The 230,686-nt window shown below is 33.4% G+C and carries 190 protein-coding genes and 3 tRNA genes (2 of these 193 running past the window's edge); 89 read left to right on the top strand and 104 right to left on the bottom strand.

Features of this window, described 5'->3' with window-relative positions:
- A protein-coding gene (locus tag OZP06_RS02140) for a nitronate monooxygenase (RefSeq protein WP_269223488.1) crosses the window boundary here: on the top strand, window positions 1-832 show its 3' portion. It extends 119 nt beyond the left edge of the window; the window shows 832 of its 951 coding nt (coding positions 120-951); its start codon lies off the left edge, out of view; the stop codon is at window positions 830-832.
- Window positions 833-1,316: 484 nt separating this feature from the next.
- Here OZP06_RS02140 and OZP06_RS02135 read toward each other — a convergent pair whose 3' ends face one another.
- The 14 genes from OZP06_RS02135 to OZP06_RS02070 all read right to left on the bottom strand — a co-directional run bounded on the left by OZP06_RS02135 (window position 1,317) and on the right by OZP06_RS02070 (window position 14,415).
- Window positions 1,317-1,643: a hypothetical protein gene (locus OZP06_RS02135; protein WP_281324176.1), complete on the bottom strand. Its 327-nt coding sequence runs from the start codon at window positions 1,641-1,643 to the stop codon at window positions 1,317-1,319.
- 3 nt (window positions 1,644-1,646) lie between these two features.
- A complete protein-coding gene (locus OZP06_RS02130; RefSeq protein ID WP_281324175.1) occupies window positions 1,647-3,053 on the bottom strand; it encodes an NADH-quinone oxidoreductase subunit N in 1,407 nt (468 codons plus the stop codon).
- A gap of 35 nt (window positions 3,054-3,088) precedes the next feature.
- On the bottom strand, window positions 3,089-4,582 hold the full coding sequence (locus OZP06_RS02125) for an NADH-quinone oxidoreductase subunit M (RefSeq protein ID WP_269223485.1): 1,494 nt from the start codon (window positions 4,580-4,582) through the stop codon (window positions 3,089-3,091).
- 9 nt (window positions 4,583-4,591) lie between these two features.
- On the bottom strand, window positions 4,592-6,520 hold the full coding sequence (nuoL, locus tag OZP06_RS02120; RefSeq protein ID WP_269223484.1) for an NADH-quinone oxidoreductase subunit L: 1,929 nt from the start codon (window positions 6,518-6,520) through the stop codon (window positions 4,592-4,594).
- A 12-nt stretch (window positions 6,521-6,532) separates the two neighbouring features.
- Entirely contained in the window at window positions 6,533-6,850 is a 318-nt protein-coding gene (nuoK, locus tag OZP06_RS02115; protein WP_269223483.1) for an NADH-quinone oxidoreductase subunit NuoK, read from the bottom strand.
- Window positions 6,847-7,368: an NADH-quinone oxidoreductase subunit J gene (locus OZP06_RS02110; RefSeq protein WP_269223482.1), complete on the bottom strand. Its 522-nt coding sequence runs from the start codon at window positions 7,366-7,368 to the stop codon at window positions 6,847-6,849. Before OZP06_RS02110 ends, nuoK begins: the two co-directional genes overlap by 4 nt.
- Window positions 7,369-7,372: 4 nt before the next feature.
- A complete protein-coding gene (locus OZP06_RS02105) occupies window positions 7,373-7,849 on the bottom strand; it encodes a 4Fe-4S binding protein (protein ID WP_269223481.1) in 477 nt (158 codons plus the stop codon).
- A gap of 5 nt (window positions 7,850-7,854) precedes the next feature.
- Window positions 7,855-8,907 carry an NADH-quinone oxidoreductase subunit NuoH gene (gene nuoH, locus OZP06_RS02100; RefSeq protein ID WP_269223480.1) on the bottom strand — a complete coding sequence of 351 codons (1,053 nt, stop codon included), beginning with the start codon at window positions 8,905-8,907 and terminating at the stop codon, window positions 7,855-7,857.
- Between the two features lie 21 nt (window positions 8,908-8,928).
- Complete coding sequence (locus tag OZP06_RS02095; protein ID WP_269223479.1) at window positions 8,929-10,050, bottom strand: NADH-quinone oxidoreductase subunit D; 1,122 nt, start codon at window positions 10,048-10,050, stop codon at window positions 8,929-8,931.
- Window positions 10,051-10,056: 6 nt separating this feature from the next.
- A complete protein-coding gene (locus OZP06_RS02090) occupies window positions 10,057-10,518 on the bottom strand; it encodes an NADH-quinone oxidoreductase subunit C (RefSeq protein WP_281324174.1) in 462 nt (153 codons plus the stop codon).
- A 94-nt stretch (window positions 10,519-10,612) separates the two neighbouring features.
- Window positions 10,613-11,173 (bottom strand): NADH-quinone oxidoreductase subunit B, encoded by a 561-nt coding sequence (locus tag OZP06_RS02085; protein ID WP_269223478.1) that lies wholly within the window; start codon window positions 11,171-11,173, stop codon window positions 10,613-10,615.
- Window positions 11,164-11,514 carry an NADH-quinone oxidoreductase subunit A gene (locus OZP06_RS02080; protein WP_269223477.1) on the bottom strand — a complete coding sequence of 117 codons (351 nt, stop codon included), beginning with the start codon at window positions 11,512-11,514 and terminating at the stop codon, window positions 11,164-11,166. Before OZP06_RS02080 ends, OZP06_RS02085 begins: the two co-directional genes overlap by 10 nt.
- A 31-nt stretch (window positions 11,515-11,545) precedes the next feature.
- On the bottom strand, window positions 11,546-12,559 hold the full coding sequence (locus OZP06_RS02075; protein ID WP_281324173.1) for a 2-oxoacid:ferredoxin oxidoreductase subunit beta: 1,014 nt from the start codon (window positions 12,557-12,559) through the stop codon (window positions 11,546-11,548).
- Window positions 12,560-12,561: 2 nt separating this feature from the next.
- Window positions 12,562-14,415: a 2-oxoacid:acceptor oxidoreductase subunit alpha gene (locus OZP06_RS02070; protein ID WP_269223474.1), complete on the bottom strand. Its 1,854-nt coding sequence runs from the start codon at window positions 14,413-14,415 to the stop codon at window positions 12,562-12,564.
- Window positions 14,416-14,578: 163 nt separating this feature from the next.
- Here OZP06_RS02070 and OZP06_RS02065 point away from each other — a divergent pair, with 163 nt between their 5' ends.
- Both OZP06_RS02065 and nifJ read left to right on the top strand, forming a co-directional pair.
- Complete coding sequence (locus OZP06_RS02065) at window positions 14,579-14,929, top strand: 4Fe-4S dicluster domain-containing protein (protein ID WP_269223473.1); 351 nt, start codon at window positions 14,579-14,581, stop codon at window positions 14,927-14,929.
- A 144-nt stretch (window positions 14,930-15,073) separates the two neighbouring features.
- The gene (gene nifJ, locus OZP06_RS02060; RefSeq protein WP_281324172.1) at window positions 15,074-18,610 is read left to right on the top strand and encodes a pyruvate:ferredoxin (flavodoxin) oxidoreductase; all 3,537 of its coding nucleotides are present in this window, start codon (window positions 15,074-15,076) and stop codon (window positions 18,608-18,610) included.
- Between the two features lie 128 nt (window positions 18,611-18,738).
- Here nifJ and OZP06_RS02055 read toward each other — a convergent pair whose 3' ends face one another.
- Window positions 18,739-19,176: a DUF4268 domain-containing protein gene (locus OZP06_RS02055; RefSeq protein ID WP_269223470.1), complete on the bottom strand. Its 438-nt coding sequence runs from the start codon at window positions 19,174-19,176 to the stop codon at window positions 18,739-18,741.
- 89 nt (window positions 19,177-19,265) lie between these two features.
- On the opposite strand from OZP06_RS02055, the gene OZP06_RS02050 reads away from it, so the two are divergent.
- Complete coding sequence (locus tag OZP06_RS02050; protein WP_269223469.1) at window positions 19,266-19,919, top strand: CoA pyrophosphatase; 654 nt, start codon at window positions 19,266-19,268, stop codon at window positions 19,917-19,919.
- A gap of 99 nt (window positions 19,920-20,018) precedes the next feature.
- Window positions 20,019-20,828: a lysophospholipid acyltransferase family protein gene (locus OZP06_RS02045; RefSeq protein WP_281239146.1), complete on the top strand. Its 810-nt coding sequence runs from the start codon at window positions 20,019-20,021 to the stop codon at window positions 20,826-20,828.
- A 69-nt stretch (window positions 20,829-20,897) separates the two neighbouring features.
- Here the strand turns inward: OZP06_RS02045 and OZP06_RS02040 are convergent, their stop codons facing one another.
- The 3 genes from OZP06_RS02040 to OZP06_RS02030 form a co-directional block, all read right to left on the bottom strand.
- Window positions 20,898-21,551, bottom strand: a complete 654-nt coding sequence (locus tag OZP06_RS02040) for a hypothetical protein (RefSeq protein WP_269223468.1) — start codon at window positions 21,549-21,551, stop codon at window positions 20,898-20,900.
- On the bottom strand, window positions 21,548-22,051 hold the full coding sequence (locus tag OZP06_RS02035) for a sigma-70 family RNA polymerase sigma factor (RefSeq protein ID WP_281239147.1): 504 nt from the start codon (window positions 22,049-22,051) through the stop codon (window positions 21,548-21,550). Before OZP06_RS02035 ends, OZP06_RS02040 begins: the two co-directional genes overlap by 4 nt.
- 689 nt (window positions 22,052-22,740) lie before the next feature.
- Window positions 22,741-23,802, bottom strand: coding sequence for a DUF3810 domain-containing protein (locus OZP06_RS02030; protein WP_269223467.1), 1,062 nt, complete (start codon window positions 23,800-23,802; stop codon window positions 22,741-22,743).
- Between the two features lie 252 nt (window positions 23,803-24,054).
- On the opposite strand from OZP06_RS02030, the gene dcuC reads away from it, so the two are divergent.
- From dcuC to OZP06_RS01990, 8 genes are all read left to right on the top strand, one after another.
- Complete coding sequence (dcuC, locus tag OZP06_RS02025; protein ID WP_269223466.1) at window positions 24,055-25,422, top strand: C4-dicarboxylate transporter DcuC; 1,368 nt, start codon at window positions 24,055-24,057, stop codon at window positions 25,420-25,422.
- 3 nt (window positions 25,423-25,425) lie between these two features.
- A complete protein-coding gene (iadA, locus tag OZP06_RS02020; RefSeq protein ID WP_269223465.1) occupies window positions 25,426-26,577 on the top strand; it encodes a beta-aspartyl-peptidase in 1,152 nt (383 codons plus the stop codon).
- Window positions 26,578-26,601: 24 nt separating this feature from the next.
- Window positions 26,602-27,969: a hypothetical protein gene (locus OZP06_RS02015; RefSeq protein WP_269223464.1), complete on the top strand. Its 1,368-nt coding sequence runs from the start codon at window positions 26,602-26,604 to the stop codon at window positions 27,967-27,969.
- A gap of 20 nt (window positions 27,970-27,989) precedes the next feature.
- The gene (locus OZP06_RS02010) at window positions 27,990-29,519 is read left to right on the top strand and encodes a M14 family zinc carboxypeptidase (protein WP_281239152.1); all 1,530 of its coding nucleotides are present in this window, start codon (window positions 27,990-27,992) and stop codon (window positions 29,517-29,519) included.
- A gap of 5 nt (window positions 29,520-29,524) precedes the next feature.
- Window positions 29,525-30,808, top strand: a complete 1,284-nt coding sequence (locus OZP06_RS02005; RefSeq protein WP_281324171.1) for a hypothetical protein — start codon at window positions 29,525-29,527, stop codon at window positions 30,806-30,808.
- 49 nt (window positions 30,809-30,857) lie between these two features.
- Window positions 30,858-31,643, top strand: coding sequence for a lamin tail domain-containing protein (locus OZP06_RS02000; protein ID WP_269223460.1), 786 nt, complete (start codon window positions 30,858-30,860; stop codon window positions 31,641-31,643).
- Between the two features lie 877 nt (window positions 31,644-32,520).
- A complete protein-coding gene (locus OZP06_RS01995) occupies window positions 32,521-32,661 on the top strand; it encodes a hypothetical protein (RefSeq protein ID WP_269223459.1) in 141 nt (46 codons plus the stop codon).
- Between the two features lie 93 nt (window positions 32,662-32,754).
- On the top strand, window positions 32,755-34,218 hold the full coding sequence (locus tag OZP06_RS01990; RefSeq protein ID WP_281324170.1) for an aminoacyl-histidine dipeptidase: 1,464 nt from the start codon (window positions 32,755-32,757) through the stop codon (window positions 34,216-34,218).
- A 268-nt stretch (window positions 34,219-34,486) separates the two neighbouring features.
- Here OZP06_RS01990 and OZP06_RS01985 read toward each other — a convergent pair whose 3' ends face one another.
- The 8 genes from OZP06_RS01985 to OZP06_RS01950 form a co-directional block, all read right to left on the bottom strand.
- On the bottom strand, window positions 34,487-35,782 hold the full coding sequence (locus OZP06_RS01985; protein WP_281239156.1) for a DUF389 domain-containing protein: 1,296 nt from the start codon (window positions 35,780-35,782) through the stop codon (window positions 34,487-34,489).
- Between the two features lie 239 nt (window positions 35,783-36,021).
- Window positions 36,022-36,195 carry a hypothetical protein gene (locus tag OZP06_RS01980; protein ID WP_269223458.1) on the bottom strand — a complete coding sequence of 58 codons (174 nt, stop codon included), beginning with the start codon at window positions 36,193-36,195 and terminating at the stop codon, window positions 36,022-36,024.
- Window positions 36,196-36,415: 220 nt separating this feature from the next.
- Window positions 36,416-38,020 carry a PepSY-associated TM helix domain-containing protein gene (locus OZP06_RS01975; RefSeq protein ID WP_269223457.1) on the bottom strand — a complete coding sequence of 535 codons (1,605 nt, stop codon included), beginning with the start codon at window positions 38,018-38,020 and terminating at the stop codon, window positions 36,416-36,418.
- A gap of 65 nt (window positions 38,021-38,085) precedes the next feature.
- A complete protein-coding gene (locus OZP06_RS01970; RefSeq protein WP_269223456.1) occupies window positions 38,086-40,248 on the bottom strand; it encodes a TonB-dependent receptor in 2,163 nt (720 codons plus the stop codon).
- A 586-nt stretch (window positions 40,249-40,834) separates the two neighbouring features.
- Window positions 40,835-44,185 carry a preprotein translocase subunit SecA gene (gene secA, locus OZP06_RS01965; RefSeq protein ID WP_269223455.1) on the bottom strand — a complete coding sequence of 1,117 codons (3,351 nt, stop codon included), beginning with the start codon at window positions 44,183-44,185 and terminating at the stop codon, window positions 40,835-40,837.
- 84 nt (window positions 44,186-44,269) lie between these two features.
- Window positions 44,270-44,491: a DUF2795 domain-containing protein gene (locus OZP06_RS01960; protein ID WP_007138072.1), complete on the bottom strand. Its 222-nt coding sequence runs from the start codon at window positions 44,489-44,491 to the stop codon at window positions 44,270-44,272.
- Window positions 44,492-44,675: 184 nt separating this feature from the next.
- A complete protein-coding gene (locus tag OZP06_RS01955) occupies window positions 44,676-45,245 on the bottom strand; it encodes a cob(I)yrinic acid a,c-diamide adenosyltransferase (RefSeq protein ID WP_281324169.1) in 570 nt (189 codons plus the stop codon).
- A 66-nt stretch (window positions 45,246-45,311) separates the two neighbouring features.
- On the bottom strand, window positions 45,312-45,998 hold the full coding sequence (locus OZP06_RS01950; RefSeq protein ID WP_269223454.1) for an ABC transporter ATP-binding protein: 687 nt from the start codon (window positions 45,996-45,998) through the stop codon (window positions 45,312-45,314).
- A 264-nt stretch (window positions 45,999-46,262) separates the two neighbouring features.
- Here OZP06_RS01950 and OZP06_RS01945 point away from each other — a divergent pair, with 264 nt between their 5' ends.
- The gene (locus OZP06_RS01945) at window positions 46,263-46,937 is read left to right on the top strand and encodes a DUF6565 domain-containing protein (RefSeq protein ID WP_281324168.1); all 675 of its coding nucleotides are present in this window, start codon (window positions 46,263-46,265) and stop codon (window positions 46,935-46,937) included.
- 378 nt (window positions 46,938-47,315) lie between these two features.
- Here OZP06_RS01945 and OZP06_RS01940 read toward each other — a convergent pair whose 3' ends face one another.
- Window positions 47,316-47,945, bottom strand: coding sequence for a carbonic anhydrase (locus OZP06_RS01940; protein ID WP_269223452.1), 630 nt, complete (start codon window positions 47,943-47,945; stop codon window positions 47,316-47,318).
- A gap of 30 nt (window positions 47,946-47,975) precedes the next feature.
- Window positions 47,976-48,755: a class I SAM-dependent methyltransferase gene (locus OZP06_RS01935; RefSeq protein ID WP_269223451.1), complete on the bottom strand. Its 780-nt coding sequence runs from the start codon at window positions 48,753-48,755 to the stop codon at window positions 47,976-47,978.
- A 225-nt stretch (window positions 48,756-48,980) separates the two neighbouring features.
- Here OZP06_RS01935 and OZP06_RS01930 point away from each other — a divergent pair, with 225 nt between their 5' ends.
- A complete protein-coding gene (locus tag OZP06_RS01930; protein ID WP_269223450.1) occupies window positions 48,981-50,528 on the top strand; it encodes an SDR family oxidoreductase in 1,548 nt (515 codons plus the stop codon).
- A 96-nt stretch (window positions 50,529-50,624) separates the two neighbouring features.
- On the opposite strand, the gene OZP06_RS01925 is transcribed toward OZP06_RS01930, so the two are convergent.
- The 4 genes from OZP06_RS01925 to OZP06_RS01910 form a co-directional block, all read right to left on the bottom strand.
- Window positions 50,625-51,911, bottom strand: coding sequence for a hypothetical protein (locus OZP06_RS01925; protein WP_281324167.1), 1,287 nt, complete (start codon window positions 51,909-51,911; stop codon window positions 50,625-50,627).
- A 197-nt stretch (window positions 51,912-52,108) separates the two neighbouring features.
- Window positions 52,109-52,591 (bottom strand): FKBP-type peptidyl-prolyl cis-trans isomerase, encoded by a 483-nt coding sequence (locus OZP06_RS01920; RefSeq protein WP_269223448.1) that lies wholly within the window; start codon window positions 52,589-52,591, stop codon window positions 52,109-52,111.
- A gap of 204 nt (window positions 52,592-52,795) precedes the next feature.
- On the bottom strand, window positions 52,796-54,658 hold the full coding sequence (locus OZP06_RS01915; protein WP_269223447.1) for an ABC-F family ATP-binding cassette domain-containing protein: 1,863 nt from the start codon (window positions 54,656-54,658) through the stop codon (window positions 52,796-52,798).
- An 81-nt stretch (window positions 54,659-54,739) separates the two neighbouring features.
- Window positions 54,740-55,693 (bottom strand): T9SS C-terminal target domain-containing protein, encoded by a 954-nt coding sequence (locus tag OZP06_RS01910; protein ID WP_281324166.1) that lies wholly within the window; start codon window positions 55,691-55,693, stop codon window positions 54,740-54,742.
- Window positions 55,694-56,124: 431 nt separating this feature from the next.
- Here OZP06_RS01910 and OZP06_RS01905 point away from each other — a divergent pair, with 431 nt between their 5' ends.
- From OZP06_RS01905 to ftsY, 10 genes are all read left to right on the top strand, one after another.
- Window positions 56,125-57,312, top strand: a complete 1,188-nt coding sequence (locus OZP06_RS01905) for a glycosyltransferase family 2 protein (protein WP_269223444.1) — start codon at window positions 56,125-56,127, stop codon at window positions 57,310-57,312.
- Between the two features lie 70 nt (window positions 57,313-57,382).
- Window positions 57,383-58,696: a dihydrolipoamide acetyltransferase family protein gene (locus OZP06_RS01900; RefSeq protein ID WP_269223443.1), complete on the top strand. Its 1,314-nt coding sequence runs from the start codon at window positions 57,383-57,385 to the stop codon at window positions 58,694-58,696.
- A 155-nt stretch (window positions 58,697-58,851) separates the two neighbouring features.
- Window positions 58,852-59,622, top strand: a complete 771-nt coding sequence (locus OZP06_RS01895; RefSeq protein ID WP_281324165.1) for a 3'-5' exonuclease — start codon at window positions 58,852-58,854, stop codon at window positions 59,620-59,622.
- 73 nt (window positions 59,623-59,695) lie between these two features.
- Window positions 59,696-60,307: a fumarylacetoacetate hydrolase family protein gene (locus OZP06_RS01890; RefSeq protein ID WP_269224536.1), complete on the top strand. Its 612-nt coding sequence runs from the start codon at window positions 59,696-59,698 to the stop codon at window positions 60,305-60,307.
- Entirely contained in the window at window positions 60,307-60,651 is a 345-nt protein-coding gene (locus tag OZP06_RS01885; protein WP_269223442.1) for an Hpt domain-containing protein, read from the top strand. The genes OZP06_RS01890 and OZP06_RS01885 overlap by 1 nt, the downstream gene beginning before the upstream one ends.
- A 130-nt stretch (window positions 60,652-60,781) precedes the next feature.
- Window positions 60,782-62,035, top strand: a complete 1,254-nt coding sequence (locus OZP06_RS01880) for a CinA family nicotinamide mononucleotide deamidase-related protein (RefSeq protein WP_269223441.1) — start codon at window positions 60,782-60,784, stop codon at window positions 62,033-62,035.
- Window positions 62,036-62,107: 72 nt separating this feature from the next.
- The gene (rpmB, locus tag OZP06_RS01875) at window positions 62,108-62,344 is read left to right on the top strand and encodes a 50S ribosomal protein L28 (protein WP_024980263.1); all 237 of its coding nucleotides are present in this window, start codon (window positions 62,108-62,110) and stop codon (window positions 62,342-62,344) included.
- Between the two features lie 27 nt (window positions 62,345-62,371).
- The gene (gene rpmG, locus OZP06_RS01870; RefSeq protein WP_017495179.1) at window positions 62,372-62,554 is read left to right on the top strand and encodes a 50S ribosomal protein L33; all 183 of its coding nucleotides are present in this window, start codon (window positions 62,372-62,374) and stop codon (window positions 62,552-62,554) included.
- A 116-nt stretch (window positions 62,555-62,670) separates the two neighbouring features.
- Window positions 62,671-62,823 (top strand): DUF4295 domain-containing protein, encoded by a 153-nt coding sequence (locus tag OZP06_RS01865; RefSeq protein ID WP_100429907.1) that lies wholly within the window; start codon window positions 62,671-62,673, stop codon window positions 62,821-62,823.
- Window positions 62,824-63,000: 177 nt separating this feature from the next.
- A complete protein-coding gene (ftsY, locus tag OZP06_RS01860; protein WP_281239172.1) occupies window positions 63,001-63,954 on the top strand; it encodes a signal recognition particle-docking protein FtsY in 954 nt (317 codons plus the stop codon).
- Between the two features lie 579 nt (window positions 63,955-64,533).
- Here the strand turns inward: ftsY and OZP06_RS01855 are convergent.
- From OZP06_RS01855 to OZP06_RS01845, 3 genes are all read right to left on the bottom strand, one after another.
- Window positions 64,534-64,863 carry a toxin gene (locus OZP06_RS01855; RefSeq protein WP_269223440.1) on the bottom strand — a complete coding sequence of 110 codons (330 nt, stop codon included), beginning with the start codon at window positions 64,861-64,863 and terminating at the stop codon, window positions 64,534-64,536.
- Window positions 64,853-65,104 (bottom strand): hypothetical protein, encoded by a 252-nt coding sequence (locus OZP06_RS01850; RefSeq protein WP_269223439.1) that lies wholly within the window; start codon window positions 65,102-65,104, stop codon window positions 64,853-64,855. The genes OZP06_RS01855 and OZP06_RS01850 overlap by 11 nt, the downstream gene beginning before the upstream one ends.
- 101 nt (window positions 65,105-65,205) lie before the next feature.
- The gene (locus OZP06_RS01845; RefSeq protein ID WP_281324164.1) at window positions 65,206-66,276 is read right to left on the bottom strand and encodes a serine hydrolase; all 1,071 of its coding nucleotides are present in this window, start codon (window positions 66,274-66,276) and stop codon (window positions 65,206-65,208) included.
- Window positions 66,277-66,549: 273 nt separating this feature from the next.
- Between OZP06_RS01845 and OZP06_RS01840 the strand changes: the two genes are divergently transcribed.
- Both OZP06_RS01840 and OZP06_RS01835 read left to right on the top strand, forming a co-directional pair.
- Window positions 66,550-66,993, top strand: coding sequence for a hypothetical protein (locus OZP06_RS01840; protein ID WP_281324163.1), 444 nt, complete (start codon window positions 66,550-66,552; stop codon window positions 66,991-66,993).
- Window positions 66,974-67,270: a DUF721 domain-containing protein gene (locus OZP06_RS01835; protein ID WP_281324162.1), complete on the top strand. Its 297-nt coding sequence runs from the start codon at window positions 66,974-66,976 to the stop codon at window positions 67,268-67,270. Before OZP06_RS01840 ends, OZP06_RS01835 begins: the two co-directional genes overlap by 20 nt.
- Before the next feature lie 166 nt (window positions 67,271-67,436).
- On the opposite strand, the gene OZP06_RS01830 is transcribed toward OZP06_RS01835, so the two are convergent.
- Together OZP06_RS01830 and bshC are read right to left on the bottom strand one after the other, a co-directional pair.
- Entirely contained in the window at window positions 67,437-67,856 is a 420-nt protein-coding gene (locus OZP06_RS01830) for a nucleoside-diphosphate kinase (protein ID WP_269223437.1), read from the bottom strand.
- Between the two features lie 174 nt (window positions 67,857-68,030).
- Window positions 68,031-69,638 (bottom strand): bacillithiol biosynthesis cysteine-adding enzyme BshC, encoded by a 1,608-nt coding sequence (gene bshC, locus OZP06_RS01825; protein WP_281324161.1) that lies wholly within the window; start codon window positions 69,636-69,638, stop codon window positions 68,031-68,033.
- A 104-nt stretch (window positions 69,639-69,742) separates the two neighbouring features.
- Here bshC and OZP06_RS01820 point away from each other — a divergent pair, with 104 nt between their 5' ends.
- The 3 genes from OZP06_RS01820 to OZP06_RS01810 all read left to right on the top strand — a co-directional run bounded on the left by OZP06_RS01820 (window position 69,743) and on the right by OZP06_RS01810 (window position 72,274).
- A complete protein-coding gene (locus OZP06_RS01820) occupies window positions 69,743-69,997 on the top strand; it encodes an autorepressor SdpR family transcription factor (protein WP_219317369.1) in 255 nt (84 codons plus the stop codon).
- A 4-nt stretch (window positions 69,998-70,001) separates the two neighbouring features.
- A complete protein-coding gene (locus tag OZP06_RS01815; protein ID WP_281324160.1) occupies window positions 70,002-70,655 on the top strand; it encodes an SdpI family protein in 654 nt (217 codons plus the stop codon).
- A 242-nt stretch (window positions 70,656-70,897) separates the two neighbouring features.
- On the top strand, window positions 70,898-72,274 hold the full coding sequence (locus tag OZP06_RS01810) for an alpha/beta hydrolase (RefSeq protein ID WP_281324159.1): 1,377 nt from the start codon (window positions 70,898-70,900) through the stop codon (window positions 72,272-72,274).
- An 84-nt stretch (window positions 72,275-72,358) separates the two neighbouring features.
- On the opposite strand, the gene OZP06_RS01805 is transcribed toward OZP06_RS01810, so the two are convergent.
- Window positions 72,359-73,354, bottom strand: coding sequence for a virulence RhuM family protein (locus tag OZP06_RS01805; RefSeq protein WP_269223433.1), 996 nt, complete (start codon window positions 73,352-73,354; stop codon window positions 72,359-72,361).
- 270 nt (window positions 73,355-73,624) lie between these two features.
- Between OZP06_RS01805 and OZP06_RS01800 the strand changes: the two genes are divergently transcribed.
- The 7 genes from OZP06_RS01800 to bglX all read left to right on the top strand — a co-directional run bounded on the left by OZP06_RS01800 (window position 73,625) and on the right by bglX (window position 85,696).
- Entirely contained in the window at window positions 73,625-75,871 is a 2,247-nt protein-coding gene (locus OZP06_RS01800) for a radical SAM protein (protein WP_281324158.1), read from the top strand.
- A gap of 537 nt (window positions 75,872-76,408) precedes the next feature.
- Window positions 76,409-76,894 (top strand): acetyl-CoA carboxylase biotin carboxyl carrier protein subunit, encoded by a 486-nt coding sequence (locus OZP06_RS01795; RefSeq protein WP_281324157.1) that lies wholly within the window; start codon window positions 76,409-76,411, stop codon window positions 76,892-76,894.
- 90 nt (window positions 76,895-76,984) lie between these two features.
- Window positions 76,985-78,424, top strand: a complete 1,440-nt coding sequence (locus tag OZP06_RS01790; RefSeq protein ID WP_269223432.1) for an acetyl-CoA carboxylase biotin carboxylase subunit — start codon at window positions 76,985-76,987, stop codon at window positions 78,422-78,424.
- A 384-nt stretch (window positions 78,425-78,808) separates the two neighbouring features.
- The gene (locus OZP06_RS01785) at window positions 78,809-80,350 is read left to right on the top strand and encodes an acyl-CoA carboxylase subunit beta (protein ID WP_281324156.1); all 1,542 of its coding nucleotides are present in this window, start codon (window positions 78,809-78,811) and stop codon (window positions 80,348-80,350) included.
- A 176-nt stretch (window positions 80,351-80,526) separates the two neighbouring features.
- Window positions 80,527-81,630 (top strand): SGNH/GDSL hydrolase family protein, encoded by a 1,104-nt coding sequence (locus OZP06_RS01780; protein ID WP_281324155.1) that lies wholly within the window; start codon window positions 80,527-80,529, stop codon window positions 81,628-81,630.
- Window positions 81,620-82,996 (top strand): sialate O-acetylesterase, encoded by a 1,377-nt coding sequence (locus OZP06_RS01775; RefSeq protein WP_269223429.1) that lies wholly within the window; start codon window positions 81,620-81,622, stop codon window positions 82,994-82,996. The genes OZP06_RS01780 and OZP06_RS01775 overlap by 11 nt, the downstream gene beginning before the upstream one ends.
- 405 nt (window positions 82,997-83,401) lie before the next feature.
- Window positions 83,402-85,696 (top strand): beta-glucosidase BglX, encoded by a 2,295-nt coding sequence (gene bglX / locus OZP06_RS01770; protein ID WP_281324154.1) that lies wholly within the window; start codon window positions 83,402-83,404, stop codon window positions 85,694-85,696.
- On the opposite strand, the gene OZP06_RS01765 is transcribed toward bglX, so the two are convergent.
- The gene (locus tag OZP06_RS01765; RefSeq protein WP_269223425.1) at window positions 85,697-86,032 is read right to left on the bottom strand and encodes a DUF5615 family PIN-like protein; all 336 of its coding nucleotides are present in this window, start codon (window positions 86,030-86,032) and stop codon (window positions 85,697-85,699) included. It lies immediately after the preceding gene.
- A complete protein-coding gene (locus OZP06_RS01760; RefSeq protein WP_269223424.1) occupies window positions 86,032-86,262 on the bottom strand; it encodes a DUF433 domain-containing protein in 231 nt (76 codons plus the stop codon). The genes OZP06_RS01765 and OZP06_RS01760 overlap by 1 nt, the downstream gene beginning before the upstream one ends.
- A gap of 180 nt (window positions 86,263-86,442) precedes the next feature.
- On the opposite strand from OZP06_RS01760, the gene OZP06_RS01755 reads away from it, so the two are divergent.
- Window positions 86,443-87,399, top strand: coding sequence for an aldo/keto reductase (locus OZP06_RS01755; protein WP_269223423.1), 957 nt, complete (start codon window positions 86,443-86,445; stop codon window positions 87,397-87,399).
- Between the two features lie 36 nt (window positions 87,400-87,435).
- On the opposite strand, the gene OZP06_RS01750 is transcribed toward OZP06_RS01755, so the two are convergent.
- The 6 genes from OZP06_RS01750 to OZP06_RS01725 form a co-directional block, all read right to left on the bottom strand.
- On the bottom strand, window positions 87,436-88,728 hold the full coding sequence (locus OZP06_RS01750; RefSeq protein ID WP_281324153.1) for a beta-mannanase: 1,293 nt from the start codon (window positions 88,726-88,728) through the stop codon (window positions 87,436-87,438).
- Window positions 88,729-89,132: 404 nt separating this feature from the next.
- Entirely contained in the window at window positions 89,133-90,365 is a 1,233-nt protein-coding gene (locus tag OZP06_RS01745; protein WP_269223419.1) for a glycosyl hydrolase, read from the bottom strand.
- A gap of 9 nt (window positions 90,366-90,374) precedes the next feature.
- Window positions 90,375-91,559 carry an AGE family epimerase/isomerase gene (locus tag OZP06_RS01740; protein ID WP_281324152.1) on the bottom strand — a complete coding sequence of 395 codons (1,185 nt, stop codon included), beginning with the start codon at window positions 91,557-91,559 and terminating at the stop codon, window positions 90,375-90,377.
- A 2-nt stretch (window positions 91,560-91,561) separates the two neighbouring features.
- A complete protein-coding gene (locus tag OZP06_RS01735) occupies window positions 91,562-92,755 on the bottom strand; it encodes a glycosidase (RefSeq protein WP_269223416.1) in 1,194 nt (397 codons plus the stop codon).
- A 23-nt stretch (window positions 92,756-92,778) separates the two neighbouring features.
- Window positions 92,779-94,170, bottom strand: coding sequence for an MFS transporter (locus OZP06_RS01730; protein WP_269223415.1), 1,392 nt, complete (start codon window positions 94,168-94,170; stop codon window positions 92,779-92,781).
- A gap of 27 nt (window positions 94,171-94,197) precedes the next feature.
- Complete coding sequence (locus OZP06_RS01725) at window positions 94,198-95,343, bottom strand: glycosyl hydrolase (protein ID WP_269223414.1); 1,146 nt, start codon at window positions 95,341-95,343, stop codon at window positions 94,198-94,200.
- Window positions 95,344-95,620: 277 nt separating this feature from the next.
- Here OZP06_RS01725 and OZP06_RS01720 point away from each other — a divergent pair, with 277 nt between their 5' ends.
- The 8 genes from OZP06_RS01720 to OZP06_RS01685 all read left to right on the top strand — a co-directional run bounded on the left by OZP06_RS01720 (window position 95,621) and on the right by OZP06_RS01685 (window position 110,528).
- Window positions 95,621-96,499: an AraC family transcriptional regulator gene (locus OZP06_RS01720; protein WP_269223413.1), complete on the top strand. Its 879-nt coding sequence runs from the start codon at window positions 95,621-95,623 to the stop codon at window positions 96,497-96,499.
- A 315-nt stretch (window positions 96,500-96,814) separates the two neighbouring features.
- A complete protein-coding gene (locus tag OZP06_RS01715; RefSeq protein WP_281324151.1) occupies window positions 96,815-100,000 on the top strand; it encodes a TonB-dependent receptor in 3,186 nt (1,061 codons plus the stop codon).
- Between the two features lie 13 nt (window positions 100,001-100,013).
- Complete coding sequence (locus tag OZP06_RS01710; RefSeq protein ID WP_269223411.1) at window positions 100,014-101,552, top strand: RagB/SusD family nutrient uptake outer membrane protein; 1,539 nt, start codon at window positions 100,014-100,016, stop codon at window positions 101,550-101,552.
- A 22-nt stretch (window positions 101,553-101,574) separates the two neighbouring features.
- The gene (locus OZP06_RS01705; RefSeq protein ID WP_281324150.1) at window positions 101,575-102,639 is read left to right on the top strand and encodes an IPT/TIG domain-containing protein; all 1,065 of its coding nucleotides are present in this window, start codon (window positions 101,575-101,577) and stop codon (window positions 102,637-102,639) included.
- A 207-nt stretch (window positions 102,640-102,846) separates the two neighbouring features.
- Complete coding sequence (gene galA / locus OZP06_RS01700) at window positions 102,847-105,732, top strand: beta-galactosidase GalA (protein WP_281324149.1); 2,886 nt, start codon at window positions 102,847-102,849, stop codon at window positions 105,730-105,732.
- A 264-nt stretch (window positions 105,733-105,996) separates the two neighbouring features.
- The gene (locus OZP06_RS01695; RefSeq protein ID WP_281324148.1) at window positions 105,997-107,235 is read left to right on the top strand and encodes a glycoside hydrolase family 27 protein; all 1,239 of its coding nucleotides are present in this window, start codon (window positions 105,997-105,999) and stop codon (window positions 107,233-107,235) included.
- Window positions 107,236-107,341: 106 nt separating this feature from the next.
- Window positions 107,342-108,307, top strand: coding sequence for a glycoside hydrolase family 5 protein (locus tag OZP06_RS01690; RefSeq protein WP_269223404.1), 966 nt, complete (start codon window positions 107,342-107,344; stop codon window positions 108,305-108,307).
- 106 nt (window positions 108,308-108,413) lie between these two features.
- Window positions 108,414-110,528: an ATP-binding protein gene (locus OZP06_RS01685; RefSeq protein ID WP_281324147.1), complete on the top strand. Its 2,115-nt coding sequence runs from the start codon at window positions 108,414-108,416 to the stop codon at window positions 110,526-110,528.
- A 54-nt stretch (window positions 110,529-110,582) separates the two neighbouring features.
- Here OZP06_RS01685 and OZP06_RS01680 read toward each other — a convergent pair whose 3' ends face one another.
- The 3 genes from OZP06_RS01680 to OZP06_RS01670 all read right to left on the bottom strand — a co-directional run bounded on the left by OZP06_RS01680 (window position 110,583) and on the right by OZP06_RS01670 (window position 114,046).
- Window positions 110,583-111,917, bottom strand: coding sequence for an aminotransferase class III-fold pyridoxal phosphate-dependent enzyme (locus tag OZP06_RS01680; protein ID WP_269223401.1), 1,335 nt, complete (start codon window positions 111,915-111,917; stop codon window positions 110,583-110,585).
- A gap of 25 nt (window positions 111,918-111,942) precedes the next feature.
- A complete protein-coding gene (locus OZP06_RS01675; RefSeq protein WP_269223400.1) occupies window positions 111,943-112,392 on the bottom strand; it encodes a GNAT family N-acetyltransferase in 450 nt (149 codons plus the stop codon).
- Window positions 112,393-112,588: 196 nt separating this feature from the next.
- A complete protein-coding gene (locus OZP06_RS01670) occupies window positions 112,589-114,046 on the bottom strand; it encodes a CoA-acylating methylmalonate-semialdehyde dehydrogenase (protein ID WP_281239213.1) in 1,458 nt (485 codons plus the stop codon).
- A 243-nt stretch (window positions 114,047-114,289) separates the two neighbouring features.
- Between OZP06_RS01670 and OZP06_RS01665 the strand changes: the two genes are divergently transcribed.
- The 20 genes from OZP06_RS01665 (at window position 114,290) to OZP06_RS01570 (ending at window position 137,710) form a co-directional block, all read left to right on the top strand.
- Window positions 114,290-115,816 carry a Na+/H+ antiporter NhaC family protein gene (locus tag OZP06_RS01665; protein ID WP_269223399.1) on the top strand — a complete coding sequence of 509 codons (1,527 nt, stop codon included), beginning with the start codon at window positions 114,290-114,292 and terminating at the stop codon, window positions 115,814-115,816.
- Window positions 115,817-115,827: 11 nt separating this feature from the next.
- On the top strand, window positions 115,828-116,481 hold the full coding sequence (locus tag OZP06_RS01660; RefSeq protein WP_281324146.1) for a GNAT family N-acetyltransferase: 654 nt from the start codon (window positions 115,828-115,830) through the stop codon (window positions 116,479-116,481).
- Between the two features lie 116 nt (window positions 116,482-116,597).
- On the top strand, window positions 116,598-117,245 hold the full coding sequence (locus OZP06_RS01655; protein ID WP_269223397.1) for a GNAT family N-acetyltransferase: 648 nt from the start codon (window positions 116,598-116,600) through the stop codon (window positions 117,243-117,245).
- A 45-nt stretch (window positions 117,246-117,290) separates the two neighbouring features.
- Window positions 117,291-118,637: a 4-aminobutyrate--2-oxoglutarate transaminase gene (gene gabT / locus OZP06_RS01650; RefSeq protein ID WP_269223396.1), complete on the top strand. Its 1,347-nt coding sequence runs from the start codon at window positions 117,291-117,293 to the stop codon at window positions 118,635-118,637.
- 79 nt (window positions 118,638-118,716) lie between these two features.
- Window positions 118,717-120,294 carry an amidohydrolase gene (locus tag OZP06_RS01645; RefSeq protein WP_269223395.1) on the top strand — a complete coding sequence of 526 codons (1,578 nt, stop codon included), beginning with the start codon at window positions 118,717-118,719 and terminating at the stop codon, window positions 120,292-120,294.
- 98 nt (window positions 120,295-120,392) lie between these two features.
- Window positions 120,393-120,878 (top strand): Lrp/AsnC family transcriptional regulator, encoded by a 486-nt coding sequence (locus OZP06_RS01640; protein ID WP_269223394.1) that lies wholly within the window; start codon window positions 120,393-120,395, stop codon window positions 120,876-120,878.
- Complete coding sequence (locus tag OZP06_RS01635) at window positions 120,871-122,172, top strand: aminotransferase class III-fold pyridoxal phosphate-dependent enzyme (RefSeq protein WP_281324145.1); 1,302 nt, start codon at window positions 120,871-120,873, stop codon at window positions 122,170-122,172. The genes OZP06_RS01640 and OZP06_RS01635 overlap by 8 nt, the downstream gene beginning before the upstream one ends.
- 54 nt (window positions 122,173-122,226) lie before the next feature.
- Window positions 122,227-123,645 carry an NAD-dependent succinate-semialdehyde dehydrogenase gene (locus OZP06_RS01630; protein WP_269223392.1) on the top strand — a complete coding sequence of 473 codons (1,419 nt, stop codon included), beginning with the start codon at window positions 122,227-122,229 and terminating at the stop codon, window positions 123,643-123,645.
- 85 nt (window positions 123,646-123,730) lie between these two features.
- Window positions 123,731-124,381, top strand: a complete 651-nt coding sequence (locus OZP06_RS01625; RefSeq protein ID WP_269223391.1) for a GNAT family N-acetyltransferase — start codon at window positions 123,731-123,733, stop codon at window positions 124,379-124,381.
- A gap of 284 nt (window positions 124,382-124,665) precedes the next feature.
- Complete coding sequence (locus tag OZP06_RS01620) at window positions 124,666-125,763, top strand: ABC transporter substrate-binding protein (protein WP_269223390.1); 1,098 nt, start codon at window positions 124,666-124,668, stop codon at window positions 125,761-125,763.
- Between the two features lie 25 nt (window positions 125,764-125,788).
- A complete protein-coding gene (locus OZP06_RS01615) occupies window positions 125,789-126,865 on the top strand; it encodes a CaiB/BaiF CoA-transferase family protein (RefSeq protein ID WP_269223389.1) in 1,077 nt (358 codons plus the stop codon).
- Between the two features lie 19 nt (window positions 126,866-126,884).
- Window positions 126,885-127,730, top strand: coding sequence for an ABC transporter permease (locus OZP06_RS01610; protein WP_269223388.1), 846 nt, complete (start codon window positions 126,885-126,887; stop codon window positions 127,728-127,730).
- Window positions 127,731-127,732: 2 nt separating this feature from the next.
- Window positions 127,733-128,506, top strand: a complete 774-nt coding sequence (locus OZP06_RS01605; protein WP_269223387.1) for an ABC transporter permease — start codon at window positions 127,733-127,735, stop codon at window positions 128,504-128,506.
- 2 nt (window positions 128,507-128,508) lie between these two features.
- Window positions 128,509-129,543 (top strand): ABC transporter ATP-binding protein, encoded by a 1,035-nt coding sequence (locus OZP06_RS01600; RefSeq protein ID WP_281324144.1) that lies wholly within the window; start codon window positions 128,509-128,511, stop codon window positions 129,541-129,543.
- A gap of 65 nt (window positions 129,544-129,608) precedes the next feature.
- Window positions 129,609-131,054, top strand: coding sequence for an aldehyde dehydrogenase family protein (locus OZP06_RS01595; protein WP_269223384.1), 1,446 nt, complete (start codon window positions 129,609-129,611; stop codon window positions 131,052-131,054).
- Between the two features lie 102 nt (window positions 131,055-131,156).
- A complete protein-coding gene (locus tag OZP06_RS01590; protein ID WP_269223383.1) occupies window positions 131,157-132,509 on the top strand; it encodes an NAD-dependent succinate-semialdehyde dehydrogenase in 1,353 nt (450 codons plus the stop codon).
- 161 nt (window positions 132,510-132,670) lie between these two features.
- Window positions 132,671-134,353, top strand: a complete 1,683-nt coding sequence (locus OZP06_RS01585; protein ID WP_269223382.1) for an FAD-dependent oxidoreductase — start codon at window positions 132,671-132,673, stop codon at window positions 134,351-134,353.
- 38 nt (window positions 134,354-134,391) lie between these two features.
- Complete coding sequence (locus OZP06_RS01580) at window positions 134,392-135,246, top strand: TorF family putative porin (protein ID WP_269223381.1); 855 nt, start codon at window positions 134,392-134,394, stop codon at window positions 135,244-135,246.
- Between the two features lie 490 nt (window positions 135,247-135,736).
- Entirely contained in the window at window positions 135,737-136,828 is a 1,092-nt protein-coding gene (locus tag OZP06_RS01575; RefSeq protein ID WP_269223380.1) for an outer membrane beta-barrel protein, read from the top strand.
- Between the two features lie 141 nt (window positions 136,829-136,969).
- Entirely contained in the window at window positions 136,970-137,710 is a 741-nt protein-coding gene (locus OZP06_RS01570) for a CpsB/CapC family capsule biosynthesis tyrosine phosphatase (protein ID WP_281324143.1), read from the top strand.
- Window positions 137,711-137,898: 188 nt separating this feature from the next.
- On the opposite strand, the gene OZP06_RS01565 is transcribed toward OZP06_RS01570, so the two are convergent.
- The 18 genes from OZP06_RS01565 to OZP06_RS01480 all read right to left on the bottom strand — a co-directional run bounded on the left by OZP06_RS01565 (window position 137,899) and on the right by OZP06_RS01480 (window position 160,212).
- A complete protein-coding gene (locus OZP06_RS01565; protein WP_281324142.1) occupies window positions 137,899-140,268 on the bottom strand; it encodes a polysaccharide biosynthesis tyrosine autokinase in 2,370 nt (789 codons plus the stop codon).
- Between the two features lie 7 nt (window positions 140,269-140,275).
- On the bottom strand, window positions 140,276-141,067 hold the full coding sequence (locus OZP06_RS01560) for a polysaccharide biosynthesis/export family protein (RefSeq protein WP_269223377.1): 792 nt from the start codon (window positions 141,065-141,067) through the stop codon (window positions 140,276-140,278).
- Window positions 141,068-141,108: 41 nt separating this feature from the next.
- Window positions 141,109-142,251, bottom strand: a complete 1,143-nt coding sequence (locus tag OZP06_RS01555) for a DegT/DnrJ/EryC1/StrS family aminotransferase (protein WP_269223376.1) — start codon at window positions 142,249-142,251, stop codon at window positions 141,109-141,111.
- 143 nt (window positions 142,252-142,394) lie between these two features.
- Window positions 142,395-143,396, bottom strand: coding sequence for an ATP-grasp domain-containing protein (locus tag OZP06_RS01550; protein WP_281324141.1), 1,002 nt, complete (start codon window positions 143,394-143,396; stop codon window positions 142,395-142,397).
- A gap of 2 nt (window positions 143,397-143,398) precedes the next feature.
- On the bottom strand, window positions 143,399-143,995 hold the full coding sequence (locus OZP06_RS01545) for a sugar transferase (RefSeq protein ID WP_269223374.1): 597 nt from the start codon (window positions 143,993-143,995) through the stop codon (window positions 143,399-143,401).
- Window positions 143,985-145,142: a glycosyltransferase family 4 protein gene (locus OZP06_RS01540; RefSeq protein WP_281324140.1), complete on the bottom strand. Its 1,158-nt coding sequence runs from the start codon at window positions 145,140-145,142 to the stop codon at window positions 143,985-143,987. Before OZP06_RS01540 ends, OZP06_RS01545 begins: the two co-directional genes overlap by 11 nt.
- Window positions 145,142-146,212: a glycosyltransferase gene (locus OZP06_RS01535; RefSeq protein WP_281324139.1), complete on the bottom strand. Its 1,071-nt coding sequence runs from the start codon at window positions 146,210-146,212 to the stop codon at window positions 145,142-145,144. The genes OZP06_RS01540 and OZP06_RS01535 overlap by 1 nt, the downstream gene beginning before the upstream one ends.
- Entirely contained in the window at window positions 146,213-147,103 is an 891-nt protein-coding gene (locus OZP06_RS01530) for a glycosyltransferase family A protein (protein ID WP_269223371.1), read from the bottom strand.
- Window positions 147,100-148,176, bottom strand: coding sequence for a glycosyltransferase (locus OZP06_RS01525; protein ID WP_281324138.1), 1,077 nt, complete (start codon window positions 148,174-148,176; stop codon window positions 147,100-147,102). Before OZP06_RS01525 ends, OZP06_RS01530 begins: the two co-directional genes overlap by 4 nt.
- Window positions 148,169-149,986 carry an asparagine synthase (glutamine-hydrolyzing) gene (gene asnB, locus OZP06_RS01520; RefSeq protein ID WP_281324137.1) on the bottom strand — a complete coding sequence of 606 codons (1,818 nt, stop codon included), beginning with the start codon at window positions 149,984-149,986 and terminating at the stop codon, window positions 148,169-148,171. Before asnB ends, OZP06_RS01525 begins: the two co-directional genes overlap by 8 nt.
- Window positions 149,987-150,000: 14 nt before the next feature.
- A complete protein-coding gene (locus tag OZP06_RS01515) occupies window positions 150,001-151,125 on the bottom strand; it encodes an O-antigen ligase family protein (RefSeq protein ID WP_281324136.1) in 1,125 nt (374 codons plus the stop codon).
- The gene (locus OZP06_RS01510; RefSeq protein WP_281324135.1) at window positions 151,122-152,408 is read right to left on the bottom strand and encodes a lipid II flippase MurJ; all 1,287 of its coding nucleotides are present in this window, start codon (window positions 152,406-152,408) and stop codon (window positions 151,122-151,124) included. The genes OZP06_RS01515 and OZP06_RS01510 overlap by 4 nt, the downstream gene beginning before the upstream one ends.
- A 76-nt stretch (window positions 152,409-152,484) precedes the next feature.
- Complete coding sequence (locus tag OZP06_RS01505; protein WP_281239243.1) at window positions 152,485-153,570, bottom strand: glycosyltransferase family 4 protein; 1,086 nt, start codon at window positions 153,568-153,570, stop codon at window positions 152,485-152,487.
- 438 nt (window positions 153,571-154,008) lie between these two features.
- Complete coding sequence (locus OZP06_RS01500) at window positions 154,009-154,914, bottom strand: N-acetylmuramoyl-L-alanine amidase (protein WP_269223368.1); 906 nt, start codon at window positions 154,912-154,914, stop codon at window positions 154,009-154,011.
- A gap of 35 nt (window positions 154,915-154,949) precedes the next feature.
- Window positions 154,950-155,414 carry a hypothetical protein gene (locus OZP06_RS01495; RefSeq protein ID WP_269223367.1) on the bottom strand — a complete coding sequence of 155 codons (465 nt, stop codon included), beginning with the start codon at window positions 155,412-155,414 and terminating at the stop codon, window positions 154,950-154,952.
- 41 nt (window positions 155,415-155,455) lie between these two features.
- Entirely contained in the window at window positions 155,456-156,769 is a 1,314-nt protein-coding gene (gene rimO / locus OZP06_RS01490) for a 30S ribosomal protein S12 methylthiotransferase RimO (RefSeq protein ID WP_269224531.1), read from the bottom strand.
- 835 nt (window positions 156,770-157,604) lie between these two features.
- Entirely contained in the window at window positions 157,605-159,194 is a 1,590-nt protein-coding gene (locus OZP06_RS01485; RefSeq protein WP_269223366.1) for a transporter, read from the bottom strand.
- A 40-nt stretch (window positions 159,195-159,234) separates the two neighbouring features.
- Window positions 159,235-160,212: a hypothetical protein gene (locus OZP06_RS01480; protein ID WP_269223365.1), complete on the bottom strand. Its 978-nt coding sequence runs from the start codon at window positions 160,210-160,212 to the stop codon at window positions 159,235-159,237.
- Between the two features lie 103 nt (window positions 160,213-160,315).
- Between OZP06_RS01480 and proS the strand changes: the two genes are divergently transcribed.
- From proS to rpsT, 5 genes are all read left to right on the top strand, one after another.
- Window positions 160,316-161,794, top strand: a complete 1,479-nt coding sequence (gene proS / locus OZP06_RS01475; RefSeq protein ID WP_269223364.1) for a proline--tRNA ligase — start codon at window positions 160,316-160,318, stop codon at window positions 161,792-161,794.
- Between the two features lie 78 nt (window positions 161,795-161,872).
- Window positions 161,873-161,944 (top strand) — tRNA-Glu (locus OZP06_RS01470).
- A 46-nt stretch (window positions 161,945-161,990) separates the two neighbouring features.
- A tRNA-Glu gene (locus tag OZP06_RS01465) sits at window positions 161,991-162,062 on the top strand.
- A 42-nt stretch (window positions 162,063-162,104) separates the two neighbouring features.
- Window positions 162,105-162,176 (top strand) — tRNA-Glu (locus tag OZP06_RS01460).
- Between the two features lie 34 nt (window positions 162,177-162,210).
- The gene (gene rpsT / locus OZP06_RS01455) at window positions 162,211-162,462 is read left to right on the top strand and encodes a 30S ribosomal protein S20 (RefSeq protein WP_035673520.1); all 252 of its coding nucleotides are present in this window, start codon (window positions 162,211-162,213) and stop codon (window positions 162,460-162,462) included.
- 101 nt (window positions 162,463-162,563) lie between these two features.
- Here rpsT and OZP06_RS01450 read toward each other — a convergent pair whose 3' ends face one another.
- Window positions 162,564-162,965 (bottom strand): response regulator, encoded by a 402-nt coding sequence (locus OZP06_RS01450; RefSeq protein WP_269223363.1) that lies wholly within the window; start codon window positions 162,963-162,965, stop codon window positions 162,564-162,566.
- 4 nt (window positions 162,966-162,969) lie between these two features.
- On the bottom strand, window positions 162,970-164,679 hold the full coding sequence (locus OZP06_RS01445) for a PAS domain-containing protein (RefSeq protein ID WP_269223362.1): 1,710 nt from the start codon (window positions 164,677-164,679) through the stop codon (window positions 162,970-162,972).
- 173 nt (window positions 164,680-164,852) lie between these two features.
- Here OZP06_RS01445 and typA point away from each other — a divergent pair, with 173 nt between their 5' ends.
- A complete protein-coding gene (typA, locus tag OZP06_RS01440; protein WP_269223361.1) occupies window positions 164,853-166,649 on the top strand; it encodes a translational GTPase TypA in 1,797 nt (598 codons plus the stop codon).
- A 115-nt stretch (window positions 166,650-166,764) separates the two neighbouring features.
- On the opposite strand, the gene OZP06_RS01435 is transcribed toward typA, so the two are convergent.
- The 4 genes from OZP06_RS01435 to OZP06_RS01420 form a co-directional block, all read right to left on the bottom strand.
- Entirely contained in the window at window positions 166,765-168,900 is a 2,136-nt protein-coding gene (locus OZP06_RS01435) for a GH92 family glycosyl hydrolase (RefSeq protein WP_281324134.1), read from the bottom strand.
- A gap of 3 nt (window positions 168,901-168,903) precedes the next feature.
- The gene (locus tag OZP06_RS01430; protein ID WP_269223359.1) at window positions 168,904-169,824 is read right to left on the bottom strand and encodes an alpha/beta hydrolase-fold protein; all 921 of its coding nucleotides are present in this window, start codon (window positions 169,822-169,824) and stop codon (window positions 168,904-168,906) included.
- Between the two features lie 11 nt (window positions 169,825-169,835).
- Entirely contained in the window at window positions 169,836-171,671 is a 1,836-nt protein-coding gene (locus OZP06_RS01425) for a glycoside hydrolase family 13 protein (protein ID WP_281324133.1), read from the bottom strand.
- A gap of 78 nt (window positions 171,672-171,749) precedes the next feature.
- Window positions 171,750-173,657, bottom strand: coding sequence for a beta-L-arabinofuranosidase domain-containing protein (locus OZP06_RS01420; RefSeq protein WP_281324132.1), 1,908 nt, complete (start codon window positions 173,655-173,657; stop codon window positions 171,750-171,752).
- A 123-nt stretch (window positions 173,658-173,780) separates the two neighbouring features.
- Here OZP06_RS01420 and OZP06_RS01415 point away from each other — a divergent pair, with 123 nt between their 5' ends.
- Window positions 173,781-174,626: an AraC family transcriptional regulator gene (locus tag OZP06_RS01415; protein WP_269223355.1), complete on the top strand. Its 846-nt coding sequence runs from the start codon at window positions 173,781-173,783 to the stop codon at window positions 174,624-174,626.
- Window positions 174,627-174,778: 152 nt separating this feature from the next.
- Here OZP06_RS01415 and OZP06_RS01410 read toward each other — a convergent pair whose 3' ends face one another.
- From OZP06_RS01410 to OZP06_RS01390, 5 genes are all read right to left on the bottom strand, one after another.
- Window positions 174,779-179,266 (bottom strand): T9SS type B sorting domain-containing protein, encoded by a 4,488-nt coding sequence (locus OZP06_RS01410; RefSeq protein ID WP_281324131.1) that lies wholly within the window; start codon window positions 179,264-179,266, stop codon window positions 174,779-174,781.
- A 179-nt stretch (window positions 179,267-179,445) separates the two neighbouring features.
- Complete coding sequence (locus OZP06_RS01405; RefSeq protein ID WP_269223352.1) at window positions 179,446-181,725, bottom strand: choice-of-anchor L domain-containing protein; 2,280 nt, start codon at window positions 181,723-181,725, stop codon at window positions 179,446-179,448.
- A gap of 67 nt (window positions 181,726-181,792) precedes the next feature.
- Entirely contained in the window at window positions 181,793-182,629 is an 837-nt protein-coding gene (locus OZP06_RS01400; RefSeq protein ID WP_269223351.1) for an ABC transporter permease, read from the bottom strand.
- Between the two features lie 94 nt (window positions 182,630-182,723).
- Window positions 182,724-183,617 carry an ATP-binding cassette domain-containing protein gene (locus OZP06_RS01395; protein ID WP_281324130.1) on the bottom strand — a complete coding sequence of 298 codons (894 nt, stop codon included), beginning with the start codon at window positions 183,615-183,617 and terminating at the stop codon, window positions 182,724-182,726.
- Between the two features lie 96 nt (window positions 183,618-183,713).
- Window positions 183,714-185,543 carry a PAS domain S-box protein gene (locus tag OZP06_RS01390; RefSeq protein WP_281324129.1) on the bottom strand — a complete coding sequence of 610 codons (1,830 nt, stop codon included), beginning with the start codon at window positions 185,541-185,543 and terminating at the stop codon, window positions 183,714-183,716.
- 329 nt (window positions 185,544-185,872) lie between these two features.
- On the opposite strand from OZP06_RS01390, the gene OZP06_RS01385 reads away from it, so the two are divergent.
- A complete protein-coding gene (locus tag OZP06_RS01385; RefSeq protein WP_281324128.1) occupies window positions 185,873-186,940 on the top strand; it encodes a hypothetical protein in 1,068 nt (355 codons plus the stop codon).
- Between the two features lie 16 nt (window positions 186,941-186,956).
- Here OZP06_RS01385 and OZP06_RS01380 read toward each other — a convergent pair whose 3' ends face one another.
- The 8 genes from OZP06_RS01380 to OZP06_RS01345 form a co-directional block, all read right to left on the bottom strand.
- Window positions 186,957-187,181: a hypothetical protein gene (locus OZP06_RS01380; protein WP_269223345.1), complete on the bottom strand. Its 225-nt coding sequence runs from the start codon at window positions 187,179-187,181 to the stop codon at window positions 186,957-186,959.
- Between the two features lie 220 nt (window positions 187,182-187,401).
- A complete protein-coding gene (locus OZP06_RS01375) occupies window positions 187,402-188,460 on the bottom strand; it encodes a nucleoid-associated protein (RefSeq protein WP_269223344.1) in 1,059 nt (352 codons plus the stop codon).
- A gap of 117 nt (window positions 188,461-188,577) precedes the next feature.
- Window positions 188,578-189,117 carry a hypothetical protein gene (locus OZP06_RS01370; RefSeq protein WP_269223343.1) on the bottom strand — a complete coding sequence of 180 codons (540 nt, stop codon included), beginning with the start codon at window positions 189,115-189,117 and terminating at the stop codon, window positions 188,578-188,580.
- Between the two features lie 208 nt (window positions 189,118-189,325).
- Window positions 189,326-189,916, bottom strand: a complete 591-nt coding sequence (locus OZP06_RS01365) for an HPP family protein (protein ID WP_269223342.1) — start codon at window positions 189,914-189,916, stop codon at window positions 189,326-189,328.
- Window positions 189,917-189,926: 10 nt separating this feature from the next.
- Window positions 189,927-191,198, bottom strand: coding sequence for a chloride channel protein (locus OZP06_RS01360; protein ID WP_269223341.1), 1,272 nt, complete (start codon window positions 191,196-191,198; stop codon window positions 189,927-189,929).
- A 312-nt stretch (window positions 191,199-191,510) separates the two neighbouring features.
- A complete protein-coding gene (locus tag OZP06_RS01355; protein ID WP_269223340.1) occupies window positions 191,511-191,900 on the bottom strand; it encodes a VOC family protein in 390 nt (129 codons plus the stop codon).
- Window positions 191,901-191,938: 38 nt separating this feature from the next.
- Window positions 191,939-192,994 carry a lipid A deacylase LpxR family protein gene (locus OZP06_RS01350; protein WP_269223339.1) on the bottom strand — a complete coding sequence of 352 codons (1,056 nt, stop codon included), beginning with the start codon at window positions 192,992-192,994 and terminating at the stop codon, window positions 191,939-191,941.
- Between the two features lie 675 nt (window positions 192,995-193,669).
- A complete protein-coding gene (locus OZP06_RS01345; protein ID WP_269223338.1) occupies window positions 193,670-194,854 on the bottom strand; it encodes a hypothetical protein in 1,185 nt (394 codons plus the stop codon).
- 306 nt (window positions 194,855-195,160) lie between these two features.
- Between OZP06_RS01345 and OZP06_RS01340 the strand changes: the two genes are divergently transcribed.
- The 7 genes from OZP06_RS01340 (at window position 195,161) to OZP06_RS01310 (ending at window position 201,934) form a co-directional block, all read left to right on the top strand.
- Entirely contained in the window at window positions 195,161-197,320 is a 2,160-nt protein-coding gene (locus OZP06_RS01340) for a TonB-dependent receptor (RefSeq protein ID WP_281324127.1), read from the top strand.
- Between the two features lie 264 nt (window positions 197,321-197,584).
- The gene (locus OZP06_RS01335; protein WP_269223337.1) at window positions 197,585-197,998 is read left to right on the top strand and encodes a DUF2141 domain-containing protein; all 414 of its coding nucleotides are present in this window, start codon (window positions 197,585-197,587) and stop codon (window positions 197,996-197,998) included.
- A gap of 276 nt (window positions 197,999-198,274) precedes the next feature.
- Window positions 198,275-198,895, top strand: a complete 621-nt coding sequence (locus OZP06_RS01330) for a hypothetical protein (protein ID WP_269223336.1) — start codon at window positions 198,275-198,277, stop codon at window positions 198,893-198,895.
- Window positions 198,896-198,913: 18 nt separating this feature from the next.
- A complete protein-coding gene (locus OZP06_RS01325; protein ID WP_281324126.1) occupies window positions 198,914-200,272 on the top strand; it encodes a histidine kinase in 1,359 nt (452 codons plus the stop codon).
- Window positions 200,273-200,300: 28 nt separating this feature from the next.
- Window positions 200,301-200,606 (top strand): 2TM domain-containing protein, encoded by a 306-nt coding sequence (locus tag OZP06_RS01320; RefSeq protein WP_281239267.1) that lies wholly within the window; start codon window positions 200,301-200,303, stop codon window positions 200,604-200,606.
- Between the two features lie 101 nt (window positions 200,607-200,707).
- Window positions 200,708-201,061 carry a 2TM domain-containing protein gene (locus OZP06_RS01315; RefSeq protein ID WP_269223332.1) on the top strand — a complete coding sequence of 118 codons (354 nt, stop codon included), beginning with the start codon at window positions 200,708-200,710 and terminating at the stop codon, window positions 201,059-201,061.
- A gap of 105 nt (window positions 201,062-201,166) precedes the next feature.
- Entirely contained in the window at window positions 201,167-201,934 is a 768-nt protein-coding gene (locus OZP06_RS01310; protein ID WP_269223331.1) for a LytTR family DNA-binding domain-containing protein, read from the top strand.
- Window positions 201,935-202,026: 92 nt separating this feature from the next.
- On the opposite strand, the gene OZP06_RS01305 is transcribed toward OZP06_RS01310, so the two are convergent.
- From OZP06_RS01305 to OZP06_RS01245, 13 genes are all read right to left on the bottom strand, one after another.
- Window positions 202,027-202,800 (bottom strand): CDP-alcohol phosphatidyltransferase family protein, encoded by a 774-nt coding sequence (locus OZP06_RS01305; protein ID WP_269223330.1) that lies wholly within the window; start codon window positions 202,798-202,800, stop codon window positions 202,027-202,029.
- A gap of 173 nt (window positions 202,801-202,973) precedes the next feature.
- Window positions 202,974-203,993 carry a COX15/CtaA family protein gene (locus OZP06_RS01300; protein ID WP_269223329.1) on the bottom strand — a complete coding sequence of 340 codons (1,020 nt, stop codon included), beginning with the start codon at window positions 203,991-203,993 and terminating at the stop codon, window positions 202,974-202,976.
- Window positions 203,994-203,995: 2 nt separating this feature from the next.
- Entirely contained in the window at window positions 203,996-204,292 is a 297-nt protein-coding gene (locus OZP06_RS01295) for a type II toxin-antitoxin system RelE/ParE family toxin (RefSeq protein WP_269223328.1), read from the bottom strand.
- Window positions 204,277-204,561 carry a hypothetical protein gene (locus OZP06_RS01290; protein ID WP_269223327.1) on the bottom strand — a complete coding sequence of 95 codons (285 nt, stop codon included), beginning with the start codon at window positions 204,559-204,561 and terminating at the stop codon, window positions 204,277-204,279. Before OZP06_RS01290 ends, OZP06_RS01295 begins: the two co-directional genes overlap by 16 nt.
- Window positions 204,562-204,701: 140 nt before the next feature.
- On the bottom strand, window positions 204,702-206,117 hold the full coding sequence (locus OZP06_RS01285) for an HD domain-containing protein (protein ID WP_281324125.1): 1,416 nt from the start codon (window positions 206,115-206,117) through the stop codon (window positions 204,702-204,704).
- A gap of 102 nt (window positions 206,118-206,219) precedes the next feature.
- Complete coding sequence (locus tag OZP06_RS01280; RefSeq protein WP_269223326.1) at window positions 206,220-206,786, bottom strand: L-threonylcarbamoyladenylate synthase; 567 nt, start codon at window positions 206,784-206,786, stop codon at window positions 206,220-206,222.
- A 57-nt stretch (window positions 206,787-206,843) separates the two neighbouring features.
- Window positions 206,844-207,707: a hypothetical protein gene (locus OZP06_RS01275; protein ID WP_281239275.1), complete on the bottom strand. Its 864-nt coding sequence runs from the start codon at window positions 207,705-207,707 to the stop codon at window positions 206,844-206,846.
- 133 nt (window positions 207,708-207,840) lie between these two features.
- Window positions 207,841-208,659, bottom strand: a complete 819-nt coding sequence (locus OZP06_RS01270) for a hypothetical protein (protein WP_281324124.1) — start codon at window positions 208,657-208,659, stop codon at window positions 207,841-207,843.
- 157 nt (window positions 208,660-208,816) lie between these two features.
- Complete coding sequence (gene glf, locus OZP06_RS01265) at window positions 208,817-209,944, bottom strand: UDP-galactopyranose mutase (protein ID WP_281239277.1); 1,128 nt, start codon at window positions 209,942-209,944, stop codon at window positions 208,817-208,819.
- Between the two features lie 68 nt (window positions 209,945-210,012).
- Window positions 210,013-211,605 carry a capsule assembly Wzi family protein gene (locus OZP06_RS01260; RefSeq protein ID WP_281324123.1) on the bottom strand — a complete coding sequence of 531 codons (1,593 nt, stop codon included), beginning with the start codon at window positions 211,603-211,605 and terminating at the stop codon, window positions 210,013-210,015.
- 183 nt (window positions 211,606-211,788) lie between these two features.
- A complete protein-coding gene (locus OZP06_RS01255; RefSeq protein WP_281239279.1) occupies window positions 211,789-212,745 on the bottom strand; it encodes a glycosyltransferase in 957 nt (318 codons plus the stop codon).
- A gap of 94 nt (window positions 212,746-212,839) precedes the next feature.
- Window positions 212,840-213,790: a hypothetical protein gene (locus tag OZP06_RS01250; protein WP_281324122.1), complete on the bottom strand. Its 951-nt coding sequence runs from the start codon at window positions 213,788-213,790 to the stop codon at window positions 212,840-212,842.
- Between the two features lie 203 nt (window positions 213,791-213,993).
- Window positions 213,994-214,923, bottom strand: a complete 930-nt coding sequence (locus tag OZP06_RS01245) for a glycosyltransferase family 2 protein (RefSeq protein WP_281324121.1) — start codon at window positions 214,921-214,923, stop codon at window positions 213,994-213,996.
- 625 nt (window positions 214,924-215,548) lie between these two features.
- Between OZP06_RS01245 and OZP06_RS01240 the strand changes: the two genes are divergently transcribed.
- Both OZP06_RS01240 and OZP06_RS01235 read left to right on the top strand, forming a co-directional pair.
- On the top strand, window positions 215,549-216,340 hold the full coding sequence (locus tag OZP06_RS01240; protein WP_269223316.1) for a glycosyltransferase family 2 protein: 792 nt from the start codon (window positions 215,549-215,551) through the stop codon (window positions 216,338-216,340).
- A 45-nt stretch (window positions 216,341-216,385) separates the two neighbouring features.
- On the top strand, window positions 216,386-217,153 hold the full coding sequence (locus tag OZP06_RS01235) for a Kdo domain containing protein (protein WP_269223315.1): 768 nt from the start codon (window positions 216,386-216,388) through the stop codon (window positions 217,151-217,153).
- On the opposite strand, the gene OZP06_RS18025 is transcribed toward OZP06_RS01235, so the two are convergent.
- From OZP06_RS18025 to OZP06_RS01215, 3 genes are all read right to left on the bottom strand, one after another.
- Complete coding sequence (locus OZP06_RS18025; protein WP_348651437.1) at window positions 217,150-219,006, bottom strand: glycosyltransferase; 1,857 nt, start codon at window positions 219,004-219,006, stop codon at window positions 217,150-217,152. The two genes, OZP06_RS01235 and OZP06_RS18025, sit on opposite strands and share 4 nt — an antisense overlap.
- 84 nt (window positions 219,007-219,090) lie before the next feature.
- A complete protein-coding gene (locus OZP06_RS01220; RefSeq protein WP_269223314.1) occupies window positions 219,091-220,965 on the bottom strand; it encodes an LTA synthase family protein in 1,875 nt (624 codons plus the stop codon).
- Window positions 220,966-221,217: 252 nt separating this feature from the next.
- Window positions 221,218-222,033 carry a 2,3,4,5-tetrahydropyridine-2,6-dicarboxylate N-succinyltransferase gene (locus tag OZP06_RS01215; protein ID WP_269223313.1) on the bottom strand — a complete coding sequence of 272 codons (816 nt, stop codon included), beginning with the start codon at window positions 222,031-222,033 and terminating at the stop codon, window positions 221,218-221,220.
- Between the two features lie 155 nt (window positions 222,034-222,188).
- Between OZP06_RS01215 and OZP06_RS01210 the strand changes: the two genes are divergently transcribed.
- The gene (locus tag OZP06_RS01210; RefSeq protein WP_269223312.1) at window positions 222,189-222,422 is read left to right on the top strand and encodes a hypothetical protein; all 234 of its coding nucleotides are present in this window, start codon (window positions 222,189-222,191) and stop codon (window positions 222,420-222,422) included.
- Between the two features lie 290 nt (window positions 222,423-222,712).
- Window positions 222,713-223,123 (top strand): Holliday junction resolvase RuvX, encoded by a 411-nt coding sequence (gene ruvX / locus OZP06_RS01200; RefSeq protein ID WP_269223310.1) that lies wholly within the window; start codon window positions 222,713-222,715, stop codon window positions 223,121-223,123.
- A 139-nt stretch (window positions 223,124-223,262) separates the two neighbouring features.
- Here ruvX and OZP06_RS01195 read toward each other — a convergent pair whose 3' ends face one another.
- Window positions 223,263-225,476, bottom strand: coding sequence for an FUSC family membrane protein (locus tag OZP06_RS01195; protein WP_269223309.1), 2,214 nt, complete (start codon window positions 225,474-225,476; stop codon window positions 223,263-223,265).
- 366 nt (window positions 225,477-225,842) lie between these two features.
- Here OZP06_RS01195 and def point away from each other — a divergent pair, with 366 nt between their 5' ends.
- From def to mazG, 3 genes are all read left to right on the top strand, one after another.
- Complete coding sequence (gene def / locus OZP06_RS01190; RefSeq protein ID WP_269223308.1) at window positions 225,843-226,430, top strand: peptide deformylase; 588 nt, start codon at window positions 225,843-225,845, stop codon at window positions 226,428-226,430.
- A gap of 75 nt (window positions 226,431-226,505) precedes the next feature.
- Window positions 226,506-226,988, top strand: a complete 483-nt coding sequence (locus OZP06_RS01185; RefSeq protein WP_269223307.1) for a DUF5606 domain-containing protein — start codon at window positions 226,506-226,508, stop codon at window positions 226,986-226,988.
- 107 nt (window positions 226,989-227,095) lie between these two features.
- Entirely contained in the window at window positions 227,096-227,866 is a 771-nt protein-coding gene (mazG, locus tag OZP06_RS01180) for a nucleoside triphosphate pyrophosphohydrolase (protein WP_269223306.1), read from the top strand.
- A gap of 37 nt (window positions 227,867-227,903) precedes the next feature.
- On the opposite strand, the gene OZP06_RS01175 is transcribed toward mazG, so the two are convergent.
- Entirely contained in the window at window positions 227,904-228,584 is a 681-nt protein-coding gene (locus tag OZP06_RS01175) for a Crp/Fnr family transcriptional regulator (RefSeq protein WP_281239288.1), read from the bottom strand.
- Window positions 228,585-228,692: 108 nt separating this feature from the next.
- Here OZP06_RS01175 and OZP06_RS01170 point away from each other — a divergent pair, with 108 nt between their 5' ends.
- Window positions 228,693-230,686: the 5' portion of a heavy metal translocating P-type ATPase metal-binding domain-containing protein gene (locus OZP06_RS01170; protein WP_281239289.1), read on the top strand. Its footprint extends 385 nt past the window's final position; only the first 1,994 of its 2,379 coding nucleotides appear in the window; it begins with the start codon at window positions 228,693-228,695; its stop codon lies off the right edge, out of view.

Raw genomic sequence — 230,686 nt, 5'->3', positions numbered from 1 at the left:
TTGTATTCCGGCTTTAAATTACCGTACTTTAGACGAATTGCGTGCTTCTATTATCGAACTTCGAAATGCGAAAGTAGAAGGAGGTAGTTTTGGATATAATTTAATTGTCAATAAATCAAATATAAAATACAAGGATCAATTAGCGGTTTTGTGTGAAGAAAAAGTTGACTTTATAATCACTTCTTTAGGTTCGCCAGAAGAGACTATACATGCAGCCCATAAAGTTGGAATTAAAGTTTTTTGCGATGTTACGGATTTAGCTTTTGCAAAAAAAGTAGAAAGTTTGGGTGCTGATGCATTAATTGCTGTAAACAATCAAGCTGGTGGGCATAGAGGTTTACTTTCTGCTGAGGAATTAATAAGAGAATTAAATTTGAATACAACTTTACCCGTTATTTCTGCGGGAGGTGTTGGTACAAAGCAAGAATTGGAAACAATGTTACGCTATGGAGCAGTTGGTGTTTCTGTGGGAAGTCCTTTTATAGCTTCGTTTGAATCGGGTGTTTCACAGGAATATAAACAAGCATGCGTTGATTATGGTGCAAAGGATATTGTGTTGACCGAAAAAATATCGGGTACACCTTGTACGGTTATCAATACGCCTTATGTTCAGAAAGTAGGTACGCAACAAACTTGGTTGGAAAAAACGTTGAATAAAAATAAATCGCTAAAAAAGTGGGTAAAAATGATTCGCTATATGATGGGATCGAATGCTGTTACTAAAGCGGCAACACAAGTAACCTACAAAACAGTTTGGGTCGCGGGTCCAACAATTGAGAATACAACTGAAATTACCTCTGTCGCCGAAATCGTTAAGAAACTAACTTTGTAATTTTGGATTTTAATAATTAATAGTGTTGCATTAAATACCGCATTTAATTATTTCTTTTGGTTATAAAAAAATATAAGGTCAATACATTTGTTTTGAAAACTGAATTGCGAGAGGGATGGACGCTGGCTACCGAAGTAGCGCAAACAGCCCGACCGCTGTATAGAAAGGGGGTGAATAAGCGGTATGCTTATTTTGCCCCCTTTCTATAATGGGGTCTCGCCCTTATTATTTAAACCCAGATTCCGCATTAGAAATCTACTACATCTGAATTCTTCTGCAAAATCAAGCACTTTTTTCACACTATTTTATTTTATTTTGGAGTTCAAGATACGCTTCGCTTGGTTCTCCCATTTTTAAAATCAAAATACAAAAGTATTCCTCATTTAAAAATAGTCCGTGAGCACTTGCTTTTATTGAATAATTCTGCTTCGTTACAAAGTCTAATGCGGAATCTGGGTTAAATTAAAAACTGAATTATTTCTGGTTACGAATTCTTCCAATATTGTGGTTTGGTTGCATTTGTTCTTTGAAACCAGTAGTCTTGGGTTACTCTATGGCCGTCTTGGGTTTTTAATTTTCGTTCGAATATCCAGATGGTAGGATTGAAAACCATATCGGTGACTGCAACGGTAAACAATTGAGGGTCTTCTTCGTTTTTTTTCTTTTCTTCATCAAGTATTACTTCAAAACCATTGTGTTCCAATAGTTTTTTCAAGAAATTGGAACGACTTTCATCTACTCCTTTTTCGACAAAAGTGACTCTGGTTTCGCCAATACTTCCAAATGAATGTTTTCCGTCTAGTGATGCCATAACTTATTTATTAAATATGTTGCTTAATTCAAAAATGTAATCGTAAAGCGGACTGTATAAACCAAGAACTAGAATCCCTAATACTGAAATAATAAGTCCCAAACGCATGTAAATTTTGTTATTAAAAAAAGGAATAGGGTTTTCATTTTTTCTGATAAACATTGCTCTCACCACCAACAAATAATAGTAAAGCGAAATAGTTACGTTGACAACAGCTAAGAAAACCAATAGATAATATCCTTTGCTTGCAGCGGCTGCGAACAAGAAAAATTTACCAAAAAAACCTGCTACTGGAGGTATTCCGGCTAATGAAAACAAAGCTAGCATCATCACGAGACTGAGGTTGGGGTTTGTTCTATAAAGCCCATTATAATCATCTCTATTTTCTTTGCCTGTTTGTAATGAAATGGCTTGTACAACTCCAAAAGCGGCTAAATTGGAAAAAATGTAAACAAGTACAAAATAAACTACCGTTGCGGTTCCTAATTGTGTTCCCGAAATTAGTCCCAATAATATGAAACCTGCTTGTGCTATTGAGGAGAAGGCCAAGAAACGTTTCATGTTTTGTTGGCGTAAAGCAAACAAATTTCCAATAAACATAGTGGCTATTGCAATGACATAAATAATGTTTTCCCAAATGTGCATTAATGGTTTTAGGATTGTAAACATTAAAATCATTAAAATAAAAGCGGAAGATCCTTTTGATATAACGGATAAATAAGATGCAACTCCAATTGGCGCCCCTTCATACACATCTGCAGTCCAAAAATGAAACGGAACCAACGATATTTTGAATGCCAATCCCGAGAAAAACAGAATAGAACCCAATAGTGTTAAATTGGTACTCGTTAAAAGTTTTAGGAGATCCTCAAAATAGATCGAACCTGTCGAGGCATACAACAATGAGATTCCAAATAAGGAAACTCCCGAAGCCAATCCAGCTGATAATATAAATTTGATGCCGGCTTCACTGGAGATTCTTTTGGAGGTTTCCCAAGCAACCAAAGCAGCCACAGGTAAGGTTGCTAATTCTAATCCGATATAGAACATTAGAAAATCACCTGATGAAATCATAAAATACATTCCTAAAAGAGAAGAAAATAAGAGCATAAAAAACTCGGTTCCTTTGTTTAAATGCACCATTTTCTCTTGAATCCAATCAGCCGATTGAAGCAATACTATCAATACTCCAACATTAAGAACATTTTTGAAGAAATGAATTAAGGTATTGGTACGAAACATTCCGCCAAATAAGCTGCTTTCTTCGATTGTAAAAAAACCTATTATGGTATGAATTCCAAATAAGAAAAGGGCTAAATGTACGATGCTTGATTTTTTGTTATTGGGTATGAAAATTTCGCCTACAATTAGCAATAAAATAATTGCCAAAAGGAAAATTTCTTGTCTCATTATATTAAAACTGTTCAAATCCATTTTTGTTTTTTTTAATGATTTAGTACTCCTTGAATGAATGGTTGTATACTTGCCATTGTCATATTACTTAACCAAAGTGGGGCAACTCCCATACCAATCATTGGAATTAATAATAGCATAATACCTGTTATTTCGAACCAAGTTACTTTTGGTAAATCCAAAAATTCTTCATTTTTTATGGGTCCCATAAGCATTATTCCTAGAACTCGAAGAATGTAAACTGCTGTTACTACAATTGCCGATACTGAAATTATGGTAGCTACTCTATAAAACATTTCTTGGTGTTGAAAAGCACCAACAAAAATGTTCATTTCGGCCACAAAACCACTAAATCCAGGCAATCCCAGCGAAGCCAAACCTGCAATAACATAAATAACCGATATGAACGGCATCACCTTCAGAAGACCTCCCAATTTGGTAATGTCCCGAGTATGTGTCCTTCCATAAATCATTCCTATTAAGGCAAAAAATAAGGCTGTCATAAATCCATGTGAAAGAGATTGTAAAATAGCACCGTTCCAAGCCGTTTTGTTCAACATTAATAAAGTAAACAACACCATACCCAAGTGACTTACTGAGGAATAAGCATTTATATATTTAAGGTCGGTTTGGTATAATGCTCCAAAGGCTCCATAAATGACTCCTGTTGCAGATAATATAATGAAAAACCAAGACCATTCTATTGCTCCTAGCGGTAATAAAAACATGGCAATTCTAAAAACGCCATAGCCTCCTAATTTCATCAAAACTCCTGCATGAAGCATTGATACTGCAGTTGGAGCAGAGGCATGACCATCTGGAGACCAAGTATGAAATGGAAACAAAGCGCCTAATACTGCAAACCCAATAAAAGTAAATGGAAAAAATAATTTCTGTGCTTCAAATGGGATGTGTACTTTGGCAATTTCCAAAATGTTGAATGTTAAGGCACCTCCATCTGCGTTCGAATTAAAGTAGATTCCCAATACACCTACTAATAAAATAGCAGAAGCTCCCATTAACATTAGCGTTAATTTCATTGCCGAATATTCTTTGGGACCTGACCCCCAAATTCCAATTAGCAAATACATTGGAATTACCGCAATTTCATAAAATACAAACATGGTAAACAGATCAATGGAAATAAAGAATCCATACACTCCTGATGCTAAAACCAAAAGAGAAATGAAAAATTCTTTGGGTAAATCTTCTGTTTTCCATGAAATAAAAACACCTGCTAAAACTACAATTGAAGTCAATAATAATAGCGCCACCGAAATGCCATCAACGCCAATGGCATAATGAATGTTGAAATTTTTAAACCAAACCGTATCTTGAGTAAAGAGCATTACGCTGTTGTTTATAGCTCTTTCTTTAAAATAGGCAAAGACCAAATGAATCGCCATACCCAATTGGATGATACTTCCAACCATCGAAATAGTTCGTGCCTGTTTTAATCCTTTGGTAAAGACCAAAGCAATAATGGTGAGTACAGGTACAATTACAAAAAGTGATAAAATATCCATATTATTTAATTAGTTTGTCCATAAATAAATAAAAACCAAAGCTATAACTACAACACCCGAGACAAAAAACATAGCATAATCTTGCAACCTTCCTGATTGTAATCCTTTTATTTTTTGAGAAACGAGTACTGTTTTGTTACCAATACCTTCCATCGTGCCATCAACATATTTTTTATCGAATTTGGCAATTGGCGTTGATATAAGGTTGAAAATAATTTTTTTGGTAACGAACATATATATTTCGTCAAAATAAAATTTATGATACGTCCATTTATAAAACACTCCAAATCCACTGGCAAACTTTTGGGCTAATTCATTTTCTTTTTTATAGAATACCCAAGCCAAAATAATACCCGTCAATCCAGTACCTACTGCTACAGCTGCTAATGTGTAATCTAAATGCCCTTCGAACCCAATTTTGTCGGCAGTTACAAATTCGCTAAAAGGAATAAAACCTGCTACAATACTCATAAAGGCCAAGAACAATAAAGGAAAAGCCATTGACATTGGTGATTCATGAGGCGTGTGTTTGTATTGGGTTTCTTTGCCCCAAAATATTCCAAAATAAAGGCGGAACATATAAAAAGCGGTTAATCCCGCCACGAAAAGGCCAACAAAATAAAGCAATTGATTTTTTTCGAAAGCAGCAACCAAAATTTCATCTTTACTCCAAAAACCTGCAAATGGAGGAACTCCTGCTATTGCCAATGCTGCAATCAAAAACGTAATATTCGTAATGGGCATGTACTTGCGTAATCCTCCCATATCTTTTAAATAGTTACTGTGTACAGCGTGAATCACAGAACCAGCCCCTAAGAATAACAAGGCTTTGAACATGGCATGAGTAAACAAATGAAACATGGATGCCATATACCCAACGCCTTCTTGACCATTGTAACCAGAAACTCCCAACGCCAACATCATATACCCAATTTGAGACATAGTTGAAAAAGCCAAAACTCGTTTAATATCCGTTTGAGTAATGGCAATTATAGCGGCAAACAAAGAAGAGAATGCGCCGACATAAGCCACAACATTCAAAGCAAATCCATTTTCTACGAAATAATACATTGGAAATAATCTAGCCACCAAAAAAACACCCGCGACAACCATTGTTGCAGCGTGTATTAAAGCAGAAACGGGTGTTGGTCCTTCCATAGCATCTGGTAGCCAGATGTGCAAAGGAAACATGGCCGATTTTCCAGCTCCACCCATGAATATGAGAAGCAGTGCCCAAGTAATTACAGACAATCCCATAAAAGAGGAAGCTCCCCAATGCAAAAGCAACCCTTCTCCTTCTGGATTGACGGCATTTAAAGTCTGAAAATCAAAAGTACCAGCGTAATATCCGACGATCAAAATTCCAATCAAGAACCCAAAATCAGCAAATCGAGTTACAATAAAGGCTTTTTTTGCAGCGGCCACTGCCGAAGTTTTCGTGTAATAATAACCAATTAGCAAATAAGAGGAAACACCCACTAATTCCCAGAAAATGTAAATTTGAAAAAGATTTGTCGCCAATACCAATCCAAGCATTGAAAAAGAGAATAACGATAAAAAGGCAAAGAACTTGGTATATCCATCGTCGCCTTTCATATATCCTCGACTATAGATGTGAACCATCAAAGAAATTGTCGTTACCACGATGAGCATCATTACAGTAATTGGGTCAATCAATATTCCCATATCAATATGCAAGGTATCTGTAAAGTTCATCCATACGGTTTTTTCGACAAATGTTTGGTAAACTCCTTCGACTTTTCCCAAAACAAAAAAGTATTGGTAAGCTGTATAATAAGATAGAGCAGCCGAAATCGACAATCCCAAAACACCAATGTATCCAGAAACGGCTGGTTTGATTTGCTGGTTAAAAATTCCCAAAAGCAAGAACACAGCCAGTGGAATTAACGGAATTAAAAAAATATAAGTTATGTTCATGTTTTCAGAATATTAGTACTTCATAATTTCAGTGTCCTTCACTTCTACAGAGCTAATTTGTCTATAAAGGTTGATAATAATTGCAACAGCTAGAGCGGTTTCGGCAGCAGCCACTGCTATGATAAAGATGGAAAAGAAAACACCTTGTAAAGCGTCGGGATATAAATACTTGTTGATGACAACAAAATTTACAGCTGAAGCATTTAAAATTAATTCGAGAGAAATTAAAATTGAAATCAAGTTTTTTCGAGTAATAAACCCATAAATACCTATAAAAAACAGGATAGAAGTAAGGGTGAGAATTTCGTATATGCTTATTCCTGCTATCATAATATTTCTTCGTTTTTAGTTAGTTTGTCACCTTTACCTATGATTATTGCTCCAATTATTGCTGCTAATAATAAAATACTGATTACTTCAAAGGGCAAAATAAATCCTCCAGCCTCGTAGTTCAAAAGTCCCATTCCAATATCCGATACTGTTGTGGCTTTTGTGTTTTCTATAACTTTAAAATCATTCGAATAAATAGTATATAAAAAGATAGAAAGTCCAATCAAACAAATAAAAGCCGTTAGAAATTGTTTTGATTTTTTAGCAACTTCCAGTTCCATTTCAATATGATGAACCAAAAGCACCGAAAATATGATGAGCACAATTATACCACCTGCATAAACGGTAAGTTGAACGGCAGCTAAGAAATTATAATCAATCAAAAAATAAATTCCTGCTATTCCGATGAGCACAAATAGTAGATAAATAACGGATCGAAGCATTTGGCGACTGGTTACAGAAGCAATTGCACCAACAATCATTATCACTGACAAAATATAAAATACAATTTTTTCCATAAGATTAATCTTCAAGTCCAGACACCACTTTTGATCCTGGTTTGTTTAAAACTCTAGTTAAGTATTTTCTATCGTAAACCGAATTTTCAAAATTCTGAGCCCATTTGATAGCATCTGTTGGACAGGCTTCAATACATAAACCACACATGGTGCACATTCCTAAATGGTAAATATGTTTGTCTATTAATTTTTTCTTTTTGCCCGTTTCAGGATCAATTTGTCGATCCCAAATAATTTCGATACTTCCGTTTGGGCAAGCCAACTCACATTTTTGACAACCTGTACACCGATGCAAATTATTTTCATCATGAGGCATAACAACTTCGCCACGAAAACGATCAAACATTTTTAAGGTATCTCTATTGTCGGGATATTGTTGGGTTATAGCCCCTTTTCTGGAATGTAAAAAATACTTTCCAGTAACACTCATTCCCGTAAGCAGTGTTTTAACGCCATTATATATATCAGAAAAATAACTCATGACTTTTAAAATTGAATGGTTAGTTTTAGTAATACGATCAAGGCCATTATTACCAAGTTTAATAGATTTAAAGGGAGTAAATATTTCCATTCTAATACGAGGAGCTGATCAATTCTTAATCTTGGAAATGTCCATCTAAACCACATCATTAAAAAAATGATAACCAAAGTTTTACTCAAAAACCAGAATACGCCCAAAAGAGGTATCGATTCGGTTATGCCAAATGGGGATAAATATCCGCCAAAGAAAACAGTGGTCGCTATAGCTGAGATTATAAACATATTAATAAATTCGGCCAAGAAGAAATACGCAAATTTCATCCCAGAATATTCCGTGTGAAAACCAGCACCCAACTCAGATTCGGCTTCTACCAAATCAAAAGGAGCTCTATTGGTTTCTGCTGTTCCAGCAATCATATAAATACAAAAGGCAATGATTGCAGGAATGTGTCCTTGTACAATAAGCCAACCGTTTTTTTGAACTTCAACAATTTCCGAAAGTTGTAACGAACCCGTCATTAAAACCATTGTTAATAATGACAAACCAACAGATAGTTCGTAACTAATGGTTTGAACCCCGCTTCGCATGGCGCCGATTAAAGCAAATTTATTGTTGCTACTCCATCCTGCCAATAAGATTCCGATAACACCAATGGAGGAAATTGCTATTAAAAAGAAAACACCAATATTAATATCAAATGCTTGGAATTCTTTCGAAAAAGGGAAAAGAGACAAGGCCATTAATGCAGAAACGATAACAAAATAAGGAGCTAAATTGTATAAAAATTTATCAGCTTTTATGGTTCCTGTCAACTCTTTGGATACCAATTTTAAAGCATCGGCCATGGTTTGAAAAACACCTTGATATCCCACTCTATTTGGTCCAATTCGCAATTGAAACCATGCTGCAACTCTTCTTTCGAGCAAAACCAAGTACAATCCAGCAACAGCAAAAACAGCAAGATAAACTACGGCTATCAAAACCATTTCAACTATACTTGCAACACCAGAAGGCATGAGGCTAAAAAGCCATTCGTGAATATTTTTTGTAATGTTCATTGTTACATTTATTTTTTACTGTTATCGATCAATATCTGGGATTACTAGATCCAAAGTTGCCATTGTTGCTACCAAGTCTCCAATTTTTCCGCCAACAGCAATGTGATTTAATAAGGATAAGTTGGAAAATCCAGGTGATCGAAATTTTATTCGATAGGGATTTTTGGTTCCGGTACTTATGACGTAAACTCCCAATTCTCCTCTGGCTGTTTCTACTCTTTCATAATATTCGCCAGCGGGTAATTTGATTACAGCATCTGTGGTTACTTTGAAATCACCTTCGGGAATATTGTCAATTAATTGCTCAATTATGGATAAGGATTCCCACATTTCTAGAATACGAACTTGGTAACGAGAATAGGTGTCACCTTCCGTTTTTAGAACTTCATTAAAATTTACTTTGTCAAAAGCACTATACGGATGATGTTTACGTACGTCACAGGAGTAACCAGAAGCTCTTCCGACAGGTCCCGATGCTCCATAAGAAATAGCAGCTTCTTTGGACAAAACTCCAATTCCTTTCATTCTTTTTTGAAAAATAATATTGCCGGATAATAGCAAATCGTATTCTGGAAGTTTTGTTTTGAAATGAGCGATAAATTCTTTGGTTCTTTTTACAAAGTTGGGATGAATGTCAAACATCAATCCGCCTGGAACATTGTAGTTCATTGTTAATCGAGCTCCACAAGTTTCTTCGAATATATCATTGATTAATTCTCGATCTCTAAAACCATAAAAATAAGTTGTCAAAGCGCCTACATCCATACCCATAACTCCCCACCACAATGTATGTGAAGCTATTCTAGTCAATTCATCGAGTATGGTGCGAATGACTTTTACACGATCAGGAATTTCAAGTTGCAGAGCGTTTTCAACAGTTAAGCAAACTGCTTCGTTATTAATATGAGAAGATAAATAATCCATTCTATCTGTCAAATGGACAATTTGTTGGTAGCTGTCTCGTTCGCTCATTTTTTCGATAGAGCGGTGGATGTATCCCAAATCGGGTTCTACTTTTTTGATTATTTCACCATCTATAGTCAATAACAACCGCAAAACCCCATGTGTTGCGGGGTGTTGTGGTCCCATGTTGATGAAATATTCTTCGGATTTAAAATTGTTGGTTATGGTAGCTGTTTCCATGTTTACTTATTTGATTACCATATTAATTTCATCTACATAGTCTTTTCTTAACGGAAACCCGTCCCAATCTTCGGTCAAAAAGAGTCTTTTTAAATTAGGATGATTTTTGAATTTTATTCCAAAAAAATCAAACACTTCTCTTTCATGAAATTCGGCTGTAGCCCAAATATCATAAACCGAATCAAATGTTGGGTTTTCTCTATCTTCCGTTTTAACTTTTACTACAATAATATGTCGGTGTACGGTTGATTCTAAATGGTAAACAACTCCTAATTCTTTTCCCCAATCTACACCGCTTAAGCAAAATAAATAATCAAAACTGGTTTCAGAATTATTTTTTAATTGCGTCATTAATTGGTGCAAATGTTCGGGTTGAACAGTACTATTTAAAAATTGAGATTTCTCTTCTGTAAATTCCAATTCGGGAATCCAACTGCTTATTAAATTTTGTAATGCTTCGTTTGTCATAATTTGTAATATATTAAAACAATTAATTGAGGTACGAGTTCATAGAATACAAATAGAGGTTTGAAATCTTAACTCACTTCTCACTTCTCACTTCTCAAAGTCCTTCATCAAACCCATCAATAGGAAAAACTTTATTTTTCATACTTTCGGTTCTTATTTTTGCTTGTAGCATTAACATTCCTTCTAATAATGCTTCTGGTCTTGGAGGACAACCAGGAACATAAACATCAACAGGAATTACATGGTCAGCACCTTTTACAACGGAATACGTATTGTAAAAGAAAGGACCTCCTGAGATAGCACAAGCTCCCATAGCGATAACATATTTGGGTTCGGCCATTTGATCATACAAACGACGCAGCACTGGAGCCATTTTGTTTACAATTGTTCCTGCTATAATGATTAAATCGGCTTGTCTAGGCGAAGGTCTTGCTACTTCAAAACCAAATCTGGAGTAATCGTGACGAGCCGCTCCGGTTTGCATCATTTCGATAGCACAACAACTCGTTCCAAAGTATAGCGACCATAAAGAATTTGATCTTCCCCAATTGATTATTTGGTCTAATGATGTAATGACAACATTTGCGCCATTTCCTGCAGGAATTACTTTTCCTGGGAAATCAGCTGGTATTTCGGGTGCAGTATTTATTCCCATTTTAATGCTTCTTTTTTCCAAGCATAGGCTAAGCCTAAACCTAATATTACTAGAAATATGATAATCTCATAAAAGGCCACCATTCCAATTTTTTGAAAAACAACCGCCCAAGGTATTAAAAAGGCTACCTCAACGTCAAATACTAAAAACAAAATGGCGTACAGATAATAACCAACTTTAAACTGAACCCAAGTAGGACCAATTGTAGTCATACCACTTTCATAAGGTTCTCGTTTTTGGGAGTTGTCTGATTTTGGTGAAATTAAATTAGAAAGAAAATTGGCTCCTGCTACTAGAATGATTCCGGCCAACAAGAAAACTATAATTGCTTCTGAACCCATATTGATAAATTTTGAATTATTATTATCTTAATTATTTTACTTCGTAAGTTTCTCCTGAAAAGAATAAATCATCCGTTTTGGAAAAATTAGAATTTGCTTTGACTTGTGCTGTTAATTCTTTTTCTCTTTCTTCTAAGGTAACATCGCTAAAACTTCTAATTACCCCCATTGCAATTGGATTTTGTAATCGAACCAGCATTTGGTGCATAGTTGGATCTTGTTCTTTGGCATTGTGTACCAATATATCTTCTTGGGTAATTCCATTTTCTCCGATGGTTACTACTTCTAATTTTAATCCATTTAACACCAATCCTTTGTCTCTATTTTTGCCAAAAATCATTGGTTTTCCGTGTTCCAAAAAGATTTGCTTGTCATCTTTTATTTCTTTGTCTGTGATATGATTGAAGCATCCATCATTAAAAATGACACAATTTTGAAGAATTTCGATTAGGGACGTTCCTTTAAATTGATGTGCTTCAATAAAAATTTGTCCCATTTCTTTTGGGCTATTACCTCCAATTCTGGCAAAAAATCGAGCTTGTGCACCTAACGCGAGTTCACCCGGCGAAAACGGCGGTTGAGTGTTACCATAAGGCGAAGATTTTGTTTTTTGTCCAATTAATGAAGTAGGCGAAAATTGCCCTTTGGTTAATCCATAAATTTCATTATTGAACATTATGATATTTAAATCTATATTTCTTCGAAGAACATGGATAAAATGATTGCCACCAATTGCCATCGAATCACCATCACCAGTTGCTATCCAGACACTTAATTTGGGATTGGCCAATTTTATACCCGAAGCAATTCCGGGTGCTCTTCCATGAATACTGTGTATTCCATAAGTTTCCATATAATAAGGAAAACGAGAGGAGCATCCAATTCCAGAAACAAAAACCACATCTTCTTTGGCAACATTCATTTCAGGAAGCGCTTTTTGCATGGTACGCAAAATCACATAATCATCACAACCAGGACACCATCTTACTTCTTGATCAGTAGTAAAATCTTTAAGGGTGTATTTATTTATAGGAGTAGTTTCCATAATTATACCAGTTCTTTAAATTTTTGAATCAAATCATCGTTAGCATATGGTAATCCTTGAATTTTATTGAATTTTAAATAATCAAACTGACTGAATTTGATTTTTAGAATACTAGCAAATTGGCCGCTGTTTAATTCGCAAACCACAATTTTTTTGAATCTAGACAGAATTTCTTCCGTATTTTTTGGCAATGGATTAATGTAATTGAAATGTGCTAAACCAATAGAAGTATATCCTTCTTGATTGATTTGTTTTACTGCAGAATGCAACGAACCATAAGTACCGCCCCATCCAATAACTAATAAATCTCCTTCTTGGGCAAACTCCACTTCTTGGTTGGGTATATTAAATTTTACACGTTCAATTTTTTCGGCTCGAATTTTAGTCATCTCCTCATGATTTAGAGGATCATAAGATATATTTCCAGTAACCGCATCTTTTTCGAGGCCACCAATTCGATGTTCTAAACCTGGTGTTCCTGGAATTGCCCAATTGCGAGCAAGTGTAATTTGATCTCTATCATAAGGATGCCAATTATCTTTAACTTCAAAAATTCGATTGTTTTTAATGGCAGGCATTTCAGAAACGGTTTTTATTTTCCAAGGAGCAGAACCGTTCGCAATGTATCCATCGGTCAATAAAATAACAGGAGTCATATGTTCTATAGCAAGTCTTGAAGCTTCATAAGCAAAATTAAAACAGTTCGCAGGTGTACTTGCGGCAATTACAATTAATGGGCTTTCCCCATTTCTGCCATACATGGCTTGCAGTAAGTCGGATTGTTCTGTTTTTGTAGGCAATCCAGTAGAAGGGCCACCACGTTGTACATCTACAATAACCAGGGGCAATTCAACCATTATAGCCAATCCAATTGCTTCTCCTTTTAAAGCCAAACCTGGGCCAGAAGTAGTAGTTATGGCCAAATCTCCTGCAAATGCTGCTCCAATGGCAGATGTGATTCCTGCAATTTCATCTTCTGCTTGAAAAGCTTTTACGCCAAAATGTTTGTGTTTTACCAATTCATGCAAAATATCGGTTGCGGGAGTAATTGGGTATGAACCCAAGAATAATTCCAGTCCCGTTTTTTCGGCAGCAGCAAGAAATCCCCAGGCAGTTGCGGTATTTCCCATTATAATTCTATAAGTTCCAGCAGGCAATTTTGCTGGAGAAATGGTATAGGAATTCGGAATTAGTTCGAGTGTTTCGGCATAAAAATATCCTGCATTCAACACCTTAGTATTCGCTTCTATCAAATGAGGTTTTGATTTGAAGGTTTTATTAAAAAAATCAATAGTATGTTCTTTGGAACGATTGTACATCCAGTAAATCATTCCTAAGGCAAACATATTTTTGCTCCTAGAAATCGTTTTTACATCTAGACCAGAAACATCTTTAAGGGCTTCTTTAGTTAATGAAGTCATGTCTACCAATAGTACACGGTAGTTATCTAGACTTCCATTTTCCAATGGATTAGTAGAATATTCAGCTTTTTCTAAATTTTTTTTATTGAAAGAATCAGTATCTACTATTAAAGTATGACCCAATTTTAAAGCCCTTAAATTGGTCTTTAAAGCTGCTGGATTCATTGCTACTAATAGATCTACATTATCACCAGGTGTACTGACTTCAACACTACCTATATGAACTTGAAATCCAGACACACCATACAAGCTACCTTGAGGCGCTCTAATTTCGGCGGGATAATTTGGAAAAGTAGCAATGTCGTTGCCAAACATTGCAGAAGTATCTGAAAATTGTGTACCTGTAAGTTGCATTCCATCTCCGGAATCACCAACAAATCGAATTACTACAGCTTCTAGAACTTCGGGTTGAAGTTTTGTGTTGTTTGCAGTCATAATTTTAAGTTTAAAAATATTAAAAACTATAAAAAAGCAATTCCGTAACTAACAATCAGGAAGTAAATTTAATTGTACTTATTTTATAAAAATATGACGAAAGTCATAAAAAGTTAAAATTATCATATCTAAATTTACTAATAATTATTAAATTCTAAAAAACATGGCTATTATTATAACAGATGAATGCATCAACTGTGATGCATGTATTTCAGAGTGTCCTAACAATGCAATCTATGAACCAGATGATAAATGGTCTTATTCTGATGGGTCTTCTTTGAAAGGAATGGTTAAAACTCCAAAAGGAGTAGATGTGGATGCCGATGAAGAGAATGAACCTCTTTCTGATGAATTCTTTTATATCGTATCAGACAAATGTACCGAGTGCAAAGGTTTTCATGATAAGCCTCAATGTGCTTCTGTTTGTCCGGTTGACTGCTGTATTCAAGACGAAAATCATGTTGAAACAGAAGATGAATTGCTACAGAAAAAAGCTTGGTTACATAATGAGTAGTTGGTAATATTAAAAAGTTAAGACATCCTTTTGAATTAATTTAATGGGAGTTTTAACTTTTTTTGTTTTTTATAATTAATGCTATCGGTAGTTTGCAGATGGGTTATATAAGCAAATTGGAGATGGTGAAAACAACTTTATGATATGAATAATAAAATTTTTCCAAAATTAATTTGTGATGGTAACGAAGCAGTTGCAATCATTGCGCACAAAACGAATGAAGTATGCGCTATTTACCCAATTACTCCATCATCCCCAATGGGTGAGCATGCAGAGTTATACAGTTCCAAAGGAAAAACCAATGTTTGGAATAATGTTCCTCGAATTGTAGAAATGCAAAGCGAAGGAGGGGCTGCAGGAACGGTTCATGGTTCTTTGCAAGCTGGTGCTCTAACTACTACTTTTACAGCTTCTCAAGGGTTATTATTAATGATACCTAATATGTATAAAATTGCAGGGGAATTATTGCCTTGCGTTATACATGTAGCGGCACGTACAGTTGCAACACATGCCTTATCCATTTTTGGAGATCATTCTGATGTTATGGCTTGTCGACAAACTGGTTTTTCAATGCTTTTTGGAGGTTCAGTTCAAGAAGCCCATGACTTTGCATTGATTTCACAAGTCACTACCTTAAAATCTAGAGTACCAATTTTAAACATATTCGACGGTTTTAGAACATCTCATGAAATTTCAAAAATAGACGGTATTCCAGATGATATTATCAAAGCAATGATGCCAGAAGATAAAATCATGGAACATAAAAAAAGATCTTTGGATCCAGATCGTCCTGTTTTAAGAGGAACTACCCAAAATCCAGATGTATTTTTTCAAGCTAGAGAAGCCTGTAATTTATTTTATGATAAAGTGCCTGCAATTGTTCAGGAAGTTATGGATGAATTCTACGAACATACAGGACGTCGATACAATTTGTTTGATTATATAGGACATCCAGAAGCCGAACGTGTGATTATCATTATGGGGTCGGCAGAGGGGCCTGTCAAAGAAGCTCTTGATGCACTTTTAAAACAAGGTGAAAAAGTTGGGGTATTACTTGTTCGTTTATTTAAACCATTCTCTATAGCTGGTTTTGTTGATAAACTACCCAAAACTGTAAAAAAAATAGCAGTGTTGGATAGAACCAAAGAACCTGGAAGTATAGGGGATCCTTTATATCTAGACATTGTTGCTGCTCTTGTTGAAAGCGGAAGAGAAATGCCAATTGTTGTTGGCGGTCGTTACGGATTATCATCCAAAGAATTTACTCCTGCAATGGTTAATGGTGTATATGAGGAACTGTCAAATTCAAAACCAAGAAATCACTTTACAATAGGTATAAATGATGATGTAACTTTCAAAAGTTTGTATTACGATCCCTCTTTTGATTTTAAATCAACAACAATCAATTGTATGTTCTATGGATTAGGTTCTGATGGAACGGTTGGGGCTAATAAAAATTCGATCAAGATCATTGGTGAAACCACTGATAATTATGTTCAGGGCTATTTTGTTTATGACTCTAAAAAAGCCGGAGCTCAAACCATTTCACACCTTCGTTTTGGGCCAGATCCAATAAATTCCAATTACTTAATTGATAAAGCAGATTTTATTGCCAGCCACAAATTTAATTTTATTGAAAAATTCAATATGATTGCTGATTTGAAGCATGGTGGTACTTTCTTACTCAACTCACCTTATTCTAAAGATGAAATTTGGGACAGATTGCCTTTGCAAATTCAAAAAGGAATTATTGAAAAAGAAGTTAAATTTTATGTTATAGACGCTACTAGAGTTGCTCAAGAAGCCAGTCTTGGAAAAAGAGCCAATACGATCCTTCAAACTTGTTTCTTTGCCATTTCGGGTATTTTACCTAAGGATGAAGCGATTGAAAAAATTAAGAATGCAATTGTAAAATCTTATTCTCATAAAGGAGAGAAAGTAGTGAAAATGAATTTTAATGCAGTTGATAAAGCATTAGAAAATTTACATCAAGTTGATTATCCAAAAGTAGTTTCAAGTGAAAAATCAATGCTTTCTGCAATGCGAAACGCACCTGATGGATTTGTTACCGAGGTTTTAGAGAAAATTTTGGCTGGTTTCGGAGATGATCTTCCTGTCAGTGCCTTCACTGTAGATGGAACTTTCCCAACAGGAACTTCTCAATACGAAAAAAGTGGTATTGCCGACTTTATTCCCGTTTGGGATGATGAAAGTTTGTGTACACAATGTAATAAATGTGTTGCTATTTGTCCTCATGCTGCAATTCGTTCCAAAGTAGTTTCTAATGATGAATTAGCTGGATTGCCAAGTTCATTAAAAAGTGCACCAGCAATTGGAAGACCTTTTGCCAAAGAAAATGAATCCTATATTTTACAGGTTTCACCTGAGGATTGTACCGGTTGTGATCTTTGTGTGGCTGTTTGTCCAGCAGTGAGTAAAGAAAAAGAAAACTTCAAATCCATCAATATGCACAAGAAAATTGAAGTGGATGTAGTCGAAAATGTCAACTGGGATTATTTTGAAAAATTATCCTATTATGATCGTGCCGCTTTGCAATTGTCAACTGTAAAAGGCTCTCAATATTTGGAGCCATTATTTGAATTCTCTGGGGCTTGTTCTGGTTGTGGTGAAACACCTTATATTAAATTGATTACCCAATTGTATGGAGATAGCATGTTGATCGCTAACGCAACAGGATGTTCTTCAATTTATGGAGGAAATTTACCAACAACTCCTTACAAAACTAATGAGTACGGTAGAGGACCAGCTTGGGCGAATTCACTCTTTGAAGATAATGCCGAATTTGGGTTAGGATTAAAATTAGGTTTATCCAAAAAACAAGAAATCGCAGTTGGATTATTAAAATCCTTAGAATCAGAAGTTGGTAGCGAATTAGTAAGCGCTATTTTGAATAATGGTGAAGAAACTGAAGCTCTTAAAAATGAAAAATTCGCTCAAATTGAAGCGCTAAATAAAATCTTGGTCAAAATCCAAAACAATGACGATGCTAAGAAATTGAGTCAATTGACAGAATATCTTCGTAAGAAAGCAGTTTGGATTTTTGGAGGTGATGGTTGGGCTTATGATATCGGATATGGTGGTGTAGATCATGTACTATCAACTGGTGAAGACATTAATATTATTGTTTTGGATACCGAAGTGTATTCAAACACAGGTGGTCAAGCTTCAAAATCTACTCCTTTGGGGGCAAGTGCTAAGTTTACCATTGGAGGTAAAAGAACCAGTAAAAAAAGCCTTGGACTTCAAGCTATTTCTTATGGTAATGTTTATGTAGCTCAAATTGCCATTGGCGCCAAAGATTTGCAAACGCTGAAAGCAATTGAAGAAGCAGCTGCATATCCTGGACCATCATTAATTATAGCCTATTCTCATTGTGGGGAACATGGATATGAGTTGAAAAATGGTGTTAGCCAACAAGAAAAAGCGGTAGAAAGTGGGTACTGGCCTCTCTTTAGATTTGATCCTTCTCAGCCAAAAGGAAAAAAATTCAAATTAGATTCCAAAGCACCAAGTATTCCTTTAAGCGACTTTATGTACAATGAAACTCGTTTTACAAGGGTAGTTAAAGAAAATGCCGAATTAGGGGCTGAATTGCTTACCCGAGCTCAAGAAGAAGTGGATACAAAATGGGAAAGACTAGAATTATACAGGGATTTATAGTCAATTCTAATTTGTTTAAAATAATTTTAAAAATAATGCAATAGGGTTGTTGACAAAAACCTCCGATTGATTTTTAAATCAAAAGGAGGTTTTTTAATGATAATAAAATGAAAAAATTGCATTCAGGACTATATTTCAATATCCTTTATGAATCCATCATATTCTAAATAAAACAATTCTAAAGCATTCATTTTTTCATGGAAAAAATCAAATATCTCATCCCAATACTTACGATTACTTACACTTACATTTAATTTTTCAACCCAAATACGGCTGATGGTTTTTCCATTTTCCAAAGTATGATTTCTTTCATAGACCAAATCTTTGACAAATTCCTCTTCTATAATATTTTTTAGGGCCACTAATTTGTCAAAATATTGCATTCTCAATTCCTTGTTTCGCATTTCAATATCGATATGTACTTGAGCTTTGGTATTTTCTACATAAAATTTAAAAGAAAAATCTTTTATTTTCGTGTCATACAACACCCATTTTCTGGGGTATTTTTGAGCAAATTCAACCCAAAATTCGTGTTTAAGTTTTTGATTTTCTTCCTTACTATACATACTATTTGGTTTTTGTGTTGAAAACTTGTTTGACACTGTTTTCTAAACTATATTTATAATTAATTTGTTTGCAAAAATAAACTTTGATTATGGATTTTCAAGACTTTTTACAAATTGTTCCTCATTTGAGTGCTGTAAATCTTCCTGGAGAAGCAGCTCATAATGTTATGGTGCCGCAACAGCGTCTTGAAATTACTAAAAAAATTAATTTTGATGAAATAAAACCAAGGAATGCAGCCGTAATGATGTTGTTCTATCCAAAAGACGGAATAACAAATTTGGTCTTAATTGTTCGAAATTCCTATATAGGAGTGCATTCTTCCCAAATCGCTTTTCCAGGAGGCAAGTATGAAACAGAGGATGCCAACTTTGAACAAACTGCTCTAAGGGAAACTCATGAAGAAATTGGCGTCCATTCGAGTAAAATTCAAGTGCTGAAAGCATTTACACAATTATACATTCCTCCTAGTAATTTTATGGTTTATCCTTTTTTGGGAATTTGTCGAGAGGATCTGTTTTTTTATCCGGATCCTACCGAAGTGGCAGATATAATCGAATTGCCATTGACTACTTTTTTAAGTGATTCTATCGTAATTAATACCTTTATGACAACTTCTTACGCCAAATCTATTGAAGTGCCGGCATTCCAAATAGAGAAACATATTGTTTGGGGGGCAACCGCAATGATGTTAAGCGAATTAAAAATTGTTTTAAATTCCATTCTGAATAAAACCAATTTATAAATAGGGTCAATTTGTTAAAAGGAGGCCGTTTTTAGTATTTAAAAAGGAAAAAAAATCGTAATTTTGCAATCCCAAATCTTAAAAAAAACAATCTATCTTATGGGATTATTTAAGCGAAATCCTTTTGGACACATTCTATTTATAAAAAAATGGTTGATTCGAATCTTCGGATTTATTAGCCACAGAAGGTATCGTGGTTTTAACGAACTGCAAATTGAAGGTTCTGAAATTATTAAAAACCTACCAGATACCAACGTACTTTTTATTTCCAATCATCAAACTTATTTTGCAGATGTAACAGCCATGTTTCATGTCTTTAATGCCAGTTTAAGCGGTCGTGAAGATTCTATTAAGAATGTTTGGTACATGTGGAATCCTAAATTGAATATGTATTATGTAGCAGCCAAAGAAACTATGAAAGCAGGATTACTGCCGAGAATCATGGCGTATGCAGGTGCAATTTCAGTAGAACGTACTTGGCGTGCCAAAGGCGAAGATGTAAAAGAAAAAAAAGATGTAAATCCAAATGATACCGAGAATATTAAAATTGCATTAGATGATGGTTGGGTAATTACGTTTCCTCAAGGCACAACCAAATCGTTTAAACCTGTTCGAAAAGGCACAGCACATATCATAAAACAACACAGACCTATAGTTGTTCCAATAGTAATTGATGGTTTTCGACGTTCGTTTTGCAAGAAAGGTTTACGGATGAAAAAGAAAGGAATCCTTCAATCCTTCATCATCAAAGAACCTTTGGATATCGATTACGATAATGATACCATTGATGAAATTGTAGAAAAAGTAGAATACGCCATAGAGCAACATCCTTCTTTCTTAAAAGTAATTCCATTAGAAGAACTTCAGGAACAAGAAGAATTGAATAAAAAAAGACAGTGGGATTATTAGAAAGTGAGTCGTGAAAAGTGAATGGTTAACATTTGATTTAACTATTCACTTTTCACGACTCACTTAAAATTACAAATCAATTTTCTTTAATTCTTCAAAGTTATTCTGCAAACGCTTTAATAAAATCCCATAGATTAATTTGTAAATCAGCCAGAAAGCGCAGGTAAAAATTGCTGTGGCTATAATTAATACTAAGAAAGATATTAATGCAATATTCAAGGGCATTTCGGGATGGACAACACCATTTTTTGAGGCACCTTCCAAATAGCCTTCATAAAATAAATAGCCTCCAAAAATGATAAAAAATACGGCAAAAAACGTTAAGTTAAACGCAATATATTGTTTGACCACTCTTCGTGTTTTTAATATCGTAGCGATGAGTTTTTTGGTATTATCATCTACCGCAATTTTACGATACATCGTATAAAACTTAAAAATAAAGAATAAAATCACAGCATACAATATCACAGTCGTAGCTATATAATATCCATAAACACCCAAGTGTTTAATTAATTCTACATTTTTCTCGTCGTATTTGGTAAACGATAAAGCCAATCCTAGGACTAGTCCCAATCCCAGTTCTAAAATACTAATTATAAAAATCCACTTCACCACCGATGAAGATCGTTTGTGAATCATTTTGTAAATCTCGTTTTCCGATATCTGTTCAAAAGAAGCAGCGTTCTTTTTCCAGTCTTTTTTTAATAAATCCAACTCTTTCATACGCCTAATGGATTTAATATTTTTTTTAATTTCCCTTTTATTCGATTCATTTTTACCCTTGCATTCACTTCACTAATTCCTAAAGTTTCCGAAATTTCGGTATAATCCTTGTCTTCCAAATACATAAATACTAACGCTTTTTCAATATCATTCAGCTGATAAACTGCCTTATACATCAATTTCAACTGCTCCTCTTCTTCATAATTATATTCTATGTCATGCGTAAAATGTTGTCTACCTTCGTACTCAACTGTTGCAATGCTGCGCTTACTCTTTCGATACAAAGTAATTGCCGTATTCAAAGCGACTCGATAAGCCCAAGTCGAAAATTTACTTTCCCCCCTAAATTTAGGAAAAGCTTTCCACAACTGAATCGTGATTTCCTGAAACAAATCCTTATGAGCATCCTCCCCAGACGTATACAATCGACAAATCTTGTGGATTATATTCTGGTTTTCTTGCAGTTGCTTGACAAAAGAAGGTTCTAGATTTTCACTCATAGTTCATTAGTACGCCGCCCGCACATTTTGTTACAAATCGACACATTTTTTATTAAAATAATCAAAATAATTAGAAGCAGAAATTGATCATTCATAGCATCTTTTCTCCCGCTGTCATTCCAATCTTTTTGAGAACTTTGTCAAAGTTCAAAACTTTGACAAAGTTCTCAAAAAGGATTTTCCCTTCCATCGGGGCTACTCCAGAAATTTAGTTTTTCATTAGATCTTATAGCTTAATCCTATAAATAACAGCATTTGTTAAAATTAATTTTCAAACCCTATAATTCATGTAAGTTTTTAGGTTGAATAATACTATATAACTGTCCGTAACTCATACAAAGAGTCTAAAAATTAAAAATATACCTTTGCGTCTCTGCGCCTTTGCGAGCCCAATTTCAAGCAAAGTCGCAGCGACGCAAAGAACAGAAAGGAAAAGTTTTGTGAATAACATTCAACAATTAATCTATTCTTTGAAATGGTACTAGTCACGGATAGTCATATAATGTTAAGTAAAAACTAAGTCCATTTAAGTAAATACAAAACTTTTTTCACATATTTTTACTTTAACCACTATTTAGAAAGCTTGTTTACGTTGTCTTATATGACTTATGGTTCAAAATTAAATGCTGTTTAAAATAGAATTTAGCAGATCTTACTAAAAGGAATAAGGCTAGCTCATAACTTTTAATTTAAAAAGACCTTACTTTATAATAATTCACCATTAAATTCACAAACTTACTGTAACTGTCCATCCCGTCTTTTTGTTGGTTGATTTTTAGAAAACGATCATAAAAAGCGTGAAATCCCGTTTCAATTGGGGTTTGGTATTGTTCCCAAAAATCTTCACTTTCTTTATAGTTTTTCAAAATGCCAGGATGAACAGTTTTGAGTAATCGCTTCAATGTCTCTTCATTTCGTACTTGCCAATTCCCCAAACAATAGCGCAAAGCCATACAATATCCCGAATACTGAAAATACAAATTATCATTTTTTATCGAAGATAAAAATCCTATAAAGTTACATTCACTCTCGCTGGCATATCCCATCTGATGTGCCATTTCATGATTCGTTGTCATCGGAAAACTGTACATCGGACCCAAATAATTCACCTGAGCTTCATTGGTAAACGGATTCAAATAACCGCCAAAACCCATGTAGGTTAAAGGCAAACTGAAAAGAGATTTCTTGATACTCAAATGCGAATAGGTAAAAAAGTCATACTCTCGAGATAAGTTTTGATATCCATTTTGGTTCATTTCCAAAACCTGATTTTGAGAATAGGGGAATACTACTTTTAGACTGTCATTTTTTGTGATTTGACTTTGAATGGCATTTGTTTTGGCAATTAATTTTTTGGTAAAAGTCAATAGATCAGCATCTGTATATTCTCTTTCAATCGTCATTTTTTCAAACAACGGTTCGCGGTAATAATTCAATGCCCAAAGTATATGAAAGAAAAAATAAAACACGGATAAAACACTCAAAATAGTCAGAAGATTGTTTTTCCAATCGAACTTCCAAGATTTTCTTTTGGTCCAAAACCATTTTAAAGCGAATAAAATCAAAATAAAATAAATACAATCCCCAATTGAAAATGGAATTTTTCCTAAGACGATTCTCGAAAATTTTGACAGATAAACATAAAATCCGTTGCTGTAAAAACGTTCTACGCTTTCCGGAAAAAACCGAATGATTTTTAGAATTATGATTTGAATCAATAAGAATATGGAGAGAATGTAGCGGCGTTTCATTTTTTATAAATTGTATTGTAAAGAAACAAATTTTGTCGTTTTTATACATTATTTTTTTTTAAAATAAAATTTGATTTATTTTATTGACTATTCTTTTATTTCTATTTATTAAAATAAATTATAAAAAAAATAATGTTAAGTTGTTCAATATTTGATTATTAACATTATTTTTTCTAAATTAAAATAAAGTTAAAAGATTGTATTTTCTGGTATTTATAAGTAAATTTAAATTTAATTCTTAAAAATTTGTTTATGATATTATATGGATCAGTACTTGCTTTAATTTTTATAGTGATAGTTGCTAGGCTTTTAATTTTAAAATATAATCCACAGGCAGTTTTACTATTTAGTGGTTTATTTATGTTGATAATTGCTTTGCTTTTAGGATTTAAAATGCCAATATTAGTGAAACCTACAGGATCAAGCTTTCTAAATATTTTTGAATATATTAAAGTAGCTTTTAGCGAAACCAACGCTCAAGTAGGATTATTAATTATGGCAATTGGAGGTTTCGTTGCATTTATTGAAAAAAATGGGGCTTCTGATGCTTTGGTTTATTTAGCTTTAAAACCATTGTCGCTTATGAAAAAGTATCCCTATATAATAGCCTCTTTAGTCATTCCAATAGGTCAATTTCTGTTTATTTGTATTCCATCTGCAGCAGGGCTCAGTTTGTTGTTAATGGCTTCCGTTTTTCCTATTATGGTAAATCTTGGAGTTAGTCGTTTATCAGCAGTATCTGTTATTACAGCAACAACCGCTTTTGGTGTTGGGCCTGCTTCTGTAATAACTGCTCGATCCGTTAAAATCATTGACACTTCATCAGTATCACATTTTTTTGATTCACAAATTCCGTTAATGGTTCCTTTAACAATAACATTAATGATTTGTTTCTTTTTTGTAAATAGATATTTTGATAAAAAAGAGAATTCAAGCGCAACTGTTCCAATCGAAGAAAAAGAAATAGTTTTAAAGGTACCTTTATATTATGCTATTTTGCCAATACTTCCATTGATTATATTATTAGTTTTCTCTGAAATGTTTTCGTTTTTTGAAACGCCTATTCACATAGATACTACTACTGTTATGATTATTTGCGTTTTTATTGGGCTACTGATGGATTTAATACGAACTCGAAATTTAAAAATGGTTTTTGAGTCTTTACAAATATTTTTTAATGGAATGGGTGATATTTTCAAGTCGGTTGTAACTTTAATTATTGCTGCCGAAATGTTTTCTAAAGGTTTAATCAGTTTACTATTTATAGATGGTTTGATTACAAGCTCACAAAGTATAGGATTAGGAGGTATAGGGATTAGTATTGTTATGGCAGTAATGATATTTTTTGCTTCGGTTCTTATGGGAAGCGGAAATGCTGCTTTTTTTGCTTTTGGACCATTAGTCCCAAAAATCACAAATGAATTAGGGGTTTCTACTACCTCTATGATTTTGCCAATGGAATTTTCTGCTTCAATGGGTAGAACAGTTTCGCCAATTTCAGGAGTTCTTATTGCAAGTTCAAATATTGCCAAAGTTTCTCCATTTGACATTGCAAAAAGAAATGCAATCCCATTTGGGATCACTTTTTTGGTCATGATAATTATTCATTTTATACTATAATATATGCTAAAACTAATTAAAAATGCAGATGTATATACTCCAGAATCAATAGGAGTTAAAGATATTTTATTGGCAGGAGATAAAATAGTAGCGATAGAGAACTCTATTCCGAATTCAGATCTATATTCTCAAGTGTTTGATTTAAAAGGAAAAATACTTACTCCTGGATTGATTGATCAGCATGTTCATATTACCGGTGCAGGAGGTAAACATGGATTTGGATCCATGACTCCAGAAATTATGTTGTCTGAATTTATTGCTTGTGGAACTACTACTGTTGTTGGTTTGTTGGGCACCGATGGAAGTGCAAGAAGTATAAAAACACTTTATGCTAAAGCAAAGTCTTTGGAATCAGAAGGGATATCAGCCTATATTCTTACCAGTTATTTTGGATTGGATGCCGTAACTTTTACAGAATCTGTTCAAGATGATATGATTTTTATTGATAAAGTAGTTGGATGTAAAATAGCCATAAGTGATGAACGCTCTTCTTATCCTTTAGAAATTGACCTTCTTAGATTTTTAAAACAAGTACGGGTTGGTGGTTTGATTGCCGGTAAAAAAGGAATTTTACACATTCACTTAGGCGCTTTAAGTTCTAGAATGGATGTTTTGTTGAAAATTGTAAAAGAATATGAATTTCCAATAGAACATATATCTCCAACACATGTTGGAAGAACTCTTCCTCTTTTTGAACAAGCAATTGAATTTGCAAAATTAGGAGGTATGATAGATATTACTTCTGGTGGTACAAAATATACAGATCCATATAAATCAGTTTTATATGCTCTTGAAAAAGGAGTTTCTATTGATATGATGACATTTAGTAGTGATGGAAATGCAGGAATTGGGATAATGGATGAAAACGGTAGGACAATAGGATTTAAAAAAGCGCCGATTAATCTTAATTTAAAACAAGTACTATTGTTGATTAAAGAAGGAAACGTGCCAATTGAAGAAGCCTTTAAATTAATAACAGCCAATCCTGCTAAAAACTTAGCCTTAAAAACAAAAGGTCATATAAAAATAGGGTATGATGCTGATTTTTGTGCTTTTAATTCTGATTTAGAATTAACAGATGTTTTTGCAAAAGGAAAGCAAATGATGAAAGAAAAAGAGATTATAGTATTTGGAAATTTCGAATCCCAAAAATAGTGTGTTATTTAAAGTGAAAATACTATGAGTCAAATAGATAAAAAACTTTTGTTTTTAATGTTAATTTGCTTTTTCTTAAGCCTAAATGCTTGGGCTCAAGATGAAGATATGCAAGAATCTGTTCAGTCTGAGGATACAGAATATGATTCTGTTATTACAAAGTATGATACTGAAAATAGTAGTTTAGTACGAATCAAAAAAAATTACAAACTAGGAGATGGAGTAACTTTTATTACCAAAAATGGGAGTTTTAATATTACACAAAGCTTACAAACTTTGTATAATATGCAAACTCCAGATGAATTTGATTCTTTTTCTTCTCAATTTCGTATTAGAAGAGCAAGAATGAAAATGAGTGGAAATGCTTTTGATAATAAATTGTATTATAGATTTAGATTGAATTTTGCTTCGAATTATCAGAGTGCTACAAGTGGGGCTAGATCCTATAATCCTGTTCTTCAGGATGCTTATATCGAATATAGGCCAACACCAAACCAAAGAATTAATTTTGGATTGCGAGCAGATTATATTGACACAAGAGAAATTCGTTTTGAAGGGGAAGTGTTAGGATTTGTTGAAAGAAGTGCTGTTCCAGATGCTTTTGATGCGATTTTTGATTATGGAATACGATATACAGGAACTTTTAGAGTATTTAATAAACAATTGATAAAACCATACGCTTCTATTACTACTGGTGAGGGAAATGCAGCTCTTCAGCAAAATTACCGAGGGTTTAAATATGGTGTCCGATTAGATTATTTACCTTTTGGTGAATTTACAAAATCAGGAGAATTTTACATGGAAGATATGATCCGTGAACCAAAACCTAAATTAGTGTTTGGTGGAATTTATAGTTACGCCGATGGAGCATCTTCTGCAAAAGGCACAAACGGAGGGCGTTACATATATGGAGGAACAACGGAAAACATTCTTCTTCCAGATTATATAAAATATGGTGTTGATTATTTGTTTAAATACCGTGGTTTTTATTCCTTAGGTTCATTTGTAAAGACCAAAGCTACCGTTCCAAGTGGAATTGCCGGAGAATTTAATCTTTCGGGCGTTTTTGTACCCTATAAAAATGAAACTCCAGAGCAAATACAAAATAAAGTATTATCAAGGCTAAATCTAGGATATGGGTATAATATTCAAGCTGGATATTTATTGCCTTCAGATATTTCATTTGGTTTGCGTTATTCTCATTTATATCAAGACCAACAATCTGCTAGTTTTGCGGCTTTAAATAACTTTTACTCTATTGTGGCAACAAAATATTTTTCAGGAAAATCATTTAAACTTCAAGGAGAATTAGGTTATCAAGAGTATGCCGAACCAACTTTATTAGCTAATGGAAGTTATTTAGCCCAAATAATGTTAACCATTGTATTATAATTTATTAAAAAGAGGGATATATGAAAACCTTATTATATTATTTGTTTTTTTCAATTACTGCAACATCCTGTTTTGCACAAGAAAAAAATGGGATCTATGAAAAATTCTTCACAGACCCTGTTCAGGATATTCCTTTTCCGATTGCAAAAGGAAGCTCATACTATTCAGGGTATCAAAACACATTGGATTATATCAACCGTTTGACTGTTTCATATCCTGAATTAGTAACTGTAAGTAGTATTGGAGCCTCTCAAAGAGGTTATAAAGTACCTTTAGTCATTTTTTCTAAAAAAAACAATATCCCCGAACAAGATAAAATTCGTGTTTGTTTTCTATCTAGCGTTCATGGTGATGAACCTATAAGTACAGATGGGATGTTGTTTTTAATGGATCAATTGAGTAATAATGACAAATACAGTCAAGTTCTTGATAATATTATTCTAGAAATAATCCCAATTGTCAATGTTGATGGCTATATTGATGATAAAAGAGATTCAAATAATGGAACTGATTTAAATAGAAACTTGACGATTTTAAATGTAGTCGAAACCGTAAATTTAAAAAATGCCATTAATAAATTTAACCCTCATATTGTCATTGATTTCCATGAATATGGGCCAGCTAGAAAAGATTTTTTAGAAATAGATGATTGTCTTACATCTAGTTATGATGCCATGTTCTTGTATACGGGGAATTTAAATGTAAACAATTCTATTCGGAAAGTGATAGTTGATGATTTTGTAACACCAACAAAATTAAAATTAGAACAAAACAACAGAAAAGTAACTGACTATCTTACAACTGCTTGGAAGGATCAAGAAGTAATCTTAAATATTGGAGGGAACAGTGCAAGATCAAGTGCCACAAATTATGCTTTGCAAAACCGAATTTCAATTTTAATGGAAATCAGAGGAGTTTCTGAAAAAGAAAAAGCGGCTAAAAGAAGAATTGAAACTTCATTTTTAACTGCACTATCTTATTTGGAAATTGCGGGTCAAAAAAGCGATTTGATAAAGGCAGCAATTCAAAAAGCAGATCTAGAAACTATAAACGAAGGAAGTGATATTGTATTAGAATCAGAATCCGAAAAAATTGATTTCCCTTTTGTATTTGTAAATACTTGTACAAATGAATATCAAACCATAACTTTTCAAGCTAATTTTAATATTAAGCAAAAACCGTTGGTGACTAGAAAAAGACCGGATGGCTATTTGTTAGTAACGAAAAGCAAGCAGATTTTTAAAATTTTGGATGCCTCGGGAATTGTCTATCAAGTTGTAGATAAACCAAAAAAAATCGAAGTTGAAACATACAACCAATTAGATAAGTTCAAATTTGAAATTTCTAATGAAACAATTGAAATTCCAACAGGTACAATTGTAATTAATGAACATCAAAAAATGGGTAATGTAATTATAGAATTAATGGAACCTGAAGAGAAAAACTCATTTGTATTTAATAATCTTCTCAAACCTTTTAAAGGGACAAATAAATTAAGAGTTTATAGAATCAACAAAGATCAAGTTTTACAATTACAAAACAAAAACTAGTTATTATGCGAAAAATATTATTTCTATCTTGTGTTATACTCTTGTTAATGGTCAATAGTATAACAGCACAAAAAAAGACAGCCAATAAAGTTGAATTGGACTCTACTTTGCTCTATATAAATGGAAAAGGTCTGTTCGTAAATCTTGGTAAAAAAGAGAAAACAGTATTGAATTTCTCTACAGCAATACAAACTGGAGGAGCTTATTCCCAGTTGGAGAATGCTTCGGGAACCCAACATACCGATAGGTTTTCTATCAATTTAGCACGTATTTATTTTACAGGATCATTTATAAATGAAAAAGTTTTGATGGGATTAACAACAGATTTTACAGGAACTACAGGTATTCTTGAGGCTTGGGTTGGTGTAAACTTTTTTGAGAAACATTTATTAGTATCAATGGGACAAAGACAAACAAATACAAACAATAGATTAGCTCTTTCAGATGAAAGATTTGGGCAAGAATTAGCACAAACTATAGACGGTACTTCTAAAGATGGAGTTGCTTATGGTGGTTTGATGCAGAATTTTGTAGGAGCTACCAGAGAGGACGGGTTGTTTTTTGATGCTAATTTTTCTATTAATAAAATGAGAATATATCCTTCAATTGCTGTAACCACAGGTAATGGTCAAGGAATAAATTCTACCCAAGAAAATTTAGGATTTAAATATGGAGGGCGTCTTGATATTATGCCTCTGGGTGATTTTAAATTTAATAATGCCTTTATAAGTCATGATATGTATTTTGAAACATCACCAAAATTCGCTTTTGGAATTGCAGGTAGTTACAATGTTAAAGCTAGCCATGCTACGGGTTCTGGTGCTAATCAAATTACAGGAATTTACGATGCTAACGGAAATATAGACTATGCCAATTATGCAAAAATTGTATCTGATTTTATATTTAAATATAAAGGATTTAGTTTTATCAGTGAGTTCACAAGCGCTGCTGTAAAGGGAAAAAATTTATATATAGACTCAGCAGGAAACAAAGAATTTACAGCACTTTATTCCAGTTCAAAATACAATACAGGTACTGTATTTAACCTTCAGTCTTCGTATATGTTTAAAAGTGGTTGGGTAATTGATACTAGATTCACAAATATCAATCCGGAATACTCTGTTCAAGAATCACTGATTCAAAAACAAAATTGGTACACTTTTGGTATCAATAAATACAACAAGTATAAAAATTTAAAAATAGGTATTAATACTACTTATATTGATAATTTTAATACTGAAACAAAATACAATTGGTATAGTAATTTAGCGGTCCAATTTATTCTCTAAACATAATAGTATTTAAAAATAAAATATTAATAATAAAACAGTTTTTATTATGAAAAAATTAAAAGTCTTTCTATTAATTGCTTTTTCGTTTTGTATGGCATGTACATCTGAAATTAAATTTGATAAAAAAGAGGAACCAATTCCACCTGATAATCCTGCAATATCTGATTTAATAATATCTGAATTGGCTACTTTTATAAATACAGATGCAACAGCAGGAGGTAAGCGAAATGGTTATATTGAATTGTATAATGGAACTGATAAAAGCCTTGATTTAAGTAATTATGCCATCGGTTACCAAGCCTCTACTGATGAAAAAACATTAGTAGAATGGAGTTTTACTAATAGTGCAAACGTATTATTATTAACCGGTATTGTTGATGCTGAAAAAACCTATGTGATTGCATCGCCTCAGGCAGATCCTTCTGTAGTACCAAGTGATCAATTGTGGGGAACAACAAGTACAGCCAATGCAGATGCTAGTAAACCACTACAGCTAAGTGGGAATAGTGCGATTGCTTTGCTTAAAAAAGATGCCGCAGGAACCTATTTAATTGCTGATGAATTGTATAAAATTATTGATGTATTTGGTGCTCCAAATGTTTCAAGGGTTACATCTACAGGTAGTAGTAGTTCTAGAAATAATTTAATGTGGCCTACCGCAGGCGAAAATGATGATACTCGAAACCGAACTTTTTGGAGAAAAAACACCGTAACAGAGCCTAATTCTAATTGGGAATTAAGCCGAGGAACAAATGCATTAGATTCAGAATGGATTCTCTCATTAGAAAGAAAATGGGATTATTCAAATATTGGAAAATTCACTAATATTTAGATTTTTATGATGTTTTCTGTTAATTGAAATTTATTTAAACTATCAAAAAAATAAATGTTTGTAGTTATTAGTCCCTTCTTCGGAGGGGATTTTTTTGTAGTTGAATTTTGAATTGAATTCATTTTGTTGGTCAACTTTTTTTGAAGGACAGCAATATAAACACCTAAAATTAATTTTTCTCATTTTTATTTAAAGCATTTTGCGAGCAATTAACTATCCAGAGGATTTGTAATAAAAAAAACTGAAACAGTTTATGGATTATTTTTTTTCACTCTTCTTTCGAAATTTAATTTTGGTCATGATAAATCCAATACCTAACCATAAAAGATCTTTACTCAAAAAACAGTACTTTAAAAAATAGATGATTAAGCATAATTTTGGTTACTCTTAAAAACGCATTACTGCATTAGAACAAAAACGGAATGATATACAATCACTATTTGGTTAAACAGATTGGTATTATTGATTGAATTTTAATACCATTAGTGAATGTAAAATAGTCCAAAGATGCGAAATTATTTTTTTTCAAGACAACGATAAAAATCATTGCATAGCCTTAGCTATGGAATTATTTTTTGAGGACGTATTGGAGAAAAAGAACGAGTAGATAGGACTATTTTATATGTGCTAATGGTATAAAGTTATAAAAATTGTGTTTTTTAAGAAAAAATTTGCTGGAATATTTATTATGATTAAATTTTTTATCTCATGTGAACAGTTGTTCTATGTGCTTTTGTGGCTTTAATTTCCTGCAATGGTGTAAGATTACAAAGATTAGTTATGAGAGTATTTAACAATTGATTAAGTGTAGGAAATGATGTTAGTTGTTAATAGAGTATAAGATTCTAGATTTTTAAGCAATGATTAATAACGAAAAATGCCTGCTTTAGCCCCGATAGAAGTGAAAATCCTTATGTGTCATGGTTTGACACATAAGATTGCAACGGATAGCGGGAGTATGGTTCTAAGAATGCCAAATGCTTCTGCTATCCAAAATAATATTCAAAATGAGGTTTAAAATAAATTAAAACTTTTATAAAACTAGCTTAGTAGTTTGTAACTTTGAGGTTTTATTATTTTAAACCTTTTTAATTAAAAAATATACAATAGAATGAGTCAAGAGATAAGAAATCTAGAACCAAAAGCACTTTGGAACAAATTTGCCGATTTGAATGCGGTACCTCGTCCTTCCAAAAAAGAAGAACGTGTAATTGAGTTTATGAAAGACTTCGGTAACAGTTTGGGGCTGGAAACTTTTGAAGATGAAATCCGAAATGTAATTATTCGTAAACCAGCCACTGCAGGTATGGAAAACAGAAAAGCACTTGTATTGCAAGGCCATTTAGATATGGTACACCAAAAAAATGCCGATACTGTTTTTGATTTTGATACTCAAGGAATCGATATGTATGTAGATGGAGATTGGGTTCGTGCTAGAGGAACTACTCTTGGTGCCGATAACGGTCTTGGAGTGGCTACTATTATGGCAATTTTAGAAAGCAAAGACATTCCGCATCCTGCTATTGAAGCTTTGTTTACTATCGACGAAGAAACTGGAATGACTGGTGCTTTGAACCTAAAAGGAGGAATTCTTAAAGGTGATATTTTATTGAATTTGGATACCGAAGAAGATGATGAAATTGGTATTGGATGTGCCGGCGGAATTGATGTTACTGCCACTGCCGAATATGATGAAGAGGAAACCCCAGAAGGTTCTGTTGGGTATTCTATAAAGGTAAAAGGACTAAACGGAGGGCATTCAGGAATGGATATTCACAAAGGTCTGGGGAATGCTAACAAAATCATGAACCGTTTGTTATTTGATGGTTTTGATAATTTTGGATTGCAGATTTCTGAAATCAACGGAGGTAGCCTTCGCAATGCAATTCCGCGCGAAAGTACAGCGAAAGTTATCATTGCAGCTGTTTATGACGAAGCTTTTGTATTCGATATGCAACAAATTGTAAACGAAATCAAAGCGGAGTTTCAAACAACTGAACCAAATCTAGAAGTAGTTTTCGAAAAACTAGATACTGTTCCTGCAACGGTGATGCCATCAATCGCTCAGTTTTATTTTGTTCGCGCGATGTACACAGCACACAACGGAGTTTATAGAATGAGTGCCGATTTTGATAATCTTGTGGAAACTTCCAATAATATTGCTAAAGTTGTAGTAGGCGAGGGGAAACTTTCGGTACAGTGTTTGACGCGTTCTTCAGTAGAATCGTCCAAATTTGATATGGCAAATGCTTTGCGTTCTGCATTTGAATTAATGGGTTGCGAAGTGGAATTCTCCGGTTCATATCCAGGTTGGTCCCCAAATCCTAAGTCGGAGATATTAGATGTTTTGGTTTCTATTTATGAAAAACAAAATGGAGAAAAACCAAATGTAGCCGCTTGTCATGCTGGTTTAGAATGTGGGATTCTAGGAACGAACTATCCGGATATGGATATGATTTCTTTTGGACCAACGATTCATGGTGCACATTCTCCAGACGAAAGAGCCAGTATTTCTTCGGCTCAAAAATATTGGAAATTTGTATTGGAAATTCTAAAAAATATTCCAGTTAAATAGTAGAAAGTGTTCAGTGTTCAGTTTTTTAGTATTCAGTTTATACTGACCACTAAAAAAAAACTGAACACTGAACACTAATTTTTAGTCTCTTTTCGGGCTATTTTTCTTTTCTCTCTTTTCTTCCTTTTTTTCTTTAGCAGTTTTAAGAGGTTCTTTTTTTGCCGTTTTCTTGGCATCTTGACTTTTTGACATGATAGTATGTTTTGAGTTATTTTTTTAAATCTATTCTAGTAAAGGTACGTCTTTTTTTTATTGATACTATTTCAACCTATTCTTGTTGTCTGTAAACTTCTACACTGTCTTTTTCCAATCTTTGTTTTAGCCAAACCACTAACTTTTTTTTAGAATCCAAATTTAAATCGGTCTTACTTTTGTATAATAACACGGGAATGGTTTTGTCTTTACTTGTATATTGGGTTAAGGCGATCGGTTTAATTTCAGGAAATAGAATTATGGCTTCATTGCTTACTTTGATATTATTGACTTGAAAATCGGTAATCTTTTTTTGTAAACTTTGAATTAATTCGTCTTTGTCGTCACCCGTTTTTTTATAATTGCCAATAGTATTTAAAATGTCGTTCTTTAAATCAAAAGTATCTTGTTTAATAAGCAGTTGAGTGTTTAATAAATTATACTCTTTTAATTTCTGATTTAGAGATTTAATTTCCAATGGATTGAATTTTTTAGCCAAAAATGCCAATTCAATTGTTTTTGGGTTGGCATTGTAATCCGTTTTTTTATAAATGAGAGTGTAGTCTTTTTGGGGAAATTCGGTTTCGATAAATCTTTGAGTTCGTTGAACGTATTTTTTTTCATCAAACAAACGGTAAGCAAAATAAATACTAGGAACAATCATAATTAAGAGAAGTGCTGTAATTCCTTGTTTTACTTGTTTTTGATGTTTTAAATCGATTTGTTTTGCTATGGGATATTTTAAAAACTTAACAATGACGAAAGTCGCAATACAGATAAAAACACAATTGATGGTATACAAATACAAAGCACCTCCAAAAAACAAATAATTTCCAGTTGCCAATCCGTAACCCGCTGTACACAAAGGAGGCATCAAAGCTGTGGCAATAGCAACTCCTGGAATGGGATTTCCTTTTTCGACTCTAGTCACAGCAATTACCCCAACCAATCCTCCAAAAAAAGCAATTAAAATATCATAAATATTAGGAGAAGTTCGCGCCAAAAGCTCCGATTGGACTTCTTTGAACGGGCTGATATAAAAATATAGTGTCGAAACCGTTAAGCTAACAATTGTTGCTATTGCAAGGTTTTTTATGGACTTTTTTACCAAGTCAAAATCATACATGCCCAGTCCAAAACCAGCTCCAACAATAGGTCCCATCAATGGAGAAATCAACATCGCTCCAATTATAACGGCTGTAGAATTGACATTTAATCCAACAGATGCAATAACAATGGCACAAGCCAAAATCCATAAATTGGAACCTCGGAATGAAATATTGCTGATAATGTTTTCTAACACTTTATTTTGGTCTTCTTCTCCTTTTTGAAGATCAATGAAATTTAAAAATTTATTTATTATTTTATTCATTACCGTTGTTTTTATTTGGTGTAAAAAAGCGTTTTCAATAATTAATAAAGTTACTTTATTGGTCCCAGATATAGTTTAAAACTATGTACTGTAGTGCATTTGCTTTAGCTTCTAAAAATTTCAGCCACAAATTACACAAATTCACACAAATTAATTAGTGCTAATTTGTGTAATTTGTGGCAAATAAATAAGTGTTACAACCTTGCAGACTTTTAGTCTGCCAACCAAATCTATGGACTTTAAGTCCATAGTGGTTTAGTTACAGTTACAGAACGATGCAAACTCAATTCATCCGAAACGAAATAGGTCATTCCTTGGTTAAGTTTGAAGAGTTCCCTGTTTTCTAATTCACAATTAAATTTACCTTTCAAAAAAGGTACGATATCTGCTTTTGGACACCAATGGTTTGACATATAATCATCGGAATAAAAAATTTTTGAATTTAAATCGATTCGTAATAATTTGGTTAATATTCAAAATTGTTGCCTTTTTATACATCCAGAAAAAGTAAAATTAGTGAATTCGTGGCTATAAATTAATATATTGAATGGTTACATTAAAAGTAAATTTAAGGAATAAAAAAATCCCCAACTAGTTATAATTGGGGATTAATCTCAAAAACTGAATTTGATATTACTTTTTCTTTAAAAATAAAATTAAACCAAGTACACTAACAATTAAAACAGTTAATGCGGCTAAAACCATTGTCAAATCGCGGATGTTTTTTCCAGCCCAATCCATAAACAAAAATTTATGAAATATGGCAAAAGAATACCCTTCTACTTTATCTGAATTTTGAATGGCAGCTGCTAATCTAGATGTAGCTGTTTCTATAAAATAGGTAGTTTTTTCTGGCGTGTCATAGGCTAATTTTATTACGGGCAATCGTTTATTGACAAAACCATATTCTCGACTTTCAAAGTCGGTTAAAACTTTAGTTTCTAATAAAGCAATGTTTTCTAAACTTGTTTTTTCAGTTATTCCGCCTTCCATTTCACAACAAGCCTCTTTTGTAACGGTGTCACTAAAAAAGGAAACCAAAAATTTGGCGTATTCTAAATCAAGGTTTGGAGCGACTTTATTTGTTGTTGTATTGATATAAAGAATTTCCGATTTTGGATTTTCTTTTTTATCCCATTTGGATTTTGAATCTATTTTGGGTGCCTCATATTTTTTATTTTTGGCTAATGTCAATTGGCATCTGTAATAAATGCTGTCATTTAAAGTAACGAGGCTTACATTTTCTATTCGTTTCCAGTCAACAGCTATAGCATTGTTTGGAGTTTGAATGTCTTTTGTTTCAAAAATAGGTTCATACACCATTTTGTCTAAAGTGTATGGTTTCCATTTGGTTGTAGCATGATAAGCTCCGCTAAAGGCAAATGTCAAGGTGAATAAGGAAACCCAAATTCCGATTTGGCGGTGGTATTTTCTGAGGCCTTTTTTAGGAGTTAAACTGTCTGTTTTTTTGAATTGCTTCCAAAATAAACCATAGATTATAATTCCGCTAATAGCCGAAAGGAAGATGATGGAAAGAAACAAAAACATCACAACAATACGAATACTGTTGTTGCTAATCCAATCAATAAAAGCCCAATTGTGGAAAGTGTCAAAAAACCAGATAAAAGCTTGTCTTGATTTCGGGTTGTAAGTGGCCAATTTGCTTGATGCCGTTTCTACATAAACCTGCATTCCGTCTGGGCGATCGAATGTTGTCTTGTAAACTGGTAAATACCGATTGACGTATTTGTATTGAGCCGTAAATTGGGTTATTAAATCCGTTTTGCTTATTGTACTTTTTTGATCGTCTAGAAAATAACGGGATAGCCAATTTGCATATTTTTGGTCCCCATTTTCCAGTTTTTTTGCGTCTAAAGTATTAAAATAGATCAATTCGTCGTTTACCGTTTTTAATTGATAAAAGGTTGAATTGTCAAATGATACGATTCGGAAATTTTTGAACGCGGTTATTTTATTTTTTTGTAAAACCTCTTGGATTGAAAGTATTAATTGAGATTTATCAATTGGTTTTACTTCAAGGCGTTCGTTAGCGATTTCTGGTTTGAAAAAATGCGCCATAAAAGGATGCATTAATCCAGATAATGTCCAGAAAATAACTGGAATTAGTGTAATGATTCCTATTGTACGGTGCCATTTGTACATTTTTTGTTTCAATTTTTTGACTAGTTTGGAATCTTTCTTTTTTGAAATTTTCTCTTCTTTTGGTGTATTGTTCATTGTTTTCTTTTTGAATTATATAACCCTTTCAGAGTTTTGAACTCTGAAAGGGTTGAATAAATTAGTTATTTTCTTAATGAAAAATGATATTGTAAACCTATTAAAAATGTTCTCGGAGCTGCAGCAGTATAAGTGGGTTGAGAGGTTGCGGTATTTCCTCGAGTTACGTTATAGGCATATAATTTGTCCGTAAGATTGATTATGTTTCCATAAATTTCAATTCCCTTCCATTCGTATCCAGCTCTGAAATTAAAAATATCATAACCGACATATTTTACGGTATTGATTTGATCTTGATAATATTTACCAACCGATTGCCATTCTATCGAAGTTCTGAATTTTGGTAACCAATTTGGGTAATAACTGATTTCTGAATTTCCAGACCATCTAGGAGCTTGAGGCATTTCTTTTCCATCCAAATTTCTCAAAGCATCTGTTGGAAAATCAGAAACTTTAAAATCTATAAAAGTATGTTCGGCAATAGTTCCCCCAAATCGAATATTCAACTGATTCGATAAAAATTTGAAATTTCCTCCAAATTCAACCCCTTTATGTCTAGTTTCACCAGCAGAACGATAATCGGTAGAGTTATCTGGCAAGCGAATGCTCAATAATTCGTTCTTGCCTTCCATGTAATAAACGGCATAGTCAAAGTTTAATTTGCCTTTAAAAAAGGATAACCAACCTCCAATTTCATAATTATTGAATGTTGCCGGTTCTAAGTTATAATAAAACTCAGCAGGTTTTCCTGATGTTCCTCCTGTTCCTGTTTTGGCTCTAAAAATAGAGGTGATGCCTGGAGGAGCAAACCCTTGGGAATAATTTCCGTAAATTCCAGCAAATGAAAAAGGATTGTAGTTGGCACCCGCTTTGAAAGTTGGTTTGTCGTATATTTTGGTACCTGTAGAATGGTCAAGTGCATTATTGTAATTTACTTTCAAATTATCATAACGGGCACCTGCAGTTACAATCAATTTTTCAAAAGGGTTGATGCTTACTTGTGCATAACCTGCGGTGTTAAAAATGTCAGCGGTGTAGTCTGATAATTTTACATCGGGACGTTCGGCTGTAATCTCATAATAATTAACCGTTTGCTTCCCTGGAGTTCCTGGGTTAAGATTGGCTTTCATTTCGAGTAAATACGCCCAATAAGTTACAGGAGAATAATCATAAAGTGCTCCAGCAACAATTTTAGTGTTTAAAAAACTAAATTTTTGGATGTGTTGCCCGATTGCACCATAACTTTTGAAGTTGTTCGAGTTTACTTCTCCTTTTGCTGTAGTGGGTTTTACAGTAGGACTCCATTTAATTCCGTAGGATGGATTTTGTCCTAATTTATTGTCTCTATGATAAACGGTTAAATAACTATTGGCATTATCATTCCAATCGTGCTCCAAAGTCAATCTGGTTCTTAAGGCATCCGATTTGCGATACGTGAAATCAGTAGTACTCTTGTAGGTTCTATCGTAAAAAGCAGCTTCATTAACACTTCCGCTCATATCGGAATAGTATTTGCCCCACATGGTATTACTGATTAATCGAGTTTTATTGTTTATGTTGTAATCAATTCTAACGTTGATATTGTCTTTTTTGTAATCAGAATAAGTCATCCAGCCATTTTCCTGTAAGCTGGAGATTCCTGCAATATTGAAACCGACTTTGCCTACGGTTGCTCCACCTGCTGCTTGAATTCGTTTGTACCCCCATTGGTCTGCTTGGATTCCAAACTTGAATTCGGGTGTAACGGGAGGATGAATTGAAATTAAATTAACAGTTCCTCCAACTGCTTCTGGCCCATATAAAGAGGAAGCAGGACCTTTTATTACTTCTATACTTTGAAGGTTGAATTGGTTGATTTCTAATAAAGCATTGTGGTTGAAAATTCCCATTGGGCGAATAGGTAGGCCATCTTCAAGATATAAATAATAAGCATTGGTGGTCATGGGTTGACGAATAGACATCATGTGTTGTTCGTTACCAAGGTTTACCATCGTCACTCCTGGTGTTTTGTTGATGATTTCATAAGCAGCTACTGCCTTGGTTTCGTTAATGGTTTTGGCGGTTAATTTACTAATAGCAGCTGGAGTTTCTTTTCGATGTGTAGCAGAACGATTGGCAGTAATAAAGATGTTCTCAAGTTCTTCTGTTTTTGTACTGTCTTTTTCAGTTTTATTTTGTGCAATGGAAATTTGACCCAATAGTAAAAGGGTGAATAGAATTTTCTTCATTTTTGATTTATATAAATTTTGGGTAATAACAATTGTTTCATTGACCTTAAGCCAATGAAAGACATTTCAAAAAATTTTGAAAAGTGAAATTAAAATTTATATAAAATAGGAAGGTGGTCGAAAGTTCGATAATACAACCGAGATTGGTTTTTTATCTAAAGAAAAGTATTTTGATTGAGTAGAAGAAATTGATGTTACAATTGAAAAGTTCGTTTCTAAAGTATTTGGAATGTAAACCAACTCCAATTTTTCTTTGAGATTGTTTTGCATTTGTTTTTCATTATCATCAAATTTCTTTAAGCTTTTCTTAAGTTCACAATTACCATTACAAGTGTTGTTGGCTATTTCTCTTTGTACACAAATGGTTTTGGCGATCTCGTTTTGATTGATTTTGAATTTTACATATACAATTATATTCCCAAAAGAGGGAAGAAGTAGTAATGAGGATAGTAATATGACGAAAAATTGTTTCAGACTATTTTATTTGACCGCAAAAATAGTATTTTTTATAAGACAATTTTATCCTTTTAATAAAAAATCCCCAACTACTTTCGTAATTGGGGATTCAAATCAATTCTATTTTTAATTAAGAAACCAAAACCCAAGCACCACTTGCGATTAAGCTTTCGGCTTTTTTGAATTTCATTTCTTGTGTTTGACCATTGGCTACATTTTGTATAGTTACTGTGTCATTTCTGTTTATTTTGGGTTGATCGCGAACGATAGTCTCAGTTACTTGTCGTTGTTGCGTTTGTCCAGCTTCTTGATTACGTTCTGCTAATTCATCAGAATTTAAAACTTCGTCTTTGCTTAACTTATAATCTTCTTTCTGACGTACGATTTTTGCCTCTTCAATGACAGGTGCATTTTGCGCAGGTAAATCCCCTTTAAATAAGAAAGATATCACTTCCTTGTTTACATTCTCCAACATTCCTCTAAATAAATTAAAAGCTTCCAATTTATAAATTAGTAATGGGTCTTTTTGTTCGTGAACGGCCAATTGAACGGATTGTTTCAATTCGTCCATTTTACGTAAATGTTTTTTCCAAGCTTCATCAACAATAGATAAAGTGATGTTTTTCTCAAAATCAGCAACTAGTTGAGCTCCCTCAGTTTCGTAAGCTTTTTTCAAATCAGTAACGACGTTAAACGATTTTATTCCATCGGTAAAAGGAACAACAATGCGTTCAAAATGATTGTTTCTGTCTTCGTAAACATTTTTTATAATTGGGAATGCTTCTCTAGCACTTCTTTCTGTCTTTTGAGTGTAAAATTCTAGCGTTGCTTTATAAAGCTTAGCTGTAATTTCAATTTCTGTTAATTTAGCAAAATCGGCTTCTGAAACTGGTGAAGTAAAGGAGAAATAACGAATAATATCAAATTCAAAATCCTTGAAATTATTTTTTGCTTTATTCACGTCAACGATCAATTCGCAAGTGTCGTAAAGCATATTGGCAATATCCAATTTTAGACGTTCACCAAACAAAGCGTGACGACGACGTTTGTAAACTACTTCACGTTGTGCGTTCATTACGTCATCATATTCTAATAAACGTTTACGAACACCAAAGTTGTTTTCTTCTACTTTTTTCTGAGCACGTTCGATCGATTTGGTCATCATAGAATGCTGAATCACTTCTCCTTCTTGCAATCCCATTCTGTCCATTACTTTGGCTACTCTTTCAGAACCAAATAAACGCATTAAGTTGTCTTCAAGAGAAACATAAAACTGAGAACTTCCTGGATCACCTTGACGTCCTGCACGACCACGTAACTGGCGGTCTACACGACGAGAGTCATGACGTTCTGTACCTACAATTGCCAAACCACCAGCCGCTTTTACTTCAGGAGACAATTTGATATCGGTACCACGACCCGCCATGTTGGTTGCAATGGTCACCACTCCAGGTTTTCCTGCTTCTTCAACAATTTGCGCTTCTTGTTTGTGCATTTTTGCATTCAATACATTGTGAGCTACACCACGCATTTTCAACATTCTGCTCAATAATTCTGAAATCTCCACCGAAGTTGTTCCAATAAGAACAGGTCTTCCTGCTTTTGATAATTCAGTAACATCTTCGATTACCGCATTAAACTTTTCACGAGTTGTTTTGTAGATATAATCTTCTTTGTCTATTCTAGACATTGGTCTGTTTGTTGGAATTTCTACAACATCCAATTTGTAGATTTGCCATAACTCTCCAGCTTCTGTTACCGCTGTTCCAGTCATACCACCCAATTTGTTGTACATTCTAAAATAGTTTTGCAAAGTAACTGTTGCAAAAGTTTGGGTAGCCGCTTCAATTTTTACGTTTTCTTTGGCTTCAATAGCTTGGTGTAATCCGTCAGAATAACGACGACCATCCATGATACGTCCTGTTTGCTCATCAACAATCATGATTTTGTTGTCCATGATTACATATTCTACATCTTTTTCGAATAAAGCGTATGCTTTTAAAAGCTGCGTCAAAGTGTGAATACGTTCGCTTTTTATACCAAAATCTTGAAATAATCTTTCTTTTTCTTCGGCTTCAGCATCTTTGTCCAGTTTTTTCTTTTCGATGATAGCAATTTCAGTTCCGATATCTGGAAGTACAAAAAAGTCAGCGTCAGTATCGCCAGAAAGGAATTTTATACCGTTATCTGTTAATTCTACTTGATTGTTTTTTTCTTCTATAACAAAATACAATGCTTCATCCACTTTTGGCATTTCGCGATTGTTGTCTTGCATATAAGAATTTTCGGTTTTTTGAAGCAATTGTTTGATTCCTTCTTCACTCAAAAACTTAATAAGTGCTTTGTTTTTTGGTAAACTTCTGTAAGCTCTTAGCAGTAAGAAACCACCGTCTTTAGTATTTCCTTCTTTGATTAATTTTTTTGCTTCAGAAAGAAAACCATTGGCCAATTGGCGTTGTAAACTGACAAGGTTTTCAATTTTTGGTTTCATTTCCATGAACTCATGACGGTCTCCTTGAGGAACTGGTCCCGAAATGATAAGAGGTGTACGGGCATCATCAATCAAAACAGAATCGACCTCATCCACAATCGCATAATTGTGTTTTCTTTGTACCAAATCTTCTGGCGAATGCGCCATATTATCTCTTAGGTAATCAAAACCAAATTCATTATTTGTTCCGTAAGTGATGTCTGCGTTGTAAGCATTTTTTCTTCCTTCTGAACTCGGTTGGTGATTATCAATACAATCTACAGTCAATCCGTGAAATTCGAATAAAGGGGCTTTCCACGTACTATCACGTTTGGCCAAGTAATCGTTTACGGTTACCAAATGAACACCGTTTCCAGTTAAAGCATTTAAGTATAATGGTAAGGTTGCAACCAGTGTTTTACCTTCTCCAGTTTGCATTTCGGCAACTTTTCCTTCGTGTAAAACCATTCCGCCAATCAATTGAACATCATAATGAATCATGTCCCAAGTGATTTCTTTTCCTGCAGCATTCCAAGTGTTTGCCCAAATAGCTTTATCGCCATCAAGTGTAATGTAGCTTTTGGTAGCAGATAATTCTCTGTCTTTTGCTGTAGCAGTAACCGTGATTTGTGTGTTGTCTTTGAAACGTCTTGCGGTTTCTTTTACCACTGAGAAAGCTTCTGGAAGAATCTCCATTAATGTTTTTTCAGAGATGTCGTATGCTTCTTTTTCTAAAGCATCTATTGCAATATAAATATCTTCTCTTTTGTCAATATCTTCAATGCTTTCTACTTCAAGAAGAAGGCTAGCAATTTTAGCATCTTTGTCTGCACGTGCTTGTTTTATTTTTTCTTTAAAATAAGCAGTCCTGGCCCTAAGTTCATCATTTGATAAGGCTTGTAAAGTGCTTTCAAAAGTTTTAATTTTATTTAAATAAGGCTGTAATGCTTTGACATCTTTCTCAGATTTATCTCCAACAAAGATTTTAATAATACTGTTTATGAAACTCATGATTTATTTTTATTTCTAATTTTATAACTGTGTAAATTTAAACAAAAAAAAAGCCTCTTTTGAGACTTTTTCTTGGTTTACTTTTTAATATTCATCCTCATTCCAAAGATAATCTTCGTCAGTTGGATAATCTGGCCAAATTTCTTCCATTGATTCATATATCTCGCCTTCATCTTCTATAGATTGAAGGTTTTCTACTACTTCTAATGGAGCGCCTGCTCTAATAGCGTAGTCAATAAGTTCGTCTTTGTTAGCAGGCCACGGTGCATCGCTTAAATATGATGCTAATTCTAATGTCCAATACATATTTGTCGATTTAGTTTTGTGCAAAAATAAATTTTTTACTGAAAAAGACAAGTAAAAAACCATTTATTTTTTAAAAAAATTAAGAACGTATTTTCAGACAGTAAGTATTAAGATAATTAATTCTAAATTTCAAAACTGAAAATCTTTTCTAAATACTGTAAACCGTAATCTATAAAACGTCAACCTATTTTCTAGGAATCCATTTTACTTCCTCGGCGTTTAAATCATGAGACAACTTTCGTGCCAATACAAAAAGATAGTCAGAAAGTCGGTTTAAGTACTTAATTGCAATTTCAGCAACAGGCTCATTATGGCTTAAATGCACTGCTAAGCGTTCTGCACGGCGGCAAACGCATCTTGCAATATGACAATATGACACGGTTTGGTGTCCTCCCGGTAACACAAAATGTGTCATTGTGGGAAGTGATTCTTCCATACTGTCTATTTCATTTTCCAGTAATTCAATATCAGACTCGATAATCCCAAGTTTTTTTAGACGTAATTCGCCATTTTTCATCACTTCTTTTTCTGGAGGAGTGGCAAGAATGGCTCCGACAGTAAACAATCGATCTTGAATTTCGATTAATATTTCTTTGTAATGATTATTTATTTCTTGGTCACGGATTAATCCAATGTATGAATTTAGTTCATCCACTGTTCCATAGCTTTCGATGCGGGCATGGTCTTTTGGTACTCTAGTGCCACCAAAAAGGGCTGTGGTTCCGCCATCTCCAGTTTTTGTATATACTTTCATTTTAAGTTAGAGATTAGAAGTTAGAAGTTAGAGGTTTACAAGTTCAGAATAATTCTAACCTCTAAATTATTTTGTTGTATCACTTTCAATAACACCGTCTCTTAAACGAATTACACGATGGGCGTAAGCTGCAATTTCCTCTTCGTGTGTAACTAGAATAACAGTATTGCCATTGGCATGAATATCTCCAAAAAGTTTCATAATTTCCAAAGAAGTTTTGCTGTCCAAATTTCCTGTCGGTTCATCAGCAAGTATGATGGAAGGTTTGTTTACTAATGCTCTAGCAATGGCCACACGTTGACGCTGTCCTCCTGAAAGTTGATTGGGTTGATGATCCATTCTATCACCAAGATTTACTTGGTTTAATACTTCAGTGGCTCTTGTGTTTCTTTCGGTTTTTGAATAGCCAGCATAAATCATTGGTAAAGCTACATTATCAAGAGCGGTAGTTCTTGGTAAAAGATTGAATGTTTGAAAAACAAATCCAATCTCTTTATTTCTAATTTCGGCCAGTTCGTCGTCTTTCATATGGCTTACATCTTTTCCGTTTAAGATATAAGTTCCAGATGTTGGTGTATCTAAGCAACCTAATAAATTCATTAAGGTAGATTTTCCAGAACCAGATGGACCCATTAAAGCTACATATTCCCCTTTGTTAATTTCTAAATCAATTCCTTTTAAGACATATACAATTTCGTTTCCTAGGACAAAGTCTCGTTTGATATTGGTTATTTTTATAAGTGGGTTTTTCATTAGAATTATTGCTAGTGGATTGTTGATATTTGGTTTTAAAAGTACAAAAGACTTTTTAATTATGATAAGTAGTTCTAGTTAGATTTTTGTTACAATTTATTCATATCTATTATCATTTGGGTAGTTTTAATTTTTATGAAATTTATATCGAATTTCGATATGTATCAGAATTTTTTGGATTGTTTGTATAATTGCTACATATATATTGGATACAATGGAACTCAAGGTACATTTGATACAGATATGTTTATTAAATCAAAAATTATGAAAACTAGAAAATTATTATTGGGAATGGCTGTAATTACTTTGGGATTATCTTCTTGCAAGGATGAAAAAAAAATACAGGCCGAAAAATCGGTAGATACCTATGTTGTCTATGTGGATTCATTAGGAAACACAGATACAGTAGTTACCAAAGAGAACTGGGAATCTATTCAAGCTAATTATGAAATAAGAAATGCTGCTGCTGAATTGGCTTTGGCTGATTTGAAAGATGATATTAAAGCACAAGAGCGAATTAATGCCAGTAGAGCCAAATATGAAGAACTTAAAGCAAAAATGGATGCGCAAACCGAAATTGAAAATCAAGCTATAATAGCGGACAATCCAAAACAACGATTGAGAAATGCACTTTTTGGTGTGGGAAAGGTTGGGAATGATATGAACTTTAATTGGGTAAATGCTAAAAATATTCTAGGTGTATACCAATTATTTGTTGATACCGCTCAAAAAAATAAAGACAGTTATACCCGTGAGGATTGGGATGAAGTAAAATTAATGTATGAAGCCTTGGATAGTAGAAAAAATACAGTGGAAAACGAGGGACTTACTTCAAATGATAATATGAAAATTTCTGGATTGAAGTTGAAATTTGCTCCGATGTATACTTTGAATAGAATGGGTGCAAAATCAACTGAAATGGCTAAAGCAAAAAAATAATTAATTATGGAATGAAATAAAATAATTTTTCATCATAAATATTTAATTTATTATAGTTTAATTAGTGTTAAAATTAAATACAAGTGTATTTCATCGATTTTATATAGAATATTGTCGATTTTTATTCTTGTATTTATTAAATTTGGTAATCAAAAGTTTAAATTTTAGTAGTAGGTTATTTAGGTTTAAACTTTTGTTTGATTGTTTAGCAAAAATTAATTTCATTCTAAAGCAATCAATTGAAATAAAATCTTCGGATTTTAGATTTTGTTATTCAGAATGGAAAAGACAGTCATGGGGGTGACTGTCTTTTTTTTGTTTTGATTTCAAACAAACTATTTTGAAACCATTTTGAATCTTTTTTTAAGTAAAACTTGTTTAGTTTGATATTTTGTAAATCTGGGTAATATCTTTCAATTTTTCTGTAAAGTTGATATTAAGGTCAATTAATTTTCCACTGTGAATATCAAAAATCCAACCATATACTTTTAAATTTCGGTCGTTGAATGCTTTTTGTACTTCGGCAGTTTTGATAACATTGATGCATTGTTCTTGTACGTTTAATTCAACTAACTTTTTATATTTTTCTTCCTCATTGGTTATGGCATCAAGCGTTTTTCGATGAATTCGATACACATCGCGGATGTTTCTTAGCCATGGGTTTAATATTCCCAAATCGGATTGTTGCATGGCTGCATGCACACCTCCACAACCATAATGACCACAAACTACGATGTGATTTACTTTCAAATGTACCACCGCATAATTGATCACAGACATCGAATTTAAGTCGGTATTTGGAACCATATTTGCAATGTTTCGATGCACAAAAACTTCTCCAGGTTCCAGCCCCATAAGTTCTTCGGCAGAAACACGACTGTCAGAACAACCAATATATAAAAATTCTGGAGATTGTCCTTTTGATAATTTTTCAAAATAGTTTTTATCTATTTGGAGCTGTTTGATAATCCATTTTTGGTTATTTTCAAAAATTTGGTTGATGTCCATAATGTAATTTTAAATTTTAAAACGGCAAATTTATGTTCTGATTATAAAATGCTGTTTGGGTTGCTCGTATCTAAAGAAGACCAATCCCCATTGAAAAGTATCTATGCTTACCGTCACTTTTGGATGGTTTTTTATAATTTCCCAAGCCGCTTCCATGTCTGCAGACCAATGAATATCATCAAAAATCCAAACTGTTTCATTGGTAATAGTTGGTAATAATAACTCAAAATAGTCTAATGTTGCTTTTTTAGAATGGTTGCCATCAAAGTAAATCAATTGGTAGCTTTCTGTTTTCTGTTGGCAGTTTTGCAGATAACTTAAAAAATCGGTTTCAATACATTCTATAGTATTACAATTGAATTTTTGCAATTGAATTTTTGCAACTGCAATTGTATTTGGACAGCCTTCGAGCGTTATGATTTTTGCTTTTGGATTTCCTAATGCAAGTGTGGAAGTTGCCAATCCTAATGAAGTCCCAATTTCTAAAACAGTTTCTGGTTGAAAATAATGGACAATTCGATACAATAATTGGGCTCGTTTGGGTGAGATTCCAGCCGTTTCTGCAATTTTTGAAATTTGTCTGATATTGGATTTAAAAACTCGAGAACCTGCACCAAAATCGGTTACCGAAATAGTATTTTTATTTTGCAAAAGTTCGTTTCGGTATTTTTTTAAAATGGCATACTCTAGTTTGTATTTTTTGTCATAAAAACATTTGGTCAATAAATTAAAGACAAATGGGGAATGAACTGCATGTTCGTTTTTGGATTGCCAAAGGAATTTAAGATAGGATTTGATTTGGAATAACATAAAGACTGTTTCACAAAGGTTCACAAAGAAAATGCGAAGATACACAGAGATTTTTTAAGTATTCAATATCTAAAAACTAAACTTTGTGCTTCGCTGTGTTTTCTCTAGATTTCTTGTGAAATAGCATTTTATTAAAGTATAAGCCAATATTTAACAGTCCCAAAATTTAAAACTATCTTTGCTCCCTTGAAATTTACATCAAGAAAAGTAAAGAATATTATAAGGATGACGGAAGAAACAGCTATTAAAAGTGCAATAACATTGGAAGAAATTAACCATTGCATCACTATTTTGACACAACTCAATACAGATACAGATCAAATTTTTGAAATACCAAAAGAACAACGAACAGCATTAATTAAAGCAGCAGGTCAGTTTTCGAGACCAGATCGTGATGAGTTTGCCCGTCGAAAAAAAGACGGAAAAGCAGTAGCCAAACGCAAGCAGGAAAAGAAAGACAGAACGGCCCGTAAAGAAACTGGAATTCGATCTGCTCGTGAAGCAAGTATATTTGTAGCTCCCAAATTATTGGCTGTAAATGATCTTGCCAATAAAGAGCAATTGGAATTGGAGACACCCCAGAATTGTTATGTATGCAAAACAGAGTTTACTAGAATGCATCATTTTTACGATTCGATGTGTCCGGATTGTGGTGATTTTAATTATGCCAAACGTTTTCAAAGCGCAGATGTAAAAGGGCAAATTGCCGTGATTACGGGTTCACGCTTAAAAATAGGGTATCATATTACTTTGATGTTACTTAGAGGTGGAGCAACAGTTATTGCAACAACCCGTTTTCCTGTGGATTCGGCTTTGCGATTTGCTAAGGAAGATGATTTTCTGGAGTGGGGACATCGCTTAAAAATTCACGGATTGGATTTGAGACATATTCCAAGTGTAGAGATTTTTTGCAATTTCATTGAACAAAAATACGGAAGGTTGGATATTCTAATCAATAATGCTGCACAAACGGTAAGACGTCCTGCGGGTTTTTATACGCACTTGATGGAAAATGAAGAACGAGCCATCGCTAGTTTGCCAAAATCTGCTCAAGAATTATTATTGGATCACACCAATTGTTTAGATGAGTTAAAAGTATTGACTTTGGGAGCTTCTTCCAACCAAAATATGCCAGTAACGTGGCACGGACCAGAACCCGGAATTGGTTTAAGGGCTTCTGCTAGATTATCCCAAATTCCGTATTCTTTTGACAATACGTTGGTCGCGCAAGAAGTTTTCCCAGAAGGAGAACTCGATGCCGACTTGCAACAAGTAGATTTAAGAAAAACTAACAGCTGGCGTTTGAAATTGGGACAAATCGAAACTACAGAAATGATTGAAGTGCAGCTAGTAAATTCGGTAGCTCCATTTGTATTGTGCAACCGACTTTCGGAAGTGATGAAGAAAGACATTACGGGCAAAAAACACATTATCAACGTTTCGGCAATGGAAGGAAAATTTTATCGTGATTTCAAGGAAGACCGTCATCCGCATACCAATATGGCCAAAGCAGCTTTGAATATGCTCACACACACAGCCGCAGGAACTTTGGCCAAAGATGGGATTTTTATGAATGCTGTCGATACAGGTTGGGTAACCGATGAAGATCCTGCCGAATTGGCCAAAAGGAAACAGGAAGAACAAGATTTTCAACCACCTTTAGATATCGTTGATGGAGCAGCACGGGTTATGGATCCTTTGTTTGATGGTATTAATACTGGAAAACACTGGTGCGGAAAGTTTTTGAAAGATTACAATCCGATTGCTTGGTAGAATTAGTCTCGATTTTAAGTCTCAATGGACACATTGGAGCTAATTTGAAGAAGACTTCTATCATACTGCGACTGAAAACTGCGACTTGAATAGTAGTTAGAATCCTTCTCCATCATTAAAATAGAATGTTTGAGAATCACGACCCAATCCAAAGTTGACTATAAAATTGGTTAGAGTGTTTTTGTCTAAAAGAACTCTCAATCCAAGTCCAATTGCGGGTTGAATGGATTCGAATAAATGGAGGTTTTTATCTTCCGAACTGGCAGTTGTAGCATTAGCAAAAACCGTTCCGCTGATCATTTGGTTTTTTGTAATTGGGAAACGATATTCGCTTTCAAAATACATCAAGTTGGTTCCTCTAAACAAACCTTGAGTATATCCTTTCCCGCTACGGCTATTTTGATCCCAACCTATTGCAGGTTGATTCAAATAAGGTTGTCTTCCACTTGTTAAAAATTGGCCATACGCCCAAAAACCAATTACATGTTGTTTGTTTGTTTTACTGATGGGAATAAAATATCGAGATTCTAGCAATAGTGTAGCGCTCTTGTGTTTATTAATATCGTTTTGTGGATTATAGCGATAATTCATGTTCAAATACAAACCGTTATTAGTGTTTATTAAATTGTCTCTAGCATCATAAATTAAGTTTAAACTAAAGCCATTTACAGCATAGTTTTTATCACTGAACCCGTATTTTTTTGAGTAATTGTAATGGTAAGTATATTGCATATTGGCAACATTCAATAACTTGTCATTTATATTGGTATAACTATCAAAATGAATTCCTAATCCAATAAAAAAAGAGCGATAGATATTATAAGAAACGGTTTCGTGAAATTTAAAATAATTATAATTCATTGGTTGCTCGATACTATTATAATCGAATTTCTTAAATTCGGCTCCCCAAGGAATAATATCGGTTCCTAATCCATAATTGGATTGTGAGAAAATATAATATCGAAAATCACCACTAAAAAAAAAGTGGTCATTACTGATGTACATATTGTTTTTTAAATAGGTCAAGACTTGTTTTTGGGAACTATAGGATGCACCACCAGATAGTAATGAGATTTTATTTTCTGGTTTTAATTTAAAGCTAAATTGACTTATGAACCCAAGAGTAAATCCATTTGCGGGTTGATAGCCTAATGTAGGGAATGCTATTAAATTTGTTTTAGAATCAGGTTTGCTGATTTTTAGTGTATCTTCTTTGGTAAATAAATCAACAATGGAGCGTAGTTTTTGTTTTATTTCTTTCTCTTTTTTCTCTTCCTGTGAAACGATTGTTTGAGAATAAAAAAAAGAAAAAATAAATAAGACTACGAATTTTGATTTCAAATTATTTGTAAAAGTCATACTAAAGACCTGAGTTATATCCAAACCCGTTTATTTTTCTGAATTAATATTTTTTTCAACAAAAGATAAAACTAAGCAAAATTTCTCATAGAGATTTAATTATTGTAATTAAAGTGATTTAACTTTATATCACTTGAATAAAATAAAATCAATAAAAAAGAAAAGCCACATTAGAAATGAATTTCGTTGTGGCTTTTTTTATGCATTAATTGGCTATAAAATTAATTTACTGAAATTAATTTTACATCAAAAATAAGTACCGAACCACCAGGAATAGGTCCCATACTGTTATTTCCGTACCCTAATTGTGCTGGTACCAAAAGAATAGCACTTCCTCCAGTTTTTAAATAAGGAATTCCTTCTGTCCAACCTTTTATAACTTGATCCAATCCAAAAGAGATTCCTTCAGGACCACTTTGGTCAAATACGGTTCCATTAGTGAAATAACCTTTATAAGCAACCGTTACATTAGAAGTTGCAGTTGGTTGTTTTCCAGTTCCAGGATCGGTGATTACATAATACAATCCCGAATCACTTTTTATAGTTTTTAAATTGTTTTTGGCTATGTAGTCGGTAATTTCTTTATTGTTTTTAGCAACGAAATCTACTGGAATTTCTTTTTGAATTGTAGGTTCTTTTTCTTTTCCTTTTGAACAAGAAATAAAAAGAGTCAAGGCTAGTAGGGCAAATAATAATGGTTTCATAGAAAAATATTTTTAAAGAAAGCAAATATAGTAAAACCGATAGTGATTTTATAAAAAAGATTTTTCGTGACTTTTATTTGAAAATTTTCAATTTAATGGAACAAAGATTTGCTTTACAAAATAATAAAGCCATAACGAAAATTAAATTTTGTTATGGCTTTTAGAACTATTCTTTAATATGTGTTTATCTCTGCAAACTAAAATTTATCCTTCCAATTTTGCACTCAACTCAAACCATCTTTCCTCTTTGTTCTCAATTTTCTTGATGATGTTTTCCAGTTCTTTGGCTTTCTTTTCGATATCGGCATCTGCTACTTTTCCATCAGAGAATAATTGCTCAATTTTGGTTTTGTCAATCTCCAATTCCTTGATTTCTTTCTCTATCTTTTGAAATTCTTTTTGCTCGTTGAAAGTCAAATTTCCAGTCGGATTGTTTTGCTTCCACTCTTTTTTCTCTGTTTTGTTATCTTCTTTTTGAGCCACATCAGTGCTGTCTTCATAGGCTCTAAAATCAGAGTAATTTCCAGGAAATGTTTCAATTTCTCCTTGACCTCTAAAAATAAACAACTGATCTACAATTTTGTCCATAAAATAACGGTCATGCGAAACCACTACCAAACAGCCCGGATAATCCAAAAGGAAACTCTCTAACACATTCAATGTCACAATATCCAAATCATTTGTTGGCTCATCGAGAATCAAAAAGTTTGGGTTCTGAATCAAAACGGTACATAAATACAGACGTTTCAATTCGCCTCCGCTTAATTTTTCTATATAATCGTATTGTTTTTTAGAATCAAAAAGAAAACGCTCTAACAATTGCGAAGCCGAAATCAGTCTGCCTTTTGTTAACGGAATAAATTCTCCGTATTCCTTAATGACATCGATTACACGTTGCCCTGGTTTTGGGTTAATTCCGCTTTGGGTATAATAACCAATTTTTATGGTATCACCCACAACCACTTTTCCACCATCCAGCGGAATAGTTCCTGTCAAAAGATTCAGAAAAGTAGATTTTCCAGTTCCGTTTTTACCAATGATTCCAATGCGCTCTCCACGTTGAAAATCATAACTGAAATTATCCAAAATGACGTGATCTTTGAATTTTTTAGAAATTTTGTGAAGCTCGATGATTTTGCTTCCCATACGTTCCATGTTAATTTCTAGTTCGACTACATTTTCTTTTCTGCGACTTTGGGCTTTTTCTTTAATATCATAAAAATCGTCCTGACGCGATTTCGATTTGGTTGTTCTCGCTTTTGGTTGGCGACGCATCCATTCCAATTCTTTGACAAATAAGTTTTGTGCTTTATCAACACTCGCATTTTCGGAGGCGATGCGCTCTTCTTTTTTCTCTAAATAATACGAATAGTTTCCTTTGTATTGGTATATTTTTCCGTTGTCCAACTCAATGATTTCATTACAAACACGCTCCAAGAAAAAACGGTCGTGTGTCACCATGAATAATGTGATATTTTCTTTGGCAAAATAACTTTCTAACCATTCGATCATTTCAAGATCCAAGTGATTTGTTGGTTCATCCAGAATCAATAAATCGGGACGGTTGATCAAAATAATAGCCAGTGACAATCGTTTTTTCTGTCCACCCGAAAGGTTTTTTACTTTCAGTTTAAAGTCTTCCAACTTCAATTTGAACAAAATTTGCTTGTATTGCGTTTCAAAATCCCAAGCATTGTGCTGATCCATTCCGTCAAAAGCTTTCTGATACGCTTCTTCATCCTCAGGATTTTCGAGTGCTTTTTCATAAGCTTCTATAATCTTTAAACTCTCATTATCCGATGCAAAAATGCTTTCTTCAATCGTTAATTCGTCTTGCAGTTTATTGTCTTGTGACAAAAAAGCCATTCGAATGCTTTTTCTCAGCACAACTTGACCAGTATCGGGCTCGTCAAAACCATTAATAATGTTCATTATGGTAGTTTTACCCGAACCGTTTTTGGCGATAAAGGCAATTTTTTGATCTTTGTTAATTCCAAAGGAAATGTCTTTGAACAGCGTACGCTCCCCAAAAGATTTAGATATATTCTCTACTGATAAATAATTCACAAGGCTAATTTTTTGGCAAAAGTAAGCTATTATGAGACTAAATGCGAATTGTTTATTTTGAAACTAAGAAAGACAAGGCAATCATTCTTTCAAATACGGACTCAAATCAATCGAATGTATTTGTTGCAGTGTGTTTACAAATGGTTTTTTTACAGTTGCTTCATTCGTTAAATAAAACAATGATTCGTCTTCAGTAGCAATTCCTTCAACCTGATGAAAGGGAAGTTCAATTTTGATTTTCCGTTGGTTTCCAGTAGAAAAATCATTGTTTTCATAATCATAAAATAGGTACACAAACGGCTGAAGCATTTTTGAATACCCACACAAAACAACACCTTTTTTCATAGGTAATACCGTTGCGCCTGTAATCAGTCCTTGCACATTCAGAGTCTCTTTGAGTTGGGCAATGTGCGTCCCGGGATTTTTTGGTAAAGAATACAAACTCGTTTTCTCACTATTCCATTGTTTGCTAAATAAATATATACTGTCCTGTAAAACTACAAATGCCTCACAGTCAAAATCGGTGGTGTTTGCTTTCTGAACATTGAAATCTGTTTGGTTTTCATACGAAAAAGCAATAGTGTCAATTATAGATATGTTTTCCAAAACTGACTTTTTATCAACTCTCAAAATCTGCAAATCTTGTCGGTTTCCTTTGTAATTATTTCCAAAATCGCCAATATAGAAATACAAACTGTCTTGCGAAATTTCCTCCCAGTCGTTATTTTTTATCCCTTGTAGTGTAATTTTCTTCTGGATTTGTCCTTTTTTGTCTAATCCATAAAGAGTAGTGTCATGATCGTCATTGTGTGTCCATAATAAACCATCAAAAGCAATCAAGCCTGAAGTTTCCGTAATGGAATCGCTTAATTTTCCTGTGAAAATCGACTTTACTTTTGCGGAAGCATACTCACAACTGCCATTATTTTCGGTGGCTTTTGGATCAAAATTTTTCGCCAAACGATCTGTACAGCCCTGAATTTGGGCATAAGAACCAGTCACAACCAGAAAGAAAACGATAATTGTTTTTAGCATAATTATCTTCAAATAGAAATCAAAAGCAAGATATTAAACAATAGCATAGAAAAAAAGGTTTTGGAGCGAATGATTGAGCATTTTTGGAGACATCGTTCCCGCTATCCGTTATATCTTTTTTTAATAACCCTTTCAAAGTTCAAAACTCTGAAAGGGTTATTAAAAAAAGGATGCCACTTCTATCGGGGCTAAAGAGGTTTTATGGTTTTTGGGATTGTTTTTTTTGATAAGGCAATTTTCTTACCTAGATATGAGAAAGCTCCGTAAATATAGCTGTAATTCGGTAATAAAGCAGGTGATTAATCAAAATAAAAAGCTGTCTAGCCCTATATTTTTTTCTTTTTTAATAACTAATAATTGCTATAAGAGTCATGAATATAAAAAACAAATGGGATTGTTTTTTTGGAATTTCTATTCTTTATATTTGCCTTATGCAATTATCCGTTATCATTCTCAATTATAATGTTCGCTATTTTTTAGAACTCTGTGTGCAAAGCGTACAAAGCGCTTTAGAAAACATAGATGCCGAAATCATTGTGGTAGACAACAATTCTTCTGATGATAGTTGTTGCGTCATAAAATCTCGTTTTCCCAAGGTTAAGCTCATTCAAAACAGTCAAAATGTAGGTTTCCCAAAAGGCAACAATATAGGAGTAGCTCAGGCAAAAGGGGAGTATATTTGTATTCTAAATCCGGATACCGTCGTTGCAGAAGACACATTTGAAAAAGTATTGAATTTTGTCACTTCGAGCGCAATCCAGAAGAATGAAATGGGAATTGTAGGCGTAAAACTAATCGACGGAACCGGTAATTTTCTGCCCGAAAGTAAAAGAGGAATTCCCATACCTTGGGTTGCTTTTACCAAAATTACAGGCCTATACAAACTCTTTCCAAAATCTAAATATTTTAATCAATTCTATGCGCAGCATTTATCTGAAGACCAAACAGGCAAAGTAGAAATTTTGGTTGGGGCTTTTATGTTCTTGAAAAAAGAATTGTACGATGAGGTTGGAGGTTTTGATGAAGATTGTTTTATGTATTCAGATGATATTGATTTGTCCTATATGGCTTTGCAAAAAGGAAAGACAAATTATTATTTTCACGAAACAACCGTAATACATTATAAAGGCGAAAGTACAATAAAGGATGGTACTTATATGAAACGTTTTCAAGAAGCAATGGCGTTTTTCTATAAAAAACATTTTAATGTTTCTTTTCTTTTTTCGGTATTTATGAAAATGGGAATTGTATTTTTTTCTGTAATAAAAAGAATTCAAGGCCGAGCCAAAACCAAAAGTGTTTCCGAAAATTTTTTGCTATTATCTACCTCTGAAGCATTGGTAAAAATAATAGCACTGCTTGTTCAAAAAAAGGTAAATTTTCTCGAATGGAAATCAGAAAAAGAGGTAAATTTGTCATCAAATTCAATAAAAAAAGGGACGCAAATTATTATGGATAATGAGTTTTTTTCTTTTAAAGAATGCATTAAAATTCATGAAAGGTTTAAAAATAAAGGAATAACCTTTAGAATTATACCTAAAAACGCAGATTTTATCATTGGAAGTGATTCTTCTAATGATAGAGGAGAGGTTGTAATAATCGGTAAAAATTACATTTAGTGTAATTTATATTGATAATATTCATTAATTTCGCAAACAGAAAATCAAAATCATCTTTTAGATTAACAATATGGCAAGATTTGAATTAAAGCTCCCTAAAATGGGAGAAAGCGTTGCAGAAGCAACAATCACAAATTGGTTAAAAGAAGTTGGCGACAAAATTGAAGCGGATGAAGCCGTTTTGGAAATTGCTACCGACAAAGTTGATTCTGAAGTCCCATCGGAGGTTTCGGGTGTTCTTGTCGAAAAATTGTTTGGTAAAGATGATTTGGTTCAAGTAGGACAGACCATTGCTATTATTGAAACTGAAGGAGGAAGTGTTGAAGCGCCAAGTCTTGAGATTACATCAGCCATTGTAGAAGAGATTCAAAAAACAGTTGAAGTAGCTAAAGAATCTGTTGCAACTCCAATTAGTTTTTCTGAAAGTGATAAATTCTTTTCTCCATTAGTAAAAAATATTGCAAAAGAAGAAGGGATTTCTTTGGGTGAATTGGTGAGTATAAAAGGTACAGGAAAAGAAGGACGTGTTACCAAAGAAGATATATTGAGTTACGTAAAAAACAGAGGATCTCAACCAGCAACTGTGGTGGAGACACCAGTGAAAGCGATTGAAACTCCAAAGGTTTCTGCTGTAAGTACTCCGTCACAAAAGGTTTCTCCTATTTCTGTAAGTGGAGGAGATGAAATCGTAGAAATGGACAGAATGACCAAGCTTGTTGCTGGATATATGGTGGCTTCTGTGCAAACTTCGGCGCACGTACAGTCGTTTGTTGAGGTAGATGTGACAAACATTGTAAAATGGAGAGAGAAAAATAAGAATATTTTTGAGAAACGTGAGGGAGAGAAATTGACTTACACTCCAATTTTTATGGAAGCAGTCGCCAAAGCATTAAAGGATTTTCCTGATATGAATGTCTCAGTCGATGGTGATTTTATTATAAAAAAGAAAAATATAAACCTTGGAATGGCAGCTTCATTGCCAAATGGAAATCTAATCGTTCCAGTTATAAAAAATGCAGACCAATTGAATTTGGTGGGAATGGCAAAAGCAGTGAATGACTTAGGTGGTCGTGCCAAAGCAGGAAAGCTAAAACCAGATGATACACAAGGAGGAACTTATACAGTTACCAATGTAGGTACTTTTGGAAGCGTTTTTGGAACGCCAATTTTGAACCAGCCGCAAGTTGGTATTTTGGCACTCGGTGCAATACGAAAAATGCCAGCGGTTATAGAAACTCCAGACGGTGATTTTATAGGGATTCGCCAAAAAATGTTCTTGTCTCACAGTTATGATCATCGTGTTGTAAATGGTGCGCTTGGTGGAAACTTTGTAAAACGCGTAGCTGATTATCTTGAAGCATTTGATGTAAATAGAGATTGCTAAGTTGTGTCTTAAATTGTAATAAATAGCCCTTTTAAAGTTTTGAACTTTGTAAGGGTTATTTTTTTTGGAACTTCGTGATTTTGTGCCTTCAGGGTAAAATAAATTAGCAAAACTCATGGTTAAAATTTATATTTGTACCAATTCAAACACAAAAAATGGAACTAAAACTCAATAAGCCAATTTGTTTTTTCGATCTTGAAACTACAGGAATTGACATTGGAAAAGATAGAATTGTAGAAATATCAGTTTTTAAAGTTTTCCCAAACGGAAATAAAGAAAGTAAAACATGGTTGGTAAACCCAACAATTCCAATTCCGCCACAATCAACCGCCATTCATGGAATAAGTGATGAAAAAGTAGCTAATGAGCCTACATTTAATGAACTTGCACCTCAAGTTTATAATATGATTAAGGATAGTGATTTGGCTGGATTCAATTCAGATCGTTTTGATATTCCATTGTTAGCAGAAGAATTATTGCGTGCAGGAGTAGATTTTGATATGAAAGGTAGGGTTTCTGTTGATGTGCAAACCATTTTTCATAAAATGGAAGAGCGTACTTTGAGTGCGGCTTTGAAATTTTACTGTGGTAAAGGACTTGAAAATGCTCATTCAGCTGAAGCAGATACAATGGCAACTTATGAAATCCTAATGGCGCAATTGGATCGTTATCCTGAATTGGAAAACGATATGAAATCTTTGTCTGAGTTTACTACCAGAAAAAAAATCGCTGATTTTGCCGGAATGATAGCTTTTGATGCTGATAACGAGGAGGTTTTTACCTTTGGAAAACATAAAGGAGTCAAAGTAGATAAGATTTTAGAGTCGGAGCCAGGTTATTATAGTTGGATTCAAAATGCTGATTTTCCATTGTATACCAAAAAAGTTTTGACAGCTATTAAATTACGAAAATTAAATACGAAATAATGCCCCCTTGCCCCCGAAGGGGGAATGAGCAATAATGAAGCTCCCCCTTCGGGGGTTGGGGGGGCTGATAATTATGAAAATAATCTGTATCGGTAGAAATTATGCCAGTCATATTGAAGAATTAAAAAATGAGCGTCCAACGGAGCCTGTTGTTTTTATGAAACCGGATTCGGCAATTTTGTTAAAACAACATCCTTTTGTGATTCCAGAATTTTCCGAAGACATTCATCATGAAATTGAACTTATTGTGAAAATAAGTAAAGTCGGAAAATATATAGAACCTAAATTTGCCCATAAATACTATGAAGAAGTAAGTGTGGGGATTGATTTTACGGCAAGAGATCTACAAGCTAAATTAAAAGAAAAGGGACTTCCGTGGGAAAAAGCCAAAGCATTTGATGGCTCAGCGGTTATAGGAGAATTTTTGCCTAAAAGTCAGTTTGTTTCATTAGAAAATGTTACTTTTGAATTAACAAACAATAATAGTATCGTACAGAAAGGGAATACTAATAGAATGTTGTGGAATGTCGATGAGTTAATATCGTATGTTTCTCAATTTTTTACGTTAAAGATTGGAGATATTATTTTTACAGGGACTCCAGAGGGGGTTGCTGCTGTAAATCCTGATGATGTTTTAGAGGGATTTTTAGAAGGAAATAAACTATTTAGAATACAAGTAAAATAATGGCTTTAAAATACAACTTAGCAAAAGTTTATGCACTTTCGGATAATGATCCAGAGTTCGTAAATGAAATTTTAAATTTATTTGTCACCGAAGTTCCTGAAGACTTGATGCAAATTGGAGAGGGGATCAAAAAGAAAGATCATAAACATGCCTATGCTTTTGCACATAAATTGAAGCCTACATTGGATTTACTTGGTTTGAATGTGGCATTCGAGGAAATTTTGCAAATTGAGGCTTGGACCAAAACAGAAGGCAAAAAGAAAGAAATAATTGAAACTTACAAGAGTGTAAAATCTCAGGTAAAGGATGCTATAAAAGAGTTGAGAAAAGATTTCGATCTTTAAAAATTTATTTTTTATCGTTTTTAATTCCTTTAAAACTAAAAAAAACATTAAATAATCCACGACTGTATTGATTTATACAGTTGGAGGATTATTTTTTTTATCTTATACAAAATGTAAATAGGGTCAAAATATGAAAGCAGCAATAGTTACCATTGGCGATGAAATTTTAATTGGTCAAATTGTAGATACAAATTCGGGTTTTATAGCAAAAGCTTTGGATAAAATTGGCGTTGAGGTATATGAAATGCTGTCCATAAGTGATTCGCAAGAACACATATTGGATACATTTTCAAAACTTCAAAATACGGTAGATATTGTAATCATTACGGGAGGTCTAGGGCCAACAAAGGATGATGTAACCAAGAAAACGTTTTGTGATTATTTTGAAGACGAATTGGTGATTGATGAATCTGTTTTGGCTCATGTTACAGGATTGATTGAAGGGTATTTTAAAAGAAAAATAACTCAAATCAACAAAGATCAAGCATTAGTTCCCTCGAAAGTGACAGTCCTTCATAATCGATATGGTACGGCTCCAGGCTTATGGATGAAAAAAGAAAAAACTGTTTTTGTTTCTCTTCCAGGTGTTCCTTTTGAGATGAAATATTTGGTTGAAAACGAGATTATTCCAAAGTTAGTTAACGAATATGACCGCCCCTATATTCTGCACAAAACGATATTAACGTATGGGCAAGGCGAGAGTCTAGTAGCTGAGCGTATTGAAAAATGGGAGGATAGTTTGCCTTCTTTTTTAAAGCTGGCATATTTGCCGAGTTTTGGAAAATTACGGTTGCGCCTGACAGCGCGCGGAACAGATAAAAAAATGCTAGAAGAAGCAATAGCAGATTATGTAGATTCTTTAGATTCAATTATCCATGATATAATTGTCGGTTTTGAGGAAGAGGAGACTATAGAAGTTGTTTTGGGAAAGATTTTGTCTAAGCAAAATGTAACATTGTCAACTGCAGAGAGTTGTACTGGAGGGAAAATTGCGGAAATGATTGCATCAGTTCCAGGAGCTTCCAGTTATTTTAGAGGAAGTGTCGTGGCTTATGCAACAGAAGTGAAGATTCATGTACTTGGTGTTTCGGAAAGTTTGATACAGGAACACACAGTTGTTAGTGCCGAAGTCGCAAAAGCTATGGCTTTGAATGTAAAAGCATTACTCAAAACTGATTATGCAATTGCAACTACAGGTAATGCAGGACCGTCAAAAGGAGAGGCAAGTGCCAATGTTGGAACAGTATATATCGCATTAGCAAAACCAAATGAAGTTGTTGTTGAAATGTTTGATTTTGGTCAACCCCGTGAAAAAGTGATAGATAGGGCGGCTGTTAAAGGACTTGAAATGTTGCTGAAAGAAATTTCAAAAAAAGAGCTATAATTTTTTTGGTTTATAGGTTTATTTTTCTTTTCTTTGCACCCTGATTTTAGATAACGATAAAAGATAAGTATAATGTCAAGAGTTTGTGACCTTACAGGTAAAAGAGCGATGGTAGGAAATAACGTTTCTCACGCTATGAACAAAACTAAGAGAAAATTTTCTGTAAACTTAGTTAAAAAGCGTTTTTATCTTCCAGAAGAAGATAGATGGATTACTCTTAGAGTAGCAGCATCTACGATAAAAACAATTAATAAAAATGGAATCGCTGCAGTTTTGAAAAAAGCGCAGTCAGAAGGATTTATTAAATAATCTTTTCCAAAATAAACAAATAGCAAGATGGCAAAGAAAGGGAATAGAATCCAGGTAATTTTAGAATGTACTGAACACAAAACTTCAGGTGTTGCAGGAACTTCTAGATACATAACAACAAAGAACAAAAAAAATACTCCAGACAGATTAGAGATTAAAAAATTTAATCCAATCTTGAAAAGAGTAACTGTTCACAAAGAAATTAAATAATTATAAATTTTTACTTTTTGTGAAAATTTAAAATAATCCATTAATTAGAGATTTTAATAAAGATCCCAAATGAACCCATTTGAAGATTTTATTGAATTTCAAATAACATTTGAATCATGGCAAAGAAAACCGTAGCATCGTTACAAACATCTTCTAAGAGATTATCAAAAGCCATCAAAATGGTGAAATCTCCAGTAACTGGAGCATATACATTCGTTGAATCTATTATGGCTCCTGAAGAAGTTGATGAATTCTTGAAAAAGAAATAATTAACAATTACATTTTATAGAAAAGCTACTTTCATTCGGAAGTAGCTTTTTTATTTTCTATATTTACACCTTGAAAATAAAATGCTTTTCGGGTATTTTATTAAAAGCAGATAAAAACATTTTAATTGATTTTTCTTGCTTAAGTTGACAAATGTAAATTACAAATAATTAAACTCCATGAGCTTTTTTAAAAAAATATTCTCGTCAGAGAAAAAACAATCATTAGATAAAGGTCTAGAAAAAACAAAAACAACTTTTTTTTCCAAGTTATCCAAAGCGGTTGCAGGAAAATCAAAAGTGGATGATGATGTATTAGATAATTTAGAGGAAATTCTTGTTTCTTCGGATGTTGGGGTGAATACAACGCTTAAAATAATTACTCGAATAGAAAAAAGAGTAGAAGCGGATAAATATCTAGGAACTGATGAACTCAATCAAATATTGAGAGACGAAATTGCAGGGTTATTATCAGAAACCAATTCTGGTGAAGCCACTGAGTTTGTTATTCCTGTAAATACCAAACCTTATGTTTTGATGGTAGTGGGTGTGAATGGTGTGGGTAAAACAACAACCATTGGTAAACTAGCCTATCAATTCAAAAAAGCTGGCTTTAATGTAGTTCTTGGAGCTGCAGATACTTTTCGAGCTGCTGCGATTGATCAATTGCAAATTTGGGCAGATAGAGTAGGCGTGCCTATTGTTAGACAAGAAATGGGAAGCGATCCAGCTTCGGTAGCTTTTGATACATTGCAATCGGCGGTGGCTCAAAATGCCGATATTGTTATTATTGATACTGCAGGTCGTTTGCATAATAAAATTAACCTGATGAACGAACTTTCTAAAGTAAAACGGGTGATGCAAAAGGTGGTTGGCGATGCGCCTCACGATGTAATGCTTGTTTTGGATGGTTCTACAGGACAAAACGCATTTGAACAAGCCAAACAATTTACGGCAGCAACAGAAGTTTCTTGCTTGGCTGTTACCAAATTGGATGGTACTGCCAAAGGCGGTGTTGTTATTGGTATTTCAGACCAATTTCAAATTCCGGTTAAGTATATTGGAGTGGGAGAAGGAATTGAAGATTTGCAGGTTTTTAATAAATACGAGTTTGTAGATAGTTTTTTTAAATAATAGATGTTCATGAATTTTTCTTCACTAAAAAATGCGAATCCAATATACTTTTATTTTGTAAGTATTGTGGCTTTTGTATTGGCTAACGTTATTAGAACAACCAGTGTCAGTTTTTATTATGTATTGTTGATTGTTGGTTTGGTCTTTTTCTTTCTAGGTTTGATGAGAAGGATTAAGAAATAGGTAACTACATTTCGATAGTTATCAAGAATAAAAAGTGTAGAGGTGTTTCGTAATTAGGAAATTACGAAACACCTTTAATTATTTGAGGGCACTGAAAAAGTCCCCATTACCAAAAAACAGCTAAAAAAGTGATGAAATAAGGCTTTAATTTTATTTATTTCCCTTTTTTTAGTTGGGTTTTATTTTGTTAGACTACAAGTCTTTATAATAATCAAAAAAGAGCGAAACTGTAATGGTTTCGCTCTTTTCTATGAAATTTCATTTCCTGTATTATAGGGGCTTTTTCAGTGCCCTCAATTATTTAAGGGCTTTTTTTCTAATGGCTGAGTTGTAAGTGAAAATGATTTTTCGCTATCCTAATAGTATTACGAAAAGCTTTTGAGGTTGCGGAATAAATTAATGGCCTAGATTTTTCTTTAGAATGGAAAGACTTATCGTATCATAGTCCCCTTTATTGTATATAGCGACAAATGTTATAATTGTTTCTGAAATGTTTACAATAGCTTCATAAGTAATAACTCGTCCACCACCGCTGGTTCCTTTTCCTTTGGATTTTATGTCTATTCTTAATTTTTTGAAACCAGAACCTAAATCAATGCCTAGTTTTGGATTTTCTAAAATAGTATTTGATAAATTTTTTAAATCTGTTTTTAAGGAGGGGTATTTTTTGCTTAAAGTTTTAAATTCTTTATTAAAATCATCTGTTGTTTCAAAACTATAATTCATCAAACAACTCTTGTAATGGTTTTCCTTTTCGAGTTCCTGCTCCAATTTCTTTAGCGTGTTTTGCCGAACGTCTTAAGGTTTTTAAAAAAGCTTCCTCTTTTTGGCTAAGTTCTGGAGATTCTAAACTATTTGTTGGATTGTTTATTTCAATTCCTTTACTTCCAGCATCAGTGAGTATCTTTACCAATTCAAGGACTACTTTTCCTGCCTTGGTTTTCTCATTTATAGTCAGCGTTGTCATAATCTTAGTTTTATAATAACAAATATACAAAATACTAGCAGTGATTTACTTTAGAGATTCCAAAAAATATAAAAGCTCTTGTAACCTGATGCCTTAGATTATTACTGATACAAAGCACTTATTTTTGTCCAAAGCATATCATCAAAATCAGATAAGGCTAGATTTACATTGTCTGCAGCGTCTCCCATTCGGATAACGACCATTTTTTTACTTGGAACTACGTAGATTTTTTGGTCGTTTTTGCCCAAAGCCATGAACATATCATTTGGAGCTGATGGGATAATACTTCCTTGAAAAGTTATTTGTGATTGTGGTAAGTGATAATTGGCTTTTCCGTTCAGCCACCACAAATACCCGTAGCCTAAATTGATATTTTGAGAGGTGTTGGTTGCTTCGTTGAAGTACGTTTCGTTTAAAATCACTTCATTTTCCCATTTGCCTTTATTGTACATCATCAATCCAAAGCGCGCCATGCTTCTGGTAGTACTGCTGTAGACAATATTGTTTCCAGAGGTAAACCAAGCACCATTCATTCCGATTTTGTCTCTTAATTTTGCATTGAAATAGTTGCTCCAGGATTGCCCGCTAGCTTGTGTGATTACATCTTGCAGTTTTACATACACGTTGTGATACGCCCAACGTGTCCCTGCATCGGCGGTGTAGGTGAGGGCTGCAGGTGTTACATCATCGGTGGTGTCATCTAATCCTGAAGTCATAGTGAGTAAATGTTTGCAAGTAATTAGGTTTTCTTTGGCAAGCGGTGCGCTTGTCCAACCTGTTCCTATGTATTGTGATACTTTGTTGTTGATGTTAATGAGGTTTTCTTGTTGTGCAATTCCGGTCAAGGTTGATGTTAATGTTTTACCTGCGCTTGCCCAATACCAATTGGTGGCTGCATCGTGTCCGTTGAAATAATTTTCCATAACGATGCGACCGTTAACAAGGATAATAAACCCTTTGGAATGCTTGAGCTCTAAATAATCTAAGAGCGGTTGAACAGCTGCTTGTCTCCAGCCAAGGCTTTCTATGGTTTTGGTTTCCCAAGTAGTGCCGGTAAGTGGTGGAAAATATAATGTTTCAGTTGGTGTAGGAACAGGTGTTGGGTCGGTATTATCAGAAGAGCAATTGATGCAACAAAAAGCTAAGACGAGTAATAGTATTGATTTTGGCATAGTTGGTTGGTTTAGTTTTGGGTTAGACCAAAAATATAGAAAATAGTTTAAAGAGAAATTGTTTTTTTATTTTCTTTGATTTTTTAAAGTTTAACTTTGTGGTCTTAACTAATGTTGTTGAGGAACGGGATGCACTAGCCCTGATAGTAGTGGAAATCCTTATAAGCCGGGGTTCGGCTTGCAAGATTGAAACGGATAGCAGGAAATAGCTCCTCCCTTCGACTTCGCTCAGGATGACGACTTCATTCTTCGTAATGACAAAATAATTATTTTATGAAAAAAGTATTTGGTATTTTATTGGTAGCCCTTTTATTGGTTGGGTGTAAGCAAAAAATAACTTCGGCTGATGTAGCTAAAATTAACGGCTATTGGGAGATTGAAAAAGTGATTTTGGAGGATGGAAGTGAGAAGAAATATGGGATAAATGAGTCGTTTGATTATTTTCGAATGGATAAAAATAGTACGGGGATCAGAAAGAAAGTGATGCCGCAATTGGATGGAACTTTTTTGGTAAACGAAACTTTTGAAAATGTTAAAATACGCTTTGCCGATGACCAAACCTTTTTGGATTATAGTACACCGTATATGAAATGGAGTGAGGAAATCTTGGCTTTGACGGATAAGGAGCTGGTGGTTTTGAATGCGGAAAAAAAAGAATATCATTATAAAAAAGCAGGGCCTATAAACCTTGAAAGCTATGGCAAAGAGACTAAATAATCAAAGTTCGGTTGGGGATATTTTGAAACAAATTATTGAAGTGAACAAATTGCAACCCGGAATGGATCAGATCGACGTGAAGGATGCTTGGCGCAATTTGATGGGGAATGGTGTCAACAGTTATACCAATAATGTGGTTTTGAAAGGTTCTACGCTTTATGTGGAGCTAACTTCGGCGGTACTTCGCGAAGAATTAAGTCACGGTAAATCAAAGATTATAAAAATGATTAATGAGGAATTGCGACGAGATGTGGTGCGGGATGTGGTTCTAAGATAGTGAGCAGTATTCAGGAAGTTAGTGGTCAGACTTTTAAAAAGAGATCATTTTTTTTATAAAAAAATCCCATTCGGTGTGTAGACTGAATGGGATTTTTTATGAAGTTGTAAACTGTGTTTAGTGTTGTATTTTACTGAGCACTAAAAAACTGATTACTGAATACTAATTAGAACTGCTCTCTTACTGCAAAATGAAAAGCGCCTTCGATAGCAGCATTTTCGTCGCTATCAGAACCGTGAACTGCATTTTCTCCGATAGAAGTTGCGTATGCTTTACGGATAGTTCCTTCAGCAGCTTCGGCTGGGTTTGTAGCACCAATTAAAGTTCTGAAATCTTCAACCGCATTTTCTTTTTCTAAAATCGCAGCAACGATTGGACCACGAGACATGAATTCTACCAATTCTCCGTAGAAAGGTCTTGCAGAGTGAACCGCGTAGAATGCTTGAGCATCTGCAACTGTTAATTGCGTTAATTTCAAAGAAATGATTTTGAAACCATTGTTTGTAATCATTGCCAAGATGTTACCAATGTGTCCGTTTTGAACCGCATCAGGTTTAATCATTGTAAAAGTTCTATTAGTCGCCATTTTTATATGTTTTTAAAAGTGTGTGCAAAAATATACTTTTTTTATGGAATGATTTTAGCAAATTGTCAATTTAATGATGAAAAATTGTTGTTTAAGTGATTTTTATGCTGTTTTTTTTAGCTTTAAAGTGTTTTTTTTGAAAATATAGGAAGCACATAGATTGTTGATGTTCGTCTAATCTAAAGTGATAATATTAAAATTTTGCTCCAATGGTTTGAGTTGACTTATTATTTTCGGAATTAAATGTTGACCATTTTCTAGATAAAATTCTGAAAAATTGGCTGACCGTTCCTGCAAACTTTGATTGGGGAACAATTCGTTTTGTAAGTCAACGACGCGTTGCAATTCATCGTTAAATTTTCTTTTTTGAGCAATTAGCAACCTTTTTTCAAGCGTTTCTAGACCTTTGATTTGTTTGACTTCTTGTGCTTTCACTGCTCCCAAAAAGGATTTGTCTGTGTGATTAGCGAGCTCGAGAAGTGCTTCAAATTGTTTTTTTAATGTTTCTTTTTGAACGCTGAAATCAATCGGGAAATCAGATAGCTTTTGGGTTATTCGATTGACTAAAGCGGCTTGTTTTGAAAATAAGTCGGACCAAGTCAGGTTTAATTTGTCAGCTTTTTTGTTTTGTTTTGCAGTTGCCAAAAGCACGGAGTTTCTCAATAGCAATATTGGGAAAGTGACTTTTGCGGAAGCGAAAAATGATTTTAATTCCAACCAATACGCAATTTCTCCACCTCCGCCAATGTAGCATAAATTGGGTAGAATAACCTCCTGGTACAACGGACGCATGATGACATTGGGACTGAATTTTTCAGGATTACTTTCTAATAATGCGAGAATTTTGGTTTCGGTGAATTCTATTTTGGTATGATTGACTTTGTAAACATTGTTTTCGAGAATAATTCGTTCCCGTAAATCATCTTCAATATAGAATAAATTGATTTCGCGCGGATTCACCTGAACGAAATATTCTTTCATTTTTGTTATAGTTTCGGTAACTGCTTTGAAAGAAGATTGGTGAAGTAATTCGTCTTTTATATACGGAATAAAAGAGCGTTTCAAATCTTGATTATCGGCATCCAGAATGACTAATCCCGAGGAACCAAAAAGTGTGTTGGCCAAATATCTAGTGGCATCTGCTAAATTATCGTGTTTTAGGTAGGAGTCTTCAAACAGTTTCTTGATGGTATTGGCATTAGTGCTGGAACCTATTTCTAGTGCGTATATTTCAAGGAAATCAGCTAATCCTTCGGTAGATAATCTCCCAACAGGACCCGTACTTTCTTTGTTCCATCTGAATTTTTTTCCTTTGAAATTGAAGTAATTTATTTCTTCAAAATCATGGTCTTCTGTTGCCATCCAATAGACAGGAACAAAATTATAATCAGGATATTTCGCTTTTAATTCTTTGGTTAAATTAATAGTCGAAATGATTTTGTACAAAAAATACAAAGGCCCGCTGAATAAATTGAGCTGATGTCCAGTAGTTACTGTAAAAGTGTTCGGATTGTTTAATAGTTCAATATGGTTTAATGTTTCAGCAGAAACGGTTAATTCAGCATATTGATTTCTTAAAACACGAACTAATGTATGTCTTTTTAAATTATCATTGTCATTGCCATTGAAATTGATTTTTTTCTCTTCGATTTGTTTTTTAAAATTTTCAAGAGTAGGAAAGTGATGGTATAAAGAAGCTATTTCGTTTTTTTGATTTAAATAAGCATTCATCAAAGGAGAAAAATACCCAGAATTTTGATAGCTAATACAGTCGGTTGGCATATTGTTTTTATTTGATGCTAAATTACCAAAAAATAATGGAAGAACTATTTGGTAAATCAAAAAAACATTTAGACATTTGTCTAAATATATAAATACTTTAAATTATGAACGACATATTTAAAGCATTGAATGATGCCACACGAAGAGAAATATTAGAGCTTTTGAAAACAAAAGATATGTCTGCTGGTGAAATAGCCGATCAGTTCAATATGTCAAAGCCAAGTATTTCCCATCATTTGGATATTTTGAAACGTGCTGATTTGATTACTGCCGAAAAATCGGGACAATTTATTTTCTATTCCATCAACACCACCATAATGGAAGATGTGTTGCAATGGATTTTAACTTTTAAAAAATAATACTATGAATGTAACTTTAAGGAAAGAACTTCCTATCATCGCAATTGTGTTACTGCCTTTTGTTTATTTGGCTTTTATCTGGAATACCTTACCCGCAAAAGTACCAACGCATTGGAATTACAAAGGCGAAGTTGATCATTGGGGAGACAAATTTTCACTTGTAGGATTACTGTTTATGTTGCCTGTTTTAATGTATGTTTTGTTACTTGTTGTGCCAAAAATTGATCCCAAAAAGAGAATCGCTCTTATGGGGGGAAAGTATTACCAATTGAAGTTTATACTTGTTTTATTCATGTCCTTGTTGGCATTGTTTATATTGTATATCTCTAAACATCAGTCTTTTTCTAGCCCCAATATGATTTATGCGATTCTTGGTATTCTGTTTACCGTTTTGGGAAATTATTTCAAAGTGATTCAGCCCAATTATTTCATCGGGATTCGTACTCCTTGGACATTAGAGAATAAAGAAGTTTGGAAAATCACCCATGTTTTTGCCAGTAAACTTTGGGTTCTTGGCGGGTTGGTCATTGTATTAGGCGCTTTGTTGTTTCCAAGTGCTACTTTTTCAATCGTTTTTATTGCTCTAGTTCTTGTTTTGGCAATTGTCCCAATGGTGTATTCCTATATTAAGTTTAAGGAAATAGAGAAAAAAGGGTAATAAATAAAGTTCAATTATTAATTTGAAGCAGAATGATAAGGCTTTTTTTGCAAGCATCGTCCCGCTTTCCATTTCAATCTTATAAGCCGAACACCGGCTTATAAGGATTTCCATTTCAATCGGGGCTAAAGGGAAATATTTTACCTTTTTGCCATTATTCAAAAAAAGAAAAAGCAAAAACAATTGAGTTCCATTTTTTAACTATTTAATATCAATTTTAATTAAAAATAAAGTCAACTAAAATGAAGAAAACAGTATTTTTTATAATAGTAATTCTAGCTTCTTTTACAATGTTCGGACAAGAAATTGCCGGACAATGGAATGGAGTTTTAAAAGTTCCAGGGGCACAGTTAAGAGTGGTTTTTAACATCACTAAAACCGAAAGCGGATATTCTTCAACAATGGATAGTCCCGATCAAGGTGCAAAAGGCATTCCAGTAACGACAACCAGTTTTGAAAATGCTGTTTTGAAACTACAAATACCAACTGCTACAATTGGTTACGAAGGAATATTGAATAGCGACAATATAATTGAGGGTAATTTTTCGCAAGGCGGCCAATCTTTTGCAATGAATATGTCAAGAGGTATTATAGAAAAAAAAGCAATAATAAGACCTCAAGAACCACAAAAACCTTATCCATATTATACAGAGGAAGTGCTATTTGAAAACAAAATTGATAAAAATGTTTTGGCTGGGACTTTAAGTTTACCTCAAAAGGAAGGTCATTTCCCTGCTGTAATTTTGATTACGGGAAGCGGACCTCAAAACAGAGACGAAGAGTTGTTGGGACATAAACCCTTTCTAGTTTTGGCTGATTATCTAACCAAAAAAGGAATTGCAGTATTGCGATTTGATGATAGAGGAGTTGCCCAATCAACAGGTGATTATAAAACAGCAACCACTCCCGATTTTGCCAAAGATGTTCAAGCAGGAGTCGATTATTTACGAACCCGAAAAGAAATTGATAAAAACAAGATCGGATTAATGGGGCATAGCGAAGGTGGAGTAATTGCGCCTATTGTTGCAGGGAATTCAAAAGATATAGATTTCATTGTGCTATTGGCAGGAACAGGAATTCGCGGAGATCAATTGATGCTTTTGCAAAAAGAAAAGATAGAACGCCAAATGGGAGTTCCTGAAAATGAAATTCAAAGAGGTCAAGAAATTTTCAAGGGAGCTTATGAAATGATTTTGACTTCCCCAGAAAATGATTCTAATCTTAAATCTAAAATAAATAGTTATTTCAAAGTGCAATTTGGGGACAAAATGAACGAGCAACAAATAAGTGGAGTAACGTCACAAATCACAAGCCCTTGGATGTTTTATTTTCTGAAATTGGATCCTTCATCGGCTTTAGAAAAAGTAAAATGTCCAGTTCTAGCACTCAACGGGGATAAAGATTTACAAGTTCCCGCTGATGTAAATATTCCTGCGATTAAAAACGCATTGGCCAAAGGCGGAAATAAAAAAGTAACTACCACAATAATTCCAAATTTGAATCATCTGTTTCAAGAATGCAAAACGGGTTTAATGGACGAATATGAAACTATCGAGCAAACATTCTCTCCAATTGCATTAGAGCAAATTTCTAAATGGATCTTGGTTCAGGTGAAGTGATAGAATTTATATTGTATGCAAAAAGCCCATTTTATTGGGCTTTTTGCATGTAGTTTTTGCACCTCTTTAAACTAAAATGGCACTTTATTTGTTTTTTAATCGTTTAATATCGCCTTCTATTTCTTTAAGATTTTGTTCTTTTTCTATTACTTTTTGAGTCGTTTTATATTTTTCATATTCAGTAGATGATTTTTCTAATGCTTTATCGTGGCTTATTTTTCCGGCATGAGTGAGAAGTTCTCTGCCGTTGAGTTGCAGGATACTATCGAGTCGATCGATCCAGTCTTTCATATACATTGGCATTTGTTGCTGCGCCATAGTTTCGGCAAAAGCCAAATACTGCTCCACCAATAAACCCAAAAGTTTCATTTCGTCTTCAATGAGATAATTTTTGGCCACACTTACATCATTTTTACTAACTGATTTAGAGCCTTTTTTGTCAAAAGACTGCATTCCTACCAAAGGCAAAGTAGCATCTACCCGGCGGTAAATCAGTTCGGCAGCTGTATTTTGAGAAATAGCCCAAAGCAATTTGTTTTGGACAATTTTGAAAAACTCAATAGTTTTTTCGTCTTTAGGATTGTAATCGATACTTGTAGTGTATATGTCTTTAATTTTCTGATAAAAGAAACGTTCTGATAATCGTATTTCCCTGATTCGTTCCTGAAGCTCCGAGAAGTAGTTCATGGAGTTCCCTGATTTGAAACGATCGTCATTTAAAGTAAATCCTTTTACTATGTATTCTTTTAATCGTTGTGTTGCCCAAATTCGGAATTGAGTTCCTTGTATTGATTTTACTCTATAACCAACAGAAATTATTATATCTAGACTATAGAAATTGGTGTCATAATTTTTGCCGTCTGCGGCAGTTGTTCGGAATTTCCGAACAACTGCATTTTCTATAAGTTCGCCTTCTTCAAAAACATTTTTAATATGTTCACTTATAGTTGCTTTTGATTTTTGAAATAAGTCGCAAAGCTGTGCCTGCGTTAACCAAACTGTTTCTTCCTCTAAGCGCACATCAATTTTGATGTTGCCTTCCTGGTTTTGATAAATTAATATTTCGCCTGTATTGTCCATTTAATAATCGTGTTTTTTAGTCATTAAATCTCAATTTCATTAATTTCCTTCATAATTCTTTCCTTTTCTCTCAAAAACTCAATGATTTTTTGATAATACAAAATGCCATTTCGGTCTATTTTTTAATGATAGTATTGAGGGTAATTCGTCTTTCTTTAAGTTTTTAAAAGTAATAATAATATTTCAAAATAAAGAAATTGCAGGTATCTCTGATGCATTTCTTTTTCAAAAAATAAAATAGGTTACTTTTGCACAAAAACAATCTCACTCTTGAAACCAAAACTTTTCCTTATCACGCCCCCGTTTACCCAACTGAATACACCTTATCCAGCGACGGCTTATATCAAAGGGTTTTTGAATACCAAAAATATTGAATCAGTTCAGGCTGATTTAGGGATTGAAGTGATTTTGAAATTGTTTTCGAAAGAAGGGTTACGCCCCCTAGCCCCCAAAGGAGGAATAGAACAATGCTCAGATAATGCAAAACGAATTTTTGCACTTTGGGACGAATATATCAAAACCATCGATTCGGTTATTGCATTTTTGCAGGGAAAAAATCCAACGTTGGCGCTTCAAATTTGTCAGGAAGATTTTCTGCCCGAAGCTTCACGGTTTGCTCAATTGGAAGAACTCGATTGGGCTTTTGGAACGATGGGAACGCAGGACAAAGCCAAGCATTTGGCTACTTTGTACCTTGAGGATATCTCCGATTTTATCGTAGAATGTGTCGATGAAAACTTTGGTTTCAGTCGTTATGCGGAAAGGTTAGGAAGAAGCGCGAATTCTTTTGATGAATTGTACGGAGCTTTGCAACAGGAACCTACATATATTGACCAAATTTTACTTTCGATTTTAAAAGACAGAATCGAAACGATTCAGCCGACACTATTTTTGATTTCGGTTCCGTTTCCTGGGAATTTATATTCGGCTTTTCGATCCGCCCAATGGGTGAAAAAGCATTATCCGAATATCAAGATTGCTATGGGTGGCGGTTTCCCTAATACCGAATTGCGTTCACTTTCGGATGCACGGGTTTTTGAGTTTTTCGATTATATAACATTAGACGACGGGGAACTTCCAATAGAATTATTATGTAGTCATGTTGCAAGTTCCCCTCCTTCGGAGGGGTTAGGGGAGGCTAAGCGAACTTTTCTTCTTGAAGACGGAAAAGTAGTTTACAAAAATAATTCCACTAAACCGGATTACAAACAATCCCAAGTAGGAACGCCCGATTATTCAGATTTGCTTTTGGATAAATACATTTCGGTTATCGAAATCGTCAATCCGATGCACCGATTGTGGAGCGACGGACGTTGGAACAAACTCACGATGGCGCACGGCTGTTATTGGGGAAAATGTACGTTTTGCGATATTTCTTTAGATTATATAAAAGTGTATGAACCTGTCGCCGCGAGTTTGTTGTGCGACCGAATGGAAGAAATGATTGCCCAAACAGGCGAAACCGGTTTTCATTATGTAGATGAAGCCGCGCCACCCGCTTTAATGCGCGCTTTGGCACTTGAAATCCTTCGTCGAAAATTGGCGGTAACGTGGTGGACAAACATCCGATTCGAAAAAAGTTTTACCCAAGATTTGTGTCTGTTGCTCAAAGCTTCGGGTTGTATTGCAGTTTCGGGTGGACTCGAAGTGGCTTCGGACAGATTGTTGAAACTGATTGACAAAGGCGTAACGGTAGAGCAAGTGGCCAAAGTTACTCGGAATTTTACCGAAGCAGGAGTAATGGTTCACGCTTATTTGATGTACGGTTACCCAACGCAAACGGTTCAGGAAACGGTGGACAGCCTAGAAATGGTGCGTCAGTTGTTTGAAGCGGGCGTTTTGCAATCAGGGTTTTGGCATCAGTTTGCCATGACGGCGCACAGTCCGGTGGGAATGTTTCCAGAGCAATTTGGAGCCGTAAAAGAAACAGAAGCTATTGGAACTTTTGCCAATAATGATATTAATTTTATCGATTCAACTGGAATCGATCACGATAAATTTAGTTTTGGACTCAAGAAATCGTTGTTCAATTTTATGCATGGAATCTGTTTTGATTACGAACTGCAAGATTGGTTTGATTTTAAAATCCCGAAGACGAAAATTGGCGCCGATTTTATTTTTGATGCCTTGCAGGAAAGCCCCCTAACCCCCGAAGGGGGAACAAAAACGATGAGTGGCTTTAATATCAAACCGACTGCCAAAATTGTTTGGTTGGGAGGAAAACCTACAATTGAAACTTTTTCTAAATCCAAAAAAGGAAATTCTTGGGCTATGATGAGCTTGACTTTTCATGATAAAAAAGAAAGTTTCACTATTCAAACCAATAAATCGGAAGGGGAATGGCTAATAGAAATGCTTCAAAAGATTTCGGTTTCAAATATTCCCCCTTCGGGGGCTAGGGGGCTTTCTTTTCAGGATATAAAAGCCGATTTTGAAACACAATTGGAAGATTTTGAGTTGTTTTGGTATTCCAAACCTGTGAAGACTTTGAGGGAATTTGGGTTGTTGGTGTTGTAGCATAATGCTTTTTTAAATTTTAGCCGCAGATTGCACGGATTAAACTGATAAGCACGGATTTTATTTTTTTATCTGTGTAAAATCCGTTTAATCCGTATCATCTATGGCCTTTTTTTTATAGGTTGAATTATACCATTAGCACATATAAAATAGTCCAATTTACTCGTTCTTTTTCTCCAATACGTCCTCAAAAAATCATTCCATAGCTAAGGCTATGCAATGATTTTTATCGTTGTCTTGAAAAAAAATAACTTCGCATCTTTGGACTATTTTACATTCACTAATGGTATTACTTTTTATTACTAAATTTTCGGGTTGAACGGGTTTGCGTGAGGGATAGACGGAAGCTACCGAAGTAGCCCATATAGCCCGACTCCAGTAGAGAATGGGCCGTATAAGCGCCCAGTAAAGTAGGCCCTTTTTCTAGTGGAGGCACGCCCTAATTGTAACTCTTCGGTTGATTTTTTCAAGAATTTAAATTTTTGTTTACGAAAACGTTTTCTTTTTATACTTTTACTCCTCTAAAAAGAGAAAAGAATGAGTGATAATTACAAAGTAACGGTAAATGATACTTTTCAATTTGATTTTGAAAAGGAAAGTATTTCTCAACTGGATGCCGTGCCTACTGGAGTCAATGAATTTCATGTACTGCATCAAAACACACCTTTTAAAGCGGAAATTATCGCTTCGAATTTCTATCAAAAAAAATATACAGTTAAGGTAAATAACAACACTTATGTGGTTGCGATTTCAAATTCATTGGATCTTTTGATCAAAGATATGGGATTTGAAGTCGGCAAAGTGAAGCAAGTGAATGCTATAAAAGCGCCTATGCCAGGATTAATTTTGGAAATTGGTGTTGAAGTGGGGCAAATCGTTAAAGAAAATGACTGTTTATTGACTCTAACAGCTATGAAAATGGAAAACAGTTTTCTTTCGCCTAGAGATGGTGTGATCAAATCGATTTCGGTTTCAGTAGGGGATTCGGTAGTAAAAGGGGATTTGTTAATTGAATTTGAGTAATTTATGAAATCGCCATGACAACAGTTGTCGCAAGCACCAATGAAGATCTGGCGATACCATATTCCATTAAAAAACAAATGTTATCTACATATGAAAAAAATATTAGTAGCCAATAGAGGCGAAATTGCCATTAGAGTCATGAAAACAGCTCAGAAAATGGGTATAAAAACAGTTGCGGTGTATTCGACTGCTGATAGAAATGCACCCCATGTAAGATTCGCCGATGAAGCAGTTTGGATAGGAGAATCTCCGTCGAATCAATCGTACTTGTTAGGAAGCAAAATTATTGAGGTTGCCAAAGAACTGAATGTAGATGCTATTCATCCGGGTTATGGTTTTTTGAGTGAAAATGCCGAATTTGCTCAAGAAGCAGAGCGAAATGGAATTATTTTTATTGGTCCAAAGGCAAAGGCTATTGAAATTATGGGAAGTAAACTTGCTGCTAAAGATGCAGTAATGAAATATAATATTCCGATGGTTCCTGGTGTTGATCACGCTATTATTGATATTGATGAAGCCAAAAGAACGGCAACAACAATTGGCTTTCCTATTTTGATAAAAGCATCAGCAGGTGGTGGTGGAAAAGGAATGCGTGTGGTAGAAAAAGAAAACGATTTTGAATCCCAAATGAATCGAGCCATAAGCGAAGCAGTTGCGGCTTTTGGTGATGGATCTGTTTTTATCGAAAAATACGTAGCCTTTTCCAGACATATCGAAATCCAAATTATGGCAGACAGCCACGGAAATGTATTGTACTTGTTTGAAAGAGAATGCAGTATTCAGCGACGTCATCAAAAAGTTATCGAAGAAGCACCATCGAGTGTTTTGAGTCCTGAAACCCGCAAAAAAATGGGAGAAGCTGCTGTTTTGGTTGCCAAATCTTGTGATTATTTAGGGGCAGGAACAGTGGAGTTTTTATACGATGAAAACGACAATTTTTATTTCCTGGAGATGAATACCCGTTTGCAAGTAGAGCACCCAGTTACCGAATTGATTTCAGGCGTTGACTTGGTCGAAATGCAAATTCGTGTAGCTCGAGGAGAAGCATTAGCCATCAAACAAGAAGATCTCGAAATAAAAGGACATGCTATGGAATTGCGTGTATATGCAGAGGACCCGATGAATGACTTTTTGCCAAGTGTTGGGCATTTGGATGTGTATCAGTTACCAGTTGGCGAAGGAGTTCGAGTGGATAATGGTTTTGAACAAGGAATGGATATTCCTATTTATTACGACCCGATGTTATCAAAACTAATCACTTATGGAAAAACCCGTGAAGAATCCATTCAATTGATGTTGAAAGCAATTGATGGATATAAAATAGAAGGAGTTCAGACTACTTTACCTTTTGGGAAATTCGTATTTGAGCATGAAGCTTTCCGATCTGGGCATTTTGATACCAATTTTGTAAAGAAATATTACAATGGGGATGTGTTGAAAAACCAAAAGGCAAAAGAAGCTGAAATTGCTGCTTTGATAGCCTTAAAACAGTATTTTGAAGATCAAAAAATACTACGCTTACCGAATTAAAAATATTTCAATTATTAAGGATTACGTTTCATTAAGAAAAAGCAAAACTTAATTTTCCTTACTTTCTTAATGGATTAATAAAGAGAAGTATGTTGAGTTGGTTTTGACCAAAAAGAATATAATATTTGACCCATTAAGGAATTAAGTATCATTAAGAAAATTAAATCTTAGTCATCTTATTTATTAATGGTTTATAAATGCAAAGCCAAATAAAATGTTGTGTTTACTCTTATTGGATTGAAATGAATAATAGAACGATTAAGGAATTAAGTTTCATATAGAAAAAGTAAAACTTAATTTTCTTAATTACTTAATGGTTCAAATTAAGTTGGCTTTAGCCGGAAGGAAAGGATTAATAAAAACTCAGCTGTTAAAATAGAAAGTATGCAAGACAAAATAAAAACACTAAACGATAAAATTGCTGAAGCTCATTTAGGTGGAGGGCAACAACGTATTGCCAAACAGCATTCAAACAAAAAATTAACTGCAAGAGAGCGAGTAGGATACTTGATGGATGAAGGTTCTTTTGAGGAAATCGGGATGTTGGTAACACACCGTACAACTGATTTTGGCATGGAAAAAGAGTTGTATTATGGCGATGGAGTTATTACGGGATACGGAACTATTAATGGCAGATTGGTTTATATTTTTGCACAAGACTTTACTGTTTTTGGGGGTTCATTGTCTGAAACCCACGCCGAAAAAATATGCAAAGTAATGGATATGGCTGTCAAAATGGGAGCACCAATTATTGGTCTAAACGACTCGGGGGGTGCTCGTATTCAAGAAGGGGTTCGTTCCCTTGGTGGTTATGCTGATATCTTTTATCGAAATGTTCAGGCTAGTGGAGTAATTCCGCAAATCTCGGCCATTATGGGCCCATGCGCGGGTGGAGCGGTGTATTCTCCTGCGATGACCGATTTTACTATGATGGTCGAAGGCACCAGTTATATGTTCGTTACCGGTCCAAATGTGGTAAAAACAGTGACCAATGAAACGGTAACTTCTGAAGAATTAGGGGGAGCATTGGCGCATTCAACCAAATCGGGGGTGGCACATATCACTTCGGGAAATGATATAGAATGTTTGGAAGATTTAAAACGATTGTTGGGTTATTTACCGCAAAGCAATAAGGAAACACCAAAAAGTTTGCCGTATGAATTGGGAGATGAAATCCGAATGCAATTGGCAAATGTTATTCCCGATAGTACCAATAAACCCTATGATATGCATGAGGTGATCAAAGGTATAATTGATGAAGATTCTTTTTATGAGATTCATAAAAATTATGCCGAAAATATCATCGTGGGATTTGCGCGTTTAGCGGGAAGAAGTGTTGGAATTATTGCCAATCAGCCCAACTTTTTAGCGGGAGTATTGGGTGTAAAAAGCTCCAAAAAAGCAGCGCGTTTTACTCGTTTTTGCGATTGTTTTAATATACCATTATTAGTATTGGTCGATGTACCCGGTTTTTTACCCGGAACAGACCAAGAGTGGGAGGGAATTATTGTGCATGGTGCCAAATTACTCTACGCATTGAGTGAAGCAACCGTGCCAAGAGTTACCGTGATTACGCGCAAAGCTTATGGTGGGGCCTATGATGTAATGAACTCCAAACACATTGGTGCCGATTTGAATTTTGCTTGGCCAACTGCCGAAATAGCCGTAATGGGTGCAAAAGGAGCTTCGGAAATTATTTTTAAAAACGAAATTAATCAAGCCGAAGATCACGAAGCCAAACTTTTAGAAAAAGAAGCCGAATATGCCAATTTGTTTGCCAATCCATACACAGCAGCGCAACGTGGTTTCGTAGATGAGGTAATTCTACCGCAAGACACTAGACGTAAACTGATCAAAGCGTTTAGCATGCTGGAGAATAAAGTAATTGTTGCTCCCAAAAGAAAACACGGAAATATTCCTTTGTAGTTGAAATCAAAAAACCACCTGAATTAATAGGTGGTTTTTTGGTTTTATGAAGAAATTTTAAGGAGCAATTAGTACAAGTAATTTTTTCATTATAGTTTGAAAAAATAGTATCTAATCCAGAATAGTAATCGTTTTATATTTGTTGTTTATATTGCTAAAATAAGCTCCAAAATATTATGAATTACCCCAAAAAATACCTTTTATTTTTATTGATTGCCATTTCATTCGTTTCTGTTGCCCAAAAAAAGGTCGAGACCCAATCGCTATTTGAGTATCACGGACGAATTGAAAAAATGCAAGATGATAAAGTGATGCTGATCGGCTCTGCTTCTTCAGTTTCGTTTGATTTTAATGGAAATTCCTGTTCTATTTCCTTACAAAGTGTCGATTCGTTTGAACATCAAAACTATGTTTCTCTTGAACTCGATGGGAAATACATCGGAAGAATCCGAATAGAAAAAGAAGCTGTACAATCTTTTCCAATTACGGTTCCAAAAAGCAAAAAAGCACATCATCTTTCAATTTATAAAGCGACAGAAGCAGCCAATGGAGGTGTTTTATTCGCAGGCACAACAGTCAAGTTAATAGCAGGAGCAGCTCCTAAAAAGAAGAAAAAAATTGAACTCATCGGAGATTCTATAACCTGTGGTTTTGGGAATGATGCTTCGGCAATTCCGTGTGGGGCGGGAGATTGGTTTGACCAACACAATGCGTATTATGCTTATGGGCCAGTACTTGCAAGAGATTTAGATGCTGATTTTGTACTGAGTTCCGTTTCGGGATACGGGATGTACCGCAACTGGAACGATGAGCATCTGGACGAGCCTATTATTCCCGATGTATATGAAAATTTATACCTGAATAAAGACAACTCAAAACCGTACAATTTTGCTTTTCAACCTGACTTGGTAAGTATTTGTTTGGGAACCAACGACCTTTCGGATGGTGATGGCAAAAAAGGGAGATTACCTTTTAACGAAGATAAATACGTTTCAAATTATATCAATTTCATCAAAACAGTTTACAAACACGCACCCAATACCCGAATTGTTTTGTTGAACAGTCCGATGGTTTCGGGAGAGCGAAATGTAACTTTGGTGAAATGCTTGAAAAAAGTGATTCAAGCTTTTGAAAACGACACCATTCATAAATCCATTGCCTTGTTCGAATTCCAACCAATGAATCCAAAAGGCTGTGGTTATCATCCCGATATTGCAGATGATAAAGTAATGGCGGATCAATTAATTCCTTTCTTTAAAAAATTACTCAATGCAAAATAACATCTTTAGATTCGTTTTCTTACTGATACTTTCAAATACCGCTTTCGCAAATGTTACGCTTCCGAATATCTTTTCGGATAATATGGTTTTGCAACGAAATGCCGAAGTTACCCTTTGGGGCTGGGCAAATCCGCAGGAAGAAGTGGTGATTACACCAAGTTGGAATAGTGAAACTTACAAAATCAAAGCCAGCAATCAAGCCAAATGGGAGATTGTCATTCCAACTCCAAAAGAAGGTGGGCCATATACCATTGCGATAAAAGGCTACAATGAAATTGTATTGAAAAATATTTTGATTGGTGAAGTTTGGATCTGTTCCGGACAATCCAATATGGAAATGAACGCCAGTTGGGGAATTGAGAATGGCGATGAAGAAGTAAAAAATGCTACGAACCCAAACATTCGATTATTTTTGGTGCCAAAATTAACGGCAACGACGCCCCAAAATAATATTTCAGGGACTTGGACAGCATGCACGCCCGAAACAATGAAATATTTCAGTGCAGTCGGTTATTTTTTTGGAAAGCGTTTGCAGGAAGAGTTGAAAAATGTTCCTATCGGTTTGATTTCTTCCAATTGGGGCGGAACACCAGCTGAGATTTGGATGCCACAAGAAGTGATTCAAAACGACCCCGTTTTATTGGAAACAGCCAAAACCCGAAAAGAAGAAAGCTATGGTCCGAATCAGCCGGGACGTGCTTTTAATGCAATGATTTATCCTTTGACCAAATTCAAAATTGCGGGCGCATTATGGTATCAGGGAGAAAGTAATGTGGGGTCTGCGGTTTATGACAAAACCCTTTCGGCTTTAATTACTTCGTGGAGACAATTATGGAAAAATGATTTTCCGTTTTATTATGTTCAGATTGCGCCTTATAAATATGGTGAAGATCATTTTGGAGGTTCAATCATTCGCGATGCTCAGCGAAAAGTGTTACAGGAAGTGAATACCGGAATGGTATTGACAAGCGATATTTCTACCCCTGAAGATATTCATCCAAAGGATAAAAAATCCGTTGGAACTCGTTTGGCGAATTTGGCTTTGGTGAATACGTATAAAGCCAATAGCGCATTGGTGAATGGCCCGCTTTTTAAAGGAATTGCTATTAATAAAAATAAAGTGACGGTCACTTTTGATTATTCAGAAGGTTTGTATTTTAAAGACACCAAAGCCGATTTGTTTGAAGTTGCAGCTGCAGATAATGTGTTTTATAAAGCGACTGCTGTTATCAAAAACAATGCGATAGTATTACAATCGGATAAAGTAAAAACACCTGTTAAAGTGCGTTACGCATGGAAGAATACGGATCAAGCGACTCTTTTTAATAAAGCAAATTTACCGACTTCCTCTTTTATAAGTGAATAGTTAAGGTTGCAGTTTTCAGTTATCGCCCGATTAAGAGTTTCCCGCTATTTTTTTAAATCTAGCTCTCGCAAAGGCGCGAAGACGCAAAGAAAGCGACTCAGAATTTTGCGCCTTTGCGTCTTCACGAGATAAATTGAAGTTGTTGTGAGAGCGCGTAAGGGCAATGTCATTAAGTTAAGGGTTTCTCACTACGCTTTTTCAAAATATAACTCTCGCAAAGACGCGAAGACGCAAAGAAATGGCTCTTAACTTGGCGTCTAAGCGAGAAAAAACAAAGCTTAACTTAATAACATTCCGCGTAAGGGATAGCAGTGAAAATCCTCCCGATTTTTCTCGGGAGATTGTAACGGATAGCCCGACCCGACTTTTTCTGGAGGGATACGCCCAAAAATTAAATTACGAATTATGAAGAACAATACATTAATTATTGCAGGGATTTTTACCCTGATTACTACAGGAACTATGATTGCACAGAAAATACCACATTTAGATAAGACAAAACCCATTGAAGAACGTATCGATTTGTTGATGAAACAAATGACGCTTGAGGAGAAAGTCGGACAAATGAATCAATACAATGGGTTTTGGGAAGTAACCGGCCCAGCGCCAAAAGGAGGTAATGCCGAATTAAAATACAAACATTTGCGTGACGGTTGGGTAGGTTCAATGTTGTCGGTTCGTGGAGTGAAAGAAGTAAAAGCGGTTCAGAAAATTGCCGTTGAGGAAACTCGATTGGGAATTCCGTTAATCATTGGTTTTGACGTGATTCACGGGTACAAAACCTTGAGTCCGATTCCGTTGGCCGAAGCAGCGAGCTGGGATATGGAAGCGATTAAAAAATCGGCTGAAGTGGCGGCAGACGAAGCTTCGGCATCTGGAATCAACTGGACTTTTGGGCCAAATGTAGATATCTCGAATGATGCCCGTTGGGGTCGCGTGATGGAAGGTGCGGGGGAAGATCCGTATTTGGGGAGCAAAATTGCCATTGCACGAATCACTGGTTTTCAAGGAGATACCAAATCAGATTTGCTTAAGGTGAATACGATTGCGGCTTGTGCCAAACATTTTGCGGCTTATGGTTTTGCCGAATCGGGAAGGGACTATAATACAGTGGATATAAGCAATTCTAAATTGTACAATACGGTTTTGCCACCATTTAAAGCGGCGACAGATGCGGGTGTTCGTACGATGATGAATTCGTTTAATATTTTGAATGGAGTTCCTGCAACCGGAAACAGTTTTTTGCAAAGAGATATTCTAAAAGGCAAATGGAAATTTGACGGTTTTGTGGTTTCGGATTGGGCTTCGGTTCGGGAAATGATTGCTCACGGATTTGCCAAAGATGGTGCAGATGCAACAGCCAAAGCGGTGATTGCTGGTTCGGATATGGATATGGAATCGCATTTGTATGTTGAGGAATTAGTGAAATTGGTAAAAGATGGTAAAGTAAAAGAAGCTTTGGTTGACGATGCCGTTCGTAGAATTTTGCGTGTGAAATTTGAATTGGGATTGTTTGATGATCCGTACAAATATTGTGATGAAAAAAGAGAAAAAGCAACGATAGGTAACAAAGCAAACAACGACGGTGTTTTGGATATGGCCAAAAAATCGATTGTGTTGTTGAAGAACGAGAAAAATTTGCTTCCGCTAAAAAAATCAGGGCAGAAAATTGCTTTGATTGGTGCTTTGGCAAATGACAAAAACAGCCCGTTGGGAAGCTGGAGAATTGCATCGGATGATAATACGGCGGTTTCCGTTTTGGAAGGCATGCAACAGTATAAAGACAATCAATTGACGTTTGAAAAAGGAGCCGATTTGACTATTGGTAAAACGGCGTTTGTGGATGAATTGGTTTTCAATACTACAGACAAAAGCGGATTTGATGCGGCCAAAAAAGTAGCTGCAAACGCTGATGTTGTGGTGATGGTTTTGGGCGAACACGGTTTTCAATCGGGAGAGGGACGCAGCAGAACGAACTTGGATTTACCAGGTGTTCAACAGGAATTGTTGGAAGAAATATACAAAGTAAACCCAAATATTGTCTTGGTTTTAAACAACGGAAGACCTCTAGCTTTACCTTGGGCAGCAGAACATATTCCTGCGATTGTCGAGGCTTGGCATCTGGGTACGCAAACCGGAAATGCGGTGGCTCAGGTGTTGTACGGCGATTACAACCCAAGTGGAAAATTGCCAATGTCTTTCCCAAGAAATGTAGGTCAAGTACCGATTTATTATAACAATTACAACACCGGAAGACCTGTAAACAGCGATAAAAATGTTTTTTGGTCCCATTATACCGATGTGGAGAAAACGCCTTTGTATCCTTTCGGATTTGGGTTGAGTTATACCACTTTCGAATATAAAAATTTGCAACTAAATAAAACCGCTTTCGTAAAAGGGGAGCCAGTTCTGGTTTCGGTGGATATTACCAATTCAGGTAATTATGATGGTAAAGAGGTTGCACAATTGTATATTCAAGATGTTGCTGCGAGTTTGGCCAGGCCTGTAAAAGAATTAAAAGGTTTTAAATTGGTGTCACTGAAAAAAGGAGAAACCAAAACCGTAACGTTTACTTTGACTGACAAGGAATTAGGTTTCTTTGATAATGAAGGTAATTATTTGGTAGAATCAGGAGCTTTCAAAATTAGGATTGGAGGAAGCTCAGACACAGGTTTGGAAAGTAGTTTTGAATTGCAATAATTAATAAATTTCCAAAATCATTAGTTCTTTATTCAGAATAAAAGATTCAATAATTGCCTTTTTGTCTATTAATGTTTGGGCAAGCTGTTTCGTGTTTTGATTGAAAGTTTTTAAAATTATTACTTTTGGAGGAACACCATTCAAAAGTAATAGTTTATCAAAATCTTCATCGTGTGTGAGGATGGTGAAATTGTTGTTTTTGGCAAATTTCCAAATCTCGTTATCCTTTGCAGGTTGTGCACTATCGATATCTTTGGAATGTAAACAATTAGGAAATGTATTTTCAATGATTTTGATAATTCTCCAAGAAATATTGGCATCAAGAAGCAGTTTCATTAAGCTGCAATTATTTTGGTGATATTTTCTCTATTAGCCGCAAAAGCTAAAGCAGCAAGAATGTCTTCTTTTTTCAGTTCTGGAAAGTCCAAAAGAATTTCTTCCATAGACATACCTTGAGCAAGCCAAGATAAAATGTCAGCCACACAAATTCGAGTCCCAGTTATTGTGGGTTTGCCAAATCGAATATCGGAGTCTATTGAGATTAAATTTTGCCAATTATTATTCATAAGATGATGATTGTTTATTAAAGGAATATGACATCTCCATTCTTTATTTAAATTTATAATTATGAAACCATAGCAATTTCATAATTTTATCGTTTGATACAAATTTACAAAAAAAGTACGTAGGTATTTTTAAAATAAATTAAGAGTTAAATTGTACTAATAGTATAAAAAAAATAAAAAATGAAATACAACAGATGTGGAAAAAGCGGTTTGTTATTGCCGCAAATTTCTTTGGGATTATGGCATAATTTCGGTTCTGTAGATTCTTTTGAAAATGCCGAAAGTATTGCCAAAGCTGCTTTTGATAAAGGAATCACCCATTTTGATTTGGCTAATAATTACGGACCAGTTCCAGGTTCGGCAGAGACTAATTTTGGTACTATTCTAAAAAATAATTTTCAGGGAAACCTTCGTGATCAAATTGTAATTTCGACCAAAGCAGGTTATACGATGTGGGATGGCCCTTATGGGGATTGGGGTTCCCGAAAGTATTTATTGTCGAGTTTGGATCAAAGTTTGAAACGAATGAAAGTTGATTATGTAGATATTTTCTATTCGCATCGTTTTGATCCCGAAACTCCTTTGGAAGAAACCATGATGGCATTGGATTATGCTGTTCGAAGCGGAAAAGCTTTGTATGCGGGCATCTCTAATTATAACCCAGAACAAACAAAAGAAGCTACCGAAATCTTGAAACGATTGGGAACACCTTGTTTGATTCATCAGGTAAAATATTCCATGTTTGTGCGAACTCCCGAAGAAGGATTGCTCGATGTACTCGAAGAAAAAGGGGTGGGTTGTATTGCTTTTTCACCTTTGGCACAAGGGCTATTGACAGATAAATATTTGAAAGGTATTCCAGAAAATTCCCGTGCTCACAATCCAAACGGACATTTGCAAGAAGCCGAAGTCTCGGAGGATAGAATCCAGAAAATTATTCAATTGAATGACATTGCTAAAGAACGAAATCAGTCTTTGGCGCAAATGGCTTTGGCTTGGTTGCTCAAAGACAACAGAATTACTTCAGTATTGATTGGTGCCAGTTCGGTGGGGCAATTGAACAATAATATTGACAGTTTACAGAATCTGGATTTCTCTAAAGAAGAATTGGTTGCAATAGAAACTATTTTAGGTTAATATGAAAAGGAGCAAACTGATATTTGCTCCCTTTTTTTATTTCAATATTAAATTAAACTTTTTTACAATCTCCAAAGTCGATTTATCCGCAGAAAAAACGGAGTTCAAACCCTGTGGTTCCTGTGGTGGGTCTGTAGTCAAAGGATCGCCTGGATTCCATTTTCCGTCTTTGGTAACTGCTTTTCCTTCACCACCAAAACCCCAAAAGTTGGCCGCTTGTAAGGCACCATTTCTTTTATGACTTTCCGCAACTCTTTGAAAAATATAATTATAAAAAACATCTCTGTTGGTTATAGGTGCTGTTGTTGTTAGACCTTCATTTTCTCTTGGCAAACCAAATTCTTCAATGATAATTGGTCTTTTCAAATGATTGGCGACTTCAACGTGTAAGTCAATATATTTCCCAGCATTTTCTAGCGTTGTTGGCAACGTTTTTTCGGCATCTTCGGCTTTGTACCATCCCCAATTTTTTGGCCAAATGTGCATGGTTAAATAATCAATATTCGGATTGGCATGCGTTCTTTCAAAGGTTTCCATACTGTCGTTTGAACTGTTTTTTCCCTCAGAACCGGTTGAAATCAAATGATTTTTGTCTAAACTATCCATTAAGTTGACAATATTGTTGAGCCAAACGGTAAATTTAGCCTCGTTTTCGGGAGTAAATGTGCGCGGTTCATTCCCCACTTGCCAAGCCATAATGGTGTTATCCTCGGTATATTTTTTTTTGGTATACTTATTTGTTCGTCCCAAAATAAATTTCACATGATTGTTCAACGCTTCCATGCAAGGCTCACAACTGTGGAATTTCTCGGTATAACTCATAAACTGTGGCCAAGTGTTGGGCGGAATTGCTGGAACCGGAATTGCACCTTTTCCATTCCATTCCAAATATTGTGACATCCCACCAGACCATTCCCAGTTATTGGTCAAGTACAATACTGCGTACATCTTGCGTTTACCCATTTCGGCAATCAGGAAATCTAAACCATCGAGTAGGTCCTGATCGTATTTTCCTTGTTCATACTGCAAAGCGGGACGAACAGTATAATCGTATGTTCCGCCATCACCACCCACCAAAATCCGCAAGTTATCGATACCGTTTTTCTGCATTAAATCCAGTTCCCGAATCAATCTTTTTCGGTCACCCACTTTCTTCGAAGCCAACAAACTACCATACCAATAATTGGTTCCAATGTAAGAATACGGTTTGTTTCCTTTGTAAAATTGTGTGCCTTTTACAGTGATTTTGGGCTGCTTTTTTTGGGCTTCACAAGTAATGCTTGCCAAACAAAAAAGAGCCAAAACTATTTTTAATACTGATTTTTTCATCGTTACTTATTTTTTTTAGGAGCTTATCCTGCTATTCGTTGCAAGTCCTCGCAGGAAAAGTAAAGTTTCCAATGTTGCAAAAAGAGCTTCCTTTGGTCGCTTTTTTGCGCCAGGAAATTTTTACTTTTCCTGCTCCGGGCTTTCCACTGCTATCAGGGCTAGTGCTTTCCGTTTACAATTATATTTCTGTAAATTTTGGAATTCTTAGCTTAACTTATGTACTTATATGCCAATGTCGTTTCCTTAAGAATTTCACATTTCCAAATCCGCCTAGTTTGTCATTCCGACGAAGGAGGAATCACATTACGTAAGTCCCAAGTGTGATTCCTCCTTCGTCGGAATGACAAAGTCTACTTAAGGAAACGACATTGACTTATATGCCCTTATATGGTTTAAAAAAGCAGTTAATTCGGCAGAACATACATACTCGGCAGTCCATTTACTAAAACCGATTTGGATTTTGTCGCAAAAGTTTTAAAGTCCGCTGCATTTGAAGCAGTTGGTGTTGGAACGTAATAACCATCTTGACCGTTTTTCCAAAACATAACATAACTGATCTGTATGCTATTTGTTGTTAAAGTGCTGTACAAATAAGTTGAAAACCAATTGGTAACTGGAGAAATAGTTGACGTAACGCGATAACCAGTTTCGGTCATAGCGGCAATTTTGACTTTGGTTGTTGCTAAGTCTGATAGCATTTTAAGTTTGGTATTGGCTTTGTCCGCTCCTGTTTGACCAAGATTATTCATGTCGCCATAATTGTCCATTCCTAGAACATCTACATACCCATCACCGGGATATCGGCTCAAATAATTGGTCGAAGTAGCGTAGGAGTTATCAGGAGAAAAGGCATACAAAATGTTATGAACTCCTTTGGTATCTCTTAAATAGTCTACGGTAAATTGATATGCAGCTTTGTACTCTTCTGGCGTACAAAAATCGGCTCCCCACCAAAACCAGCTTCCGTCAAATTCATGAAATGGCCTGAAAATAATTGGAATCAATTCCCCCTTAGATCCTTTTAAACTCAAAATAACGCTGGCTACTTTATCCAGTTTTGTTTTGTACCATGCATTATTCACACCGCCAGGCAAAATGCTTTTGAAGGCAGTTGCTTTTTGTTCGGTGGTCATATCGGCGGCATAAAAACTATCTTCTTTATTCGGTTCTCTGATGTGCCATGAAAAAGTGTTAATCATACCTTTGGCATAGGCTTCTTTAGCATCATCAGTAATAATGACTTCTTGTTGGTGAAACCAATTGTCGGCTTGGCCATTATTGTTTTTGTCGGTAATAAACATAAAATCGGAACCCAAAAGCGCAGGTTCATACCCTGTCGTTTTCTTGATATCCGATTGTGCTGAAGACCCATTATTATAAAATCCATTAAAAGCATCTTGCTGACCAATTGCAAATTTAGTTTTAGCCAATTTTTTCAAATTGTAAAATAAAGCGACCGTTTCGGCAGTAGCATTTTTGTCGACCATATAGGTTTTTACATTTTGTGTTGTTAACACATCGGTCACTACTACTGGTGGAACTACTACAACTGGATCGGGTGCTGGATCGTCTTTTGAACAACTGCTTAACACAAGTACAAAACAGGTAACAATGGTTTTTAGAAATAGGTTTTTCATGTTGTCTTTTTAAATTCGATGAATCAATTCAATGCAAGCTCTGCTATTGTGATACGGACATTTCCAGAAACCGGCTTTGTCTTTTTTCATAGTCGAGTAATCTTCATGTACGCCCCAAAACCATTCTCCATTTTCCTTGTCAATGATGTATTTTTTAGTGAAATCCCAATTTTTAAATACAATATCCAAGTAATTTTGTTTTCCAGAAAGTTGCCAAGCTGTAAAGTAACCAATCATCAATTCGGCTTGCGGCCACCAATGCTTTTCGGCCATTAATTCTTTGGTTTTAGGATCGTATTCATACCATAATCCACCGTCGGTATCGATTCCTTCTTTGGTTGCATCTGCAATTTGAATAGCATGTTTTTTAAAACGACTAATCAATGTCGAATCTTCTGATATTTTAGCACATTGTAATAAAAGCCAAGCCGCTTCGATGTCATGCCCATAGGAAACAACATCTTTTTTTTCGACCCAATTTTCATCAAAAAATAATCGTAAATGACCTGTTTCTGTATTGATGAAATATTTTTCTATGGTTCTCAATAATTCAATAATGACTTTTCGCAAAGACTCGTTTTTCCATACTTTATACAAATTGGCATAGCCTTCAATGATATGCAAATGGGTATTCATGGTCTTCTTTTCGTTGGCATCTTTTTCGCTCAAACGCAAATCCTCTATCGGTTGCCAGTCACGGGTAAAGGCTTCTAGGTAACCACCATTTATAGGATCGTAACTGTATTTTTGTATTTTTTTATACAAATCAATAGCCATTTCTAATGCTTTTTTATCTTGAGTAACCGAAAAATATTCGCTCAATCCATAAATAACAAAAGCTAAGGCATAAATTTGGTTTTTAGTGTCTTTTGGTGTTCCGTCTGGATTGATACTCCAAAAAATTCCACCAAATTCTACATCATGAAAATAGATCGAAATGTATTCAAATGCACGTTTTGCAGTATCTAAATGTTCTCTGTTGTGCGAAATTTTGTAAGCTGCAGAAAAGGTCCATAGCAATCTTGCATTTAATACAGACCCTTTTTCAGCTTCTTCATTGGTATTATTATCGTAATCTATCTGGCCAATAAATCCTCCCCTTTTTTGATCAACAGTGTTTTCCATCCAATACGAAAGGATACTTTGTAGTTCTAGCTTTAGTTCTATTTTTAGATTTTTTAATTCCTTTTGCACAATTATGAAATTTCTTTATTTCTATTCACTTGTTTGATTATGGTGTTTACAGAACCAGCAGAAGTAAAAGTATCTTCAGGAGAATTGATAATGTAATCTACCAATTTATCGACACTTGAAACCGCTACGTGCATTCTAGTATCGGAAGAGGCATAATAGATAAAAACAGTTCCGTCTTTGTCTTCGATCCAACCATTAGAAAATAAAACATTAGAAACATCTCCAACTCTTTCTATGCCTTCTGGTGCCATAAAATGTCCCGCAGGAACATGTGTAACTTTTGAAATATCATTCAAATCGGTCATGAACATATAAAGCGTGTAACGCAAACCGGCGGCGGTGTTACGAACACCATGTGCCAAATGCAACCAACCTTTTTCTGTTTTTATGGGTGCTGGTCCAAGACCATTTTTCAATTCGTAAACGGTATGATATTGTTTTCCGTAAATGATTTTTTCGTCTTTTACAATCGGATTGGTCATATCTTCTACAAAACCAAGACCAATTCCACCACCGTTTCCTACGTCAATAAAACCATCTTGTGGGCGAGTGTATAAAGCATATTTCCCGTCCACAAATTCAGGATGCAAAACAACGTTGCGTTGTTGTCCTGTATTCGAAATCAAATCGGGCATTCTTTCCCAGTTGATTAAATCTTTGGTTCTTACAATTCCTGCATTTGCAATAGCGGTACTAGTATCGCCTTTTGGGGCAGAAGGATCTTTTCTTTCGGTACAAAATATGCCATAAATCCATCCATCTTCATGCTTGATTAATCGCATATCGTATACATTGGTGTCTGGCTCTTCGGTTTGTGGAATCACACAAGGTTTTTCCCAAAATTTAAAATTGTCTACACCATTTGGACTTTCAGCAACGGCAAAGAATGATTTTCTGTCGGCACCTTCCACGCGTACAACAAGGATGTATTTGTCGTTCCATTTTAGGGCTCCAGCATTGAATGTTGCGTTGATGGCAATTCTTTCCAAAAGCAATGGATTTGTACTTGGATCAAAATCAAATCTCCATTCTAGTGGGGTGTGTGCTGCTGTTAAAATTGGGTTTTTATAACGAGTGTATATTCCGTTTCCAATTCCGTCTTGTGGTTCATTTTTTCTTTGAATTAAAGAGTTAAAATGATTGAAAAGTTCGGATTTTATTTGTTTTAAATCGGTGTTCAGTTCTGTTGTGTTCATAATTGAAAGTTCTAAATCAAGTATTATTTGTTTAATTTTCGTTTTTCATTAAGTTCATCTTCAATTGTTTGTAATTTTTCTTCCGATAATGGATAGAATAAGATGAAAAGTAATGATATGGTAGCTGCTATAGCTGGGAGAATACTTAGCATTAATAGTATTCCGTTTTGGGTTGTAATGGATTGTACGACATTGGCTTGGAATCCAAAATAGCCTAATAGCCATCCTGTTGCGGCACCACCAATTGTCCAGCCAAATTTTTGTGACATCGAAGAAGCCGAAAAAATTAGTCCAGTGGCTCTTCTTCCTTGTTTCCACTCCGAGTAATCGGCGCTATCTGCATACATCGACCAGATTAGTGGGAAGATGCAACCAGCACAAATACTAATCAATACTTGAAAAACCATGATAAGCACTACATTTTCTTTCCCGATATAATAGAAAAATACACTTAAAATTGCGGCTAGTACCATAGCACCAAAAAAGGTTTTCTTTTTACCAATTTTATTAGCAATTGGAGTAGCGGCAATCACTCCAATGATGTTGGCAGCTTGTCCCAATACTAAATAAAGTGTGGTTGGAGTCATGGCAAAATTTTCTCCTAAAATGTTGAAACTATAGCTAACCGTGCTGCTTACATAATATTTAAAATAATAAACTGCTGCTCCATCACGAATCGAATTGAATACCAAAGCTCCAATTCCTGCACCCAACAAAATCCACCAAGGTCTGTTTTTGAGAAGGTCATTTAGATCTTCTTTTAAATTGGGTTTTTCGTCATTTATAGGTTGAACTCTTTCTTTGGTAAGAAAAAAACAAGACCAAAAGAATATTGTAGTGATGATTCCAAACACGATTATTGTGTATAACCAGCCTGTTTTGGAGTTTAGATTTCCACCAAAATGATTTACCAGCGGTTCAATCAACCAAAGTGCCAGTAAGCTTCCTGCAAAAGCAAAAACCATACGATAGGAAGAAAGTGTGGTGCGTTCTTTTCGGTCACCAGACATTACACCAAGTAAAGAAGCATAAGGAACATTGATTACAGAATACACCATCATCATTAAGGAATAGGTAACATACGCATATATTATTTTTCCTTTTTCATCAAAGTCGGGTGTGTAAAAAGTCATGATTCCTATTATGGCAAACGGAATGGCTGTCCATAATAAATACGGTCTAAATTTTCCCCAACGGCTTTTGGTGCGGTCTGCAAGGATTCCTACCAAAGGATCGAAACAAGAATCCCAAATACGAGTGATTAAAAACATAGTTCCAACCACAGCTGGGGCTATTCCGAAAACATCTGTGTAAAAAAACATGAGATACATGCTAAAAATTTTCCAAAACATGGAGGAAGCTGCATCTCCTAATCCGTAACCAACTTTTTCTTTTATGCTAATTTTATGTTCCATTTTCTCGAGTTTATAGTCTTTGGGGTTTTATTTTTTATATAAATTAATTTTGGCAGCCTCTTTTTCAAAAAGAATATTGTCAAGATTGTAAAATTGAATAAAATCTTTTTCACTCACTTGTCCTTTGAAGGGGGCGTAATAATGCATTTTTTGTTCTTTTTCCTGCCAGCCGTGGTTTCTCCAAACTAAGACATAGGAAATTTTGTAGGATCCTATAGCTTTCATCAAAGTATCTGTCCACCATTTGTCATACGGAATAGCTTCGTATCCTGTTTCGGCAAAGGCGATGATTTTATGTTGTTCTTTTGCAATTTTGTCTATTATATCAAATTGTCGTTGGCAATTTTCCACAAAGGAATTGTCTTTCAAAGGGTCATTATATTGGTATTTGTCAAAACTTAAAACATCAGCATAATCAGAACCGGGATAATATTCTAGAAAGTCTTCTTTTGAAGCGAAATCGGCGGTATTGTATACATAAATTAAATTATGAACGCCTTTCTTTTGTAGATAATCAATAGTAAATTTCCAAAGGGTTTTAAACTCTTCAGGGCTTCCATTGTTTTTGCACCACCAAAACCAGGTTCCGGTAAGTTCATGAAACGGACGATATAGCAAAGGGATTGGATTGCCTTTTTTGTCTTTCAAAGTTAAAATGTATTTTGCGGCTTCATCCAGCCAGGCTTTGTATTTTTCATGACTTACGCCTCCAGGTAATGCAGAAGCTAATGATTTTGGAGTGGTGTCCCAAGCATCTTTCCCCGTTAATGGATTGTTGAAATGCCAACTGATAGTAATAACACCACCTCTATTGTATCCATCAATGATGTATTGTCTCATTTTGTCAAAAGGAATGCCGTCAATATTCTTGTCGGATTTAGTTTCTAAGCCACCCAAATCCCAACCATACACAGCTGGAAAGTCTCCAACAACGTCTTTTACATCACTTCTTCCTGCTTCGTATTTCCAGTTAACACCGTAAGCCAAATCGTCTTGATGACCAAATAATACACCTCTGTTTGCTGTTTTATACAAATTTTGGTATAATTGAATGGTTTTTTTTGTGGCTTTTTCGTCAGATAATGATAATTTAGTATTAATTGGTTGTGAGAAAACAGAGTATAATGTGCTAAAAGCAAATAAAATACTTAATATAGTTTTTGGTTTTGGCATTTTTTTAGAAATAAATTTTGGTTGGTTTGAATTTGTATTTTTAATTAATTGATATTCAAATCAATTGTTTAAAAATCATAAAAAATAATTTGCGATTTTACTAATTATTTGTCAAAATGTTAAAAAAAATACTGCTTTAAAATGATTTTTGTTTTTTAAGAGTATTATTTTTTACAATAATAGAATTTCACTTTTCAAAGATAAAGTAATAACATGTGTTGAATTAATATTATTTTATCAATTTTATATCTTATTATTGCAAATAAAAAAATGAATTATGAGCGCTTTTAAAAATTTTCATAGAGAGATAGTTCCACTTGCAGCACAAGATAGTTTTTTGGTTTTTGATAGAGTGAAAGATGAATTTGATTATCCAGTGCATTATCATCCAGAATTTGAAATTAATTTTATACTTAACGGAAAAGGAGTGAAACGTGTCGTAGGTGATAATATAGAAGAGATTGATGACATCGAGCTGGTGTTGGTTGGACCTAATTTATACCACGGTTGGGAGTTGAATAAATGTAAAAACAAAGAAATTCACGAAATAACAATTCAATTTCACAATGATCTTTTTCATGACTCATTGTTGTCTCGACGAATTATGACACCTATAAAGGAGATGTTCAATCGTTCTGTACATGGTATTTTATTTTCAAATCAAGTAGCCGAAATGCTCACTCCGCGTTTAATAAAGATTTCTAAACTGGACGGTATGGATTATTTTCTTGAAATCATCTCTATACTGTATGACCTTGCGAACTCTCGTAATCAAAGACTCTTGTCTACTTTTACAGTCGAAAATGACACGTTTGAAGAATACGATAAGATGAAATTAATATATGATTATATTCAAAAGAATTTTGCCGAAAAATTATCATTGGAAGAAGTAGCGGGAATTGCTAATATGACCACTATTTCTTTTAATAGGTTTATAAAAAAACGCACTGGTAAGACATTTGTGAATTATATTAATGACATCCGGATAGGGTATGCAGCAAGGTGGTTAGTTGAGAAGGATCTTAGTGTTTCTGAGGTTGCATTCAAGTCAGGATTTAATAATATCGCGAATTTTAATCGAAGTTTTAAGGCTTTTAAAAAATGCACTCCTAGTCAATACCGTGACGATTTTTCGGGATTAAAACGAATTTTGTAATTAGTATTCGTTTTTCTATTAAAAAGTTTCTTGTCAAATTTTGCCAAGAAGCTTTTTTTGTTTTTATAATTATCAATATGGTATATATTATAGTTATTAAATATTAATAATCTAAAAATACATATTTAAAATTTTGTTATGTGTAATTTGTATTTTCATTTTGAAATTATATTATCATTAAATGATATAATAATATTAATTTGATGTTAACTACTGTTATAAATTTGTTAATTATAAATCACATTTATTAATACCGCTAATAATACCCGAATTACCCTTTCGGATATTATTAAACTTAACTAACAAATTTTTATTATGAAAAAACTATTGTTTAATTTAAATCATTGGAAATTCGATACGATATCGATTTCATTGATATTTTTTTTACTAACTAGTAGCTTTGTTTTTGCCCAAACAAAAATTCAAGGCTCAGTTAAAGACTCTTCTGGATTGCCCCTAGCAGGAGTAAATGTTTCAATTTTGGGAGGAAAAACAACTATTTCATCAGATTTTGATGGAAAATATTCTATAGACGCGCCGTCAGATGCGGTTTTGAGTTTTTCTTTTGTGGGGTTTATTCCTCAAAAAATTTCAGTAAAAGGACAAACCAAAATAAACGTAGTTTTAAAAATGAGTTCTGAAGATTTACGAGAAGTTGTTGTAAATGTTGGGTATGGAACTCAAAAGAAAAAAGATGTAAATAGTGCTATTTCTAGTATTAGAAGTCAAGATTTAAAAGATACTCCACAAGTAACTTTGGATCAAATGATACAAGGTAGAGCAGCTGGTGTAACTGTTACAAATAATTCAGGACAACCTGGAGGTGATGTTTCTATAAAAATTCGTGGTACTACTTCTATTGGGGGAACAAATGAACCATTATACATTGTTGATGGTATTCCAATTTCTGGAGATGCAACAAACTCTTCTACAAGCGGAAGACCACTTGCTGCAGGTTATACTGGAGCAAATGCCGCTAGTGTTACAGTAAGTCCACTATCTTTAATTAATCCGAATGACATTGAAACAATGGATATTCTTAAAGATGCATCTGCAACGGCTATTTATGGTTCAAGAGGTGCGAATGGTGTTATTTTAATTACGACTAAATCTGGAAAAAAAGGAACTGGTAAATTAACGTATGATACTTATTTTGCATCACAAACCCAAACTAAATTGTTAGATGTAATGACTTTAAGTCAATTTGCATCACAACAAAATGCATTAGCAGTTCAAACAGGAAGAGATGATGCTTTGCGTGCTGAGTTTGCTAAACCTGAATTGTTAGGGAATGGAACTAATTGGCAAAAGGAAATATATAAAACAGGAATGTTATCTAGTCATCAGATATCTTTTTCAGGAGGTAAAGAGGGTATGAATTATTATGTTTCTGGAGGGTATGTAAATCAAGAAGGAACTGTAGTTGGTTCTAGTTATAAAAGATATAATTTTAAAACTAATTTGGATGCTAAAGTAAAGGATTGGATGAAAATAGGGGTTAATATTTCTACAGGTATTTCTAATGAAGATATTACTCTAAATGGTTCTTCTAATGGTATTATTAGTACTTCTATATTAGGTAGTCCAGATGTAGCTGTTAAAAATACTGACGGAACTTATGCTGGTCCACCACCAACCGTTCCCGGAAGACCAAGTTATAACTTTATAAATCCAGTTGCTGCTGCGTTACTTAAAACTAATAATCTTATTAGAAAAAGTTTTATGGGGAATTTTTATTCTGATATAAAACTAGCCAAAGGGTTAGAATACCGTTTTGAGTTGGGTGGTAATACAGAAATAAGCACTAATGAAGAGTTCAATCCTACATACGCATGGGGAGCATCAGTTAATGAGCATGCAACTCTTACAAATAGAAATCAAAGTTGGTACAGTATAAACGTTAAAAATTTACTTACCTACAGATTTGCATTAGGAAATCATAACTTCAATTTATTGGCAGGTCAAGAAGCTAATGATTCTCATTGGACAGGTAATTCTATTGGTGTAAGTGATTTTTTATCAAATGATGTAACTTCTATAGCACTTGGTGATAAAGCAACTTTAGTTTATGATGATTATAAGGGTAGTGCTGCATTATATTCCTATTTTGGAAGATTGGTGTATGATTTTAATGGTAAATATGGTTTGAATGTTACTATGAGAGCAGATGGTAGTTCTAAGTTTGCTGAAGGTCAAAAATGGGGATATTTCCCAGCAGCAGCTGTTTCATGGAAATTGTCAAATGAATCATTCATGGAAGGGACTAAAAAGTACATAGACAATGTCAAGATAAGAGCAGGATATGGTGAAACTGGAAATCAAAATATTGGTGGAGGTGCTTATCTTTCTAATATTAGAAAATTAGGTACTTTTGAAGGAAATGGATTCTTAGCTGATAATATTTCAAATCCTGAATTGACATGGGAAACATCAAAACAAGTAAATCTTGGGGTTGATTTTACTTTATTCAATTCTAAATTATCTTCTTCAGTTGATGTTTATAGAAAAAAATCAGAAGGATTTTTATATAGATTGCCTTTACCAATGTATTTAACTGGATTAGAATCATATCAAGGAGGAATAAATGCTCCTATGTCTAATGTGGGAAGTATGGAAAATAAAGGAATTGATGTTTCTGTAACGTATACAAATAAATTTGGTAATGACTTTACTTGGAGTTCTACGCTAATCTTTTCTAAGTACAGTAACAAATTATTAGAGATTACCAATGGACTTAACTTGCAAAGAGAAGCAACACTTACATCAAATGATGCTAAAACAGTTACTAATACTGTTGTAGGGGAGCCGATAGGTCAGTTTTATGGTTTGCAATCATTGGGATTAATACGTACTGCAGAACAATTAGCTACAGCTCCAATTCCTCATCTTGGAACTAAAGATGAACCAAGTCAATTAGGAGATGTATTGTACAAAGATCAAGATGGTGATGGATTAATTACGAATAAAGATTATGTGAGTATGGGTAATCCTCATCCAGATTTTACTTATGGTTTTACAAATAACTTTAGATACAAAACATTTGAATTGAATATTGTATTGCAAGGTTCTCAAGGAAATGATGTTTTAAATTTAACTAGAAGAGCAGGTACTTCAAATTCTCAATTGTATCAAAATCAATTAGCAGAAGCTGCTGATTTTTGGACACCTGATAATGTTAATGCAAAATATCCAAGACCAGTTCTTGATGCTAAAGGACATGCAAATATGGTTATTTCGGATCGATATGTTGAAGATGGTTCTTATTTAAGAATTCAAAATTTAACTTTTGCTTTTTCGTTGCCTTCGGATGTTGTGAACAAAGCAAAATTATCTAAAGTAAGACTTTATACAGGAATTCAGAATTTATACACTTTTACTAATTATTCAGGTTATGATCCTGAAGTAGGTTCTTTAAATCAAGATGCTCTACTTACAGGTGTAGATAATGGTCGTTATCCAACCCCTAGGACTTATACATTAGGTTTAAATGTTGAATTTTAAAAAACAAATAAAAATGAAAAAATATAGTATAAATATAAAAAGAGCAATATTGTTTTTTGTTCTTGCATTATCGGCTTCATGTTCAGATAATTTCTTAGATCGACCTTCCGAGGATGGTTTTGATTCTTCTAATTTTTATTCTTCTGATGAGCAAGTTGTTCGTTCAACATCTGCATTGTATGGAAAAATTTGGGCTCCATTTTTTACTAAATGTTTCTACGCTCTTTCTGAAGTTACTTCTGGTAATTTGTATGCAGGAGATGATGGTACAGAATTGATACAATTTCATGCCTCATCAGAAAGTCCTTTGTTGTTAAACCCATGGGGAACTTGTTTTGGAGTTGTGGCTCAGTCTAATAACTTGATTAATTCACTTAGAGGTTCAGTAGGACCAAATGTTTCACCTGCTGTTGTTGAAAACACCATTGCTGAAGCTCACTTTATGCGTGCTATTGCTTATTTTTATTTAGTAAGAATATGGGGAGAAGTGCCTATTATTGAAAATGGATTGGATTATGTAACAAATCCAAATATTAACACTAACAGAGTTGAAGATGTTTATACTCTTATCGAAAGAGATTTTCAATATGCAGCAGATCATCTTCAAACTAAAGTAAGAGGTGGTAATTACACTCAAAATATTAGAGTATCTAGTGGTTCAGCAAAAGCCTTTTTAGCAAAAGTCTATTTGTATAGAAAAGATTATGCAAAAGCAAGAGCATTAGCAGAAGAAGTTATCAATAGTGGCGAGTTTAAACTTTTGAATAACTATGGAGATCTATTCAGAATCAAAAATAACAATAACGAAGAATCTATTTTTTCTTGGCAATGGATAGTTGACGGTGGATATCAAGATGCTAATTTTTCAAATGTTCAGTTTGGTCCAGATGTACTAAATGAAGTTAGTTATGGTGCAACTTACATTCCGTCAAAAGACATTATTAGTGCTTTTGAAGCAGGGGATAAACGTAAAAGAGAAATCATAATGACAGATGGTGATTTTTATCCTGAATTGACTCATGATGGTGGAGTAGGTTTTACTTGCAGTGCTGCTAATGGTTTCTTAGACGCAACTGGTGCACTAGTAAAAAAATACGTAGTGGGTAAAGTATCTGCAGAAACAGGTGCTCAAGATACTTGGGGAGGTACAAGTTCTTGTAATTATATCATGCGTTATTCTGATTTATTATTGATTCACGCTGAGGCTATTATGGCTGGAAATGCAGAGACAACAGATGCTGCTGCTTTGCTTTCTTTCAACAAAGTACGTCTTAGAGCTGGATTACCTGCTAAAACAAAAATCACTCATGAAGATATGATGAAGGAAAGAAGGATAGAATTGGCTTTTGAAGGAGAATACTGGTATGATTTAGGTCGTTTACCTGCTAGTGAAGCAATATCTATAATGTCAAAACAAGATAGAAGCGCCTATTCTACTACCCCAGCATATTATACGCCAACTGCAGCGGATCTTATATATCCTAAGCCAAGTAATGATGTAAATAAAAATCCAAAACTTAACGAACCAGCTGTTCCTTATGTTTTTAAATAATTAATTTTAATTAGCAAATATTATGAAAAAATATAATTTTTTATACTTAAGAAGTTTTTTAGCAATAACTTTATTGTTTGTTGTTAGCTTCTTTACATCTTGCTCTGATGATGACTCTGGAGTGTCTACAACAACGACAATTACTAGTGTTAATCGCGCATTAAATACTCCTACAGACGGTTCCCCGGTTGAAATAGATGTGCCCGTTGAAATGGGTTATCCTAATACAACTTATTTTATTCACGGGACAGGATTTTCAACCTTGAAAAAAATATATTTTAATGGGCTTGAAAGTTATTTTAATCCAACAATGGTTACAGATAATGTTATTGTGGTAACTATTGATGAAGATACTCCTTATGAAAATGCATCTAGTGAATTAAAAATTGTCACCAGTTTTGGAACAGTTGTATATCATTTTGTAATTGCACCTCCAGCTCCGGTATTAACTAAAGGTTTTAGCCCAGTAAATGCTGCAGATGGTTCTATTATGACTATTTATGGTAATTTCTTTTTGGATCCAATAGTGACATTTGGAACAATACCTGCTACTGTAATTTCTAATTCATTAACCGAAATTAAAGTTACAGTTCCTGTTGGTGCCGATAAGCAATATGTAACAGTAAAAACTATTTCAGGTTCTGTAACTTCTTCTTATGCTGTTGGTACTGCAATTTATGATGATGTTGCCTATTATGGTCTTGATTTTCCATCTTGGAATAATCATACTTATGAGTCAGATGGAAATGCTGATCAAGGATTGATCTATATTAAAAAGAATATGGGTGCATGGGATAGTTTACAAGGAAACTGGGGTTGGTATGATCAAATAGCTCCTTACAAAGGTATTAGATTATCTGTAAAAGCTTCTGTTGCAGGAACTGTTAAATTAATTTTTAACGGAGATTGGTCTGAAAGAAATATGATGTCTGTTCAGCCGGGATGGAATACTTTTGTATTTACTTGGGCCGAGTTAGGAGATGCAGATCATGTACAAAATATATCGTTCCAAAACATGAGTAAATCGGGAGCTGATGGAATAGCAAACACAATTTCGATTGACAATATTGGTTTTGTGCTAAAATAGTTTGGTTTAAGTTTATTTAAGTTAGTTTAAGGGTTCCCTAATCGAAAGGTTAGGGAATTCTTTGTTTTTAGAGCTTTTCTGGGAAACTATTATTTTATCTTTTTGTGATTTTTTTAATGTATTTTGAAAAAAAAGTATCACTATTTTTCGATACTAATGACTATCCTTGTATGTAAAACTCTTCGTTTTTTTGTAAAAAATCATTAAATGAAATCATTAAATAAAATACCATTTCTACCACTTATTTTTTTAAGTTTCAGTCTCTCTATTTTCTCACAATCAACTTTAAATGGCAAGATTAGGGAGCATATTTCCATAGATCAAAATTGGCTATTTGCTTTTGGTCATCCTTTCGATACATCCAAAGATTTTAATACTGGAACAGGCTATTTTTCCTATCTAGCCAAAACCACTTATGGTGACGGAGCCGCTGCTGCCGATTTTGATGATCGCTCTTGGCGAAAACTGGATTTACCGCACGATTGGGCAGTGGAACAAGCTTTTAGCGAAAAAGCGAGTTACAGTCACGGATTCAAAAATATTGGTAGACCTTTTCCAGAAGCCAGTATTGGTTGGTACCGAAAAAAAATAACGATTCCTGAAAGTGATTTGGGACGCAGAATCCATATCGCTTTTGATGGCGTTTTCCGCAATGCAACGGTTTGGTTCAACGGCCATTATCTGGGAAACAATCCGTCAGGTTATTTGGGTTTTGAATACGATGTTACTGATTACATTAATTATGGAGGTGAAAATACAATCGCTGTTCGAGTAGATGTCATGATGGAAGAAGGTTGGTTTTACGAAGGCGCCGGAATATACCGACACGTTTGGCTGAACAAAACCAGTCCGTTACACGTACCCGTAGACGGAACTTTCGTAAGCACAACCAAATTAAATTCAAATTCAGCCGAACTGACTTCGAAAGTTTCGGTAATAAATGAAGGAAGAGCGTTTCAGAATTTTAAAATCATCCAGACCGTTTATGATACTACCGGAAAATCAATCGCCACAGCAATAATTGACAATCTGAATTTGAGACCAATGGAAGCCAAAGAATTTGGAACCGAATTGGCTATTGTTAATCCTAAACTTTGGTCAGTAGACAACCCGTATTTGCATAAAATGATAACTGCGATTTATTCAGGAACCGAATTGGTAGATACCCAAACTACCACTTTCGGAATAAGAACTTTACGGTTTGATGCCAACGAAGGTTTCTTCCTAAACGGAAAACACCTGAAAATAAAAGGAACTAATAACCATCAAGACCACGCAGGAGTAGGAGTGGCAATGCCCGATGGTTTGCAAGATTTTCGAATTGCGACTTTAAAATCATTTGGCTCTAATGCCTATCGTTGTTCACACAATCCTCCAACACCCGAATTACTCAATGCTTGCGACCGTCTTGGAATGGTTGTCATTGACGAAACCCGATTAATGGGAATTACAAATACCCAATTAGGTGAATTAAAACGGATGATGCTTCGCGACCGAAACCATCCGTCTATCATCAGTTGGTCCATCGCCAACGAAGAATGGGGCGTAGAAGGAAATAGCATCGGAGCTCGAATGGCTCGAACCATGCAAGATTTTGCTAAAACAATCGACACTACCAGAGGAATAACGGCAGGAATAAGCGGTAATTGGGACAACGGAATTGCCACAGCGGTAGATGTTATTGGCTACAATTACATCAAACACGGAGGCAAAGAAACGACTGATAAACACCATCGTGAATTTCCTAATCTGGCCAGTTGGGGAACCGAGGAAGGCTCGACTTTCGCAACCCGTGGAATCTATTTTGAGGACAGCGAAAAACAATACAAACCTGCTTATGATTTGCCACAATCGGCGAATGCACACAGCATCGAACAAGGTTGGAAACACTATGATTCGAGAGCGTATCTGGGCGGAATGTTTATCTGGACTGGTTTTGATTACCGTGGCGAACCCACTCCGTATCTTTGGCCAGCGACAGGCTCTTATTTTGGAATGGTCGATCAATGTGGTTTTTACAAAGACGACGCTTGGTACCTAAAAGCGTGGTGGGGGACTGAACCCGTTTTACATCTTTTACCACATTGGAACTGGAAAGGAAAAGAAGGACAACCCATTGACGTTTGGGCGTATAGTAATTGCGATGAAGTGGAACTTTTTCTAAACAAAAAAAGTTTAGGAAAAAAAGTGATGGAAAAAAATGGACATTTGGAATGGAAAGTCAATTACCAACCCGGAACTTTAGAAGCGATTGGCTATAAAAACGGCAAGAAAATCCTAACTGAAACCGTGAAAACCTCTTCCGATGCTGTTGCTATTGGTTTGCAATCAAATGTAAAAAGCCTTAAAGCGAATAACATGGATATCGCCATGATTACTGTCGATACCAAAGACAAATCTGGTTTGCATGTTCCTACTTCCGAAAATGGAATTGCCTTTTCCATTTCAGGCCCCGGAAAAATAATTGGCGTTGGAAACGGGAAGCCCACTTCGGTAGAACCCGATCAATTTTTGGAAACCAATACGGTCATCAACATCTCGAATCTTAAGGAAAAAATCGTCAATTCCATTTCGGAAACGGCAGAAACGGCAGATGATTTGGATGTTTCCAATTGGGAAAACGCTTTCAAAGACAGTCGCGACACCATCTTCGGCAAGAAAGCCAAAGCCGTGGTGTATCGAACCGATTTTGATTTGCCAGAAAATTTCATGGAAACCAAAATCAATCTGTTTTATAACAGCATCGGCCAATCGCAATCTATTTATATCAACGGAAAATTAATCGCAACTGCTATTCCTGAAAACAAAAAAGGAGACACTTTCGTATTAGACAAATCCGATCTCCGTGCAGGGAAAAACACAATTACGATTGTTGCCGTACCTTTAATTTACAAATACAAATGGGGAACCGTGAACACCAATCCAGGAACAATTCAAATCCTCACGCCAGCCCCAACTTGGAAACGCACATTGTTCAGCGGTTTGGCACAAGTCATTGTGCAATCAACTGGAGAAACGGGTGAAATTACGTTGACCGCGACCAGCAATGGACTCAAAAAAGCCGAAATAAAAATGAACACAATAAAGCCATAAAAATATTTAGGGCGTGACCACAAGGGTCGGGCTGTACGTTCCCGCTTCCCGATGAAAAATCGGGAGAGCTCCACTGCCATCCCTCACGCAGATTTTGCAAAACAAGATAATTAGTAGTAAAAACAAAAAAGTAAAATGAAAATTTCGAATCATTTATACTTAACTGGTTAAAAAAAACAGGTTAGGAAAAGTACAATCCTAACAGGTCTTCAAGACCTGTTAGGTATTATTGAAAAATAGCTTTATAAACATAAAAACATAAAAATGAAAAAATTACTTCTCAGCTTACTTTTAAGCAGTCTAACAATTTCAGGTTTCTCACAAGGTAATGTTTACAAACAAGGAGCTGGAAAATTCGAAGGTCTTGCCATGACACCACCAATGGGTTGGAATTCTTGGAACACCTTCGAAACCAACATCGATGAAAAACTAGTAAAAGAAACAGCCGATATTATGGTTTCAACCGGAATGGCGGCTGCAGGCTATAATTACATCGTACTCGATGATGGATGGATGTCCAGAAACCGTGATTTAGAAGGCAATTTAGTACCAGATCCAATCAAATTCCCAAGCGGAATGAAAGCTTTAATTGAATATGTTCACTCCAAGGGATTGAAATTTGGTTTGTACAATTGTGCAGGAACACATACTTGCGCAGGTTACCCAGGTACCCGAGGTTATGAGTACCAAGATGCTCGTTTTTATGCCAATTTGGGAATTGATTTCTTAAAATACGACTGGTGTAACACTGCAGGAATCAACGCTCCCGAAGCCTATGCCACGATGAGCAATGCCTTGAAGACTGCGGGAAGACCTATCGTTTTCAGCCTTTGCGAATGGGGTGATACCAAACCATGGGAATGGGGAAAACCTATCGGAAATCTTTGGAGAATTTCAGGTGATATTTATCCATGTTTCGATTGCGAGTTTCACCACGAAGAAGGGAATTGGTCATCATGGGGATTCATGAAAATTGCCGAAATGCGCAAAGATATCCGTAAATTTTCAGGCCCAGATCATTGGAACGATTTTGATATGATGGAAGTGGGAGACGGAATGACCAATACCGAGGACAAAACCCATTTTGCAATGTGGTGCATGATGGCTTCCCCATTAATCGCAGGAAATGATTTCCGAAAAATGTCCAAAGAAACCTTGGCTATTATAACCAACAAAGAACTCATTGCCGTAAATCAGGATAAATTAGGAATACAAGGATTCAAACTTTCTGCCGAAGATGGACTGGAAGTTTGGGTAAAACCTTTATCCGATGGCGCTTGGGCTGTAACTTTCTTAAACAGAACCGATGCTCCAAAAAAAATAAATTACGATTGGAAAAAGAACTCTATTAAAGATGCTGATTTTGGTTATGATGCCGATTTTAATAAATCAATCTTCAAAATCAAAGATCTTTGGAAAAACAAAGAAGCAGGAACAACCAAAAAGAATTTCACTGGTGATATTGCTTCTCATGATGTAATTACATTAAAACTAATTCCTTAAATGTATAAGTCTGAAATATTATTTATCCTAACAGGTTTCTTTTAACCTGTTAGGTATTATTTTAATCTAAATTATCATCCATCGTCAAAATAATATATAATAAAATATGAACTTCAAATCAAAAATAATCCTGCTTTTACTTGCATTGAGTTGCAGTATGGCAAATGCACAATTTGTTAAAAAACACGGGCAACTTAGTGTAAAAGGAACACAGCTTGTTGATAAAGATCAAAATCCAATAGTTTTAAGAGGGGTGAGTTTGGGCTGGCATAGTATTTGGCCCAGATTTTATAACCAAAAAACGGTAGATTGGTTAAAAAAAGATTTTGATTGCACCATTATTCGTGCCGCAATGGGTATCGAAATAGGGGATCATCCCTATATGAAGGAGCCCGATTTTGCCAAAGAGAAAATTGAATCTGTTATAAAAGGAGCCATCAAATCTGATATTTATGTAATCATCGATTGGCACAGTCACAATGTTAATTTGAAAGAAGCCAAGGAATATTTTGATGAGATCTCTAAGAAATACGGAAAATATCCAAATGTAATCTACGAGGTTTTTAACGAACCGGATTATGAAACGTGGCCAGAAGTAAAAGCATACGCCGAAGAAGTAATCAAAGTGATTCGAGCCAATGATCCGGATAATATTATTTTGGTGGGTTGTCCAAAATGGGATCAGGATGTCAATTTACCTGCGGCAGATCCCATCAAAGGTTATAGTAATTTAATGTACACCATGCATTTTTATGCGGCAACCCACGAAAAATGGTTGCGTGACAGAACTGACGAAGCTATAAAAAGTGGTTTGCCTATTTTTGTCTCCGAATCGGCTGGGATGGAAGCTACTGGAGATGGACCAATGAATTATAAAGCTTGGCAAGAATACATTGATTGGATGGAAGAAAGAAAATTAAGTTGGATCGTTTGGTCTGTTTCAGATAAAGATGAAACTTGTTCGATGTTGAAAAAATCAGCAAGTTCAGAAGGAAATTGGAAAGAGGATGATCTTAAAGAATCAGGTTTGAAAACAAGGGAATTTCTTAAAAAATACAATATTAAGAAATAGATTAACAAATATAAAACACAACTTATCAGTGAGTTGTGTTTTTTTTGTTTTCTGAAAAAAAATGTATATTGCAATTTATTTCGGATGATAACCCTATATCTATTGTATGAAATTAACACTTAGGTTAACGACTTATTCCAAACTGGTTATACTTATCATTGGCATTTGCTCGCTTTTTTTATTGTTATTTCTTTCTCTTTATCTTTATACAGTTCAGCAAGAAAGAGGTGTTTACAGAGACAATTCAAGTCAGTACAAAACCGAAGTGAATCGATTATTTGATTTTAATTCAAAGACACAAATTGTTACTATAAATGACTTAACTTATTGGGATGCATTAGTAAAATTCACAAAAAGTAGAGACACAATTTGGTATAAAAATTATATTGCCAATGAGTTTCCAACTTATGAAGTTGACTATGTTGCAGTATATGATTTAAATAAAAAACTGATTGTAAAAACTGCCAAACCGAATTTTAAAACTAAAGATTTTATCTCTATACAAGCAATGAAACATTTGTATAGAAATAGATATTCTAGATTTTACATGCATATTCCAGAAGGTGTTATTGAGGTTTTTGGTGGAACCATACATACATCCAATGATCCAAAAAAAACAAAGACCAAACCTTCAGGGTATTTCTTTATGGCTCGTCTTTTAGATGACAAATTTTTTAGGAATCTTGAAGAAATTACTTCTTCCAAAATTCAACTTTTTAATAAAGTCGAAATGGATACTAATAGTAATAAAAAAGTAACATCAATTATTAACCTCAGAGATACTGATGCTAACATAGTAGCGAAGTTGTTTTTTGAAAGGCCTTCAAATCTTAATTTTGAAAGAACCAAAGAGTTGTTGCTAATTGTAGTAATTACAACTTTTATTAGTCTTATTAGTGTTTTTTATTACTCCAGAAAATGGGTGTACAGACCGCTTCGGTTAATAACAACTATCCTTGAAACCGATCAAGAAATAGCAATAAGTCATCTCAAAAGAGAACCTGGTGAATTTGGTTATATTGGTAATTTATTTGACGACCATAGAAAGAATCGGTTTCAATTGAAAAAGGCTAAAGAGAAAGCAGAAGAAAGCGATAAGCTAAAATCAACTTTTTTGGCCAACTTGTCGCATGAAATCCGAACACCTATGAATGCCATTTTGGGTTTTTCGGATTTACTTATGGATGAAAAACTAACAGATGAATCAAAAAGGAAATACCTTCAAATAATTAATAGTAGCGGCAAAAGCTTGGTTTCAATTATTGAAGATTTAATTGAAATGTCTAAAATTGATGCCAAACAAATTGCACCAAAGGTTATAGGATTGAATATTGATAAATGTTTGAAAGAATTATTTAATACATTGAGAGTTACTATTCCTGAGGAAAAAGAAATTCAGTTTTATTTATTAAAAAGCAATTGCAGATTATACAATACTATTTTAACAGATGAAATAAAATTAAAACAGGTTATTGTTAATTTGTTGACCAACGCTATAAAATTTACAGATAAAGGGCATATCGCTTTTGGATATACTATCAGTCCTGATTATAAATTTTTAGAATTTAGAGTTGAGGATACAGGAATTGGAATTAGTGAAAAAGATTTAGAAGTTATTTTTAATCGTTTTAGAAAAGTAGATAATGATTATTCTATTTCTATGAGTGGATTGGGATTGGGTTTGTCTATTTCCAAGGCTTATGTTGAAATGCTTGGAGGAGAAATTTCAGTAGAATCAATTTACGGTAAGGGTTCCGTTTTTAAGTTTACTATTCCATTACTATATGACGAAATTAAATCCAATGAATATAATGATGATTTTCAGATTGTTCCAAATGACTCTGAAGGAAAAAATATATTGGTTGCCGAGGATGATAATATTAACTACCTATTGCTTAAAACTATTTTAGAGAAAAAAAATCATCGTGTCATAAGAGCAAAAAATGGACAAGAAGCAATTGATCTGTACCAATCAAATACGGATATTGATTTGATATTTATGGATATAAAAATGCCAGTTTTAGATGGTTATGAAGCATTTGAAATAATAAAGGCTAAAGATCCAGAATGTATTGTAATTGCTCAAACGGCACATTCCTCATCTGAAGTAAAAGAAAGTATAATGAATGCAGGTTTTTCTGGTTTTATAACAAAACCCTTGGATAAAGACAAAATTTATGAAATTATAAATAATGTTTTTCAAAATGATACAATTTGTTAATATTATAATTTTATAAAAAAAGAGGATTTCTTATGAAATCCTCTTTTTTTATACTTATACAAGATGCTCATCGGCTATAGACAACGCTTGTGAAATAATAGACAAGCCTTCGTCTATTTCAGATTCGGTGATGCATAATGGTGGAGCTATGAAAATATATCCCCAACGTACAAAAGTGTATAATCCCAATGCTCTCACTTTGGCAGCAATAAGATTAGTAACTTTTAAATCATCACCACTGGCGTTGTAAGGAGCAATCAATTCGCCTGTAGTTTTGTTTTTTAGAATATCCAAACATCCTAAAAGACCTGTGTTTCTAAAAGCGCCCATACTTGGATGCTTGGCTCTCATTTCTTCAATTTTGGATTCTAGGTAAGCACTCATTTTTCTGGTATTGGCAATCAAATTGTCACTTTCGTAAATATTAATTACAGCCAATGCAGCTGCCAAAGCAACAGGATGAGCATTGTAAGTAAGTCCAATCATCATAGGGGTATTATCGAATTTTGCAGCTATTTTATCCGAAACCATTAAGCAACCTAAAGGAAGGTAAGAGGAAGTTAATCCTTTGGCCATACAAACCATATCGGGAATGATATCGTGATTTTCAAAACCAAACCATTTTCCGGTTCTTCCAAATCCACTCATTACTTCATCGGCAATAAAAAGAATATCGTATTTTTCGCAAAGCGCTTTAACGCCTTTCAAATAGCCTTTTGGATAATGCAAACAGCCCGAAGAACCACTTTCTCCTTCAAAAATAAAAGCAGCAATATTCGTTTTACCTTCAAACTGGATTACTCGCTCTACATATTCTAAACTTAAACTTAATTTTGTGGTATCATCTAAATCTTTCATGCCAAAGAAATAGTAGGGATCATCTAGTAAAACTGCATTGGGCATTTGTTGCGAATCATTAGCCAGTTTTCTAGGATCACCACCCACAGACATTCCACCAATGGATCCACCATGAAAAGCTCTATATCGACCAATAATTTTATGTCTTCCAGTATACAATCTGGCTAATTTGATAGCATTGTCTACAGAAGAAGTTCCACATAAGGTAAAGAAAGCTTTATTCAAATCACCAGGACATATTTCAGAAAGTTTTTTTGATAATTTGGCTCTAATTTCGGTGGTGCAAGTCGGGGTTACAAAACTTACTTTTTGCATTTGTTCCACCACCTCTGCCGTAACTCTTTGATCACCATGACCAATATTTACGGACATTAAACCAGAGGAAAAATCAATTATTTTGTTACCGTCATAGTCATATAAATAAACACCTTCAGCTCTTTCTATAGCTATTGGGTTTACATTGGCTTGTGCTGACCATGAAAATAAACTGAATTCTTTACTGTCACTTATGATTTGTTCTTTACTTAACATTATGTGTTTAATTTATTTATTAATATTAGTTGACTGTAAGGTCATAACTATAGAGATAGTCCTCCCTTACAAAACCCATTTTATGATACAATCCTTGGGCTGCTGTGTTGTTTTTTGCGGTTCTGAGTCGGATAATGTTGGACCCAATTTCTTTTGCTAATGCTACAGTTTTTAAAATTAATTTTTCTCCAATTCCATTTTTTCGAATAGAAGAGTCTACAAAAAGATCGTTTAGAATTAAAATTTTGTTCAATGCTAATGAAGAAAATGTAACGTAAATAAGAGCAAAACCATTAATTGTTTCTGGATTTGTCTCATCAGTTGATACAAATATTGTGGCTTCATTATTTTCTAATCGTTCCTTTAAATAGGAATAATGTTTCTCCTTATTTGAAGGCTTTTTATAAAAAACTACATATTGATCAAAAAGATTTGTCAATTGATCTAAATCCTGAATTGTGGCTTTTCGTATCATAATGAATTGGTTTTAAGTGGTTAGAAAACTAAATTTACAAAAAAAACTTTAATTTTTGAATATTATACTTTTTGTTTCCAATCTTCATTTGCAAATACCCCTTTTTGTTTTTAATTTTTTTCTAAAAAGCTAAAATCAAATTCAAAACTCTATTTCTATATTCTAAAATCAGGAATCTAGAATCTGCCATATATTCTTAGCTCATCCAGTTGGTTCCTGCTTCAGGATTCCATTTGGTTGTTGTTTTCTTTTCTTTGGTAAAAAAGCCAATTGAACTTTTTCCTGTAATGTCTCCTGAACCAAATCGGGATTCATTCCATCCTCCAAAACCAAATGGCTCTCTAGGAACTGGTACTCCAATATTTACGCCACACATTCCAGCGGAAGCATTTTCCGTCACATAATTGGCCAAACCGCCGCTTTGTGTAAATACAGAACACGCATTGCCATACGGATTGGCGTTTTCTATTGCCAAAGCTTCGTCAATAGTATTTACACGAACTATTGCTAATACAGGACCAAAAACTTCTTCTCTTGCAATCTTCATATCTGCAGTTGCATAGTCAATAATAGTAGGTCCTACATAAAAACCATTTTCTTTTCCTGGTACTACTGTATTTCTACCATCCAAAATAATTTTGGCTCCTTGTTGTTCGGCTTCTGTTATGTATCCTTCAATTCGGTCTTTGGCGGCTTTCGAAATTACAGCTCCTAAAGTTGTACCACATTGAATTTTTTGAGCGTCACCAATTAATTTGTCAAGGATGGCATCGCAATTTCCAACAGCAATTAAGGTAGCTGCCGCCATGCAACGTTGGCCAGCACAACCGCTCATTGAAGCAACAATATTTGATGATGCCATTTCAGGATGTGCGTCTGGTAATAATAGGATGTGGTTTTTTGCACCACCAAGAGCCAATACTTGTTTTAGGTTATTGCTAGCTCTTTGGTACACAATTTTGGCCACTTTGGTAGATCCTACAAAAGTAACGGCTTGAATTGCTGGATGATCACAAATGTTTTCTACCGTGCTTTGTGTTCCATTTATAATATTGAACAATCCATCAGGAAGACCTGCTTCTTTAAGGAGTTTGGCAGTATATTGACTACTGATAGGAACAGCTTCAGAAGGTTTTAAGATAAATGCATTCCCAAGGGCAATAGCGTTTACAATTGTCCAATGGGGAACCATAGTTGGAAAGTTAAAAGGAACAATTGAAGCTACAATTCCTAATGGCACTCTGGTCGATGAACAAAAAACACCTTTGCTTACTTCCATATTCTCTCCATTTACAAATTGTGGTAAAGAACAAGCAAATTCAGTAAGTTCAATCGCTTTGTCAATTTCGGCTTTGGCTTCGCTATGAATTTTTCCGTTTTCTCTATAAATGATCTCGGTTAATTCTTCGCTGTTTTTTTCTAATAATTGTTTGTACTTATAAAAAACTTGGGCTCTTTCTTTTAAGGTAACTTTTTGCCATGCTTTTTGGGCTATTTGTGCTGAGCTGATAATTTCATTCAAATCCTCCATGGTTGATTCGTTGAAAGTAGTTAATTCCTTACCGTCTAAAGGCGAGATAACGGAATGTTTTTTTGTAGAACTACCGGGGGTAAACTCCCCGTTTATAAAGTTTTTTACTTCGTTAAATGACATAATTTTTACTTTTAAATTTTTTCAAATATACAATATTTTACAAAAAAACAATAAATATTTTTGCGTGTATTAAAAATATTGTTAGATTTACAAAATAATCATATTCATGTTGATTTATTTACAACTCATGGTAAGTTAGAAATAAGGTAATGTTTATAGATTATTAATTTAAAGAATAACCCATTTAAATTATTTAAAAAAACCAAAAACCAAAAAACAAACCAAACTAAAACTATTAAATTTATGAAATCAGTCTCTACTATTATTGGTGTAGCCTTATTGTTCTTAGCTACTCTTTGTTATTTTATCCATTGGCACGCTTTAGTTCCTGCATTTACTGTTTTGGGAATTGCAATGATTACTAGAAAAGCATTGGAACCTTTAATTATAGGTTGTGCGATCGGATTTGCATTATTGGCACAACATGGAGGGTCTACAGAATATTTTCCTGAAGGAAAAGGAATGATTTTTCCGCTGAATATGTTTGACGGTATGTTTACTTCTATCGCTAGAGACGCACACGATCAAGGACTGATTTGGGTAATTTTAGTTTGTATATTATATGGAGCATTTGTTCAATTGTTAAATGTCTCTGGAGGTATCAAAGCAGTAGCCCGATATTCTGAAAATCATGTAAAAAACAAAAAACAGTCCTTAATAATGACTTATTTCTTGAGTTTTTTCTTTTTTCTAGATGATTATTTAAGCGCTTTGTCTGTTGGGAATACTATGAGACCTATTACTGATAAGTTTGGAGTTTCTAGAGAAAAATTAGCATTGGTATTGACAATGGTTTGTGTACCTTTTACTATTATTTTTCCTATTTCGACTTGGACAATTTTTTACGGTACACAAATTGTCGCTATAGATGGTGGTGTTTTGGATGCGGCAGGAGTTGCAATAACAAATCCTATTCAAGCATTTTTGGGAACAATACCTTATAATTTTTCGGCATGGATTTCATTGATTATGGGAGGTTTAATTGTTTTTCAATTGATTCCAGATTCTAAAGCAATTAAATTAGCTGAAGCCAATGTAAAACCAATAGAGCCAGCCGTAGTTAAAATTCCAAAACCAAATGCTAAACAAGGGAAATTACTCTATTTTATACTTCCAATTCTAGTTTTAATTTGGTGTACTGTTTTTCCTTACCCTTTTGATATGGATTATTGGGGAAGTTTTACTTTCTCTTCTGAATATATTTTTGGTAGCATTGATGCGTTACGTGGTATTGTTACGGCTGTAGTGTTTACTTACCTTTATTTTTTACTTTTTAAAGTGATTAAATTTAATAAAATTTCGAAACATTTTGTATTGGGATTGGAGACAATCACGTTCGTTTTAACTGTTTTAGGTTTTACATATTTATTAAAAGATGTTCAAAATGCTTTAGGATTCAACGAATTTGTTGTTGAGAATTTACAAGGAATTAGTTGGTTGAATAGTGCTACTTTGCCTTTTATCGTTTTTGCTTTGGTATCATGGATTTGTTGGGCAACTGGTTCAAACTGGGGTATTTATGCTATTTTGGTTCCAACAACAGCTTTGTTGTCTCATACATTAGGAGCTAATTTTTGGCTAAGCCAAGGAGCATTAGCTTCAGGAACCGTTTGGGGAGCAGCTGCCTGTTTCTTTTCGGACAATCGTGTACTTACGGCTCAATCTTGTAAAGTGAATATGATGCAACATGGAATTTCACAATTTCCGTATCAATTGGTAATATTTGCTGTTTCTTCTATATTGTATTTGATAGCAGGTTTTGTTTTGTAAATAAAGAGCTTATGATTCCAAAGGATGTTTTATTTAATGAATTTGTGATTCGAAATGCAACTCCAGAAGATGCAGTTCAGATGGAATATGTTCAAAAGCAATGTTATCCTTCTTTGGATCCGACAGAGTTGTTAAATAGGAATCATTTTATCAATCATATCAAAGTATTTCCTGAAGGTCAAATTGTATTGGAAAGAGATGGCGTAATTGTAGGTTCGGCGAGTACATTTCGATCTCATTTTCCAATACACGAAGCTACTTTTTTAGAGTCTTCGGATAATTTATGGATTACCAATGCCCATATTCCAGATGGAGAATGGATGTACGGAATAGATATGGGGATTTTACCTGAATATCGCGGCTTGGGACTTTCGACAGAAATGTATTTGGTTCGACAAGAAATATGTAAAAAACTTGGGTTGATAGGACAACTTATTGCAGGAATGACTATAGGTTACGGAAAAGTAAAACATAAAATGACAATTGAAGAGTATTGTTACGCATTAGAAATTAAAAAATTTACGGATCCTACAGTAACTCCACAAAAAAAAGCAGGTTTTCGATGGATAAAACCATTATACAATCATATCAATGATCCCGAAGCTGGTTTTGCTTGTATTTTAATGTATTATCCAGTAGATGAGAATTTTAAATTAAAATTATAATAGATTCTAAGTCACTAAGTGGCTAAGATTTATAGAAACAATTTAAAAGAGAAATTTTTTTTAAAAACTCAGAGTCTTAGATGCTTAGAATCTTAGTCTCTTAATAAAATCAAAATATGATTGCTAAAAAGATTTTGAATGATGCTTTTATAATTAGAATCGCAAAAGAAGAAGATGCCGTTCAGATGGAATATGTACAATCAAGATGTTATCCAACATTGCACGAGTCTGAAATATTAGATAGGAATCATTTTGCGAATCATATAAAAGTTTTTCCAGAAGGACAAATTGTAGTTGAAAAGGATGGAAAAATAGTGGCTTCGGCAAGTTCTTTTAGGTGTGATTTTCCAGAACATGATAGTACTTTTCTAGAAGAGACCGATAATTTATGGATAACCAATGTACAAATTCCAAATGGTGATTGGATGTACGGAATAGATATGGGGGTTTTACCAGAATACAGAGGATTGGGACTCTCAAAAGAAATGTACAAAGCCCGTAATGAAGTGTGCGCAGCATTAGGGTTGAAAGGACAAATAATAGCAGGAATGACAATAGGTTATGGCAAAGTAAAAGACCAAATGACTATTGAAGAATATTGCAAAAGGGTGATGAATAACGAAATAATAGATCCTACCATTACACCACAACGCAGTGCAGGTTTTCGATGGATTCGGCCTTTATACAATTACATCAATGATCCTGAATCGGGATTTGGCAGTATATTAATGTATAAACCAGTTGACGAAAATTATTATTTATAGCAATTAAAAGAATAAAGAGTAAAAAGCAAAAAAAAAAAAAATAAAATGGGAACTCAAATTAAAAAAGTATCAGAAATTCCTGGTCCAAAAAGCAAAGTAATATTAGCAAGAAGAGCTGCAGCATTGCCAGCAGGTCTAGGTAAATCTACCGAAGTGGTGGTTGAAAAGGCTGAAGGTGCCTTAGTATGGGATGTAGATGGGAATCAATTGATTGATTTTGCAGGTGGAATCGGAATGGTAAATTTAGGTCATAGACCACAAGTGGTGATTGATGCTGTAAAAGATCAGCTGGACAAATACATTCATCCAGGTGCTCTTGTTACCACATTCGAACCTTATTTGGAATTTGCAGAATTGCTAAACGAAATTACGCCAGGTGATTTTCCAAAAAAGACGTTGTTGGCAAACTCTGGTTCTGAAGCTGTAGAAAATGCAGTAGCGATTGCAAGATATTATACAAAAAGACCAGCCGTTATTTGTTTTGAAGGCGCCTATCACGGTCGTACCATGCTTACCTTAAGTTTGACTAGTAAATATGGTTTATTCAAAAAAGGTTTTGGAAGCTACGCTCAAGATATTTATCGTTTTCACTCTCCAAATGTGTATAGAAGACCAAATGCTATGACAGAAGAAGAATATATTGATTTTTGTATCGAACGTTTTGATCAAAATTTGATTTCTCACGTTGATCCGTCTGCAGTTGCGGCAATTATCATTGAGCCTGTTCAAGGTGAAGGTGGTTTTATTCCGGTACCAAAACGTTTCTTAGAAAAAATCAGAAAAGTGTGTGATGAACATGGAATTGTATTCATTGCCGATGAGGTTCAAGCAGGAGCGGGTAGAACAGGAAAATTCCTTTCTATCGAGCATTCTGGTGTAGTTCCGGATATTGTTACGATGGCAAAATCAATTGGGTCTGGATTGCCAATATCTGCCATTACTGGAAAAGCAGAAATCATGGATGCACCGCATTTGGGTGGAATTGGAGGAACATACAGTGGAAGTCCAATTGCAGTTGTAGGCGCTTTGGCAACGGTAAAAGAAATTATCAAACCAGAATTTTTGGATCGTGCAACGCATGTTGGTAAAGTAATTACGGACAGAATCAATGCCATGAAAGAGAAATTCTCGATAATTGGCGAAGTTCGTGGACTTGGAGCTATGCTTGTGGTAGAGTTTGTAAAAGACAGAACAACCAAAGAACCGGATATGGATTTTGCAATGGCGGTTATCAAAAAGTCGGTTGCCAACGGTTTGATTTTAATTAGAGCCGGATTGTATACCAACTGTATTCGTTTCTTGCCTCCTATTGTAATTACAGATGAACAATTGAATGAAGGTCTTGATGTAATTGAAGCCGCTATTCAAGACGTATTGAACGAAAGAGGATAATATATTTTAGAATGTGTTTTCAAACCAGTTTCTAAAACGGGTTAGGAACTTGAAAATCTATAATTAAATAAAAAAAAGAGTGCTACTAATTTTAATACATAATGCCACAATTATTACTATGGATGAGGCTTTCGCCATTGCTGATTCCATAGTAATTAATGATTTGGGAAAAATTGAAGCCATTGGTACAGCAGCCGAACTTCGAAATCAATTTGGTTCTTTTGAGAAAGAAATTGATTTTCAAGGGAAAACAATAGTTCCAGGACTCAACGACGCGCATATTCATGTTTGGAAAATTGGACATCTTCGCACCTATATGCTGGATGTTCGAGGCGTAAAATCGATAGTCGAATTCAAACAAAAGCTTAAAGATTTTGCTGCCAAAAATCCAAACTCGGAGTGGATTATGGCTCGTGGAATCAATGAAATGGTACTCGAAGAAAAGCGTTTGCCTACCAAAGAAGATTTGGATGAAGTAATTGCCGACAGGCCAGTTTTTGTCATAAGAACTTGTGCTCATATTGGTATTGCCAATTCCAAAGCGATGGAGATTTCGGGAGTGAGTGAAGCTACCGAAGTGCCTTTTGGAGGTGAAATTCGCAAGAATCAAGACGGCAGTTTGCAGGGAATTTTTACCGAAAGAGCTTTGGGTTTAATTATGAATAACATTCCGCCTTTTACTTTCGAGGAGTATAAAAATATGATTCTGGAAGCGCATGATTATTTGTTAAGTCTCGGAATCACGAGCGCTACAGATCCTGCGGCCAACGAAGAATTGCTTGCGGCCTATATTCAATTGGATCAAGAAGGTTTACTCAAAGTGAGAATGAATGTTTTTCCGCTTCGAATTCCAGACGGAAGCGATGAAATTCAGGTTTTGCCGGAACAATATGAATCGGAGTTTTTACAGATAAAAACGGTGAAGTTCTTTTCGGATGGCGGTTTGAGTTCAGCTACTGCTGCCTTGAATGTTCCTTATAAAAACACCGATGGTTACAAGGGAGTTTTGCGATTGGATTATGATAAATTTTACAATACAGCAAAAGAAGCGGTTGACAAAGGTTTCTCGGTGGCAACCCATGCCATTGGTCATCAAGCAGTCGATTTGACTTTGAAAGTGTATAGTGATTTGTTCAAAATCGATCCTACTTTAAGACACAGAATCGAACATGTTGGGTTTTTATCCCAAGAAAATATAAATGATTTCAAACGAATGAATATGACTGCTGCCATGCAACCCATATTTATTTATGAATTGGCTAATAATTTCAAAAGCACATTGCCTGATGCATTATTAGATGTGGTTTATCCCTGCAAAACGGTTTTGGATAACGGAATCAATTTGGCTTTATCTACAGATGGACCGGTAGTAAAAGAGATTAATCCTTGGGTTAATATGGAAACTGCCGTAACCCGAAAAGCTGCCGATGGTTTTATTATTGGCGAAAGCCAAAAAGTAACACTGCAACAAGCGTTGTACGCATACACGCAAGGAAGTGCTTTTGCCGATAATTTGGAAAACGTAAAAGGAAGCTTATCTATAGGTAAATATGCTGATTTTATAGTTTTAGATAAAAATCCTTTTGAGTTAAAAGATGTTTCTAATGTTGAATCACTCGAAACATGGGTTGCTGGAAAATTAAAATACAAAAAATAAGTTTATTTTTTAAAAATAAAACCAAAAAATTGTATTTTATTGTAAATAAATTAATTACTTTTGATTTGTTATTAAAATTTTACAAAAATTAGCTAAAGATGAGTGTATTAGATGATGAATTGGATTTTCAAATATTGACATTATTGCAAAAAGATGGTAGAATGTCATTTACCGAAATTTCAAAGGAAATTAATGTTGCAGTAAGTACCATACGACACCGTTATATCAATTTGGTTGAAGATGGAACGTTAAAAATTATAGGTAGAATTGATCCTAACAAAATTGGATTCAATGCTTATGCCAGTATTTTAATTTCGGTCAAGCCAAAAACGTTCATGAGCTCTATTTTTGAAGAATTATCAAGATTACCAGAAGTTAGTTTTTTGGCATCCGTTTCGGGGGATTTTGATATTGAAGCAAATGTTATGTGCCGAGATATGGAGCATTTAAATGAATTAATTGGTGACAAAATTCATCTTTTGGAAGGGGTTTTTGATACCAAAACCAATATGTATATGAAGATTTATAAAATAGCACAACCCGATTTGGAGTTGGCAAAATTATCAAGCAAACAAAATGAGTAATACAGATAAATTATACGAAAGAAGAAAAAAAAGTGTTCCAAACGCTTTGGGAATTTTCAATCCATCCAGTATTCAATCGGCCAAAGGCGCTATAATTATTGATGCTGATGGCAGAGAATTGATTGATTTTGCAGGTGGAATTGGAGTAAATAATGTAGGACATGGCGTTCCTGAAATTATTGAAGCCATTCAAAAACAAGCCGAAAAATTCATTCATGCTTCCTTTAATGTTTCGGTTTACGAACAATATATGGATTTGACTGAGAAATTATGTGAAATACTACCTCACGGAGAATCTACAAAAGCAATGCTTACTTTATCTGGTGCTGAATCAGTAGAGAATGCTATCAAAATTGCTCGTGCGGTTACAGGAAAATCGGGAGTTATCTGTTATGATGGGTCTTTTCATGGTCGTACCATGATGGCGATGACTTTGACATCTAATGTGAAATACAAAGAAGGAGCAGGACCTTACGCACCCGAGGTATATCGATTGGAATATCCTTACTACAAGCCGAGCATGAAAAATAGAATGACTCATGATGAGTTTGATGATTTGATGATTATGAAGTTGCATAAAACTTTTTCGTCAACTGTTTCTATTAGTCAAACGGCTGCGATTATTCTTGAATTGGTTCAAGGTGAAGGTGGTTTTACAGTGGCTTCCAAAAAATACGTTCAATATTTACGCAAGTTTTGTACCGAAAATAATATCTGTCTGATTTTTGATGAGGTGCAATCCGGTTTTGGGCGTACCGGAAAATGGGCAGCTTATGAGCATTATGATGTAACACCGGATTTGTCTACTTGGGCAAAATCGATGGGTGGTGGAATGCCGATTGGTGCTGTAATTGGTAAACAAGAAATTATGGATGCCATAAAACCAGGACTTATTGGAGGAACTTATTTAGGAGGTCCTTTGAGTTGTGTGGCTTCATTGGCAAGTATCAATTACATGGAAAAGAATGACATCAATGCTGCCGGTAAAAAAGTCGGTAAAATTGTTCATGATAAATTCAAACACATACAATCTTTATATCCGGAAACCATTACTGATGTTCGCGGTTTGGGAGCAATGTTAGCTATCGAATTCACGAATCCAAAAACTGGAATTCCAGATGGTGTGGCCACAAAAGCAATTGTGGATATATGTTTGGCCAATGGATTGATTGTGATTACTTCTGGAACTTACGGAAATTGTATTAGAATATTAAGCCCGTTGTTTATTGAAGACGAAGTGTTGCACAGAGGTTTAATGATTTTGGAAGAAGCGATAGAAGAGGTTTTGAAATAAAATAATCTTTGTCAAAGTTCAAAACTTTGACAAAGATATCTTAAAAGAAAAAAAATGAGAAAGCAATATATAAATGGAGAATGGTGCGACGCAATAGACGGCGCAAAATGGGATTTGCAAAGTCCATCGACGGAAGAAATAGTGGATAAAGTTCCTTTTGGTAATGCTGCCGATTGTAGTTTGGCCATTGATGCTGCCGATACCGCTTTCAAAGGATGGAAAAATACTACTCCTTATTTTAGAGCAGAGTTTCTAAAAAAAGCGGCCAACTATATGAGGGAAAATGCTGAGGCTTTCGCCAAAGAAACCGCTTTAGAAACTGGGAAACCAATGTTGGAAGCAAGAGGCGAATGGCAAGTTTCTGCCAACCTTTTCGAATGGTATGCCGAAGAAGGAAAACGCAGTTACGGAAGGGTTATTCCTTCGAGTAGAATTGACAAACGGTCGATGGTCATTTATCAGCCATTGGGTGTTGTTGGTGTAATTACGGCATGGAATTTCCCAGCTTATAATCCAGCAAGAGCTGTAGCAGCTGCATTGGCGGCGGGTTGTACGGTTGTGATGCGCGGTTCCGAATTTACGCCATTGTCGAGTTTTAATATGGCAAAAGCCTTGCACGAAGCAGGAATCCCAAAAGGAGTTTTTAATTTAATCAATACTGAACCTGTTTCGACAGGAACGGAAATGATTGAAAACCCTTTGTTGAAAAAAATAAGTTTTACAGGAAGTACTCGTGTTGGAAAAATATTAATGGATGGTGCTTCAAAAACATCAACCAAATTGTCATTGGAATTGGGTGGAAACGCCCCTGTTATAATTGATAAAGATGTTGATGTAGAAGCGATTGCACATCAAGCTTTGGTTGCCAAATTAAGAAATTGTGGACAAGTTTGTGTTTCGCCACAGCGTTTTTATGTGCACTCCAGTATTTTTAATCAGTTTGTTGCTGTTGTAAAAGAGGATATTTCGAAACTGAAAACAGGAATCAATGGTGGAGATATTGATTTTGTGGGACCACTGATTAATAAAACACAGCAAAACCATTCTTTGGCTATGCTCGAAAAAGCAAAAAGTGAAGGAGCAATTGTTCATATTGGTGGTGAAAAATCAGAGAAAGGATTTTTTGTGCATCCTGCTTTAATCGAATCAAAACAAACACAAGCATTTATCAAAACGGAAGTATTTGGACCATTGATGATTGTAATTCCTTTTGACACTCAAGAACAAGTTATCGAATGGGCAAATGATACGGAATATGGTTTGGCTTCATACGTTTTTACCAATCACATTAAAAATGCAAATGTGTATGCCGAAAACCTTGAATTCGGGATGGTAGGAATCAACGAATGGGCGGCACACGGAACCGAATTGCCTTTTGTTGGAATAAAAAGCAGTGGAATTGGTCATGAATCAGGATCCGAAGGATTGAAAGAATATTTGGAAATGAAATTGATTAGTTACGGTAATATGTAGCCCCCTAGCCCCCGAAGGGGGAAGGAAAGGACTATAAAAAATAATTATTATTAATCTAAATTCCCCCTTTGGGGGCTAGGGGGCTATGAAAAAAGAAATTTTAGGCAAATACATTTTACAGACTGCTACACCAGAATACGCAAAACAAGAAGCAGAACTTCAAAAAATTGTTTTTCCAACTTTATCAGCTGAAGAATTGATGACAGAAGAGCAGTATTTGAGACACATGGAAATTTTTCCTGAAGGTCAAATGATTGTTTTAGATGGAGATAGAGTAATTGCTGCTACTACAACTTTACAGCAAAATTATCACAAAGGACACCATACTTTTCTTGAAATATCGGATAATTTATGGTTAGGAACTCATGATCCAAAAGCGGAATGGCTGTATGGACTTGACGTTTCGGTGCATCCTGATTATCAGGGAAAAGGAATTGGAAGACAAATTTATAATGCGCGTCAAGATGTAGCAAAAGAATTGGGTTGTTTGGGACAAATGACCGCTGGAATGCCAATTGGTTTTGACAAAGTAAAAGACCAAATGACCATTGCAGCATATTGCGACAAACTGATAAAAGGAGAAATAGTAGATCCAACCGTTACGGCTCAAACCAAATGCGGATTCATTCTAGTCGAGCCTTTATTTGATTATTTAGACGATCCAAGAAGCGGGAATTGCTCGGTGTTAATGTATTGGCCTATTGATCCAGCTACTAAATTAAGCGAACACCATTAAGAAGAAAGTGTTCAATTTTTAGTGTTCATTTATAAACATAAAGAAAAATTTTCACCATTAAGAAATTAAGAAAAATTAAGTTTTCTAGGACTTAATGTACCTTAATTTCTTAATGGTTCAAAGAAAATTAAATTTTTAATTTTTTAAATTCACTTAATTGAGTTTAGAATGTTCTTTATTTATTATTGGTATGATAAAATGAACTCTTAATGAGTTTAGAAATTTCTGACTAGATTTCTAAAATTATATAATTTTTTTACTATTTAACTAAAACCAAAAACCAAATGAAAAAAATCGCATTATCATTACTAGTAATTATGGGCTTATTCTCAAGTTGTGGCAAAAAAGCTGAAGAAGCTAAAACGGGAACAGTTGATTTAGAAGCATTAAAAGGTTCTACTTTAAATATCCTAGCTTGGGAAGGATATGCAGATGCCTCTTTTACCAAAGAATTTGAAGATAAATATGGAGTAACCGTAAAAGGTACTTATTTTGGATCTTCAGATGAATTGGTTTCAAAATTACAAAGTGGTGGTGGAGCTAGTTATGATGTAATTACTCCTTCATCCGATGTGGCGGGTTATATCGTTTCTTCAGATTTGGCAGAGCCTTTAGATTTAGAACAATTAACGGCTTGGAAATCACTTTCGCCAGTTTTATCTGGAATGAAAGATGTTCAAAAAGACGGAAAAACATACGGTATGCCTTTTACTTGGGGTCCGGATTATTTAGTGTATAATGCCGATATTATCAAAGAAACTCCAACTTCATGGAATCTTTTCTTTGATCCAAAATACAAAGGAAAAATCGCAATGTATGATGATATTTCTTCTATTTATTTAGCAGCACAATTGCTAGGATATGACAAAAAAGATCAGTCGGTTTTGTATAATTTAACCGAAGAACAATTACTTGCTTGTAAAGCAAAATTGGTAGAATTGAAACCTCAAGTTCGTAAAAACTGGGCTTCAGCAGGGGAATTGGATAATTTATTCAAAAATAAAGAAGTGGTTGCTGCTGTTGGATGGCCATTGACCCCAGCTAATTTGAACAAGCAAGGAATGAACATTAAAGCTGTTATTCCTGCTGAAGGTGCAACAGGTTGGATTGACCGTTTGATGATTGTAAAAGGAGCCAAAAACAAGCAATTGGCACAACTTTGGTTGGAGTACGTTTCTCAACCAAAAGTGATGGCTCAAGTTGCTGAATTCACACAATATTATGTGTCAAATCCAGAAGCAAATGCATTACTATCTCCTGAAACTCAAAAATTAATGGATGTGGCAAGCATGGACCAAATGTTTAAAACCTTGAATTTTTGGCAACCTGTAAAAAACAGAAAAAGATACAACGAAATCTGGAGTGAAGTGAAAAACCAATAATTCCTTCTTCAAAAATATTTTAGGAATGAAAAAACAAGAACTATTTGCAGGATTAAAAATCGTCGAATTAGCGGGGGTTTTGGCTGGTCCTGCAGTAGGAATGTTTTTTGCCGAATTGGGTGCGACGGTTATAAAAGTCGAAAATCCTTCCAACAATGGAGATGTAACTCGAAGTTGGCTTTTAGAATCAGAATCCAAAGAAAATCAATCAGGGTATTACAGTTCCGTGAACTATAATAAAAGAGTTCTGTGGGCAGATTTAACTGTTGAAAAAGATCTTGAATTGGTCTTGAATGAGATTGCAGATGCGGATATTGTTATAGCCAATTTTAAACCTACCTCTTCAAAAAAATTAGGACTGGATTCGAAAACTTTAAGAAGTAAATTTCCTAGACTCATTTATGCACAAATAAGTGGTTATGGAGCCAAAGATGAAACTCCCGCTTTTGATGTTGTATTGCAAGCAGAAGCTGGATTTATGTACATAAATGGCGAAAAAGAAGGTACAGCTGTCAAAATACCAATCGCCATTATTGATATTCTCGCCGCTCACCAACTTAAAGAAGCCATACTGATCGCATTGCTGAAAAGAAGTATTTCAAATCAAGGGGCTACTGTTCATGTATCATTATATAATGCCGCTTTAGCTACATTGGCCAATCAGGCAACAAATTATTTAATGGGCGGGATTGTTCCAGAAAGAATGGGGAGTTTACATCCAAATATTGCTCCTTATGGCGAAACGTTTTACACAAAAGATCATAAAGCAATTGTTCTTGCGGTTGGAAATGACAAACAGTTTGCATCGCTTTGTTCGTGTTTGAATATAAATGATTTACTGTCGGATGTTCGTTTTAGTTCAAATAGTTTGAGAGTGAAAAACAGAGCGCGTTTAAGTGTTTTTTTGTCTAAGGCATTTTGTGAATTTCAAAGTACATTTTTGCTCAAAGAATTCAAAAACAACAATGTTCCCTGTGGTGAAATTAGAAATATGGACGAAGTGCTGAATAGTGAAAGTGCTCAAAAATTAATTTTAACAGAAACACTTCCCAATGGGCAAATCACAAAGAGAATGGCAACAGCTATTTTTGATATGGATTAAAAAAGTATAATTTTTTACAATGAAGAACTACAATAAATATGTATTAATTTTTCCACTCTTGCTGTGGTTATTCCTGTTTCTGGTAATGCCGTATTTGTTCATTTTAACACAAAGTGTATTGGCAACAGATGATTTTGGAAAAGTGGTATATGATCTCAATTTTGATTCCTATATCAAGATTTTTACCAATCCATTGTATTACGAAACCTTGATTCGAACTTTTATTTATGCGATAATTGTTGCATTAGCTTGCATCGTATTGAGTATGCCGCTGGCCTATTTTATTGCTTTTAAAGTAACCAAAAACAAATCGTTCTATTATACTTTAATCGTTCTGCCTTTTTGGATGTCCTACATTGTTCGGGCTTATGCATGGAAAGTAATTCTTGGGGAAAACGGAATTTTTAATTCGTCGTTAATCAATATGGGTATTATAGACAAACCGTTGCGCTTTGTGTTGTATTCTGATTTCTCGGTAATTCTCTGTTTGATTTATATCTTTTTGCCTTTTGTTTGTATACCAATTTATACTTCGTTCGAACAAATTTCAAAATCTTTGGTGGAAGCCAGTAAAGATTTAGGTGCTAATTCTTGGGTGACTTTTAGAAAAGTAATTTTTCCATTGATTCTGCCTGGAGTCATTTCGGGTGGGACTTTAGCTTTAGTGTTGACTCTTGGAGATTTCTTGGCGGCCTCGCTTTTGGGCGGCCCCAATACATTGTTTATATCGAGTATTGTTCAAAATTTATTTGGAACATCCAATGACAAACCTCTTGGATCGGCAGTTGGAGTAGTTTTACTCATTTTGGTTTTTATATTACTGGAACTTTCCTCTCGATACGAGAAAAAACACGAAACACAATAATCATGAAAAAAATAAGAGCCTTTATAATTTCCTTTTCAGCCTTTTCGGTGCTGTGGTTTTTGTATTTCCCGATATTCATTATTATTTGGTTTTCCTTCAATAAAGAATCGGTAAGTTCATTTCCAATTGAACATTATTCGTTGGATTGGTATGTAAAATTATTTCACAATCAATCGATGATTAATGCTGTCGAAGTCAGTTTTATAATAGCAATATCAAGTACGCTTGCCGCTTTAATAATTGGAATACCGTCTGCTTATGCATTGCACAAATACAATTATTTTGGTAAAAACTTTTTGCTAAAATTAATTTTACTTCCCATTACGCTTCCGGGAATTGTGACGGGAGTTGCCATGTTGAGTCTTTTTCCTTTAATGGGAATTCCATTGTCATTAAAAGCCGTTTTTATTGGTCATACCACTTTCTTAATTGCCATTATGATTACACAGATTTTGGCTCGATTTAAGAAGTTGGATCCGTATTTGGAAATGGCCGCTTTTGATTTGGGAGCCAGTCCGTTGTCAGCTTTTTTTAAAGTGATTTTACCTAATATAAAAACAGCCATTATTGGCGCCGTTTTATTGTCATTGGTATTATCAATGGATGAAATACCCGTTACTTTTTTCTTGATTTCAAGAGAAAACACATTACCAATAGAAATTTATGGAATGATGCGTCGAGGGATTACACCCGAAGTAAATGCTGTGGCAACTTTGGTATTTTTAATATCGTCAGCAGCCATTTTTATTTCGTTAAAATTTAATAAAGAGAATTAAGTATGAGTAAATTAGAATTAAAAGGAATCAGCAAATCATACGGAAGTTCGCTTATTGTAAACAATTTGGATTTAGAAATCCAAGATGGAGAATTTTTGACCATTTTGGGACCAAGCGGTTGCGGAAAAACAACAACGTTGCGCATGATTGCAGGTTTCGAAACTCCGGACAATGGGCAAGTTTTACTCAATAAACAAGACATTTCCCAATTGCCTCCCTATAAAAGAAACGTAAATACGGTTTTTCAAAATTATGCTTTGTTTCCGCATCTTAATGTGGCCGAAAATATTGCTTTTGGTTTGCACCAAAAAAAATTAAGCAAAACCGAAACCAATAAACGAGTGGATGAAATGCTTGAATTGGTTCAAATGACAGCTTTCAAAACCAGAAAACCTTTTGAAATGTCAGGTGGACAACAACAACGAGTTGCCATTGCCAGAGCGATTGCACCCGATCCTGAAATTTTATTATTGGATGAACCTCTTGGTGCATTGGATTTAAAATTAAGGAAACAAATGCAGTTCGAATTGAAACAGTTGCACAAAGATTTGAATAAAACGTTTGTGTATGTCACGCACGATCAGGAAGAAGCTTTGACCATGTCGGATCGAATTGCAGTAATGAATCACGGAGTTATAGAGCAGTTGTCGGACAGTCAAACTTTATACAATCATCCAAAAACCAAATTTGTAGCTGGATTTATTGGGGAGGCCAATTTGATTCCGGTGAACATTGCCAATAAACAAACATTTTCATTAGAGGATAAAACCTTTAATTTCAATCATGAAATAAGTGATAATAAAGGAATATTATTCATCAGACCAGAGAATGTTTCTTTTGATATCGTGCATGATATTTCGCTTCAGGTTACTATCGAAGATGTCATTTTTGTAGGGAATCACAGAAAGTACAAATTGGTAACCGCATCAGGTAAAAAAATCATTAAAACCGAAGATTCGTCAGTGGCGTTGACAAAAATTATAGGACAATCGGTTACTATTTATTTAGCGCCGAGTTTAATTCAAATTTATAATTAAGATAAAAGTTTGGTTGAAGTTTAAAACTTCTAACCTCTAACTTCTAACTTCTAACTTTAAAAATTATGTATAAAATGTATATCAACGGTGCTTTTGTGGATGCGGCATCAGGCAAAACAAGAGCGATACTGAATCCTGCGACCAAGGCCGTAATTGCTACAGTTCCAGAAGCACAAATTGAAGATGTAAATGCTGCTGTCGATGCAGCAAGAGCTGCTTTTGATGGCGAGGAATGGAAAAGTAAAACGGCACAGGACCGTCAGAAAATATTGTTTGCAATTGCGGGAAAAATTAGAGACAATTTTGAAGCATTTGTAAAATTAGAAGTTGAAAATAATGGTAAACCCATTCGTGAAGCCGAATTTGATATTGATGATGCAGCATCTTGTTTTGAGTTTTATGCAGGATTAGCAACCAAGATTCATGGAGAAACCATGAGTGTTCCTGGAAATTCATTTAGTTATGTAACTCGCGAGGCCATTGGGGTTTGCGCTCAAATTATACCTTGGAATTTTCCGTTCTTAATGTGCGCCTGGAAACTAGGACCGGCCATTGCAGCAGGAAATACAGTTGTTTTAAAACCATCCGAAGTGACACCGTTGACGGCTTTGTTTTTGGCTCAATTAATAGACGAATTGGATATTCCAAAAGGAGTAATCAATATTGTAACAGGCGATGGACCTATTGCTGGAAACGCTTTAATCAGCAATACCAAAATTGATAAAATTGCTTTTACGGGAGGAACTTCTACAGGAAAATACATTGGCAAAATCGCTGCCGAAAATCTTAAAAAAGTAACCTTAGAATTAGGTGGAAAAAATCCAGTGGTCATTTTTGACGATTGCAAAATGGACTTGGCTATTGATTGGGGATTGTTTGCGGCTTTCGCTAATAGCGGACAGGTGTGTACAGCAGGTTCTCGAATTTTGATTCAAGATACCATTTACGATGAATTTGTAAAACAGTTTGTGGCTAGAGCCAAAAATATAAAAGTGGGTGATGGAAGTGTTGCCGAAAACACGATGGGACCCATTGTATCTCAAGCTCATTTTGACAAAATTAAAGCCTATATAGAAGTAGGGAAAGAGGAAGCAAAATTAGCTTTTGGAGGAAATACAGATGACAATAAAGGATTTTTTATAGAGCCAACCATTTTTACAGATGTTACCCCAAATATGCGAATTGCCAGAGAAGAAATTTTTGGGCCTGTAGTAGCATTATTGAAATTCTCCACCGAAGAAGAAGCAATTGCAATGGCCAATGATACCGAATATGGTTTGGGTTATGGGTTGTTCACGCAAGATGTAACGCGTGTACATCGGGTAATGCCAAAGATACGAGCAGGAATTGGATGGGTCAATTTTTATCATCCTACTTTCAATGAAATGCCTTGGGGCGGATATAAACAATCGGGAACAGGCAGAGAACTGGGATTGTATGGTATCGAAAATTACCTCGAAGTAAAACAAGTCAACATCAATCTAGATACAGATCCGGTGGGATGGTATTAATAATTTAATGATTGAAAGATTTAATAATTTAAAAATTCGGAATAACAGAATTTAAAATCTTTCTATCTTTCAATGTTTCAATCTTTTAAATTTTTTATTACAATGATATTCAAATCTATAAATCCGTTTACACAAGCAGTTATCGCGGAGCATGAAGTATTAACCAATGCGCAGTTGACCCAAAAACTGCAATTATCGGAATCGGCTTTCAAACAATGGCGTACTACGACTTTTCAAGAAAGAGCCGATAAAATGAAAAAACTGGCCGATATATTAAGAGCCAATAAAGACGAATTGGGATTGCTGATTACCAATGAAATGGGTAAAACATTGTCAGAAGGTATTGCCGAAGTCGATAAATCAGCAGGGAATTGTGATTTCTACGCGGAGAATGCAGAAAGAATGCTGAAAGATGAGCAATATGACACGCCTTTCAAGAGCATGTCGGTTTATGACCCATCGGGTGCTGTTTTTGCGATTATGCCTTGGAATTATCCTTTTTGGCAAGTGTTGCGTTATGCTGCACCGGCAATTATGGGCGGAAATGTGACACTTTTAAAACACGCACCAAATGTTATTGGTTGCGCCAAAGCAATTGAAAATGCTTTCTTGGAAGCTGGTTTTCCAGAAGGTGTTTTTCAGCAAATAAACATTGATATTCCGCAAGTAGAAAGTGTTATTGCTTCGGATATTGTGTCTGGAATTACCTTGACAGGCAGTGAAATGGCAGGTTCTTCTGTGGCGGCATTAGCTGGAAAACATATCAAAAAATCGGTGATGGAATTGGGAGGTTCTGATGCTTTTATTGTTTTGAATGATGCCGATTTGGAAAAAGCCGCAACGGTAGCTACTCAATCTAGAATGTTAAACGCTGGTCAGGCTTGTATTTGCGCCAAACGTTTTATTGTTACCGAAAAAGTTGCAGATGAATTTGCTGCTTTGTTTACTCAAAAAGTGAGTGCGCTACAACAAGGAAATCCATTGCAAAGCGGAATCAATATGGGGCCTTTGGCAAGAATTGATTTGGCCGAAAAATTAAGTTACCAATTGGAGCATTCTTTAAAGCAAGGCGCCAAAATTTTGGTGGGAGGAGAGCGGGAGCATTGCAACTTTCAACCCACATTAATTGATTTTGTAGATGCCAATAATATTGCTTTTCAAGAAGAAACTTTTGGGCCTTTAGCAACAATTATTAGAGCTAAAGATGAAAATGATGCGATTGCGATTGCCAATAATCATCGATATGGTTTGGCATCGGCAATTTGGACAGAAGACAGGGAGAATGCTTATAAACTGGCAAGACGAATAGAAGCGGGTAATGTTTTTGTTAATTCTTTAGTGCGTTCTGATTCTAGAATCCCTTTTGGTGGAATCAAAAAATCAGGATACGGCAGAGAATTATCCGAAATTGGAATCAAAGAATTTATGAATATGAAATCAGTGATTATTGAATAACTATTTCGCAAAGAAGATGCAAAGAAGATTGAAAATTCAATTAGTTTGATTGTCTATTATAACAGTGTTGAATAAAAAAAAACTAAAAAAAACCTTTGTGCATCTCTGTGTTTACCTTGCGAATCTTTGTGTAATAAAGTGCTAACCAAACCAAATAACCAATGAGAAATCCAAAATCAACCGTACTTAAAAATTTTCTTTTGAATTTGAAACTTGCCCAATTTTCAAATGAAAATCCAGAAATTGAAGTCGATACAATTATTGCTTTCAAAAATAGTGATACCGTTAGTAGAAGAAAGTTTGTTACCGATGTGGCAAAGTTTAGTTTACTCACAGGAATTATCGGAACTTCAATCGTAAGTTGTAAAAAAGAAGAAGAAAAAACAAGGAATCCAATATCTGATGAAGGCGAAGGTGTTGGATCTTCAAATGATAAAAAAGTGGTGATTGTTGGTGCTGGAATGGCTGGTTTGAATGCGGCTTATCAATTAAGAAAAGCAGGAATTAGATCGGCTATTTATGAGGGAAGTTTTAGACTGGGCGGAAGAATTTTGACACATTATGGTGATGCGTTGCAAATGGGTATTCATCCCGAATTTGGAGGTGATTTTATTGATTCTACGCATGAAGATATGCTTTCTTTGGCCAAAGAATTTGATTTGGATTTAATCGATATGTACGCCGAATCCAAAGCTGCAAATTTGATACATGAAACCTTCTTTTTTGACGGAAGGCATATTTCGGAAGAAGAAATCATTAAAGAATTTAAAAAAATTGCACCATCAATTCAAAAAGATGCCGCTAGTTTAGGAGAAGATTATGATACGCCAGCGGCTTTGGTTTTTGACAAAATGACTTTGAAGGATTATATAAAGTCTTTGAAATGCAGTCAATGGTTGAAAGATATTTTCACTGCAGCTTATTTGGCAGAATTTGGACTGGACACTTCGGAACAGTCCGCAATCAATCTCTTGGATATGGTTGACACCAATACTTCTGAAGGATTTAAAATTTTTGGTGATAGCGATGAAAAATACAGAATAAGAGAAGGAAATTCGAAATTAATAGAACATTTATCCGGAAAAGTGGCAGATTCAATTGTGATGAAATCCATATTGACAGCTATTTCAAACAAAGACGGGAAATATACATTGTCATTTAAGGATAAAGAAGATGTTCAGGCCGATTATGTAATTATTGCTATTCCGTTTACCATGTTGCGCGACGTAAAAATGGACTTAAGCGACATGACTCCTGAGAAGAGAAATTCAATTCAGGAATTGGGTTATGGACAAAATAACAAATTGTTTTTAGGATACGAAGGCAGACCTTGGCGCGAAGGGAAAAACAACTATTACGGCTATTTATTTCACAAAGACATTCATGACGGTTGGGATTCTAGCAGTATAAAAAGCGTAGCCAGTAACAAAGGGGTGTATTGTTGTTTCTTTGGAGGAGATGAATCTATAGCCTTGTCAAAAGTGGCAGTACAAAATCCGCACGCGCCCGCAACACATATCTGGAAAACAGATTTGCCTCAAAAAGAAATCGATAAATACATTGGACAAATGGAAGAAGTTTTCCCAGGGTCTAAAAAAGGATATGTAAACAAACATGTTTTTGCCTGTTGGTCTTCCTATCCATTTGTAAAAGCCAGCTATACCTGTCCAAAACCCGGACAATGGAATACGGCCATGTTATATACCGCAGAGCCAATTGGAGATGTTTATTTTGCAGGAGAACATTGCAGTGTCGATTATCAAGGATTTATGAATGGAGCTGCCGAGACAGGACGGTTGGCCGCAGAACAAATTAAGGCAAAAATTAAAAAAGCAAATATTTAAAATTAATAACCAAAACCTAACCAAAAACCAAAACCAAAATGAAAAAAGTAGTAGTAGTTTTAGCTTTAATGCTAACGAGTAGTTTCGCATTTGCACAAGATGCGCCAGCAGCAGCCCAAGATGCTCCAGAATCAAAATTTACTGCAGCAGTAGATGTCGTAGCTCCTTATATGTGGAGAGGGGTAAAATTGTATTCGAATAATATAGCTTTTCAACCTTATGCATCGTATGCAGCAACCGAAAAATTAACAGTAGGATTCTGGATGACAACCAATTTGTCTTCTGCAGCAGATGCCTATAATGAGTATGATTGGTATGTATCTTACCAAGTTACTCCAATTTTAAAAGTTATGCTAAGTGATTATTATGCACCTGCCACTAAGAAAAATGTGGAAACGTATGGTTTTTCTAGAGCCAATTATTTTGATTATGGATTTGGATCTGCTCAAGTTATGGATCTATCAATACTTCTTGATTTCTCAGACAAAGGTGTACCTATTGATTTTCAATGGAATACTTTAGTTAATGGAAATGATTACAAAGATGTTGAGTATGATAGTAATGGAGAAGTGTTGAATAAAAACAGAGCTTTTTCTTCTTATTCAGAAATAGGGTATACACATTCAATTGAATCAATTGGTGTAAACTTAAGAGGTTTTGTAGGTGCTGCTGTGATCAATAATAATGCGTATTATGGTTTGCATCAAGACGGAACAGCTGGATTTGCTTTTACGAATGTAGGATTGAATGTAGCTAAAGAGATTAAATTTTCGGAAAAATTCAGCCTTCCTGTTTTCTTGAGATATACTTATAATGAAGATGGAAGAAAAAGTCTTGATGGAGAAAAACAAGTAAATATTATATCAGGTGGTTTGACTTTAACAATCAAATAATAAAACTAAAAAGGATTTTTTTTAAATTTTAGTTCTAAAACCTTAAACTCACAACTAGCATTTTGTTAGTGAGTTTAAGGTTTTTTTTATGAAATATATTTTGATAGGTATTTTTGGATTTAATAAAAGTCTGGTTATGGGTATTTGTTTTATTTGTATTACGACCCCTGTTTTTTATAGGGGTATGATTTTTTTTTGTATATTATTTTGGTTTAAAATTGAATTTTTTGTGTGTATAAAATTTATTAATGGTGAAAAATTATGGGTTTTGGTTAAAAATTTGATTATTGAATTTTTAAAAATTTAGGTTTAAAATAGGAATTGCTCATTATTTTTCGATGAATTTTGGATATCAATAATTCTTTTCGGAAAGTTTTAAAAAAGTTTTTCTGTTAACTAAAAGTTAATAATTTCGCCCCAATAAAAAAGAAGAATAACCAAATTCAATTCAATTATCAAGATTGAATAATTAACCAAAAACCGATTAAATATGAAAAAAGTAATTACTATTTTAGCCTTAGTCTTGACTACAAGTTTAGCATTTGCACAAGATGGAGAAACAGCTGTGTCTCCATCAACAACTTTTGCAGGTTCTGCAGATGCGTATTACAAATATGCTTTTTCTGGAATTTCAGGAGGTTATACCAGCTTTACGAATTCTAATAATTCATTTGAATTAGGTATGGCATCTATTGAAGCCTCTCACAAATGGAAAAAAGCATCTGTATTTGTAGATTTAGGTTTTGGAAGCAGAGCTAAGGAATTTACCTACAATGATAATGCTTACACATTTATGATTAAACAATTGACATTCACTTATGATGTGTCAGATAGTTTTAAAATTGTTGCAGGAACTTTTGGAACTCACATCGGGTATGAGTTGCTTGATGCTGTAGACAATAAAAACTACAGTATGTCGTATGCCTTTACTTATGGGCCTTTTTTCAATACAGGAGTAAAAGCACAATATACATCTGGTAAATTTAGTTTTATGGCTGGTGTTACTAATCCAACCGATTTTAAATCAGCTATTGAAACACAAACAAATTCAAAAACATATATAGGACAAGTTGCATATGTAGGAGAAACTGGAAGTGCTTATTTAAATATATCTTCGGGACTTGAAAACGGAAGTCCATTGAGAGATAGTTTTGGAAAAATTATTGCTTCTTCAGATGAAAATAGAACTCAATTTGATTTTGTGGGTACTAAAAAATTTGGTGATAAATTTGCTGTTGGATTCAATGCAACTTATGCGGATACCAATAATAATATAGATAGTAGTTTAGATGGAAAATGGTACTCTTTAGTTCTTTATCCAAGTTATACAATTAGTTCAAGTGTATTATTAGCATATCGTTTGGAGTATATGGATTCAAAAGATGCTACTGCTTCTTTAGGAACAATTGCTGGTTCTTCAATAATTGGTAATACATTATCATTAAACTATAAAGTGGGTAATATGACAATAATTCCTGAAATCAGAATTGATTCTGCTTCAAATGATATTTTTGTTACTAATGATGATAGTTTCAAAGGAGTTAATACGTATGCTTTGGTAGCTGCGACTTATACTTTCTAATTAAAAATATTTTTTTTTTTGCTGTCAAGATCCTATTATTGGGTTTTGGCAGCTTTTTTTTTGTATTAATGCATTTGTTTTTGAAATAGGTTTATTTGTTTAATTTTCATTTACTTTGTAACTTATTTTAAATGATCGCAATTGTTTTTCTTCAACAAAAATAGGGCTGTTTTAAAGGATTTAATTCCAGATAACCATATTGATATTCATTCGCATTTGCTACCGGGAATTGATGATGGTTCTAAAAGTTTTGAGCATACTTTAGGTTTGGTTCAATCACTTCAAGGTATTGGTGTGTCTCAGTTTGTAACCACGCCTCATATTATGCAAGATGTTTGGAACAATACCAAAGAAGGAATACTTTCTCTAGAAAAGCAGACCGTAGTTGAGCTAAAAAATAATGGTATTGATATTCCTTTTCGTGCCGCTTCAGAGTATATGATGGATGAGTATTTTGTGCAACTTTTTCAAACTGGCGAGTTATTGACTTTGAAAGACAATTATGTATTGGTTGAAATGTCTTATATCAATGCACCTATACAATTGTACACGATACTTTTTGATTTGCAAGTGGCAGGTTATATTCCTATTTTGGCACACCCGGAGCGTTATATTTTTTACCACAATAATTTTGAAGAATATGTAAAACTAAAACGTGTTGGTTGCCTTTTTCAGTTGAATTTATTGGCAGTAGTCGGGTATTATGGGGAATCGATTGCTAATGCTGCAAAAGAATTATTGCAAAAAGGAATGTACGATTTTGTGGGTTCTGATGTACATCACAGTAAGCATATTGCTGCTTTTGGAGATAAAGTAAAATGGAAAGACTTAAGTCCATTGAAAGAAGTGATAAAGAATAATCAATTTTTTAGTATACAGTAGGATTTTTTTTAATATAAATGAATTTCGTTAGCACTAAATATCTTGTTTAACGAGGATGCATGAGGGATAGGAATAAGCTACCGAAGTAGCATGGATAGCCCGACAGCAATAAAAAAAGAGGCAACTAGCACGGTGGTGAGTTGGCCTCTTTTTTTTATTGGTGGCATGCCCAAAATATTTTTATTTTTTTATTTGCGTCCTATTTTTTTATACCAAGGTTTTTTTCTGGATTTTATTCCATAGCCGTAACCATAGCCGTAGCCTTTTGTGGAATCGGTGTCGTTGAGGAGTAGGCACATATTGGGGAGTTTTTTCTCTAGGTACAAGTCGTTGGCAATGTGAAGCATTCTTTTTTCAAGATAGTTGGCCCGAATTACAAACAAGAAACAATCGGCATATTTGGCGATTAACAAGGTGTCTGTTACGAGGCTTACAGGAGCAGTGTCAACAATAATATAGTCGTATTGCGCTTTGACAGTTTTGAAAAGTTCTTCAACTTTTTTACTCAGGAGTAATTCGGCTGGATTGGGTGGAATAATTCCTGCCGGTAGGATATGAAAATTTTCATAGCCCTTTTGCTTGATGATTAAATTTTCTAAAGTGGCGTCATTATGGGACAAATAATTGGTAAGTCCTTGATCGGGCAGGGTAACATAATCATCAAGTTTTGGGTTTCGAATGTCCATTCCTATGAGTAATACTTTTTTGCCAGAAAGGGCAAAGGTTGCTGCAAGGTTTATGGAAACAAAGGTTTTGCCTTCTTTAGAAAATGTAGAGGTTAGGAAAAGGGTTTTGGCTTGTTTTTCAGGAACTTTGCTGAGCATGAATTCCAGATTTGTTCGTATAATTCTTAGCGCTTCGGCAGAGCTGGTTCTGCTTTCGGATTTGATAATTTGTGTGTTTGCAGCAGATGTTGGAATATCACCAAGATAAGGTATGTTGGTTTTTCCTTCGAGATCCAAACGGCTTTTAATTTTGGTATCCAATAAATCAATGAGATAAATGATTCCAAACGGAATTAGAATTCCGATTAGCAATGCTACCAAAAAGACAATTTTTTTCTTGGGGGCAACTGGAATATGTGCAGCTTTGGCAGCATCAATCACTCTAGCATTTGGCTCTGTTGCGGATAATGATATGGCTGTTTCTTCTCTTTTTTGAAGCAAATACAAATAGAGTTCTTCTTTTATTTTTTGTTGTCTTGCTATGATTTTGAATTGACGTTCTTGTACTGGGATTTTTCCAATTTTGGTATCCATAATCCCTTTTTGACTGCTTATGTCTCGTTTTTGAATCAGTAAAGTTGATTTTAATTGATCTAGACTTGAATATAAACTTTGTTTTAAAGATGCAATTTGTTGATCCATTTTTAAAACTGTAGGATTGGCTACTGTTGCCGATTTTAAGATTCTATTGCGATCCAGAACTAATTCATTATACATATTTATAATACCAGATGCATCTTCCTGACCAACAATTAAGTTAGTAGGGAGTAAGTCTGTAGCACTACTTTTTTTGATGTAATCAAGCATCGAATTGACAACATTGAGTTGGATTTCGGTATCTACTGCTTTCTTGTCATAGGAATTGGATCCTTCTATGAAAAGCTTGGCTTCCGAATCGATATCGGTTAAGTTGTTGGTTTTTTTAAAACTCTCGACATCTTGTTCGACTCCATCCAATTCTCTGGTGATTAAGGACAATCGTTCTGCAATGAATTTTGAGGTGTTTTCTGAAATTTGGTTTTTATCTGTAATGGCATCTTGGTTATAAATTTGGATTAAATTATCCAAGAATATTTCGGCTTTTTCATAGACGGGATCGATCAAAGATAATTCAACTACACTACTGGTTTTACTCAGTGGATTTACATTGAGACGACTTCTAAAACTATCTACCACATCATCTATAGCATTTACCTGTATTGTAATTTCGCGATTGTTTACTTTGAATAATTTACTTGCGTTTTTGGTTATAATAAGGTTCCAATTTTGGGTCGAAATAAGTTCGCCATATTGAAAATCATTTTTATTTAAAAAATTATTTTTTGAAGTTTCGTTTTGAAGTTTATTCTCTAATTGAAATGAAGTATCTGAAATTTCTAAGAACTGCAATGTAATATTGGAATCGGAAAATTGAGGAGATTTTGGAATGAATTGGATCTCGATAGGGGTTTTATCAAACATTTCGGTATAAATGATATTGCCTTTGATAAACATTGAGATATTCAGATGAAGTTTTTTTACGGTATTTTCTATTAAAGTTCTGGATTTTAAAATTTCAATCTCATTGTCTACATTGTTTTTTAAACCACTTTCAATTCCCATATCCGCAAATGCAGAAAGCTCGGATAGCATGCCTCCTTTTTTTTCATCCTTTACTAAAATTGTTGCTGTAGCCTTAAATTGAGGTGTTGTGTAACGCAAGTATATATAAGCAATTGTAATACTTATAAAGATGCCAATTACAAACCATTTCCAATGAACTAGATAGTGATCTATGAAGTTTCGTAATTGAAATTCTCGATTATGATTTTCATTTGAAGGATTTATTTCCATAGAAGACTTAATTTGAGGTGGTTACAATCAATGTAATTAGCGTTATCAATAAGGAAGTAATGGAAATAATTACGCCCGTATTTGGACCCACGGCCGATCCGTTGACTTTGTTTTTGTTTGGTTCTACATATACCACATCGTTTTGTGCCAAATAGTAAAAAGGGGAATTTATAAAATCGGATTTGGTAATATCGACTCTATTGTATGTTTTAACACCATCAATTTCTCTTATAATTAATAGGTTATTGCGTTTGCCATAAATGGTTAAATCCTTTGCCATTGCTAAAGCTTCAATAAGCGTTATTCTTTCAGATGCTATTGTATAGGTTCCTGGAACTGTGACTTCGCCTTGTACAGAAACTTTAAAATTCATTATGCGCATGTTAATAATGGGATTCTTTATATAAGCTGAAATTTTATCTTGAAAAAGTTGCACAAGTTGGGATCTTGCCATTCCACTTACTTTTAAACGTCCTAATATTGGGAAATCTATAAAACCATTGGCATCGACCAAATAAAGTTGAGTGGCTTGCGAACTAGCCACATCTTGTTTGCCTGGGTTTACAGAGGTGTAACTTTTTAAATTGAAAGGAGCTGCAATTTCGGGGTCCTCGGCAGAAACGATGATCATTAGTAGGTCATCAGGTTGGATTTTTATTTCATATGAATTTTCTTTTTCTTTAAATGCTATTCCATCAATATCTTGATAATAGATTATATCTTTTCGGGAAGCACATGAAAAAAAGCATAATATCAAAACAAATACCATTAGTTTTTTTAATAAAAAAATAGAATTCATATGTTAGTTTTTTAAAGTGTTTTATTGTTTTTTAGGGCAGTTTAGCTCAATAATTTTAATAAAACCGCACGTATTCGATCTCTATCCGAATGGGTTAAATTGGATCCTGAAGGCAAACTCAGTCCGTTGTCAAATAGCGTTTCGGCAACTTTATTTCCGTAAAAAGGGTAATTTTTAAACAAGGGTTGCAAATGCATAGGTTTCCACAGAGGCCTACTTTCAATATTGTATTCCAATAATGTTAAACGAATGGTTTCCCTATCGATTCCATTTTTGGTTTCAGTAGGATTTACTTGTATCGATGTCAACCAATAATTGGCAAAGTAATCTGGATTTGTTGTCTTAAAAACAGTAATACCCGGTATATTCTCAAAAAGGCTTAGATAGAAACCATGCATAGCTCTTCTTAATTTGATGTGTTCGTCAAGTACTTCCATTTGGCCTCGACCAATTCCAGCACATATATTACTGATTTGATAATTATAACCTATTTCACTATGTTGATAATGAGGTGCTTCGTCTTTGGATTGCGATGCTAGAAATTGTGCTTTCTTCTTCAACTGGTGATTTGAAGTTACAATGGCGCCACCTCCAGAAGTGGTAATAATTTTGTTTCCGTTAAACGAAAAAACACCAATATCACCAAAAGTTCCGCATTTTTGTCCTTTGAAACTGCTGCCCAATGCTTCAGCACTGTCTTCTAGAATTGGAATAGTGTATTTGTTGGCTATGGCTCGAATTTCCTCTATTTTATAAGGGACGCCATACAAATGTACCGTGATTATGGCTTTTGGGATTTGCCCTTTGTAAATACAATCTGCAATGGCGGCTTCCAGAGCAATAGGGCAAAGATTCCAGGTTTCGAGTTCGCTATCAATAAAAACAGGAGTAGCACCTTGATATAAAATAGGATTGGCTGATGCCGAAAAAGTTAAGGATTGACAAATAACAAGATCACCGGCTTTAACATCCAAAAGGATTAACCCCAAATGAATGGCCGCTGTTGCTGAGTTTAGAGCAGTAACAAAAACACCTTGGGATAAATATTTTTCTAAATCATGTTCAAATTCGGTAATATTTGCCCCCAGTGGAGCGATCCAATTAGAATTAAAGGCTTCGTGTATGTAGTTGAGCTCAGTGCCTCCCATATGCGGGGACGAAAGCCATATTTTGGGGTTGTTCATTCTTGTAATAATTATAGGAATTTGCTTTTGTATAGAATTTACGCTACTTTGAAATGGTAAAAATAAATTACAATTTGCTATATAAAAGTTATTTGGACACCAAGTTTATAAAAAAATCTCTTTCTTGTGATTCTAACCCAATATTAATGATCATAATTAATGGATTTGTTCATTTTTTCTACATAATTATGAATCAAAATTTCATCATCATAGCGCAACATCATTAGGTTTTCTTCCCAAGTATCACAAAAAGGTATTTCTGTTTCGTTTGTTAAATATTCTTGAATTATCCATTTTGGAAAATTGGCCCCAGCCAAATAACTCAACGGAAACCCGCCACTAAACCTCGGGTTGATTTCTATTCCATAAATACCCTCTGTTTTATTATTGACAAATAATTGGATAGAAATACAACCTCTCAATCCTTGAATATTTTTAAACTTAGGAGCAATTTGTTCTATGAACCAAGCTTTTTTGGTAACGGCTTTGTTAACTTCTCCAGCCCTAATTTCTAGTCTTTCTCTCGGAATGAAACATTTTAGATCATTGTTTTTGTCAAAATACATATCAATAGTATATTCTGTGAAATTGTCATGGTCCAAATATTCAAAAAACAATAATTTATCATTATCGAAATGGTAAGCTGTTAACTCTGATTTTTTTTTTACAATATAATTATCAATGCTTCTGCTGCCATCAATAGGTTTTATATAAAGTGGTAAAGTATAATTATTTTTATCATATTCTCGAGCATAATTAATATTTAATTTTTCGAAAAAACTATTAGTGTGCCTTTTGTTTATAAAAATTTTAATGTTTTTATAATCCGATACTACAATATCAATTTGGTTTTTTTTGAAGAGGTCAATGTTTTGTGATACGGTAATTAATTCCGTATCAATTGTTGGTATAATAAGTTTGATGTTATTGTCAAGGGCAATTTGAAGTAGTTTTTCAATATAATTACTTTCTGTTGCTTTTGGTAACTTAAAATAGCCATCAGAAACCCTGCATGCTGCCGATTTTTCAGGCATACAATCTGAAGTAAAAACTTTTGAATCCGAAAAAAGCAGCTTTAATTCTGTTTTAAAAGAGCGAATTAAGGACACTCTTTTTCCAGCACAAGTGATTAAGATGTTACTCATAGTTAATTTTTGCCGTTAAACGATTCTGAAGTTGAGTTGTTGTTTTTCAAAGGAATAAGGACCTTTTTAAGAGTTAAAAATACAATTATTAAATCCAATAATATATTTTTATTTTCAATATACCATAAATCATATTCAAATTTTTTCCCCCAAGAATTAATGTTTTCTTTGTTGACTTGAGCCCAACCTGTCATGCCAGGTTTGACTTCGTGACGTCTTTTTTGGGTTTCATTATACAATGGTAAATATTCAGGTAATAAAGGTCTTGGTCCTACAATACTCATGTCACCACGAATTACATTTAAAAGTTGTGGAATTTCATCTAATGAAATTCTTCGAGCAAAACAACCCCATTTTGTCAATCTTTTGCTATCGGGAAGTAAGTTTCCATTAGTATCTTTTTGATTGGTCATTGTTTTGAACTTAATAATGTGAAATATTTTGCCATTTTTTCCAGGTCGTTTTTGAATAAAAAAAGGTTCTCCATCATTTGCAACAAAAAGAATTATTGTAATAATTACAAATAGTGGAGCCAATACTACTAGGTTTATAGTCGCAATTATAAGATCTAAAAATCTTTTCAACAAACTAGGATACATGGCTTTCTAAATTTTTATATTCAGCTAAAAGTGCTTCCCAAACAAGAATTTGTTCAAAACGGGAAAGGATCATTGGTCTTGCATTATGTTTTAAATGAGATCGAAAAGATGGGTCAAGTATTACTTTTTTCATTGCAGTAAATAGAGCCTCTGTATCTTTTGGTGGAATTAGAATTCCGTTTTTTTGATCTTCAATTATCTCGTTGCAACCATTTATATCGCTAGCAATTGTTGGTAATCCCATGGCTCCAGCTTCCAAAATTGCATTAGGGAAACCTTCGCGATAACTAGGGAAAACAAGAACATCCGAAACAGCATAATAGGGGCGAACATCATTTTGAAAAGGCACATAAATTACTTGAGCATTGTTTTTTATTTCGGATAGCGTATCTTTTTGGAGTGGGTCTAAATTTGTTTCGAAAAAACCAACGAGTAACAATTTTGTATTTTTAAACTCCATAGCAATTTTTCGGAAAACCAGTAATAATTCATTGATTCCTTTATCGCCTGTTAATCGGCCAACGTATATAAAAACAAAATCAGTAGGAGCTATGCCTAAATTTTTTTTTAAATGTAGTTGATCTTCATTAGAAACTATTTCGGGATTGAAATTTTGAGTGTTTATTCCGTTGGAGCTTCCATTTGCAATAATTTTTATTTTTTCGGGTTTGCAAAAATCTTCTTGGGTAATTATGTTTTTTAATCCATTGGAATTAGGATATATTTTGGACGCGCAGGCGTATGTTGTTTTTTCGACAAGCTTCAAAAGTTTTCGTTTATTTCCTTTCGTTTCTAATAAAGGCAAACCGGCAACGGTGTGCAATCGATGCGGAACTCCTGCCAATTTAGAGGCGATCATCCCTATGGTTCCTGCTTTTGGAGTATGGGTATGCACGATCAAGGGTTGTTCTTTTCTAAAATAGCGATACAGTTTCCATAACGCTTTTAAGTCTTGCCAAGGGGTGATTTTCCGAGTCATTTCAACGGGATAAACAGATACCTCTTGTAATTTTCCAACTCGTTCCAAGTTTTCTTTATCCGATGAAATAGCTTTCACATCATAATAATCCTTCATGAAAAATAACTGATTTTCTAGTAGTTTTTCAATAGAAATAGGAATAGTAGTTATGCGGATGAGTTTTTCCATTATTGAAGTTCTTTTTCAATAGAAGCAATAAAATTGTCTATGGATTTTTCGTCTAGAAAAGATTTAAAAAGAATATTATTTTTTGAATGATCTTCTTTCAAAGATTTTAGGATAGTATTGCTCAAACTTTTTGAATCTTCGATATTAGCAATTTCTATCCCTGGAATGGTTTCAATTTCGGCAGTACATTTTGTTGAAACTACACAATTGTTTTGCGAGATCATTTGTAATAATACATTTGGAAATCCTTCAATTCGGGATGAAACCACACACACTTTTGCTATTTTAAAATAGGCATACACATTTGAAACTTGTCCTTTTAAAATGACCTTTTTTTCTAAGTCCAGTTCTTTTATTAGACGTTCTAAATTTTGTTTTTCTTTGCCTTCACCTAAAATAATCAATTGGTATGTAGGATGGATTTTTAGTATTTCTTTAAACGCTTCAATCAAAATGTCAAATCCTTTTTCGGGTATTAATCTTCCAGCACCAACGATGAATGGAAAATCGGCAACAACATCTTCAGTTGATTTTGTTAAATTTAAATTTATTGGATTCGCTATTACTTTTATATTGATTTGCTTATCGATCCAAGGTAAATTTGCAATCAAATTTTGCTTCATTTCTTGAGTTTGGCAAATTAATAGATCAAGATTTGGATAACCCAATTGGTACATTTTTTTATATAAAAACAATTTAAATCCATTAAATCTTTCAAATATTCGAGTAGATTCTCTTCCTATAAAATGATTTTTTTGAAGGAATCCCAAACGAATAAAAACCCCAACCAAACCTGTAACAAAGACGTGAGAAGTAAATATTAAATCATATTTTTTTTTTGGTTTTAGCAAAAGGTGCCATGCATAATATATAGCTCCCAAATACTCAGAATTTGTTTTTTGGTATTTTAATTTAATTGATCGGTTATCTGTTTTCCATTCTTCATTTGATTTTTTTTTCAAAAATTGTACTTCTACAAGTGCTTCTGTATAATGATTCGCCATCATTTTTAAGATTTGCTCTGCACCTCCTAATGTATCATTGGGAATAACGAGAAGTATTTTTTTCATTTATAGGGAAATGATTTTATTTGTTTTTAATCTAATATAACCATTCAATACTAACCCAAATGGGAATGCTAATGCAATTAAAATTGGACTTTTTGTTTGTTTCAAAAAGTGAATATCTTTAGCGAAAAGCGAACAAGAAATCAGATGGACCATATTCTTAAATCGTTCTGTGCTATTTTTACTTAATTGTATTTTAAGTACACGGTGTAGGGCAAAACCCTTTGGATTATTACGATACTGGTTTAATATATTCAATGTAGAGCCATCTATTTTATATTCTACAATTACTAAAGCTTTATTTATTGGTTTTAGCAAATAGTCTTGGTCAATTAATCGATACAAATATCCTAGTGGAACAAATTTTTCCCCTTTAAAGGTAGGATAAGGAAAGTATTTTTTGATAATATCGGTTTGGTACACTATTTTTTTATCTCCTTTTACACCATGTTTATGATATATTTCAGAAATGGTGCTTTGGGTAATAGATTCTGGAAATCGAGTGCCAATTACTTTTCCTTTTTTATCTATATCTAATCCTACAATTCCTGCAATTTTGGAATCTGTTTCTGGTAGGTTTTTAAGTATGACTTCTACCGCATTATCAGTCATATAATCATCAGAATCTATACTAACGTTCCAAGGTGTTTTAATATAAGAATAAGCGGTATTATGTGCTGCATGCATGCCTTGGTTTTCTTGATAGAAATATTGAATTTCTATTTTGTTTTCTTTAATCCACGATTGTACTAGCAATTGTGTATCATCGGTAGACCCATCATCAATTATCATCCAAATGAAACTAGAATTGGTTTGTCTGACCAAACTTTCATATACCTGATTTAAACAATACCCTCTGTTGTATGTTGCTGTAAAAACGGTCAGTAATTTCATTTTGATACAGATAGGAATAAATCTTCATATTGCCTTAAAATCTTTTTTTTGTCAAATTTTGTAGCAACGCTGCTTAGCACATCTTCTGTTTTTATATTTTGGATAAGATCTAAATTATTTAAAAGTGAAAGTAGTTCTTCTTCATTTTTTACCATAAAACCATTGATTCCATTTTGAATGATTTCTTTGGTTCCGCCTGCTACTTCAAATGTTATAACTGGAGTGCCAACAGAACAACTTTCCAGTAAAGCATTTGGAAAACCTTCAACATACGATCCTTGCAAAAAGAAATCGTGTTGCTGTAGTTCGCTTAAAACGTTTTGTGTAAAAGGTATTAACCGAACCTTTTTGCTTAAATTTAATCGGTTGATTTCGTCTTCAACAATCAGGCATTCTTTTGCTAACCCAGATCCTATAATGGTATAAAGAAAATCATATTGCAGTTGTGACAACACTTTTAAAAGCCTTAAATGCCCTTTTATCCAACTCATCCTTCCTACGGTTATAAACTTTATTTTGTCTGATTCTGTTTTGGGCCTTCTGGTTTTGATCTCATTAATAATTGGGTTGTTGATCACCGTAATTTTAGATGAATTTATGTTTAACTTTTGAATTAAATCGGTCTTCATATCGGTACTTTGGCAAATAATGGCATCCAAAAAAGGGTACGATTGTTTCATTAGAAAAAATAAAAAACGATTCTTTTCTTGAGGAAAATCATTTACTGTTGAAACGATGTTGGTTTCTCGGACTATGAATTTTATATTAGAAAATAATAGGCTAAAAATCCCCAAAGTGCTATTAATATGCCCAGAAGAACCAAAAACAATATTCGGTTTTTCGCTTTTAATCATTTGTAACAACAAAGGAATGGCTTTGAAATACCTGGATTTGTTTAAAAAAGAAATATCTATATTTTGTATATCATAAACGACATCTTTTTTAAAACCAACTACAATAAGTTTTGCTTCAAATAGTTTTGGATTTAGATTCTCTGTCAAAAAAGCAGTGATTCGTTCTGCTCCACCTGCTTTTAAACTGGGTATAATAAATACTATTTTTTTTCTATCCATTATTTTTAAAATAACCAAATTCCTGATACCATTTGGATAACACATAAACACGCCAGATATAGGAAGAATAATCCTGTTTTCCCGCTAAATGACTTTGGAACATTTTTTTGAATTTTGAAACATTCAAATTGGGAACTTGATTCAGAAACGAATCCGATAAATTTTGAGTAAACTCTTCTTTTAATTCATTGCGAATCCACGAATCCATTGGGACTGAGAAACCTTTTTTGGGCTGATTAAATACAGCTTCTGGAATGTACTCTTTCAATATGTCTCTTAATATTCTTTTTTTTCTTCCTTTTTCGTAACGGAACGATACAGGCAACGTTCTGGCAAATTCCACAATTCTATAATCCAAAAAGGGACTCCGAATTTCTACCGAATAGGCCATACTGGCTCTGTCTACTTTTACATTACTATCATTCTCCAACCATAATTTAATGTTCAAGTCGGCTGTGGCTTGATGCAAATTTCCGGTCCCTTTTTTAAAGCCATCATAATGAGACAACCAATCCAAATTCCGATTTAGTAAAAGCGAATTATAACCCACAAATACCCCAGCAATAAAATCATACTTGGATTTTGTTTTTAAAATTCTTTTTAAAGGTTCCGTTCTTTTACCTAAACTATTAAAAAGCAATAGGTGGCTTATCAAAAAGCGAATACTATATGGAATTTTTAAAAGTATTTTAAATTTGGAAACCCAGTCAAAATGATTGTATCCCAAAAAGCTTTCATCACCTCCGTCACCAGATAAAGCCATTGTTACATATTGTTTTGCCGTTTTATTCAATAACAAAGATGGCAAAGCAGAACTGTCTCCAAAAGGTTCATCATAGACATAAACCAGCTTAGGGATTAGTTTTATAATATCTTCTGGCTTACAAATGGTTTCAATATGTTTGGATTGAATTATTGATGCAAATTGTTTGGCAATTTTGCTTTCATCGTATTTTGGGTCTTCGAAACCTATTGTAAAAGTATGAATAGGTTCATCAGATATTTTTGAAGCAATACTTGAAACGAGAGCCGAATCGATTCCGCCAGAAAGGAAAGTGCCAAAAGGAACATCGGCTTGTAATCTTATTTTTATGGCATCTTGCAAAAGTGTATGTAGTTTTTCTTTGGCTTCGTCATACGTTAATTTCGAAATTTTGACAGGTTCCAGATCCCAATATTTTGAAATTGCATAACTTTTTGTATTTAAATCAATTTCCAGATTGTTCCCCGGAGGGAGTTTGTGTACGTCTTTAAAAATAGTAAACGGACTTGGGATATAAGTACAATCCAGATACATAGAAATGGCGCTTTCATTCAGCTTTTTGTTTTGACAAATGGGGCGTAACTGACTGCAAATTTCAAATTCTCCGTTATACCAAGAATAATAAAAAGGTTTTACACCCAGTCGATCTCGAGAACAAAATAGTTTGTTTGTTGTAGCATTGTAAATTGCAAAAGCAAACATTCCGTTCAATTTTGGGACAATTTTTTCACCCCATTGTTTGTATCCTTTTAATAAGACTTCAGTATCTCCAGTGGTTTGAAACGAGTGCCCTAAAGCAATTAATTCTGCTTTTATTGCTTTATAATTGTATATTTCGCCATTATAAACAATGGTTAATTCTTCAAAACACATCGGTTGATTCGAACGTACATCAAGATCAACAATTGCCAAACGCAAATGGCCAAAAATCAAATCCCCCGTTTTTTTTATCCCAGTTGAATCAGGACCTCTAAACTGAATTGTTTCTATTTTTGTTTGAACTTCTTCTATTGAAAAAGGGATGTTTGTGATGTAAATTCCGCACATATTATATTTTGTTTTTAATATGTTACGGATTCAAGAGCTCTAAATTCTTCACTTTTTTTCATTTGGATTTGTTGATACAACCAAATTGAAATCGTTAATAAAATATAATTGTTAAAAAAATTATGAGTGGTGAGCATATAAATAAATAAAGAAAAGGAAACCAACAAAAGCGTATGGTCTTCTTTAAAATAATGTATCCCACTAACTACAAAACCACCGTAAATCCATAAAAAATATAAAAAAACAAAGATTCCAGATTCGCCAATTATTAAAAGCGGTGTATTATGAACGCCTTCTATTCCATAGGCTTTGTCATCTTCACCATACGTTTTTCCGCTAAAACTCAAATATCCATTTCCAAAAAAAGGATTATTAATTATTCGATCATAGTATTTAGCCCAAGTTTCCGTTCTCGAATTTTCGGCTAGGTCTTGACTTATTTTTCCATCGAGTATGGTAGCAAATGCCTCAAGACGTTTTGTATTAAAATCAAATTTATTTCCAAAAGAAACAAATAGACTAATTAAAAGAAGGCCTAAAATTATTTTATAAGAGTTCTTGTAGCTTATGGATAATGAAAGGATGTTTACTAGCACCCAAAGCAATAAAAAGGTTCTTGAAAATGTTACAAATCCAGCAAAGGTGAACAAAATTTGGCCTATTATTCTACTTTTTTTATTGGAAATAGAAAAACTAAAACAATATCCTAGGATGCAGATACAGCCTGCAAAATTAGGATTCAGGTACAAACCACTATATCGACCTCCAATGTCAATCACAAAAATGGATTCGTATATAATGCTTAATGCTCCCAAAAATAAAAAGTAAAATATTTCATTTTTGGTGACGTCTTTAATTGCACTTGCACCCATTATTACAAATATTAAATATTTTATAAAAGTGGTTATGAATCCCTCCGAATTTTGAGAATCAACTACAATCGAAATTAAAAAATATAATAGCCCTAAGGTCACTAAAGGAACTATTGGCGTTTCTTTTTTATTAAAAAAATAGATAATTAGCAGCAAAAATAGACCGTAACTTAAAACAGCTCCTGTTGTTGCATCTACATGTACTAATGAAAAACTGGGTAAATTGCCAAAGAGCAATGCTAGAATAATTATTTTTAGATACTTCATTGTACAGACTCTTTTTTGTGTTGATGTCTAACACACAAAAACAATACGATAAAATTAATACTATAGACAAGCGTTGTGGCAATTGCCAAACCGTATATGGCAAACTTTTTTGCCAAAAAATAATTAAGAGTTACACTCAAAATGAAATTAATTACGGAAGCATAAAACATATAGCTGTTTTTATTAATGCTAGTAAGGAATTTAATAATGATAATCGAAGCTATGTAAAACGGGATATAAATTAAAACTATTTTCTGAATATGAGAAACCACCTCAGTGTTTTGAGCGGTAAAGTTTCCTCTTTCGAATAAAAATGAAATAATTGCATCTGAACATAAAAATAAAATTCCGGCAATTAATAGGGAAACAACAAAAGTAATAGTCAAGGTTTGATATAAAACCCTGTAAGCTTTGGCTCTGTTTTCTTGAACCAGGGTTGAAAAATAGGGCAAAACAACATTTCCTGTTGAAAGCACTAGGATTGTAGCGAGAAATGATGGAATCTTCATCCCATAATTAAAGGAGGCAATAGAACCAATCGCTAATTGAGCTGCAAAAAATTGATTGACAAAACCTGTTGATCCTGTCAAAAAACCAGAACCTATTTTTGACGGCAGTTGTTTGTATACCATTTGAATGTTAAAGGATTTGAAATTTGGTTTTGCAATTTGCACTGTTTTTTTATAAAATGAAACCAGTAAAATATAAATCAATTCTATAATGCTACCCACTAATGTTCCAATAGCCAAAAGGGAGTAACTCATTTGGTTTTTTAAAAAAAACAAGCAAACCAAAATGACAATTGAAGTGAATACGGCAGAAATAGCCGAATAGCCAAAGAATCCTTTTGTTTCTAAGATGCCACTAAATAAAGATGAAAATGACCAAAAAATAACGCAGGGCAAAATGATATAAAACTGTGATCGAATGAGTTGGTAATACTGTAAATTATGATTTTTAAAAACGGATTCGAGAAATATATCCGTACAAAAGTAGGATATAAGCATAAGTAGTATTCCCAGCCCAAAAGTAATAATAATACAAGCACTTAAGAATGATGCTATTGTTGTTGTAGTTCTGGTTTCTGCAATATAATTTGGAATAAACACGTTTTGAAAAGAGCTCATAAAAACAGTGTTAATAAATCCTGGTATTAATAGTGCAATCAAAAAAGTGTCCACTATTTCTGAAAGACCAAAATGGCTTCCAATTTCCATTTCTTTATAAAATCCAATACCCTTTACTAAAATAGTTACAAATCCAATAGTGATGATATTTATCAAAATTGGGTTTTTAAGAAAGTATAATAGAGATCTCTTTTTCAAAATAATACCATTCATCTAAAATGTATTATGTAGACTATACCATTATTGATTCCCATTTTTTATAGATCTCATCTGAGTTGTATTTTAGCGTTGATTGAATTGCATTTTGGCTAAATTTCAAACGTAACACTTCATTTTCCATTAATTCCATCATTTGTTTCTCCAATTGTTTCTGATTGTTAACTTCAAACAAAAAACCATTTTCGTTGTGTTTAATTATTTCAGAGGGGCCCGAATTACAATCTGAAGCTATACAAGGAATACCGAATGACATTGCTTCCAATAAAACATTAGGAAAACCTTCGGATTCAGAGGTAAATACAAATAATTTAGCATTGTTGTAATATTTCTCTATATTGGGTACTGTTTCAATAAAATTGACCTTATTTGCTATGCCTAAATTTTTAGCTAATATTTGACATTCTATTTTTAAATCACCTTCACCTACAAATATTAGTTTCCAATTTTTTGTATTCAAATTAGCAAAAGCTTCCAAAAGGAGTTTCTGATTTTTATTGGCATCTAATCGGCCAACATTCAAAATTACATTCTCTCTTTTTCCATATTCTTCACGTCTTGAAATTAAATTTTTATCAAGTGGATTCGGAATTACCTGAATTTTATGAGCTTTTAATATATGTTGAAAGTGGTTTTTTGAATAAGAAGTTTGAACAATAAGTGTTTTAGTAAAAGGATAAAGGATTCGGATGCAAATTTTTCTTAAATAGGAAAGTTGATATATCTCGGGATTGTTTCTTTCGCTGATATAGGAATTTGATTTATGAAAAAAACTACTTAAAATTGCTAGAATATTTCCAGTTGTTGTAAATCCAATAAGTATATCAATATGATTTTGTTTTACAGTTTTAATTATTTTTTTTAAATAAATAAAATTACTTTTTAGTGCAATTAACCAATTCTTACTTGGAATATATGTTTCTTTTAAAAATTGAATTTGAATACGAGAATCAATGGTAAATGTTATTTTTGTTTTATTCAAAACAAATAAAAATACTTCATTTTCATGTACAAATTTATGGGCAAGTGTGACAGCAACTCGCTCGGCACCTCCTGCTTCTAAACAAGGAATTACGAAAGCTATTTTTTTCTTTTTTACCATGAAAAGCAATTTATTAAAAGGAAAATAGTTAAATCTCTAGTTTAACTAATCTTGAGAATCTACAAGTCACATCTCACAGCTTCGCATTTCCAACTCCCATTTTTAGATTAAAATTGAGAAGCTTGAAAAGTCAAAATTTAGGCTAAATATCTGATAATGATTGATTAAAAGTATAAAAAAAACTTCAAAGTTGGTTTGAAAACATAAAAAAACGCCTTTTGAATCGTTCAAAAGACGCATTTTATAGATTAATGGAAATGTAATTGTTTAGTGTTTGAGGAATATAATTTAGTAACCAGCTCTTGTACTCTTTTTTAGCTTTTAAGAATTCTTGAACTATATAAAATAGTAAAATTTAGAAAGGCATTATATTTCTCAATATAAAAGGTAATAGAATAAAATAATCACTTTTTATTAGTATTAATTTATTCAATTTTTTTATTTCTTGTAAATTGAATAAATGGTACTAATTGTTTTCTCGTCAAGTAGATCATTCACTTCTGTTTGTATATAATGCAATTTGAAAGCAGAAATAGCAGCCGAAAGATTTTTGGTATTATAGCCAATTATTTGCAAACCTTGTTCGGCATTAAAATCGCTAGGAGGGCAAGGTAAAATGTCGTCTGGCCAAAGTCCAAATCCATTCAAGGCCAAAAGTTTCCAAGGAAAAAACTTAGATGGGTCAACTTTTCTAGTTGGCGCAATATCAGAATGCCCAAGGATATTTTGTGTCGGAATGTTATAATCTTTTTTTAATTTGGTCAATAAAGCCAATAAAGTATTGATTTGATTATCCGAAAAAGGTTCGTTACCATTATTATCTAATTCAATTCCAATTGAACTCGAATTGATATCGGTATCTTTCCCCCATGAACTATTTCCTGCATGCCAAGCTCTTAGGTAATCATTTAGCATATGAATCACTTTGCCATCTCTTGCAATCACATAATGGGCGCTAACATTAGTCTTTTTTAAAGTAAAAGTTTTTAAAGTTTGTTGTATCGAATCTTGTGCAGTATGATGTATGATTATAAAATTTGGCTTTCTTAAATTGAAATTTACAGTGCCTACCCATTCAGACACTATTCCGTTATTTAATATATTTGAATCTGTTTTAGAAATGGTGTCTTTAAAATTTAACAATTGGCTTTTATACCTATAGGCAACACTGTCAATTACTACAAAAGCTTCGTTTTTTAAAGCAATTGGTTCTTTTGCAGAAATGGTTTCTTTTAAATTGTTAATCTGTGCATTGTATTCTTTTTCTGTAGCTTTATGTGGGTTTTTTGTAGCACACGAAGCAACAATGAGTAATAGAATGAAGTAATAAAAGTAATTTTTCATGGTTGAAATTTCAATATGATTTTATGACTAATTCGTTAATGTTTTTGTGCCTCTATTTTACTTTTTCTTTCTTCACTTAAGATTTGAAATTTTTCTTTTTGTTCTTTATTCAAAATTTGCTTTACTTCCAATTCAGTCATTTCAGCTAAAACTTTAAACTCATTTGCTTTATCCTCATCACTGTTTTCTTTTTTTAGTAAAGCATCTTGCTTTTTCAATGATTTGGTATAAACATTAGTAATGACAACTTCTTGAAGAGCATCTAAATTAAGTTCTTTTTTATAAAATGCTACAATTTTTGCAGCAGTTACTTCTGCAGGAATTGGTTTTGGAGCACTCTGTTGTTGACTGCTTTGTCCCATTTGACTCATTTGGTTGGATCTCCCATAACCGTTATTGCCGTATCCGTTACCCCCATATCCATTACCATATTGAGCCGAAACCCTATTTGCAGATAAAAGTAAAAATCCTATAAAAAGCACTGTTTTAAATGTGTTCATAAAAGTAATTTTTGAAAAATTAAAAATCTAATTTCTAACCTCTAAACCGGTTCTCCGTATAAGTCAAATTCTGTTGCTTCAGTAATTTTGATCATCGCAAATTCACCCGTTTTTACATAGTGTTTTGTAGCATCAATCAATACTTCGTTGTCTACATCTGGACTGTCAAATTCAGTTCTGCCCACAAAATGGCCTCCTTCTTTTCTGTCAATAATACATTTAAAAGTTTTGCCTACTTTCTCTTGGTTCAAATCCCATGAAATTTGAGATTGTAATTCCATAATTTCGTTGGCACGTTCTTGTTTTACTGCATCTGGAACATCATCATCTAGTAAATAAGCATGCGTATTTTCTTCATGAGAATAGGCAAAACAACCCATTCGGTCAAATTTCATTTCTTGAACAAATTCTTTCAAAATGTTGAAATCTTCCTGAGTTTCTCCAGGATAACCCACAATCAAAGTCGTACGAATAGCCATTCCAGGAACCGCTGCTCTAAAGTCTTTTAATAATTGAGTGGTTTTTTCTTGAGTAGTTCCACGACGCATTGATTTTAAAATAGAATCCGAGATGTGTTGCAACGGAATATCAATATAATTACAAATCTTAGGTTCACGTTTCATGATCTCAAGCACATCCATCGGGAAACCAGTAGGGAAGGCGTAGTGCAAACGAATCCACTCAATTCCTTCTACTTTTACCAAGGCTTCCAACAATTCGCCCAGAGCTCTTTTTTTATACAAATCAAGACCATAATACGTCAAATCTTGCGCAATCAAGATCAATTCTTTTACACCATTTTTGGCCAATCCTTCTGATTCTTTCACCAGTTTTTCAATGGTTTGCGAAACATTTTTTCCTCGCATTAACGGAATGGCACAAAAACTACAAGGTCTATCACAACCCTCAGAAATTTTTAAGTAAGCATAGTTTTTTGGAGTCGTAGTCAATCGTTCTCCCAATAATTCGTGCTTGTAATCGGCACCCAAAGCTTTCAATAAAGCAGGCAATTCGGTAGTTCCAAAATACTGATCCACATTTGGAATCTCTTTTTCCAAATCCGGGCGGTATCTTTCAGACAAGCAACCCGTAACAAAAACTTTATCAACAAGACCTCTCTCTTTTTTGTCAGCATATTCCAGTATCATATTTACCGATTCTGCTTTGGCATTATCAATAAATCCACAGGTATTAATCACAATAATATTTCCTTCATCTTCGGCTTTGGCTTCGTGAGTCACATCTTTTCCGCTCGCTCGGAGCTGACCCATTAACACTTCACTGTCATATACATTCTTGGAACACCCAAGAGTGATCACATTTATTTTGTTCTTTTTTAAAGACTTCGTTCTCATAGTATTACATTCCCGATAATTTAGGAATTTTGCAAAATTACAATTTTTTACCCAAACCCTATCTGTTTCCTTTTCAAAAAGCCTCGTTTTGTTTGCATAAAAGTGATTTGGAGCAGAACATTTGATGTATCCAAGACCATTGGTCCCGCTGTCCTTCCAATCTTTTGTAAACTTTGTCAAAGTTCAAAACTTTGACAAAGTTTACAAAAGGATTTTCCCTCCCATCGGGGCTAGGCGAGATGTTTGGTTTTTTTTAACAAATAAGCAAAGCAATAAAAGGGTTGACATTTTTGAAAAATATTTCAACTAATGCTTTTTTTGCCAGTAAATTTCTAATGCAGATACTGGGTTTAAGAAACCAAAAGTTGTGGATTTGCAATCAATGTCTTGTATAGCGCATGAGGGATGGGAGCCAATGTCATTAAGTTAAGGGTTTCTCACTACGCTTTTTCAAAATATAACTCTCGCAAAGACACGAAGACGTCAAGAAATTGGCTCTTAACTTTGCGCCTTTGCGTCTTGGCGAGAAAAAAAAGCCAAACTTAATGATGTTAAGATGGAAACTAGTTACCGAAGTAATACCATTACTGTTTATAAAATAGTCTAAAGATGCGATTTTATTTTTTTTCAAGACAACGAAAAAAATCATTGCATTCCCGATAGCTATCGGTATTACTCTGGAATTATTTTTTTGAGAAAGTATTGGAGAATAAGCAGTTTGAAAAATTGGCCACTTTTACAAATGTGGTCTTGCCTAAATCATTTTTAGAATAACAAAAACCACTTCCGAAAGATTTCAAAAGTGGTTTTTATAATATATTAGGAGTACCTATTTTTACATTTCAAATGATACGGTCATATTGAAATTGTTTTTATTGCTGTTAATTCTAGCTTTTTCTGTAAATCCTTGAGAGAAAAATTGCTCTTGTCCTGTATTATGTATGTTGACATATGAAAAGTCAAGCTTAATAGCACCAAAACTATATCCTAAACCTCCCGAAAAACTATTTAAATCTCCTATTGTTGTTGCGTTTTTGTAAGGGCTTCCCTCAAAACGATATCCGCCTCTTAATCTAAAATTTTCTATTTTATATTCCGCACCAATTCTTACTTCGCTTGAAGAGCCTAATTCATTTTGGATGATTCTATTTTGTAATCTGAAAAAAGGATCGTTTTGTGGGCTGTATTGAGTGTTGCTGTAATCTTTATACTTATAATCAATACTAATCAGTCCTGTTTTACCAAAAACATATGCAAAGCTTCCAGTCAAACTTCCTGGAGTACGCAAATCATAAGGAGCGTAAACATTGATTACATTTGGATCCACAATATTTGAAAGACTCACATTAGTTGAGTTAGTTCTTACTGAGGATAATCTTTGTGAAAATTCATCTTGTAAATTATACCAAGTTGGTGATTCGTAAGCAAATCCTAATCGTATGGTTTCAGTAGCTTTAATTATTGTTCCAAATTGAAATGAAAATCCCGAACCATACGTATGAAGATTATTGGTAAAGTTTAAACTTTTTACCCTGTAATTGATGTCTTCTGTATTGTTGTTAGATTCAAAGAAGTTCGTAGTTTGTACATAATCAGTAAAATGAGAGTTTAAGTTAAGTCCAAAAAAGACTTTGTTCTTATATTGTAATGCGGAGTTGAATACTAGTTTTCCATTGTAACCACTCGATACAACAGTGTTTTCTTGATAATAGTATCCTCCCGAGCGAACGTTTGAAATGTACTTACTATTTGGGTTGTTTAAATCTTCAGCATCTATAATAAATCCCTGATCGTAATAGCCTATCATAGCTTGTTGTGCATCAAATCCAGATAAGTTTTGGTATTGTTTGTTCGGAAGTTCGGTTCCTAAAAAATAATATAAATCATTTATGGATTCTCCAACTTGTCGGGTTACAAATTCTAGTGGTACAGGAGTCCCATTATTCCCAGTATTAGCATAACTTAAAAAATAATTACCTACAGAATGTATAGGACTCGTTCCTGCAGAAAATAAGGAGTTATCATAATTGTTGGTGTTTTCATAGTTTATGGATAAACTAAATTTTCTCCAATCATCATTTGGGTTTCTGTTTTTAAACACAAAAACACCTCCAGCTTGATTGAGATCAAATGAATTATCACTTGTTGAAGTCGAAGTCCCAAAATAAGTGGATTTATTTTTGGTATTATGATTTCCTAATGTGGCGGCAAATTGATTGTTATTGAAAACAGCAGATCCAGCTGGATTCACTTTTATTGCTGATAAATCACCTCCAAGTGCTCCAAAAGCACCACTCATAGCGGTAAAACGAGCCGTACCTTGCAATTCACTTTGGGAATAACGCATTGCGTCTTTGATTTCCTGTGCATGTGAAGTTGCAAATAGTAGCCCAACTACTAATTGTAATAATAGGTTTTTTTTCATTGGTTTAAGCTTAGGGTTAGTTGTTTATAGTTGAGCTATTTTATCGTCTACCTCCAGATGACCTTCCACTGCCACCACCACTAGACATTCTACTGCTGCTACCTGATGACATACTGCTACCGCTACTTCTATAGGTAGTATTACTTGGGCTGTAATTAGAATTAGAACGTTGGTAGTTTTGCCCCGAAGAGTTGGATCTATTTTGATTATAAGTACTTCTAGATTCGTTGGTATTGTAATTCCTAGTTGAAGTCGCGTTATTACGGTTTGTAAATGTAGGAGACGTTCTATTTAAGGTAGTACTGTTGTAATTTCTTGTGTAGGAATTGTTTCTGGTATAAGAACTGTTTCGATTAGTATTTCCATTTCTAGTGTAGGATCCATTTCTGGTGTAAGACCTGTTTCTTGAATAGTTATTGTTCATGGAGTTACTGTAAATTCCACCATAAGAGGAACCTCTTCTGCTGTAATTATAGGAATAAGAAGCTCCGTAACCATAACTTGGATAACCCCAACCGTAGCCTGGATAACCCCAACCGTAACCTGGATAACCCCAGCCATAAACAGGGTATCCCCAACCATAACCATAATAAGGATTTCCAAATCCAAAACCGTAATACGGATTGTTCCAACCAAACCCTACGGACCAGTAGTTGTTTGGGTAAACCGTTACTGTAGTTTCTTGAGGAGAACTTCCCCAAGATGCATATCCAGTAGAGGGCGCTTGTATAGAATCGTTCTCGATATCATAATTACTTCCATAGCTGTTTACATCAGTAAATATTTCTCCTGACGTATCAGTACTTTGTAATGAACTAAAATATTCTTTATATTGTACTGATGCTGCATTGGGTTGGTTTTCTTTTATAACAATTTGCTCTCCATTTGTACCATAAATACCATCATTATCATAATAAGAGCTGTTTTGGTAAGAACCACAAGAAGTTACAAGTGCGCTCAATAGTCCTATTAGGAAATAAAGGGGTACTTTCCGTGTAATTAATGCATTTGTTTTCATAATCAGTAGTTTGTTTTATTGTTGGTTAATGCAAATTTAGTTAGTTTTGCGAAATTATTTAGTTAAATTATTTATAAACAAAAATTATGCCAAATTATTCAATATGAGCAAGAACCTTACAACAAGAGCAGAAGATTATTCAAAATGGTACAATGAGTTGGTTGTTAAGGCCGATTTAGCTGAAAATTCAGGGGTTCGGGGCTGTATGGTAATTAAGCCTTATGGCTATGCTATATGGGAAAAAATGCAAGCAGAACTCGATAGGATGTTTAAAGAAACAGGGCATGAAAATGCTTATTTCCCATTGTTTGTTCCTAAAAGTATGTTTGAAGCAGAGGAGAAAAATGCAGAAGGATTTGCAAAAGAATGTGCTATTGTAACGCATTATAGATTGAAAAATGATCCTGACAAACCAGGTAAATTAATGGTTGATCCCAATGCAAAATTGGAAGAAGAATTAATTGTTCGTCCAACCAGTGAAGCAATTATTTGGTCTACTTATAAAGGTTGGGTGCAATCCTACAGAGATTTACCCTTATTAATTAATCAATGGGCTAATGTAGTGCGTTGGGAAATGAGAACTCGTTTGTTCTTGAGAACCGCTGAGTTTTTATGGCAAGAAGGGCATACGGCTCATGCTACCAAAGCTGAAGCAGTAGAAGAATCAGAGAAAATGATGCACGTCTATGCTGATTTTGTTGAGAATTTTATGGCGATACCCGTTATAAAAGGTTTAAAAACAGAAACGGAGCGTTTTGCAGGAGCTGAAGAAACATATTGTATAGAGGCTTTGATGCAAGATGGTAAAGCTTTACAAGCAGGAACCTCCCATTTTTTAGGTCAAAACTTTGCCAAAGCTTTTGATGTGAAATTTGCCAATGCCGAGGGTAAACAAGAACATGTATGGGGAACTTCTTGGGGAGTTTCAACACGATTAATGGGAGCATTGGTCATGACACACTCAGATGATCAAGGATTGGTATTGCCGCCAAATTTAGCTCCGATTCAAGTGGTGATTGTTCCTATTTATAAAAGCGATGAACAATTGGATGCAATTTCGACTGAAGTGGATGTTTTGGTAAAAGCTTTCAAGAAATTAAATATATCAGTTAAATTCGACAATAGAACCACTCAAAAGCCAGGATTCAAATTTGCCGAATGGGAGTTGAAAGGGGTGCCTGTTCGAATTGCAGTAGGTCCAAAAGATTTAGAAAATGGAACTTTTGAAGTGGCAAGAAGAGATACTTTGTCGAAAGAAGTGGTTTTAAAAGAGGGAATTGTGACTTATATCAGCGATTTATTGGAGCAAATTCAAAAAGATTTGTTCGAAAAAGCATTAAACTATAGAAATACCCACATTACCGAGGTAAATAATTTTGATGAGTTTAAAGCTGTTTTGGATGGTGAAGGTGGCTTTGTTTCAGCACATTGGGATGGTACTGCGGCGACTGAAGAGAAGATAAAAGAATTGACCAAAGCAACGATAAGATGCATTCCTTTAGACAGGGTTGAACAAGCGGGAAGCTGTGTGTTTACTGGGAATTCTTCAGTTGGAAGGGTGTTGTTTGCTAAGGCGTATTAAAAAAAAAATATTTTTTTTGCCTCTACTATTGTACTTCTCAAAAATAGTTGTATTTTTGCATCCGCATTAGAGAAGTATGGCCCGTTCGTCTATCGGTTAGGACGCATGGTTTTCATCCATGTAAGAGCGGTTCGATTCCGCTACGGGCTACTAATTTTTTATGCTGTTGAAGTTATCCTGAACTTAGAGGGAAAATGGCCCGTTCGTCTATCGGTTAGGACGCATGGTTTTCATCCATGTAAGAGCGGTTCGATTCCGCTACGGGCTACATATTCGATTTTTAATAGATTGAAAAAACTTAGGGGATACTGGTCCGTTCGTCTAGGGGTTAGGACGCCAAGATTTCGTCTTGGTAACAGGGGTTCGATTCCCTTACGGACTACAAAAAGAAATAGTAAAGATAAAAATATAATAAAATGGCAAATCATAAGTCAGCTCTAAAAAGAATTAGAAGTAACGAAAAGAGAAGAGTATTAAACAGATACCAACACAAAACGACTCGTAATGCTATTAAAGCATTAAGAATTGCAACTGATAAAACTGATGCGACTTCTAAATTGTCAAGTGTAATTTCTATGATAGATAAGTTAGCTAAGAAAAACATCATTCATGATAACAAAGCTTCAAACTTGAAGTCTAAGTTAACTAAGCATGTTGCTAAATTGTAATATTGTAATATTTATATAAAAAGCTCCTTTTGATAAGGGGCTTTTTTTATGAATTAATTTTGGGATTATTCCCTGAATAAGAAGAAATTCATAATTCTTTTTTAGGATGGATTCTCTATTTTGTATTTTAAAAAGTTTAATTTTTCAACAGTGATAGGTTTAGATAAAAAATCGATAACATTTGGATATGTTTTTGATTTTTTAATGTCTTTTGGATCTATAGTTGAAGATAGAATAATGACTTTAGTGTAGTTTAAATTAAAGTAGTCCGAATCGTTAAACAAGTCTAGAAATTCCCAACCGCCCATTATTGGCATGTTTAAATCTAGAAAGATCAACTGAGGTATAGTTTGTTGTTTAGACAAATCATGGATTAAATTGATAGCTTCTTCGCCATTTGTTGCGTATATTATTTCTTTTGCAAAAACTGCTTTTTGGACCACTTTTTTGAATAGCATTATAGTTATTGGGTCGTCTTCAATACACATTATTAGTTCTAGCATTTTTTTAGGTTTTAAATGTTAGTTTGTATTCAGTTCCTTTTTCTACCTCGCTTTTGATGCTTATTGATCCTCCTAAAGTTTCTATTTGTGATTTCACAAGAAAAAGTCCCAGGCCTTTGCTGTCAGGGTAATTATGAAATCTTTGGTATAGCCCGAATACTTTATCTTTATGTCTTTCTAAATCAATTCCTATGCCATTGTCTTTAAAATAAATGACGATTGTATTGTTTTCGTTGCTTATTCTAATATCGATTAATAAGTCTCTTTCTTTTGATCTGTATTTGAAAGAATTGGTTAGCAAATTGATGAATATGCTTTCGAAATAGGACTTATTTGTGTGTATTTTTTCAACATTTCCATATTTAATATTCAATTGAGGCTTGATGTTTTCAATTTGTATATGAAGTTGGGAGAGGGTGTTTTTGAATAATTCTTTTATTTGTAGTTCCTCGTGTTGAAGTGTTGTGCTGTCTTTTATTGTGATTACTTTGGCGAGGTCATTAATGGTTTCGTTAAGTAGATTAGTGGATAATTTGAAGCCTTCTAATATTTCATTTAAATTTTCATCTTTTATAGTGTAGTCTTCAATTAAGTTTAATAAGCCTGTCAAATTTGATAAAGGAGCTCTTAAATTATGTGAAGTTATGTATGAAAACTGTTTTAAATCTTTGTTGTTTTGAGTTAGTTCTCGTATAAGTATTTCTTTTTCTTTTTCTAATTTTCTTTCTTCGGTAATGTCTCTTTGTATGGATATCCAATGAGAAAGTTCATATTCAAGGTCATAAACAGGAATGAAAGATAGTCTAACCCAATATTCAGATTGATCTTTTTTGTATAAATTGATTTCAAGAAAGCATTCTTGTTGGTTTTTTATACAATTTGTTAGTTTTTCAATTTCTCGTAAATCTGAATTTTTGCCCATAAAGAAATCAAGTGGTTTTCCTATGATTTCGGAATGTTCGTATCCTGACATTTTAGCGAAAGCTGGGTTGGCAAAAACGATATCAGGTGTTTGGTTGTCTAGTGATTCAGCTTGAGTAATTATTATAGAATCTTTGGCTTCGGTAAAAACAGTTTCGAGTAGTTTTAATCGATTTTCTTCTTCTTTTTGTTTTGTGATATCTTGAATTGCGCCAATCATTCGGATCGCTTTTCCATTGTCGTCTTTTAAAATAAAGCCTCTATCCAATACATGTTTGTATGTGTTGTCTGCGCATTTAAAACGATATTGATCTTGCCATTTTTCGGTTTTTTGTTCAAGAAAAGAATAGAGTTTAATAGACATTTTGATGCTGTCTTCTGGATGAATGTTGTCGAACCACCATTTTGAAGTGTTTCCCACTTGGTCAATGTTATAGCCAAAAATACCTTTTATGCCTTTGTTCCATGTTATATGGTCTTCTGGGATTTTCCAGTCCCAAATAGTGTCACTAGTGGCTTTTGCGACAATATCATATTTTTCGTTAGATTCTTTTAATTTGTCGTTTGTGCTTTTTAAATGATTATAGATTTCAGCATTTCTTTTGCTGTTTTTGATCAGGATATATCTGAAAAGCAGGCCTGTAATGATTATGAAGAGAATGTCTTTTGCGAAACTAAAAGTGTAACTATCAATAAGCGTGTCGTATCTTTTTGCTAATTTACAGCTAATAATAGCGATAAATAAGGCTGATAAAGTATAAGTTAATGTTATTTGATTGGCTTTGTTTTTCATTAATCAAATATAAATAATTAAAGTTAAAATTTAAAATATCGGTAAGAAAAATATTTAATTATTTAATGTGTGGTTTTATTTAAGTGCTTAAACGTTAACAAAATGGCAAACTATTGTATAAAGGTTTTTTATATGAAAATAAAGTGTACCTTTGCACCCATTAAAAATCACAGATGGAAGCTATTAGAAACATTGCAATTATTGCCCACGTCGATCACGGTAAAACAACTTTGGTTGATAAAATTATGTATCACTGTCAGTTATTTCGTGACAACGAGAACACAGGTGACCTAATCCTTGATAACAACGACTTAGAGCGTGAAAGAGGTATTACAATTACTTCAAAGAATGTTTCTGTAGTATACAAAGGAACAAAAATCAATATTATTGATACTCCTGGTCACGCCGATTTTGGTGGAGAGGTAGAGCGTGTATTGAATATGGCTGATGGAGTTTGTCTTTTAGTAGATGCTTTTGAAGGGCCTATGCCACAAACTCGTTTTGTATTGCAAAAAGCAATTGACTTAGGTCTTAAACCTTGTGTTGTAATCAATAAAGTTGATAAAGAAAACTGTACTCCTGAAGAAGTTCACGAAAAAGTTTTTGACTTAATGTTTGAATTAGGTGCTCAAGAATGGCAGTTGGATTTTCCAACCGTTTATGGTTCAGCTAAAAATAACTGGATGTCTGATCATTGGGAAAACGTAACAGATAATGTTGAAGCATTGTTGGATATGGTTATTGAAAATGTACCAGCTCCTAAAGTTTCTGAAGGAACTCCACAAATGTTGATTACATCTTTAGATTTCTCTGCATTTACAGGTCGTATCGCTATCGGTCGTCTTGAAAGAGGTGTTTTGAATGAAGGGATGCCAATCTCATTAGTAAAAAGAGACGGTACAATCACTAAATCACGTATTAAAGAATTACATACTTTTGAAGGTCTTGGTCGTAAAAAAGTGCAACAAGTAATTGCTGGAGATATTTGTGCCATTATTGGTGTTGAAGGATTTGAAATTGGAGATACTATTGCTGATTTTGAAAACCCAGAAGCTTTAAAAACTATTGATATTGACGAACCTACAATGAGTATGTTGTTTACAATTAATGACTCTCCTTTCTTTGGGAAAGAGGGTAAATTTGTAACTTCTCGTCATATTAGAGAGCGTTTGACAAAAGAATTAGAGAAAAACTTAGCAATGAAGTTAGGTGAAACTGATTCTGCTGATAAGTTTATGGTTTTTGGTCGTGGTGTACTACACTTGTCTGTTCTTATTGAAACAATGAGAAGAGAAGGTTACGAACTGCAAATTGGTCAACCACAGGTTATTATCAAAGAAATTGATGGTAAAAAATGTGAGCCTATTGAGGAATTGACAATTGATTTACCAGAAAGTCTTTCAGGTAGAGCGGTTGAGTTTGTTACGATGCGTAAAGGTGAAATGTTGAGTATGGAAACCAAAGGGGAGCGTATGATTGTAAAATTTAATATTCCATCACGTGGAATTATTGGATTGCGTAATCAATTGCTTACTGCTACTGCTGGTGAGGCTATTATGGCGCACCGTTTTATAGGATACGAACCTTACAAAGGAGAAATTGCTGGACGTAACAAAGGTTCATTGATTTCTATGGAAAAAGGGAAAGCTATTCCTTATTCTATCGATAAATTACAAGATCGTGGTAAGTTTTTTGTTGAACCAAATGCCGAAATTTACGAAGGTCAGGTAATTGGAGAAAACTCTCGTGGTGATGATATGTGTGTAAACGTAACTAAAGAGAAAAAACAGTCTAACGTTCGTTCTTCTGGAAATGATGAAAAAGCGAGAATTATTCCTCCGATCATTTTCTCTCTTGAAGAAGCTTTAGAATACATTCAAAAAGATGAGTATGTTGAGGTAACTCCAAAATCGATTCGTTTGAGAAAAATCTTTTTGACAGAAACAGATAGAAAAAGATTTAAAATCTAAAAGATTTAAATTTCAATATTTAAAAATCCCAAATTCCTAAGTGCTGGAATTTGGGATTTTTGTTTTAACCCGTTCTTAATTGGCATTTAAAAGCGACTACTTTTTCTTTAAATTTTTACTCAAATTTCAGCGCACCACCCTGCATAATTTGTTTGTAATTGATTTCTACACCTTCGATTTTCTTTCCGTTAAGGATGATTTTTTTATAAGAGTCCCCATTGCAAATAATTGTCAAAGTTTTATTTTCTGAGAGATGGATGGTCACTTTTTTGACCTGTGGCATTCCAAAAACAAATGCACCTGTAGCTGGATTAACAGGATAAAAACCTAATGTTGTCAAAATATACCAAGCACTCATTTGACCACAATCGTCATTTCCAGTGATTCCGTTTGGTGTGTTATTGTAGAATTGATTATAGATTTGAGTAATTAATTTTTTGCCTTTTTCAGGTTCGTTCGAGAAAGCATACAAATACGAAATATGATGGCTGGGTTCATTTCCATGGGCATATTGACCAATCATTCCTTCTTGACCAAGATGTCTGTTGTCTTTTTCTCCATTCAGTGTAAAAAAAGTATTCAGCTGTTTGGAGAACTTTTCTTTTCCCCCTAATAAGTTTGTAACTCCCAGAATATTGTGTTGAGTAGAAGCCCAGGAATATTGCCATGCGTTGGCTTCGGTATAATCTCCAGGATTGTTCATAGGAGAGGTTGGTTTTAAAGGTTCAAATGGAGTTCTCCAATGGCCTTGCGTATCTTTTCCTCTCATTAATCCCGTTTCTTTATCAAAAATATTTTTGTAGTAAGAAGCTCTTTTATAATAAGTCTTAGCAATTGTTTTATTGCCTAGCTTTTCGGCTAATAACGCCACACAGTAATCGTCATAACCGCTTTCTAGCGTTCTGGAAACGGCTTCATTATCAATCTTATCGAATGGATAATACCCATATTTATTGTATAAATCCCAGTCGTTATTGGGATGGTTTTTGGTAGTTGTTTTAATCATAGCTTGCAAAGCTTCATTGGCATCAAAACCTCTGAACCCTTTATTGTAAGCATCGGTTATAATCGGAATGGCATGATTGCCAATCATACAATTATTTTCCTGTCCCCAAACCGTCCAAATTGGCAAATAACCAGCCGCTTTGTGATGGAGTAACATGGTATTTATAAACCCATTTACCCGTTCTGGGACAAGTATGGTATACAAAGGATTTGCAGCTCTATAGGTATCCCAAAGCGAAAGGGTGGAATAATACTCTCCATTTGGTGCTGTAGCAATTTTGTCATCGGCACCTCGATATTTTCCATCTACATCGGCAATATTACTGGGTTGAGTAAACAAATGATACATTGAAGTATAAAATATTTGCTTTTGTTTTAAAGGAGCCTCTATTTCAATTTTAGATAAATATTCATTCCATTTGGCTTTGGCATTGGCTGTTGCTTGTGCAAAATCCCAAAGGGGTAATTCCGTTTTTAAATTGTTTTTGGCTCCTTCGATACTTACAGTAGAAAAAGCAATTTTGGCTTGAAGTGTTTTGTTTTTTAATTCGAAATCAAGAATATATCGAGGCGCTTTTTCTTTTGTTTTTTTTGGCAATTCTAAGGAATTTGAAAACGGAGTATCAAATGTCAATGCAAAGAAATATTTACGCTCCACCCAGTTTTTGTTATGGCAATATCCTGAAATAGTTTTGTTGTTTTCAATGCTTACTTTACTGTCGAGTACCAATGAGTCCGTTAGAAAACGCAATCCGTGTTGAATGTCAACCAATAGTTTCGCTTTGTTTGTAGGGTAAATAAATTGATTGAAAGCGACTCTCTCAGTTGCTGTTAGATTCACTTTTATACTGTCTTTTAATGTAACCGAATATGAACCAGGACTGGCTTTTTCTGACTTTTTAATATAAGTTGTTTTAAAACTTTCGGTTTTGTTTTCTACAAAAGGAAGCAATAGTACATCCCCTAAATCATTAATTCCCGTTCCGCTTAAATGGGTTTGCGAAAATCCAAGGATTTCAGGATTCTTATATTGATAGCCTGAGGTGTAATCCCAACCTATATCAACATTGTCTGGACTGGGCTGTACCATTCCAAAGGGTAAACAAGCACCAGGAAAAGTATGGCCTGTTCCATCAGTCCCTATAAAAGGATTGACAAATTGGGTAAAGTCTTTGACTTCTTCTTTGTTAGAGCAACTTTCAAATATTAAAAAAGGAAGTACTAGTAATAGAGTCAGTTTTTTCATCTTTTACTTTTTTAATAAAAATAACAATGGGATATCCAATCGTTTTGCCCAAGCTACTTCTGAATGGTTTTCTCCAGGGAAGAATTTGGTTTCCCAGTTTTTGTTGCTAAAACCTTTCGCTTTCATTACAATATCTACTTTTTCTTGTAAAGGTTTATACATCGCATCAAGGGTTTGATCTCCGTAATCAAAATATATTTTATGGTCTTTTGGACTAGGGAGATTTACTTTTAGATAATTGACAAAGGCAGCAGGAATTGGATTATTATTTGCTGAAAATGTACCAGGCCAATGCGTTGATAAACAAGCAGCACCGCCAAAAACTTTTGGATATTCACAAATGGCGTACATCGAAATCAATCCTCCCATACTGGAGCCTGCTATAAATGTGTTCTTTTGATCAGGTTTTGTCGAGAAATTTTTATCAATAAATGGCTTTAATTCGGTTACTAGAAATTTCAAATACAAATCGGAATAGGGTTGGAACGTTTCTTTGGTTCTACCTGCTTTTTGTAATTGAGCCGTGACCGTATCTTTTTGAATTTGGGTCAAACTTTCAAAAGGTTTTTGTGGAAAATATTCTGGATGGCGTTTTGGTCCGTTATTCCAAATTCCAACAACTATGAATTTTTGAGTTTTGCCTTCAGCGATTAATTTCCCTGCGATTTCATCAACTTCCCAAGCTTGTTTATTCCAAGTGCTTTCGGCATCATACAATGCTTGACCGTCATTCATGTATAAAACGGCATATTTTTCTTTGTTGGAATATCCGTTAGGTAACCAAATATCGATGTTACGGGCATCAACCAGTTTGGATTGAAAATTTGCAAAGCGTTGTACTTTTCCAGAAGTGACTTTTACTTCTTGTGCGTTGGATAAAAAAGTAAACATAATTGAAAAGAATAGTAATAGGTTTTTGTTCATTTTGATAATTTTTATTTTATTTCAAGAATCAAAGCCGTTTTTGGGGCTATTTCTAAAGAGTTGTTGACTGCTATTTCTGTATTGGTAATGATTTCTTTGGCTTTGAACATATTAGGAATCATTTGTTGGTATTTATTCATATCAAGAGTAACTTTGTCTTTGTTTTTATTCAAGATCACCATCACTTTTTCTTTGTCATTGTATCTAAAATAAACGTAAACATCATTCTTTTCTGGAGCATAATGGGTGAATTTTCCGTTATGAATGACAGTTGCATTTTTTCTCCAATTCAGTAAATTGCTCAAGTATTTTTGAGCTTCTAGTTCTTTGGGTTCCATTCCTTTTCCTGTAACGGCATTCTTAGTATCTCCTGCCCAGCCTCCATAAAAATCAGCTCTTCTTTGACCATCGTTGCCTGATTTTTCATTGGTAAATAATAATTCGGTTCCATAATAAAATTCTGGAATTCCTCTCATAGTGGTATATAAAGCCATGGCTATTTTCCAGTTATCAAGGTCTTTATTCAACCTAGAATAAATACGATCCATATCGTGATTGTCTGGGAAAATCAATAAATTATTTGGATTTGGATATAGATAATCTTGCCCCATTCCTTTATAGGATTCTTTCCAGGTAGATTCCCAATCATTTTTTGTGGTGAGTGCTTTTACTAAGTTTTCTGTTAAAGCAAAATCCATTAAAGAAGGCAAATAGCATTTATAACCATCAACATTCACTTTGTCTTTTTGCCAATAGGCCGAAAGCTCGGTTACTGTGGTCATTTCTTCTCCTACTATATTAAAATTAGGATATTCGTCCAAAACAGCTTTGGTCCAATTGGCTAAAAAATCTTTATCAGCATAAGAGAAAGTATCTTCTCTAAAACCGGATAGTCCTGCATATTCTACCCACCAAATAGTGTTTTGAATCAGGAAACTCGCCATAAATGGGTTTCTTTGGTTGAGATCTGGCATGTGTAGGTCAAACCAACCATCTGTATAACCAATTTTATCTTGTTCGGTTGCGTAAGGGTCTAACAAAGTCGATTTGATATGATTGGTACTTGTTTTGGTTTCCTGAAAATTAAGCCAGTCTTTCATCGGTAAGTCTTTGACAAAATAATATTCGGAGCCACAATGATTGAGTACTACATCCCAAATTACACCAATGTTTCTTTTTTTTGCTTCAGTCACCAGTCTTTTGAAATCTTCATTGGCTCCATAACGGCTGTCAATTTTGTAAAAATCGGTAGCGGCATACCCGTGATAGGAATATTTTGGCATATTGTTTTCTGCAAGCGGTGTGTTCCAAATTTGAGTGTAGCCTAAGTTTTTTATATAATCTAAATTGTTGATGATTCCTTGAATATCACCTCCGTGTCTGCCGCTTTCATCCGAGCGATTGGCTTTTTCTAAGCTTTCGGGAGTATTGTCATTTTTGGGATCTCCATTGGCAAAACGGTCGGGCATGATTAAGAGTATGGCATCTTTTGGAGAGAAACTAGCTCGATTTGCACTATTGTTTTCTCTCGCCAATAATGGAAAATCTTTAGTAATTATAGTTTTGCCCTTTTTCTGGAATTCGATTTTAGCCGTTCCTGCTTTGGTTTGAGGACTTATATCGATAGTGACAAACAAATAATTAGGATTTTCTACCTTTTCGGTTTTTATAATCTTTACTCCTGAATATTTTATTTGAGGTTCTAAATTTTGAATGTCGGTTCCATAAACCAAAAGAGTTATTTGATTGAGTTTCATTCCAACCCACCAATTTCCAGGTTCAATACGTTTGATTTGTGCGTTTAGACTATTGGCTATAATTAAAAATAGGATTGCAAATTTTTTCATTTATTTTGAATTTGTTCGTTGATAAGTTGATCTGCTTTATTTTTTTAAATTGTAAATGTCGATTTAAAATATTAGCTATTAGAAAGAAGCCTGTCTTAATACCGTTTGTCCAAAAGGAACTAAAACAACATTTTCTAATTTGTTGGTAGTGGTATTTTTTAAGGTTACGTTGATTTTATCATTCTCAAATTTTGCATTGTTAGCTTCAATGAATTGATATTTGGTATTTTCTATCGGACTATAAGTTACATCATAAAAATCTCCTTTGTATATTTTGCCCTTAAGTTCGTTTGCTTTAATTGGTTTAGCAAAAACTTGTGCGCCAAAAGTGAAATATTTTTCTTTATTAGCATCTTCTTTCATTATAATTGAAGCCTTAAACTCAATTTGTACTTGATCTTCTTTGTTGAATTTTCTGTCTAGAACAATAAATCCGTTTTCTAGTGTGAAGTCCTCTTTGGTTTCAACAAGTGTTGCCCAATTGGGTTTTCTAATTTTCAGCTTAAAGTTACCGTTTTTTGGATTGTAAATTTTAAATGTAAACTTATTTTTAAAAGGATATTCAGTGATTTCTTCAATTCGAATAGGATTGTTGTCGATTGTTGTTTCAACTTTGTTTGGAGAAAGTAGTGTAGCAACCAATGTATTATTTCCTTCTTTCATCCATGATTTTTCTAAAAAATACGGTGTAATTCTTCCTGCATTTGGATTGCAACAAACGGCTACGTCTTGGTGTGCGGGTGAATATTTATAGCGGGTTTGTTTGCGGTCGGGTTCTATTTCACCATTTTTGGTACCCAGCATTTCATACGAATTATCCGTTTTGAGATACGCAATACAAGAATGTTTCGGGTCACGACTGCCTTGAGCGGCATTGTAGAAAATGGTCTCAATTTCATCTGCGGTTTTTGGTTGACCTTCTTTTTGCATTAAGACCGTATAACTATCTAGTAATTCGTGCAAAGAGCAATATTCGTAACCGGTATGCGTTGCATTTGCATTTCTTTCTGCAATCCATTCATCACCAATTGCTCCACCGGTTTGGGTTGTTGCATTTTCAATTCTTTGTATATAAATTGCTAAGGCTTTTTTCAATTCAGGATTTTCAGTTGCATAAGTGGCCACAATTAACGGACGTATATGTTCGAAAGTATGAACACCATGAGATTGTAACTTGTAATTTGGATTAAGAATATTGGCTAATTGAACATCTTTTTCGGATTGATACGTTTTGGAGAAATCTAAATACAGAAACAAAGCATAATCCACGTATTTTTTTTCTCCAGTAATTTGATACATTTTGTCTAACACATCTGTAAATGTTAGTCCGTGCGATACACCACCGTTGAATTTTTCACCCGATGAAAAAGGACTCGATGCATTTATAGGATAATTTTGCATCACATTATTGACTGCTTTGACCAATGCATTCCAAACTTTTTGGTCTTTAGAATATTCATAGTAGGCGAGTAGCCCTCTGTACAATGTAGCTTTTGACCAAAGTTCTCCATTTTCGGAATTGAATTTATAACGCAATTCGGGATCGTAAATGCCTAAATAGCCATCAGCATCTTGTGTGTCCAAAATACTATAAACATACTTTTTTGCTTTTTCTATACCCGCTTTATCATCAAGCAGTATTGCATTACGAATGTACCCATCCCACCAATTGGATTGTGTTTCGCTGTTCCACCACATGTATTGTTCGCTTCCTTCGGCATCACCTTCTTTTAGGTTTCCTAAGTCTTTGTTTTTAGAATGTTTTTGAAGCCTTCCTTTGCCATAAATTGGATCATTAATTAAGTCAGGTACCAATTGATCCAATTTACCTACAAATCCATTAATATCTTTTTGCATTTGTATTTTAATCCATCCGTTAGGTTTTATGCTACCAAAAGGTAATATTTGATATTTTTCTGATACTTTTTCCTGAGCATTCATAAAACTAAAGGTAAGTAAGTTGATTATAATTACTAAGTGTTTCATTTTTAAGTTCTTTTATTCAAAATTAATTCATTTTTGTTGGCTTTTATAATTCGGAATTATTAATTTATGATACTATACTCAATTTTTTTATTTATTTTTACCTATAAATTGAAAGTATAGTGTATGAAACCCATTTTTGAAGATATAAATTCACATCAAGGCAGTGCTAGTTTTTATGCGTATCGATTTCAAATTCCTTTTTTTGAATTTAAATGGCATTATCATCCTGAATTTGAATTGACCTATATTATAAAAGGGAATGGATATCGATTGATTGGGAACAGTCATGAGACTTTTGGAGACGGTGATTTGGTTTTGTCAGGGTCTTATTTACCACATACTTGGGTTGGAAAATCAAATGATTTTGAAGATTTTGAGGCTGTTGTGATACAATTTTCACCTGCTTTTATTGATTCTTTTTTAGGATTTGAAGAAAGTAGTGCATTAAAGTTGTTATTAGAAAAATCTAAAAAGGGGTTGTTTTTTCCAGCTAAAAATTTGGAATTAAAAGCTGATTTGGTACAATTGGTAGATTCTAATGGTTTTAATCGGATTATTGATTTGATTAAAATCTTGAATCAGTTGACAGTATGTGAACAAAAAGTATTGTGTTCGAATCCATTTCAAACGGTGAATTCTGCCGAAAGTGAAAATAGAATTAACGTAGTCTGTAATTTTTTGGAAAATCATTTTGCCGAATCGATTACTTTGAAACAAGTTGCAGATTTGATTCCATTGACAGAAAATAATTTTTGTAATTTTTTTAAAAAAGCTACCGGAAAAACCTTTTCAGATTATTTGAATGCTATTCGGATAAACAGGAGCTGTCAATTGCTGTTGCAAACAGATAAGCTTATAAATAGTATTGCTTTTGAATGTGGATTTGAAAATTTAAGTTATTTTAATCGTATTTTTTTGAAGAAAAAAGGGATGACACCAAAGGCATTTAGGAAAATGATATTTGAATAAAACTATTTTGTTGGTTCAGCGGATATTGCATGAGGGATAGGAGTAAGTTACCGAAGTAACACGGATAGCCCGACCGCGTTGCGTAAAGTGGCTGTATAAGCGGCATCCATATTTAGCCACTTTGCGCAATGGGGTCATGCCCAACTATTATTTTACCTTTTTAATGAAAAATGCCCTTTGGCTTCGCGACCATCTTCCAGTTTTATGGTGTACCAATAATCATCTGCAGGCATAGGATTACCGATGAAAGTTCCATCCCAGCCGTCGCTTGAGGCAAGAACTTGTTTTATCAGTTTTCCATAGCGATCATAAATAATTATTTGCGCTTTTGTGTTTAATGTTTCATTGGCTCCTTTGATGTTCCAATAATCATTGTGACCATCATTGTTTGGAGTGAAAAATTTTGGAATTCCAAGTACTGCTATAGTTTTCTTTACTGTCCCGCATCCGTTCTTGTCATGGATATAAAGATCGTGGATTCCAGGCGAAACGTTATCGAAGTAATTGGATTCTTGAAATGGTCCAATGGGCAAATCGATGCTGTATTCATAATTTCCTTGACCAGAAACATTAGCAGTTACGGTGTTGGACTCCGATAAATCTGAAATGGAAACGGCGTCGAGACGTGCAATATCTGAAGCGGTTACGGTTATGGTTCGGGTTCTGTCACAGCCTTTTGGAGTAGAAACAATTACGGTGTATGTTCCTTCTTCGTTGACATCTAAGGTTTCTTTTGTTTCTCCAGGAATGATACTGCCGTCTTTTGACCAAACATAGGTGTAATTACTTGCTGGAATATTGCCTAAAAGTCCTGCGTTTAGTGTGACAAAAAAGCTTGGCAAATTGGAGCAAACCAATTCATCATCATTTTTACTGTCATTAATGTCAATATTAGGTTTTGGGTTTACTTGAAGCTTTATGTAAGCTCCGAGTCCAAAGCAGGCATTGTCAAAATTACTCTCGACTCTTACCCAAATATATTGTTGGTTGGGAGTAGTATTTCTATAACTGGCAGGGTTTGGAATTGCATTGGTTTCTGCCAAAGCATCGGCTTCGTTGGCATAGTATTTTATAATGTAATTTGTTGTAGGAGCTGGGAGTAAAGCTTGGATATCAGTAGTGACACTGCTAAAATCGAAAGTAGTAATACCATCTTTATCATCATTAATGGTGTCGATATAATCATCACAAATTTCAAAATTTCTTTTGAACGTTGGATTGATTTGAGTGGTGGAAACAATTAGGTTCAATTGAGCTACACTAAAGCATCCGTTTGCATTTTCTACTCTAGACCAAATAGTGGTATTGCCAGTTGTAAAAGTAATAGGATTTGAAATAAGGGTTGCAGTATCTTTACTATTTGCTCCCGCCAATGTGGTGTAGTAAGTAAACTTCTCGTTAGCTGAATTTAACGAAATAAAACTATTTTTCTCGGTTACATTAAAGTTTGAAATTCCATCAGTGTTGTCATCACATTGCACAATGGTTATTGGGGAAGATAAAATGGGTAATGCTAATATTGTTAGAGTCGCTGGTGTGGATATTAATCCGCAAGCATTGTTTGTTTTACTCAAAAGAGCACGATATTGATAACCGTTCATTGAAGCAGTTGTATTAATGAGTAATGTTGTGGTTGTGGTGCCTGAATAACTTGTATTGTTTGGTAAAGTATTCCAATTGATGCCTCCATCTGTTGATAATTGCCATTTAAAGCCATCTGCATTGGATTCTATGCTGAAATTAGCTTTTTGTAATTCGCATGTAGAAAGATTTTCGGGTTGTTTGGTGATCAGTATTGGATTGAAAATTATGTAGTTGCCGTTTGGAGTAGTGTAACCGTCAGTTTTTGAGGTAACAAGCCCGTTTGCGTTAACAACGACTGGATTGATTCCCAGTTGGCCATCAAAATTGGGGTCTGTAAATCCAGCTTCAATAACATCATTACAGGCATCATTGTCGCTGTCTAATTCGGTGTGGTTTTTTATACCATCGCTATCTGTATCTGCAACGGTATATTTTAAAATTCCGCTCTCGGGAGTTGTTTCTAATGCATCTGCTAATCCGTTGTACCCAAAGATTGTTGTGTCTAAAACTCCGTTTTTATTAGCGTCTAAGGCATTACTTCCAGATTCTACTAGATCGTAAATACCATCATTGTCACTATCGAGATCGAGATAATCGGGTACACCATCCAAATCCGAATCAATTGGGTTTGTTATGGGTTCAAAAATGGTATCGAGTCCGTCAAGATTGGTATCGGTATTGGATAATATTTTGGGATTTTTTTGACTTTCTATGGCATCAGGAATTCCGTCATTATCACTATCTAAATCCAATTGATCAGGGATAGTGTCTCCGTCTGTATCTTTTGGGAGGCAAGTAGCAATAAGTTTGAAAGTTGCTTTATTTCCTGCTGTATCCAAGAGGTTTTTGTGGGTAATTTTGAATGATTTAGTTTGAAAAGATTGAAATTTAAAAGTTCCTGTACCAGCAGGTAAAGGAGTATTTCCATTTAGACGAAATCGAATTTCGAATGAAGAAAATTGAGTAACACCACTTTCGTAAATGCCATCATAGTTGGTGTCAATCAACAGTTGATTGTTTGGATTCAAAACCGTTACCGTTTTGTCAATATCTGAGTTGATGATGTATTCAGAATCAGTATTTAACAAATCAGTAATGTTTGCTGTTGCGACATATTCTAAACTTAGATTTATAGGTTTAGCAAAATTCAAATTATACGTTACAGAAAAACCTTTTCCTGCTAAAACTTCTGTAACAAAACTTCCGTCAGTATTTCCTGTAAAAGGGATAGCTGCTGCAGGTGTTGTATTGATAATTGAACCCAAAAAAGAATTTGAATAGGTTCCTGTTGCCACCACTCCCGAATTTGGATTGGCACTATTTATGTTTTGACTACCATAGGATTCTGTACAATTTAAAATACCGTCATTATCGTAATCGATATCAATATTGTCATTGGCTAAATCATTATCATAGTTAGAAGGACATTCACTCACTGGAATTTTATCGGAGAAAACATCACTTACACAACCCGATATACTTCCTTTAACTTGATAAAAACCAGATTGGCTTGGAGTATAAGAGTTCGTTGTTGCAAAGGGAACTATTAAGTCATCTTTGTACCATTGGAAAGTATCGTAAGAAGATAATGTATTTATTTTTAGTACCACATTTGGAATACAAGAGGAATTACCAACAGCAATTTTATCCGAAACAATTTCTGGTTTCAAATCAAAACCAGAATAATAGCCACCATAAGTCGCAGCGCCATTAGTTCCAAAATAGGAAACATAAACTTGTTTGGTTGATTTTACGGCAATATTTCCAGATAAATCACTTACCGTATAACGAACAAAAGCAGGGTTTCCCGTAATGGATGTAGGAGATGAAGTAATTGGATTGTTATTTAGTAATACTGTGGCTCCTACTTCTGTAACGATGTTTAAAATTCCATTAAAGGTATTAAAACCAATAGATTCTATTAATGGAATATTGTCAACCGTATTGGGAGTTGAGCAATTGATAGGTGGTACAAAAAACATATTTTGATTGGCTGGAGAATCGGAACCTGCTATGCATTGATAGGCAAATATTTTCTCGCTTGACGTCACGTATAAATTTCCATTACTGAATTGGCTCCCATCTAAAACTACATATTCGCCTTGGTTGAGGGTTTTAAATGGAGTTGCAGTACCATTAAGGAAAATTTGAGTATTATTGGAATGAGCAACCAAAATAACTCTTTCTAAATCATCAGTTCCAATTCCTTTTACAAAAACATATTCTTTTCCGGTTTTTTCTAGAGCAACAATTTGATCAAAACCGACATCTCTACCTAGGGGACTCATACCACCACCATTAGGGTTAACCCCCATCTCTGTACTGTTGCTGCCTCCAAACGAACCCGAATTGACAACAACAGGTCTGTCTGAGGTTACAAGGGCTCCAATTATTTTGGAACTATTGGAAACTGAACTTCCATCATTACTGTTTTGCAAAGCGAGTACATAACTTTCGTTTTTATTCAGTGTTACGGTTATTGGTCCTGAAATTGTAGTGCCGTTCAAAAGTTTAGTGCCATTTTGTAAGTTTGAAAGGGTAATCTTTGTTCCGTTTTCAGTAGCTAGAATAGTAGCAAAATTCAATAATGTTGTGTCAAAAAGCGGATTCAACATGGCACCTAACCTAAACGTTGTTCCCAATGCACTGTTTCCTTTGGAAACCAATCCCCCAGCATGATTGAAACCTCCATTATTATTGATTCCAGCATTTACCCTAGCACTTACATAAATTAAATCTTCGGCTTCTACAATGTATCCTTTGTTAGCAATAATTCCCGTGTTGGTTATTGGGGTGAATAATTGGGTGTCGTCTCCGGAACCAATGCTATAACGATACGGATTGTTACGATTCACTGTACCATTAATAACCCCTCCACCATTTGCAATGATTTTGAAGTTTACATTTACTAAACTTGGTGTTGAGATGTACAAATATTGATCTGCAACCAATCCTGGAGCCGAAATCAAAGGTGGAATATAATGTGTTTTACTAAATTGGGCAAAACTATTTATTGTAAAAAGTATAATAAATAGAAAATGTAAAGATCTTTTCATAAGGCTGGATAATTGCTATATTACGAATTAGATAGCATAATCAAAAATAGGTTTAATTTAACAATTCAGGATTTTTTTGGTAAATATTTAACTTACGTATGTCTTCTTTTATTTAATAGAAATAACAGCTTTTATTAATTATAAATCAGCAATGTTTTTTAGTGGTAAATTGATATGGATTATCTTATTAAGGAGAAATGACCTTTTATAGTTTTTCCATCCTCAAATGTCAGTACAAACCAGTAGTCGTCTGAGGGCAACTCTTTTCCAATGTAAGTTCCGTTCCATCCCGAGTTTGAAGTGTTTAGTTGTTTGAGTATTTTGCCATAACGATCAAAAATACTTAAGGATGATTTTGGAAGTATTTCCAAGTTTTTGATTTTCCATGTATCATTGTTCCCATCATTATTTGGGGTAAAAAAACGGGGATAATCTAAAACATATATTTTATAAGGAGTCGAAATACCACAACCATTTTTGTCTCTAGCCGTTGCCCAATATATTCCGGGACTTATACCAACAAAAAAAGGATTGTCTTGATATAAATTACCATCCAATGATAATTCGTAATTTCCATTACCAGTATATGAAATTGTAATTGAATTGTTTACTCCAGAAAAATTAGCGACGGTAACATTGGTTATTGTGCCAATTCCAGAGGAGCTTACTATGAATTTTTTGATTTTTTGACAGCCTTTTAAATTTGTTGCCGTAACCGAATATTCGCCGGATGTTGCAATATTTATTTTATTTGTAGTTGCACCATTACTCCATAAATAACCCGAAAATTCGCTGCTAATTATAAGATCAGTATTAGCGCCATCACACAAGGAAACTGATTCATCTTGAAAATTAGGCGCGTCAAAAGTATTAATAATTAAAGTTTCGGGAATGATTTTGAAACAGTCGGGACCATTTACAATTCGGGCATAAATAATTTGTTGGTTTGGAATGGTATTGGTAAAACTGTTCGACAATTTGTTCTTTTGTGCAATGGCATCTGTTTGATTTAGATAATATTCAACGGTCAATCCATTGGGTAATCCACTAATTACCTGAGGTGTTACTTGAGAATTTAAATCAAATTGTGTAATTCCATCTTGATTTGCATCGGTATCACAACTTTCAATAGGACTTTGTGCTGCAATGATGTTATTGGCTATTTTTAAATCTAATTTTGCATAACTAGCACAACCAAAAGCATTAGTTGCTCTTGCATAAAGTGTTTCATTTGGTATTGAGTTATTATAATTTGTTGGGTTTGTTATGGGATTTGTTTCATTTTGAGCATCGGATAGGGTTTTAAAATAGGCAAATTTTACTATTTTGGGATCATTGTTTTTAATAATGCCATCCATTATAGTTAAATCATAAACAGAAAAACCATCAGTATTATCGTCGCATTGAAAAAGAGTAGCGTCTTTTAATACTATTTGGGGAGCATACTCGATTTTAATTTCATCTTCGGCTATACACGTTGATGGCGCCAAAATAACTTTTACTTTATAGGTGCCACTATTGGTTATGTTTAACGTTGGATTTGTTTCTCCAGTAATTGCTGTTGTAGAGCCATCTTTATACCATTCATATTTATAATTTGTTGGGAGCTTGGTGTCAATAGTATAGGTTTCTCCAAAACATATTGGGTTATTGGTTGTTGAAGTTCGATCTGGACCTAAATTTAATTTTGCAGAGAAACTTCCTTTTTCTAAGAAAACTGCTGAGTCATAAAATACGGGACCAGCATCTGCTATAACTAATTTTACATGGTAGGTTTTTCCTATTACAACATCAGCCTGTGCATTAAGTTGGATAGTTTGCCCACTATAATTTATCGGACTTGACGCATTATTATATCCATTAAAAAAAGATTCGTTTATAGCATTACAACCAGGGTGAGTAATATTTTGATTGTCTATATAAGAATTTATAATTGGATGAATGTTCTTTGACGAGACTGGAGTCGATGTCCCAGGTAGAATAGCAATATTTTTGTAGTTATCTGTAGTATTAGCTTCCTTAATTAGAAAAGCAAAGCCGTCCGAGAATTCACATGGAAAGTACAATTGATATTCATTAGATGCAAAAATATAATTGAAGCTAATGAAATTGGTCAAAGAAATAAAATCAAATTCTAGTACGGTAGCATTAATACTTGTTATCCCTAATGTCTGATTCAAGTCAGGATCTCCTTTCCAATTTTGATCTCCACCACCTAGATTACTACTGTATGGTCCTATTGCTTTTTTGCTACTGGAGGTGGTTAAAAGTATCCCTTCAGCAAAAGGGAAATTACTACTATTTGCATTAAAATAGCCGTAACTTTTTTGGCCAATTGTAAAGTTGTCTCCTGTTGCATTTGTATTAGTAACATTTGCACAACTGCTTTTTACCAACACATTCTCAACAAGATCTTGAGCTGATCGGGTATCATCTACAGTGATAACTTGAGCATTCATAATACTCAAGCTACATAAAAAAATAACGAGAATAAGTAATTTTCCAGTATTCATAGCAACAAATATACTATAAATCTCTGTTTTTTAATATTCTATACGAAAGGAATAAGAAAATCATTGTCCAGCATAATACGATTACAATTGCAGAAAAAGGGACACTATAATCTTTTAGGTTTTCGACTCCCATTTGGGTTCCAATGGATTTAATTATAGATAATCTTGAAATAGGTTCTACTATTAAATTCGACATCGCATTCAACGGGAAAAATTGTGTAATGTACCCAGCGGTTTTACCTTCAGGAAAAATTTGAAAACTCAATATTCCATTTGCAATGGCTTCAATAATATTCCATACTAGTAAAAAACCCAATGCAAAGGCAGATCGTTTTACCAAAATTCCTAAGAACAAACAGAAAGAGAAGAATCCAACCAGTTTTACAAAAAAAGCTAGAATATATTCCAAATCTGAAAAAACGATACCAAATTCTGTATAAGACGAAAAACTATAACCCAAAATTAAGGTCAATATAAATACAAAAACAGTAGAGCAAACAGCAAACATAAGAATGGTAACAAACTTGGAAAGGATAAATTCTTTCTTGCTTAATCCGTCAATTAGGTTTTGTTTTAAAGTGCCATAACTGTATTCGTTGGCCATCATCGAAACGATAACTATTGCCAAAAAGAGTTTTAAAATTGCAGCAGCATAAGTGTTGAAATGCCAGATATAGGGAAAATTAAAGATGCCCATTTCGGCAACTTGAAAATGAATGTTACCAATGTCAAACTTGATAGAAGCTATCAAAGCAATAAAGGAGAGCAAAATAAAATAGGTCAAAGTTAATACACGACTGGCTTTGTTTAACCATATTTTTTGTAATTCTATAGAGAGTAATCGTTTCATTATTAAATTTTAGAGGTTTAGTCCCGATAGTTATCGGGATAGATTTAACATTGCAATTGCCATTGAGTTTTTAACAGTTTTCCCCATTTGGGGGTTAGGGGGCAGTCAATTCCAAAAATTGCTCTTCCAAGCTGTTTTTACGTTTTACCAAGTGACTCAAGCAGATATTTTTTGAAAATAAAAACTGATTTAAATCTTTGGATTCTAATTTGGACTTTAAGTAAACCAAAACTTTTCCGTCTGAAATTGTTGTTTTTTCAATAGCAGGATGGGTTTTTAAAACTTGGATTAAATGTTCGATATCGTCAGCTTGTAATTCGAAGAAGCCTTCATTTGCCGAAATTCCATCGACTAAACCTGAATACAGGATTTCGCCTTTTCTTAAAACCAAAACATGAGAACAAACTTTTTCGACTTCGTCTAATAAATGCGAAGCCAATAATATTGTAGTTCCTTTTGAAGCGATTTGTTTGATAATATCCCTAATTTGATGAATCCCTTGCGGATCTAATCCGTTAGTAGGTTCGTCTAAGATTAAAATTTCAGGATCATTTAAAAGGGCCGAAGCTATAGCCAAACGTTGTTTCATTCCTAAAGAAAAAGTACTGAATTTGCTGTCTTTTCTATCGTTTAAACCTACGAGTTCTAGCTTTTCTGGAATTTTAGAATAATTTATGTTTTTTATTTTGCAAACTAATTTCAAGTTTTCTTGAGCAGTCATGTAGGGATAAAAATTAGGCCTCTCAATAATAGCTCCTACTTTTTTTAAAGCTTCATGTGTTTGAAGATTTCCACCAAACCAGCTGTATTCTCCCGAAGTTTTATTGACAACATTTAGAACAATACCTAATGTGGTCGATTTTCCGCTACCATTAGGGCCAAGAATGCCATATACATTGCCTTTTTTTATTTCAAATGAAACATTTTTTAAGGCTTGAAGTCTACCATAACGTTTGTTGAGGTTAAGTATTGAAAGAATTGTTTCCAAATTGGTTGATTTTTTAATTTTTAGTAGGACGAATGAAAATGTTATTTGTTACTGAAAACTAAAAAATAGATTGTAATTTTATAATTGGTGCATCTTTTATTTTTCACTTAAATATATTTTAAAAGTAGAGCCAACACCTTCCGTACTTTCTACTTCAATTTTTCCTCCCATAGCTTCAATTTGGTTTTTGGTAATAAATAGCCCAATTCCTAAAGCGTCATTATTGCCATGAAACGTTTTATACATACCAAAAACTTTTTTTCCGTCTTTTTCTAAATTTATTCCTAAACCATTGTCTTCGAAAGAAATAATAGTGAATGCTCCTTCAATTACATGACTTATTTTTAAAAATGATTTTCGATTTTTGGATTTATATTTAATAGCATTCGATATTAAATTTAATAAAATACTGTCTAAATAAGCTGGTATAACACGAACAACTAGATCATCAGGGATATTATTAATGATTGATATTTTACTTTTTTTGATAGTCAAACTCAATGCATTCTGAGTTTTATCAATTTCTTCTTTTAAAAAAATTTTTGTTTTTTTAACATTCGAATTTTGTTGAATTGATATAATTTCGTTTAGGTACTTGATTGTTTCTTCTAGTTTTTCAGTCGCACCTTTAAACATACTTAGGTATTTTATTTTCTCATTGGGATCTTCTTCATTTTCTATAACATCCATAAGCATTGTCAAATTACTCGAATGGGAACGAATGTTATGAGAGACTATGTGAGAATAATTAAGAAGCCTATTGTTTTGATCAATTGTTAAATCAAGGAGACGTTTGAGTTCGATTTCTTTTTCTTTTCGAAGTGTTACATCTCTCCCTATTCCAATGAAATTAAGTAAATTATTTTCGCAGTCAAATATTGGGGTAATATTCAATTCAAACCAATATTCTTCTTTTTTTTGGTTGTAATTTAAAATAATGGTATAAAAGCTTTCCTTATTAAGAACGGCTTCTCTCATTTTATTTGTCGTATTTACATCGGTTTTCTTTCCTTTAGACAAATAACCAGGTTTGTGTCCCACTATTTGTTCCAAAGTTAGTCCAGTTAAGGATAAATATGCATTATTTGCCCAAACTGTAATTCCGTGAGCGTCTGCTATTAATATGCTATCCGTTGTTTTCGATGCAGCAAGTAAGAGCATTTGCATTCTTTCTTCTGTTTTTTTTCTTTCACTAATATCTCTGAAGAAGGAAACTAAATAGAATTTATTATCAATTTCAAACTTCTTGCCCGAAGCGATTTCTATAGGTATTAAAAGACCATTTTTACTTTTCAAAAAGGTGTCTTGAACTTTATAGATACCTTCGTCTGTGTGTTGATGTAGGAAAGTTTTAATTTCGTCTTTGTATTTTTGAGGAAATAGAATTGATTTATGATTTCCTATCAATTCTGCATCACTGTACCCAGAAATATTGTTTAATCTGCAATTGCAATCTGTTATTATCCCATTTGTAGCGTCAATAATTAAGATAGCATCGTTTGTACTTGAAAAAATTGAATATAATTTGTTGATGTTTAGATGAAGCTCATTAATTAAACTTTGCTCTTTTGTGATATCTTGAAGAGTTCCTCTAATATTGATTATCTTATCTTGTTTATACACAATCTGACCAATATTTTCTATAAAGCGTGTGTTGTTATTTGAGGTACGAATTTCAAATGTTTCCTTAAAAGGAATTCCATTTTGAATGGCATTTTCTATTAATTGTTTGATTTTAGTTCTATTTTTTCCTTCACAATAAAAATCAGTAGCATTTTCAATATTAGGAACAAAATCAGGGCCTACTTCATGTATGGATCGAGTAACATCATCCCAATAAATTTCTTGGGTTAATAGGTCGATTTCCCAAAGTCCAATTTTGGCACATTTTGCTGCTTCAATGTAATGTTCTAATTTGTTTTTCATAAATTAATTTTATTCAATTTAGAAGAATATATACAATCAAATATAATAAAATTTTTAATAAATTTTATTATTTGTATTGCAAAACTTACTCTTATTCAGTCGTTTAGTTGAATAAAAACTTTTAAATATTAATTGTAGATGACATGATTATTAAAGTTATTCTGGCTATTTGTATTTTTCTTTAGTAAATTATAAAGGAATTTGATAATTCATGTTTGATAATTCATTTATGTTTAAAATAAAAAAAAATAGCTAGTTCAACTTGAAGCTCCTTTGCTTTTATAATTCTTGAAATTATTTAATGTAAATTTGTAGCAAATATCCATGAAATGAATGAGCAGCCTTTAATGTTTTTTAAAAAACCTTGTTATCCCATCAATAATTCATTGATGAATTATTTGGAACGATTTGATCTTGTTTCAAAGGAGCCTATTATGTATGATGATCTTTTACGATTTTCTGGCGCAATAAGTGTATTTGATAAAAATGATCAAGATACGTTATGGATTAGAGTATATTATAATGAATATGAACGGGAAGAAATTGATTTAAATCTAAAAAAAGTGTATTCCTTATTATATTCTGACGGGAATTTGGATATTTTTAAATTTTTGAATGTAGATGCAATTGATTATTGCACTTTTGGAAATTCTAAGCCATTTCGAATCAAAGTGCGAAATATTTTAAATGATAATTATACTTATTTTTATATTAAAAAAGCCGATGCTTCTAGAGTTTATGGCTTAGAGTTGGAACATCTTTTATCTCCATATAAAATAAATTTCTTAGTTTTTAAAGATACTTTAATCGAAGAACATATCATTGGGATTCCAGGTGATGTTTTTATGAATTCCTTACTAAATAAATGTACCGAAATAGAAAAAGCACAAATTGCCAAAGAATTTGTAAAGTTTAATGAGCGTTGTATGATCCGGTTATTGGGAGATATGCGTTCGTATAATTATGTTGTAATTCCAATTCATGATTTTGATCAAGTCGTTTACAAAATAAGACCAATTGATTTTGACCAACAATGTTATGAGGGTAATTTTAAAGTATATCGCCCTCAATTTTTTAAGGAAAATTATCCTATGGTAAAAATTGTAAAAGACAAACTTCAGGATAGATCTATTGAACAGTATAAAAATGAAGAACGTTCGTCATTGGCCAAACGAATCAATTCTGCCGAAAATAGAATTAAGATTTTAATGAAAATTATGGGTAATGATACCATTTCTACTGAAGAAAATGTAAACAAACTAAAAATGGAATTGTATCATTATACTCATGATATGAGTTTTAAAAACGCAAAATCAATGGGTAATGTTTTAAGTTCTGCTTTTGAATTTGTTACAAGAAACTTCAATACAACAAATGTATTCAGACCAGGATTCTAAATGATTTTCAGGTAAATTATATAGAAGAAAGGTGTTTCCTGTTATAATGATTTAATAAAGTTTCGTTTATTTCTTTTAATTCAGGTGTTAAAAACATTTTTCTGTCCTGTAAATCATTGGTAAGTTCTACCTGACAAATGGTGCACTTGTATTCTTTAAAATGACCAGTTACATTTCTCACAGTCACTATTTTGTGGCCAAATATAGAACAGGAAGTTTTTTTATCTACAAATTTTGACATAAAATTTAAAAAGCTCATTGTGTGGTATTTAAATATTTATGCAAACGTATTGTAAAATGTTATATTGTGCAAATAAAACCGATGAAATGAGTGTTATATTATTGTAAAGTAAGATTATACTTTGTTTGATGTCTGTTTTTTGTTGTTTTTGTAAAATTTTGTTAAAAAAAATCCCCAACTACCTAAGCATTTGGGGATTATAATTTTATTTTTGGTTTGCTTATGATTTCTCTTCTTTGTTGAAATAGACTAAGTAATAATACATTTGTTTTTCTTCATCCCATCCTTTTTCTACAAACTTCTCTGCACTTTCGGGATTAATGAAATCCATTTTTATTTGGATGTGCGTATCAAGATTGATAACATTTTTAATTGACTTTCTGGCATCACTTACCGCTGCATTGGCAATAGGAAATGAAGTAACATCTTCGATACTGTATTTTTCGCCTTTATCAACTTTATAATTTTTGAATTCTGGAATCAAGTCAGGGTTATCTAAAACTTCATTCAAGAAATTAGTTTCCTCAAATTGATCGTTTTTTGCAAAATAATTCACAGAACGGTTCATGAACATCACCTCTTCTTTTTTATCTTCAGCAGGGAAAACTACATCTTTGGCAAATCCTTGACAGAATTTTAAGTATTTCTTAGTGATGAAATTTTCATCTTCAAAAGCATCCACAGACAAGAAGTGCTCTAACCAATATCTAGCATCATAACGATTGCTGTCTACTGAAAGGATTTTGTAACCTTCTTCTTTTTTATAATTAAAAATCAAACAGCCTTTATCTAGTTTATTTAAACTTACTCCATGCTGTAAAATCATTTCCAATTGCGTTCCTTTTTCCTCAAACTGTAAAAAATCAGATTGAATTTCACTTTTGAAAATCCCGATAGCATCCACAACGTTATTGTCAATACTTAAATTGGTCAAATACGTTACATATACTTCGCCATTTTTAATATGAGGATGATTCGATTGCTCAAATAAATGTTTGGTTATTTTTTTTGAAGCCTCATGCAAACTACTTGGATTATTGAAAATCTCTGTTGCATATTTAAACATGTCATTGTAGTCTAAATCTACTTCATGCGCAAATTGAAAGTAGTTTTCTTCTTTTTCTTTAAATGGTTTAAAGAAAAATTCTTTCATTAACGGAACAATTTCGTCATTTAGTTTAAATGGTTCTTCCGATAAAAAAAGAGGTTCGTTACGACTCATGTTTCCCACACGGTGTATGGATAGCGTTTCGATGTGCGTGTTGTATAGGTTGATCATTTGTATAAGCCCCTCCCGTCCTCCCAAAAAGGGAGGTGCTAGGCACTGGACAGTTTGTGTTGTTAATTGCTTTTTTGAAATCTCAATTTGGTTCCCCCTTCGGGGGCTAGGGGGCTACTAATTCCAATTCTCCTCAAAGCCATAGTCTTCAAAACTATCGTCTCCTTCGAACATGTCTAAATCGTCTTCGTCTAAATCGTCTTCAAATTCGCCATAGATATCGTCGTGCATATCAGCTTCAAAATTTTTCTCGGTAGCTTCATCAGGCATTTCACCATGCGAAAATATAGTTTCAGGATAAGTTTGACCTACAATTTGCTCTTCAATAGCAGCCAATTCTACTAGGAAAGTCCACATGTTGATAAAATCATAAACATATATAATTTTAGTATTTTCTTCGTCTAATAGGTCTGATAATTGATAATCACTCATGATTTTTTGTTCGCCAGGAACATCTCCTGTGTCAAACATGGAAATTTCATCTTCTTGATTCCAAGTTTCATCACATGTATAGAAAGAAGCAACTTCCATTCCGTCAAATCCAAAAGAATTGAAAATAGCATTGTGTAAATCTTCTAAAGTGTCTTCCGCAAGTATTGCTATGTCTCTAAAAATGTCTTCCTCGGCATCTAGAATAACTCTGAATTTATAAACCATAATCGTTGTTTTTATTGAAAGAGCAAATGTAAAGTTTAATTTTAGATTTTATATGTTGATATTTATTGTTTTTTTATTGGTCATATGCAATTTGCATATCATCATTGCAATTTGTTTCAAATTCATTGCGATGCTCATTTCATATTTACGAATTGGGATTTGTTGAAAAGATTTTTATTGGGCATTTTATTTGGTTCAGAAATAGCTTTTATAGCTTTCTAGTCAATCGTTTTCTGATTTTATGATAGGTGCTGTTGCTCGGGTACGTTCGGCTTGGAGTCATGTTGTTAAAAATCAAAGCCGTGATAAGCAAAACCAATGTGCCTATTAAAACGGGCGAAAGCACATATAGATATCCTAAGGCTTTTATTTTGTCGGAGCCGATGATGGCGATTAATGCGGTTGCTCCTCCCGGTGGATGCAGGGTTTTGGTGATTTGCATCATAATTATGGCAGATGAAACGGCTAGAGGAGCGGCAATCCAAATGATGTCGGGTGCAAATTTATGAACGGTAACACCTATTAGAGCCGAAATTAAATGTCCTCCAACCAAGTTTCTGGGCTGTGAAAACGGACTTTGAATAATGCCATAAACCAATACACTCGATGCTCCAAAAGAACCAATTAAGTACACGGCATCATTTCCCTTAAAATGTATGGATTGAATATATGCCAAGATTCCGATGCCGACAAATGAGCCTAAAAATGACCAAAACTGTTCTTTATAATCAACTAAAGTTTCTTTGTAAAGGATGTATTTCGTTTTGCGATAGGTTCGCTTTATTTTTTGAACAGGCATAGGAAAAATATTATTTTGCTAAACTAGGTGAGTACGTATAAACTGTAAAAGGATAAATCATTTTTGCAGTGTATTTTGAAATCAGGCAAACTACCAAAATGGGGAAGAATAGGGTGTAATCATTCGTTAATCCACAAACCAGAAAAATGGAAGTAAAAGGAGCGTGAATACTAGCACTCAATACTGCTGCCATTCCTATAATTATGAAATTTATAGGGATAACATTGGCCGAAAAATAGGTGTTCAAAACCAAGGCAACCAGTAATCCCAAAAAAGCACCAATAAAAAGACTTGGGGCAAAAACACCTCCATCGCCTCCCGAAACCAGCGTTGCCGAAGTGACTATTGGTTTTAGGATTAAAATTCCAATGAATGACAAAACTATTGTCATTGTTAATTGTGTTTCGTTTGGATTTATGATTAGTGATTTGATGGTATGATAGCCTTCACCATAAAGCTGAGGAAATAAAAGTAAAGAGATACTTAATATGCTCGAACCGATGATGATTTTATAATAATGAGTTTTTATTTTCGAAAATTGAGTTTTGAAAAACAACACACAGCCTGTTAAATAAACAGAGATGAATCCAGCCAAAATACCCAAAAGAATAAAATAAGGAATTGCTTTTAAATGCCAAGTTGTAATGACCACGGTAAACAAAGGCTTCTCATGTAATAGAAAAATAAGACCAAATGCGGTCAAAACAGAGATTAAATTACTAACCAAGAATGCTCGTGTCACTTTTCTGGAGATGACTTCCAAAGCAAAAAGGATTCCGGCAATCGGGCTGCTGAACAGAGCGGTAATTCCCGCAGCAACACCGGCACAGATTAGCTCTGTTTTATATTCTTTAAAAATATTTTGTTTTCGCTGTGCTACAGAACCAATCGTGGCTGATGCAACAACGGTCGAAACTTCTATACCAGTTGAACCACCAAAAATCACGGTCAATAAGCCGTTGATAAAATGGGACGAAATTTTGTAGTTGGGTAAGTTTTGTGATTTGGAATTAGTACTTTCAAAGATTTCCTTGATGCCTTTGTTTTCTTTTTTCTTAAAAAGATATTCCCTTAGAAAGTAGATTACTGACAGTCCAAAAATGGGAAAGAAAATGTAATAAACAGGGTTTACTGAGGCTTGGTGAGAAAAGATTTCTTCGTAATATTCGGTTAGCTTTTTTAGAGCAACTCCCAAAAATGCCGAAAGAAAACCGATCAAGATGGAAACGATAACTAGCTTTTGGAATTTTAAGAATTGAAAATTTCGTGTTTTTGGTATCATTTTCTTTTTTTAAACCGTTTAGGTGGAAAAACGTCCCCTTTTATTCTATAAAAAAGAAATTCGTTTTTCAAGGAATACAAAGCTAAAGAAACAAAATTGGAATTGTTATAGAAGCGTAGTTATAATAACATTGTTTTGTGATTTCTTTAAGAAAATGGAGTCTAACCGCAAAGTGTTCAAAATTTTCATCTCTATATCTGTATGCCGCAAGGTTCGCTAAGCGTTGCGTTCCTAGCGTTTCTTAAAAGATGCTAAAATCCTGGCGTTCTTTGCGGTAAAATTATTTTTAGTATTGCGACTGTAGTGCAAAATTTATTTCTCGTAAAATTCAATTGGCGTGTTGTCTGGATCGGCGGTGAAGAAAAATTTCTTTTGGGTATATTCATCAATTCGAATATCTTCTGCAATGCAGCCTTGTTCTAGAATGTGTTTTCTTGTTTCTTGAATATTATTTACTTCAAATGCTAAATGTCGTAATCCTGCTGCTTCTGGACTTGTTACTCGTTTTGGAGGATTTGGGAATGAAAATAATTCAAGTATAAAGTTTCCGTTGAGAGCCAAATCCAGTTTATAGGAATCTCGTTCTTCGCGGTAGATTTCTTGAATGATAGTCAATCCTAAAATACCAATATAAAACTGTTTTGATTTTGTATAATCTGTGCATATTAAGGCAATATGGTGTACTTTGTTTAAATGTATCATTTTTGTGCTTTATTGTTGTTAAATTAGTATTTGATAATTTATAAGGTAAATCCAATTCTAAATCCACCCCAACTATGAACTCTTCCTGTTTTAAATTCCTTTGAAAGATCGGTACGATAATATTCGAGGTAGAATGTTTTGGAATGCAAAACGATCCCGAAATTTTTTTGAAAAGTAAATCTTTCCATATTTTGATCCGTAATTACATAAGGACTATTGTTATTAAATAGACCGCCTTGCAAACTGGCATCATATCCAACCGCTGTAATAAGACCTTGCCAATAGCCATAGAGTTGAAATTTATTTTTGTTTTTTAACGAAATAAAAGGGGAATTTATTTTGCCAAAAGTAGTTGTTAAACCTCCAGAAATATTAGTATTCATTGTGCCCAATCGAAGTTTTGCGTTAGAATTTATTGCAAAGTAATTATTTAGCCGAAGCAATTGCTTTTCATGTGCGATTTCATAATTTAATACTACATCATTCTTGATTTGGTATTGCCAACCTAACGGATTTTGCGCTCCAATCCATTTATGAATTGCCGTTTGAATTTCTTTTCCTGAAGCAAAGGGACCAATAACGCCAAAACTTAAGGTAGAAGATAAAGTCGTTTTATGGATGGTATCAGTCGAAATTAAAAAAGGTTTAAGCATAATCACTGCAGCATAAGGTCTATTGTTGTAAAGAATTTCATCCCGTTTTAGGCTTGTTGGTGTAAACCCTATTTGTTCAAATGACAGTCCATATTTTTGTTCGCTGTTTTTCAGTTTTAAAAATAACTTATTAACCGGATTTTTTATCAGTTTTGGACTTACTAATTCAAAATCATGTCCTTGGGTATAATAATAATCGGTGTTTGCGAAAAAGTCATTGTCAAAATAATAACGAAAATAATGATTGCTTTTTATTTCTCTAAATGAGGCCGTGTTATCAATTCTTTGGGAAAATGATAGTATCGATAAAAAGAGCAGGAATAAGGTGTAATATTTTTTTGAATCAAAGCAACAGGAAAATAAAATATTTTTCGAATTTTTAATCCTGTTGAAAATAATGATACTTATTAGATAGACCATGTTGTATAGATCATCGTTCATTAGAATTTATTCTAAAAAGTAATAACACTTCGTTTTTATTTTAGACATTTTACCCAATAGAATTCAAAATCATTTTTTATGGAATATGAAAAGGGGGGCATTTTTTAGTATACCATTGATGCTTACTAATTTGAAATTTCTTTAGTTTATGATTTTTGTATTGAATACAACCAAAGTTACGAATTATAAGTGGTTTTAATATTGATTATCAGTATTATAAAAAAAACATTATGTAAATCGCCTTTAATTTTAAATTTTTTGCAAACCATTATTTAAAATTAAAAGCGACTACCATTTTTGATTTCAGAACGGTTAATTTAACTTTCTAAAATGTAATTCTAGATCTATATTATGGAGCTAAAAATTAATATAACCCGTTGGATGAAATTCTAATAAAATAAAAAAATTAACCACATAATACCTATGTGAATAGTAAAACGTCTATTTCTTTCTTTCAAAAACTATAAATTCTATGTTTCTATGTCAATGTCGTTTCCTTAAGGAGCTCTCAGACCAAATTCGTTTAGTTTGTCATTTCGACCAGCGGGAGAAATCACATTTCAGGAACACATAATGTGATTCCTCTTTCGTCGGAATGACAAAACCCACTCTTAAGGAAATGACATTGGTTTCTATGTGGTAAAAAATAATGGCACCCAACGGGTTAATATATGGTTAAAGGATTTTATAACCTAATAGAATTCCGATTGAGCTATAATTCGAATTCCAACTTTGATATTCTCCCAAAACCCCTTTGCTCAAATTGTATCGTAATTCTATGCCATATCGGCCACTTTTGAAACCGACACCCGTGAATACATTTGTAGAATTGGAAATATCTAGAACCTGACCCGAATATCGAAGATTGGATTTTGAAGTAATTGAAAAAGCGACTCCAGCATCAATAAATAATTGTGATTTATTATTTAAAAACATAAAATAGCGAACACCCAAAGGCAATTCTATAAACTTATAATTTGCTTCAATTGACTGGTTTTTAGTGTTTAATTCGGTTTTTTTATAAGACTGAAAATTAGGGTTTGTAAATAGGGACCATTTGTTTTGGTTAAAAGGAAAAATGTTTTCCACTTCGAAACCAATTGTAAATACTGATTTGGTTTTAAAAGTATAATCCGCCGAACTGCTAATGTTGTTTTCAAAATTAAGAAATGTGGCATTTACTCCAGCAATCACTTTAAAGTTTACACTAGATTGGTCCTTTTTTGATTCAAAGGTTGTTGTTTTGGTTTCTTTGGAAGTATTGAATTTTAAGAATAAATCGACAAGTTGCTGTTTCTTATACGTAATGACTTTAAAATCATTAAGATTTAATTTATCTGATTTTAAATTATTTAGTAATTGCTGTTTGTAAAAGTTATTCTCATTAATCTCTGTAGAACCTTCAGTTTTGAATTCTTTAAAAACTAGCTGTTCTGCGGTTTCATGATTTCCGGTACTCATAAAAAAACGAACTAAGTTTACATCTTGATATTCATAAAGATTTGCTTCTCCTTCTACCAAGACTTTTAGCAGCAATGTTTCTTCAGTGTAAATTGGATTTCGATCATAACTCAATTGGTTAATGTCACTTGTAGATCGGTCAATTTTTAATTTAAAACGCTTGTATTTGCTGCTATTACCAATGCTAAATTCCTTAATTTCTGAAATTGATGCTGTTTTTGAAACATCATTTTCATTCCATTTATATTCAATTCCAGTTGGATTTTTATACCAACCTATATTGCGAATCAAACATTCTGTCTTACTATTGTTATTGTTTGTGAAATAACCACTTTCAAAATTGATTTGAGCAAATATTGGAAAAGAAACCAATAATAATAACAGTACTATTTTTTTCATTGTTAAAAATTAAAATTTATTCTCGAAAATTAGTACTAAAATTTGATATATAAATCAATTGTAAAATGTTTTTTGAAATTTATCAAAAGAAAGTTACTAGAATAAAAATAGTACAGTTGAGCGGAATGAAATAGAAATGGATTTTTTATTATTTTATAAAAAAGGAATTAAGTTTGGTTTGAAAACAAATTAAATACAAAAGTTTTACAACTCATCCTCAATTTTCCGCAACTGGGTCAAAACAATTTCATATTCTTTTTTTTCTGAATGACATTTGTCTCATCAAAATCATTATAAAAAACCATTATGAAAACTTTTTTTTTAATCCTCGTTACTTTATACAGTTTTACCCTTTTTTCACAAACTATCATTTCTGGTAAAATTGTTAATGAAAAAGGAATCCCAATTGCTGGTGCCAATGTTTATATTGAAGGCAGTTATGATGGTGTTTCTACTTCTGAAAATGGTGCTTTTTCGTTTACTACAACTACTACAGGAAATCAAAATTTGGTTGCAAGCTCGTTAATTTATGAGACTTCCAACACAGCGATAGATGTTTCAAATTTTAAAAATCAAACCATCAAACTCAGGGATAATGTTAATGCACTTGATGCGGTAATAATTACAGCAGGTTCTTTGGATTCAGGGAGTAAAGCTAGAGTTTCGGTTTTAAAACCATTAGATATAGTAACCACAGCGGGTTCTGCAGGAAATATAGTGGCCGCTTTGCAAACATTGCCGGGAACGCAAACAGTGGGCGAGGACGGAAGACTATTCGTTCGCGGAGGCGAGGCCAGTGAAACTCAAACTTATGTTGATGGCATGCGAGTACCGCAGCCTTATGGATCATCACCTAATAATTTGCCCACTAGAAGCCGTTTTTCGCCTTTTCTTTTCAGTGGTATTTCTTTTTCTACAGGAGGATATTCAGCTGAATATGGAGATGCTTTGTCTAGCGTTTTGCTTTTGAATACCATAGACGAACCCGATCAAGCCAAAACAGAAATTTCTTTAATGACCGTTGGCGTTGGCGTTGGTAATACACAGAAATGGAAAAAGAGTTCTTTTAGTATCAATACTTCGTATATCAATTTGTCCCCATATCAAGCGCTGATTCCACAAGACGTAGAGTGGAAAAGTGCACCACAAGCATTGTCCGGAGAAATGGTGTACCGATACAATTTTGAAAGAGGAATTTTTAAAATGTATGCCGCTTTTGATGCTTCAAAATTTATAATTAAACAAGAAAATATAAATTCAATTGACAAAATCACTGTCGATTCCAAAAATCAAAATTTATACTTTAATTCCTCGTATAGCGGTTATTTTGGAACCAATTGGAATATTACAGCGGGCTTGAGCTATGGTTATAATCAAGTTAAAACTGCTATAGATTTGGATAATTTGGGAAATACAGAGAATGCGGTGAATATGAAGTTGAAATTAAAGAAAAACATATCCAATCGTTTTAAGTTGTCTTTTGGAGCCGATTATTTTATAACAAAATATAACGAAGACTTTACTCAAAACGCAGGAAATACATTTGATTACGGGTATGACAACAGTATTGGAGCTTTATACACAGAAGCTGATATTTTCTTTTCCAAAAAATTGGCAGCCAAAGTAGGAGTTCGCGCTTCCATCAATGATTTGACAAATGACAATTTTATTTCTCCCAGAATTTCGTTTGCTTACAAAATGGCAAAATTTAGCCAGTTGTCCTTTGCATATGGTGATTTTTCCCAAACGCCAAGTGTCGATTATATCAAGTTTTCGAAGAACAATCAATTTGAAAGCGAAAAAGCGTCTCATTATATCTTGAATTACCAATACAGCAAAGATGGACGCACATTGAGAGCCGAAGCCTATTATAAAGATTACAGTAATTTGGTTCGATTTGATAGCCCTACAATTGCTTATAATTCGATTTTCACCAATGATGGAACGGGATACGCCAAAGGGTTGGATTTGTTTTGGAGAGACGGTAAAACGGTTAAGAATTTAGAATATTGGGTTTCCTATTCTTATATTGATACCGAGCGTTTGTACAAAAATTACCCAACACAAGTCACTCCCAATTTTGTTCCCAACAATAGCTTATCAATTGTGACCAAATATTGGATTAATGATTGGAAATCTCAAATTGGTTTCACCAATTCTTTCAGTACCGGCAGACCGTACAACAATCCAAATGAAACACAATTTATGCACGGCAAAACAAAATCATACAACGATTTGAGTTTCAACTGGGCTTATTTATTGACTACTCAAAAGATTTTGTATTTCTCGGTTTCCAATGTTTTAGGAGCCAATAATGTGTATGGATACAATTATGCTATCAAGCCCGATGCCAATGGCGAATACAGACGAAGTGCCATCAAACCAGCAGCGGATCGATTCTTCTTTGTAGGTTTCTTTTGGACCATCAGCAAGAACAAAAATGACAATCAGTTGAAGAATTTGTAGAGAAGAGTTTCTAAGTTACTAAGTGTTTAAAGGTTTAATTGTTTAAAAGTTTAAGTGTTGTAGATGAGCTTTTTTTATAATTCTTAGAATCTTAGTGACTCAGAAGCTCAGAAACTTCAAAAGAAACAATTCATCCATCAAAATTGACAGTTCAGTATCATTAAATTTTAAAAGCGTGACAATCAATATAAATTTGTTCAAGAATTAAATCAATAACAATAAGAGTTTCAATCACAATTTAATCACAACTAAAAATCAAACACCATGTTAAAAATTATCACCATCATCGCTTTCTTTATTTGTAGTCTAATGTCTGCTCAAAATGTTAATCTAACTGTTTCAGTTTCGGGTTTAAAAAACAATACAGGAATGGTAAAGGTAGGGTTGTACAATTCAGAAGGAACGTTTTTGAAAACAATTTACAAAAGCATTACTTCTGAAATTAAAAATAACAGTGCTACAATAACTTTTGTTGGTATACCAAAAGGAGAATATGGAATATCTACTTATCAAGATGAAAATAGCAATGGTATTTTAGATAAAAATATAATGGGAATACCTTCTGAAGATTTTGCTTGTTCCAACAATGCCAAAGGATTTATGGGGCCTCCTGCCTATGAAGATGCCAAATTCAATATCAACAAAGATTTAAAAATAGATATCAAATTCAATAATTAATAATCGTTTAACTCAACAAATAACAGCATTTAGCCTAATACAATATTAAAACATATAAGTCATGGAAGTTTTTAATTCTTGAATAAAATTAAGTAAAACTGAAAGTTCATTTAAGCAAAATCAATTAGCCTACATTTTTTTAAACTTATATTGACTTTTAACCCCTGTTTGAGAAACTAACTATTTTTATGCTTAAATGACTTATATGTTTGAAATTAAATGTTTGCTTATTTTAGAATATAGTCTTAAAAATTAACCAATTAAAAATTAATCAAAATGAAAAAAATTATCACCACTATCGCATTATTTGTAGCTGTAATAAGTTCAGCTCAAGGACAATTTGAACAAGGAATGGGAAAAGCTTTTCAACTTTGGAAAGAGGGAAAAAACACAGAAGCTTCTGATATGTTTGAACGTATTGCCGCTGCAGATAAAACCAGTTGGTTGCCTTATTATTATGTGGCACTTGTAAATACAACCAGTTCTTTTGCAATTCAGGATAAAACACAAGTAAATGCATTACTTAACAAAGCTCAGAATGCCTTGGATGTCGAAATGATAAAAGACCAAAACAACGCTGAACTGTACATTATGCAGGCCATGATTTACACTGCTTGGGTCGTTGCTGATCCGATGACAAACGGAATGAAATATTCGGCTAAAGTAATGGAAGCTTACGCCAAAGCCAAAGCTTTAGATCCAAACAATCCAAGAGCTGTTTTTGGTGAAGCAGATTATCAGTTAGGAGGAGCAAAATGGACAGGAGTTGATACTAAACCTTTATGTCAAGAAGTTGATAAAGCTATTGGACTTTTTGCTACTTTTAAACCCCAAACACCTTTCTCTCCAAAATGGGGATTGGACAGAGCTTTGGAAGCTCAGAAAAATTGTAAATAATCAGGTTAAATTTTTAAAATGGAAAATCAAAGAATACATACATTTTCAGAATTAAGAAAAGGAGCTTTAACTTGTTTGAAAATTGCTTTGATTTTTACTCTAATTTCTACTGTTTTATTTGGAAACGAGTTGAGTTTTGAAAACATTTCTTCCTCCTTTTTGGTGAGTTCAATGTATTCTTTTGGATTAGGATTTGGTAATGGTCTAATAAATATGCTCTTAGACAAAAAATGGGATTGGTTGGAACAAACCAATTTGAGAGTTTTTTTTGGAATCATAGCCACTATTTTATATACCATTCCTGTAGTATTAGGTATTAATTATGTCATTTTTATAATATTCCAAAAAATACCAGTAAGTCAGTTTTTTAGCGAAAAAATGTTGTGGATTCACCTTTTTTATATCATTTTGTCCCTGGGCGTTTCTGTTTTTATTCATGCTCGAAGTTTTATGCTGAATTGGAAACAAGCCTCAAAATCGGAGGTTATTCATCAAAGAATCATCGCAGGAACCGCCAATGCCAAGTTTGAAACTTTAAAAAACCAAATCGATCCTCACTTTCTTTTCAATAGCTTGAATGTGTTGAGTTCATTGATCGAAGAAAATCCAGAGAATGCACAACGTTTTACCACTTCTTTGTCTAAAATATATCGTTATGTATTGGAACAAAAAGACAAAGAATTGGTTTCGGTTGAAGAAGAATTATCTTTTGCCAAAACCTATATGAATTTGTTGAAAATGCGTTTCGAGAACAGCTTGTTTTACGAATTGCCAGAAACAACAATAAATCCAGACGCCAAAGTAGTACCACTTTCTTTACAATTGTTATTGGAAAACACAGTAAAACATAATGTAGTAAGCGAGCAAAAGCCATTACACATCCGAATATTCGTTGAAGGTGATTATTTGGCAATTCAAAATGATCTACAAAAGAAGGAAGTTATTCAAAGTCGTCAAGGTGTAGGATTACAAAATATTGTAGATCGGTATGGAATTATTACCAACAGGAAAGTGCTGATCGAACAAAATGAAAAAACGTTTACGGTTAAGATTCCTATTTTAACGAAACAAATTAGTGTAATGGAAACAACTTTAAAATACAACGAGAATGGTGCTTACTATCGAGCCAAAAAGAGAGTAGAAGAATTAAGGGGCTTTTATGGAAATTTGATTTCCTATTGTTGTGTGATTCCAATTTTGATATTTGTAAATCTTACCTATATGCCACAATTTCATTGGTTTTGGTTTTCAGCAGGCGGTTGGGGATTTGGATTAGTGATGCATGCCTTCAAGGTATTTGGGTATAGCAGCAATTGGGAAGAAAGAAAAATACAGGAAATTTTGAGCAAACAAGACAATAAGCAGAGCTGGAAATAGGATTCTATTAAAAATGAAATCGTCAATTATGGAAAATCAATATACAGAAGAGGAACGCTATTTTAAAGCAAGAAAAAGGGTAGAAGAGATAAAAGGATTTTATGGGAATCTAATTTCTTATATTGTTGTAAACTGTTTTTTAATAGTGTTAAATTTAGTAACATCACCTCAGTATTTATGGTTCTTTTGGCCTTTATTATGGTGGGGAATAGGAGTAGTTTTTCACGGTTTAAAAGTGTTTAACTATATGCCTTTCTTTAGCAAAGATTGGGAAGAACGAAAAGTGAAGGAATTCATGGAAAAAGAAGAGCAATCAAAAAGAACATGGGAGTGAGTATTTAAAGATACTAAGACGCTGAGATTTTAAGTTTTTTAAATCTTAGCGACTTAGTACCCTTGAATATTAGTCTCTACTTAATAATAAAAACACACAAAATGAGAAGATATAGAAAACAGTTATTTGAAAATTTTCAGGACGAAAATTTTAATCCCGATGCAAAATATGAATTGGCTTATAAAAGAGTAAAAAGAATCAAAGGGTTTTATATCCACGTATTGGTTTATGTACTTGTAAATACTTTTAATATTGTTTCTACGTACAATAGCAGTGAATTGGGAAGTGAAATCTTTATTAGATGGGAAACTTTTTCGACGGCTTTGTTTTGGGGAATAGGTTTGTTGGCTCATGGATTATCTGTTTTTGGTAGAGATTTATTTTTTGGCTCCGATTGGGAAGAAAAGAAAATAAAGGAGTTTATGGACAAGGATAAAAATCAAAAATGGGAGTGAAAAAGAAGCGTTCAGTGTTCAGTAATTTAGTGTTCAGTGTACAACTTTCCAGATAACATCTTATCTGTATTCTAATTTCTATATTCTAATTTCTAACCTTAAAAAATGACCACAATAATAATAGAAGACGAAAAACCAGCAGCACGATTATTGCAACGCAAACTCGAAAAAATAAATATTCCGGTAGGAGTGATGCTTCATTCTGTTGAAGAAGCTTTGGACTGGTTTTCGAAAAATGAGCATCCTGATTTGATCTTTTTGGACATCCAATTATCAGATGGATTATCTTTTGAAATCTTCGAAAAAATAGACATCAAAAGCGCTGTTATTTTTACCACGGCTTATGATGAATATGCGCTAAAAGCATTCAAATTAAACAGCATCGATTACCTGCTAAAACCTATTGATGAAGATGATTTGGAGGTAGCAGTTTTGAAATTTAAAGATCATTTTCAGATTCCTAAAAATGGAAATGAAACGATGCAATTGGATTTTGAACAAATCCGAAAGATGCTTTCAAACCCTTTTGAAAAAACATTCAAAAAAAGATTTACCGTCAAAATAGGGCAGCATCTGAAAGTGATTTCGACTGATGAAATTGAATGTTTTTTCAGTGAAAATAAAGGCACTTATATTCACACTTTTGACAATAGAAATTATTTAATTGACAGTACTTTGGAAGTTTTGGAACAGGAAATTGATGCCGCAGCTTTTTACCGAATCAGTAGAAAATTTATCATTTCACTCCAAGCAATTAAGGAAATTGTAGTGTACAGCAACTCCAGATTAAAGATTATTTTGCCTACATATAAAGAAGATGAGGTAGTTGTAAGTAGAGAAAAGGTGACAGATTTTAAAAATTGGATTGGTTAAAAATAACTTTCTGTAATTATTGAGGTTAGTTGTTTTAAAATACTGAATTTATGTATTTTAGATACTTGTTATAGATTTTGATTATGACGATTTTAAGCCTTGATAAACGCTTTTCTAATGCCTATTAACACAAAAAGAAGCGAAGTGTAAACGATGAAAAACGGAACAATGTATTCTATCCAATTCATAGGTAACATAATGGCCATAATCAACAACTGAAAACCCAATCCGTAAACAGAAAGTAACGTCATAAACCAATTTGGGAATGTTTTTACTTTATAGGCATCTTTGTCTAGACTGTGAATTATTTTATCAAAAACGCCATAAACAATCGTGTAAATCATAAACAAAATATCTACTGATTTTTGACTTTCCCCTGGTAAAGCTCTGGGAGATTTGTTTTCGAAAATTTGACTAGTTCTATCACCACCTGCCGAATTATTTCTCAAAATTACATAGTAATAATTATATAAAGTACCTTGCAATTGTATGCCAATAAAAGCCAAAAGAGTAAACCCAAAAGTGGTTTTTGAAACATAGCAAATAGTCATCAAAATCAAAAAATTGAGTATAATATCAAACACACTATCGAGGTATCTTCCGGTGTATGATGGGGTGTTTTTGATGCGAGATAATTCACCATCTGCGGCATCAATTATCGATTTTAAAATGATGAAAAATGAGGCAAAAAAATAGTGGTTTTGTAAAATACAAAAGATGGCAATCAGACCAGAAATGCCAAAAAGCAGTGTTACGTGAATGGGTGTAAAACGAGTGTTTTTTAATTGATTGGCAAATATTTTGGCAAGCGGTCTACCGTAATCGGATAAATCAAGGAATTGATTTTGAGCAGCAAGTTTAGACATTTTAATAGATGAAAGAACAGGATGTGACAATATAGTCGGACTACAAAAGTAAGTCTATTTTAAGTATTTGAATCGTAAACAGTAGTTAAAAATAGCAAAATCGCTTTTAGAAACTGAATATTTTCTTTGAAAAAACTGTTTCTAAAAGCGATTTTTATCTGAAAAATCATATGTTATTTGCTCAAACGATGCAAAGTGTAAGTCATTGCTGTTAATAGAAAGAAAGCAACAATTTGATGGGTCAAACCAAGCCAAAGCGGTACGCTGTACAGTAATGTAAATACACCCAAAGTAAATTGAAGAAAAACGATTACTACTAATGCGTTTAACCCATTCTTTTGCTGAATTGAAATGTTGAATTTTTTGCTTTTGAAGTATAAAAATAAGATCAACCCCACGACAACATAAGCGAGTGTTCTATGAACCAGTTGCACACCACTTTTTCCTTCGGTCAGATTTAATAAAAGTGTTTTATGTTCGATGAATACACTGTCGTGAATGAATTGTCCATCACTCATCATAGGCCAATGGTTGTGAATTAGACCTGCATTTAGTCCCGCAACAAAACCACCATATATAATTTGCAATAGCAGGAAGATTAATGCGAATCGAGCTATTTTTTGCAAAGGAATAATTGCTGCTTTCTTTTCAGGGTAGATTAGATCTAGTGCCACCCAAAGGGTATAGGCAAAAGTGAGAAAAGCAAAAGTGAGGTGCAAAGAAAGGCGAAAATGACTTACATCTGGATTGTCTATTAAACCACTCCTAACCATAAACCAACCAAAAAAACCTTGCAAAGCTCCCATTCCTAACAAAATGAAACATTTGTTTAATGTGGCTTTGTCTATTTTCTTTTTAGCTAAGAAATAAAAGAAAGGGATGATAAAAACCAGTCCAATTATTCTTCCAATAAAACGGTGAAACCATTCCCAGAAATAGATAAATTTATAATCTGAAAGTGTAAAATCATTGTGAATATTGATTTTTTGGTATTCTGGAAATTGTTTGTATTGTTTGAATGCTTCTTGCCATTTGGCATCGGTTAGTGGAGGAAGTGTATCGGTAACAAGATGCCAGTCTGTCATCGATAAACCAGAATTGGTCAATCGGGTGATACCACCCACTACAACCATTACAAACACTAAAAAGCAACCAGATAGAAGCCAAATAATTACGGATTTGTTGTTTTTCATTTTTATTTTATTGGAAAATTTTGGGGATTTTGTCTGGTGTCCCAGATTTCTAAGACAACAATTTCATTCGGGGTTATTTTATAAATAATTTCAAAATGACTTACAATTATAAATTTTGTATTTTCTTGAAAAGTTGGTTTTCCAAGTTCAGGAAGTTGGGTGATGATTTTCAAATTACTATTGAAAAGTAAGTTTAGTTTTACACTATAGACTTTTGATTTATTTCTATTATTCCAGTAGTCAAAAATATTTTTCCTTGAATTTCTAGCTTCAATAGACCAAATTAATCTTCTAACCATGCTTGGATTTCTTTTTGTGCTTCCTCGTCAGATATGCATTCGCCGTTATTGTATTGTTCTAATGCAAGATTTATTTTTCGTTGTTCTTCTTCTGAAAAAATTCGGACACTTTCAAATTGTAAAACAGGTTCATTAACGGATGAAAGACACTTATCTACTTCATTGTACATTTTACAATTCAATAAAGTATTGATTTTTAATAGTAAATGATGGTCATCAGTCGCCATAATTTTTGCTATCAATTTTGATTTTAATTCGGCTGTATTCATATATAGAAAATATTTAAATTTTGGAGATATGGTATCGCCAGATCTTTATTAGTGTTTGAGACAAACGAGGTCATGGCGATTTCATAATTTAAATTTTTATAAAATTAAGAATTTTTTAAATTGTGAAGAGTAAACAAAACTTAAACTTTCTTTAAACCTAATTTTTCTCCGCGCTTTACTACAAAATCATAAGCAGCTTGATATTCATTCGGAATATCTCCTTCCATTATTGCTTCTTTCACAGCTTCTTTTAGCACTCCAATTTCACGAGAAGGCTTTAAGTTGAATATCTCCATAATCTCTTCTCCAGAAATAGGGGGTTGAAAATTACGCACATGATCGCGTTCTTCGACTTCCACAATTTTCTTGCGTACAATTTCAAAATTACTGTGGTATTTTTTAAACTTATTCGGGTTTTTGGTGGTGATATCCGCTTCGCAAAGGGTCATTAAATTTTCTACATCTTCACCAGCATCAAAAACCAAACGGCGAACTGCAGAGTCAGTAACTGTATCTTGCGCCAAAACAATTGGTCGCGAACTCATGATAACCATTTTTTGTACAAATTTCATTTTGTGGTTCAAGGGCATGTGCAAGCGCTCAAATATTTTTTTGGCCATTTTACCGCCAAGGAATTCATGACCGTGAAATGTCCAGCCTTGTTTTTTGTTAAAACGCTTGGTTGGTGCTTTACCAATATCATGTAACAAAGCCGACCAACGTAGCCAGACGTCATCGGTATTGGGACAAATGTTATCTACAACTTCGAGAGTATGGTAAAAATTATTTTTGTGCGTATGACCTTCAATTTCTTCCACTTGGTTTAAAGCAGTCAATTCGGGAAGGATAATATCCAAAAGCCCTGTTTTGAACAATAATAAAAACCCAACAGAAGGTTTATCGGTTGAAAGAATTTTATTCAATTCATCTACAATTCGTTCTCCAGAGATGATTTTGATTCGTTCGGCATTTTTGGTAATGGAATCTAATGAGTTTTTGTCTATTTCAAAACCCAATTGTGTTGCGAATCGAATTCCTCTAAGCATACGCAAAGGATCATCTGAAAAAGTGATGTCTGGATCGAGAGGCGTTTTTATAATTTTGTTTTCCAAGTCGGAAATACCATTGAAAGGATCAGAGAGAGCACCAAAATTATTGGAATTTAATGATAAAGCCAAAGCATTTATCGTAAAATCTCTGCGATTTTGATCATCTTCTAGAGTTCCGTTTTCTACAACAGGGTTTCTGCTGTCAAGAGTGTAGGACTCTTTTCGGGCACCTACAAATTCAATTTCGGTATCTTCAAAACGCAACATTGCCGTTCCATAAGTCTTAAAAACTTGAACCTTTGGTTTTTTTGGCAATAATTCAGATACTTTTAAGGCCAATTCGATTCCGCTGCCAACGGCAACAATATCAATGTCTTTTTTAAAATCTCTTTTTAAAAGCAAGTCGCGCACAAAACCGCCAATTACATAGCTTTCTACATTAAGTTCTTGGGAGGCTTTCGAAATAACTTCGAATATTTTATTATTTAAGGCTTCTTTGTAGTTCATTTTTTTTGTTTAAAGTTTAAAGTTTAAAGTTGTTTAAAACTGTAAACTGTAAACTGCAATCTGAAATCTATTTACTGACCACTTAAAACTGCGTACTGATCACTATTTACGAATAACTTTAACCTGTGAATCATTAGTTAATTTAATAATTGTAGATGGTTTTCCAGCAATTTTATCGCGGTGCAAATTTACAACATAGTCCACGCCTTTTATAATTTCGGGATTAATTTCTTTAAAACTTTTTGGGGTAGGTTGACCAGAGATATTTGCTGATGTGGAAACCAAAGGTTTTTTCATGCGTTCCATCAATTTGAAACAAAAAGGTTCTTTGACTAGTCGAATGCCCAAGGTATTGTCTGGAGCGATTAAATTGGGAGCCACATTTCGAGGTTTGTCTAAAACTAATGTAGTTGGATTTTCAGAAAAATCCATGATTTGCCAAGCTACTTCTGGAATTTCTTTGAATACATTATAAATCATTTTTTCGCCATTCATTAGGCAAATCATACTTTGTTTTTCGGCTCTTTGTTTGAGTTTGTAAATTTTAGCAACAGCTTCAGGATTTGTTGCATCACATCCAATTCCCCAAACGGTATCAGTAGGATAGAGAATGATTCCACCTTCTTTTATAATTTCGAAAGCGTTGTGTATTTCTTGATTGATGTCCATCGTTTTATATTTTGATTTTAAGGAAAATGAAAATAAAGAGTTTTTAATTGATAAGAATTAAGAATCTATTTTACCCATTTTTTTGTTTTTGAAATCTGAGACGGCTTTTCTTTTGAATTTATAAAATTCAAAAATGTTATATGAATAATTTCTGTTAGTATTTACAGATGATTCGTTGGCCTTCACTAATTTTGATATGTAATCAGGAAATAAGGTTTCCCATTTTGATTTTAAATACAAGGTATTACGAACCAGATAATATATTCTTATAGGAGAACAAAGGTATTTTTCTTTTTTTAAAAGATATAATGTTTTTATAGATCTTCTTTTGATTTTTGCTCCAACAGTATGATTAAAAAATAAATTTTCAAATAAAATACATTTTAACCCATTTTTTTTTGCTGATAAGCAGTAATCAAAATCTACTCCATCAATAAATAAATTTTCATCAAATGCCTCCGTTTTTTTATAATTTCTTAAAACAAGTATTGATGCAGAAGTAATTAGAGCATAATTTTCAGTGTTTTGAATTCGTTTTTCATTTGAACATGATTTTTGTTCCAAATATTCAATACCAAATTGGGCTACACTATCTATATCATAATAATTTGAAACTAGGTTAAAATAATGGTCTAAATTGTCCTCACTAAAAGAAGAATCTTGATCCATTGTTAATAAAAAATCATATCCATCAATAATTGCTTGATTACAAGCTTGATTTAATCTTATAGCTATTCCCTTGTTTTCTTGATCTGAAATATATACTATTTTTTCATTGATTTCTTTTCTGAAAAATGAAAGTGAACTTTTTTCTGTATTGTCATAAACATATAATTTGTCAACTTTAGACAAATAGGTATTGATGTTTTGAAGATCTTTTTCTTTTGGATGATATAAAATGACACAAGCTGCAATTTTCATAAGTATTTATTTAGATTATATAGGAAATTGTATTGTATGAAATAAACATGATTGTAAATTGGTCACTATTTTTAATTATAATTTGCAAATTACATATGATCATTAAAAAACAATATATAACAACTTATGAAAATTAATAGTTTTGAGAATTTCTTAAAATTTCTTCTAAGTCAAAATTAAACTTAGTTTCTTCGTTAATAATTTTGGTTTTATAAAATTCAAATTCCTTTGACTTTTCATCATAATCAAATAAACTCGTTTCTAATAATTTTATAATTTCTTGCTCTTTTTCAGGAGAATAGTCTATTTTATAATTATTTGGAATTGAAACATCTTCAAAAAAGCTTGCACTTCCTCGGGTATTTGTAATAACGATACATCCACAAATTGCTGCTTCTCTCGGAATCCTATCTTTTCCAGGATGGTGACCAAAATCAATATAAATTTTGGATTTTAGCAGTAATTCTTTCACTTCAGTAGGGGTCATGTTTTCTATGGCTACCCATTTTAGATGAGGTGTCTTTTCAATTAATATTTTAGTTATTTCATACCCTTTTTTAGGATTATAGGCAATACTATTTTCTTTGTTAGTTGAGTCAAATTTAATATTTTTCACTTCATCAATAAAAATGTCATTAAGATAGTCTGACAGATGTTTTATATCTGATATATCTTTTGATTTTAAAAAGTGTTCAGCATAAAAGCTTTGGACCCAATGAAAATGTTTTGGTTCTTTTTGAAAATTATATTGATATCTTTTTTCTTTTAAACCTAAAAACCTCTTGACAGAAAAACTAGGTTTTTTATTTGTTTCAAAAAAATTATCAACACTTAGCCACCAAATTACGGTTTGTATGTCTTTATATTTTAAAACTAAATTCGCAAAAGATTCGGGAGTGATTAGAAGATTGGAAAGATTATTATCAATTTCAAACGAATAAGGAATTTTCATTCCTTTATAGAATTCATGTACGGGATCCTCATCAATTGAAACTGATAAGTAAAACATTTTGGCATTATATCCCAAATGAATTAGTTTGTAAGCTAATTGATGTAATAAATAGGGGCCTCCTGTTGCAAAGTTTCCTGGACATGCAATATAAATAATACTATTTTTTTTGTCTATTTTCATCATATTTCTTAAAGTTAGTTAATGCTGAAGCTATTATTTGATGCATATCATAATATTTATACTCTGCTAGTCTTCCTCCAAAAATCACTTTTGTTTTATCGGCTTTCTTTTTATAGTTTTCATATTTATTTTGATTTTCGGCATTATTTACTGGGTAAAAGGCTTCCTTTTCAGGACACCAACTATCAGGATATTCTCTGGTAATGAGGGTCTTCTTTTGGGTGCCAAATTCAAAATGTTTGTGTTCAATTATTCTTGTAAAAGGAACTTCTGCATCATTGTAGTTTACCACTGCATTTCCTTGAAAATTCTCTTTGTCAATAATTTCGTTTTCAAATCGCAATGAGCGGTATTCAAGTTGACCAAATTCATAATTAAAATATTCATCGATTTTACCTGTATAGACAATATCAGTCGCTAAAGACTCGAAATAAGAGCGATTTTTGAAAAAATCAGTATTTAAGCTAACATCTACATCTTTTAATAATCCATCAATAATTTTATTATAACCACCTATTGGAATTCCTTGGTATTTATCGTTGAAATAATTATTGTCAAAGGTAAATCGAATGGGAAGTCTTTTTATTATAAACGCAGGAAGTTCAGTTGCTTTTCTTCCCCATTGTTTTTCGGTATATTCTTTTATTAAAGTCTCATAAATATCTTTTCCCACAAGTGAAATAGCTTGCTCTTCTAAGTTTTTTGGATCTTCTACACCATATTGCTTAATTTGTTCATCTATTTTTTCTTTCGCTTGATCAGGTGTAATACATCCCCAAATTTGATAAAATGTATTCATATTAAAAGGTAAATTATATAGCTTTCCTTTTGATATTGAAACGGGTGAATTAATATAATTGTTAAAGGAAGTAAATTGGTTTACATAATCCCATATTTTTTTATCATTAGTATGAAAAATGTGTGCACCAAATTTATGAACATTTATTCCGTCAATTTCTTCACAATAAACATTCCCTCCTTGATGTTCGCGTTTATCAATAACTAGACATTTTTTTCCTAATTTAGTTGCTTCATGTGCAAATACAGAGCCAAACAAACCAGATCCAACTATTAAAATGTCATATTTTTTTTTATTTAAGGGCATATGTTATTTTTTAATACAATTTATATTTAATTTTTTTGTTTTTTATTTACAAAATAGTAAAAAATTTATTACAATTTATATTGTAACGAAAGTTGAAATTGCATGTTGTATTTATTGACTTCAAATTGATATTGAAAATTTCTTAATTGGGCAAAATTAAGTTTTGCTTGAATACCTAAATTACCAAATTTTCGATAAGCATAAGTATTTAAAGCTAAATCTACCCATTTGTGATTGTAATCTGTATAGGCATCATAGTAAAAATCCATATTATGAGCAAATCGTTCTATTTGTAAACCCCAAACTTGATCTTGTTTCCAAACGCTAAAATCTAATGTTTGTAAATTACTTCCAGGTCCAATTCCTGATCCTAATACTTGTCCTTCATGAGTATAGCCATGTAATATTGTACCATGTAAATACCAAGCTCCTGCGGGTCTGACTATGCGATCAGCACTTTGTTCCATATGGGTACTTTCAAAATTAACTTTCAAATACTTATTTTTTTCTTTATTAAGCATAAATATTTTATTAAAACCAAAAAGGTAGGATCTAGAATGTTCCGGTGAATCAAAAAAGTCCCAAATGGTAGAGGAATAATCGTTCCATCCACTTTCTCCATAAAATTCAAATTTTGATTCCTTCATTGCCCATCTAAAAAAAAGAGAAGCTAGTTGATCTCTCATTTTGGCATCTTCACCTAGCGCATTCTTTTTTTGAAAAGGAATAAAAATAGGCATATAATCTGAAAAACTATTTCCCATGTCTGTACGATAAACTTGAATAGTACGATTCATGCCTACAAATAACCCAGGTACCCACTTGGGATGGTAATTTATTGAAATACCATTGATATAACGCCAATCATTTGATTTTGGTAATTCAGTATCAATGCCATCTATCATAAATTGTGATTTTGGGCTGCTTAAGCCAGAACCTTCTAATTTGCCACTTATGATTTGTCCTTCAAAACTTCCGACAAAAGTTTCTATAGGTTGTCTTGTATTAAAAGTAAAATGTAAAAACCCTGGAGCGTTATTACTCATTAATAGTGAATTCCTATTTCCAGGTCCCCACCATAAATTCTCTGTTGACAATCCTATTGAAAATTTATTTATTGCAACACTAATAGAACTTTGTCCCCAAAATAATTTATTATAAGTTTTGCCTCCAAATAAAGTTGGCATATCGGTATAATTTAAATAATATGCATTCACATTGCGAACCACACTTTTTTCTGTTGTAGGGAAAATGTCATATTCTGGATTTGAGGCGTATACATATTCTGGTTTTAATTGAATACTCAAAATTCCATATTGAGCGAATAATCCTGCGGTAAGTTGTGTTTGATAGCCTTTGGCAGGTATCATAGAACCATCATTCCAACCATAAGGATTATAAGTATTGTATTGTTGAGTTAGGGTTATTGGCAATACTTTTGTGATAATTTTTGTCGAATTTTTATCAAGTGCTTGCGTAGAGTCTAATTGGACTAATGTTAATGGCCGTAAAGTATAGGAAATAAATGGGTTTCCATTTCCTAATAATTGTTCGTTTCTACTTCTTTGTTCAATCATGTCAATAGAACCTACTGAAATATTTTGCGCTAATAGCGTATTACCGATTAATAGTAAAATGACAATTCTTAATTGTAAACACATAGAAGTAGAAGTTTAGCTTGTTTAATTTGCTTAAAAAATAAAATGCAAAGATAGTCTTATATTTAAAATATGATTTTTTTATCATCTTTTTAAATATATACTTGTATTTATAAAATGGGGTTGATCTTTTTATAAAGGAAGCTTAATGCTCCTTTTTAATAAATTTTTTCGAAAAAGACTTTTTTAAAGTTTTCTTTTATTTCTAAGTGTATCAACAATTGAAGATAAAAAATAATGTATAGGAAACTTCTTTTTGAAACTATTAATAAATGCGTTGTATTCGTTAAAACTTGTTTCAATTAACTGATTAATATCTATTTTAGAAGAGTTGAAAACTAGATATTTCTGGGCTTTATGATACTTTAAATACTTTTTTTTCATTAAATGTCTGTATTCAAAATATGTAGCAGGTTTTTCTAAATCAAGAATAATTCTTTTTAATCTTTTTTTAGATTCGATTTTGTTCATATTCTTCATTCCAACTTGTTGATTTTGATGTATTCTGTACGAAATCAAATTTTCAGTTGAATAATAGAGAGACTCTCTTAAGATCAATAAAGTAGCTATCTTTTCGTCATGTAGAACAATTGGATCTGTGAAAGAAAAAATAAAATCTTTTACTTGCTTTTTAATACATAATGTGGCTCCTGTAACGAAATTGCCATTTTTTGAAATGATGTTAAAATAATCAATTGGTTTTTGGAATTCTTTTTCTAGAAAAAAAACGGAATCCCAAATAGTATGATCAGAAATTAAATGGTCCGAATTGTCTATTAATTCGGCATTAGAAAAAACTCCTTCGGCATTTGGGTTTTTATCAAAAATTGCCAATGTTTTTTCTACTTTGTCTTTTTTCCAAAGATCATCTTGATCTGATAAAAAAATATAATCTCCTTGACAAAGTTCAATTGCTTTTTCAAAATTTTTTGTACAACCTAGATTTATTTCATTTTGATGTAACTTAATTATTGTAGGATATGTTTTTTGAATCTGATTAATTATTTCAATAGTCTTATCATTTGATCCATCATCACAAATGTTGATTTCATCAATGGGCATGGTTTGATTAAAAATACTATTCAATTGTTTTTCAATGTATTTTTCTCCGTTATAAGTACATAAGGCAACTGATAATTTCATAGTTGTTTTTTTTCTTGTAGTATAAATTAGTACCTTTTTTATGACTTGGGTTTACTAATTTATATTTATAGTTAAAAGTAATTTTGCTTTTTATTTATTTTAGTTTTAAAACATGATTTATCCAGTTTTCAACTAAGTACTTTTTTAAAATGGCTTGAGGTATTTTTACATATTCATTTTTAAAAAAATCTAAAGGTATGGTTATGTTTTTTTCGTTAATTATAAGAATATTATTGGGGTTATAAAAATCGTAATTTTTGATATCATTATTTGTTGTGATGAGCTTTTTTTCTAAGCTAAGACTTTCAAATACTCTAAATGTGAGTCCTTTTTGTCCTTTTCTATTGATGTCAAGTAGTACTTGAGAATTATTCATATACTCATTTACTTCTGTTAAAGGTATTTGTTCTGATGTATATTCAATATTAGGGTCATTATTTTTTTTTCCTTTATCAAAAACAATAATTTTATAATTGATTTTTTTTTCTTTTAGAATAGAAGTTATTTTCGATATGATTGGGGAGCGTCTATCTTTAGAACTTATATTAAATATTTGGTATTGTGTTTTTTGTTTCGAATTTATTTCAGATGGATAAATCCAATTGGTAATAAATTTTAAATTGTATTTTTTGCAATCTTGTTTTTCAAAAGAATATACTTCGTCAAAACAAGGAATAACACTTTTGATTTTCGGACATCTATAAATGCTATCATTAAAATAAGCAATAGATTTTTTTGTGTATTTTTTAAATTCTAAAATGTTTTTTGGGTCAATAAAATCTCCTTTTACTGTCAAAATCACATCCTGGATTTCATTGTTTTCTCTTAATTTTTCGAGTATTTTCTTGCCGTAATGAATGTTTTTAAGGTTTTTTTTGAATATTGTTTTCAGGAAAAAATTATAATACCGATATAGAATAGTCTTGTATTTGTAGGTGAAAGCATTGAAATTTATGTGATATACGCAATGTCCTTCTTTTTTTAAGGCAGTTACAATATGGCTGTTAAAACCCCAATTATCAAAACTTATAATTGTTATTTTCATTAAAAATTATATAAATTATAGTACATAAATTAAATGCAAATGTAGTTTATAATTCAAAAAGTAGCGATTTATTCGTGTTATAATTGCTTCATTTTAAAAAAACAGAAGAATTTTTGATACCTTTTTTTCGAGTTTTACTATATGTTATTTCTGTAAAGGCTTAGTTCTTAATATGCTTTTCAGTAAGAAATTTAAGTTTTTGTTTATTGATTCGAAGATATAATTTTCTGAAAACCCTTTAAGGATTTGGATATTGGTGCCCCACTTACTATTAAAAAAAATAAAGTCCAGTTTTTAGGTTTCAAAATACTACTAAAGAAATATTTTATTATTAAAAAGAGCATTACAATTTTATGTCCAAAAAAGCCATAGTGTTTTCGAATAATATACAACAATGAAATTTTTAATTCTTTTTTTATAGCCATTGATTTTGCTGTGCTTGCACCATGTAGATGAATAAATTTAGCTTCAGGAATCAAATAAGCAAATTTTGATTTTTTGGCCAATCTGATGCATAAATCTGTTTCTTCATAATAAAGAAAAATATTGGTATCAAAACCTCCAACTTCATAGAAATCTATTGCTTTAACTAACATAAAACTTCCAGGTATAAAATTTACTTGAGTAGGGGAACTGTATGTTTTTTTTCTTCTAGGATACTTTTTCGGATTGATTAATTCTAGAAAATTACGACCTAAAATTTCTCTTGTTGGTGATGCAAAATGATCAAGTGAAATCATAAAGTCTCCATTTTCTTTGTAAGATTGAGCTCCTGCAATACCAATGTTTTGATTCTTATCTAATTCATTTTTTAGAATTGCTAAACAATCATTCATAAACAGCGTGTCATTGTTTACAAAAGCTAAATATTTTGCTTTTGCAAATTGTACACCAAACATATTACCGGCGCCAAAACCATTATTAATAATATTTCTATGTAGTTCAATATTAGAATTATGTAAACTATCACAAAATAATTTCAGGTTAAGATAATCTTCTTTTTCAGAGCAATTATCGGTAATTATGATCTGAAAATTGATTTCTTTTGAAGTATTAGATAGTATTGATTGGATACAATTTATTGTATGTTTACTGGAGTTGTAATTTATTAAAATTATTGAAACATCAAACATAGTAATGAAAGTAGATTTTTGTGTTATTAGAAAGTTTTAATAATTTTAAATTTATTGACATCCTTTTTTTTGGAAAGAAGAATGTTATTGATTTATGCGGTGTAAAAGTAATGAATGTAATTGTGATATTTCATGCAGGAAGGATGTAAATGAATAGAAAAGTAAAGATCACTAATTTTTATATTATTATTTATGGTATAAAAATCAAAGTGAAGAAAGTGTACCTTTGTATCAAATTCATGAAATGGTAAAGGTTAAATTTGAAATTAGATAATAATTATATTTGGCAGAAATAGTGAAGAAATATTTATTGTTTTTTAGATATAATTCTCTTCAAATGAATCGAGTTAATGGTTAAAACGAAGTTGTGATGGGTTCTTAAATTTGAGGTTGTTTAGAAAAATATAGCATGAAAAGATTGTCACTATTATAGAATTTGATAGTAAGAATTTATTGATTCTATTATAAATAATCACCGAGTAAACTTAGTTTTTTTACTTTTACGAATATAATTTTTTCTATCATTATTGTGTTTTTTAGATAACTTTTAAGAATCGAAATTCAGTCAGATAAGCCAAATTAATTGCAAACAAAACCATCTACATTTAAAATAAAAAATAGACTGATGAAAACAGCTTTATTGATTTCTACTTATAATTGGCCTGATGCACTAGATTTGGTTTTAAAAAGCATTTTAAATCAAACGACGCTTCCGGATGAAATTTTGATAGCAGATGATGGTTCAAGCAACGAAACCAAAGCGTTGATTGACAGATTTAGAAACGAAATAAATGTTCCTATTTGTCATGTATGGCAAGAAGATGTTGGTTTTAGAAAATCGAAAATCTTGAATAAAGCTATTGCCCAAACCAACGCAGATTACATTATACAGATTGATGGAGATTGTATTTTGCACAAAAAATTCATTTCTGATCATTTGGATTCTGTTCAAAAAGGTTTCTATTTGTATGGATCTAGAGTCAATATTTTACCAGAATATGTAGATGAAGTTATAGAAAAGAAAACAACTGATTTTAATTTTTTTTCAAATGAAATTAAAAACAGGTCAAGAAGTTTATCGATATCTTTTTTATCTAAATGGTATAAGCCACATTATGGAATTTCGAAAAAATTTCGGGGATGCAATGTGTCTTTTTGGCGAAAAGATTTGATCGATATTAATGGATATAATGAGGATTTTGAAGGATGGGGTAGAGAAGATTCAGATTTAGTTATTAGAATGGGAAATAATGGTGTGAAAGCCAAAAGACTCCGTTATGCAGGTATTTTATATCATATATTTCATAAATCAAATTCAAAAAGTAATTTAGAATTGAACAATAAAATTCAAAAAGAAACCATTGATAAAGGTATCATTAAAATCACAAATGGAATCAATCAATATTTAAAGAAGTAACTATTTTAGTTGTAGTATAAGTATAGTTGTAATTAAGAAAAATAAATGCATTTAAAAATAAATCAAAATTTCAAAGACAATATCGATTTTATCAAATCGAGTATTCATAATTTCAAATCTACTGGAAAACTCTTTGGTGACGGTAAAAGAAACAGTATCAAATTATTCGAATTAAATGGAAAGACAATTAATATCAAATCCTTTAAAATTCCTAATTTGATTAATAAAATTGCTTATAAATATTTTAGAAAATCCAAAGCGAGACGTTCATTTGAGTATGCTACCATTTTATTAGAAAAAGGCATAGGAACACCCGAACCAATTGCATATCTAGAAAATTACAATTGGTTAGGATTAAAAGATAGTTATTATGCTAGTGAACATCTTGATTGTGATTTGACTTACAGAGAATTGGTCGAAATTCCAAATTTTCCTGATCATGAGAATATTTTAAGACAGTTTACCCAATTTTCATTTCATTTGCATCAAAGTGGTGTCGAATTTTTGGATCACTCTCCAGGAAATACTTTGATCAAAAAGTCGGTTGAAGGATTTTATGAGTTTTTCTTGGTTGATCTAAATAGAATGACTTTTCATGACCAAATGAATTTTGATCAACGCATGAAAAATCTTTCTCGGTTAACGCCTCAAAAAGGAATGATTGCAACAATGAGTAATGAATATTCAAAATTGTATACAGCAAAAACAGAAGCTGAAATCTTTGAAAAAATGTGGTTTTATACCCAAGAATTTCAAGATAAATTTTCAAGAAAGCAGAGATTAAAAAAGAAACTTAAATTTTGGAAATCTTAGTTTTTCGATTTTAATTTTTTTAATTCCTGAAAACGAACTGAAACACTCAGAGCATTCAAATAGCATAGTATCACTCCTTTTTTTCCATCTAAAATTCCTAATCGGATAAAATATTGATAGACAAATTGATAAAGAGGTCTTATGTAATAATGAAAAAAGTTTGGACTTGTACCTTTTGCAAATTCTTCTTTGGCTTTCATTTTTCCATAAACAATCATTTTTTGTTTATAACTTGTAAAATCAGTGTAAGAATAATGAATAAGTTTGTTTTTTAATTTTCCAATTTCACCTGTCACATTTAATTTTTCATGTACAATTTTTTGTTCAGAGTAGAATGCTTTATTATTTTGAAAAAGTCTAATAATTTTGTCTGTTTGCCAACCACTATAATTTAGTATTGCATTTTCAAACATAAACCTTCGGTAAACATTGTAGGCAGAGAAAGCTTCTTTTTGTTGTATAGTTTGAGTGATTTCCTGCTGTAATTTTGGAGTGAGTCTTTCATCTGCATCGATAAAAAGTATCCAAGGATTTGTTACTAGACTTATAGCAAAATTTCGTTGCAAGGCATAATTTTCAAATGGATGTTGAACTACTTTTACAGTATCAAAACTTTTTGCAATTGCCAATGTGTTATCAGTACTAAAAGAATCAATTACGATAATTTCGTCAGCAAAAGCAATGTTATCTATGAGTTCTTTAATATTGTGTTCTTCATTGTAAGTAATGATCAATGCAGTTAGCAAAGGCTTTTTTGTATTGTAGATTTCAATACTTTTTTTTTTATTGTCCGAAAGATTGTTGCTTAAGAAAGCAATCATTTGATTGGTAAATAATTCTGGATAAAAGTTTTTATATAAATCTATAGCTCTTTTTTTAAGCTCTTTTTCGGTAAGGTTTGAAAATAATTCAGGTTTAAAATCATTTAAATGAACAGAATTATGCATGATTCCATCTTCAAATGTCGCCCATATTTTCTTTTCAATCCACGGTGAAAAAAGGATGAATGAAGGTTTGTTTAGAGCTTTTGCCATGTTTATGGCGCCACCATCATTCCCAATAATCAAATCGCATTGATTCATTATGGCAATAAATGATCTTAAACTAGCTCCATATAGATTAAAATATATTTTTTCCTGTGTAGAAGGTTTACAGGAATCAAAAACAAATTTGGCATCGTTTAATTGTTTCGGAAAATAATTAAATAAAATGTTTACGTCAAAAGTATCGGTAATTGTATCTACCAGTTTTGCCATATATTCTAATGGGTAAGTTTTTAGTTTTTCACTTCCCAAAAGGCTTATCATAATCGTTTTTCTTTCTTTTTTTAGTTGATTTTTTTCAAAAAGAGATACAGCTTCTTGCATTTCTTTTTCAGAAACATACAGTTTTGGTAGCGGATCTATTTTTATATTTAAATCAAGAGGATCTAATAAGGAAAGTCGTCTTTCAATGGCCAAACCCAAATTGGTTTTTGGATAAGGTTCAAAAGGAACGTTATCCGTATATAAAAAGGTTCTGCCTTTCTTTTTGTATGAAATTTTTCTTTTAGCGCCACTTAATAAAACAATCAGCCAGCTTTCTAATTTTGAATAGGCGTCTATAACCAAATCATAATGAGTGGCTCGAATTTGAAGTGCAAGTTTTAAAAACGCTGCCTTACTTTTGCGATGTTTTTCTTCAAACAATATTATATTGTCAATGTTTCTATTTCCTTCTAAAACAGGTGTAGTTGATTCATAAACCAGATAATCAATTTGGGCATTAGGATATGCAATTCTTAAGTTATTGCAAATGATTGAACTGATTAGGACATCACCAATCATTTTTTGTTGTATAACTAGAATTTTCATATCTGTAATAGTTAAATTTAATAATGAACAAATTGAATAAAAAAAATGAATTTCAATGGGAATTTCAATTTTTAAATAGAAAAACTATTTCTCTAGCGTTAAAGCATCATTCGTAACTCGTTCATAAAAAGTTTGAATATAGGCTTTTAAAAATAGAGACATTTTATTAGCTATTTTTTCATTGGTTTTTAATAAGTTATTTTTCAATAAAATATCTTTCTTCCAATTGTATAAACCAATGGATTGGTTATTGGCAAAAGCCAAATAATAATCACCTTGAATATAATAATAAGTACCTTGATTGCAGTATACTACAAAATTGTTTTTGGATCTAAAGCTTTTTCCAAAACTTACCATATCTGTTTTGATGTTTAAATAGTCCAAAATACTTGGCATAATATCAATTTGTTGAAAGTTATTTTCATTGACTCCAACAAATTTAGGATCAGATGGGTCAAAAAACAGAATTGGGATTCTAAATCTTCCAAGTATTGTTCTATCTTTTGCTAGTTCTCCTCCAGAAGAAGTATGATCCGATGAAAAGACAAAAAGAGTGTTATTGTACCAACTTTGTTTTTTTGCTGTTTTAAAAAATTGACGTAATGCGAAATCTGTATATCCGATGCTTTCTTGAATTTTTGTGTTTCCTTTTGGAAATTTTCCTTTATATTTTTCGGGTACTTTATAAGGATTATGTGAAGAAATTGTAAAAAGAGAGCTAAAAAAGGGCTGTTTAAAACTACTGAGTTTGTTACAGAAAAACTGCATAAACTCTTCATCATAAATTCCCCATTTCCCATCAAATGATTCTTTTCCTATATATTCATCTTTTCCATAATAGTGATCAAAACCAGCTACTTTAGCATATTGATCAAAATTTTGACTACCATTGAATGCACCATGAAAAAAAGAGGTATTGTATCCTTCTTTTTCTAAAATAATAGGAAGACCATGAATTTTGTTTAACGAAAAACTGGATGAGATAAATGAGTTATTCATTAAACTTGGAATGCTAGATAATATAGAAGGTACGGCATCTATAGAAGCTATACCGTTTGCAAATCCATTTTTGAAATAATAGGATTTTGTGATTAATGAGTCTAAAAAAGGAGTATAACCTCTACCTACATTTTCGTTTCCAAAACTTTCCAAAATAATTACGACTACATTTTTTTTGGTAATTGGTTTGCTAGGATTTAAGTTTATTATTGGGTTATAAATCGAAATTAATTCTTTTTCATTAAAATAATGTGCTTTTTCTATGTCTTCTTTTTTTACTAAAGTTTTTAAAATACAAAAAGGAGTATTTAATATTAAAGCTGAATTCCCAAGTTCTCCATAAACTACTGCATCCACAATTTTAAGTGGTTTTTTGCGAAAACCACCACGAGATGCAAGTAATCCTATGGCTATAGCAAGAATGAGAAAACCATATTGTTTTATTAATTCATTTTTTTGAAGTTTTTCAATCGAGTTGGGTTGCTTAAAAGTGGGAAGAAAGATCCAAAAAAGCACACTGAAAATAAGGAATAAAACACCTACATACCAAAATTGCATTAGAAAAGAAGGAATCAAACCAAAAATTTCATGTTCCATTCCTTTAGCTGTAATCATACTAAAAGTACTTCGTTTTCCAGTAAATCTATAATAAATAATATCTATGAAATTGGTTGCAATTAATAAAAGGTTTATTGAATAGAATGAAATTTTAAGCCATTTTTGATAATTTGGCGTGTATTTAAAATTTCCTGGAATCAAATGTGCAACTACAAAAATAATATTTAAATAGGCAATTGCGGCCAAATCAAACAGAATTCCACCTTTAATAGTAGTCAAATTAAAATTTTGAAATGACGTGGCATTCATGAAGTAAAATGCTACTCGAGACAATTGATAAATTAGGGTAACTAATAGTAATCGTTTAAGAAGTAGGATGCTGACTTTCTTGTAATTATTCATTTTGGAATTTATTATTTTGAGAACTTGATGTTCAGAGTTATTTTGGGTTATTCTAATGAAAAAAGGTATTTGCTTAATATTTAAATCAATAGTGGTTTTTTTTCTTTAGAATAAGTTAACAATAAGTTTATTTTAATTGAGGTGCAAACTTAATTTAATTTGTTAAGTAAACAAATAAAAAAAAAACCAAATACCAATTGATAAATAAATTGGTATTTGGTTTTTAAAATATAAAATATTTTTGTCTAGAATTTAAACCGCTACATCATATTCGCGTAAAGCGTTATTTAATGAAGTTTTTAAATCGGTAGAGGGTTTGCGAGTTCCAATAATTAATGCACATGGAACTTGGTACTCTCCAGCAGCGAATTTTTTGGTGTAACTACCAGGAATTACTACAGAACGAGCAGGAACAAAACCTTTTCTTTCTACAGGGGTTTCTCCAGTAACATCAATTATTTTCGTTGAAGCTGTTAAGCACACATTGGCTCCAAGAACGGCCTCTTTCCCTACATGAACACCTTCTACAATAATACAACGAGAACCGATGAATGCTCCATCTTCTATAATTACGGGTGCTGCTTGTAGTGGTTCTAATACACCACCAATTCCAACTCCTCCACTTAAATGTACATCTTTTCCAACTTGAGCACAGCTACCCACAGTTGCCCATGTATCAACCATTGTTCCTGAATCAACATAAGCGCCAATATTTACATAACTAGGCATCATGATTACACCGCTCGAAATATAAGCACCATAACGGGCAGATGCACCAGGAACTACGCGAACTCCTTTTTCAGCATAATCTCTTTTGAGTAACATTTTATCATTGTACTCAAAAATTCCAGCCTCTAAGGTTTCCATTTTTTGAATAGGGAAGTACATAACAACGGCTTTCTTAATCCATTCGTTTACTTGCCAACCTTCACCCACAGGTTCTGCCACTCTTAAAATTCCTTGATCTAATAAAGAGATAACTTCTCTAATAGCATCCGTTGTTGTTGTTTCTTGAAGTAAAGCACGGTTTTCCCAAGCTTGTTCTATTATGGTCTGTAATGATTTCATTTTTGATAAATTTTTGGCAAAGATACCATTTTTAACTAATAGCAAAAAAGAGTATTTGTATGGAAAATGTTATAGTTATAACTTAATAGCCATTTATTTTGTGAAATTAATTTTAGATTAAAAAGTAATATATTTGTATAATAAATAGGAAAGCCATGGAAACGTTACGATTAGAATTTCAGCCCAATATTAAAGCCAAAATCTTGGAATTATTAAGTTCCTTTTCTTCGGATGAACTTATTATAGTTCAGGAAGATCCTTTTTTTGATGAAAATAAAAGAAAATTAGACACTGCTTACGCTAAACTCAAAAGCGGTACCGAAAAATTTTATTCTATTGATGAAGTCGATTCAATTCTGGACAAAACATTTTCAGAATATGACAGTTAATATTTCTTCCGAAAAAGTATTTAAATTTTGGTTGTCAGGAACCCACTTTTTCATATAATCGGAAGAAAAATATTTTTTGATGTGGGTTTCAAATGAATTTCAGAAAAGATTTGCTTAAAAATATAAAAAAAGATTTGAAACACCCATTTCATTTTAAAAGATCAAGGTATTTTGATGATGAAAATATTAAGGATTATGTTTTTAAGGGATATTCGGTTGTATATGAAATCGACGTAAATCAGAAGGTTATTTATGTTTTCGGATTTATCAAACACAAAAACTCACTATAAATGCCAAGAATACTCTCCATAGATTACGGACAAAAACGAACAGGAATAGCAGTTACCGATGAAATGCAAATTATTGCTTCGGGATTGACAACAATTCCATCAACCACTGCTATTGCTTTTTTGAAAGATTATTTCTCTAAAGAAAAAGTGGAAGCAGTACTCATTGGTGAACCCAAACAAATGAACGGTGAGCCTTCAGAAAGTGCTTCAATAATTAAAGGTTTTGTAACTCATTTTACCAATCATTTTCCAGATATGAAAGTGATTCGAGTTGATGAACGTTTTACATCAAAAATGGCTTTTCAAACAATGATTGACAGTGGTTTGAATAAAAAGCAACGTCAAAATAAAGGATTAATAGACGAGATTTCTGCTACCATTATGCTTCAAGATTATCTAAATCGTAAATAAGTCGTTTTTGATTTTTTAAAAAAAATATTCTCCTATTTTTTAAGCTTTTATTGTGCTAAATTGGCTTTAATAGTAGTTTTAAGATTTTTTTAAGGAGATTCGTATTAATTAAGGTATAACCTTAGGATGAAATTTTTTTTTAGTCTTCCATTAATTTTTTTGTACTTTTCAAGATACCTTCAGATAAGTTTGTCAGCCAAATTAATTGCTCTATGACCAATTGTGCTTCTTGCATTATTAAAGCAAAAGATTGATCGTTTATTTTATTTCCTTCTTTTAGCTCGCTTTGACGAATGTTTTTTAATTCTATAAACCGATTGGCTAACTCTTCTTTTGAGATATCGTTTGCATCGATAATTTCATTTTCTTTTAAGTAGGAAATGCTTTTTTCTAAATTTTTCAATACTTTTTCAACCACGATCGTAAAAGCTTTTGAGGACGGTGTAGTTGTATGCGATTGAATATAAGTGCCTAATGAAGCAATTGAAGAAAGCAATGAATGATTGAGTTCGGTTAATTTATAAAAAACCACAATGTTCTTTTGTTTGGATTTTGGTTCCTGAGACATTCTTTGGAAAGAAGCCATTAAGTTCCCAATCTCAATAAAAGCATTCTTTCTAGCCAAACGATAAGATGTTGTTACATCTCCTTTTTTGGTGTAATAAATGTAAATCTGGTTCAAATAATCTCGATTGGCGGCTATTGATTTTTCCAAATATTCTGGCGCTTTAATATATTCCCAAGATGGCCATAAAAAATGATTCGCAAAAAATGCTAAAGTTGCTCCAGTCAAAGTATCTAATATTCTAAACTGGATTACATTTACAAAATCTGGGGATAAAATGCCGTGAAGAAATACAATATACATAGTAACAAACGTAGCACTTACGGAGTAATTGGTTTGTGTAAATGAAAAACCAAGCAACATGCAGCTTATCGCTAAAAGGCTTAACACAAAATGATTGGGCATCAGGTATAGGATGCTAAAAGCTGTAATTCCACCTATAATAGTCCCGATAGCTCTTTGTATCGAACGCTGTTTTGTCAACCCATAACCAGGCCTCATAATGATGATGATGGTCATTAAAATCCAATATTCATTTTGAAATGGAAGCAACTTACCTATGATTCCACCCAAAATTAATGTTGTGGTTAATCGTAAGGAGTGTCTGAATATAGTAGACTCAAAACTTATATTTTCTATGAATGTACTTATTGAATAATATTGAGGAGTTAAAAATTTTTCTAAATCTTTATCCTTGCCTTTAAAATCATAAGTATTAGATATAGAAGTAAAAGCTCGTTCAATTATTTTAATTTTTTCAACTTGCTTTTCGGCATATTCAAGCATGGTTTTTAACATCAAGACTCCTTCAGAAGCCTCGGTTTTTCCTAGCTCGTTTTCGTAATTGGTGATTTCATTTTCTAGAGCCAATAAATGCTTAGATAATGAATTTTTAGAAACGTAATTGGTTCTTTTTTCAATATTCTTTGATAATTGCTTTAGCGTTGAAGCGAGCGTATAAGCTAAATTTTGATAGTTGGATAAAACTTTGGGATGATCCTTAAATTTTTGATGTAATTTGCTATGATCAAAAGAAGTAGATAATGCAAGTTCTAGTATTTCAACTAGCGAAATAAATACAATTAGCATTTTTCGGTTTTGGTTGGAGGAAACTGTATTGATATGCTTATCGATAAGTACTCTTCTAATATTTTGATGAATTATATTTAATTCGACTTGTAAGTGCAATTGTTTTTCAGTTATCTCTTTTTTATCGGCAATACTGTTCCATAAATCTCCTCTTAGTCTTAAGTATTTTGATGTTAATTTGATGCTTTCGGCAACTTGTAATTCGGCATAACGATTGGGACGTACATAATAAAAAAGCAAAGAAATAAATAAATAAAAGAATCCTCCAATTAGTAATAATCCCGAATGTTGTAACATTTCGAGTCCAGTATGTAGGTTAGAAAAAGATAAGGATACTGATAGTAATGCCGAAAAGGATGTAAATGTGGCTCTTTGTCCATAGACAGAAAGCATGGCCAAAATAAATACTAAAATCGAGAAAAAAGGATAGAATATAATAGGAATTGGATAGGTGAGATTAATCAGTAAATTGACTCCAGCTACTAAAAATGCAGTAACGATTATTCCGTTAATTTTATGCTTCAAGCTACTTGGAATATCACTTGGATAGGTTAAAAAAGCACCAAGTGCAATGGCAAACCCAATTTCAAAATGATTAAAATAGGTAAAAACCAAAACAGGAATTACAGCTGAAAGTGTTGCTTTTAAAGCATTTGTAAAATAAATGCTATCTGTAAATTTTTCTATTTTGGCAATCATAAAGTAATATTTGATACAAAGATAAGCGATAAATTGTTTTGAATAGTTTTGAGCATTAGATCCCATAAGCCAATTGCATTATTTTGAATAATTATTTTGCTTAAGTAGCATCTTATATGTAGTTGTATATAAATAAGACTGCTGATTTTTGAATATTTTAAGTAATTCTTGACTTTCGTAATATTAATTGCCGATGCTTAAAAAAATAACGGCAGTTTTTTATTTTATTCATCTTGTTAATTTCTGTAAAATTCTACTAATTATCAATTCTTGATTAATCAGTATCTATTTTTTTACTACTTTTGCCAACCTAATTAAATGGATTTTTTCCTTTATTTACACTAGTTATTAATAAAATCAATTCGAATGATATTACCAATTATAGGATATGGTGATCCTGTTTTAAGGAAAATAGGAGAGGAGCTTACTCCAGAATATCCAAATTTAAAGGAAGTTGTCGCGAACATGTACGAAACGATGTACAATGCTTGTGGCGTTGGTCTTGCTGCAGAACAAGTAGGTTTGTCATTGCGTTTATTTGTAGTGGATACTACACCGTTTAGTGATGATGACGATTTGGAAAATAACGAGCAAAAGAAATTAAGCGGATTCAAAAAAACTTTTATCAATGCTAGAATGATAAAAGAAGAAGGTGAGGAATGGGCTTTTAATGAAGGTTGTTTGAGTATTCCAGATGTTAGAGAAGATGTGTTTAGAAAACCTACTATAACATTAGAATATTGCGAAGAAGACTTTGTGATGAAAACAGAAGTTTTTGATGGATTAATTGCTAGAGTAATCCAACACGAATACGATCATATTGAAGGTATTTTGTTTACAGACAAAATTTCATCTTTGAAAAAAAGATTGATTCAGAAAAAATTAAAAAATATCATGGAAGGCAAAACTTTTCAGGATTATAGAATGAAGTTTTTTGCCAAAAAAGGAAGATAAATAAAACACTTTTCTATCGCTCATCTGTAGAGAATTAGTGTGTAGAAAATAATGAAATAAGTAAAAAAAATAAAAATGAGTTTAGAGAAAATATTATCCATTTCAGGAAAACCAGGTTTATATGTTTTAAAAGTGCAAACACGTACTGGTTTTGTTGCAGAGTCTTTATTAGACGGAAAAAAAACAACAGTTAGTTTAAAAAGCAATGTGAGTTTATTGTCGGAAATTTCCATTTATACTTATGATGCTGAAAAACCTTTGGCAGAAATCATGCAAAATATTGCTAAAAAAGAAAACAAAGGACAAACTATTTCGCATAAAGAAGATAACGCAAAATTGTTATCATATTTTAGAGAAATTCTGCCAGATTACGATGAAGAAAGAGTCTATGCCTCTGATGTAAAGAAAATTGTAAATTGGTACAATATGCTTCAAGAAAAAGGAATGATTGTTGATGAGGCTCCTGCTGTAGTTGAACAAGAAACTCCAGTTGCAGAAGAAGTAGTGGCTGAAAAAGTAAAAGCTCCTGCTAAAAAAGCAAAAGCTAAAAAAGAGTAAACAGTTATAATTGTGTATATTTATCCTGCTTTGATATTTCTAAGCAGGATTTTTTTATTTAAATTGATCTAAAAGATTAGTGTTTTTCCAATTTTTAAAATGCAAAGATGAACAAAGACCATCAATTACAAGCTTTCAAACGTTTATTGGATATCATGGACGAATTGCGTGAAAAATGTCCTTGGGATAAAAAGCAAACCATGCAATCGCTTCGTCATCTTACTATCGAAGAGACCTATGAATTGGGTGATGCTATATTAGATAATGATTTAAATGAAGTAAAAAAAGAATTAGGTGATTTGCTTTTGCATATTGTTTTTTATGCCAAAATAGGTAGTGAAACAAATGATTTTGATATCGCTGATGTGTGCAATGACATCTGTGAAAAACTGATTCATCGTCATCCGCATATTTATGGGGATGTTATAGTCGAAAATGAAGATGAAGTAAAACAGAACTGGGAAAAATTAAAACTCAAAGAAGGTAAAAAATCTGTTCTTGAAGGTGTACCAAAAAGTTTACCGGCATTAGTAAAAGCAAGTCGAATTCAAGATAAAGTGAAGGGAGTAGGTTTTGATTGGGAAGAATCACACCAGGTTTGGGATAAAGTACAAGAGGAACTACAAGAATTACAAGTAGAAATTGCTGCAGGTGATCACGATAAAATGGAAGATGAATTTGGAGATGTACTTTTTTCAATGATAAATTATGCGCGATTTCTAAACATTAATCCTGAAGACGCATTAGAAAGAACCAATAAAAAATTCATCAAAAGGTTTCAATATTTAGAAAGTAAAGCTACCGAATTAGGAAAGCCATTGATGGATATGACCCTTGCAGAAATGGATGTATTCTGGAATGAGGCTAAGAAATTATAGCTTTATTAGAATGCAAAAAAAATGGTATTTTAAAAAATTATTCCGCCAATTTTTTTAATTTATTGATATCTTTTAAAACTATTTTTTTTCCTATTAATCCTATTAAACCTAATTTATTAAAATCAGATAATAATCGAATACAACTTTCTGTGGCAGTACCAATCATACTGGCTAATTCATCTCTAGAGAGTTGTATTTTTAAAGTGCCATCCGCATTTGTACCCAAGGTTTCATGTAGATAAATCAAAGTTTCGGCCAATCGCTCTTTTACTGATTTTTGAGCCATATTCACCATGTGTTCATCAGATAATTTCAAGTCGCCACAAATTGTTTTCATCACATTCATTGAAAACTGATTGTTTTTGTCAAAGAAACCCATAACTTCGTTTTTGGGGATAAAGCAAACTTGCATATCTTCTAAAGCAATGGCACTTAAATTAGCAGGCTCATCACTTATCATTGATCGTTGACCCAATAATTCTCCTTTGCTAACTAGTTTGACAATATGATCTTTGCCATTTGGACTTAATTTGGTCATTTTGCAAACACCATCTTTTACGCAAAATATACCATTAACATTTTCTCCTTCTTCAAAAATGTTTTCTCCTTTTTTGATTAATTTAGAAACTTTACAATCGGATAGTTTTATAAGTTCGTCTTTGTTTAGTGCTTTCAAAGAACTAAATTCTCTTACGATACATTGTTCACATTTACTCATAATGAAATAGGATTTGCGGCTACAAAGTTATACATTTATATGATAAATATCATTGTTTTTATCATAATCAATTTGTAAAATTTGCACCCGCTTAATTAGTATCATTTTATGGAGAAAAATAACTGTTTTCATTGTGGTTTGGATATAATAAAAGAAGATCAAATTGTGTTCGATAACAAAGAATTTTGTTGCAATGGATGTAAAACGGTTTATGAAATTTTCAGTCTAAATGACATGACCTGTTATTATGATTTTGAAAAATCTCCAGGAGCAACTCCATTAGATATTAAAGGAAAATATGATTTTTTAGACAATGAAAGTATCGTTACAAAATTATTGGAATTTCAAGAAGATTCAACTGCTATTATTTCACTTAGTATTCCTCATATACATTGTAGCTCGTGTATTTGGATTTTGGAAAATTTACAGCGTCTTCAAAAAGGAATAAATACTTCTCAAGTTAATTTCCCAGAAAAAAAGGTTAGAATCAATTACAACCCGAATAGTGTTTCTTTAAAAGATATTGTCTATTTGTTGAGTTCAATTGGTTATGAACCATATATTAGTTTAGAGAATTACGAAGCTGGAAATAACAATATTGATAGAAGTTTAACGTATAAACTTGGAGTTGCTTTCTTTTGTTTTGGAAATATCATGTTACTTTCTTTTCCAGAATATTTTGAGGTAAAAGAATACTGGCTGGATAATTACAGACCATTTTTTAGAGGTTTGATTTTCGCTTTATCTTTGCCTTCTTTTCTATACTCCGCTAGTGGATATTATGTCTCGGCCTACAAAAGTATTAAAACTAAAATGCTTAATATTGATATTCCTATTGCTTTGGGTATTATAGTAATGTTTGTTCGAAGTACTTTTGATATTGTGATGGATTATGGTTCGGGTTTTTTTGATAGTCTAACAGGATTGATATTTTTTATGTTGTTGGGAAAAATGTTTCAAATCAAGACCTATAGTTTCCTTAGTTTCGAAAGAGATTTCAAATCCTATTTTCCAATTGCGATCACTAAAATAAATACGGATTCAAAAGAGGAAAGTATACCAGTTTATGAAATTGAAAAAGGAGATCGTTTATTAATTCGAAATCAAGAATTAATTCCAGTTGATGGAATTCTTATGTCTGATAAAGCTGAAATTGATTATAGTTTTGTTACTGGTGAAGCAATTCCAATCACTAAAAAATCAGGGGATAAAATTTTTGCTGGCGGAAAGCAAATTGGCAAAATTATCGAAATGGAAGTTTTGCAAACCATTTCACAAAGTTATCTGACACAATTGTGGAGTAACGATATTTTTCAGAAAAAAGTAGAACAGAAACACAAAACCATAACAGATAGTATTAGCCGTTATTTTACGCCAATACTTTTGTTAATAGCTTTTTCTGGTTTTGGATATTGGATATTTTTTGATGCCAATACTGCGTTTAATGTTTTTACAGCTGTTTTAATTGTTGCTTGCCCTTGCGCTCTAGCATTAACGGCACCTTTTACAATGGGAAATATGCTGCGAATTTTTGGGAACAAACATTTTTATCTCAAAAATGCTCTTGTAATTGAGCAATTGGCAAAAGTAGATACAATAGTTTTTGATAAAACAGGTACCATAACAACAAATACAAAATCCAATATTACTTATGAAGGTAAGGAGCTTTCCTCTGAGAATTTAATTGCTATCAAAAACGTACTTCGAGCATCAAATCATCCTTTGAGTCGAATGTTGTATGATTTTTTACCAGATACTAAAAGAATTAAGTTAGACTTTTTTGAAGAGTTTACAGGAAAAGGGATTCAAGCTGCAGTTGAAGGAGTTACTGTTCAATTAGGATCCGCTGATTTTGTTAATGCAAGCAGTAAAGAGGTTATTCAACAGACTACTGTACATATAAAGATTGGAAATGAGTATTACGGAAAATATATATTTAATAATGAATACCGTGAAGGATTGTCTGAACTGTTTACTAAGCTAAGTTCAGAGTATAAAATAAAAGTTTTATCTGGAGACAATGAAGGAGAACAAAGTTTGTTGGAGTCCATATTGCCAAATGGGACTGAGTTGGTTTTTAATCAAAAGCCAGAACAAAAACT

The organism is Flavobacterium sp. IMCC34518 (assembly GCF_027111095.2).
GTDB lineage: Bacteria > Bacteroidota > Bacteroidia > Flavobacteriales > Flavobacteriaceae > Flavobacterium > Flavobacterium praedii.
This window is presented reverse-complemented; position numbering and strand designations above follow the sequence as displayed.

Bases quoted from the DNA above. Each gene is read 5' to 3' on its own strand.
- OZP06_RS02135 (WP_281324176.1), bottom strand. From the start codon at position 1,643: ATGGCATCACTAGACGGAAAACATTCATTTGGAAGTATTGGCGAAACC.
- OZP06_RS02130 (WP_281324175.1), bottom strand. From the start codon at position 3,053: ATGAGACAAGAAATTTTCCTTTTGGCAATTATTTTATTGCTAATTGTA.
- OZP06_RS02125 (WP_269223485.1), bottom strand. From the start codon at position 4,582: ATGGATATTTTATCACTTTTTGTAATTGTACCTGTACTCACCATTATT.
- nuoL (WP_269223484.1), bottom strand. From the start codon at position 6,520: ATGAACATAACTTATATTTTTTTAATTCCGTTAATTCCACTGGCTGTG.
- nuoK (WP_269223483.1), bottom strand. From the start codon at position 6,850: ATGATAGCAGGAATAAGCATATACGAAATTCTCACCCTTACTTCTATC.
- OZP06_RS02110 (WP_269223482.1), bottom strand. From the start codon at position 7,368: ATGGAAAAAATTGTATTTTATATTTTGTCAGTGATAATGATTGTTGGT.
- OZP06_RS02105 (WP_269223481.1), bottom strand. From the start codon at position 7,849: ATGAGTTATTTTTCTGATATATATAATGGCGTTAAAACACTGCTTACG.
- nuoH (WP_269223480.1), bottom strand. From the start codon at position 8,907: ATGAACATTACAAAAAATATTCACGAATGGCTTTTTAGCCTCATGCCT.
- OZP06_RS02095 (WP_269223479.1), bottom strand. From the start codon at position 10,050: ATGGAAACAGCTACCATAACCAACAATTTTAAATCCGAAGAATATTTC.
- OZP06_RS02090 (WP_281324174.1), bottom strand. From the start codon at position 10,518: ATGACAAACGAAGCATTACAAAATTTAATAAGCAGTTGGATTCCCGAA.
- OZP06_RS02085 (WP_269223478.1), bottom strand. From the start codon at position 11,173: ATGGGAATAAATACTGCACCCGAAATACCAGCTGATTTCCCAGGAAAA.
- OZP06_RS02080 (WP_269223477.1), bottom strand. From the start codon at position 11,514: ATGGGTTCAGAAGCAATTATAGTTTTCTTGTTGGCCGGAATCATTCTA.
- OZP06_RS02075 (WP_281324173.1), bottom strand. From the start codon at position 12,559: ATGGAAACTACTCCTATAAATAAATACACCCTTAAAGATTTTACTACT.
- OZP06_RS02070 (WP_269223474.1), bottom strand. From the start codon at position 14,415: ATGACTGCAAACAACACAAAACTTCAACCCGAAGTTCTAGAAGCTGTA.
- OZP06_RS02065 (WP_269223473.1), top strand. From the start codon at position 14,579: ATGGCTATTATTATAACAGATGAATGCATCAACTGTGATGCATGTATT.
- nifJ (WP_281324172.1), top strand. From the start codon at position 15,074: ATGAATAATAAAATTTTTCCAAAATTAATTTGTGATGGTAACGAAGCA.
- OZP06_RS02055 (WP_269223470.1), bottom strand. From the start codon at position 19,176: ATGTATAGTAAGGAAGAAAATCAAAAACTTAAACACGAATTTTGGGTT.
- OZP06_RS02050 (WP_269223469.1), top strand. From the start codon at position 19,266: ATGGATTTTCAAGACTTTTTACAAATTGTTCCTCATTTGAGTGCTGTA.
- OZP06_RS02045 (WP_281239146.1), top strand. From the start codon at position 20,019: ATGGGATTATTTAAGCGAAATCCTTTTGGACACATTCTATTTATAAAA.
- OZP06_RS02040 (WP_269223468.1), bottom strand. From the start codon at position 21,551: ATGAAAGAGTTGGATTTATTAAAAAAAGACTGGAAAAAGAACGCTGCT.
- OZP06_RS02035 (WP_281239147.1), bottom strand. From the start codon at position 22,051: ATGAGTGAAAATCTAGAACCTTCTTTTGTCAAGCAACTGCAAGAAAAC.
- OZP06_RS02030 (WP_269223467.1), bottom strand. From the start codon at position 23,802: ATGAAACGCCGCTACATTCTCTCCATATTCTTATTGATTCAAATCATA.
- dcuC (WP_269223466.1), top strand. From the start codon at position 24,055: ATGATATTATATGGATCAGTACTTGCTTTAATTTTTATAGTGATAGTT.
- iadA (WP_269223465.1), top strand. From the start codon at position 25,426: ATGCTAAAACTAATTAAAAATGCAGATGTATATACTCCAGAATCAATA.
- OZP06_RS02015 (WP_269223464.1), top strand. From the start codon at position 26,602: ATGAGTCAAATAGATAAAAAACTTTTGTTTTTAATGTTAATTTGCTTT.
- OZP06_RS02010 (WP_281239152.1), top strand. From the start codon at position 27,990: ATGAAAACCTTATTATATTATTTGTTTTTTTCAATTACTGCAACATCC.
- OZP06_RS02005 (WP_281324171.1), top strand. From the start codon at position 29,525: ATGCGAAAAATATTATTTCTATCTTGTGTTATACTCTTGTTAATGGTC.
- OZP06_RS02000 (WP_269223460.1), top strand. From the start codon at position 30,858: ATGAAAAAATTAAAAGTCTTTCTATTAATTGCTTTTTCGTTTTGTATG.
- OZP06_RS01995 (WP_269223459.1), top strand. From the start codon at position 32,521: ATGCCTGCTTTAGCCCCGATAGAAGTGAAAATCCTTATGTGTCATGGT.
- OZP06_RS01990 (WP_281324170.1), top strand. From the start codon at position 32,755: ATGAGTCAAGAGATAAGAAATCTAGAACCAAAAGCACTTTGGAACAAA.
- OZP06_RS01985 (WP_281239156.1), bottom strand. From the start codon at position 35,782: ATGAATAAAATAATAAATAAATTTTTAAATTTCATTGATCTTCAAAAA.
- OZP06_RS01980 (WP_269223458.1), bottom strand. From the start codon at position 36,195: ATGTCAAACCATTGGTGTCCAAAAGCAGATATCGTACCTTTTTTGAAA.
- OZP06_RS01975 (WP_269223457.1), bottom strand. From the start codon at position 38,020: ATGAACAATACACCAAAAGAAGAGAAAATTTCAAAAAAGAAAGATTCC.
- OZP06_RS01970 (WP_269223456.1), bottom strand. From the start codon at position 40,248: ATGAAGAAAATTCTATTCACCCTTTTACTATTGGGTCAAATTTCCATT.
- secA (WP_269223455.1), bottom strand. From the start codon at position 44,185: ATGAGTTTCATAAACAGTATTATTAAAATCTTTGTTGGAGATAAATCT.
- OZP06_RS01960 (WP_007138072.1), bottom strand. From the start codon at position 44,491: ATGTATTGGACATTAGAATTAGCATCATATTTAAGCGATGCACCGTGG.
- OZP06_RS01955 (WP_281324169.1), bottom strand. From the start codon at position 45,245: ATGAAAGTATATACAAAAACTGGAGATGGCGGAACCACAGCCCTTTTT.
- OZP06_RS01950 (WP_269223454.1), bottom strand. From the start codon at position 45,998: ATGAAAAACCCACTTATAAAAATAACCAATATCAAACGAGACTTTGTC.
- OZP06_RS01945 (WP_281324168.1), top strand. From the start codon at position 46,263: ATGAAAACTAGAAAATTATTATTGGGAATGGCTGTAATTACTTTGGGA.
- OZP06_RS01940 (WP_269223452.1), bottom strand. From the start codon at position 47,945: ATGGACATCAACCAAATTTTTGAAAATAACCAAAAATGGATTATCAAA.
- OZP06_RS01935 (WP_269223451.1), bottom strand. From the start codon at position 48,755: ATGTTATTCCAAATCAAATCCTATCTTAAATTCCTTTGGCAATCCAAA.
- OZP06_RS01930 (WP_269223450.1), top strand. From the start codon at position 48,981: ATGACGGAAGAAACAGCTATTAAAAGTGCAATAACATTGGAAGAAATT.
- OZP06_RS01920 (WP_269223448.1), bottom strand. From the start codon at position 52,591: ATGAAACCATTATTATTTGCCCTACTAGCCTTGACTCTTTTTATTTCT.
- OZP06_RS01910 (WP_281324166.1), bottom strand. From the start codon at position 55,693: ATGCTAAAAACAATTATCGTTTTCTTTCTGGTTGTGACTGGTTCTTAT.
- OZP06_RS01905 (WP_269223444.1), top strand. From the start codon at position 56,125: ATGCAATTATCCGTTATCATTCTCAATTATAATGTTCGCTATTTTTTA.
- OZP06_RS01900 (WP_269223443.1), top strand. From the start codon at position 57,383: ATGGCAAGATTTGAATTAAAGCTCCCTAAAATGGGAGAAAGCGTTGCA.
- OZP06_RS01895 (WP_281324165.1), top strand. From the start codon at position 58,852: ATGGAACTAAAACTCAATAAGCCAATTTGTTTTTTCGATCTTGAAACT.
- OZP06_RS01890 (WP_269224536.1), top strand. From the start codon at position 59,696: ATGAAAATAATCTGTATCGGTAGAAATTATGCCAGTCATATTGAAGAA.
- OZP06_RS01885 (WP_269223442.1), top strand. From the start codon at position 60,307: ATGGCTTTAAAATACAACTTAGCAAAAGTTTATGCACTTTCGGATAAT.
- OZP06_RS01880 (WP_269223441.1), top strand. From the start codon at position 60,782: ATGAAAGCAGCAATAGTTACCATTGGCGATGAAATTTTAATTGGTCAA.
- rpmB (WP_024980263.1), top strand. From the start codon at position 62,108: ATGTCAAGAGTTTGTGACCTTACAGGTAAAAGAGCGATGGTAGGAAAT.
- rpmG (WP_017495179.1), top strand. From the start codon at position 62,372: ATGGCAAAGAAAGGGAATAGAATCCAGGTAATTTTAGAATGTACTGAA.
- OZP06_RS01865 (WP_100429907.1), top strand. From the start codon at position 62,671: ATGGCAAAGAAAACCGTAGCATCGTTACAAACATCTTCTAAGAGATTA.
- ftsY (WP_281239172.1), top strand. From the start codon at position 63,001: ATGAGCTTTTTTAAAAAAATATTCTCGTCAGAGAAAAAACAATCATTA.
- OZP06_RS01855 (WP_269223440.1), bottom strand. From the start codon at position 64,863: ATGAATTATAGTTTTGAAACAACAGATGATTTTAATAAAGAATTTAAA.
- OZP06_RS01850 (WP_269223439.1), bottom strand. From the start codon at position 65,104: ATGACAACGCTGACTATAAATGAGAAAACCAAGGCAGGAAAAGTAGTC.
- OZP06_RS01845 (WP_281324164.1), bottom strand. From the start codon at position 66,276: ATGCCAAAATCAATACTATTACTCGTCTTAGCTTTTTGTTGCATCAAT.
- OZP06_RS01840 (WP_281324163.1), top strand. From the start codon at position 66,550: ATGAAAAAAGTATTTGGTATTTTATTGGTAGCCCTTTTATTGGTTGGG.
- OZP06_RS01835 (WP_281324162.1), top strand. From the start codon at position 66,974: ATGGCAAAGAGACTAAATAATCAAAGTTCGGTTGGGGATATTTTGAAA.
- OZP06_RS01830 (WP_269223437.1), bottom strand. From the start codon at position 67,856: ATGGCGACTAATAGAACTTTTACAATGATTAAACCTGATGCGGTTCAA.
- bshC (WP_281324161.1), bottom strand. From the start codon at position 69,638: ATGCCAACCGACTGTATTAGCTATCAAAATTCTGGGTATTTTTCTCCT.
- OZP06_RS01820 (WP_219317369.1), top strand. From the start codon at position 69,743: ATGAACGACATATTTAAAGCATTGAATGATGCCACACGAAGAGAAATA.
- OZP06_RS01815 (WP_281324160.1), top strand. From the start codon at position 70,002: ATGAATGTAACTTTAAGGAAAGAACTTCCTATCATCGCAATTGTGTTA.
- OZP06_RS01810 (WP_281324159.1), top strand. From the start codon at position 70,898: ATGAAGAAAACAGTATTTTTTATAATAGTAATTCTAGCTTCTTTTACA.
- OZP06_RS01805 (WP_269223433.1), bottom strand. From the start codon at position 73,354: ATGGACAATACAGGCGAAATATTAATTTATCAAAACCAGGAAGGCAAC.
- OZP06_RS01795 (WP_281324157.1), top strand. From the start codon at position 76,409: ATGAGTGATAATTACAAAGTAACGGTAAATGATACTTTTCAATTTGAT.
- OZP06_RS01790 (WP_269223432.1), top strand. From the start codon at position 76,985: ATGAAAAAAATATTAGTAGCCAATAGAGGCGAAATTGCCATTAGAGTC.
- OZP06_RS01785 (WP_281324156.1), top strand. From the start codon at position 78,809: ATGCAAGACAAAATAAAAACACTAAACGATAAAATTGCTGAAGCTCAT.
- OZP06_RS01780 (WP_281324155.1), top strand. From the start codon at position 80,527: ATGAATTACCCCAAAAAATACCTTTTATTTTTATTGATTGCCATTTCA.
- OZP06_RS01775 (WP_269223429.1), top strand. From the start codon at position 81,620: ATGCAAAATAACATCTTTAGATTCGTTTTCTTACTGATACTTTCAAAT.
- bglX (WP_281324154.1), top strand. From the start codon at position 83,402: ATGAAGAACAATACATTAATTATTGCAGGGATTTTTACCCTGATTACT.
- OZP06_RS01765 (WP_269223425.1), bottom strand. From the start codon at position 86,032: ATGAAACTGCTTCTTGATGCCAATATTTCTTGGAGAATTATCAAAATC.
- OZP06_RS01760 (WP_269223424.1), bottom strand. From the start codon at position 86,262: ATGAATAATAATTGGCAAAATTTAATCTCAATAGACTCCGATATTCGA.
- OZP06_RS01755 (WP_269223423.1), top strand. From the start codon at position 86,443: ATGAAATACAACAGATGTGGAAAAAGCGGTTTGTTATTGCCGCAAATT.
- OZP06_RS01750 (WP_281324153.1), bottom strand. From the start codon at position 88,728: ATGAAAAAATCAGTATTAAAAATAGTTTTGGCTCTTTTTTGTTTGGCA.
- OZP06_RS01745 (WP_269223419.1), bottom strand. From the start codon at position 90,365: ATGAAAAACCTATTTCTAAAAACCATTGTTACCTGTTTTGTACTTGTG.
- OZP06_RS01735 (WP_269223416.1), bottom strand. From the start codon at position 92,755: ATGAACACAACAGAACTGAACACCGATTTAAAACAAATAAAATCCGAA.
- OZP06_RS01730 (WP_269223415.1), bottom strand. From the start codon at position 94,170: ATGGAACATAAAATTAGCATAAAAGAAAAAGTTGGTTACGGATTAGGA.
- OZP06_RS01725 (WP_269223414.1), bottom strand. From the start codon at position 95,343: ATGCCAAAACCAAAAACTATATTAAGTATTTTATTTGCTTTTAGCACA.
- OZP06_RS01720 (WP_269223413.1), top strand. From the start codon at position 95,621: ATGAGCGCTTTTAAAAATTTTCATAGAGAGATAGTTCCACTTGCAGCA.
- OZP06_RS01715 (WP_281324151.1), top strand. From the start codon at position 96,815: ATGAAAAAACTATTGTTTAATTTAAATCATTGGAAATTCGATACGATA.
- OZP06_RS01710 (WP_269223411.1), top strand. From the start codon at position 100,014: ATGAAAAAATATAGTATAAATATAAAAAGAGCAATATTGTTTTTTGTT.
- OZP06_RS01705 (WP_281324150.1), top strand. From the start codon at position 101,575: ATGAAAAAATATAATTTTTTATACTTAAGAAGTTTTTTAGCAATAACT.
- galA (WP_281324149.1), top strand. From the start codon at position 102,847: ATGAAATCATTAAATAAAATACCATTTCTACCACTTATTTTTTTAAGT.
- OZP06_RS01695 (WP_281324148.1), top strand. From the start codon at position 105,997: ATGAAAAAATTACTTCTCAGCTTACTTTTAAGCAGTCTAACAATTTCA.
- OZP06_RS01690 (WP_269223404.1), top strand. From the start codon at position 107,342: ATGAACTTCAAATCAAAAATAATCCTGCTTTTACTTGCATTGAGTTGC.
- OZP06_RS01685 (WP_281324147.1), top strand. From the start codon at position 108,414: ATGAAATTAACACTTAGGTTAACGACTTATTCCAAACTGGTTATACTT.
- OZP06_RS01680 (WP_269223401.1), bottom strand. From the start codon at position 111,917: ATGTTAAGTAAAGAACAAATCATAAGTGACAGTAAAGAATTCAGTTTA.
- OZP06_RS01675 (WP_269223400.1), bottom strand. From the start codon at position 112,392: ATGATACGAAAAGCCACAATTCAGGATTTAGATCAATTGACAAATCTT.
- OZP06_RS01670 (WP_281239213.1), bottom strand. From the start codon at position 114,046: ATGTCATTTAACGAAGTAAAAAACTTTATAAACGGGGAGTTTACCCCC.
- OZP06_RS01665 (WP_269223399.1), top strand. From the start codon at position 114,290: ATGAAATCAGTCTCTACTATTATTGGTGTAGCCTTATTGTTCTTAGCT.
- OZP06_RS01660 (WP_281324146.1), top strand. From the start codon at position 115,828: ATGATTCCAAAGGATGTTTTATTTAATGAATTTGTGATTCGAAATGCA.
- OZP06_RS01655 (WP_269223397.1), top strand. From the start codon at position 116,598: ATGATTGCTAAAAAGATTTTGAATGATGCTTTTATAATTAGAATCGCA.
- gabT (WP_269223396.1), top strand. From the start codon at position 117,291: ATGGGAACTCAAATTAAAAAAGTATCAGAAATTCCTGGTCCAAAAAGC.
- OZP06_RS01640 (WP_269223394.1), top strand. From the start codon at position 120,393: ATGAGTGTATTAGATGATGAATTGGATTTTCAAATATTGACATTATTG.
- OZP06_RS01635 (WP_281324145.1), top strand. From the start codon at position 120,871: ATGAGTAATACAGATAAATTATACGAAAGAAGAAAAAAAAGTGTTCCA.
- OZP06_RS01630 (WP_269223392.1), top strand. From the start codon at position 122,227: ATGAGAAAGCAATATATAAATGGAGAATGGTGCGACGCAATAGACGGC.
- OZP06_RS01625 (WP_269223391.1), top strand. From the start codon at position 123,731: ATGAAAAAAGAAATTTTAGGCAAATACATTTTACAGACTGCTACACCA.
- OZP06_RS01620 (WP_269223390.1), top strand. From the start codon at position 124,666: ATGAAAAAAATCGCATTATCATTACTAGTAATTATGGGCTTATTCTCA.
- OZP06_RS01615 (WP_269223389.1), top strand. From the start codon at position 125,789: ATGAAAAAACAAGAACTATTTGCAGGATTAAAAATCGTCGAATTAGCG.
- OZP06_RS01610 (WP_269223388.1), top strand. From the start codon at position 126,885: ATGAAGAACTACAATAAATATGTATTAATTTTTCCACTCTTGCTGTGG.
- OZP06_RS01605 (WP_269223387.1), top strand. From the start codon at position 127,733: ATGAAAAAAATAAGAGCCTTTATAATTTCCTTTTCAGCCTTTTCGGTG.
- OZP06_RS01600 (WP_281324144.1), top strand. From the start codon at position 128,509: ATGAGTAAATTAGAATTAAAAGGAATCAGCAAATCATACGGAAGTTCG.
- OZP06_RS01595 (WP_269223384.1), top strand. From the start codon at position 129,609: ATGTATAAAATGTATATCAACGGTGCTTTTGTGGATGCGGCATCAGGC.
- OZP06_RS01590 (WP_269223383.1), top strand. From the start codon at position 131,157: ATGATATTCAAATCTATAAATCCGTTTACACAAGCAGTTATCGCGGAG.
- OZP06_RS01585 (WP_269223382.1), top strand. From the start codon at position 132,671: ATGAGAAATCCAAAATCAACCGTACTTAAAAATTTTCTTTTGAATTTG.
- OZP06_RS01580 (WP_269223381.1), top strand. From the start codon at position 134,392: ATGAAAAAAGTAGTAGTAGTTTTAGCTTTAATGCTAACGAGTAGTTTC.
- OZP06_RS01575 (WP_269223380.1), top strand. From the start codon at position 135,737: ATGAAAAAAGTAATTACTATTTTAGCCTTAGTCTTGACTACAAGTTTA.
- OZP06_RS01565 (WP_281324142.1), bottom strand. From the start codon at position 140,268: ATGGAAATAAATCCTTCAAATGAAAATCATAATCGAGAATTTCAATTA.
- OZP06_RS01560 (WP_269223377.1), bottom strand. From the start codon at position 141,067: ATGAATTCTATTTTTTTATTAAAAAAACTAATGGTATTTGTTTTGATA.
- OZP06_RS01555 (WP_269223376.1), bottom strand. From the start codon at position 142,251: ATGAACAACCCCAAAATATGGCTTTCGTCCCCGCATATGGGAGGCACT.
- OZP06_RS01550 (WP_281324141.1), bottom strand. From the start codon at position 143,396: ATGAGTAACATCTTAATCACTTGTGCTGGAAAAAGAGTGTCCTTAATT.
- OZP06_RS01545 (WP_269223374.1), bottom strand. From the start codon at position 143,995: ATGTATCCTAGTTTGTTGAAAAGATTTTTAGATCTTATAATTGCGACT.
- OZP06_RS01540 (WP_281324140.1), bottom strand. From the start codon at position 145,142: ATGGAAAAACTCATCCGCATAACTACTATTCCTATTTCTATTGAAAAA.
- OZP06_RS01535 (WP_281324139.1), bottom strand. From the start codon at position 146,212: ATGAAAAAAATACTTCTCGTTATTCCCAATGATACATTAGGAGGTGCA.
- OZP06_RS01530 (WP_269223371.1), bottom strand. From the start codon at position 147,103: ATGAAATTACTGACCGTTTTTACAGCAACATACAACAGAGGGTATTGT.
- OZP06_RS01525 (WP_281324138.1), bottom strand. From the start codon at position 148,176: ATGGATAGAAAAAAAATAGTATTTATTATACCCAGTTTAAAAGCAGGT.
- asnB (WP_281324137.1), bottom strand. From the start codon at position 149,986: ATGTGCGGAATTTACATCACAAACATCCCTTTTTCAATAGAAGAAGTT.
- OZP06_RS01515 (WP_281324136.1), bottom strand. From the start codon at position 151,125: ATGAAGTATCTAAAAATAATTATTCTAGCATTGCTCTTTGGCAATTTA.
- OZP06_RS01505 (WP_281239243.1), bottom strand. From the start codon at position 153,570: ATGGTAAAAAAGAAAAAAATAGCTTTCGTAATTCCTTGTTTAGAAGCA.
- OZP06_RS01500 (WP_269223368.1), bottom strand. From the start codon at position 154,914: ATGAAAAATTACTTTTATTACTTCATTCTATTACTCATTGTTGCTTCG.
- OZP06_RS01495 (WP_269223367.1), bottom strand. From the start codon at position 155,414: ATGAACACATTTAAAACAGTGCTTTTTATAGGATTTTTACTTTTATCT.
- rimO (WP_269224531.1), bottom strand. From the start codon at position 156,769: ATGAGAACGAAGTCTTTAAAAAAGAACAAAATAAATGTGATCACTCTT.
- OZP06_RS01485 (WP_269223366.1), bottom strand. From the start codon at position 159,194: ATGAAAAAAAACCTATTATTACAATTAGTAGTTGGGCTACTATTTGCA.
- OZP06_RS01480 (WP_269223365.1), bottom strand. From the start codon at position 160,212: ATGAAAACAAATGCATTAATTACACGGAAAGTACCCCTTTATTTCCTA.
- proS (WP_269223364.1), top strand. From the start codon at position 160,316: ATGAGCAAGAACCTTACAACAAGAGCAGAAGATTATTCAAAATGGTAC.
- rpsT (WP_035673520.1), top strand. From the start codon at position 162,211: ATGGCAAATCATAAGTCAGCTCTAAAAAGAATTAGAAGTAACGAAAAG.
- OZP06_RS01450 (WP_269223363.1), bottom strand. From the start codon at position 162,965: ATGCTAGAACTAATAATGTGTATTGAAGACGACCCAATAACTATAATG.
- OZP06_RS01445 (WP_269223362.1), bottom strand. From the start codon at position 164,679: ATGAAAAACAAAGCCAATCAAATAACATTAACTTATACTTTATCAGCC.
- typA (WP_269223361.1), top strand. From the start codon at position 164,853: ATGGAAGCTATTAGAAACATTGCAATTATTGCCCACGTCGATCACGGT.
- OZP06_RS01435 (WP_281324134.1), bottom strand. From the start codon at position 168,900: ATGAAAAAACTGACTCTATTACTAGTACTTCCTTTTTTAATATTTGAA.
- OZP06_RS01430 (WP_269223359.1), bottom strand. From the start codon at position 169,824: ATGAACAAAAACCTATTACTATTCTTTTCAATTATGTTTACTTTTTTA.
- OZP06_RS01425 (WP_281324133.1), bottom strand. From the start codon at position 171,671: ATGAAAAAATTTGCAATCCTATTTTTAATTATAGCCAATAGTCTAAAC.
- OZP06_RS01420 (WP_281324132.1), bottom strand. From the start codon at position 173,657: ATGAAACACTTAGTAATTATAATCAACTTACTTACCTTTAGTTTTATG.
- OZP06_RS01415 (WP_269223355.1), top strand. From the start codon at position 173,781: ATGAAACCCATTTTTGAAGATATAAATTCACATCAAGGCAGTGCTAGT.
- OZP06_RS01410 (WP_281324131.1), bottom strand. From the start codon at position 179,266: ATGAAAAGATCTTTACATTTTCTATTTATTATACTTTTTACAATAAAT.
- OZP06_RS01405 (WP_269223352.1), bottom strand. From the start codon at position 181,725: ATGAATGCTCAAGTTATCACTGTAGATGATACCCGATCAGCTCAAGAT.
- OZP06_RS01400 (WP_269223351.1), bottom strand. From the start codon at position 182,629: ATGAAACGATTACTCTCTATAGAATTACAAAAAATATGGTTAAACAAA.
- OZP06_RS01390 (WP_281324129.1), bottom strand. From the start codon at position 185,543: ATGAAAAACAAATTAGAACATTACATTGAAGCAGCAAAATGTGCCAAA.
- OZP06_RS01385 (WP_281324128.1), top strand. From the start codon at position 185,873: ATGAATGAGCAGCCTTTAATGTTTTTTAAAAAACCTTGTTATCCCATC.
- OZP06_RS01380 (WP_269223345.1), bottom strand. From the start codon at position 187,181: ATGTCAAAATTTGTAGATAAAAAAACTTCCTGTTCTATATTTGGCCAC.
- OZP06_RS01375 (WP_269223344.1), bottom strand. From the start codon at position 188,460: ATGATCAACCTATACAACACGCACATCGAAACGCTATCCATACACCGT.
- OZP06_RS01370 (WP_269223343.1), bottom strand. From the start codon at position 189,117: ATGGTTTATAAATTCAGAGTTATTCTAGATGCCGAGGAAGACATTTTT.
- OZP06_RS01365 (WP_269223342.1), bottom strand. From the start codon at position 189,916: ATGCCTGTTCAAAAAATAAAGCGAACCTATCGCAAAACGAAATACATC.
- OZP06_RS01360 (WP_269223341.1), bottom strand. From the start codon at position 191,198: ATGATACCAAAAACACGAAATTTTCAATTCTTAAAATTCCAAAAGCTA.
- OZP06_RS01355 (WP_269223340.1), bottom strand. From the start codon at position 191,900: ATGATACATTTAAACAAAGTACACCATATTGCCTTAATATGCACAGAT.
- OZP06_RS01350 (WP_269223339.1), bottom strand. From the start codon at position 192,994: ATGAACGATGATCTATACAACATGGTCTATCTAATAAGTATCATTATT.
- OZP06_RS01345 (WP_269223338.1), bottom strand. From the start codon at position 194,854: ATGAAAAAAATAGTACTGTTATTATTATTGGTTTCTTTTCCAATATTT.
- OZP06_RS01340 (WP_281324127.1), top strand. From the start codon at position 195,161: ATGAAAACTTTTTTTTTAATCCTCGTTACTTTATACAGTTTTACCCTT.
- OZP06_RS01335 (WP_269223337.1), top strand. From the start codon at position 197,585: ATGTTAAAAATTATCACCATCATCGCTTTCTTTATTTGTAGTCTAATG.
- OZP06_RS01330 (WP_269223336.1), top strand. From the start codon at position 198,275: ATGAAAAAAATTATCACCACTATCGCATTATTTGTAGCTGTAATAAGT.
- OZP06_RS01325 (WP_281324126.1), top strand. From the start codon at position 198,914: ATGGAAAATCAAAGAATACATACATTTTCAGAATTAAGAAAAGGAGCT.
- OZP06_RS01320 (WP_281239267.1), top strand. From the start codon at position 200,301: ATGGAAAATCAATATACAGAAGAGGAACGCTATTTTAAAGCAAGAAAA.
- OZP06_RS01315 (WP_269223332.1), top strand. From the start codon at position 200,708: ATGAGAAGATATAGAAAACAGTTATTTGAAAATTTTCAGGACGAAAAT.
- OZP06_RS01310 (WP_269223331.1), top strand. From the start codon at position 201,167: ATGACCACAATAATAATAGAAGACGAAAAACCAGCAGCACGATTATTG.
- OZP06_RS01305 (WP_269223330.1), bottom strand. From the start codon at position 202,800: ATGTCTAAACTTGCTGCTCAAAATCAATTCCTTGATTTATCCGATTAC.
- OZP06_RS01300 (WP_269223329.1), bottom strand. From the start codon at position 203,993: ATGAAAAACAACAAATCCGTAATTATTTGGCTTCTATCTGGTTGCTTT.
- OZP06_RS01295 (WP_269223328.1), bottom strand. From the start codon at position 204,292: ATGGTTAGAAGATTAATTTGGTCTATTGAAGCTAGAAATTCAAGGAAA.
- OZP06_RS01290 (WP_269223327.1), bottom strand. From the start codon at position 204,561: ATGAATACAGCCGAATTAAAATCAAAATTGATAGCAAAAATTATGGCG.
- OZP06_RS01285 (WP_281324125.1), bottom strand. From the start codon at position 206,117: ATGAACTACAAAGAAGCCTTAAATAATAAAATATTCGAAGTTATTTCG.
- OZP06_RS01280 (WP_269223326.1), bottom strand. From the start codon at position 206,786: ATGGACATCAATCAAGAAATACACAACGCTTTCGAAATTATAAAAGAA.
- OZP06_RS01275 (WP_281239275.1), bottom strand. From the start codon at position 207,707: ATGAAAATTGCAGCTTGTGTCATTTTATATCATCCAAAAGAAAAAGAT.
- OZP06_RS01270 (WP_281324124.1), bottom strand. From the start codon at position 208,659: ATGAAAATTCCTTATTCGTTTGAAATTGATAATAATCTTTCCAATCTT.
- glf (WP_281239277.1), bottom strand. From the start codon at position 209,944: ATGCCCTTAAATAAAAAAAAATATGACATTTTAATAGTTGGATCTGGT.
- OZP06_RS01260 (WP_281324123.1), bottom strand. From the start codon at position 211,605: ATGTGTTTACAATTAAGAATTGTCATTTTACTATTAATCGGTAATACG.
- OZP06_RS01255 (WP_281239279.1), bottom strand. From the start codon at position 212,745: ATGAAATTATCAGTTGCCTTATGTACTTATAACGGAGAAAAATACATT.
- OZP06_RS01250 (WP_281324122.1), bottom strand. From the start codon at position 213,790: ATGAAAATAACAATTATAAGTTTTGATAATTGGGGTTTTAACAGCCAT.
- OZP06_RS01245 (WP_281324121.1), bottom strand. From the start codon at position 214,923: ATGTTTGATGTTTCAATAATTTTAATAAATTACAACTCCAGTAAACAT.
- OZP06_RS01240 (WP_269223316.1), top strand. From the start codon at position 215,549: ATGAAAACAGCTTTATTGATTTCTACTTATAATTGGCCTGATGCACTA.
- OZP06_RS01235 (WP_269223315.1), top strand. From the start codon at position 216,386: ATGCATTTAAAAATAAATCAAAATTTCAAAGACAATATCGATTTTATC.
- OZP06_RS18025 (WP_348651437.1), bottom strand. From the start codon at position 219,006: ATGAAAATTCTAGTTATACAACAAAAAATGATTGGTGATGTCCTAATC.
- OZP06_RS01220 (WP_269223314.1), bottom strand. From the start codon at position 220,965: ATGAATAATTACAAGAAAGTCAGCATCCTACTTCTTAAACGATTACTA.
- OZP06_RS01215 (WP_269223313.1), bottom strand. From the start codon at position 222,033: ATGAAATCATTACAGACCATAATAGAACAAGCTTGGGAAAACCGTGCT.
- OZP06_RS01210 (WP_269223312.1), top strand. From the start codon at position 222,189: ATGGAAACGTTACGATTAGAATTTCAGCCCAATATTAAAGCCAAAATC.
- ruvX (WP_269223310.1), top strand. From the start codon at position 222,713: ATGCCAAGAATACTCTCCATAGATTACGGACAAAAACGAACAGGAATA.
- OZP06_RS01195 (WP_269223309.1), bottom strand. From the start codon at position 225,476: ATGATTGCCAAAATAGAAAAATTTACAGATAGCATTTATTTTACAAAT.
- def (WP_269223308.1), top strand. From the start codon at position 225,843: ATGATATTACCAATTATAGGATATGGTGATCCTGTTTTAAGGAAAATA.
- OZP06_RS01185 (WP_269223307.1), top strand. From the start codon at position 226,506: ATGAGTTTAGAGAAAATATTATCCATTTCAGGAAAACCAGGTTTATAT.
- mazG (WP_269223306.1), top strand. From the start codon at position 227,096: ATGAACAAAGACCATCAATTACAAGCTTTCAAACGTTTATTGGATATC.
- OZP06_RS01175 (WP_281239288.1), bottom strand. From the start codon at position 228,584: ATGAGTAAATGTGAACAATGTATCGTAAGAGAATTTAGTTCTTTGAAA.